This is a genomic window from Pseudomonas sp. (assembly GCF_049300855.1).
Lineage (GTDB): Bacteria > Pseudomonadota > Gammaproteobacteria > Pseudomonadales > Pseudomonadaceae > Aquipseudomonas.
Map to the genome: position 1 here is coordinate 1 of NZ_JBAQKH010000025.1, position 206,005 is coordinate 206,005.

At 59.6% G+C, this 206,005-nt stretch carries 180 protein-coding genes; 78 read left to right on the top strand and 102 right to left on the bottom strand.

What is annotated here, in order from left to right; translation table 11 throughout:
• Positions 1-114: 114 nt before the first annotated feature.
• The 17 genes from WA225_RS08705 to rpsB all read right to left on the bottom strand — a co-directional run bounded on the left by WA225_RS08705 (position 115) and on the right by rpsB (position 19,418).
• Positions 115-1,062 carry an acetyl-CoA carboxylase carboxyltransferase subunit alpha gene (locus WA225_RS08705; RefSeq protein WP_158960639.1) on the bottom strand — a complete coding sequence of 316 codons (948 nt, stop codon included), beginning with the start codon at positions 1,060-1,062 and terminating at the stop codon, positions 115-117.
• Between the two features lie 139 nt (positions 1,063-1,201).
• Positions 1,202-4,723 carry a DNA polymerase III subunit alpha gene (gene dnaE, locus WA225_RS08710; RefSeq protein ID WP_422607635.1) on the bottom strand — a complete coding sequence of 1,174 codons (3,522 nt, stop codon included), beginning with the start codon at positions 4,721-4,723 and terminating at the stop codon, positions 1,202-1,204.
• Positions 4,724-4,799: 76 nt separating this feature from the next.
• Positions 4,800-5,426: a ribonuclease HII gene (gene rnhB / locus WA225_RS08715; RefSeq protein ID WP_007908845.1), complete on the bottom strand. Its 627-nt coding sequence runs from the start codon at positions 5,424-5,426 to the stop codon at positions 4,800-4,802.
• 11 nt (positions 5,427-5,437) lie between these two features.
• A complete protein-coding gene (gene lpxB / locus WA225_RS08720) occupies positions 5,438-6,568 on the bottom strand; it encodes a lipid-A-disaccharide synthase (protein ID WP_422607636.1) in 1,131 nt (376 codons plus the stop codon).
• A gap of 2 nt (positions 6,569-6,570) precedes the next feature.
• Complete coding sequence (lpxA, locus tag WA225_RS08725) at positions 6,571-7,347, bottom strand: acyl-ACP--UDP-N-acetylglucosamine O-acyltransferase (RefSeq protein WP_064393182.1); 777 nt, start codon at positions 7,345-7,347, stop codon at positions 6,571-6,573.
• Complete coding sequence (gene fabZ / locus WA225_RS08730) at positions 7,344-7,784, bottom strand: 3-hydroxyacyl-ACP dehydratase FabZ (protein WP_003222142.1); 441 nt, start codon at positions 7,782-7,784, stop codon at positions 7,344-7,346. Before fabZ ends, lpxA begins: the two co-directional genes overlap by 4 nt.
• A gap of 106 nt (positions 7,785-7,890) precedes the next feature.
• On the bottom strand, positions 7,891-8,946 hold the full coding sequence (lpxD, locus tag WA225_RS08735; protein ID WP_422607637.1) for a UDP-3-O-(3-hydroxymyristoyl)glucosamine N-acyltransferase: 1,056 nt from the start codon (positions 8,944-8,946) through the stop codon (positions 7,891-7,893).
• A 3-nt stretch (positions 8,947-8,949) separates the two neighbouring features.
• A complete protein-coding gene (locus WA225_RS08740; RefSeq protein WP_007908849.1) occupies positions 8,950-9,453 on the bottom strand; it encodes an OmpH family outer membrane protein in 504 nt (167 codons plus the stop codon).
• A 45-nt stretch (positions 9,454-9,498) separates the two neighbouring features.
• Complete coding sequence (gene bamA / locus WA225_RS08745) at positions 9,499-11,874, bottom strand: outer membrane protein assembly factor BamA (protein ID WP_422607638.1); 2,376 nt, start codon at positions 11,872-11,874, stop codon at positions 9,499-9,501.
• A gap of 74 nt (positions 11,875-11,948) precedes the next feature.
• Positions 11,949-13,301, bottom strand: coding sequence for a sigma E protease regulator RseP (rseP, locus tag WA225_RS08750; RefSeq protein WP_422607639.1), 1,353 nt, complete (start codon positions 13,299-13,301; stop codon positions 11,949-11,951).
• Between the two features lie 54 nt (positions 13,302-13,355).
• Positions 13,356-14,546: a 1-deoxy-D-xylulose-5-phosphate reductoisomerase gene (ispC, locus tag WA225_RS08755; RefSeq protein ID WP_422607640.1), complete on the bottom strand. Its 1,191-nt coding sequence runs from the start codon at positions 14,544-14,546 to the stop codon at positions 13,356-13,358.
• A complete protein-coding gene (locus tag WA225_RS08760) occupies positions 14,543-15,349 on the bottom strand; it encodes a phosphatidate cytidylyltransferase (protein ID WP_422607641.1) in 807 nt (268 codons plus the stop codon). The genes ispC and WA225_RS08760 overlap by 4 nt, the downstream gene beginning before the upstream one ends.
• A complete protein-coding gene (gene uppS, locus WA225_RS08765; protein WP_064120741.1) occupies positions 15,349-16,104 on the bottom strand; it encodes a polyprenyl diphosphate synthase in 756 nt (251 codons plus the stop codon). The genes WA225_RS08760 and uppS overlap by 1 nt, the downstream gene beginning before the upstream one ends.
• Before the next feature lie 14 nt (positions 16,105-16,118).
• Positions 16,119-16,676, bottom strand: coding sequence for a ribosome recycling factor (frr, locus tag WA225_RS08770; protein WP_007908855.1), 558 nt, complete (start codon positions 16,674-16,676; stop codon positions 16,119-16,121).
• Positions 16,673-17,416: a UMP kinase gene (pyrH, locus tag WA225_RS08775; RefSeq protein WP_003222124.1), complete on the bottom strand. Its 744-nt coding sequence runs from the start codon at positions 17,414-17,416 to the stop codon at positions 16,673-16,675. The genes frr and pyrH overlap by 4 nt, the downstream gene beginning before the upstream one ends.
• 210 nt (positions 17,417-17,626) lie before the next feature.
• Positions 17,627-18,490, bottom strand: a complete 864-nt coding sequence (tsf, locus tag WA225_RS08780) for a translation elongation factor Ts (RefSeq protein ID WP_422607642.1) — start codon at positions 18,488-18,490, stop codon at positions 17,627-17,629.
• Between the two features lie 190 nt (positions 18,491-18,680).
• Complete coding sequence (gene rpsB / locus WA225_RS08785) at positions 18,681-19,418, bottom strand: 30S ribosomal protein S2 (protein WP_003222119.1); 738 nt, start codon at positions 19,416-19,418, stop codon at positions 18,681-18,683.
• A gap of 373 nt (positions 19,419-19,791) precedes the next feature.
• Between rpsB and map the strand changes: the two genes are divergently transcribed.
• From map to WA225_RS08805, 4 genes are all read left to right on the top strand, one after another.
• Entirely contained in the window at positions 19,792-20,574 is a 783-nt protein-coding gene (map, locus tag WA225_RS08790) for a type I methionyl aminopeptidase (protein ID WP_422607643.1), read from the top strand.
• A gap of 41 nt (positions 20,575-20,615) precedes the next feature.
• Positions 20,616-23,318 (top strand): [protein-PII] uridylyltransferase, encoded by a 2,703-nt coding sequence (locus tag WA225_RS08795; protein ID WP_422607644.1) that lies wholly within the window; start codon positions 20,616-20,618, stop codon positions 23,316-23,318.
• Between the two features lie 43 nt (positions 23,319-23,361).
• Positions 23,362-24,561, top strand: a complete 1,200-nt coding sequence (gene dapC, locus WA225_RS08800) for a succinyldiaminopimelate transaminase (protein ID WP_422607645.1) — start codon at positions 23,362-23,364, stop codon at positions 24,559-24,561.
• Between the two features lie 452 nt (positions 24,562-25,013).
• A complete protein-coding gene (locus WA225_RS08805; RefSeq protein ID WP_422607646.1) occupies positions 25,014-25,766 on the top strand; it encodes a M12 family metallopeptidase in 753 nt (250 codons plus the stop codon).
• Between the two features lie 64 nt (positions 25,767-25,830).
• On the opposite strand, the gene WA225_RS08810 is transcribed toward WA225_RS08805, so the two are convergent.
• Positions 25,831-27,462, bottom strand: coding sequence for a Na+/H+ antiporter (locus WA225_RS08810; protein ID WP_422607647.1), 1,632 nt, complete (start codon positions 27,460-27,462; stop codon positions 25,831-25,833).
• A 296-nt stretch (positions 27,463-27,758) separates the two neighbouring features.
• Here WA225_RS08810 and WA225_RS08815 point away from each other — a divergent pair, with 296 nt between their 5' ends.
• From WA225_RS08815 to WA225_RS08830, 4 genes are all read left to right on the top strand, one after another.
• Positions 27,759-28,121 carry an ArsC family reductase gene (locus WA225_RS08815; RefSeq protein WP_422607648.1) on the top strand — a complete coding sequence of 121 codons (363 nt, stop codon included), beginning with the start codon at positions 27,759-27,761 and terminating at the stop codon, positions 28,119-28,121.
• A 33-nt stretch (positions 28,122-28,154) separates the two neighbouring features.
• A complete protein-coding gene (gene dapD, locus WA225_RS08820) occupies positions 28,155-29,189 on the top strand; it encodes a 2,3,4,5-tetrahydropyridine-2,6-dicarboxylate N-succinyltransferase (RefSeq protein WP_122591337.1) in 1,035 nt (344 codons plus the stop codon).
• Positions 29,190-29,338: 149 nt separating this feature from the next.
• A complete protein-coding gene (locus WA225_RS08825; RefSeq protein WP_422607649.1) occupies positions 29,339-30,544 on the top strand; it encodes an aminotransferase class V-fold PLP-dependent enzyme in 1,206 nt (401 codons plus the stop codon).
• Positions 30,541-30,945: a SufE family protein gene (locus WA225_RS08830; protein ID WP_422607650.1), complete on the top strand. Its 405-nt coding sequence runs from the start codon at positions 30,541-30,543 to the stop codon at positions 30,943-30,945. The genes WA225_RS08825 and WA225_RS08830 overlap by 4 nt, the downstream gene beginning before the upstream one ends.
• Before the next feature lie 119 nt (positions 30,946-31,064).
• Here the strand turns inward: WA225_RS08830 and tcdA are convergent, their stop codons facing one another.
• Positions 31,065-31,883 (bottom strand): tRNA cyclic N6-threonylcarbamoyladenosine(37) synthase TcdA, encoded by an 819-nt coding sequence (gene tcdA / locus WA225_RS08835; protein WP_422607651.1) that lies wholly within the window; start codon positions 31,881-31,883, stop codon positions 31,065-31,067.
• 213 nt (positions 31,884-32,096) lie between these two features.
• Here tcdA and WA225_RS08840 point away from each other — a divergent pair, with 213 nt between their 5' ends.
• The 4 genes from WA225_RS08840 (at position 32,097) to WA225_RS08855 (ending at position 37,356) form a co-directional block, all read left to right on the top strand.
• Positions 32,097-34,688 (top strand): glycosyltransferase, encoded by a 2,592-nt coding sequence (locus tag WA225_RS08840; RefSeq protein WP_422607652.1) that lies wholly within the window; start codon positions 32,097-32,099, stop codon positions 34,686-34,688.
• A gap of 253 nt (positions 34,689-34,941) precedes the next feature.
• The gene (gene dapE, locus WA225_RS08845) at positions 34,942-36,093 is read left to right on the top strand and encodes a succinyl-diaminopimelate desuccinylase (RefSeq protein WP_422607653.1); all 1,152 of its coding nucleotides are present in this window, start codon (positions 34,942-34,944) and stop codon (positions 36,091-36,093) included.
• Positions 36,093-36,902, top strand: a complete 810-nt coding sequence (locus tag WA225_RS08850; protein ID WP_422607654.1) for a putative RNA methyltransferase — start codon at positions 36,093-36,095, stop codon at positions 36,900-36,902. The genes dapE and WA225_RS08850 overlap by 1 nt, the downstream gene beginning before the upstream one ends.
• A 76-nt stretch (positions 36,903-36,978) precedes the next feature.
• Positions 36,979-37,356, top strand: coding sequence for a hypothetical protein (locus WA225_RS08855; protein ID WP_064120729.1), 378 nt, complete (start codon positions 36,979-36,981; stop codon positions 37,354-37,356).
• A 111-nt stretch (positions 37,357-37,467) separates the two neighbouring features.
• Here WA225_RS08855 and WA225_RS08860 read toward each other — a convergent pair whose 3' ends face one another.
• Entirely contained in the window at positions 37,468-37,677 is a 210-nt protein-coding gene (locus WA225_RS08860; protein ID WP_422607655.1) for a cold-shock protein, read from the bottom strand.
• 237 nt (positions 37,678-37,914) lie between these two features.
• Between WA225_RS08860 and plsB the strand changes: the two genes are divergently transcribed.
• From plsB to WA225_RS08880, 4 genes are all read left to right on the top strand, one after another.
• Positions 37,915-40,413 carry a glycerol-3-phosphate 1-O-acyltransferase PlsB gene (gene plsB / locus WA225_RS08865; RefSeq protein ID WP_422607656.1) on the top strand — a complete coding sequence of 833 codons (2,499 nt, stop codon included), beginning with the start codon at positions 37,915-37,917 and terminating at the stop codon, positions 40,411-40,413.
• A 97-nt stretch (positions 40,414-40,510) separates the two neighbouring features.
• Entirely contained in the window at positions 40,511-41,197 is a 687-nt protein-coding gene (locus WA225_RS08870; protein ID WP_422607657.1) for a hypothetical protein, read from the top strand.
• Between the two features lie 51 nt (positions 41,198-41,248).
• On the top strand, positions 41,249-41,647 hold the full coding sequence (locus tag WA225_RS08875) for a YbaY family lipoprotein (protein WP_331694873.1): 399 nt from the start codon (positions 41,249-41,251) through the stop codon (positions 41,645-41,647).
• Between the two features lie 40 nt (positions 41,648-41,687).
• Positions 41,688-42,377, top strand: a complete 690-nt coding sequence (locus WA225_RS08880; RefSeq protein WP_422607658.1) for a DUF4197 domain-containing protein — start codon at positions 41,688-41,690, stop codon at positions 42,375-42,377.
• Here the strand turns inward: WA225_RS08880 and WA225_RS08885 are convergent.
• The 3 genes from WA225_RS08885 to WA225_RS08895 all read right to left on the bottom strand — a co-directional run bounded on the left by WA225_RS08885 (position 42,374) and on the right by WA225_RS08895 (position 48,810).
• Complete coding sequence (locus WA225_RS08885; protein WP_422607659.1) at positions 42,374-43,765, bottom strand: Fic family protein; 1,392 nt, start codon at positions 43,763-43,765, stop codon at positions 42,374-42,376. The genes WA225_RS08880 and WA225_RS08885 overlap by 4 nt on opposite strands.
• Positions 43,766-44,634: 869 nt before the next feature.
• On the bottom strand, positions 44,635-47,703 hold the full coding sequence (locus WA225_RS08890; RefSeq protein WP_422607660.1) for an efflux RND transporter permease subunit: 3,069 nt from the start codon (positions 47,701-47,703) through the stop codon (positions 44,635-44,637).
• A 6-nt stretch (positions 47,704-47,709) separates the two neighbouring features.
• The gene (locus WA225_RS08895; RefSeq protein ID WP_422607661.1) at positions 47,710-48,810 is read right to left on the bottom strand and encodes an efflux RND transporter periplasmic adaptor subunit; all 1,101 of its coding nucleotides are present in this window, start codon (positions 48,808-48,810) and stop codon (positions 47,710-47,712) included.
• A 94-nt stretch (positions 48,811-48,904) separates the two neighbouring features.
• Between WA225_RS08895 and WA225_RS08900 the strand changes: the two genes are divergently transcribed.
• Positions 48,905-49,540, top strand: coding sequence for a TetR/AcrR family transcriptional regulator (locus WA225_RS08900; RefSeq protein WP_422607662.1), 636 nt, complete (start codon positions 48,905-48,907; stop codon positions 49,538-49,540).
• A 131-nt stretch (positions 49,541-49,671) separates the two neighbouring features.
• Here WA225_RS08900 and WA225_RS08905 read toward each other — a convergent pair whose 3' ends face one another.
• On the bottom strand, positions 49,672-50,454 hold the full coding sequence (locus WA225_RS08905; protein ID WP_422607663.1) for a class I SAM-dependent methyltransferase: 783 nt from the start codon (positions 50,452-50,454) through the stop codon (positions 49,672-49,674).
• A 92-nt stretch (positions 50,455-50,546) separates the two neighbouring features.
• Here WA225_RS08905 and WA225_RS08910 point away from each other — a divergent pair, with 92 nt between their 5' ends.
• Positions 50,547-51,167: an energy transducer TonB gene (locus WA225_RS08910; RefSeq protein ID WP_422607664.1), complete on the top strand. Its 621-nt coding sequence runs from the start codon at positions 50,547-50,549 to the stop codon at positions 51,165-51,167.
• A gap of 3 nt (positions 51,168-51,170) precedes the next feature.
• On the opposite strand, the gene WA225_RS08915 is transcribed toward WA225_RS08910, so the two are convergent.
• The 7 genes from WA225_RS08915 to ppc all read right to left on the bottom strand — a co-directional run bounded on the left by WA225_RS08915 (position 51,171) and on the right by ppc (position 58,505).
• Positions 51,171-51,863 carry an extensin family protein gene (locus WA225_RS08915; RefSeq protein ID WP_422607665.1) on the bottom strand — a complete coding sequence of 231 codons (693 nt, stop codon included), beginning with the start codon at positions 51,861-51,863 and terminating at the stop codon, positions 51,171-51,173.
• 2 nt (positions 51,864-51,865) lie between these two features.
• Positions 51,866-52,702 carry an isocitrate lyase/PEP mutase family protein gene (locus WA225_RS08920; protein WP_422607666.1) on the bottom strand — a complete coding sequence of 279 codons (837 nt, stop codon included), beginning with the start codon at positions 52,700-52,702 and terminating at the stop codon, positions 51,866-51,868.
• 32 nt (positions 52,703-52,734) lie between these two features.
• The gene (locus WA225_RS08925) at positions 52,735-53,595 is read right to left on the bottom strand and encodes a DUF72 domain-containing protein (RefSeq protein WP_422607667.1); all 861 of its coding nucleotides are present in this window, start codon (positions 53,593-53,595) and stop codon (positions 52,735-52,737) included.
• Positions 53,595-53,903 carry a hypothetical protein gene (locus WA225_RS08930; protein ID WP_008078387.1) on the bottom strand — a complete coding sequence of 103 codons (309 nt, stop codon included), beginning with the start codon at positions 53,901-53,903 and terminating at the stop codon, positions 53,595-53,597. The genes WA225_RS08925 and WA225_RS08930 overlap by 1 nt, the downstream gene beginning before the upstream one ends.
• Positions 53,904-54,158: 255 nt before the next feature.
• Positions 54,159-54,833 (bottom strand): tRNA (adenosine(37)-N6)-threonylcarbamoyltransferase complex dimerization subunit type 1 TsaB, encoded by a 675-nt coding sequence (gene tsaB, locus WA225_RS08935; RefSeq protein WP_422607668.1) that lies wholly within the window; start codon positions 54,831-54,833, stop codon positions 54,159-54,161.
• Positions 54,834-54,926: 93 nt separating this feature from the next.
• The gene (gene adk / locus WA225_RS08940) at positions 54,927-55,574 is read right to left on the bottom strand and encodes an adenylate kinase (RefSeq protein WP_242204972.1); all 648 of its coding nucleotides are present in this window, start codon (positions 55,572-55,574) and stop codon (positions 54,927-54,929) included.
• Positions 55,575-55,874: 300 nt separating this feature from the next.
• On the bottom strand, positions 55,875-58,505 hold the full coding sequence (ppc, locus tag WA225_RS08945) for a phosphoenolpyruvate carboxylase (protein WP_422607669.1): 2,631 nt from the start codon (positions 58,503-58,505) through the stop codon (positions 55,875-55,877).
• 213 nt (positions 58,506-58,718) lie between these two features.
• On the opposite strand from ppc, the gene WA225_RS08950 reads away from it, so the two are divergent.
• The 3 genes from WA225_RS08950 to WA225_RS08960 all read left to right on the top strand — a co-directional run bounded on the left by WA225_RS08950 (position 58,719) and on the right by WA225_RS08960 (position 60,679).
• On the top strand, positions 58,719-59,063 hold the full coding sequence (locus tag WA225_RS08950; RefSeq protein ID WP_064393219.1) for a hypothetical protein: 345 nt from the start codon (positions 58,719-58,721) through the stop codon (positions 59,061-59,063).
• Positions 59,064-59,430: 367 nt separating this feature from the next.
• Positions 59,431-59,835 (top strand): DUF4398 domain-containing protein, encoded by a 405-nt coding sequence (locus WA225_RS08955; RefSeq protein ID WP_034154861.1) that lies wholly within the window; start codon positions 59,431-59,433, stop codon positions 59,833-59,835.
• Between the two features lie 55 nt (positions 59,836-59,890).
• Positions 59,891-60,679, top strand: a complete 789-nt coding sequence (locus WA225_RS08960) for an OmpA family protein (protein ID WP_242204975.1) — start codon at positions 59,891-59,893, stop codon at positions 60,677-60,679.
• A 263-nt stretch (positions 60,680-60,942) separates the two neighbouring features.
• On the opposite strand, the gene WA225_RS08965 is transcribed toward WA225_RS08960, so the two are convergent.
• The 15 genes from WA225_RS08965 to WA225_RS09035 all read right to left on the bottom strand — a co-directional run bounded on the left by WA225_RS08965 (position 60,943) and on the right by WA225_RS09035 (position 77,681).
• On the bottom strand, positions 60,943-61,272 hold the full coding sequence (locus WA225_RS08965) for a hypothetical protein (protein WP_128615722.1): 330 nt from the start codon (positions 61,270-61,272) through the stop codon (positions 60,943-60,945).
• Positions 61,269-62,174 carry an alpha/beta hydrolase gene (locus WA225_RS08970; protein WP_422607670.1) on the bottom strand — a complete coding sequence of 302 codons (906 nt, stop codon included), beginning with the start codon at positions 62,172-62,174 and terminating at the stop codon, positions 61,269-61,271. The genes WA225_RS08965 and WA225_RS08970 overlap by 4 nt, the downstream gene beginning before the upstream one ends.
• A 152-nt stretch (positions 62,175-62,326) precedes the next feature.
• The gene (locus WA225_RS08975; protein WP_422607757.1) at positions 62,327-63,577 is read right to left on the bottom strand and encodes a flavohemoglobin expression-modulating QEGLA motif protein; all 1,251 of its coding nucleotides are present in this window, start codon (positions 63,575-63,577) and stop codon (positions 62,327-62,329) included.
• A gap of 60 nt (positions 63,578-63,637) precedes the next feature.
• Complete coding sequence (locus WA225_RS08980) at positions 63,638-64,192, bottom strand: hypothetical protein (RefSeq protein WP_422607671.1); 555 nt, start codon at positions 64,190-64,192, stop codon at positions 63,638-63,640.
• Positions 64,193-64,363: 171 nt separating this feature from the next.
• Positions 64,364-65,077, bottom strand: coding sequence for a TetR/AcrR family transcriptional regulator (locus tag WA225_RS08985; RefSeq protein ID WP_422607672.1), 714 nt, complete (start codon positions 65,075-65,077; stop codon positions 64,364-64,366).
• A gap of 104 nt (positions 65,078-65,181) precedes the next feature.
• Positions 65,182-66,684 carry a lysine--tRNA ligase gene (gene lysS, locus WA225_RS08990; protein ID WP_064120555.1) on the bottom strand — a complete coding sequence of 501 codons (1,503 nt, stop codon included), beginning with the start codon at positions 66,682-66,684 and terminating at the stop codon, positions 65,182-65,184.
• A gap of 114 nt (positions 66,685-66,798) precedes the next feature.
• Positions 66,799-67,894, bottom strand: a protein-coding gene (gene prfB / locus WA225_RS08995) for a peptide chain release factor 2 (protein WP_102358477.1) whose coding sequence is annotated in 2 segments (ribosomal slippage) — positions 66,799-67,821 and positions 67,823-67,894 — 1,095 coding nt in all. Because the reading frame shifts where the segments join, the coding sequence is not laid out codon by codon here.
• Between the two features lie 324 nt (positions 67,895-68,218).
• Positions 68,219-69,220, bottom strand: a complete 1,002-nt coding sequence (locus WA225_RS09000) for a diguanylate cyclase domain-containing protein (protein ID WP_422607673.1) — start codon at positions 69,218-69,220, stop codon at positions 68,219-68,221.
• A 48-nt stretch (positions 69,221-69,268) separates the two neighbouring features.
• On the bottom strand, positions 69,269-70,279 hold the full coding sequence (locus WA225_RS09005; protein ID WP_422607674.1) for a chemotaxis response regulator protein-glutamate methylesterase: 1,011 nt from the start codon (positions 70,277-70,279) through the stop codon (positions 69,269-69,271).
• Positions 70,276-72,561 (bottom strand): hybrid sensor histidine kinase/response regulator, encoded by a 2,286-nt coding sequence (locus WA225_RS09010; RefSeq protein ID WP_422607675.1) that lies wholly within the window; start codon positions 72,559-72,561, stop codon positions 70,276-70,278. Before WA225_RS09010 ends, WA225_RS09005 begins: the two co-directional genes overlap by 4 nt.
• On the bottom strand, positions 72,558-73,241 hold the full coding sequence (locus WA225_RS09015) for a chemotaxis protein CheW (protein WP_422607676.1): 684 nt from the start codon (positions 73,239-73,241) through the stop codon (positions 72,558-72,560). Before WA225_RS09015 ends, WA225_RS09010 begins: the two co-directional genes overlap by 4 nt.
• A complete protein-coding gene (locus WA225_RS09020) occupies positions 73,238-74,509 on the bottom strand; it encodes a CheR family methyltransferase (protein WP_422607677.1) in 1,272 nt (423 codons plus the stop codon). Before WA225_RS09020 ends, WA225_RS09015 begins: the two co-directional genes overlap by 4 nt.
• Positions 74,506-75,042, bottom strand: coding sequence for a chemotaxis protein CheW (locus WA225_RS09025; protein ID WP_422607678.1), 537 nt, complete (start codon positions 75,040-75,042; stop codon positions 74,506-74,508). The genes WA225_RS09020 and WA225_RS09025 overlap by 4 nt, the downstream gene beginning before the upstream one ends.
• Positions 75,042-76,664: a methyl-accepting chemotaxis protein gene (locus WA225_RS09030; protein ID WP_422607679.1), complete on the bottom strand. Its 1,623-nt coding sequence runs from the start codon at positions 76,662-76,664 to the stop codon at positions 75,042-75,044. The genes WA225_RS09025 and WA225_RS09030 overlap by 1 nt, the downstream gene beginning before the upstream one ends.
• A 294-nt stretch (positions 76,665-76,958) precedes the next feature.
• Entirely contained in the window at positions 76,959-77,681 is a 723-nt protein-coding gene (locus WA225_RS09035) for a tellurite resistance TerB family protein (protein WP_422607680.1), read from the bottom strand.
• Between the two features lie 176 nt (positions 77,682-77,857).
• Between WA225_RS09035 and WA225_RS09040 the strand changes: the two genes are divergently transcribed.
• The 8 genes from WA225_RS09040 to WA225_RS09075 all read left to right on the top strand — a co-directional run bounded on the left by WA225_RS09040 (position 77,858) and on the right by WA225_RS09075 (position 87,940).
• On the top strand, positions 77,858-78,772 hold the full coding sequence (locus tag WA225_RS09040; RefSeq protein ID WP_007949637.1) for a LysR family transcriptional regulator: 915 nt from the start codon (positions 77,858-77,860) through the stop codon (positions 78,770-78,772).
• Between the two features lie 131 nt (positions 78,773-78,903).
• A complete protein-coding gene (locus WA225_RS09045; RefSeq protein ID WP_422607681.1) occupies positions 78,904-80,361 on the top strand; it encodes a gamma-aminobutyraldehyde dehydrogenase in 1,458 nt (485 codons plus the stop codon).
• An 83-nt stretch (positions 80,362-80,444) separates the two neighbouring features.
• Complete coding sequence (ydcS, locus tag WA225_RS09050; protein ID WP_108227057.1) at positions 80,445-81,596, top strand: putative ABC transporter substrate-binding protein YdcS; 1,152 nt, start codon at positions 80,445-80,447, stop codon at positions 81,594-81,596.
• A 251-nt stretch (positions 81,597-81,847) separates the two neighbouring features.
• The gene (locus WA225_RS09055; RefSeq protein ID WP_422607682.1) at positions 81,848-82,885 is read left to right on the top strand and encodes an ABC transporter ATP-binding protein; all 1,038 of its coding nucleotides are present in this window, start codon (positions 81,848-81,850) and stop codon (positions 82,883-82,885) included.
• Between the two features lie 16 nt (positions 82,886-82,901).
• Positions 82,902-83,822, top strand: a complete 921-nt coding sequence (locus WA225_RS09060; RefSeq protein ID WP_400754107.1) for an ABC transporter permease — start codon at positions 82,902-82,904, stop codon at positions 83,820-83,822.
• Positions 83,812-84,639 carry an ABC transporter permease gene (locus tag WA225_RS09065; RefSeq protein WP_034154841.1) on the top strand — a complete coding sequence of 276 codons (828 nt, stop codon included), beginning with the start codon at positions 83,812-83,814 and terminating at the stop codon, positions 84,637-84,639. The genes WA225_RS09060 and WA225_RS09065 overlap by 11 nt, the downstream gene beginning before the upstream one ends.
• A 164-nt stretch (positions 84,640-84,803) precedes the next feature.
• Entirely contained in the window at positions 84,804-86,228 is a 1,425-nt protein-coding gene (locus WA225_RS09070) for a gamma-aminobutyraldehyde dehydrogenase (protein WP_122598072.1), read from the top strand.
• 227 nt (positions 86,229-86,455) lie between these two features.
• Positions 86,456-87,940, top strand: a complete 1,485-nt coding sequence (locus WA225_RS09075) for an APC family permease (protein ID WP_077571272.1) — start codon at positions 86,456-86,458, stop codon at positions 87,938-87,940.
• Here the strand turns inward: WA225_RS09075 and WA225_RS09080 are convergent.
• The gene (locus WA225_RS09080) at positions 87,937-88,101 is read right to left on the bottom strand and encodes a hypothetical protein (RefSeq protein WP_422607683.1); all 165 of its coding nucleotides are present in this window, start codon (positions 88,099-88,101) and stop codon (positions 87,937-87,939) included. The genes WA225_RS09075 and WA225_RS09080 overlap by 4 nt on opposite strands.
• A 436-nt stretch (positions 88,102-88,537) precedes the next feature.
• Here WA225_RS09080 and WA225_RS09085 point away from each other — a divergent pair, with 436 nt between their 5' ends.
• Positions 88,538-89,044: a Bro-N domain-containing protein gene (locus WA225_RS09085; RefSeq protein WP_422607684.1), complete on the top strand. Its 507-nt coding sequence runs from the start codon at positions 88,538-88,540 to the stop codon at positions 89,042-89,044.
• A 190-nt stretch (positions 89,045-89,234) separates the two neighbouring features.
• On the opposite strand, the gene WA225_RS09090 is transcribed toward WA225_RS09085, so the two are convergent.
• Complete coding sequence (locus WA225_RS09090) at positions 89,235-89,420, bottom strand: hypothetical protein (protein WP_016986386.1); 186 nt, start codon at positions 89,418-89,420, stop codon at positions 89,235-89,237.
• A 403-nt stretch (positions 89,421-89,823) separates the two neighbouring features.
• On the opposite strand from WA225_RS09090, the gene WA225_RS09095 reads away from it, so the two are divergent.
• The gene (locus WA225_RS09095) at positions 89,824-91,452 is read left to right on the top strand and encodes a glucan biosynthesis protein D (RefSeq protein WP_422607685.1); all 1,629 of its coding nucleotides are present in this window, start codon (positions 89,824-89,826) and stop codon (positions 91,450-91,452) included.
• 202 nt (positions 91,453-91,654) lie between these two features.
• On the opposite strand, the gene WA225_RS09100 is transcribed toward WA225_RS09095, so the two are convergent.
• From WA225_RS09100 to WA225_RS09110, 3 genes are all read right to left on the bottom strand, one after another.
• Positions 91,655-92,761: an NADH:flavin oxidoreductase/NADH oxidase gene (locus WA225_RS09100; RefSeq protein ID WP_242205013.1), complete on the bottom strand. Its 1,107-nt coding sequence runs from the start codon at positions 92,759-92,761 to the stop codon at positions 91,655-91,657.
• Between the two features lie 266 nt (positions 92,762-93,027).
• On the bottom strand, positions 93,028-94,737 hold the full coding sequence (gene recJ / locus WA225_RS09105; RefSeq protein ID WP_422607686.1) for a single-stranded-DNA-specific exonuclease RecJ: 1,710 nt from the start codon (positions 94,735-94,737) through the stop codon (positions 93,028-93,030).
• A gap of 54 nt (positions 94,738-94,791) precedes the next feature.
• The gene (locus WA225_RS09110) at positions 94,792-95,334 is read right to left on the bottom strand and encodes a YaeQ family protein (RefSeq protein ID WP_007908961.1); all 543 of its coding nucleotides are present in this window, start codon (positions 95,332-95,334) and stop codon (positions 94,792-94,794) included.
• Between the two features lie 146 nt (positions 95,335-95,480).
• Here WA225_RS09110 and WA225_RS09115 point away from each other — a divergent pair, with 146 nt between their 5' ends.
• Positions 95,481-96,680 carry a CaiB/BaiF CoA transferase family protein gene (locus WA225_RS09115; protein WP_422607687.1) on the top strand — a complete coding sequence of 400 codons (1,200 nt, stop codon included), beginning with the start codon at positions 95,481-95,483 and terminating at the stop codon, positions 96,678-96,680.
• Positions 96,628-97,587, top strand: a complete 960-nt coding sequence (locus WA225_RS09120) for a TIGR02285 family protein (RefSeq protein ID WP_422607688.1) — start codon at positions 96,628-96,630, stop codon at positions 97,585-97,587. Before WA225_RS09115 ends, WA225_RS09120 begins: the two co-directional genes overlap by 53 nt.
• Positions 97,588-97,763: 176 nt before the next feature.
• On the opposite strand, the gene WA225_RS09125 is transcribed toward WA225_RS09120, so the two are convergent.
• The 7 genes from WA225_RS09125 to xerD form a co-directional block, all read right to left on the bottom strand.
• Positions 97,764-98,045: a DUF3509 domain-containing protein gene (locus WA225_RS09125; protein ID WP_422607689.1), complete on the bottom strand. Its 282-nt coding sequence runs from the start codon at positions 98,043-98,045 to the stop codon at positions 97,764-97,766.
• A gap of 167 nt (positions 98,046-98,212) precedes the next feature.
• The gene (locus WA225_RS09130; RefSeq protein WP_422607690.1) at positions 98,213-98,620 is read right to left on the bottom strand and encodes a response regulator; all 408 of its coding nucleotides are present in this window, start codon (positions 98,618-98,620) and stop codon (positions 98,213-98,215) included.
• 117 nt (positions 98,621-98,737) lie between these two features.
• On the bottom strand, positions 98,738-100,111 hold the full coding sequence (locus WA225_RS09135) for a transporter substrate-binding domain-containing protein (protein WP_422607691.1): 1,374 nt from the start codon (positions 100,109-100,111) through the stop codon (positions 98,738-98,740).
• Positions 100,112-100,231: 120 nt separating this feature from the next.
• Complete coding sequence (gene thrC, locus WA225_RS09140) at positions 100,232-101,641, bottom strand: threonine synthase (protein WP_422607692.1); 1,410 nt, start codon at positions 101,639-101,641, stop codon at positions 100,232-100,234.
• A 66-nt stretch (positions 101,642-101,707) separates the two neighbouring features.
• Positions 101,708-103,012, bottom strand: coding sequence for a homoserine dehydrogenase (locus WA225_RS09145; RefSeq protein ID WP_016986377.1), 1,305 nt, complete (start codon positions 103,010-103,012; stop codon positions 101,708-101,710).
• A 130-nt stretch (positions 103,013-103,142) separates the two neighbouring features.
• Positions 103,143-103,874, bottom strand: coding sequence for a bifunctional protein-disulfide isomerase/oxidoreductase DsbC (gene dsbC, locus WA225_RS09150; RefSeq protein ID WP_422607693.1), 732 nt, complete (start codon positions 103,872-103,874; stop codon positions 103,143-103,145).
• A gap of 253 nt (positions 103,875-104,127) precedes the next feature.
• Entirely contained in the window at positions 104,128-105,024 is an 897-nt protein-coding gene (gene xerD, locus WA225_RS09155) for a site-specific tyrosine recombinase XerD (RefSeq protein ID WP_422607694.1), read from the bottom strand.
• 108 nt (positions 105,025-105,132) lie between these two features.
• Between xerD and WA225_RS09160 the strand changes: the two genes are divergently transcribed.
• The gene (locus tag WA225_RS09160; RefSeq protein ID WP_422607695.1) at positions 105,133-106,941 is read left to right on the top strand and encodes a cation:proton antiporter; all 1,809 of its coding nucleotides are present in this window, start codon (positions 105,133-105,135) and stop codon (positions 106,939-106,941) included.
• A gap of 118 nt (positions 106,942-107,059) precedes the next feature.
• On the opposite strand, the gene WA225_RS09165 is transcribed toward WA225_RS09160, so the two are convergent.
• The 6 genes from WA225_RS09165 to ffh form a co-directional block, all read right to left on the bottom strand.
• Complete coding sequence (locus WA225_RS09165) at positions 107,060-107,473, bottom strand: acyl-CoA thioesterase (protein ID WP_042557826.1); 414 nt, start codon at positions 107,471-107,473, stop codon at positions 107,060-107,062.
• Positions 107,474-107,564: 91 nt separating this feature from the next.
• Positions 107,565-107,915, bottom strand: coding sequence for a 50S ribosomal protein L19 (gene rplS / locus WA225_RS09170; RefSeq protein ID WP_003175895.1), 351 nt, complete (start codon positions 107,913-107,915; stop codon positions 107,565-107,567).
• A 45-nt stretch (positions 107,916-107,960) separates the two neighbouring features.
• Entirely contained in the window at positions 107,961-108,713 is a 753-nt protein-coding gene (trmD, locus tag WA225_RS09175; protein ID WP_008081628.1) for a tRNA (guanosine(37)-N1)-methyltransferase TrmD, read from the bottom strand.
• Between the two features lie 2 nt (positions 108,714-108,715).
• Complete coding sequence (gene rimM, locus WA225_RS09180) at positions 108,716-109,252, bottom strand: ribosome maturation factor RimM (RefSeq protein ID WP_034154824.1); 537 nt, start codon at positions 109,250-109,252, stop codon at positions 108,716-108,718.
• 5 nt (positions 109,253-109,257) lie between these two features.
• On the bottom strand, positions 109,258-109,509 hold the full coding sequence (gene rpsP / locus WA225_RS09185) for a 30S ribosomal protein S16 (RefSeq protein ID WP_003185073.1): 252 nt from the start codon (positions 109,507-109,509) through the stop codon (positions 109,258-109,260).
• 410 nt (positions 109,510-109,919) lie between these two features.
• Positions 109,920-111,296 (bottom strand): signal recognition particle protein, encoded by a 1,377-nt coding sequence (gene ffh / locus WA225_RS09190; protein ID WP_053117442.1) that lies wholly within the window; start codon positions 111,294-111,296, stop codon positions 109,920-109,922.
• A gap of 210 nt (positions 111,297-111,506) precedes the next feature.
• Between ffh and WA225_RS09195 the strand changes: the two genes are divergently transcribed.
• The 3 genes from WA225_RS09195 to WA225_RS09205 all read left to right on the top strand — a co-directional run bounded on the left by WA225_RS09195 (position 111,507) and on the right by WA225_RS09205 (position 115,221).
• A complete protein-coding gene (locus tag WA225_RS09195; RefSeq protein ID WP_242205035.1) occupies positions 111,507-112,319 on the top strand; it encodes a cytochrome C assembly family protein in 813 nt (270 codons plus the stop codon).
• A 12-nt stretch (positions 112,320-112,331) separates the two neighbouring features.
• Complete coding sequence (locus tag WA225_RS09200) at positions 112,332-113,573, top strand: transporter associated domain-containing protein (RefSeq protein WP_422607696.1); 1,242 nt, start codon at positions 112,332-112,334, stop codon at positions 113,571-113,573.
• A gap of 331 nt (positions 113,574-113,904) precedes the next feature.
• Positions 113,905-115,221: an MFS transporter gene (locus WA225_RS09205; RefSeq protein WP_422607697.1), complete on the top strand. Its 1,317-nt coding sequence runs from the start codon at positions 113,905-113,907 to the stop codon at positions 115,219-115,221.
• Positions 115,222-115,314: 93 nt separating this feature from the next.
• Here WA225_RS09205 and purT read toward each other — a convergent pair whose 3' ends face one another.
• From purT to WA225_RS09230, 5 genes are all read right to left on the bottom strand, one after another.
• Entirely contained in the window at positions 115,315-116,496 is a 1,182-nt protein-coding gene (purT, locus tag WA225_RS09210; protein WP_422607698.1) for a formate-dependent phosphoribosylglycinamide formyltransferase, read from the bottom strand.
• 100 nt (positions 116,497-116,596) lie between these two features.
• Positions 116,597-117,064 carry a preQ0 transporter gene (locus WA225_RS09215; protein WP_422607699.1) on the bottom strand — a complete coding sequence of 156 codons (468 nt, stop codon included), beginning with the start codon at positions 117,062-117,064 and terminating at the stop codon, positions 116,597-116,599.
• A 293-nt stretch (positions 117,065-117,357) separates the two neighbouring features.
• Complete coding sequence (locus WA225_RS09220; RefSeq protein ID WP_422607700.1) at positions 117,358-117,567, bottom strand: DUF1289 domain-containing protein; 210 nt, start codon at positions 117,565-117,567, stop codon at positions 117,358-117,360.
• Positions 117,564-118,088 (bottom strand): gamma carbonic anhydrase family protein, encoded by a 525-nt coding sequence (locus tag WA225_RS09225; protein WP_007954617.1) that lies wholly within the window; start codon positions 118,086-118,088, stop codon positions 117,564-117,566. The genes WA225_RS09220 and WA225_RS09225 overlap by 4 nt, the downstream gene beginning before the upstream one ends.
• 46 nt (positions 118,089-118,134) lie before the next feature.
• Positions 118,135-118,734 carry a CoA pyrophosphatase gene (locus tag WA225_RS09230; RefSeq protein WP_122598053.1) on the bottom strand — a complete coding sequence of 200 codons (600 nt, stop codon included), beginning with the start codon at positions 118,732-118,734 and terminating at the stop codon, positions 118,135-118,137.
• A gap of 147 nt (positions 118,735-118,881) precedes the next feature.
• Here WA225_RS09230 and WA225_RS09235 point away from each other — a divergent pair, with 147 nt between their 5' ends.
• From WA225_RS09235 to nagE, 7 genes are all read left to right on the top strand, one after another.
• Positions 118,882-119,433 (top strand): NUDIX hydrolase, encoded by a 552-nt coding sequence (locus tag WA225_RS09235; protein ID WP_331694837.1) that lies wholly within the window; start codon positions 118,882-118,884, stop codon positions 119,431-119,433.
• Between the two features lie 48 nt (positions 119,434-119,481).
• The gene (locus WA225_RS09240; protein WP_008081650.1) at positions 119,482-119,997 is read left to right on the top strand and encodes a L,D-transpeptidase family protein; all 516 of its coding nucleotides are present in this window, start codon (positions 119,482-119,484) and stop codon (positions 119,995-119,997) included.
• 283 nt (positions 119,998-120,280) lie between these two features.
• The gene (locus WA225_RS09245; protein ID WP_422607701.1) at positions 120,281-121,012 is read left to right on the top strand and encodes a GntR family transcriptional regulator; all 732 of its coding nucleotides are present in this window, start codon (positions 120,281-120,283) and stop codon (positions 121,010-121,012) included.
• Positions 121,013-121,036: 24 nt separating this feature from the next.
• Positions 121,037-122,143, top strand: a complete 1,107-nt coding sequence (nagA, locus tag WA225_RS09250; RefSeq protein WP_422607702.1) for an N-acetylglucosamine-6-phosphate deacetylase — start codon at positions 121,037-121,039, stop codon at positions 122,141-122,143.
• The gene (locus WA225_RS09255) at positions 122,124-123,146 is read left to right on the top strand and encodes an SIS domain-containing protein (RefSeq protein ID WP_007909014.1); all 1,023 of its coding nucleotides are present in this window, start codon (positions 122,124-122,126) and stop codon (positions 123,144-123,146) included. The genes nagA and WA225_RS09255 overlap by 20 nt, the downstream gene beginning before the upstream one ends.
• A 34-nt stretch (positions 123,147-123,180) precedes the next feature.
• Entirely contained in the window at positions 123,181-125,694 is a 2,514-nt protein-coding gene (gene ptsP, locus WA225_RS09260; protein ID WP_422607703.1) for a phosphoenolpyruvate--protein phosphotransferase, read from the top strand.
• Between the two features lie 23 nt (positions 125,695-125,717).
• Entirely contained in the window at positions 125,718-127,463 is a 1,746-nt protein-coding gene (gene nagE / locus WA225_RS09265) for an N-acetylglucosamine-specific PTS transporter subunit IIBC (protein WP_422607704.1), read from the top strand.
• Between the two features lie 48 nt (positions 127,464-127,511).
• On the opposite strand, the gene WA225_RS09270 is transcribed toward nagE, so the two are convergent.
• The 4 genes from WA225_RS09270 to purL all read right to left on the bottom strand — a co-directional run bounded on the left by WA225_RS09270 (position 127,512) and on the right by purL (position 133,632).
• Entirely contained in the window at positions 127,512-127,811 is a 300-nt protein-coding gene (locus WA225_RS09270; RefSeq protein WP_422607705.1) for a hypothetical protein, read from the bottom strand.
• 225 nt (positions 127,812-128,036) lie between these two features.
• Positions 128,037-128,396 (bottom strand): DUF6124 family protein, encoded by a 360-nt coding sequence (locus WA225_RS09275; RefSeq protein ID WP_371044254.1) that lies wholly within the window; start codon positions 128,394-128,396, stop codon positions 128,037-128,039.
• Between the two features lie 1,022 nt (positions 128,397-129,418).
• Positions 129,419-129,730, bottom strand: a complete 312-nt coding sequence (locus WA225_RS09280; RefSeq protein WP_422607706.1) for an NGG1p interacting factor NIF3 — start codon at positions 129,728-129,730, stop codon at positions 129,419-129,421.
• Positions 129,731-129,735: 5 nt separating this feature from the next.
• Positions 129,736-133,632, bottom strand: coding sequence for a phosphoribosylformylglycinamidine synthase (gene purL / locus WA225_RS09285; RefSeq protein ID WP_422607707.1), 3,897 nt, complete (start codon positions 133,630-133,632; stop codon positions 129,736-129,738).
• 285 nt (positions 133,633-133,917) lie between these two features.
• Between purL and mltF the strand changes: the two genes are divergently transcribed.
• Positions 133,918-135,378: a membrane-bound lytic murein transglycosylase MltF gene (gene mltF, locus WA225_RS09290; protein ID WP_422607708.1), complete on the top strand. Its 1,461-nt coding sequence runs from the start codon at positions 133,918-133,920 to the stop codon at positions 135,376-135,378.
• Between the two features lie 127 nt (positions 135,379-135,505).
• Here the strand turns inward: mltF and pdxJ are convergent, their stop codons facing one another.
• From pdxJ to lptF, 8 genes are all read right to left on the bottom strand, one after another.
• Positions 135,506-136,252 carry a pyridoxine 5'-phosphate synthase gene (gene pdxJ, locus WA225_RS09295; protein ID WP_422607709.1) on the bottom strand — a complete coding sequence of 249 codons (747 nt, stop codon included), beginning with the start codon at positions 136,250-136,252 and terminating at the stop codon, positions 135,506-135,508.
• Between the two features lie 48 nt (positions 136,253-136,300).
• Positions 136,301-136,990, bottom strand: a complete 690-nt coding sequence (gene recO, locus WA225_RS09300; RefSeq protein WP_422607710.1) for a DNA repair protein RecO — start codon at positions 136,988-136,990, stop codon at positions 136,301-136,303.
• Positions 136,991-137,157: 167 nt separating this feature from the next.
• Positions 137,158-138,060, bottom strand: a complete 903-nt coding sequence (gene era / locus WA225_RS09305) for a GTPase Era (protein WP_016771562.1) — start codon at positions 138,058-138,060, stop codon at positions 137,158-137,160.
• Positions 138,053-138,742: a ribonuclease III gene (gene rnc / locus WA225_RS09310; RefSeq protein WP_016986099.1), complete on the bottom strand. Its 690-nt coding sequence runs from the start codon at positions 138,740-138,742 to the stop codon at positions 138,053-138,055. Before rnc ends, era begins: the two co-directional genes overlap by 8 nt.
• Positions 138,743-138,924: 182 nt before the next feature.
• Complete coding sequence (lepB, locus tag WA225_RS09315; RefSeq protein ID WP_422607711.1) at positions 138,925-139,779, bottom strand: signal peptidase I; 855 nt, start codon at positions 139,777-139,779, stop codon at positions 138,925-138,927.
• 5 nt (positions 139,780-139,784) lie between these two features.
• Complete coding sequence (lepA, locus tag WA225_RS09320) at positions 139,785-141,584, bottom strand: translation elongation factor 4 (RefSeq protein ID WP_422607712.1); 1,800 nt, start codon at positions 141,582-141,584, stop codon at positions 139,785-139,787.
• Between the two features lie 172 nt (positions 141,585-141,756).
• Positions 141,757-142,818 (bottom strand): LPS export ABC transporter permease LptG, encoded by a 1,062-nt coding sequence (gene lptG / locus WA225_RS09325; protein ID WP_422607713.1) that lies wholly within the window; start codon positions 142,816-142,818, stop codon positions 141,757-141,759.
• Positions 142,811-143,932 carry an LPS export ABC transporter permease LptF gene (lptF, locus tag WA225_RS09330; RefSeq protein ID WP_422607714.1) on the bottom strand — a complete coding sequence of 374 codons (1,122 nt, stop codon included), beginning with the start codon at positions 143,930-143,932 and terminating at the stop codon, positions 142,811-142,813. The genes lptG and lptF overlap by 8 nt, the downstream gene beginning before the upstream one ends.
• A 308-nt stretch (positions 143,933-144,240) precedes the next feature.
• On the opposite strand from lptF, the gene WA225_RS09335 reads away from it, so the two are divergent.
• Genes WA225_RS09335 through WA225_RS09345 form a run of 3 tightly spaced genes read left to right on the top strand, consistent with a single transcriptional unit; the run spans position 144,241 to position 146,621 of the window.
• Complete coding sequence (locus WA225_RS09335) at positions 144,241-145,731, top strand: leucyl aminopeptidase (protein WP_422607715.1); 1,491 nt, start codon at positions 144,241-144,243, stop codon at positions 145,729-145,731.
• Between the two features lie 57 nt (positions 145,732-145,788).
• Positions 145,789-146,217, top strand: a complete 429-nt coding sequence (locus tag WA225_RS09340; RefSeq protein ID WP_422607716.1) for a DNA polymerase III subunit chi — start codon at positions 145,789-145,791, stop codon at positions 146,215-146,217.
• A gap of 8 nt (positions 146,218-146,225) precedes the next feature.
• Positions 146,226-146,621, top strand: coding sequence for a DNA polymerase III subunit chi (locus WA225_RS09345; RefSeq protein WP_422607717.1), 396 nt, complete (start codon positions 146,226-146,228; stop codon positions 146,619-146,621).
• Between the two features lie 4 nt (positions 146,622-146,625).
• Here the strand turns inward: WA225_RS09345 and WA225_RS09350 are convergent, their stop codons facing one another.
• Positions 146,626-149,586, bottom strand: coding sequence for an RHS repeat-associated core domain-containing protein (locus tag WA225_RS09350; RefSeq protein ID WP_422607718.1), 2,961 nt, complete (start codon positions 149,584-149,586; stop codon positions 146,626-146,628).
• A gap of 196 nt (positions 149,587-149,782) precedes the next feature.
• Here WA225_RS09350 and WA225_RS09355 point away from each other — a divergent pair, with 196 nt between their 5' ends.
• Positions 149,783-152,629, top strand: coding sequence for a valine--tRNA ligase (locus WA225_RS09355; protein WP_422607719.1), 2,847 nt, complete (start codon positions 149,783-149,785; stop codon positions 152,627-152,629).
• Positions 152,630-152,896: 267 nt separating this feature from the next.
• Positions 152,897-153,916 carry a 23S rRNA (adenine(1618)-N(6))-methyltransferase RlmF gene (gene rlmF, locus WA225_RS09360; RefSeq protein ID WP_095119373.1) on the top strand — a complete coding sequence of 340 codons (1,020 nt, stop codon included), beginning with the start codon at positions 152,897-152,899 and terminating at the stop codon, positions 153,914-153,916.
• Between the two features lie 200 nt (positions 153,917-154,116).
• On the opposite strand, the gene WA225_RS09365 is transcribed toward rlmF, so the two are convergent.
• Positions 154,117-154,398 carry an HU family DNA-binding protein gene (locus tag WA225_RS09365; protein WP_003221909.1) on the bottom strand — a complete coding sequence of 94 codons (282 nt, stop codon included), beginning with the start codon at positions 154,396-154,398 and terminating at the stop codon, positions 154,117-154,119.
• A gap of 395 nt (positions 154,399-154,793) precedes the next feature.
• Here WA225_RS09365 and yejK point away from each other — a divergent pair, with 395 nt between their 5' ends.
• Positions 154,794-155,798 (top strand): nucleoid-associated protein YejK, encoded by a 1,005-nt coding sequence (gene yejK, locus WA225_RS09370; RefSeq protein WP_007909053.1) that lies wholly within the window; start codon positions 154,794-154,796, stop codon positions 155,796-155,798.
• Entirely contained in the window at positions 155,798-156,148 is a 351-nt protein-coding gene (locus tag WA225_RS09375; protein WP_422607720.1) for a glutaredoxin family protein, read from the top strand. The genes yejK and WA225_RS09375 overlap by 1 nt, the downstream gene beginning before the upstream one ends.
• A gap of 129 nt (positions 156,149-156,277) precedes the next feature.
• Here the strand turns inward: WA225_RS09375 and WA225_RS09380 are convergent, their stop codons facing one another.
• From WA225_RS09380 to WA225_RS09400, 5 genes are all read right to left on the bottom strand, one after another.
• Positions 156,278-157,213 carry a glutathione S-transferase family protein gene (locus tag WA225_RS09380; protein WP_422607721.1) on the bottom strand — a complete coding sequence of 312 codons (936 nt, stop codon included), beginning with the start codon at positions 157,211-157,213 and terminating at the stop codon, positions 156,278-156,280.
• Between the two features lie 84 nt (positions 157,214-157,297).
• Positions 157,298-157,600: a GIY-YIG nuclease family protein gene (locus WA225_RS09385; RefSeq protein WP_008083651.1), complete on the bottom strand. Its 303-nt coding sequence runs from the start codon at positions 157,598-157,600 to the stop codon at positions 157,298-157,300.
• Between the two features lie 40 nt (positions 157,601-157,640).
• Positions 157,641-158,111 carry a nuclear transport factor 2 family protein gene (locus WA225_RS09390; protein WP_422607722.1) on the bottom strand — a complete coding sequence of 157 codons (471 nt, stop codon included), beginning with the start codon at positions 158,109-158,111 and terminating at the stop codon, positions 157,641-157,643.
• A gap of 237 nt (positions 158,112-158,348) precedes the next feature.
• The gene (locus tag WA225_RS09395; RefSeq protein WP_422607723.1) at positions 158,349-159,653 is read right to left on the bottom strand and encodes a CynX/NimT family MFS transporter; all 1,305 of its coding nucleotides are present in this window, start codon (positions 159,651-159,653) and stop codon (positions 158,349-158,351) included.
• Positions 159,643-160,302 (bottom strand): FadR/GntR family transcriptional regulator, encoded by a 660-nt coding sequence (locus tag WA225_RS09400; RefSeq protein ID WP_150706007.1) that lies wholly within the window; start codon positions 160,300-160,302, stop codon positions 159,643-159,645. The genes WA225_RS09395 and WA225_RS09400 overlap by 11 nt, the downstream gene beginning before the upstream one ends.
• A 166-nt stretch (positions 160,303-160,468) precedes the next feature.
• Here WA225_RS09400 and WA225_RS09405 point away from each other — a divergent pair, with 166 nt between their 5' ends.
• Both WA225_RS09405 and WA225_RS09410 read left to right on the top strand, forming a co-directional pair.
• On the top strand, positions 160,469-160,780 hold the full coding sequence (locus tag WA225_RS09405; protein WP_422607724.1) for a type II toxin-antitoxin system MqsR family toxin: 312 nt from the start codon (positions 160,469-160,471) through the stop codon (positions 160,778-160,780).
• Complete coding sequence (locus WA225_RS09410; RefSeq protein ID WP_422607725.1) at positions 160,777-161,265, top strand: type II toxin-antitoxin system MqsA family antitoxin; 489 nt, start codon at positions 160,777-160,779, stop codon at positions 161,263-161,265. The genes WA225_RS09405 and WA225_RS09410 overlap by 4 nt, the downstream gene beginning before the upstream one ends.
• 51 nt (positions 161,266-161,316) lie before the next feature.
• Here the strand turns inward: WA225_RS09410 and WA225_RS09415 are convergent, their stop codons facing one another.
• From WA225_RS09415 to WA225_RS09430, 4 genes are all read right to left on the bottom strand, one after another.
• Positions 161,317-162,081: an amino acid ABC transporter ATP-binding protein gene (locus WA225_RS09415; RefSeq protein ID WP_008080191.1), complete on the bottom strand. Its 765-nt coding sequence runs from the start codon at positions 162,079-162,081 to the stop codon at positions 161,317-161,319.
• 11 nt (positions 162,082-162,092) lie between these two features.
• On the bottom strand, positions 162,093-163,187 hold the full coding sequence (locus WA225_RS09420) for an amino acid ABC transporter permease (RefSeq protein ID WP_422607726.1): 1,095 nt from the start codon (positions 163,185-163,187) through the stop codon (positions 162,093-162,095).
• 10 nt (positions 163,188-163,197) lie between these two features.
• Positions 163,198-164,379, bottom strand: a complete 1,182-nt coding sequence (locus WA225_RS09425; protein WP_422607727.1) for an amino acid ABC transporter permease — start codon at positions 164,377-164,379, stop codon at positions 163,198-163,200.
• Between the two features lie 66 nt (positions 164,380-164,445).
• Positions 164,446-165,477: an amino acid ABC transporter substrate-binding protein gene (locus tag WA225_RS09430; RefSeq protein ID WP_422607728.1), complete on the bottom strand. Its 1,032-nt coding sequence runs from the start codon at positions 165,475-165,477 to the stop codon at positions 164,446-164,448.
• A gap of 468 nt (positions 165,478-165,945) precedes the next feature.
• Between WA225_RS09430 and WA225_RS09435 the strand changes: the two genes are divergently transcribed.
• The 5 genes from WA225_RS09435 (at position 165,946) to WA225_RS09455 (ending at position 171,276) form a co-directional block, all read left to right on the top strand.
• A complete protein-coding gene (locus WA225_RS09435) occupies positions 165,946-166,602 on the top strand; it encodes an alpha/beta hydrolase (RefSeq protein WP_422607729.1) in 657 nt (218 codons plus the stop codon).
• Positions 166,603-166,699: 97 nt separating this feature from the next.
• Positions 166,700-168,178, top strand: coding sequence for an ATP-dependent RNA helicase RhlB (rhlB, locus tag WA225_RS09440; RefSeq protein WP_422607730.1), 1,479 nt, complete (start codon positions 166,700-166,702; stop codon positions 168,176-168,178).
• 137 nt (positions 168,179-168,315) lie between these two features.
• Complete coding sequence (locus WA225_RS09445) at positions 168,316-169,272, top strand: ornithine cyclodeaminase family protein (RefSeq protein ID WP_422607731.1); 957 nt, start codon at positions 168,316-168,318, stop codon at positions 169,270-169,272.
• A 156-nt stretch (positions 169,273-169,428) separates the two neighbouring features.
• A complete protein-coding gene (locus WA225_RS09450; protein WP_422607732.1) occupies positions 169,429-170,556 on the top strand; it encodes an NAD(P)/FAD-dependent oxidoreductase in 1,128 nt (375 codons plus the stop codon).
• Positions 170,557-170,649: 93 nt separating this feature from the next.
• Positions 170,650-171,276 (top strand): helix-turn-helix transcriptional regulator, encoded by a 627-nt coding sequence (locus WA225_RS09455; RefSeq protein WP_102900621.1) that lies wholly within the window; start codon positions 170,650-170,652, stop codon positions 171,274-171,276.
• 106 nt (positions 171,277-171,382) lie between these two features.
• Here the strand turns inward: WA225_RS09455 and WA225_RS09460 are convergent, their stop codons facing one another.
• The 6 genes from WA225_RS09460 to WA225_RS09485 all read right to left on the bottom strand — a co-directional run bounded on the left by WA225_RS09460 (position 171,383) and on the right by WA225_RS09485 (position 176,691).
• Entirely contained in the window at positions 171,383-172,159 is a 777-nt protein-coding gene (locus tag WA225_RS09460) for an ABC transporter substrate-binding protein (protein WP_422607733.1), read from the bottom strand.
• Between the two features lie 265 nt (positions 172,160-172,424).
• Positions 172,425-172,877: a molybdopterin synthase catalytic subunit MoaE gene (gene moaE, locus WA225_RS09465; RefSeq protein WP_016771590.1), complete on the bottom strand. Its 453-nt coding sequence runs from the start codon at positions 172,875-172,877 to the stop codon at positions 172,425-172,427.
• A 3-nt stretch (positions 172,878-172,880) separates the two neighbouring features.
• Positions 172,881-173,123, bottom strand: coding sequence for a MoaD/ThiS family protein (locus WA225_RS09470; RefSeq protein WP_422607734.1), 243 nt, complete (start codon positions 173,121-173,123; stop codon positions 172,881-172,883).
• Positions 173,120-173,593, bottom strand: coding sequence for a cyclic pyranopterin monophosphate synthase MoaC (gene moaC, locus WA225_RS09475; RefSeq protein WP_422607735.1), 474 nt, complete (start codon positions 173,591-173,593; stop codon positions 173,120-173,122). Before moaC ends, WA225_RS09470 begins: the two co-directional genes overlap by 4 nt.
• A gap of 240 nt (positions 173,594-173,833) precedes the next feature.
• A complete protein-coding gene (locus tag WA225_RS09480) occupies positions 173,834-175,228 on the bottom strand; it encodes a PhoH family protein (RefSeq protein ID WP_397484068.1) in 1,395 nt (464 codons plus the stop codon).
• 338 nt (positions 175,229-175,566) lie between these two features.
• Positions 175,567-176,691: a polysaccharide deacetylase family protein gene (locus WA225_RS09485; RefSeq protein WP_422607736.1), complete on the bottom strand. Its 1,125-nt coding sequence runs from the start codon at positions 176,689-176,691 to the stop codon at positions 175,567-175,569.
• A gap of 320 nt (positions 176,692-177,011) precedes the next feature.
• Between WA225_RS09485 and yaaA the strand changes: the two genes are divergently transcribed.
• From yaaA to WA225_RS09560, 15 genes are all read left to right on the top strand, one after another.
• On the top strand, positions 177,012-177,791 hold the full coding sequence (gene yaaA / locus WA225_RS09490; RefSeq protein ID WP_422607737.1) for a peroxide stress protein YaaA: 780 nt from the start codon (positions 177,012-177,014) through the stop codon (positions 177,789-177,791).
• An 809-nt stretch (positions 177,792-178,600) separates the two neighbouring features.
• Entirely contained in the window at positions 178,601-179,917 is a 1,317-nt protein-coding gene (locus tag WA225_RS09495) for a nucleotide sugar dehydrogenase (RefSeq protein WP_422607738.1), read from the top strand.
• Positions 179,918-180,004: 87 nt separating this feature from the next.
• Entirely contained in the window at positions 180,005-181,486 is a 1,482-nt protein-coding gene (gene alg8, locus WA225_RS09500; protein WP_422607739.1) for a mannuronan synthase, read from the top strand.
• A 35-nt stretch (positions 181,487-181,521) separates the two neighbouring features.
• Positions 181,522-182,691 carry a PilZ domain-containing protein gene (locus WA225_RS09505; protein ID WP_422607740.1) on the top strand — a complete coding sequence of 390 codons (1,170 nt, stop codon included), beginning with the start codon at positions 181,522-181,524 and terminating at the stop codon, positions 182,689-182,691.
• A 9-nt stretch (positions 182,692-182,700) separates the two neighbouring features.
• Positions 182,701-184,212 carry an alginate biosynthesis TPR repeat lipoprotein AlgK gene (gene algK / locus WA225_RS09510; RefSeq protein ID WP_422607741.1) on the top strand — a complete coding sequence of 504 codons (1,512 nt, stop codon included), beginning with the start codon at positions 182,701-182,703 and terminating at the stop codon, positions 184,210-184,212.
• Positions 184,209-185,690 (top strand): alginate export family protein, encoded by a 1,482-nt coding sequence (locus WA225_RS09515; protein WP_422607742.1) that lies wholly within the window; start codon positions 184,209-184,211, stop codon positions 185,688-185,690. The genes algK and WA225_RS09515 overlap by 4 nt, the downstream gene beginning before the upstream one ends.
• 26 nt (positions 185,691-185,716) lie before the next feature.
• Entirely contained in the window at positions 185,717-187,303 is a 1,587-nt protein-coding gene (gene algG, locus WA225_RS09520; protein ID WP_422607743.1) for a mannuronan 5-epimerase AlgG, read from the top strand.
• Between the two features lie 10 nt (positions 187,304-187,313).
• Entirely contained in the window at positions 187,314-188,774 is a 1,461-nt protein-coding gene (locus tag WA225_RS09525) for an alginate O-acetyltransferase (protein ID WP_422607744.1), read from the top strand.
• 8 nt (positions 188,775-188,782) lie between these two features.
• Complete coding sequence (locus tag WA225_RS09530) at positions 188,783-189,907, top strand: mannuronate-specific alginate lyase (protein ID WP_422607745.1); 1,125 nt, start codon at positions 188,783-188,785, stop codon at positions 189,905-189,907.
• A 276-nt stretch (positions 189,908-190,183) separates the two neighbouring features.
• Positions 190,184-191,749 carry an MBOAT family O-acyltransferase gene (locus tag WA225_RS09535; protein ID WP_016985188.1) on the top strand — a complete coding sequence of 522 codons (1,566 nt, stop codon included), beginning with the start codon at positions 190,184-190,186 and terminating at the stop codon, positions 191,747-191,749.
• 10 nt (positions 191,750-191,759) lie between these two features.
• Entirely contained in the window at positions 191,760-192,935 is a 1,176-nt protein-coding gene (locus WA225_RS09540) for an alginate O-acetyltransferase (RefSeq protein WP_422607746.1), read from the top strand.
• Between the two features lie 14 nt (positions 192,936-192,949).
• Complete coding sequence (locus WA225_RS09545) at positions 192,950-193,606, top strand: alginate O-acetyltransferase AlgF (protein WP_422607747.1); 657 nt, start codon at positions 192,950-192,952, stop codon at positions 193,604-193,606.
• A 212-nt stretch (positions 193,607-193,818) separates the two neighbouring features.
• Positions 193,819-195,270, top strand: a complete 1,452-nt coding sequence (locus WA225_RS09550) for a mannose-1-phosphate guanylyltransferase/mannose-6-phosphate isomerase (protein WP_422607748.1) — start codon at positions 193,819-193,821, stop codon at positions 195,268-195,270.
• Positions 195,271-195,535: 265 nt separating this feature from the next.
• Positions 195,536-196,000 (top strand): multidrug transporter, encoded by a 465-nt coding sequence (locus WA225_RS09555; RefSeq protein WP_422607749.1) that lies wholly within the window; start codon positions 195,536-195,538, stop codon positions 195,998-196,000.
• Between the two features lie 36 nt (positions 196,001-196,036).
• A complete protein-coding gene (locus tag WA225_RS09560; RefSeq protein WP_422607750.1) occupies positions 196,037-196,861 on the top strand; it encodes an SDR family oxidoreductase in 825 nt (274 codons plus the stop codon).
• A 26-nt stretch (positions 196,862-196,887) separates the two neighbouring features.
• Here the strand turns inward: WA225_RS09560 and WA225_RS09565 are convergent, their stop codons facing one another.
• The 4 genes from WA225_RS09565 to WA225_RS09580 form a co-directional block, all read right to left on the bottom strand.
• Positions 196,888-197,754, bottom strand: coding sequence for an efflux RND transporter periplasmic adaptor subunit (locus tag WA225_RS09565; RefSeq protein WP_422607751.1), 867 nt, complete (start codon positions 197,752-197,754; stop codon positions 196,888-196,890).
• A 10-nt stretch (positions 197,755-197,764) separates the two neighbouring features.
• Positions 197,765-197,965: a DUF1656 domain-containing protein gene (locus WA225_RS09570; protein WP_007914106.1), complete on the bottom strand. Its 201-nt coding sequence runs from the start codon at positions 197,963-197,965 to the stop codon at positions 197,765-197,767.
• Positions 197,955-200,147: an FUSC family protein gene (locus WA225_RS09575; protein WP_422607752.1), complete on the bottom strand. Its 2,193-nt coding sequence runs from the start codon at positions 200,145-200,147 to the stop codon at positions 197,955-197,957. The genes WA225_RS09570 and WA225_RS09575 overlap by 11 nt, the downstream gene beginning before the upstream one ends.
• Before the next feature lie 137 nt (positions 200,148-200,284).
• The gene (locus WA225_RS09580) at positions 200,285-201,784 is read right to left on the bottom strand and encodes an efflux transporter outer membrane subunit (RefSeq protein ID WP_422607753.1); all 1,500 of its coding nucleotides are present in this window, start codon (positions 201,782-201,784) and stop codon (positions 200,285-200,287) included.
• Between the two features lie 274 nt (positions 201,785-202,058).
• Between WA225_RS09580 and WA225_RS09585 the strand changes: the two genes are divergently transcribed.
• The 4 genes from WA225_RS09585 (at position 202,059) to WA225_RS09600 (ending at position 205,457) form a co-directional block, all read left to right on the top strand.
• The gene (locus tag WA225_RS09585; protein ID WP_007914118.1) at positions 202,059-203,027 is read left to right on the top strand and encodes a LysR family transcriptional regulator; all 969 of its coding nucleotides are present in this window, start codon (positions 202,059-202,061) and stop codon (positions 203,025-203,027) included.
• Between the two features lie 394 nt (positions 203,028-203,421).
• Entirely contained in the window at positions 203,422-203,796 is a 375-nt protein-coding gene (locus tag WA225_RS09590) for a DUF6124 family protein (protein ID WP_422607754.1), read from the top strand.
• Between the two features lie 468 nt (positions 203,797-204,264).
• On the top strand, positions 204,265-204,639 hold the full coding sequence (locus WA225_RS09595) for a DUF6124 family protein (RefSeq protein ID WP_422607755.1): 375 nt from the start codon (positions 204,265-204,267) through the stop codon (positions 204,637-204,639).
• Between the two features lie 338 nt (positions 204,640-204,977).
• Positions 204,978-205,457, top strand: coding sequence for a hypothetical protein (locus WA225_RS09600; protein ID WP_422607756.1), 480 nt, complete (start codon positions 204,978-204,980; stop codon positions 205,455-205,457).
• The last annotated feature ends 548 nt before the right edge of the window (positions 205,458-206,005 follow it).

The window sequence follows — 206,005 nt, forward strand, 5'->3', positions numbered from 1 at the left end:
GAGCTTGCTCGCGAAAGCGGTTTAACATTCAACATTTCCGTTGTCAGTTATAACGCTTTCGCGAGCAAGCTCGCTCCCACAGTGTTTTGCACTATCAGCCGAATCTGCGTTCGATCAGAGACCGTAGCTCATCAGTCGATCGTAACGGCGCTTCAACAGCGCTTCGTTATCGAACTTCTTCAGCATCGCCAGTTGCGAGCTCAGCTCGGCACGGATCGATGCAGCCGCAGCGGCCGGATCACGGTGTGCGCCGCCCAAAGGCTCGCCAATCACCTTGTCGACAATGCCCAGGCCTTTCAGACGCTCGGCGGTGATACCCATCGCTTCAGCAGCATCCGGCGCTTTTTCCGCAGTTTTCCACAGAATCGAAGCGCAACCTTCCGGCGAGATCACCGCGTAGGTCGAGTACTGCAGCATGTTCAACTGATCGCAGACGCCGATGGCCAGTGCACCGCCGGAACCACCCTCACCGATAACGGTGGCGATGATCGGGGTTTTCAGGCGCGACATCACGCGCAGGTTCCAGGCGATCGCTTCGCTCTGGTTGCGCTCTTCAGCGTCGATGCCCGGGTAGGCGCCCGGAGTATCGATGAAGGTCAGGATCGGCATTTTGAAACGCTCGGCCATTTCCATCAGGCGGCAAGCCTTGCGGTAGCCTTCCGGACGCGGCATGCCGAAGTTGCGGCGTACCTTCTCGCGCACTTCACGGCCCTTCTGGTGACCGATGATCATCACCGGCTGATCTTCCAGACGGGCGATACCACCAACGATGGCGGCGTCGTCAGAGAAGTGACGGTCGCCGTGCAGTTCGTCGAACTCGGTGAAGATGTGCTGGATGTAGTCCAGGGTATACGGGCGTTTCGGGTGACGCGCCAGGCGTGCGATCTGCCAGCTAGTCAGCTTGCCGAAGATGTCTTCGGTCAGCGTTTTGCTCTTGTCCTGCAGGCGGGAGATCTCATCGCCGATATTCAGCGAATTGTCATTACCGACCAAGCGCAACTCTTCGATCTTGGCTTGCAGGTCGGCGATCGGCTGTTCGAAATCTAGAAAATTCGGGTTCATAGGCGTCCGTCTTGGGTCGTGTCCCAAATGAGCTTGGGCCGGCCGGTTGTCTATTCGCGCCCTACCTTAAGGGAGAGGCGCGCTGAGGTCGAGATTAAAAATTCAGGTTGCGGGCAAGCGCCATGATGGCACTCGCCGGTCAACGGTATTGGAGGAAGACGTTGTCTCGCCCGAACTGGTCACGCAGAGCCTGAATCAAGGCATCCGCCGGGTCGATTCGCCACGTCTCGCCAAACTGCAGCAAGGTCTTCGCATCCGGGCTGGTGTACTCCATGGTGATCGGGCATGCGCCGCGATGACGCTTGAGCAAATCACCCAACCAGCGTAGCTGATCGCCTTTCAGATCCTGGGTCTGCAGCTTCAGGCGCAGGCTCTCGGCCAGGTTGGTGCGCGCATCTTCCATGCTCATCACGCGCTTGACCCGCAGCTTCAGGCCGCCGGAGAAGTCGTCATTGCTGACCTCGCCTTCGACGACCACCATCGCGTCGGTCTGCAACAACGACTGCGCCGCATGGAACGATTCGGAAAACAGCGAGGCCTCGATGCGTCCAGAGCGGTCATCCAGGGTGATGAACCCCATCTTGTCGCCCTTCTTGTTCTTCATGACCCGCAGCGCAATGATCATGCCCGCGACGGTCTGGGTATCACGCGCCGGTTTCAGATCAATGATGCGCTGGCGGGCGAAACGACGGATTTCACCTTCGTATTCATCAATCGGGTGACCGGTCAGGTACAGGCCCAGGGTGTCTTTCTCCCCTTTGAGCCGCTCCTTGAGCGTCAACTCCTTGGCCTTGCGATGGTTGGCGTAAACGTCAGCGTCTTCTTCGACGAAGAGTCCACCGAACAGGTCCGAGTGCCCGCTGTCCTGAGTGCGTGCAGTTTGTTCGGCGGCCTTGATCGCCTCTTCCATGGCCGTCAGCAGCACCGCGCGATTGCGGTCGATGTTGGCTTGGTAGGCTTTTTGCTCATCGTGGAAGTACGGGCCAAGGCGATCCAGAGCGCCGCTGCGGATCAAGCCGTCGAGCGTGCGTTTGTTGATACGCTTGAGGTCGACCCGGGCGCAGAAATCGAACAGGTCCTTGAACGGCCCCGCCAGACGCGCCTCAGTGATCGCCTCAACCGGCCCCTCGCCTACGCCTTTGATCGCGCCCAGGCCATAGATGATCCGACCCTCATCGTTCACCGTGAACTTGAACTCCGAAGTATTCACATCCGGCGCGTCGAGACGCAGCTTCATGGTGCGAATTTCTTCGATCAAGGTCACGACCTTGTCGGTGTTATGCATGTCCGCCGACAGTACCGCGGCCATGAACGGCGCCGGGTAATGGGTTTTCAGCCAGGCGGTCTGGTACGACACCAAGCCGTAAGCAGCGGAGTGAGACTTGTTGAAACCGTAACCGGCGAATTTTTCCACCAGGTCGAAAATGTTACCGGCGAGGTCGGCGTCGATATTGTTGGTCTTGCAACCTTCAATGAAGCCGCCGCGCTGCTTGGCCATCTCTTCGGGCTTCTTCTTACCCATCGCGCGACGGAGCATGTCCGCACCACCGAGGGTGTAACCGGCCATGACCTGGGCAATCTGCATCACCTGTTCCTGATACAGGATGATGCCGTAAGTCGGCGCCAACACAGGCTTGAGGCCTTCGTATTGGTAATCGGAGTGCGGATACGCCAGCTCGGCGCGACCGTGCTTACGGTTGATAAAGTCGTCAACCATGCCCGATTGCAGTGGGCCCGGACGGAACAGGGCCACCAGTGCGATCAAGTCTTCCAGGCAGTCGGGCTTGAGCTTTTTGATCAGCTCTTTCATGCCTCGGGATTCAAGCTGGAACACCGCAGTGGTTTCAGCTTTTTGCAACAACGTATACGTAGGCTTGTCGTCGAGCGGGATGAACGCAATGTCCAACGGCGGCTCGTTGACCTTGGCCCGGTCGCGGTTGATGGTCTTCAGCGCCCAGTCGATCACCGTCAGCGTACGCAGGCCGAGGAAGTCGAACTTCACCAGGCCGGCCGCTTCAACGTCGTCCTTGTCGAACTGGGTTACCAGACCGTCACCGGCCTCGTCGCAATAGATCGGCGAGAAGTCCGTCAGCTTGGTCGGCGCGATCACCACACCACCGGCGTGTTTACCGACGTTACGCACGACGCCTTCGAGCTTGCGCGCCATCTCCCAGATTTCCGCGGCCTCTTCATCGACCTTGATGAAGTCACGGAGGATCTCTTCCTGCTCGTAGGCTTTTTCCAGGGTCATGCCGACTTCGAACGGAATCATCTTCGACAGACGATCCGCCAGGCCGTAGGACTTGCCCTGCACCCGCGCCACGTCACGCACCACAGCCTTGGCGGCCATGGAACCGAAGGTGATGATCTGGCTTACCGCGTTGCGCCCGTATTTCTCGGCCACGTAGTCGATCACGCGGTCACGGCCGTCCATGCAGAAGTCGACGTCGAAGTCGGGCATCGATACCCGTTCCGGGTTAAGGAAACGTTCGAACAGCAGGTCGTATTCCAGCGGGTCGAGGTCGGTGATCTTCTGCACGTAGGCCACCAGCGACCCGGCACCCGAACCACGACCCGGGCCTACCGGTACGCCGTTGCTCTTGGCCCACTGGATAAAGTCCATCACGATCAGGAAGTAACCGGGGAAGCCCATCTGGATGATGATATCCAGCTCGAAATTCAAGCGATCGACATAGACCTGACGCTTGGCTTCGTAGTCTTCGGTGGTGTCTTTGGGCAGCAGTACCGCCAGGCGTTCTTCGAGACCGTCGAAGGAGACTTTGCGGAAATACTCGTCGATGGTCATGCCATCGGGGATCGGGAAGTTGGGCAGGAAGTGCGTGCCCAGTTTGACTTCGATGTTGCAGCGCTTGGCGATCTCGACGGTGTTTTCGATCGCGTCAGGAATATCGCTGAACAGCTCGATCATTTCCTCGGCGCTTTTCAGGTATTGCTGATCGCTGTAATTCTTCGAACGCCGCGGGTCGTCGAGCGCGCGGCCCTCACCGATGCACACACGGGTTTCATGGGCGGCGAAGTCTTCCTGCTTGATGAAACGCACATCGTTGCTCGCAACCAGCGGCGCGCCGAGTTTGTCGGCCAGCGCTACGGCACCGTGCAACTGCTCTTCATCGTTAGGGCGATTGGTCCGCTGGATCTCCAGGTAGAAACGATCCGGGAACACCGTCATCCACTCGCGAGCCAAGGCCTCGGCTTCGGCCGGGTTGCCACTGATCATGGCCATGCCGATCTCGCCTTCTTTGGCGGCGGACAGCATGATCAAGCCTTCATTGGCTTCGGCAACCCACTGGCGCTCGACAATGATCATGCCGTTGCGCTGGCCTTCAATGAAGCCGCGCGAGATCAACTCAGTGAGGTTGCGATAGCCCTTGGCGTTCATCACCAACAGGCTGAGCCGGCTCAGCGGTGCGTCCGGATCCTTGTTCGACAGCCACAGGTCGGCGCCGCAGATCGGCTTGATGCCTGCGCCCATGGTGTTTTTATAGAATTTGACCAGAGAACACATGTTGTTCTGATCGGTGACCGCGACCGCCGGCATGTTCATGGCGGTCAGCGCCTTGACCAGCGGCTTGATCCGCACCAGCCCGTCGACGAGGGAGTATTCAGTGTGCAGGCGTAGATGAACGAATGAAGCCGGCATAGTGATCCTGTCCAGTTACATAGAGACAACAAGGCCCGGATTGTACCGGGCCTCGAACAAAACATCAGCCTTGCGACTAAACCTGCGTCAGACCTTCCAGCGCTTCATAAGCCTGACGCACCGGGGCAAACGAGCGTCGGTGAATCGGCGTCGGGCCAAGACGCACCAACGCTTCCAGATGAACGGGCGTCGGGTAGCCTTTATGGCCGCCGATGCCGTAACCCGGATAGATCAATTCGAAGGCAGCCATTTCGCGGTCGCGGCTGACCTTGGCCAGAATCGACGCCGCAGCAATCGCCGGCACCTTGCCGTCGCCCTGCACCACCGCTTCAGCACGCATCGGCAGTTGCGGGCAGCGGTTGCCGTCGATCATCGCCAGTTTCGGCTGAATATGCAGGCCGGCCACTGCGCGCTGCATGGCCAGCATGGTCGCGTGCAAGATGTTCAGCTCGTCGATTTCTTCGACTTCGGCGCGGGCGATGCACCAGCTCAGCGACTTCTCGATGATTTCGTCGTAGAGCTTTTCGCGCTTGGCTTCGGTGAGCTTCTTCGAGTCGTTGAGACCGAGGATCGGCCGGTTCGGATCGAGGATCACCGCCGCCGTCACCACTGCGCCGCATAACGGGCCACGACCGACCTCGTCGACACCGGCAACCAGTTCCTCAACTTCGGCGACCAGAGTGAAATCCAGGCCCATCTGCATGCTTGTCTTGCTCATCGTGTTTGACCGATCAGGTTAAGGACGGCGTCCGCCGCCTGATTCGAGGCGTCCAGCCGCAACGTGCGGTGGATCTCGTCGAAGCCACGGGTCTGTTCTTCACCACCGTCGATCAACGGGGACAGGGTCTGTGCCAGCGCTTCAACCGTCGCATCATCCTGCAACAGTTCCGGCACCAGCAGACGCTGAGCGAGCAGGTTCGGCAACGACACGTACGGGCTCTTGACCATGCGCTTGAGAATCCAGAACGTCAGCGGTGCCAAACGATAGGCGACGACCATCGGCCGTTTGTACAACAGCGCTTCAAGGGTGGCGGTGCCGGAGGCGATCAACACGGCGTTGCACGCGGCCAGAGCCAGATGGGATTTGCCGTCGAGCAAGGTCACCGGCAGATCGCGGCCGGCGAGCAACTCTTCAAGTTGCGCGCGGCGCTCGGCATTGGCGCACGGGATGACGAAACGCAGCCCCGGACGCATGGCGCGCAAGCGTTCGGCGGTATCGAGAAACAGCGCCCCCAGACGACCGACTTCGCCGCCACGGCTGCCCGGCATCAACGCCACCAGCGGGCCGTCAGGCAGGCCCAACTCGGCACGCGCTTCTGCGCGATCAGCTTGCAGTGGAATGGTATCGGCCAGCGTGTGACCGACGAACCGCACCGGCACGCCTTTTTCTTCGTAGAATTTTGCTTCGAACGGCAGCAACGTCAACATCAGATCGCAGCCTTCGCGGATCTTCAGCACACGCTTCTGACGCCATGCCCACACCGACGGGCTGACGTAATGCACGGTCTTGATCCCGGCCTGACGCAGCTTGAGTTCGATATTGAGATTGAAGTCCGGGGCGTCGATCCCGATGAACACGTCTGGCTTCTCGGCGATCAGTGTGGCGATCAGCTCCTTGCGGCGCTTGAGCAGCTCACGCAAACGGCCGAGGACTTCCACCAGGCCCATGACCGACAAGCGTTCCATGGGAAAGTAGGACGTCAGGCCTTCGGCCTGCATCAACGGACCACCGACGCCGATAAACTCGACCGCCGGATGCTGCACCTTGAGCGCGCGCATCAGACCCGCGCCCAAAATGTCACCGGAAGCCTCACCCGCCACCAGCGCAATACGCAGATTGGCCATGATCAGCGAGTGATGCCGCGAGTCGACGACTGGATGGAGTCACGGAATATCGCGACTTCCGGGAACTGCGCTGCCGGCTCAACCAGCTCAGCCAGTGCCTGCTCGACCGTCAGACCTTGGCGGTACACGGTTTTGTAGGCGCGACGCAGGGTGTGAATCGCGTCTTCGCTGAAACCGCGACGGCGCATGCCTTCGAAGTTCATGCTGCGCGCTTCGGCCGGGTTGCCGAACACGGTGACGAATGCCGGGACGTCCTTGCCGATGGCAGTGCCCATGCCGGAAAAGCTGTGGGCGCCAATGTGGCAATACTGGTGCACCAAAGTGAACCCGGAAAGGATCGCCCAGTCATCAACATGCACATGCCCAGCCAACGCCGTGTTGTTGACCAGAATGCAGTGATTGCCGATGACGCTGTCGTGACCTATGTGCGCGTAGGCCATGATCAGGTTGTGGTCGCCCAGCGTGGTTTCCGAGCGGTCCTGCACAGTGCCACGGTGAATCGTCACGCCTTCACGGATGACGTTGTGGTCACCGATCACCAGACGGGTTTCTTCACCCTTGTACTTCAGATCGGGCGTGTCTTCGCCTACCGAGGAAAACTGGTAGATACGATTGTGCTTGCCGATGCGGGTCGGGCCTTTGAGGATTACATGCGGCCCGATCACGGTACCCTCGCCGATTTCCACACCTGCGCCGATGATCGACCACGGGCCGACCTCGACGCCGTCAGCCAGTACGGCCGACGGATCGATGATTGCGCGAGGGTCAATCAAACTCATAGCTTGCGTTCCGCACAGATGATTTCAGCCGAGCAGACCGGCTTGCCATCGACCGAAGCCTGGCATTCGAACTTCCAGATCTGACGCTTGCAGCTGATGAACTTGGCTTCCAGGATCAACTGGTCACCCGGCAGCACCGGCTGGCGGAAGCGCAGCTTGTCGGAGCCGACGAAGTAGTAAAGCGTGCCGTCGGCAGGCTTCACGTCGAGCATTTTGAAACCGAGGATCCCGGCAGCCTGAGCCATCGCTTCGATGATCAGTACGCCCGGCATGATTGGATGCGCCGGGAAGTGACCATTGAAGAACGGTTCATTGATGCTGACATTCTTGTAGGCGCGAATGCGCTTGCCTTCAGTGTCCAGTTCCACCACCCGGTCCACCAGCAGGAACGGGTAACGGTGAGGCAGGTATTCGCGAATCTCGTTGATGTCCATCATTTCGGGGGGAAGCCTATGTAAAGATTGGGAGCGCGACTGACGCGCACTCCTCTAGCAAATCAAGGAGGCAGTCTAGAGGCTGTGCACACTTGATATGGAAATGGTATCAGCCATCTGATGAAGCATTGCCGTCAGGGGTCACTTCCCCAACGCGCTTTTCCAGCTGTTTCAAACGTCGCGCGATGTCATCGAGCTGACGGATGCGGGCCGCGCTTTTGCGCCATTCGGCCGCCGGTTGCATGGCTGTACCGGAAGAGTAGGCGCCCGGCTCGGTAATCGAGTGGGTCACCATGGTCATCCCGGTGAGGAAAACGTTGTCGCAAATATCAATGTGGCCAACCAGACCGACACCGCCGGCCAGCATGCAATGCTTGCCGATCTTGGTGCTGCCGGAGATCCCGACGCACGCCGCCATGGCCGTGTGATCACCGACCTGAACGTTGTGGGCAATCTGGATCTGATTGTCGAGTTTCACGCCATTACCGATCACGGTATCGGCCAGAGCGCCGCGGTCGATGGCGGTATTCACGCCAATCTCGACATCGTCGCCGATGGTCACACCACCGATCTGGGCGATCTTCTGCCAGATGCCTTTTTCGTTGGCGAAGCCGAAGCCTTCACCACCGAGCACAGCACCGGACTGAATCACTACGCGCTTGCCGATGCGTACGTCGTGATACAGCGTCACGCGAGGTGCAAGCCAGCCGCCTTCGCCGATTTCGCTGCGGGCACCGACGACACAATGCGCGCCCAGGGTCACTTGCGCACCAATTCGCGCACCGCTCTCGATCACCACAAATGGGCCGATGCTGGCGGTTGGATCAACCACGGCGTCAGGCGCAATGACCGCCGACGGGTGGATACCCGCAGAGGCTTTTGGCTTGGGATCGAACAGATGCGAGATACGCGCGTAAGCCAGGTAAGGATCAGGCACCACCAACGCATTACCGGCAAAACCTTCGGCATCGGCTTCTTTGAGCAACAGTGCTGCTGCCTGCGAGCCGGCGAGGTATTTGCGATATTGAGGGTTTGCCAGAAAGCTCAACTGAGCTGGGCCAGCCTCTTGCAAAGTGGCTAGCCCAGTTATTTGCGTCTCAGGGTCGCCACGCAGGGTGGCGCCGAGGAACTCGGCCAACTGGCCGAGTTTGATAGTCACGGTCATGGGTTACTTCAGCTGATTCATGCGCTCGATAACCTGGCGCGTGATGTCGTACTGAGGTTTGACATCGATGACTGCGCCACGCTCGAACACCAAGTCAAAACCACCTTTCTTGATGACTTCTTCCACTGCGCTATCCAGTTTCGGCTTCAGTTGCTTGAGCATTTCGCGGTCGGCAACAGCTTTCGCTTCGTTCAGCTCCTTGGACTGGAACTGGAAGTCACGGGCCTTTTGCTTGAATTCCAGCTCCAGACGCTCACGCTCGCCTTGCTGCATTTTGTCGCCACCGGCCATCAGACGATCCTGAATGCCCTTGGCGCTGCTTTCCAGCGTTTTCAGTTTGGTCAGTTGCGGACCGAACTTCTTCTCGGCATCCACGGCGTACTTCTTCGCCGCGTCGGATTCCAGCAGGGCCATCTGATAGTTCAGAACGGCAATTTTCATGTCGGCAAATGCCGGGCCTGCCACCATCAAGGAGGCCAGGAGAACCAATTGAGTCAACTTACGCACGATGCACTCCTACAAAATCCATTGTCGTTATCTTGGGTCAGACGCTTAGAACGTCTGGCCGAGGGAGAATTGGAACACTTGAGTTTCAGCGTCATCCGGTTTCTTGATCGGCATGGCCAACGCGAAGCTCAGAGGACCCAGAGCGGTAACCCAGGTCACACCCACACCGACGGAACTGGCCATGTTGCTCAGGCTGATGTCGTTGCACTTGGTGTTCGACGTCGAGCCGTTGGCATTGGTAGTGTCCTTGCACTGCGAGTCAAATACGTTACCCACATCCCAGAATACCGAAGTACGCAGGGAACGCTGATCCTTGACGAATGGCAGCGGGAACAGAACCTCGACACCACCTTGGATCAGGACGTTACCGCCGAACGGCAGTGGATCCTGGTCCGGGTCAGCCAGCGTACCCGGGTTGGTGCCTCGGCTTGGTGTACTGCGCGGGCCGAGGGTGCTGTCCTTGAAGCCACGAACCGAGTTGAAACCACCAGCATAGTAGTTTTCATAGAACGGCAAGCCGTCAGTCGAACCGTAACCGTCGCCATAACCCAGCTCGGTGTGCAGACGCAGGGTGTAATTCTCAGTGATCGGCTGGAACAGCTGACCACGGTAGTCAAGTTTGTAGAACGACAGGTCGCTGCCCGGAATGGTGGTTTCCAGGGTCAGGCTCTGGGAACGACCACGGGTCGGCAGTACGCCTTTGTTCAGGGTGGACTCGGACCAGCCGGCCGAAGCCTTGAAGTTCAGGTATTGATCGCCTTCCTGTTTAACGAAGTCAAAAATCTCGTCAACGGTGTAGGTACCGGTCTTGATCTTGTCCTGTTGCGCGGACAGACCGAAGGTCAGACGCGAAGTCTCGCTGATTGGATAACCAACGTTTACGCCGGCACCCAGGCTGTCTACCGCATAGCTTGCTACGTCGACGTCGAGGTCTTTGTAGTCAGTGGTGCGATAGAACGCGTTGTAACCCAGGCTCACGCCATCGGCGGTCCAGTACGGGTCAACGTAGCCGAAGTTGTAGCGGCTCTGGTATTCGCTTCGGGTCAGGCCGATGCTGACGCGGTTACCGGTACCGAGGAAGTTGTTCTGGGTAATCGAACCACCGAGGATCAGACCGGCGCTCTGGGCGAAACCGACGCTGGCGGTAATCGAACCGGAAGCCTGCTCTTCAACGCTGTAGTTCACGTCAACCTGGTCGTCGACACCTGGCACAGCCGGGGTTTCAACGTTGACTTCTTTAAAGAAGCCCAGACGCTCCAGACGGGTCTTGGATTGGTCGATCAGGTAGGTCGAAGCCCAGCCACCTTCCATCTGACGCATTTCACGACGCAGCACTTCGTCTTCCGACTTGGTGTTGCCACGGAAGTTGATGCGATTGACGTAGGCACGCTTGCCCGGATCGACAGCAAACAGGATGTCGACGGTGTGGTCATCATCGTGTGGCTGAGGGATGCCGTTGACGTTGGCGAAGGTGTAACCCTCGTTACCCAGACGACGAGTGATCAGTTCCGACGTGGTGGTCATCAGCTTGCGCGAGAACACCTGACCTTTCTGCACCAGCAGCAAGGACTTGACTTGATCTTCAGGGACTTTCAGGTCACCACTGAGTTTGACGTCACGGACGGTGTACTTCTCGCCTTCGGTCACGTTAACGGTGATGTAGACGTGTTTCTTGTCCGGGGTGATCGACACCTGAGTCGAGGCGATATCCATGTTGATATAGCCACGGTCCAGGTAGTAAGAGCGCAGACGCTCCAGGTCACCGGACAGTTTTTCACGCGCATACTTGTCGTCGTTCTTGAAGAACGACAACCAGTTGGTGGTTTTCAGTTCGAACAGGTCGGTCAGGTCTTCCTCGGGGAACACCGTGTTGCCTACCACGTTGATGTGCTGAATGGCGGCAACGGTGCCTTCGTTGATCTTCACTTTCAGACCCACGCGGTTACGCGGCTGCGATACCACTTCGGTATCGACGGTTGCCGAGTAGCGACCTTGCGCGACGTACTGACGTTGCAGTTCGTTACGCACGCCTTCGAGGGTGGCACGCTGGAAGATCTCGCCTTCGGCCAGACCGGATTGTTTGAGGCCCTTCATCAGGTCTTCAGTGGAGATCGCCTTGTTACCTTCGATCTCGATACTGGCGACGGATGGACGCTCGACAACCGTGATTACCAGAACGTTGCCTTCGCGGCCCAGCTGGATATCTTGAAAGAAACCGGTTTTGAACAACGCACGAGTGGATTCCACCAGGCGACGATCATCCGCCTGCTCGCCGACGTTCAACGGCAAGGCACCAAAGACACTACCCGCGGAGACCCGCTGGAGGCCATTGACGCGAATATCAGAGATAGTGAAGGACTCGGCGTGAACTTCGGCGATCATCAATACGGTGAGAACCGCAGTTAGCAGCAGACGTTTCATGAAGTCCTTTCTTATTCCAACTGGCAATAAACAAACTGCCGCAAAATGCGGCAGATTCGCAATTCAGCGAAGCGTTACAGTCGACCCAGATCGTTGACCAGAGCAAGCAACATCACCCCGACCACCAAACTGATACCGATCTGTATCCCCCAACCTTGCACCCGATCCGACAAGGGACGACCACGCGCCCACTCGATCAGATAAAACAACAAATGCCCCCCATCCAGTACAGGAATGGGCAGCAAATTCAGAACGCCCAGGCTAATACTCAGATAAGCAAGGAAATTCAGGAAATCAGCGACGCCCGACTGGGCAGAAGCGCCCGCCACTTTAGCAATGGTTATCGGTCCACTCAAGTTTTTTACCGAGAGCTCGCCGAAGAGCATTTTCTTCAGCGAATCGAGCGTCAGAATGCTCATGGTCCAAGTGCGACGGGCACCCTCGCCAATTGCGGCCAACGGCCCGTAACTGACCTCGCGAATCATCTCCGGCGGCCAGTCGACAGCTTTTACACCCGCGCCCAGATAACCACTCGGCGCCTTGCTTTCTCCGCGCGCCGCCAAGGTCACCGGGACGTCGATTTGAGCATTGTCACGCTCGATGCGCAGCATGATTTTGGTATCAGGACGCGTACGAACGGTATCAACCACTTGTTGCCAGTCATTCAGCGCCTGCCCATCGAGGGCCAACAGCCGATCACCGGTTTTCAGGCCAGCGGCCTGGGCCGGGCCTTTAGGATCAAGCTCAGCGAGCACCGGCGGCAAGGCCGGACGCCATGGGCGAATCCCCAGGGAGCGAATCGGATCCGGCTCGTCGGCGCCCTTCAGCCAGTGATCCAGTGCCAGCTCACGCGGCGAATCCGCCGTGGAGCCTTGTTCACGAACCATCAATTGCAAGGAACCGCTTTCACCGAGTCGACGCACCAACTGCAAATTGACAGCTGCCCACCCAGTGGTCGGTTCACCATCAATGGCAACGATCTCCTGACCGGCATTCAAACCGGCCTTGGCCGCAATACTGCCGGATTCTACAGCGCCGATGACCGGACGTACCTGCTCGCTGCCGAGCATGGCCAGCACCCAAAAAAACACCAGCGCCAAGAGAAAGTTGGCGATCGGGCCGGCGGCGACGATGGCGATGCGCTGACGAACGGATTTGCGATTGAAAGATTGATCAAGCTGATCGACCGGGACTTCGCCCTCACGCTCGTCGAGCATTTTGACGTAGCCACCCAGCGGAATCGCGGCCACCACAAACTCGGTGCCCTGCTTGTCGCGCCAGCGCAACAACGGCATGCCAAAGCCCACGGAAAAACGCAGAACCTTGACGCCACAGCGCCGCGCGACCCAGAAGTGGCCGAATTCGTGAAAGGTGACCAGCACACCCAAGGCGATCAGGGTGCCGGCAATCATATAGAGCGCGCTCATCTACTTTCTCCGCAATCCTGTTCAGTGCCGCGTGAAGCCATTGTGTTGCAAAACTTATCGGCCGTGACGACTCAGCCATTGCTCAGCCAAAACTCGCGCCTTGGCGTCGGCGGTGAACACCGCACTGAGATCACCCAGCGCAACGACCGGCTCGAGGTTCAGAACCTCCTCGATGATACTCGCGATTTCCAGGTAGCGAACCCGCCCGTCGAGAAACGCCGCTACCGCGACTTCGTTGGCCGCATTGAGCATGGCCGGAGCGCTATCGCCCGCCTCCGCCGCTTGACGCGCCAGGCGCAGGCACGGGAAACGCTGTTCATCAGGCGCTTCGAAGTCCAGACGCGCGATCGCAAACAGATCCAGGGGTGCCACGCCAGAGTCGATACGTTCCGGCCAGGCCAGGGCATTGGCGATCGGCGTGCGCATATCGGGATTACCCAGTTGCGCCAATACCGAACCGTCCACATAGTCGACCAGCGAATGGATCACACTCTGTGGATGGATCACCACCTCGACTTGCGACGGCCTGGCGTCGAACAACCAGCAGGCCTCGATCAACTCGAGCCCCTTGTTCATCATGCTCGCCGAGTCCACGGAGATCTTGCGCCCCATCGACCAGTTCGGATGTGCACAAGCCTGGTCAGGTGAAACATGCGCCAATTCAGCCATCGACGTCTGCCGGAAAGGGCCGCCAGAGGCTGTCAGCAAAATCCGACGCACGCCCACCGAGCTCAACCCGCGGGCGAAGTCCTGAGGCATGCACTGGAAGATCGCATTGTGCTCGCTATCGATCGGCAACAGCACTGAACCGCTCTTGCGCACCGCCTGCATGAACAGGGCGCCGGACATTACCAGCGCCTCCTTGTTGGCCAAGAGGATCTTTTTGCCTGCCTCGACGGCTGCCAAGGTCGGACGCAGCCCTGCTGCACCCACGATCGCCGCCATTACCGCGTCGACTTCCGGAGCGGAGGCAACCTGACACAGGCCCTCCTCTCCCACCAGTACGCGGGTCGACAAACCGGCAGCACGCAAATCGTCCTGCAGACCGCGCGCCGCGGCGACTTGCGGCACCACCGCAAATTGCGGCACATGGCGCACGCACAGGGCAAACAACTCACTCAAGCGAGTAAAGCCACTCAAGGCAAAAACCTGATAGCGCTCGGGATGACGTGCAATGACATCAAGAGTGCTCAGACCGATCGAACCGGTCGCACCCAGAACCGTAATCTGCTGTGGGCGACTCACGGTGCAGCCATCCACAACAACACTGCAAACACCGGAATCGCCGCGGTGAGGCTGTCGATGCGATCAAGTACGCCGCCGTGACCTGGCAGCAAATTACTGCTGTCCTTGATGCCGGACTGACGCTTGAACATGCTTTCCGTGAGGTCGCCGACAACCGAAATGAACACGATCAGCGCCGCACCGATCAAGCCTTTGAGCAACTCGGCAACGGTCCAGTCGCGCACCAGCCCGACGATTGCAGTAATCACCAGACTCAACGCCAGACCGCCGTAAACACCTTCCCAGCTCTTGCCCGGGCTGACCTGCGGCGCGAGCTTGCGCTTGCCGAAAGCACGGCCAGAGAAGTAGGCACCGATATCAGCACCCCACACCAGCACCATGACGGCCATGATCAGCCAGTTACCCAACGGATACTGTTTGATCTGCACCAGACCTTGCCAGGCCGGCAACAGGATCAGCAGGCCGATGACCAGCTTGGTCGCAGCACTCGACCAATGCTCGCTCGAACGCGGATAGCTCAGCACCAGATACGTCGCCACGGCCCACCAGAGCACCGCAGCACCCAGCACCCACGGCGCAAGCCCGGGCAGGATGTACATGACGAACAGCATCAGAGCGACGACGACGGCATAACCGACACGGAACGCCTGGCCGGTGAAGCCGGCAAGCCGCGCCCACTCCCACGCGCCCAGACTGACAACCAGCCCGATGAACAGCGCAAAACCGGAACCTTCGAGCAGGAAAAAACCGCACAAGGCGATCGGCAGCAGGATCAGCGCAGTGATGATTCGTTGTTTAAGCATTAAACCCGGGCTCCAGCTTCGATCTGCTCGCTCGTTTTACCGAAGCGACGCTGACGCGAAGCGAAATCGGCCAGCGCATTGCGCATGGCATCGTGTTTGAAGTCCGGCCAGAACAGGTCGGAAAAGTACAACTCGGCATACGCCAGTTGCCACAACAGGAAGTTGCTGATGCGGTGTTCTCCGCCAGTGCGGATACACAGATCAGGCAACGGCAGGTCGCCGGTCGCCAGACAGGTCTGCAGCAGATCCGGCGTGATGTCCTCCGGACGCAGATGCCCGGCCTGAACTTCACGCGCCAGGCGCTGTGCAGCTTGTGCGATATCCCACTGACCACCGTAATTGGCGGCGATCTGCAGAATGAAACGATTGGCGCCCGCCGTCATCGCCTCGGCTTCACGCATGGCTGCCTGAAGCTCGGGATGAAAGCGCGAGCGATCGCCAATGATGCGCAGGCTGATGTTGTTGTCGTTGAGGCGCTTGGCCTCACGACGCAATGCCTTGAAGAACAGATCCATCAAGGCACTGACTTCATCGGCCGGACGCTGCCAGTTTTCACTGGAAAACGCGAACAGGGTGAGCACTTCGACCTTGGCCTCAGCGCACACCTCGATCACCGCCCGCACAGCATCCACGCCCGCTTTATGCCCGGCGACACCTGGCATAAAGCGTTTTTTCGCCCAGCGATTGTTGCCATCCATGATGATCGCGACATGGCGCGGCACCGCGGACGGCGCAGTCTGCTTGGTCTTGTCCATTAAAAGCTCGAACCTTATACGGCCATCAGATCCGCTTCTTTTTGCTTGGTAGCCGTGTCGATATCAGCTTCAGCCTTGTCGGTGAGTTTCTGAATATCGGCAGCGGCACGACGCTCTTCGTCTTCGCTGATTTCTTTGTCCTTGACCAGCTTCTTCAGCTCACCCAAGGCATCACGACGGATGTTGCGCACGGCAACACGCGCGTCTTCGGCAGCGCTGCGCGCCTGCTTGGTGAAGCCCTTGCGGGTTTCTTCAGTCAGGGCAGGCATGGAGATCAGCAACAATTCGCCCAGGTTGGTCGGATTGAGGTTCAGACCCGCGCTCTGGATTGCCTTGTCAACCGCCGCGAGCATGTTGCGCTCGAACGCCACGACTTGCAGGGTGCGCGAGTCTTTTACGGTGATGTTGGCCACTTGGGTGATGGAGGTGTCTGCGCCGTAGTACGGCACCATCACGCTACCCAGGATGCTTGGGTGAGCCTTGCCGGTACGAATCTGGCCAAAGGCATGGGCCAAAGAGTCCAGAGATTTTTGCATGCGCTCTTGAGCGTCTTTTTTGATTTCGTTGATCATTGTTGACCTTCCTCGATCAGGGTGCCTTCAGCGCCGCCATGGACGATGTTCAGCAGGGCACCAGGCTTGTTCATGTTGAATACGCGCAGCGGCATCTTGTGGTCGCGGCACAGGCAAATAGCAGTCAGATCCATTACACCCAGCTTGCGATCCAGTACTTCATCATAAGTCAGATGATCGAACTTCTCGGCATGCGGGTCCTTGAATGGGTCAGCGGTGTAAACGCCATCGACCTTGGTCGCCTTGAGCACGACATCGGCGTCGATTTCAATGGCGCGCAGGCAGGCTGCCGAATCCGTTGTGAAGAACGGGTTGCCGGTACCGGCTGCGAAAATCACCACATCTTTGGAGTTCAGGTGGCGCATGGCTTTGCGGCGATCATAGTGATCGGTTACGCCAACCATGGAAATGGCCGACATCACGATGGCCGAGATATTGGCACGTTCCAGCGCATCGCGCATGGCCAGGGCGTTCATCACAGTGGCCAGCATGCCCATGTGGTCGCCTGTTACCCGATCCATGCCGGCTTTGCTCAATGCTTCACCGCGGAACAGGTTGCCACCGCCGATCACCAGACCGACCTGAACGCCGATGCCGACCAGTTGGCCGACTTCCAGCGCCATGCGGTCCAGTACTTTCGGATCGATCCCGAACTCTTCCGAGCCCATCAGGGCCTCGCCGCTAAGCTTGAGTAGAATGCGTTTATAGCGAGCCTGATAACCACTGCCCTGCTGAGCCATTGCGAATCTCTCCTGCGGCGTATTTAAAAATTCTTTGCGAGCTGTTTACAGCTGGCGTTCACTCTAGCTTGGCGCTGCTTCAGCGCCATCGGAACATGGCTTTGTAAGTCAGTTCCAAGTGGAAACCAATTAAAAATTGATAACCCCATCTGAAAAGAGGCTGCGCGCGTAAGCGGGCAGCCTCTTTCGGGCGACAGTTGAAAAACTGTCTTATTGCTTGGCGGCAGCCAGCTGGGCAGCAACTTCTTCAGCGAAGTTGTCGACCGGCTTCTCGATGCCTTCGCCTACTTTGAAGTAAGTGAAGGAAACGATTTCAGCACCGGCTTTCTTGGCCAGTTCGCCAACCTTGATTTCAGGGTTCTTGACGAACGCCTGCTCAACCAGGCTCGCTTCAGCCAGGAACTTGCTGATACGGCCTTTGACCATATTTTCAACAATGTTTTCTGGCTTGCCTTTGATTTTTTCTTCGTTCAACTGCAGGAACACAGCTTTTTCGCGTTCGATAGCTTCAGCCGAAACTTCCGATGGCAGCAGGAACTCAGGGTTGCTGGCCGCTACGTGCATAGCGATGTCTTTGGCCAGTTCAACGTTGCCGCCTTTCAGAACAACTGCAACACCGATCTTGTTGCCGTGCAGGTAGCCACCAACAACGTCGCCTTCTACGCGAACCAGACGACGGATGTTGACGTTTTCGCCAACCTTGCCGACCAGTACCAGGCGAGCAGCTTCTTGAGCTTCGATCAGCGGAGCAACATCAGTCAGCTTGTCAGCGAAAGCTTTTTCAATGCTTTGAGCAACGAATGCTTTGAAGTCGTCTTGCAGAGCGAGGAAGTCGGTCTGCGAGTTCACTTCCAGCAGAACAGCAGATTTGCCGTCTTCTTTCAGAGCGATGGCGCCTTCAGCGGCAACGTTACCAGCTTTTTTGGCAGCCTTGATTGCGCCCGAAGCACGCATGTCATCAATGGCTTTTTCGATGTCGCCGCCAGCCTTTTCCAGGGCTTTCTTGCAATCCATCATGCCTTCGCCGGTACGCTCGCGCAGTTCTTTAACCAACGCTGCAGTAATTGCTGCCATTTTCAAATTCCTCTTGGATAGGTTTTCAACCATTCCACCCGATTGAACGGGCGTTCAATTCTTCCCGAACCACCCTTGTTAGCTGCCGCACATTACAAATAGTGCCGCGGGCGCCGACAAATGGTTTTCGAGGTGGCAAAAAGGGGGCCAAGCCCCCTTTTTGCTTACTGAGTCAACGCCAGGGCGTCAATTACTCAGCTGCAGCCTGAGTTTCTTCAGCTGCGAATTCAACAGTACCGCCAGCAACATTGTTGCGACCACGGATTACTGCGTCAGCCATCGAACCCATGTACAGCTGGATAGCGCGGATTGCGTCATCGTTGCCTGGGATGATGTAGTCAACGCCTTCCGGGCTGCTGTTGGTGTCGACAACGCCGATTACCGGGATGCCCAGCTTGTTGGCTTCGGTGATCGCGATGCGCTCGTGGTCAACGTCGATCACGAACAGTGCGTCTGGCAGACCGCCCATGTCCTTGATGCCGCCCAGCGAACGATCCAGCTTTTCCAGGTCACGGGAGCGCATCAGCGCTTCTTTCTTGGTCAGCTTGGCGAAAGTACCGTCTTCGGCTTGAACTTCAAGGTCACGCAGACGCTTGATGGAAGCACGAATGGTTTTGAAGTTGGTCAGCATGCCGCCCAACCAGCGGTGATCGACGTACGGCGAACCGCAACGTGCTGCTTCTTCAGCAACGATCTTGCCAGCGGAACGCTTGGTGCCGACGAACAGAATCTTGTTTTTGCCCTGGGCCAGACGCTCTACGAAAGTCAGAGCTTCGTTGAACATTGGCAGGGTTTTTTCAAGGTTGATGATGTGAATCTTGTTACGCGCGCCGAAAATGTACTTACCCATTTTCGGATTCCAGTAACGGGTTTGGTGACCGAAGTGCACACCGGCCTTCAGCATATCGCGCATATTGACTTGGGACATGATAGTTCCTTAATAAGTCGGGTTTGGCCTCCACGTATCCCAATGACCAACCAGTGGCATAAAGCCAAAAGCACCCAGGTCATCGTGTCGACACGTGTGTGGATTTAAGCTTTTCGGGGTATCCCCGGAAAGCGGCGCATTTTATACCACAGGGTGCGCAGAAACGGAACACGGAATCTGTAATCGCACCAAGGACATGGGCGCAGCCCCCTTGGAATCGGCTCCGGGCGCACCATTGTATAGAGAGAAGCGATGCACGCGGGCGCTGAATTGCGCCGTGCGTCTGTTAGAATCGCGTTTTTCAGGGTCGCCAATCGAACGCCCGCCACCCTATTCGTATCAGTAAGCGCCGCCGAGCGCAGAGAGAGCCTGTATGACCGTCAACCTCAAAACTCCCGAGGACATCGCTGGCATGCGTGTCGCCGGCAAACTGGCCGCCGATGTGCTGGAAATGATTGCCGAACATGTCAAACCAGGCGTCACCACCGACGAACTGAACCAGATCTGCCATGACTACATCGTCAACGTGCAGCAAGCCATCCCAGCCCCGCTCAACTACAAGGGCTACCCGAAGTCGATCTGCACCTCGATCAACCACGTGGTCTGCCACGGCATCCCGAACGACAAGCCGCTGAAAAACGGCGACACCCTGAACATCGACGTGACCGTGATCAAGGACGGTTACCACGGTGACACCAGCCGCATGTTCCACGTCGGCGAAGTCCCGGTATGGGCCGAGCGTCTGTCGCAGATCACCCAGGAATGCATGTACAAGGCGATCGAGATCGTCAAACCCGGCTGCCGCCTCGGTGACATCGGCGAAGTGATCCAGAAGCACGCGGAAAAGAACGGCTTCTCGGTGGTTCGCGAGTTCTGCGGTCACGGCATCGGCAAGGTTTTCCACGAAGAGCCGCAGATCCTGCACTACGGCCGTGCCGGCACCGGCATGGAACTGAAAGCCGGCATGACCTTCACCATCGAACCGATGATCAACCAGGGCAAGGCCGACACCAAAGTTCTGGGCGATGGCTGGACCGCGATCACCAAGGACCGCAAGCTTTCGGCCCAGTGGGAACACACCCTGCTGGTCACCGACACCGGTTACGAGATCTTCACCCTGCGCGCCGACGACACCATCGCGCGCGTCTCGGCCTGATCCACTCAACGCTCCCAGCCTTATAGAAGGAAAGCCAATCGATGCCGCAGGTGGATCCCGAACTCTTTGACCGCGGCCAGTTCCAGGCTGAGCTGGCCTTGAAAGCGAGTCCTATCGCCGCGTTCAAGAAGGCGATCCGCCAGGCTCGCGAGGTCCTCGACGCGCGTTTTCGCAGTGGCCGCGACATCCGCCGCCTGATCGAAGACCGCGCCTGGTTCGTCGACAACATCCTGCAAAAGGCCTGGGAGCAGTTTAACTGGAGCGAAGACGCCGACATTGCGCTGGTTGCGGTCGGCGGCTATGGCCGCGGAGAGTTGCACCCGTATTCCGACATTGATTTGCTGATCCTGCTGGACAGCGCCGATCACGAAGTTTTCCGTGATTCCATCGAGCGTTTTCTGACGCTGCTGTGGGACATCGGCCTGGAAGTTGGCCAGAGCGTGCGCTCGGTCGATGAATGCGCCGAAGAAGCCCGCGCCGACCTCACCGTCGTCACCAACCTGATGGAAAGCCGCACCATCTGCGGCCCCGAGCGTTTGCGTCAACGCATGCTCGACGTCACCAGCACCGCACATATGTGGCCGGCCAAGGAGTTCTTCCTGGCCAAACGCGCCGAGCAAAAGGCCCGTCACCACAAGTACAACGACACCGAATACAACCTGGAACCCAACGTCAAAGGCTCGCCGGGCGGCCTGCGCGATATCCAGACCATTTTGTGGGTGGCCCGTCGTCAGTACGGCACCCTGAACTTGCGCGCCCTCGCCGGCGAAGGCTTTTTGGTCGAAAGCGAAAACGCCCTGCTCGCCTCTTCCCAGGAATTCCTCTGGAAAGTGCGCTATGCCCTGCACATGCTCGCCGGCCGTTCGGAAGACCGCTTGCTGTTCGACCATCAACGCACCATCGCCGGTTTGCTCGGCTTTGAAGGTGACGATGCCAAGCAGGCCGTCGAAAACTTCATGCAACAGTATTTCCGCGTGGTGATGAGCATTGCCCAGCTCAGCGACCTGATCATCCAGCACTTCGAGGAAGTCATCCTCGCCCCGGAAGACGAAGCCCCGCCGCAGCCGATCAACTCGCGCTTCCAGCTGCACGACGGCTATATCGAGGCGCGCAACGACAACGTGTTCCGCCGCACGCCGTTTGCCATGCTCGAGATCTTCGTGCTGATGGCTCAGCAGCCGGAAATCAAAGGCGTGCGCGCCGACACTATTCGTCTGCTGCGGGAAAACCGTCATTTGATCGATGACAACTTCCGCAACGATATTCGCAACACCAGCCTGTTCATCGAGCTGTTCAAGTGCAAGATCGGCATCCACCGCAACCTGCGCCGGATGAACCGTTACGGCATTCTCGGGCGTTACCTGCCGGAGTTCGGCTTCATTGTCGGGCAGATGCAGCACGACCTGTTCCACATCTATACGGTCGATGCGCACACGCTGAACCTGATCAAGCACCTGCGCAAATTGCAGTACACCCAGGTCTCGGAGAAATTCCCGCTGGCCGCCAAGTTGATGGCCAAACTGCCCAAGCCCGAACTCATTTACATGGCCGGCCTGTACCACGACATCGGCAAGGGTCGGCATGGCGATCACTCGGAAATCGGCGCGGTCGATGCCGAGGCGTTCTGCCAGCGCCATCAGTTGCCAGTGTGGGACAGCCGCCTGATCGTCTGGCTGGTGCAAAACCATCTGGTGATGTCGACCACCGCGCAGCGCAAGGACCTGTCCGACCCACAGGTCATTCACGATTTCGCCCAGGCCGTTGGCGATGAAACCCGCCTCGACTATCTGTACGTGCTGACCGTGGCCGACATCAACGCGACCAACCCGACACTGTGGAACTCATGGCGCGCCAGTCTGTTGCGCCAGCTCTACACCGAGACCAAGCGCGCCTTGCGTCGCGGTCTGGAAAACCCGGTGGATCGCGAAGAGCAGATCCGTCAGACGCAAAGCGCGGCGCTGGATATTCTGGTGCGCGGCGGCACTGATCCGGACGATGTCGAGCAATTGTGGGCGCAACTGGGCGATGACTATTTCCTGCGGCACACCGCCGGTGACGTGGCCTGGCACAGCGATGCGATCCTGCAGCAGCCGGCCGATGGCGGCCCACTGGTGCTGATCAAGGAAACCACGCAACGCGAGTTCGAGGGCGGTACGCAGATTTTCATTTATGCACCGGACCAGCACGACTTCTTCGCCGTGACCGTGGCAGCGATGGATCAGCTCAACCTGAACATTCACGACGCCCGGGTTATCACCTCGAGCAGCCAGTTCACCCTCGACACCTACATCGTGCTCGACACCGATGGCGACTCGATTGGCGACAATCCGACGCGGGTCAAACAGATTCGCGAAGGCCTGACTGAAGCGCTGCGCAACCCGGACGATTACCCGACAATCATCCAGCGCCGTGTGCCGCGCCAGCTCAAACATTTCGCCTTTGCGCCGCAGGTGACGATCCATAACGACGCGCAACGGCCAGTGACCGTACTCGAGCTGACCGCGCCTGACCGCCCGGGACTGCTGGCGCGGATCGGCGGGATTTTCCTCGAGTTCGACCTGTCGCTGCAGAACGCCAAGATTGCGACCCTGGGCGAACGGGTGGAAGACGTGTTCTTCATCACCGACGCGCACAATCAGCCGCTGTCCGATCCGCTGCTGTGCAGCCGTTTGCAGGATGCAATTGTTGAGCAGTTGAGCGTCAATCAGGAACCGGATATCAAACTTTCACGCATCAGTATTTGATGGCGCCCTCCAATTCAAACGCTTTGCACGAGACCCTGCACCAATGAACAACGCTCTGAACCAGCTCCAGCCGTACCCGTTCGAAAAGCTCCGCGCCCTGCTCGGCACCGTGACGCCAAACCCGGACAAGCGCCCGATCGCCCTGTCGATCGGCGAGCCGAAACACCGCTCGCCGAGCTTTGTCGCCGAAGCGCTGGCCAACAGTCTGGATCAGATGGCGGTATACCCGACGACGCTGGGGATCCCGGCCCTGCGTGAAGCCATCGCCGGCTGGTGCGAGCGTCGCTTTGGCGTACCGAGCGGCTGGATCGACCCGGCGCGCAACGTGCTGCCGGTCAACGGTACCCGTGAAGCGTTGTTCGCGTTCACCCAGACCGTGGTCAACCGTGGCGACGACGCACTGGTGGTCAGCCCGAACCCGTTCTATCAAATCTACGAAGGCGCGGCGTTTCTCGCCGGGGCCAAGCCGCACTATCTGCCGTGCCTCGACGAGAACGGCTTCAACCCGGATTTCGATGCCGTTGCGCCAGACACCTGGAAGCGCTGCCAGATTCTGTTTTTGTGCTCGCCAGGCAACCCGACCGGCGCGCTGATTCCGGTCGAGACCCTGAAAAAACTGATCGCCCTGGCCGACGAATACGACTTCGTGATCGCCGCCGACGAGTGCTACAGCGAGCTGTACTTCGACGAACAGACTCCGCCGCCGGGCCTGCTGACTGCCTGCGTTGAATTGGGCCGCAAGGATTTCAAACGCTGCGTAGTGTTTCATAGCCTGTCCAAGCGCTCCAACCTGCCGGGCCTGCGCTCCGGTTTTGTCGCAGGCGATGCCGACATCCTCAAAGGCTTCCTGCTGTATCGCACCTACCACGGCTGCGCGATGCCGGTACAAACGCAGTTGGCCAGCGTTGCCGCGTGGAACGACGAAGTTCACGTGCGCGCCAACCGCGCGCTATACCGGGAAAAATTCGATGCAGTGCTGGAAATTCTCAGCCCGGTGATGGATGTGCAGCGCCCCGATGGCAGCTTCTACCTGTGGCCGAGCGTGCAAGGTGATGATGCCGCGTTCTGCCGCGATCTGTTTGAGCAGGAGCACGTGACCGTGGTGCCGGGTTCTTACCTGTCCCGTGATGTCGATGGCGTCAACCCGGGCGCTGGCCGTGTACGTATGGCGCTGGTTGCGCCGCTGGCAGAGTGCGTCGAAGCTGCCGAACGGATTCGCGACTTCCTGATTCGCCACAAGTAATCTCCGCCTGCCCGTGCCGGGCAATCCGGCACGGGTGCTACAAAAGACCATCTCGCCGCTCTATTTTTTTATATTCAACTTCTATATAGCCCCGTCGTTATCATCAAGCGCGCGCACTCCACCCCATTTCACAGCCCAAACCAAAACAATAAACCTGCAAAAACGCCACTATTCCCAACAACAAAAACCCCATCAGATTAATAAAAAGAAACACAACCACCCGATGTATAACTTCTACAAACTCAAACTTTCAACTAAGTTGAGCGCTACTTCGTCAAACGCGAAACAATCAAAAAACAGAAATCACTAGAACTGCCATCAATCAAGTTCTGCCCTGTTTGCCACGAAAAAAGTAAAAATCTTCACAACTATCCACTCCAACCGGGTTACCGAGGATGGCGCCCTTGATCGGGCATTCGTATAAAACTGAACTTAATAAGGAAATTGAGAAAATGAACAGCAGCAAAATTTGCAAGACCATTCACCCCGCGGATCCGCTTCTCGCCTACCAGACTGCCGTCACAGAAAGCCAACGCAATGCACTTAACGGCGGCAAAGCTGCAAGATCGGTGAGTGCCCACTCAAAACTCTGGAGTAACTTCCGAACGCTTTCCGTCTGCTTTCTTGACGAATTGAGTGCTGCAGATGCAAAGGCTTTTAAAAGTACCATCTGGAAATGGGCCAAGTTAGCCAACCTTAATATTGTTTTTACCAGCAGAACCAATGCAACCATAAGAATAAAGACCAACACCGATTTAAATATCTCGCGTATCGGCACAGACTGCCTATTGGCTGAACCCGGTGAACCGACAACCTATATTGCGGAAAAGCCCGGCAGCGAGTTTTTCGAGGCAACAGTACTCCATGAGTTTGGCCACGTACTTGGTCTCCATCACGAACACTTGCACCCCGACGCCAATATCCCCTGGAACAAACAAAAAGTTCGAGAACTTTACGCACGTCACGGCTGGAGTCCCGAGGAGATTGAAAAGAACTTTTTCGATCCTATCGACACTCTCCGCCTGGTGCTTACTGCCTACGATAAAAACTCGATCATGCATTATCGCGTAGACAAGGAACTCACCGATGGCGTCTATGAGCTAGCCCCCAACAAGATCCTTAGCGAAGATGACATGCGCATGATCCTGAGCATCTATCCAGAAACACCTTCCGAATCACCCGATGATCCTTCGCACCGTCCCTGACTCGTCCATGGGCTAAATGCTCGCGACAGGTAGCGAGCCATCCGCGAGTCCGACCGGCATAAAATCATTTGATCTGTCCAAGGTTCGCTTCGCTCAGATCCAACTCCCCCAATACCTCGCGCAACACGTCATCACCTATCTGGTGATGACGACTGAGGCTATACAGTTCCAGACGTTGCGCCCTCAGCGCCTTCAAGCGCAGGCGACGCTCGAGCAGATCCATCTGGAACGCCAAGGCCTGCGCTTCGGCGGAGTCGTTGAAAACATCCAGTTGATGGCGATACTCGGACATGATCCGCGCCTTCAGTTCTGCCGATAGAGCGGCCTGAGCCGCGTCCTGCGGGGTGGTTTCCTCGGTTTCGAGCGCATGAATCGCCGCTTCTGCGGTTTTACGCCAGGCATCACGCACTTCCTGACGACGCTTGTCGTCCGGACTTTTTTCGATGCCACGCAGCAATAGCGGCAAAGCGATACACGCCGATATCAGCGACAGCAGAATCACTCCGGCTGCGATGAAGATCAGCAGATCACGTTCGGGAAAGGCCTCCGCGCCCATCAGCATCGGCACCGACATCACACCCGCCAGCGTCACTGCACCGCGCACGCCACCGACCGTCAGCAACCAGCAGGAGCGCGCGGTCGGCACTTGGGTCAGCTCGCCCTTGCCGCGCAAACGGCGCAAAAGCACCGACAAACGCCAGATGCTCTGCACCCAGATAAACCGCAGCAACACCAACGCAAGGAAAATTGCGCCGACATCGAGGCAGCGATAAAACAGCGTTGGCCACAGGGTCGGCTCGTGGCTGACCACGGCTTTGATGATGTCCGGCAATTGCAAACCCAACAGCAAAAAGATCAAACCGTTGAAAGCGAATTCCAGCAGCGACCAGACACTGCGATTGAGCAAGCGGGTGCTGGTCTGCCGCGGCAGCAGATCAAGCCAGCTCTGCATCATCCCCGCCGCCACGGCCGAGAGAATGCCCGAAACCCCGAGACGTTCGGCCAGTACATAAGCAGCGAACGGCAGCAGCAACATGAACACCACGTGGGTCGCGGGATCGTCCCAGCCCCGCGCGATCATCCACGAGCGCAGGCGCCCGACCAGCCAGCTCAATGCCACGCCGACGGCCAGACCACCGAGCGCCACCACGACAAAGGTCAGGCTGGCGTTGGTCAGCGAGAACACGCCGGTCACTGCCGCGACCAAAGCGAACTTGAACGTCACCAGACCCGAGGCATCGTTCATCAGCGCCTCGCCTTGCAGGATGTGCATCAGCGGCGTCGGCAAGCGGTTCTGCGAGATTGCCGAAACGGCCACGGCGTCGGTTGGCGACAACACGGCCGCCAAAGCGAAGGCCACGGGCAACGGGATCGTCGGCAACAACCAGTGAATGAAGTAGCCGGCGCCGACCACGGTGAACAGCACCAGGCCGACCGCCAGTGTCAGGATCGGCCCGCGCAAATGCCAGAACTCGCGTTTGGGCATGCGCCAGCCATCGGAGAACAGCAGCGGCGGCAGGAACAGAAACAGGAACAGTTCCGGATCGAGCGCCACGTGCAGACCCAGGGTCGGCCAGGCCAGCAAGGCGCCGGCGGCGATTTGTACCAATGGCAGCGGCAGCGGGATGACCCGTCCGACCAGACGCGACACGCTGACCAGCATCAGCAGGATCAGGACGGTGTAAGCAGTTTGCATAAAGCGCAAATCTCAGACAATCGACAGCGTTGAACTGCCATATTAGCCGCTTAGCATGCGTCTGACCGTTGCACCTATGTCGCACGCCCACAAAGCGCACCCCAATGTGGGAGCGAGCTTGCTCGCGAATGCGGTCGTTCATCGAACAGAGGTATTGACTGACAGGGCCTCTTCGCGAGCAAGCTCGCTCCCACAGGGTTTTGCATTACCAAATCGACCTGAGGCGCCGCGAACCGGTTTGGTCATGGCATAATCCGACACCATTTTTCTCCAGCACCTGTAAAGGGGGCAATTCCTTGACCGTTTCAAGTAAAACGTTGCACCTTTTCGGCATCAAAGCCTGCGACACCATGAAAAAGGCGCGCACCTGGCTTGATGAACACGCTGTCAGCTACGACTTTCACGATTACAAAAGCGCCGGCATCGACCGTGAGCACCTGACCCAATGGTGTGACGAGCACGGCTGGCAAACGGTGTTGAACCGCGCAGGCACGACCTTTCGCAAACTCGACGACGAACACAAAGCCGATCTCGACCAGTCGAAAGCCATCGAACTGATGCTCGCTCAACCCTCGATGATCAAGCGCCCGGTGCTCGATCTCGGTGACCGAACCCTGATTGGCTTCAAGCCAGATATCTACGCGGCCGCTCTGAAGTAAGCAGCCCGTCACTCTTTGTAGAGGTGTATTTACATGTCCAATTCTCTGTTCAGCATCGCCTTTGGTGTCGGCACTCAGAACCGTCAAGGCGCGTGGCTGGAAGTGTTCTACGCACAGCCACTGCTCAACCCTTCGGCCGAACTGGTCGCCGCTGTTGCGCCGATCCTCGGTTACACCGAAGGCAACCAGGCCATCACCTTCACCACCGCTCAGGCCGCACAACTGGCTGAAGCCGTGAAAGGCATCGACGCCGTGCAAGGCAAGCTGCTGACCCGTCTGGCCGAGAGCCACAAGCCGCTGGTCGCCACCCTGCTGGCTGAAGACGCGCAACTGACTTCGACCCCTGAGGCCTACCTCAAGCTGCACCTGCTGTCGCACCGTTTGGTCAAGCCGCACGGCGTGAGCCTGGCGGGGATCTTCCCGCTACTGCCGAACGTAGCGTGGACAAGCCAGGGTGCAATCGACCTGAGCGAACTGGCCGAAATGCAACTGGAAGCCCGTCTGCGTGGCGACCTGCTGGAGGTGTTCTCGGTGGACAAATTCCCGAAAATGACCGACTACGTGGTACCGGCCGGCGTGCGTATCGCTGACGCCGCGCGTCTGCGTCTAGGCGCTTACGTCGGTGAAGGCACCACCGTGATGCACGAAGGCTTCATCAACTTCAACGCCGGCACCGAAGGCCCGGGCATGATCGAAGGCCGCGTTTCCGCTGGCGTATTCGTCGGCAAGGGTTCCGATCTGGGCGGCGGTTGCTCGACCATGGGCACCCTGTCGGGTGGCGGCAACATCGTGATCAAGGTCGGCGAAGGCTGCCTGATCGGCGCCAACGCCGGTATCGGTATTCCGTTGGGCGACCGCAACACTGTCGAGTCGGGCCTGTACGTGACCGCCGGCACCAAGGTTGCGCTGCTCGACGAAAACAACAATCTGGTCAAGGTTGTGAAGGCGCGTGAGCTGGCCGGTCAGACTGACCTGCTGTTCCGTCGCAACTCGGAAACCGGCGCTGTGGAATGCAAAACCCACAAGTCGGCGATCGAACTGAACGAAGCGCTGCACGCTCACAACTAAGCAGCCATACGATCCCCCTGTGGGAGCGAGCTTGCTCGCGAAGGCGTTCGGTCAGTCAACAACATCGCTGAATGACCCGACGCTTTCGCGAGCAAGCTCGCTCCCACAAGGTTCGGTGTATACCCGCCCAAGTTCACAGGGCTGAACAGATGATGATTCCCTCCCCGTGGCGTGCCGATTTCCCGGCTATCGCCGCGCTGCAACGGCAAGACCAGACCTATCTGGACAACGCCGCCACCACGCAAAAACCCCAGGCCCTGCTCGACGCACTGACGCATTACTACGCCAACGGCGCAGCCAATGTGCATCGTGCGCAACACCTGCCCGGCGCTCATGCCACGCAGGCGTTCGAGGACAGTCGACTGAAGGTTGCCCAGTGGCTGAATGCCGGTGACAGTGGGCAAATCATCTTTACTCACGGCGCCACCAGTGCGCTGAATCTCCTGGCTTATGGCCTGGAACATCTTTTCCAGCCGGGCGATGAAATTGTCATCAGCGCCCTGGAACATCACGCCAACCTGCTGCCGTGGCAGCAACTGGCACAACGTCGCAACCTGAAGCTGGTAATTCTGCCGCTGGACGCCGACGGCTTGATCGACCTCGCTGCCGCTGTGCATCTGATCGGCCCGCGCACGCGGTTGCTGGCGGTCAGTCAGTTGTCCAACGTGCTCGGCGCATGGCAGCCATTGCCGGCATTGCTCGGCATGGCCAAGGCGCAGAACGCGCTGACCGTGGTCGATGGCGCGCAAGGCGTGGTGCACGGTCGGCATGACGTGCAGGCGCTGGGTTGCGACTTCTATGTGTTTTCCAGCCACAAGCTGTATGGCCCCGATGGCCTCGGCGTGCTGTTCGGGCGCAACGCTGCACTTGAACAACTGAAGCCTTGGCAGTTCGGCGGCGAAATGGTCCTGGAAGCCAACTATCACGACTCGCGTTTTCGCCCTGCGCCGCTGGGTTTTGAAGCGGGCACGCCGCCGATTGCCAGTGTGATCGGCCTCGGTGCGACCCTCGATTATCTGGCCGGGCTCGATCAGGAAGCGGTGTCGACCCATGAAGCGGCGCTGCATGATTATTTGCTGCGTGGCCTCGCAGCGCGCAATGGCATTCGTCTGCTCGGTAAACCGCAACTGGCGCTGGCGAGTTTTGTCGTCGAAGGTGTGCACAACGCCGATCTGGCGCACCTGCTGACCGAGCAAGGCATCGCTGTGCGCGCCGGGCACCATTGCGCCATGCCGTTGCTGAAAAGCTTTGAACTGGCCGGGGCGATTCGTGTTTCGCTGGCGTTGTACAACGATTCCGAAGATCTGGAGCGCTTCTTTGAAGCACTGGATCAGGCGTTGGAGTTGTTGCGATGAGCTTGCCGGTCGAAGCCGCCGAAGCGCTGCAGACTTTTCAGAATGCGCCTGGCTGGGAACAGCGGGCGCGGTTGCTGATGCAGTTTGGTGATCGTCTGCCTGCGCTCAGCGATGCGGACAAGTGCGAGGCTAACCGGGTGCATGGCTGTGAGAGTCAGGTGTGGCTGGTTGGTGAACTGCACGACGGTCACTGGCAATTCAGCGCCAGCAGCGATGCGCGGATGATCCGCGGGTTGGTGGCGTTGTTGCTGTTGCGGGTTAACGGGTTGTCGGCGGCTGATTTAAAGCAAATCGACTTGCCTGATTGGTTTAATCAGCTCGGCCTGTCGCGCCAGCTATCGCCATCGCGCAGCAATGGCTTGAATGCTGTGCTCCAGCGGATGAATGAGTTGGCTCGCTGACTGATCGTTCCCACGCTCTGCGTGGGAATGCCTCAACGGACGCTCCGCGTTCGGCTCTGGATGGGACGCGGAGCGTCCCGGGCTGCATTACCACGCGGAGCGTGGGAACGATCAACCGGTCAGGCGTCAGATTTGACCCGGTCTGAAGGGCGCCGCACACCCGCGACAATCTTGTCCACAGCCTTGGTCGCCGCAACCATCCCAAACGTCGCCGTCACCATCATCACCGCACCAAACCCACCGGCGCAGTCCAGCTTCACCCCATCGCCAACAAAACTCTTCTGCAAACAAATGCTGCCATCCGGCTTCGGATAACGCAGTTGCTCGGTGGAAAACACACACGGCACGCTGTAATGGCGGGTCACGGTGCGCGAAAAACCATAATCACGACGCAACGTCGAGCGCACTTTCGAGGCCAACGGGTCATTGAACGTGCGGTTGAGGTCGCACACCTGAATCAGCGTCGGATCAATCTGCCCGCCCGCGCCACCCGTGGTGATGATCTGGATCTTGCGGCGCTTGCACCAGGCGATCAGCGCGGCCTTGGCGTTGACCGCGTCGATGCAGTCGATCACGCAATCGATGTTCGGCGTGATGTACTCGGCCATGGTCTCGCGGGTGACGAAATCCGCCACCGCGTGCACGGTGCAATCCGGGTTGATCCCGCGCAGACGCTCGGCCATCACCTCGACCTTGGGTTTGCCGACGGTGCTGTCCAGCGCGTGCAACTGGCGGTTGGCGTTGCTGACACAGACGTCATCGAGGTCGAACAGCGAAATCTCGCCGACGCCACAACGGGCCATGGCTTCCGCCGCCCAGGAACCGACGCCACCGACGCCGACGATCGCCACATGGGCCGCGCGCAAGCGCTCCAGGCCTTCAATGCCATACAAACGGGCGATGCCTGCAAACCGCGGATCTTCTGTACTCATGACCATTACCCCAAAAACCGGCGCGCATTATAGGGCTACGCGGCGACAAGTTCTAAACATCAGCTACAAGTGTAAGAACTTAAGTCAAAGTCGGCTGCCCAATGTCGGGCATTTCCCTGTCTGATGTACGACTGGCGAACTGCCGGTGTAGGATGCGCGCCCCTCGGGCGTATAGCCGACCGATCCTTCGTTCCACAGCCTTTGGAACCCGAAATAGCTATGTCATCGCGTAAATTTGGACTCAACCTGGTGGTGGTTCTGGCAATCGCCGCCCTGTTCACCGGCTTCTGGGCGCTGATCAATCGCCCGGTCTCCGCGCCGAACTGGCCGGAGCAGATCTCCGGTTTCTCCTATTCGCCGTTCCAGCAGGGACAATTCCCGCAGAAGGATCAGTATCCGACTGACGACGAAATGCGCCGCGACCTGGAGATCATGAGCAAGCTGACGGACAACATCCGCATCTACTCGGTCGACGGTTCGCTGCAAGACATCCCGAAACTGGCTGAAGAATTCGGCCTGCGCGTGACGCTGGGGATCTGGATCAGCCCCGACCAGGAACGCAACGAACGGGAAATCACCCGCGCCATCGAACTCGCCAACACTTCGCGCAGTGTGGTTCGCGTGGTGGTCGGTAACGAAGCGATCTTCCGCAAGGAAATCACCGCGCAAGAGCTGAGCGTGCTGCTCGATCGCGTGCGCGCGGCGGTGAAAGTGCCGGTGACCACCTCCGAGCAATGGCACGTCTGGGAAGAACACCCGGAGCTGGCCAAGCACGTTGACCTGATCGCCGCGCACGTTCTGCCCTACTGGGAGTTCATTCCGGTCGACAAGGCCGGGCAGTTCGTTTTCGACCGCGCCCGCGACCTGAAAAAACTGTTCCCGAAAAAACCGCTGCTGCTCTCCGAGGTCGGCTGGCCGAGCAACGGCCGCATGCGCGGTGGCGCCGATGCGTCGCCGGCGGATCAGGCGATCTACCTGCGTAACCTGGTCAACAAGCTCAACCGCCAAGGCTTCAACTACTTCGTGATCGAAGCGTTTGACCAGCCGTGGAAGGCCAGCGACGAAGGTTCGGTCGGTGCCTACTGGGGCGTGTTCAACGCCGCGCGTCAGCAAAAATTCAACTTCGAAGGCCCGGTGGTCGCGATCCCGCAATGGCGTGTACTGGCCATCGGTTCGGTAGTGCTGGCGCTGTTGTCGCTGACCCTGCTGATGATCGACGGCTCGGCGCTGCGTCAGCGTGGGCGAATCTTCCTGACCTTTATCGCGTTCCTTTGCGGTTCAGTGCTGGTGTGGATCGGTTACGACTACAGCCTGCAATACAGCACATGGTTCAGCCTGACGGTCGGCTTCCTCTTGGCGCTCGGTGCGCTCGGCGTGTTTATCGTCTTGCTGACCGAAGCGCATGAATTGGCCGAAGCGGTGTGGATTCACAAGCGGCGACGTGAGTTCCTGCCGGTCGAGGGCGACTCCAGCTATCGCCCGAAAGTGTCGATTCACGTGCCGTGCTACAACGAGCCGCCGGACATGGTCAAACAGACCCTCGACGCACTGGCCGCCCTCGATTACCCGGACTACGAAGTCCTGATCATCGACAACAACACCAAGGACCCGGCGGTGTGGGAGCCGGTGCGCGATTACTGCGAAACCCTCGGCCCACGCTTCAAGTTCTTCCACGTCTCGCCCCTGGCCGGTTTCAAGGGCGGTGCGCTGAACTACCTGATTCCGCACACCGCCAAGGACGCCGAAGTGATCGCCGTGATCGACTCCGATTACTGCGTGCACCCGAACTGGCTCAAGCACATGGTGCCGCACTTCGCCGACCCGAAAATCGCTGTGGTGCAGTCACCGCAGGATTATCGCGATCAGAACGAAAGCACCTTCAAGAAGCTTTGCTACGCCGAATACAAAGGCTTCTTCCACATCGGCATGGTCACCCGCAACGACCGTGACGCGATCATTCAGCACGGCACCATGACCATGACCCGCCGTTCGGTACTGGAAGAGTTGGGCTGGGCCGACTGGTGCATCTGTGAAGACGCCGAACTCGGTCTGCGCGTGTTCGAAAAAGGCCTGTCAGCGGCGTATTACCACGACAGCTACGGCAAGGGTCTGATGCCGGATACGTTTATCGACTTCAAGAAACAGCGTTTCCGCTGGGCCTACGGTGCGATTCAGATCATCAAGCGCCACACCGGCAGCCTCTTGCGCGGCAAGGACACCGAACTGACGCGCGGCCAGCGTTACCACTTCCTCGCGGGCTGGTTGCCGTGGGTCGCGGACGGCATGAACATCTTCTTCACCGTCGGCGCACTGTTGTGGTCGGCAGCGATGATCATCGTGCCGCAGCGGGTCGATCCGCCGTTGCTGATCTTCGCAATCCCACCGTTGGCGCTGTTTGTGTTCAAGGTCGGCAAGATCATCTTCCTCTACCGTCGCGCCGTCGGCGTGAACCTGAAAGATGCTTTCTGCGCGGCACTGGCCGGGCTGGCGTTGTCGCACACCATCGCCAAAGCGGTGCTGTACGGCTTCTTCACCACCAGCATTCCGTTCTTCCGCACGCCAAAAAACGCCGACAACCATGGTTTCTGGGTGGCGATTTCCGAAGCACGGGAAGAGCTGTTCATCATGCTGCTGTTGTGGGGCGCGGCGCTGGGGATCTTCCTGGTCAATGGCATGCCGAGCAACGACATGCGCTTCTGGGTGGTGATGTTGCTGGTGCAGTCGCTGCCGTATCTGGCCGCATTGATCATGGCGTTCCTGTCCTCGCTGCCAAAACCGGCCGCTGCGCCTGAACCGGCGCCGGCCGTCTAAATCCTCGTCGATGCACTAAACGGCGGCCAATGGTCGCCGTTTTGCTTTAAGATAACCGCCATTTTGCGGGGCTTGGCGTGATACGCGGTGTAACCGACCGAACACAATCCCTGTGGGAGCGAGCTTGCTCGCGAAGGCTTTGTAACATTCAACCCTTATGTTGCCTGATACAGCGCTTTCGCGAGCAAGTCGAAGCGTCGAACCGTCGCTCCCACATTGGCCCTCGCTCAAATTCATGATTCCGGAGTTTTCCATGACGGCCCACGCCGACCTTTCGCCGACCCTCCAACTCGCCATCGACCTGATCCGCCGTCCGTCCGTGACGCCGGTCGACGCCGATTGCCAGAAGCAGATGATGCAGCGCCTGGGCGATGCCGGTTTCAGCCTCGAGCCGATGCGCATCGAAGAGGTGGATAACTTCTGGGCGACCCACGGCAACAACGACGGCCCGGTGCTGTGCTTCGCCGGCCACACCGACGTGGTGCCGACCGGCCCGGTCACCGCGTGGCAGATCGACCCGTTCAACGCGCTGATCGATGAGCACGGCATGCTCTGCGGCCGGGGCGCGGCGGACATGAAAGGCAGCCTGGCGTCGATGACCGTCGCCGCCGAGCGTTTCGTCGCCGACTACCCGAACCACAAGGGCAAGGTCGCGTTCCTGATCACCAGCGACGAAGAAGGCCCGGCGCACCACGGCACCAAAGCAGTGGTCGAGCGTCTGGCCGCGCGTAATGAGCGTCTGGACTGGTGCATCGTCGGCGAACCGTCGAGCACCACCCTGGTTGGCGACGTGGTGAAAAACGGCCGTCGTGGCTCGCTGGGCGCCAAGCTCACAGTCAAAGGCATTCAGGGTCACGTCGCCTATCCACACTTGGCAAAGAATCCGATCCACCTCGCCGCTCCGGCGCTGGCCGAACTGGCCGCCGAGCACTGGGATCACGGCAACGATTTCTTCCCGCCGACCAGTTTCCAGATCTCCAACGTCAACTCCGGCACCGGCGCGACCAACGTGATTCCGGGCGATCTGGTGGCGGTGTTCAACTTCCGCTTCTCCACCGAATCGACCGTCGAAGGCCTGCAGAAACGCGTGGCCGATATTCTCGACAAGCACGATCTGGACTGGCACATCGACTGGGCGCTGTCCGGCCTGCCGTTCCTCACCGAACCGGGCGCGCTGCTCGACGCGGTGTCGGCGAGCATCAAGGACATCACCGGTCGCGAAACCAAGGCGTCGACCAGCGGCGGTACCTCCGATGGCCGCTTCATCGCCACCATGGGCACGCAAGTGGTTGAACTGGGCCCGGTCAACGCGACCATTCACCAGGTCAACGAACGCGTACTGGCAGCCGATCTCGACGTACTGACCGAGATCTACTACCAGACCCTGATCAAGTTGCTCGCCTGATGCTCGCTTGCCCCATTTGCAGTGAACCACTGAATGCGGTGGACAACGGTGTGGTCTGCCCCGCCGGCCATCGCTTCGACCGTGCGCGGCAGGGTTACCTGAACCTGCTGCCAGTGCAGCACAAGAACAGCCGCGACCCTGGCGACAACCAGGCCATGGTCGAAGCGCGCCGCGACTTCTTGAACGCCGGCCATTACGCGCCGGTGGCCAAGCGTCTGGCCGAACTGGCGGCGAGTTTTGCGCCGGATCGCTGGGTCGATATCGGTTGTGGCGAGGGTTATTACACCGCGCAAATCGCCGAAGCGTTGCCGAACGCTGACGGCTATGCGCTGGACATCTCCCGCGAAGCGGTCAAACGCGCCTGCAAACGCAACCCGGCAATCACCTGGTTGATCGCCAGCATGGCCCGCGTGCCGCTGGCGTCGGGCAGTTGCCAGTTTCTCGCCAGTGTTTTCAGTCCGCTGGACTGGGAAGAAGCCAAGCGTCTGCTCAGTGTCGGCGGCGGTCTGATGAAAGTCGGCCCGACCAGCGGCCACCTGATGGAACTGCGCGAACGCCTGTACGACGAAGTGCGCGAATACACCGACGACAAGCATCTGGCCCTGGTACCGCAAGGCATGGCGCTGGCGCACAGTGAAACCCTGGAATTCAAGCTGACGCTGGACAAGCCCGAGGATCGCGCCAACCTGTTGGCGATGACACCCCACGGCTGGCGCGCCAGTGCCGAGCGTCGCGCAGCGGTGATCGAACAGGCCGAGCCGTTCGAGACCACCGTGTCGATGCGCTACGATTATTTCGTTCTTCAATAAACTTTTGGTCTCGGGCGAGTGCCCGGGGCCGGCTAAATCCGCGAATGGATTTTTCAGACCCGCAGTGAGGACATCCATGCGCCAACCGGACATCGAGATTTACCTGAAAGACGCCGACGTCGACCACAAGGCCATTTCGGCCTGGCTGGGCGAAGCACTAGGCCCGTGCAGCGACTGGGTACAGAAAGGCCAGACCTACAAATGCAAGGCCGGCAACGTGCCGGTGACCTGGCTGCCGAAAGCCGTGGGCAAGTGGAACAGCCTGTACCTGGAAAGCGACCAGACGCCGTGGGACGACGATATCGCCTGCGCGCGTGCAGCGTTTGCTGCGCTGAACGTGGAAGTGCGTTGCGCGCCGGGGACCTGGGTCGAGGAAGAAGGTGAAGAAACGGCGGATCGCTGGATGCGCATCAGCGCCGATGGTGAAGAAGAAATCACCTGGAAAACCGCCTGATACTGATCGTTCCCACGCTCTGCGTGGGAATGCAGCCCGGGACGCTCTGCGTCCCAAAGCGGACGCAGAGCGTCAGTTGAGGCATTCCCACGCAGAGCGCGGGAACGATCATCACAGGCTTACAACATCCTCAGCCTGCAACCCCTTCTCGCCAGTAATCACCGCGTATTCAACCTGCTGGCCTTCAGTCAGCGACCGATGCCCTTCGCCACGAATCGCGCGGTAGTGCACGAACACGTCCACCCCGTCTTCGCGCTGGATAAAGCCGTAGCCCTTGGCGTCGTTGAACCACTTCACGTTGCCGGTTTCACGTGTTGCCATCTGTTCATACTCCTTTTTTATTATTGAACAGGCTTTTCGCAGGAAAGCCTTTGCGGAACGTCAGCCTGCGTCCGACGTCCATAAAAGGGCCCCGGCGACAGACCGCCGAGTATATGACAGGCGCGAAAACTCTCAACAGGAGATTACTTCGCCGCTTTTTTGCCGATTTTCGCCTAATACGGCAAACTGTCGCCCTCCCGAGCAACCGCTCGGTTTATCCACTCACGCAGAAGCCGTATGACCCGTTCCCCGTTCCGCCGTCTTGTGTTTGGCACCTTGCGCCGACTGTTGTACCTCTGGGTTCGCTCGGAGACGATCAACCAGTCGTCGTTCACCCTCAACCTCGACCGCAGTCGTCCGGTGTTCTACGTCCTGCAAAACCCTTCGCTGACCGATCTGGCCGTGCTCGACACCGAGTGCACCAAGGCCGGGCTGCCGCGTCCGGTGCTGCCGGTGTCGGTCGGTTCGCTGATCGAGCCGGCGGCGTTTTTCTACCTGACGCCGGATCCGGACTGGCTCGGTCGCCAGGACAAACGCGGCGCACCGCCGACCCTGACCCGACTGGTCAGCGCGCTCACGCAGAACGCCGCCGAAGACGCGCAGATCATCCCGGTCAGCGTGTTCTGGGGCCAATCGCCGGACAGCGAAAACAGTCCGTGGAAGCTGTTGTTCGCCGACAGTTGGGCGGTCACCGGCCGTCTGCGCCGGCTGCTGAGCATCATCGTCCTGGGGCGTAAAACCCGCGTACAGTTCTCCGCGCCAATCCACCTGCGTGAACTGATCGAGCACAACAAGGGCCATGAACGCACCGTGCGCATGGCCCAGCGCATCTTGCGTGTGCATTTTCGCAACCTGAAAGCGGCGGTGATCGGCCCGGACATTTCCCACCGTCGTAACCTGGTCAAAGGCCTGCTCAACCAGCCACTGGTCAAGCAAGCGATCCTCGACGAAGCCGAGCGCGAAAACATCTCCCCTGAGAAAGCCAAGGCCCAGGCCTTGCGCTATGGCAACGAGATCGCCTCGGACTACACCTACACCGCAATCCGCTTCCTTGAAGTGGTGCTGAGCTGGTTCTGGAACAAGATTTACGACGGCATCAAGGTCAACCACATCGAAGGCGTGCAGAAGGTCGCCCAGGGTCACGAAGTGATCTACGTGCCCTGCCACCGCAGTCACATCGACTACCTGCTGCTCTCGTATCTGCTGTTCCGCAACGGCCTGACCCCGCCGCACATCGCCGCCGGGATCAACCTCAACATGCCGGTGATCGGCAGCCTGCTGCGCCGTGGCGGTGCGTTCTTCATGCGCCGCACGTTCAAGGGCAATCCGCTGTACACCTCGGTGTTCAACGAATACCTGCACACGCTGTTCACCAAAGGCTTCCCGGTCGAGTACTTCGTCGAGGGCGGCCGCTCGCGCACCGGGCGCATGCTGCAACCGAAAACCGGCATGCTCGCGATCACCCTGCGCAGCTTCCTGCGCTCGTCGCGGATGCCGATTGTGTTTGTGCCGGTGTACATCGGTTACGAACGCGTGCTCGAAGGTCGCACCTACCTCGGCGAACTGCGCGGCGCGAGCAAGAAGAAAGAATCGATCTTCGACATCTTCAAAGTCATCGGCGCGCTCAAGCAGCGTTTCGGTCAGGTTGCGGTGAACTTCGGCGAGCCGATCAAACTGGCGGAATTCCTCGACGCCGAACAGCCGGACTGGCGCCAGCAGGAACTCGGCCCGCAATACAAACCGGCGTGGCTCAACGAAACCACCAATCGTCTTGGCGAAAAAGTCGCGCAGCATCTCAACGAAGCCGCTGCGATCAACCCGGTCAACCTTGTCGCGCTGGCGCTGCTGTCGACTACACGTCTGGCGCTGGATGATCGGGCGATGGCGCGGGTGCTGGATCTGTATCTGGCACTGCTGCGCAAAGTCCCGTACTCGCCGCACACCACGCTGCCGGAAGGTGATGGCCGCGCGCTGATCGAGCATGTGAAGGACATGGACCTGCTCGCCGAGCAGAACGATGCCCTGGGCAAGATTCTCTATCTGGATGAGCAAAACGCCGTCCTGATGACTTACTACCGCAACAACGTGCTGCACATCTTCGCCCTGCCGGCGCTGCTGGCGAGCTTCTTCCAGAGTGCCTCGCGCATGAGCCGCGAACAGATCCTGCGCTACACCCGCGCGCTGTATCCGTACTTGCAGTCGGAGCTGTTCATTCGCTGGACGCTGGACGAACTCGACGGCGTAGTCGATCAGTGGCTGGAAGCATTCGTCGAGCAAGGCCTGCTGCGTTTCGAGAAAGACGTCTACTTGCGTCCGGCACCGAGCTCACGGCATTTCGTCCTGCTGACGCTGCTGTCGAAGAGCATCGCCCAGACCCTGCAGCGCTTCTACATGACCGTGTCCTTGCTGCTCAATAGCGGCCAGAACAGCGTCAGCGCCGAAGAGCTGGAAGACCTCTGCACGGTCATGGCCCAGCGCCTGTCGATCCTCCATGGTCTCAACGCCCCGGAGTTCTTCGACAAGAGCCTGTTCCGTCACTTCATCCAGACGATGCTCGACCTCGACGTGCTGCGTCGCGACGAGGCCGGCAAGCTGAGCTATCACGAGCTGCTCGGCGAACTGGCTGAGGGTGCGGCCAAGCGAGTACTACCGGCGGATATTCGTTTGTCGATCCGTCAGGTGGCGTTGCATCGCAGTGAAGATGCGGCGGAAACCGCAGTGACCACCGAGGTCTGACACTTGTCGACAACTAACGGGCGCCCCGGCGGGTTCTCCCGTTAGTTGATTCGTGGATAAATAGGCTCACTTCAATAATCGCGATAAGGATATCGAGATGAGCCTGTTACCCGAACAAACTTCCATCGTCACCGTTGACTTCCGTTTGCCCACTGACTTCCGCGCGCCCGCAGGCGGTGTGAATGAAACGGTGGTCAGCGTCAAAGTTGCCAATTCCACTTCTGCAATAAATATCAAGGACTGGCGACATTCTTCAATCTTCGATGTGGGCTGGAAGTTCTCCTTCCCGCATCACTACAGCGACGTCGGCGTGAAGTATCAGATCAACGTCCAGATGTTTCACGAGCAACAGCCTTTGTTGGTGGAACTGGACTACTTCGTTATCGTCAACACAGCTCCACATCGGCAGACGCTGCACCTCAGCCCGATTGGCTTCCTGTATGTGGAAGTTCAAGCGCCCCAGGCAATCGCTGAACATGAAGCCGTAACGATCAGCCTGCACGATGTTGGCCATCCCGAAATGGAACTTGCCCGTGTCATGCATGATGAACAAACAGCTACCTCGTTTTATCTGCAATACGATCCGGGTAGCGTCATCGCCGGTAAACGCTATGAATTAAGCGGTATTGAAAACCGCTATCACCAATCGATTCCGGTAACGCCATGGCATGTCGAACTTGCGCCGGTTGCGCATCAGTCGAGTTCACGGTTATCCCTCTGGATTTCGCACTATCTGCAGAAACCCTTACGTTTGTTCACTGACGCTGGTGGCAAAATCCGCTAGATTTCTCTTCGGCGCCGGGATTCTTCCGGCGCAAAAGTATTAGAGGTTCCGATGAAAAAACTCACCCTTCTCGCCGCCGCCACGCTGTTGAGCGCCTGCCAATCGACCACTCCCGCCGGCAAGGCCAGCCTCGATGGCGAAGTGTTCTACCTGCAACGCATCGCCCTGCCACCGAGCGCGACCTTGAGCGTGAGCCTGCAAGACGTTTCCCTCGCCGATGCGCCAGCGGTGGTGCTGGACGAGCAGAAAGGCCCGATCAAAGGCCAGGTGCCACTGCCCTTCCACTTGAGCTACGATCCCGCCCAGGTCAAACCCGGCCATCGCTACTCGGTCAGTGCTCGCATTGAAATCAACGGCGAACTGATGTTCATCACCACTGAAAACCACGCCGTGCAACTCGACGGCAACGACCCGCAGCCGCTGAAAATCCGCGTCGACGCCGTTCGTTAATTCATTCCCCGCTACCCTTTTCCGCAACAAGGAAGCCGCCATGCTCCGCCCTACCCTTCGCTTCGCCGGTCTGTGTGCAGGCCTGATGATCTCCGCCAGCGCAATGGCCCTGTCGCTCAGTGACCTGTCACAAAAAGACGCCACCGGCGGCCTCAAGGATGCCCTGACCCAAGGCGCACAAATCGCCGTCAAACAACTCGGCACACCCGGTGGTTTCAGCAACAACCCTGAGGTGAAGATCGAACTGCCGGGCAAACTCGGCAAAGCTGCGAGCAAGATGAAAGCCTTCGGCATGGGCGCCCAGGTTGAAGAGCTGGAAACCGCGATGAACAAAGCGGCGGAAAGCGCCGTGACTCAGGCCCAGCCAATCCTCGTCGACGCCGTGAAGAAAATGAGCGTGGCAGACGCCAAAGGCATCCTCAGCGGCGGCAAGGACTCGGCCACGCAATACCTCGACAAATCCAGCCGCGAACAGATCCGCGCCAAGTTCCTGCCGATCGTCAAGCAAGCGACCGACAAGGTTGGCGTGGCGCAGAAGTACAACTCGTTTGCTGGTCAGGCTGCTGCGTTTGGCGTTGTTGATGCGAAGAGCGCCAATGTCGAAAACTACGTCACCGAACAAGCGCTCAATGGCTTGTTCGAAATGATCGGCAAACAGGAAGAAACCCTCCGTCAAAACCCGGCCGCTGCAGCGACCAGTTTGGCGAAGAAGGTGTTCGGCACGCTTTAAGCGGTCACGACATGGGGGCGAAGGAATTCGCTCCCGTGCTTCCATCCACCTACAGGATTACGTAAAAAGAACACCCACTCCCGCCCCATCTTCCTTCGTTCAAAAACCCGCAACTCGTCTAATCCCTCTAGTGCCGACGCCGCCTCGCTATACGAGCAAGCAAAATTCTCAGCCACATTGCTCACGGTGAACTCCTTCGCCACTCCGTTTTTGGCCACCTCGTACAACGCGCGTTGTTTTTCCGTGAGTTGCTCAAAGAAGCCGCCATTCTTCAGCCTGCGCTCGAACGCTTCGGTACACCCCACGCTCTTGCGGTAAACATCGGTAAACCCGAGCACCGCTCGCTGGATCACCGAACACTGGAATTCGATGAAGTACGTCAGATCCAACTCATCCGCCTCGGTGTGCAGATATGATCGTCCATATTTCACCGGTGCATTACGCAGTAACAAACTGATCGCAATGTAGCGAAACGCCGCAAATTCGTTCTTGAACATGAACCAGTAAAACAACGCCCTGGCGACTCGCCCATTGCCGTCGCGAAATGGATGTTCGTAACCCAAGGCAAAATGCAGTGTGATCGCCTTGATCAGCGGATGCAGATAGCTCGTCTCTTGCGGTGAGCCGCCGGGAAAATTGATCCAGTGCGACAGTTTCTCCAACCGCGACACCAATCCTGCCGCAGGTGGTGGCCGATACACGGTGTTGCCCGCCCCGTCCTGAACGACCACTTCGTCATTGATCCTGAATACTCCGGGAGAGTACTTTTCGTCATCGATGCCCTCGACTCCCACCCGATGAATCGCTGCGATCAAATCCACGCTCATGGGTTCGTAACGCCTCTCCCAGGCAAAATTCATCATCCGGTAATTGCCCATCACCATGCGTTCATCCGGTGTGCGAGGCTGGCGCTGGTGTTTGAGCATGTCCTTGGCCACACGCGTAGTGGTTGCTGCGCCTTCCAACTGGCTACTGGCAATCGCTTCATCTTCGATCAGATCATTCAACAGATAACTGAAATGCGCCCGCTCGCCGATCTGGCTGGTCATGTATTCAAGCGCCGCGGTACTGCTCTGCCGATCCACGATGGAGATGGTTTTCTGTGCCAACGGCGTCAGCAGATACTTGCCCCACTGCACCGGCTCGCCCAGCGGCAGAAGGTTGATGTACTGGGCCGCCCGCGCCTTCTTGACCAAGGCCCAACACAGCTTGGCATCCAGCCCTTGCGCCCAGCGATAACGCAACGCTTCAAATGGCAGGTAACGATCTTGATCATCGAGCGGCTTGAGCAAAGCAAGATAATCCGCCAGACGATGCTTGTGAGGCGGACGCACCAACAAATCAAGCACCGGGTCGATTCTGCCTTTCAATGCTGGCGGCTTTTTCATCAAGACAAACTCAGAAACGCTGGAAAGCAGAGGCTGGAGTACAACATCCGAGGCACCAAGGCTCAATATCGGAGGTTTCTGAAAAAGATGTAGGAAGTGGCGGAGGCAGAGCGGGTTTTGGATAGTCAGCTAGAGACTGGTCGGCTATCAGGCCGCCATCGCTGGCAAGCCAGCTCCCACAATTGGATTGCATGCAATAGTCAGAGACTGGGTGGCTTTCAGGGCGTCATCGCGAGCAGGCTCACTCCTACAGTCGAACTGAGTACATCTGCAAAAAACAGGTCGGCTGTCAGGCCGCCTTCGCGAGCAGGCTCGCTCCTACAGTCAAACTGAGTACATCTGCGAAAAACAGGTCGGCTGTCAGGCCGCCTTCGCGAGCAGGCTCACTCCTACAGTCGAACTGAGTACATCTGCAAAAAACAGGTCGGCTATCAGGCCGCCTTCGCGAGCAAGCTCGCTCCCACAAAAGAGCAAGAGCAGACCGCGCATCGCTTCTGCTCCTCACCACTCAACACAATGAGCGTTAGCTCGAGTACAGCTTTTGATCTGAAGGCCCGTCGGCAGGCTTCGTTCCGGGATTGATCCGGGGGTGGGAGCGCAGCGACCGTTTGGCGAAGCCAAACACATCGAGAGGAGGTGCAGCGAAGCAAACCGTAGGCGATGCGCCCGGATCGATCCCGGAGCGAAGGAACCCCGAGCCCCAGCGAGCGGGCCGAACGTCAGGGCACAGACCTTTGGTTCCTTTGGGGCGTTTGCCAAAGGGACTCGCTGTAAGAGCGAAACCGCCAGCGGCAGCACCCACAAAAACGGATATACACCCAAAACCCCAAGAACATGGTCGGCCCGAAGGCCGCCACGTCACAAAAGAATCAAGCGTCCTTACGCACCCTGAACCAGGCCGCATACAACGCCGGCAAAAACAACAACGTCAACGCAGTCGCAACAATCAACCCGCCCATGATCGCCACCGCCATCGGCCCAAAAAACACACTGCGCGACAACGGAATCATCGCCAACACCGCCGCCAACGCCGTCAACACAATCGGCCTGAAGCGTCGAACCGTCGCCTCGATAATCGCCTGCCAAGGCTTAAGCCCCGAAGCGATATCCTGCTCGATCTGATCCACCAGAATCACCGAATTACGCATGATCATCCCGGACAACGCAATCGTCCCCAACATCGCCACAAACCCGAACGGCTGGCGGAACACCATCAAAAACAACGTCACCCCGATCAACCCCAACGGCGCCGTCAGAAACACCATCGCCGTGCGCGAAAAACTGCGCAACTGCACCATCAGCAACGTCAGCACCACGACAATGAACATCGGCACCCCGGCATTCACCGACTTCTGCCCACGCTCGGAATCCTCCACCGTGCCGCCGACATCCAACAGATAACCATCGGGCAACTCGGCGCGAATCGAATCCAGCGTCGGCATGATCTGCTTCACCAACGTCGCCGGCTGCTCCTTGCCATAAATATCGGCGCGCACGGTCACGTTCGGCAGCCGATTGCGGTGCCAGATAATCCCCTCCTCAAAGCCGTATTCCAGCGTGGCAATTTGCGACAGCGCCACACTGCGGCCGTTGTCCGTCGGCACCGCCAGGCTCGGCAACAACGACAATTCAGTACGCTCATGCACCGTGCCGCGCAGCAGAATCTCGATCAATTCATTGTCTTCGCGATACTGACTGACACTCGACCCGGTCAACGAACTCTGCAGGAATTTCGCCAGATTCGCCGTACTCACACCCAGCGCCCGAGCGCGATCCTGATCGATGTTCAGATAGACCACCTTGCTCGGCTCTTCCCAATCCAGATGCACATTGACCACATGCGGATTCTCACGAACCTTGGCCGCCACTTTGCGCGCCAACGCGCGAACCTCTTCGATGTGCTCACCGGTCACGCGGAACTGCACCGGATAACCAACCGGCGGGCCGTTTTCCAAACGCGTCACCCGCGAACGCATGGCCGGGAACTGCTCGTTGAGCGTGTCGATCAGCCAGGTGCGCAACGCTTCACGCTCCTCGATGTTTTTTGCCAACACCACAAACTGCGCGAAGCTCGCCGCCGGCAGTTGTTGATCGAGCGGCAGATAGAAACGCGGCGATCCGGTGCCGACATAAGCCACGTAATTATCGATGCCCGCATGTTCCTTGAGCATCGCTTCCAGACGTTTGACCTCACCGGTGGTATTGGCCAGCGACGCGCCTTCAGCCAGTTTCAGATCGACCATCAACTCCAATCGATTGGAGGCAGGGAAGAACTGCTGCGGGACGAAGCGGAACAACATCACCGAGGCAATGAACAGCCCCACCGTCAGCACGATCACGGTCTTGCGGTGCACCACACACCATTCCACCAAACGACGAACGCGCTGATAAAACGGCGTGCCATAGGGATCAGCCTGACCATCGCCCGTGCCGTGTTTGGCCGCATGAATTTTCGCCAGATCCGGCAGGAGTTTTTCCCCCAGATACGGCACAAACATCACCGCCGCCACCCAGGACGCGAGCAATGCGATGGTCACCACCTGAAAGATCGAACGGGTGTATTCGCCGGTGCCGGATTGTGCCGTGGCAATCGGCAAGAACCCGGCGGCAGTAATCAACGTACCGGTGAGCATCGGGAACGCGGTGCTGGTCCAGGCGTAGCTCGCCGCGCGGATTCGGTCGAAACCCTGCTCCATTTTGATCGCCATCATTTCCACGGCGATGATCGCGTCGTCCACCAGCAAGCCCAACGCCAACACCAACGCGCCAAGAGAGATCTTGTGCAGGCCGATGCCAAGGTAATACATGCAGGCGAAGGTCATCGCCAGCACCAGCGGAATGGTCAGCGCCACGACCATGCCGGTGCGCACGCCAAGGGAGAAGAAGCTCACCAGCAAGACGATCGCCAGTGCCTCGACCAGCACCTGAACGAACTCGCCGACCCCGGTTTTCACCGCCGCCGGTTGATCGGACACCTTGCGCAATTGCATGCCGGCCGGGAGGTTTTTCTGGATGCGCGAGAACTCGCCTTCCAGTGCTTTGCCGAGCACCAGAATGTCCCCGCCATCCTTCATCGCCACTGCCAGACCGATCGCGTCTTCGCCCATGAAGCGCATGCGCGGCGCCGGCGGGTCGTTAAAACCACGACGTACATCAGCGACATCAGCGATGCGGAAGGTCCGGTCAGCGACGCGGATCGGGAAGTTCTTTATCTCATCGACCGTCTGAAAATTCCCCGAGACCCGCAGTTGCAAGCGCTCGCTACCGGTTTCAAAGAACCCGGCGGTGGACACCGCGTTCTGCTCTTGCAGCGCCTGTTGCACCGCCGCCAGCGGCAAGCCGAGGGTCGCCAGTTTGACGTTGGATAACTCGACCCAGATTTTCTCATCCTGCAAACCGAGCAGGTCGACCTTGCCGACATCCTTGACCCGTTGCAGCTGAATCTGGATGCGATCGGCGTAATCCTTGAGCACGGCGTAATCGAAACCGTCACCGGTCAGCGCATAGATATTGCCGAACGTGGTACCGAATTCATCGTTGAAAAACGGCCCCTGAATATCCGGCGGCAAGGTCTGGCGAATATCACTGACCTTCTTGCGCACCTGATACCAGAGGTCGGGGATTTCCTTGGAGTGCATCGAGTCGCGGGCAATGAACGTGACTTGCGATTCGCCGGGGCGCGAGAACGACACGATGCGTTCGTACTCGCCGGTTTCCATCAACTTCTTTTCGATGCGTTCGGTGACCTGCCGCGAGACCTCCTGCGCCGTCGCCCCCGGCCAGCGGGTCTGAATCACCATGGCCTTGAAGGTAAACGGCGGGTCTTCACTCTGGCCGAGTTTGGTGTAGGACAAGGCGCCGACGATGGCCAGCAAAAGCATCAGGAACAGTACGATCTGGCGATTACGCAGCGCCCATTCGGAAAGGTTGAAGCGCATCGGGGCTTACTCCTTGTCCGCCAGATTGACCACACGGTTGGAGCGATCCACCGGACGCACCTGCTGCCCTTCGAGCAACACATGTACGCCGGCAGCCACCACCCAGTCGCTGGCGTTCAAGCCTTCGAGCACCGGCACGCTTTTCTCGCCGAACGGGCCGACGCGCACCGGGGTTTTCTTCAAAGTGTTGTTGGCGCTGACGACCCAGACGTAGGTCGCGCCGTTTTCGGCGGTAAGTGCCGAGAGCGGCACCGACAGGGAAACGCTGTCGGCCGATTGCACGAACACCCGGGCGCTCTGGCCCAGTTCCGCCGGGACTTTGCCGCTGGTGAAGGAAATACGTGCGGCGAAAGTGCGCGAGCGTGGATCGGCGGCGGGCGACAGTTCGCGGATCTGCCCGGCGAAGCGCTGGTTCTGCTGCGTCCATAACTCTACGGTCACTGGCTGACCGACCTTGAAGCGGCCGAAGCTCTGTTCCGGCAGGCTGATCAGCACTTCGCGCTCGCCGTCGGTGGCGAGGGTAAACACGGTTTGCCCGGCGGCGACGACCTGCCCCACTTCGACCGAACGCTTGGCCACCACGCCATCCTGCGGCGCACGCAGTACCGCGTAACTGGCCTGATTGGTCGATACGTTGAATTCGGCTTTGATTTGTTTAAGGCGGGCTTCACCGGAGCGGTAAAGGTTTTCGGCATTGTCATAGGCCGAGCGGCTGACCATCTGCCGATCCATTAGCGTCTTGTAGCGATCACGCTCGGCGCGGACCAGATTGAGATTGGCTTCAGCGGCGGCGACCTGGGCGCGGGTGGCTTCCAGTTGCAGGCGCACGTCCTGCGGATCGAGTTCGGCGAGTGCTTGATCCGCCTTCACGCGCTGGCCTTCATCGACCAGTCGTCGGCTGACTTTACCGCCAATGCGGAACGCCAGATCGGGTTCGTAGCGGGCGCGGACCTCGCCCGGATAACTTTCCATCGCCTGTGCCGAAGGCTCTGGCTGCACCACCATGGCCGGGCGCACGGTGACTTGCGTCGCCTCTTCCTGACCACACGCGGACAAAAGGAACGCCAGACTCGCTGGCAACGCTAAGGACAACGCATGGCGGAACATGGTGACGGACCTTTCGCTAATGGTGCTTGGAATAATTATACTGGCGGGTATGTTATTAATAGCAAACTCACCAGTCCAGTATTAAAAGCGAAGAATGTCGAACAATCCTTCAGCTCCAAACGGCCCGGGCCGCCCCAAGGATCTGGCCAAGCGCCAGGCGATCCTCGAGGCGGCGAAAATTCTGTTTCTGAGTCATGGCTATGCCAACACCAGCATGGACGCGGTCGCCAGCGAGGCTGGCGTGTCAAAACTGACGGTCTACAGCCATTTCAACGACAAGGAGACGCTGTTCTCCGCTGCCGTGGTGGCCAAATGCGAGGAGCAATTACCGCCACTGTTCTTCGAATTGCCCGAAGGCATCGCCGTGGAAAATGTATTGCTGAACATTGCGCGAGGCTTTCATCACCTGATCAACAGCGATGAATCGGTGAATCTGCACCGCTTGATCATGGCGCTGGGGGTTCAGGATCCGAAACTGTCGCTGATCTTCTTCGAGGCGGGTCCGCAGCGCATGGTGCAAGGGATGGAGCGGTTGTTGACGCAAATCCATGACAGCGGCGTGCTGAGCATCGACCTGCCGCGCAATGCCGCCGAGCATTTCTTCTGCCTGATCAAGGGCGCGGGGAATTTTCGGCTGTTGTATGGCTGTGGCGAGCCGTTGAGCGAAGAGGCTGCGGAAAGCCATATCGAGGAAGTGGTGGGGCTTTTTATGCGGGCGTACAAGCCCTAGCTTATCAGGGGCAGCACTGACGCCATCGCTGGCAAGCCAGGTCCCACAAGGATTTGGGTGGGTTCACAAACTGTGTACACACCACCAAACCCTGTGGGAGCTGGCTTGCCAGCGATTGGCGCGCCTCGGTTTTAAGGCTTGAGCGCTTTCTTCGGGTAAATGTCATACCGACTGGACTTGCCATCCAGCGCATGACTCGGCTTCGGCCCCTCAATGCACGGCGCCTTGCGCGGTCGCTTGACCACCACCCGGTGCGTCGCCAGCGCCAACGCGGCTTCGAGCAACGCTGGCGCATCCGGATCATCACCCACCAACGGCCGGAACAAACGCATTTCCTTTTTCACCAGCGCGGTTTTCTCACGGTGCGGAAACATCGGATCGAGATAAATCACCTGCGGTGGCTCGCCTTCCCAGTTCTGCATGACGTCGATCGAGTTGCCCTTGAGCAAGGTCATCCGCGCCACGATCGGCGCCACGTCGAAATCCTCCGCCGCCCGCGCCAGACCATCCTCCAGCAGCGCGCCAATCAGCGGCTGGCGCTCGATCAGGCTCATCTCGCAACCGAGACTGGCCAGCACGAACGCATCCTTGCCCAGCCCCGCCGTGGCATCCAGTACCCGTGGGCGCACGCCTTGGGCAATGCCGACAGCCTTGGCGATCATCTGCCCGCTGCCGCCGCCGTATAAGCGCCGATGCGCCGCGCCACCTTCAACGAAGTCGACGCGCACCGGCCCCGGTGCGTCCGGGCCGAGTTGTTGCAGTTGCAAACCCTGCTCGCCGACCTGCAAGGCAAACTCGCCGTCCGCCACTTCACGCGGCAGGCCGAGACGCTCGGCCCACTGCACAGCTTGCGCTTCAAACGTCGGGCCGAGTGCTTCGACATGGATGCGGCAGGCCGCGGGTTGTTCGATCATGGAAAACACGCTCAAAAATTCAAGGAGCGGCAAAAACCGCCGATAACTCATTCAACGCGCATTTTGCCAGAGCTGAGCGTCAACCGAAAAAAATGTCAGGCATTCTTCCCACATCGATTGGCTACATCTCGCCCCATGGCGACTTTAGCCGTCACAACACTCAAGCACTGAGCGGCGTCAGTCACCTGTGGCAGGATTTCTTTGCCCAGGCGATGGCCGAACAGACGAGTGAAGTGGTGCCTGCCTGCGGCACGTTTCCGCCGGTTGACCTGAGCAGCCCGGAAGAACCGACCATCGGCAGCGAACTGCACGCGCACATCGTCAGCCAGCGCGAATGCGATGTGGTGGACACCGAAGTGCGTCCGCCAGAGCCGCTGTTCCTGCCGATCGCCGAATTCGAAATGGACTTGCTGGACAAGCCATTCCCACCGTTCCCACCTGAAGAACTCAAAGCTCAGCAAGCGCAGCAGGATTTCGACAGCAGTTGGGTGCGTCCGGTGGTGATCAACAACGGTCAGCCCGTTCCAGAGCCAGGCCCGGCCCCGCAGAAGAAACCGCTGTACCTGCCGATTGCCGAGTTCGATCTGGACCTGATGCAGAAGCCTTACCCGCCGTTCCCGCCAGAAGAAATCGTCGAGCAACAGAAGGCGCTGGACTTCGATAACGGCTGGGCTCGCCCAATCGTTCTGCAGAACCTGCGCCTGGCCGCCTAAACTTCAGCGACATACGCTCCAACGCCCGACATCGACATGAAAATGATTGCGGTGGGCGGCGTTGTAATCCGGGCTTAACACCACACTGAACGCCTCGCAGGCGCCGTCGCGCACCTGACGGAGAAACTGCGCGTCCTGATTTTGCTTGGGCCAATCCTTGAGCACACTGATGCTACGGCCGTCGGCGAGACGAAACCCGGCGATGTCCAGCGCGTCCGCACTGGCATGACGGCTGAGCGCGCCGCTTTCGCGATTGTAGACATTGCGACAGGCGAAGCTGCCGAGGTGATCAACCCGCGCGACCTTTTGCCCGTAAACGGATTGGGCGGCGGGTTGCAGCGTGTGGTGTTCAAACATCGCGTAGGCCACCGCCAACGGACAACTGGCGAGGAAACTGCTGCTCAGCGCCACCTCACCGCCCTGTACGCGCAAGGCGCCGATCAGCGGACACTTGGCGTCGGGGCTGTCGGCTTGTCGCGTGACGCGCAGATCAGAGGTGCTCAAGGCCCGAGCACAGAGCTCCGGGTCGGCGCTTAACCGCATGAGTTTGTAACCGGTCAGCCAGTTGGGCGTGGCTGTCACGTCCAGTGGTGCCCAAGGATTCCATTGCGCCGGCACCTCCAGCCAGCCGCGCCAGACGCTGATGGCGGTGCCGCCGATGAACAGCAGCACGGTTAGCGCAATCCACCGCCCCATGCTTAACCTTTGAAGAACTGATTGGCCTTGGCGTACGGCATCGACTGCGAGGTAAAGCCGAAGGTGCCGGACTGCTGAATCTCTTCAGCGGCGCGGAAGAATTCGCCGAAAGCCGCCAATGCCAGTGCCGAACCGGTGCTGATGCGGCGCACGCCCATTTCCTGAAGTTCCTGCACAGTCAGTTTCAAACCACCGGACATCAGCACATTGACCGGTTTCGGCGCCACCGCGCGTACTACCGCCAGCACTTCTTCGGCGCTGCGCAAACCCGGTGCGTACAGCACGTCGGCGCCCGCTTCGGCGAACGCCTGCAAGCGGCGAATGGTGTCGTTGATATCAGGATTGCCGTGCAGGTAGTTTTCCGCGCGCGCGGTGAGGATGAAGGGAAATGGCAGCGTGCGCACGGCAGCGACCGCCGCTTCGATGCGCGCCACGGCGTGTTCGAAACAATAGATCGGTGCATCCGGGCGGCCCGTCGCGTCTTCGATTGAACCGCCGACCGCGCCCGCTTCGGCGGCACGCAACAGGCTTTGCGCAGACTCGACCGGGTCATCTGAAAAACCGTTTTCCAGATCCACCGCTACCGGCAAATCGGTGGCGGCGACAATCGCGCGGACATTGGCCACGGTCTCATCAAGACTCAAGGCACCGTCAGCCTTGCCCTGGGAAAACGCATAACCGGCACTGGTGGTGGCCAAGGCCTGATAGCCGAGACTGGCGAGCATTTTTGCCGAGCCGGCGTCCCACGGATTGGGAATGACGAAGATCCCCGGTTGTTCATGCAGGGCTTTGAAGGCGTGGGCCTTACGGACTTGTTCTTGAAGGGCTAAAGCGTCCATCGGCAGGCTCCGGGCAGGAAAACGAATCCGCCTCAGAGCAGGCCAAGTTGCTCGGCGGCGGGTTCTCTGTATAGCTCAGGCAGCGCTGGCAGGCCAGGCAAACGTTGCATCAGTTGTGCGTGAAAACGTTGCGCCAGTTTCGCCGCGAGAAGGTTGTCGGCGGTGTGCAGGAAGATGTACGGCGTGCGCCCCTCTTCGATCCACTCGGCGATTTTCGCCACCCACGGCAGCAGGAACGCATCATTGGCTGCAAGCTCGGGATGGCCGATAAAGCGCACTTGCGGAAACTGTGTGAACGCGGCCGGGCGCGTCGGCACTCGCGGCTTTTTCGATTGCGCGTGGATCACCGACGACTCGGTCGACAGGCAACTGAACAGTGCACGCGGATCAAGGCAGATGCGCTCGACGCCACGATCAAGCAGCAAGCGATTGAGCAGACGCTCGCTCTCGCCCTTGGCGAAGAACTGTTCATGGCGCACTTCCACTGCCAGCGGGCAATCCAGCGCATCGATGAACGCTGCCAGTTCCGGCAGTCGCTGCGGCGTGAAGCTTTTCGACAGTTGCAGCCACAGCGGCGAGACACGCTCACCCAGCGGCTTGAGCAATTGCAGAAAGGTTTCGGCGGCGGTCAGTTGATCGCGCAGGTCACCGCTATGGCTGATGTCGCCGGGGAATTTTGCGGTGAAGCGAAAGTGTTCGGGCATGACCTCGGCCCAACGCTGCACGGTGGCGGGCGACGGACTCGCGTAGAAGGTCGTGTTGCCTTCAACGGCGTTGAATACTTGCGAATAGAGACCGAGGAAATCGGAAGTTTTGGCGTCGACCGGATACAGATACTCGCGCCAGGCGTTTTCGCTCCAGGACGGGCAACCGAGGTAGTAAGGCAGATCCATCAGATGTACAGATCGAGGCCCAGCACGTCCGCATCCCAATCGACAAAACCGGCGGTGCTCAGGTAGCTGGCGAGGGCCATCGCTACGCTCTTCTTCATCGCACGGTGATAGATCATGTCTTGCTGACGGGCAGGCAGATTGCTCAGGCGTTGTGCCGAGGCTTTGGCAGCGCGCGCGGCCAATTGCTCTTCAGTCGGGAATTCCAGCTCACCGTCGATATCGTCGACGGACTCATCCACAGTCACATTGCCTTTGCGAGGCTTGCGCTTGATGGGGTAGGACTGAGAGGAAAGGCCGTCTATACGCATAATTTCATGCTCGGTATCGATGATGGCAATTTAGCGGCACTTGACCGACTTAGCAAACCGCCGAGTGATAACTAGAACACATAAAGCGCAAAAGGTTTAAAGCGAGGGGTTACAAACTGACGATTGGCGGATTCGCGGGCGACTTAATTCCCTGTGGGAGCGAGCTTGCTCGCGAAGGCGGTGTGTCAGAAAAGCAGATCGAGACTGATACACCGCCTTCGCGAGCAAGCTCGCTCCCACAGGTTTTGTGGTGAATCAGCGGGCTTTCGGGGTGGCAACTTTGTCGCGCAGGTAAACCGGTTGCGCGTCGTCCGCCGGGATCGACTCGCCGCGCTCCCAGGCAAACCGCGCCAGGGTCAACAGGTCTTCGGCGTGGGGCAACATGCCGGCATCCGAACCGCTCAGTTCAACCGCTATGCGCTCGGCATAGCCCCAACCGGTGCCAGCACCAAACCAGTCGCCACTGGCATCGACCGGCAGTGCGGCAACTTCCGGCGGCAATACCGCTTCGGCACCCACAAGGCGCATCTCCCCCGCCGTCTCGCGGTAGCAGCCCCAATACACCTCATCCATCCGCGCATCAATGGCCGCCGCGACCTGGCTCACGCCATGTTCACGCAACGCCCGCTGCGCCAGAACGGCAAGGTTGGACACTGGCAACACCGGGCGATCCAGCGCAAACGCCAGGCCTTGCACCACACCAATGGCGATCCGCACACCGGTAAACGCGCCCGGCCCGCGACCGAAGGCAATCGCATCAACCGCCTGCAACGTGGTGCCGGCGTCTGCAAGCAATTGCTGGATCATCGGCAGCAGCTTCTGCGCGTGCAGGCGCGGGATCACCTCGTAATGGCTCGTGACCTTGCCGTCATGCAGCAAGGCAACGGAGCAAGCTTCAGTCGCGGTGTCCAGGGCCAGCAAGGTGCTCATCGATGTTTCCAAAACAGGGGTGGGAAAAAGTGCGTCAGTATAAACAACTACGGCCCGCAAGCGGGCCGTGGATGATGCAGCCGATCAGACTTTTCAGCTCAGCGCGGCCAGCACCTTGGTGGTGATCGCATCAACCGAGCCGACGCCCGGGATGTGGCTGTACTTCGGCTTGCCGTTGGCAGCGGACAGCTTCTGGTAGAACTCCACCAGCGGCTTGGTCTGCGAATGGTAGACCGACAGGCGATGACGCACGGTTTCTTCGGTGTCGTCCTTGCGCTGCACCAGTTCTTCGCCAGTGATGTCGTCTTTGCCCGCGATTTTCGGCGGGTTGTAGACGATGTGGTAAACGCGGCCGCTGGCTTCGTGAACACGACGGCCGGCGATGCGTTGCACGATTTCTTCGTCTTCAACAGCGATTTCAACTACCGCGTCCAGCTCAACGCCGGCAGTCACCAGGGCTTCAGCCTGCGGAATGGTGCGCGGGAAGCCGTCGAACAGGAAGCCGTTGGCGCAGTCTGGCTGAGCGATACGATCCTGAACCAGTGCGATGATCAGGTCATCCGACACCAGGCCGCCGGCATCCATGATGCTCTTGGCTTGAACGCCCAGTGGTGTACCGGCCTTGACCGCTGCACGCAGCATGTCGCCAGTGGAAATTTGTGGAATGCCGAATTTTTCGGTGATGAACTTAGCCTGAGTACCTTTACCGGCCCCGGGAGCTCCCAGCAGAATGACGCGCATTAGATGTGCTCCTCAATTTTTTTATAAAAAGCTTTTACAAAACAAAGGATTCGCCTCTTGGGACGAATCCTGAAAATACGGGTCGTGGCCGCATAAACGGCCAAAGGCTGATCAAGATACACAGCAGGCTGCGCCCACACAAGACGCCAAAAGTCGGAGAAACCGACGCCCCCCGCGACCTCGCGACGCGGTAACCCAAGTCGCAACCCCATCATTAACTGTCGCCTGGCGGCACTTTGCGCCGTCAGGCAAAGCGGCATCCGGCGTCTATTGCCGGTGCCGCGCAACACGACAAAAACGTTAGCCGGTATTTCGCAAACCGGCGGCAATCCCCGCCACAGACACCAGCAACGCCTGTTCCACCGGGCTGCCCTGCTCGACATCCTGCTGCCGCGAGCGGGCCAGCAATTCGGCCTGCAATAGATGCAGCGGGTCGAGGTAGGTGTTGCGCAACCGGATGAATTCAAGGGTGTCCGGGCTATGTGCCAGCAGCTGCGACTGGCCAGTCAGGCCGAGCACCACCGTGCACGCCTGCGACAATAGGTCGCGTAACTGCGCGCCCAACGGCAGCAAGTCCGGCTCGACCAGACGCTGATCGTAGGACAGCGCGATATCCGCGTCAGCCTTGGCCAGAACCATTTCGAGCATGTCGATGCGCGTGCGGAAGAACGGCCACTGTTCGCGCATCTGCCCGAGCAGCTCGCCTTCGCCACGGTCCAGCGCTTTGCTCAGCGCCGACTCCCAACCCAGCCACGCCGGCAGCATCAGCCGCGTTTGCGTCCAGCCGAAGATCCACGGGATCGCCCGCAGACTTTCGATACCGCCGGCCCGGCGCTTGGCCGGACGACTGCCGAGCGGCAAACGGCCCAACTCCTGCTCCGGTGTGGACTGGCGAAAGTACTCGACGAATTGCGGATTTTCCCGCACGACCTGGCGATAAGCGCTGACACCGTCAGCCGCCAATTCGTCCATCAGATGGCGCCATTCTGGCGTTGGCGGTGGTGGCGGCAACAACGTCGCTTCAAGCACCGCCGCCAGATACAGGTTGAGATTTTGCTCGGCGATGTCCGGCAGGCCGAATTTGAATCGAATCATTTCCCCCTGCTCCGTGGTGCGGAACCGCCCCGCCACCGAACCCGGCGGCTGCGACAGAATCGCCGCGTGGGCCGGGCCACCGCCACGGCCCACGGTGCCACCACGACCGTGGAACAGCAGCAGTTCGACTTGCTGCTCGCGGCAGATTTCCACCAGCCGTTCCTGCGCGCGATATTGCGCCCAGGCCGCTGCGGTGGTGCCGGCGTCCTTGGCCGAGTCCGAGTAGCCGATCATCACTTCCTGCGGACCTTGCAGCCGCGCGCGGTAGCCCGGCAGCAGCAACAGCCGCTCCATCACCGGCCCGGCGTTGTCGAGGTCGGCGAGGGTTTCGAACAGCGGCACCACACGCATCGGCCGCAGCACGCCGGACTCTTTGAGCAGCAGTTGCACGGCGAGCACATCGGAAGCCGCGCCCGCCATGGAAATCACGTAGGAACCCAGCGAAGCGCCCGGCGCAGCGGCGATTTCCTTGCAGGTGTTGAGCACTTCGGCGGTGTCGGCCGACGGTTTGAAATGTGCCGGCAGCAATGGCCGGCGATTAGTCAGTTCTTGCGTGAGGAAACGGATGCGCTGTTCTTCATCCCAATCTTCGTAGCGACCGAGGCCGAGGTAGTCGGTGATTTCAGTCATCGCCGAGCTGTGCCGCGACGAGTCCTGACGCACATCAAGGCGCACGAGGAACAGGCCAAACGTCACCGCGCGCCGCAGGCAATCGAGCAACGGCCCGTCGGCGATCACGCCCATGCCGCATTCGTGCAGCGAGTTGAAACACAGTTCCAGCGGATCGAGCAGATCGCGATTGTTGCTCAGCACATCGGCAGGAGCAGGCGTTGGCGCGGTCAGTGCGGCGTGTGCCCAATTGCGCGTCGCGCGCAGACGTTCGCGCAATTGCTTGAGCACCGCACGGTACGGTTCAGCGCTGTCGCCAGCCTTGGCTTTGAGGGCATCGCTGGCCTGTTGCATCGACAATTCGGCGGCAAGATGATCGACATCACGCAGGTACAGATCGGCGGCCATCCAGCGCGCCAGCAGCAACACTTCGCGGGTCACCGCAGCGGTGACGTTGGGGTTGCCGTCACGGTCGCCGCCCATCCACGACGCGAAGCGAATCGGCGCCGCTTCCAATGGCAGACGCAGGTCCGTCGCTTCAAACAAGGCTTTGTCGGCCTTGCGCATATGGTTGGGAATCGCCTGCCACAGCGAATGTTCGATCACCGCGAAACCCCACTTGGCTTCATCGACCGGCGTCGGGCGTGTGCGGCGGATTTCTTCGGTGTGCCAGGCTTCGGCGATCAGCCGTTGCAGGGTGTTCTGAATCTGTTCGCGTTCGGCGCTGGTCAGGTCGCGATGATCCTGCGCGGCGAGTTGCCCGGCGATCGCGTCGTACTTCTGGATCAGCGTGCGCCGCGCCACTTCGGTCGGGTGCGCGGTCAGCACCAGTTCGATTTCCAGGCGCGCCAGTTGCCGCGCCAGCGATTCGGCGCTGTGGCCTTCGCTGCGCAAGCGCGCGAGCAATTCCGGCAACACACGGGATTCGAACGGCGCCGGCTGCGACTCTTCGCGCCGATGGATCAACTGATACTGCTCGGCGATGTTCGCCAGGTTGAGAAACTGGTTGAACGCCCGCGCCACCGGGAGCAGTTCGTCTTCGCTCAATTGATTGAGGCTGGCGCTCAGTTCAGCGTCCATCGAGCCGCGGCGGTCGGCCTTGGCGCCTTTGCGAATCTGCTCGATCTTGTCGAGGAAAGCCTCGCCGTACTGATCTCGAATGGTGTTACCCAACAGCTCTCCGAGCAGGTGAACGTCTTCGCGCAAGCGTGCATCAATATCGGTCATCAGCAATTCCCCAGCAGTAATCCGGACGGCTTAGAAACGAGTGCATGACCTAGAGAGTGCCGCTCTGCGCCGCTTCTTACAAGCTTCCGACCAAGGGACTTTAAACCTTGTGGGCGAAAGCTAGTCTCAACAGTAAGCCGCACAACGGCTTGCCGCCGGCCCCGGCGGACACTCACCCAGGCCTGCCATGAGCAGGTGCGAAATGAGGTCATCATGAAAATTCGTGAACTCGCCCAGCATTGGGAAGAAAACGCCAAGGGTCGCCTGACCGACACTGGCTATACGATTCATCTGGACGTTGAAGCCGCTGCGCGTCTGGCAGCGATTGCCGAGATGTACCCCAAACGGCATGCCGAAGAACTGCTTGGCGAACTGATTGGCGCAGCCCTTGAAGAGTTTGAAGCGAGCTTGCCATATGTGAAGGGGTCGACGGTGGTGGCGACCGATGAGGAGGGTGATCCGCTGTATGAGGATGTCGGGCCTACGCCGCGGTTTCTGGCGCTGTCGCGCCGGCATTTGCATGACCTGTCGGCCGTTGAAGGCAAGCCAAAACACTGACCCAAAATTGCATTGAACCTGTGGGAGCTGGCTTGCCAGCGATGGCGTCAGTTCAGTCACCGATGCGTTGAATCTGATGGCCCCATCGCTGGCAAGCCAGCTCCCACAGGGACTGTAATTCAGCTCCAAAACCACATCGTTTTTCGCCCGCGCGTACCGCTCTCCCACGCCAAAGTTCCCGCTCTAGAGCCTTGTCCACTCAGTCAGAATTTATTTTGGCGATTAGCCATCTTTTCTGAACTTTTGAAAAAAGCCGCCGGTCGGAACCAGTAACCACGCCTGGAACGAGCGTTTCAAAAACGCGCTTGGATACGACGCTTTCGGCTCCTCGCCCAGGATGGATTCAGTTGTTTTCAGGAGATGCCTAATGGAGTTGAAGACCATGAAAAACCAAACCTCGTTTACCCACCTGCGCGGTCTGAAACTGGCGGCTCTGGCCATCGGCACCAGCTTCGTGCTGGCCGGTTGCGCCGGTAACCCACCTACCGAGCAATACGCCGTGACTCAATCGGCAGTGAACAGCGCGGTCAGCGCCGGCGGTACCGAGTTTGCCGCGGTTGAGATGAAGCAAGCGCAGGACAAACTGAAACAAGCCGAAATCGCCATGCACGACAAGAAGTATGACGAAGCGCGCACCCTGTCCGAGCAAGCCGAGTGGGACGCTCGTGTAGCCGAACGCAAGGCCCAGGCCGCGAAAGCCGAACAGGCTGTGAAGGATTCCCAGAAAGGTGTTCAGGAACTGCGTCAGGAAAGTCAGCGCACTGTGCAGTAAGCGCGCATCCCGATCGCAAAGCTGAAACTTTTATCGATAGAAAGGACGACAAATTATGCGTAAGCAACTGATGATCCCAGCTCTTCTGGCCGCAAGCGTTGCCCTGGCTGCGTGCTCCACTCCACCTAACCCGAATCTGGAAAACGCGCGCACCAACTACGCCGGCCTGCAAGCCAACCCACAGGCCAGCAAAGTCGCGGCGCTGGAAACCAAAGACGCCAGTGATTACCTGGACAAGGCCGACAAGGCTTATCTGGACAAGCAAGACGCGGCCAAGGTTGACCAACTGGCGTACCTGACTAACCAGCGCGTGGAAGTGGCCAAGCAGACCATCGCCCTGCGCACCGCTGAAAACAATCTGAAGAACGCCGCAGCGCAACGTGCCCAGGCACGTCTGGATGCCCGCGATCAGCAGATCAAACAGCTGCAGGACAGCCTGAACGCCAAGCAGACCGATCGCGGTACGCTGGTGACTTTCGGCGACGTGCTGTTCGCCACCGACCGTGCCGACCTGAAATCCAGCGGTCTGGTGAATATCAACAAACTGGCGCAATTCCTTCAGGAAAACCCGGATCGCAAAGTGATCGTTGAGGGTTACACCGACAGCACCGGTTCTGCCAGTCACAACCAGTCGCTGTCGGAGCGTCGCGCCAACTCCGTGCGCACCGCACTGGTGAAAATGGGCGTTGATCCAGCGCGTATCGTCACCCAGGGCTACGGCAAGGAATACCCGGTTGCCGAGAACGGCAGCGTCTCCGGCCGTGCAATGAACCGTCGTGTGGAAGTGACCATTTCCAACGACAACCAGCCAGTGATGCCGCGTTCGGCGATGAGCTCGAACTAAGCGCCCTGCTGTAACGCAAAAGCCCCGCCTGAGTGATCAGGCGGGGCTTTTTTGTGCGGGCTGAAATCGCGCCCCCTCACCCCAGCCCTCTCCCGAGGGAGAGGGAGCCGATTGGGGGATGCTCGATAGCTGCGTCGACCTGAAAGTGCTTCGCCGAATCCATAATCAACGCAATCTTTCAGGTCGGCGTGTAGCGAAAGAACACTTCGGTCAGTCCCCTCTCCCACTGGGAGAGGGTTAGGGTGAGGGCTGAACCTGCAGAATCACTCCTCCAGCTTCTGCGGGGTCTCCTCACCCATGCAACGCACGGCTTTCTTCTGCGCGTTGATCAGCACACCGGTCAAACCTTTCTGCTCGGTATCAAACAACACCAGCACGCCATCGATGCACTGCGCCACCTGCGGCGCCGGGTCGAGGGAGACTTTATAGTCTTCACCCGGCACAGTCTTGAGCATGGTGAATTCGTTGAGCAGCAACGCATCCTCGGGTTTGGCGAAGTGCAGGTAACCGTAGTACCACAGCGCCCCGACGGTGCCGAGGATGCTGCAGATACCGGTGATGATCAGCGGGATGGCGTTGCGTTCTTCAGTCATTGCGGACTCTCATCTTCAGAATTCGGGGGTGTCGGGTAATTGGGGATTTCACCGAGGCGGCGCAGGCCGTTGAAATGCTCGGGATCATCGAGGTAGCGCAGCATCACCTGGCGCCACACCGGGTCGCCAAAGGTCTGCACATGGCCGCCACGGGTCAGTTGCAGCACACGCGGTGGCGGCGCAGCTTGATACAGGCGGATGCCGTTGGACAGCGGCACCAGCGGATCGTCGATGCTGTGGAAAATCAGCTTCGGCACGCCGTTGAGCTGCGGCATCGAGTTGATCGCGCTGTCGCCATCCGGCACCAGCCACGACAGCGGCACCTGGAATGGCCAGGTCAGCCATGAGGTGCTGAGGGCGTATTGGCCGACGCTGCGATAACTGGCGGGCACGCCGTCGAGGACCAAAGCCTTGAGCTGTTTCTGCCGCTCGGGATGCTGCACCAGCCAATGCACCGCCATCGAACCGCCGAGGCTCTGGCCGAGCAGGATCAGCGGCTTGCCTTTGACCTCCGGCGCCTTATCGAGCCAGGCAAACGCCGCGTCGATGTCCTGATAGATCGCCGGCAAACTCGGCTCGCCCTCGGACAAGCCATAACCGCGATAATCCACCAGCAGCACTTGATAGCCGTTTTTCGGCAACCACCAACTGCCACCGAGGTGCATCGGCAGATTGCCGCCGTTGCCGTGCAGGTGCAGGACGGTGCCTTTGACCTCGACACCCGCCTTGGCCGGCAGCCACCAGGCATTGAGTTTCAAGCCATCCGCCGTGACCAGCGTGACGGTGCGGTATTCGAGCTTGGCTTTTTCCGGGGTGAAGATCTGACCCGGCTCGGGGTAGAACAACAAAGAGCTGCAACCGCTGAGGGTCAGGAGCAGGCAGAAAATGCCGAGGATTCTCATCCGGTGAAACCTCGCGAAAGATTCGGGTTGGAACACAATAGATCGTTCCCTCGCTCTGCGTGGGAACGCCGCCATGGACGCTCCGCGTCCACTGTGACGCGGAGCGTCACGGGATGCATTCCCACGCAGAGCGTGGGAACGATCGGTGTGGGTTAGAGGATGTTGGAGTAATCCGCTTCGATCCGGTCCAGGCTTAAATGATTGAGGAAGTTGGAGAAGCACATCCACGCCGACAACGCATTCAAATCGCGGAACTGATCCGGCAGATACTTCGGCGCCACCACCAGCCCTTCATCCACCAACTGGCGCAAAGTACGCATGTCTTCCAGGGTGGTCTTGCCGCAGAACAACAGCGGGATCTGCTCAAGCTTGCCCTTACGCACGGCCAACTGAATGTAGTTGTAAACCATGATGAAGCCCTTGAGGTAGGACAAGTCTTTGGTGAATGGCAGCCCGGTCGGCGTCGATCCACGGAACACCCGACTGGCATTGCCGTAGCTTTCCGCCATTTCGAAACCCTGCTCGCGGAAGAACTCGAACACCTGCAGGAAGTCCGCGCCCTCCTCGACCATGTGAATGGCGCGGGTGCGGTTGGTCAGTTTGCGCAGACGACTCGGGTAGGAGGCGAAGGTGATGATTTCCATCAGGATCGCCAAACCCTCCTGGGTCACCGTAGACGACGGCGGGCCTTTGGAGAGGAAGGTGCAGATCGGCTGATTCAAACCATTGAGCGTGGTGCCGACGTGGACCAGGCCTTCATGGACTTCCAGCGCACGCACGTCGCGGTCGTTGAACATCGCGTCGGTGCGGATCTTGATGTAATCGGCGCCCGCCGCCGCGTCGGCAACGATGCCGTCGGACTCGAACACGCGGATGGTTTCCTCGGCCTCACCGAAGACTTTGTTCAGACGGGTTTGCAGCAAGTGCACAGCGTCTTTGGCGGTGAGAATTTTCGGTTCATCCTTCAGATCGCCACGGCCGTCGATGTTGTTCAGGTAGTCGGACATCATCAGGCCAAGGTCGGCCAGGGTCGGGTCACCGGCGTGGAACGCATCGGACGCGGCGCCATACAGCTCTTGCGAAATCAGGCCAAAATCCTCGGTGCCGCGCGCTTCGAGCATGCGCACGACCATGCGGTATTCCTTGCACATGCGCCGCATGATCTGCCCGACCGGGTTGAACTGGCCGAGCTGGCGGGTGATGTCGCGCTCGATGTTCTGGAATTCCAGTTTGACCTTGCTCGAATCGAAACTCAGCGGCCGATTGAGGTAATAGTCGCGATCCACCGCCGGCATTTCCTTGCCTTTGGCCTTGAGAAATCCCTTGCGAATGTTCTCGTCCCACTTGACCGCGTCGAGCACACGGATCGGCGTCTGCGCCAGCACAATGCGGTCGGACAACATGCGTATCGTCTGCTGGTAATCGTCCACCCGAAACTCCTGTAGAAAACCTGACGTTCTGAATTATTTGGCGCGGGCCTGGCGCTGGTAGCGTACGGCTTCAACGAAGACATCGGAATTGGCCGGATCATCGAGGTAAGCAAAGACCTTGTCGAGGCTGCTGTCGACCTGCACGCCGTCGCCATCGTCGGTCTGGAAGGCCTGACCGTCGAGGTTTTTTTGTTTGATGGCTTGATTGATCTGCTCGAGATCGAGGTTATAGAGCACCAATTCGTGTTTATCGGTGAGTTCGAAACCGGCGATGGTGAAGTGGCCGCCATAGCGCGCCGGGACTTTCGCCGACAGATACCAGCGGCTGCCGTGGCGCGACACGGTGAACGGATAGGCTTCGCGTTCGTGGGGTTTGGCCTTGAAGTACGTGACGGCCTGATAGCGGTCATTGCCCAGCCGGGTCAGTTCAAGGTTCATCGGCTCGCCCCAGGCATTGGTGCTCGACCATTTGCCGAGCAAACCCTTGGGCGCCGGGTCACTGGCTGCCAGCGGCTCCTTGAAGGTCACCAGACAGCCACTGAGCAGCAGGAACGACAAGGCGATCAGCACGCCACGCCAGGCTTTCATTCAACACTCCCTATGAACATTCGCCGCCCTTGAATACGCCACCGAACCTGTGATTGATCGTTCCCACGCTCTGCGTGGGAATGCATCCACTGACGCTCTGCGTCATGTCGGCAAGGGACGCGGAGCGTCCCGGGCGGCATTCCCACGCAGAGCGTGGGAATGATCTTGTGGTCAGACCGACGCGAGCACCAAGTGCATGTAGCGCGTCAGAATGCCGAGCATGTCTTGTTCGGCCAAAGGCTCGGCGTCGTTGAGCAGGCCCTGATATTCCATCCGTCCGATAATCGCCGTCAACACCTTGGCATCCTGTTGCGGTTCACGCGAGCCCAACACCTGGAACAACTGGCAAGTGCCCTGCAACAGAATCTGCTGATGCGAGCGCACCAGAATCGCCAGACGCGGATTGAGCAACGCTTCCTGGCGGAACGCCTGTTCGGCCATCAAATGCTCACGACGGTTAACCAACTGACGATGCACGTAGTCGGCCATCAGCCGCGCAATGTCATCGGCCAGTTGCGAGCGCGACTCAGGGCTGCCGTCACCGCTGACCACCATTTCACGCAGCAAGCCTTCATTGTTGACCCACAACTTGGCCATGTACGCCGCGCTGCGCTCAACGTATTGAGCGAAGGTATCGGTGAGCAGGTCGTCGATATCCTTGAAGTAATAGGTGGTCGCCGACAACGGCACACCGGCCTCGGCGGCGACTGCGCGGTGACGCACGGCGCGCACGCCGTCACGCACGACAATGCGCATCGCGGCGTCGAGAATGTCCTGGCGACGCTGCTCACTGCCCTGTCGGCTGGCCTTGCGACCCTGGTACTGAACACTTTCAGCGACCGCAGTGGCGATACCCGCTGCACCTTCTTGAGCTATTGCACCCATCACGACAGAACTTCCTCTGCAATTCAAAAGTAACCAATTGATACATTTGTACCAGACAGGCAATAAAAAGCCGCCTGTTTTAGGCGGCTTTTTAACTGAAACGTTTACGCTTGCGGTCGCATGTGCGGGAACAGGATCACATCGCGAATCGACGGCGAATTGGTCAGCAACATCACCAGACGGTCGATGCCGATGCCTTCACCGGCCGTTGGCGGCATGCCGTACTCCAGCGCGCGCACGAAGTCGGCGTCGTAGTGCATGGCTTCGTCGTCGCCGGCGTCCTTGTCGGCCACCTGCGCCATGAAGCGCTCGGCTTGGTCTTCCGCGTCGTTCAACTCGGAGTAAGCGTTGGCGATTTCACGGCCACCGATGAACAGCTCGAAACGGTCGGTGACGTTCGGGTTGTCGTCGTTGCGACGGGCCAGCGGCGACACTTCGAACGGGTACTGAGTGATGAAGTGCGGCTGTTCCAGCTTGTGCTCGACCAGTTCTTCGAAAATCATCACCTGCAGTTTGCCCAGACCTTCGAAGCCGAGCACCTTGGCGCCGGCCTTCTTGGCGATGGCGCGGGCCTTGTCGATGTCGTTCAGATCATCGGCAGTCAGCTCAGGGTTGTACTTGAGGATCGAGTCGAACACCGACAGACGCACGAACGGCTCGCCGAAGTGGAACACCTTGTCGCCGTATGGCACGTCGGTGCTACCCAACACCAGCTGCGCCAGTTCGCGGAACAGTTCTTCGGTCAGGTCCATGTTGTCTTCGTAATCGGCGTACGCCTGATAGAACTCCAACATGGTGAATTCAGGGTTGTGACGGGTCGAGACGCCTTCGTTACGGAAGTTGCGGTTGATCTCGAAGACCTTTTCAAAGCCACCAACCACCAGACGCTTGAGGTACAGCTCCGGGGCGATACGCAGGAACATTTCCATGTCCAGCGCGTTGTGGTGAGTTTCGAACGGCTTGGCCGCAGCGCCGCCAGGAATGGTCTGCAGCATCGGCGTTTCGACTTCGAGGAAGTCGCGCTTCATCAGGAAGCTGCGGATGTGCGCGATCACTTGCGAACGCACGCGGAACGTCTGGCGTACTTCGTCGTTGACGATCAGGTCAACGTAGCGCTGACGGTAACGCTGTTCGGTGTCGGTCAGGCCGTGGTGCTTGTCCGGCAGCGGGCGCAGCGATTTGGTCAGCAGACGCACGCTGGTCATTTCAACGTACAGGTCACCCTTGCCGGAACGCGCCAGGGTACCTTCGGCGGCAATGATGTCGCCCATGTCCCAGGTTTTCACCGCGGCCAGGGTGTCTTCCGACAGGGTTTTACGGTTGACGTAAACCTGGATGCGACCGGTCATGTCCTGGATCACCATGAACGAGCCACGGTTGAGCATGATGCGACCGGCAACCTTGACCGGGATTGCAGCCTCTGCCAGCTCTTCCTTGGTCTTGTCCGCGTATTTTTTCTGCAGATCTTCGCAGTAGTTTTCGCGGCGGAAGTCATTCGGGAAGGCGTTGCCCTTGGCGCGCTCGGCAGCCAGCTTTTCCTTGCGCAGGGCGATCAGGGAGTTTTCTTCCTGTTGCAGGGCTTGCGGGTCGAGTTGTTGGTCGCTCATGTCTTTAGATATTCCATCAGGTTCGTTGCCCCCGGACCTTGCGGCCCGGGGATCGCCAGCAGGGCTGGCTCCTACAGGGATCGGCTTGAATCAGCCGATGCTGTATTGCGTCTTTTACAGGCCCGATTTCAGGCTGGCATACAGGTATTCGTCGATATCGCCGTCGAGTACCTTGTCGCAGTCGCTGCGTTCGATGTTGGTGCGCAGATCCTTGATCCGCGACGCATCGAGCACGTACGAGCGAATCTGGTGACCCCAGCCGATGTCGGACTTGGTGTCTTCCAGCGCTTGCGACGCGGCGTTGCGTTTCTGCATTTCCTGCTCGTACAACTTGGCCCGCAGCATTTTCATGGCGGTGTCTTTGTTGGCGTGCTGGGAACGTTCGTTCTGGCAGCTGACCACGGTGTTGGTCGGTACGTGAGTAATCCGTACGGCCGAGTCGGTGGTGTTTACGTGCTGACCACCGGCACCGGAGGAACGATAGGTGTCGATCCGCAGATCTGCCGGGTTGATTTCGATTTCGACCTTGTCGTCGATCTCTGGCGAGACGAAAACTGCGGAGAACGAGGTGTGGCGACGGTTGCCGGAGTCGAACGGGCTCTTGCGCACCAGACGGTGCACGCCGATCTCGGTACGCAGCCAGCCAAAGGCGTATTCGCCCTTGATGTGCACGGTCGCGCCTTTGATACCGGCGACTTCACCGGCCGACAATTCCATGATGGTCGCGTCGAAACCGCGCTTGTCCGCCCAGCGCAGGTACATGCGCAGGAGGATGTTGGCCCAGTCCTGGGCTTCGGTGCCGCCGGAACCGGCCTGGATATCCAGGTAGGCGTTGTTCGGGTCCATTTCATGGCTGAACATGCGGCGGAATTCCAGCTTGGCCAGATTTTCCTCGAGACGGGCCAGCTCGGCGACGACATCGCCCACTGCGCCTTCGTCGTTCTCTTCGACGGCCATGTCCAGCAGGTCGCGGCAATCGGCCAGGCCAGCGTTCAGTTCGTCGAGGGTGTCGACGATCTGCGCCAGCGCCGAACGCTCACGTCCCAACTCCTGGGCGTATTCAGGTTTGTTCCAGACACTCGGATCTTCAAGCTCGCGATTGACTTCAGTCAGACGCTCATGCTTTTGATCGTAGTCAAAGATACCCCCGAATAGTTTCGGAGCGCTCGGACAGGTCCTTGATGGTATTCAGGATCGGGTTGATTTCCATGACGGGCAGCACTCGTTGGCGAACTTTTGAAAGCCGGCGAGTATAACGTAATCAGGCTGTGACGGCAGCCCGTCTGGCGGGTGTGGGGATCATTAAAGCCTTTGCCCTCACCCTAACCCTCTCCCGGAGGTAGAGGGGACTGATTGGGGGATATTCGGAAGGTACGCCGACCTGAAATGGCTTTGCCGAATCCGGAAGTGCCAAGCCTGAAGATCCATAATCGACTCGCTCGATCAGGTCGATGTATAGCGCCAGACACCTCGGTCGGCCCCCTCTCCCTCCGGGAGAGGGCTGGGCGGGCGGCGTTCCGATGAGGGAAAGCCGTTACTCGATCCCGACCTGGTTACGACCGTTGTTCTTAGCCAGATAAAGGCCACGATCCGCCGCCGAAATCAGCAACCGACAATCGCTGCCCGACTGCGGCACCATCGTCGCCAGACCAATACTGATGGTCAGGCTCGCCCCTTCCGCCGGAGTGTTGTGCGGAATCTTCAGCGAAACCACAGTCTGCCGCAGCTTTTCCGCGACCAGTCGCGCGCCGCCCGGCGAGGTGTTCGGCAGCACCAGCACAAATTCCTCACCGCCATAACGCGCTGGCAGGTCCGACGGTCGGGCGCTGGCATCGCGAATCGCCGTGGCAACCTTGCGCAGGGCTTCGTCGCCTTCAACGTGGCCAAAACTGTCGTTGTAGTGCTTGAAGTAATCAACGTCGATCATCAACAGCGACAACTGGCTCTGGTCGCGCAATGAACGGCGCCACTCCAGCTCCAGGTACTCATCGAAGTGGCGACGATTGGACAACCCGGTCAGGCCATCGGAGTTCATCAGGCGTTGCAGCACCAGATTGGTGTCGAGCAATTGCTGCTGGCTGACCCGCAGCGCGCGATACGCCGCGTCACGTTGCAACAGCGTCATGTAGGAGCGCGAGTGATAACGGATGCGTGCGACCAGTTCGATGGTGTCCGGCAGTTTCACCAGATAATCATTGGCCCCGGCCGAGAACGCCGCGCTCTTGATCAGCGGGTCTTCCTTGGTCGACAGGACGATGATCGGAATGTCCTTGGTCGCCGGGTGATTGCGGTATTCACGCACCAGGCTCAGGCCATCGAGGCCGGGCATGACCAGATCCTGCAGAATCACCGTCGGCTTGATCCGCACCGCCTGCGCAATGGCCTGATGCGGGTCGGAGCAGAAGTGGAAGTCGATGTTCTCTTCATTCGACAGCCCACGGCGCACGGCTTCGCCGATCATCGCCTGATCGTCCACCAACAACACCATGGCGGCGTTTTCGTCGGTTTTAATGTCGTCGATCTGTAAGTCATTCATGGGCGGTCACCTGAGTACTGCGGGGGCCAGGATTGCGGATTGACCTGATCATTTGGGGAAAATCTCCTGCAATCGTGGCGCTATTCTTTCCAGTGGACGTATTTCTACGGCGGCATCAATGGCCGCTGCGGCCTTGGGCATGCCGTACACCGCACTGCTTTGCTGATCCTGCGCGATGGTCAGATAACCCTGTTGGCGCATGAGCTTAAGCCCTTGCGCCCCGTCGCGTCCCATCCCGGTCAATAAAACCCCGACAGCGTCGCCATCCCAATAGCTGGCGACACTTTCGAAAAACACGTCGATCGAGGGACGGTAAATCTCGTTCACTGGCTCGGCTGTGTAAGCCAGCGTGCCGTTTTTCAACAAGCGAATATGGTGATTGGTGCCCGCCAGCAATACCGAACCGGCCTGCGGCGGTTCGCCTTCACGGGCCAGTCGTACATTGAGGCCGCTGGCGCTGGCCAGCCATTCGGCCATGCCGGCGGCGAATACCTGATCGACATGCTGCACCAGCACGATGGCTGCCGAGAAATCCCTCGGCAAGCCTTTGAGCAATACTTCCAGCGCTGCCGGCCCACCGGCGGACGAGCCGATCGCCACCAGCCGCTGGCGCGAAGCGGAGCTGCGCTGGGGTGTCGGCGTCGGGCGCGAGCGTTGCGGCTTGTCGCCAATCAGCCAGCCAATGTTGAGGATCTTGCGCAGCAACGGCGCGGCCGCTTCCCGAGCGTCGCCGGCACCGAGTGCTGGCGTATCGACCACGTCCAGCGCGCCGTGGCCCATGGCTTCAAAGACGCGGTGCACGTTCTGCTGGCGGTCGACGGTAACGATGACGATGGCGCACGGGCTTTCGGCCATGATCCGGCGCGTGGCTTCGACGCCATCCATCACCGGCATAATCAAATCCATCAGGATCAGATCCGGGGTGTTCTCGGCGCACAGTTGCACTGCTTCGGCGCCGTTGCGGGCGACCCAGAGCACTTGATGCGCCGGCTCGAAGGCCAGTGCACGACGCAGGGCCTCCACCGCCATTGGCATATCGTTGACGATTGCGATCTTCATGCCCGCGCTCCTCCGATGAGCTCGACCACTGCGTCGAGCAGGGCGTCGTCATGAAAACTGGCTTTGGCTAAATAATAGTCCGCCCCGGCATCCAGTCCACGGCGGCGATCCTCTTCCCGATCCTTGTACGACACGACCATCACCGGCAGCGACTGCAGACGGTTGTCGCGGCGCAGCAGCGTGACCAACTCGATGCCGTCCATGCGCGGCATGTCGATGTCGGTGATGAGCAAATCGAAGTCCTCCGAACGCAATGCGTTCCAACCGTCCATGCCATCCACCGCCACCGCGACGTCGTAGCCGCGATTGAGCAGCAGCTTGCGTTGCAACTCGCGCACGGTCAGCGAATCGTCGACCACCAGCACCCGCTTGCGCGTAGCCTCGGCGGCCTGATTGCCGCGGCGGGCAATGCGCTCCAGGCGCCCGGTGTTGAGCAGTTTATCCACAGACCGCAGCATGTCTTCGACGTCGACGATCAATACCACCGAACCGTCGTCGAGCAAGGCGCCCGCAGAGATGTCCTGCACTTTGCCCAGACGCTCGTCGAGTGGCAAGACCACCAGCGTGCGCTCGCCAATGAAGCGCTCTACGGCAACGCCATAAACCGCATCACGTTCGCGGATCACCACGACTTTAAGGGTTTCGCCGCTGTTCTGGCTGGCCGGGCGGTTGAGCAACTGGCTGGCCGCGACCAGGCCGACGTGCTGGCCTTCGTGCCAGAAATGCTGACGGCCTTCGACTTGCACAATGTCTTCAGGGGCCAGATCGCACATACGCTCGATGTGCGCCAGCGGGAAGGCATACGCCTCTTCGCCGACTTCGACGACCAGACTGCGCACCACCGACAAGGTCAGCGGCACTTCCAGATGAAAGCGACTGCCCTCGCCCGCCGTCTGTTCCAGCACCACGGCCCCGCGCAACTGACGCACCATATGCTGAACGGCATCGAGGCCGACGCCCCGGCCAGACACTTCGGTGACCGTGTCGCGCAGACTGAAACCGGGGAGGAACAGGAAGGTCAGCAGTTCTTCCTCGCTCAACTGCGCCGCCGTTTCCGCTGGGGATAACTGCCGTTCGACGATGCTGCGGCGAACCTTTTCCAGATCGACACCGTTGCCGTCATCGCTCAGCTCCAGCACCAGCAGACCGGCCTGATGTGAGGCGCGCAGGCGAATCAGGCCTTCTTCGGGTTTGCCTTGGAGCAGGCGTTGTTCCGGGGTTTCGATGCCGTGATCGACGGCGTTGCGCAACAAATGAGTCAACGGCGCTTCGAGCTTCTCCAGCACGTCGCGGTCGACCTGAGTTTTTTCGCCTTCGATCTCCAGGCGTACCTGCTTGCCCAGGCTGCGGCCCAGATCACGGACCATGCGCACCTGACCGCTGAGCACATCGGCGAAGGGTCGCATGCGGCAGGCCAGTGCGGTGTCGTAGAGCACTTGTGCCCGCTGGCTGGCCTGCCAGGCAAATTCGTCGAGCTCGGCGTTTTTCTCGCTCAGCAATTGCTGGGATTCGGCGAGCAAACGGCGGGCATCCTCCAAGGCCTCCAGCGCCTCGAGACTCAGCGCGTGTTCCTTGAGATGGACGTTGAGGTTTTCCAGCGCGCGAAGACCGTTGTTCTGCATGCGCTTGAGGCGCTGCATGGTCGCCAGATGCGGTTTCAGGCGCTGGGTTTCCACCAGCGATTTGCTCGACAGATCGAGCAGGCTGTTCAGGCGTTCGGCGGTAACGCGCAAGACGCGTTCGCCACCTTCGGTGGCGCGTTTGTTTTTGCGCGGTGCCGGTTCTGGCGTCTCACTTGCAACGTCGATGCTGGGCGCTGGCGGCGTCGGCTCAACTCGCGGAGCCTCCAATTGCAATTCGGCCATGACTGGCGCTGCGGCGACAGGCGCGGACGATGGATCGAGCAGTTGCGCCATCAACGCCACATACGCTTCGATGTCAGCCGGTTGCGGAGCATTCGCCGGCGTGGCAATGCGCATCAGCAAATCAGTGCCCTGCAACAACGCATCGATGTGCTCGGGGCGCAGCAGCAGGCGCCCTTCCTGCGCGCTGACCAGACAATCTTCCATGACATGCGCAACGCTGACACCGCTGTCGATGCCGACGATGCGCGCCGCTCCTTTGAGCGAGTGCGCCGCGCGCATGCACGATTCCAGTTGATCGGCCTGGGTCGGATTACGCTCCAGCGCCAGCAGCCCGGCGTTGAGCACTTGGGTCTGGGCTTCGGCTTCAAGGCTGAACAGCTCAAGCAGCGAGGCGTCGCGCATTTGCTCGGGGGTCATGTCAGGCTCCGGGTCACGGCGGACAGCAGCTGTTCTTCATCCAGCCAACGCAAACTGCGATCGCGAAACTGCAAGACGCCACGGGTGAATTTGGCGCTGGCCTGCACGCCGGATTGCGACGCGGCGTCGAGGATTCGCTCATCGATGGCATGGATGCCGTAAACCTCATCCACCGGCACCACCACCGGCCCGCCATGGGCCGCGATGATCAACATGCGCGGCATGATTCGCCCGCTGGCCGCCGGAGCGGCGCTGGCATCCAGATCGAGCAATTCAACCAGTGACAGGCACGCCACCAGCGCGCCACGCACATTGGCCACGCCGAGCAGAGCGCGCGAGCGCTGGTGCGGCAACGAGTGAATCGCCTGCAACGGCGCCACTTCAACAAGGCTGCGCGTCGCCAGGCCGAGCCATTCTTCGCCGAGGCGGAACATCAGCAATGAACGGGTCTTCACGTCCGTTTCAACGGCAGTGGCCACCGGGTCGCGTTCGTCCTGCTGCAACGCATAACGGTCGAGCAGGCGCGTTGCGGCGGCGGAGTACACCGAGCAATTGCGGCAATGAATGTGCTCGGCCAGCAGCGGACAGGACTTGTCGCCGTGGATGCCGATGCGGTTCCAGCAATCGTCGATGGCCCGGGCGTCTTCGTGGGTGACGTTCAAGGTGTCGGACGGGATCATCGTTTACGCTCACTGCCGGCGGTGCGGCCGCTACGGGCGGCACGCTCCTGCAATCGTCTGGCACCGGCGCTGTCGCCCTGAGCCTGCAGCAACGCGGCCAGGTGCATCAACGCTTCGGGGTGTTGCGGCGCGAGGTACAACGCCTTGCGGTAGAACCCCTGGGCTTCGAGGGTCAGGCCAGCCACATCGCTGAGCAGGCCGAGCCAATAAAACACTTGAGCCACCGGTTCGTGGCTGCGCAAATACTGCTCGCACGCGGCGCGGGCCTCGGCACTTTTGCCTTCGTTGGCCAGCGCGGCGATGTTCGCCAGCAGGTTCGCCGCGTCCGGGTTCGCACTTTTGCTGGTGGTCGGCAGTGGTGTCACCGCAGCAAACGGTCGATGGAGCACTGGCGCTGGCGGCGTGCTGCGTGGCGGTTGGCTGAGCGGCACCGCGATCGGTTTCGGTGTCGGCAGTGGCTCGGGGTGCGGGTCGCTGTGACGGCTGAACGCAAACGACTGCGGGATACCAATCGAACGCATGCCCAGACGCCCGAGCAAACTGCCCTCGGCCGGGCCGATAAACAGCACGCCATCGAAATGAGTCAGGCGCTTGAGGACTTCGAACACCAGTTTCTGGGTCGGCTGATCGAAATAGATCAGCAGGTTGCGGCAGAACACAAAATCAAAGGCTGGCTCACTGGCGAGCAGCGTTGGATCGAGCACATTGCCGACCTGCAAACGGACTTGCTCACGGACGTTTTCGTTGACCCGATGACCGTCCTGCTCAGACGTGAAATGCCGTTCGCGAAAGTCCAGGTCCTGACCGCGAAACGAGTTCTTGCCGTACAACGCGCGCCGCGCCTTTTCCACCGACAGCGGACTGACGTCCATGCCGTCGACCTTGAATTGATGAGGCTTGAGCCCGGCATCGAGCAAGGCCATGGCAATCGAATAGGGTTCTTCGCCGGTGGAACACGGCAGGCTGAGAATGCGCAGCGCACGCATATTGTTCAGCTCGGCGAGGCGATTGCGCGCCAATTTGCCCAGCGTGGCAAAGGACTCCGGATAACGGAAAAACCAAGTCTCGGGAACGATCACCGCTTCGATCAGCGCCTGTTGTTCATCCCTCGAGCCTTGCAGCAACTGCCAATACTCATCGGCATGCGCCGCTTGCGAGAGCGTCGTGCGCTGGCGCACCGCGCGCTCGATGATCGCCGGGCCCACCGAGGTCACATCGAGGCCAATGCGCTCCTTGAGGAAGTCGAAAAAACGCTGATCGCTGCTCATGCCTGCGCCTCAAGCTGCGCCGGATTCAGCGGCGGATCGGGGAACAGCAAGGCACGCACCGCGTCAGCGAGCAAATCATTGACCCGTACCCATTGCACCAAGCCCTGAGCATCTTCACGCACGGGGCCGAGGTAAGGCGCTTCGCGGTTATCGAGGCCATACGGCTGAAATTCCTGTGGATGGCAGCGCAGCGTATCGGTGGCCTGTTCGAGAATCAGCCCGAGCCATTGCACCGGCCGCGATTCATCAGGCTGATAATTGACCAGCACAAGACGCGTACTGGTGCGCGCCTGCGCGGGATGGCCAAAGGTCAATGCGCTGAGGTCGATGACCGGCACCACCGCACCGCGATAGGCGAATACACCCGCCACCCATTGCGGCGCCCGCGCGATCGGTTTCAACGGCAGGCGCGGCAACACTTCGGCGACTTCGGTGGCGCGCAAGGCGTAACGCTCGCTGCCGATGCGAAACAGCAGGAACAACGCCGGCTTCGCCACCTGCGCGGCGCTGCGTTTGGCGATGATTTCGCTCATCAGACTTTGAATCGCGAAACGCCACTGCGCAGCCCGACGGCCACCTGGCTCAGTTCGTCGATGGCAAAACTGGCCTGACGCAACGACTCGACGGTCTGGCTGCTGGCGTCACCCAACTGCACCAGCGCATGGTTGATCTGCTCGGCGCCGGTGGCCTGGGCCTGCATGCCCTCGTTGACCATCAACACCCGCGGCGCCAGCGCCTGAACCTGGTGGATGATCTGCGACAACTGCTCGCCAACCTGCTGCACTTCGGACATGCCACGGCGCACTTCTTCGGAGAACTTGTCCATGCCCATCACACCGGCCGACACCGCCGACTGGATCTCGCGAACCATTTGCTCGATGTCGTAAGTGGCGACCGCAGTCTGATCGGCCAGACGCCGCACTTCGGTGGCTACCACGGCAAAACCGCGACCGTATTCACCGGCCTTCTCGGCCTCAATCGCCGCGTTGAGCGACAACAGGTTGGTCTGGTCGGCGACCTTGACGATGGTCACCACTACCTGATTGATGTTGCCGGCCTTCTCATTGAGGATCGCCAGTTTGGCGTTGACCAGATCGGCCGCGCCCATCACCGAGTGCATGGTGTCTTCCATGCGTGCCAAGCCTTGCTGGCCGGAGCCGGCAAGCACCGAAGCCTGATCGGCGGCGGTGGACACTTCGGTCATGGTGCGCACCAGATCGCGCGACGTAGCGGCGATCTCACGGGAGGTCGCGCCGATTTCGGTGGTGGTCGCAGCGGTTTCGGTGGCGGTGGCTTGCTGTTGCTTGGAGGTCGCAGCGATCTCGGTCACCGAGGTGGTGACCTGCACCGAGGAGCGCTGGGCTTGCGATACCAGCGAAGTCAGCTCGGTCATCATGTCGTTGAAGCCGGTTTCGACGGCGCCGAACTCGTCCTTGCGGTCGAGGTTCAGACGCGAACTGAGGTCACCGGTGCGCATGGTTTCGAGGATCTGCACAATGCGGTTCATCGGCGCCATGATCGCGCGCATCAGCAACAGGCCGCACAGGCCGGCGGCGAGCACGGCGACCAACAGGGAAATGGCCATGCTGACTTTGGCGGCGGCGACGGCATCATCGATATTGTTCATGGCTTCATCGGCGACAGCTTTGTTCTCGCGGATGATGTCGTTGAGCTTCATTCGACCGGCAATCCAGGCGGGGGTCAGTTGCTCGTTGAACATCTTCGTCGCTGCATCGTCAAGATTGCTCTGGTGCAGATCAAGCACCTGTGTCTGAATCTTGTTGTAGTTGACCACGTCCTGCTTGAACACGGCGAACTCGGCCTTGTCCTCGTCAGTAGTCACGGTGCTTTGGTAGTTGCCCATCTGCTCGGCGAGGCGTGCTTCGAAGGCTTTGAAGTCCGCCGCGTCTTCGGCGCTGATGCCCTGGCCTTTTTTCAGACCCAGCAATTCCTGAGTCTGTAAGTAACTGTCGACCCAGGCACTACGAATCATCGAACTGAAATACACCCCGGGCACAGCGTCCTGACGCACGCTCTGCTCGCCGGCCTCAATCTTCAACAGCCGTGAATATGAAACGACGACCATCAGCAACATGATGGCGATAATCACCGCAAAGCTCGCCAAAATGCGTTGGCGCAACGTCCAGTTCTTCACAGTGATTCCTCATGCCTGATTCGAAATGCGGGGAGTATAGCCGAGGGCGGTGTTTCATTTATAAGACGCTTTTGCCCCTCGTGCCTGTCCGGCGGGGTTGGCGGGAAGGCTCTGGGGTGGGACTGTCCGCCGATCCGGAGTTAGCGTGCCAGTGAGGTAATGGCAAAAAGGGGCGATGGATCGGTCATTGCGGGTGCTGCGCGCCGGAAAATCCCTTCGCGAGCAAACTCGCTCCCACATTGAAACGCAATACCCTGTGGGAGCGAGCTTGCTCGCGAAGGGGGGCAGCCGGATTTACGCCGATGCGATGCGCACCTGCTTCTCCAACTCCACCTTCAACCCAGGCTCCAGCTTCAGTTGCCGCGCCAGTTCATCCAGATAGCTTTTCTCCATAAAGTTCTCCTCATCCACCAGCATCACACTGGCGATGTACATTTCTGCCGCCATCTCCGGCGTACTCGCGGCGCCGGCGACGTCGGTGGGGTCGAGGGGTTTGTTGAGTTCAGCGTGTAGCCAGTGTTGCAGTTCCTGATCGTTGTCGAGTTTGCTGAATTCGCCTTCGATCAACTGGCGTTCGCGGTCATCGATATGGCCGTCGGCTTTCGCCGCGGCAACAAGCGCTTTGAGAATCGCCTGACTGTGTTGCTCGGCTTGTGCCGCAGGGAGGCGGTCGAGGGTTTGAGGTTCGCTTTGCGGGGCGGTGCCTTTTTGCGCGTTGTAGTTGCCGTAAGCCTTGTAAGCCAGCACGCCCAGCGCCGCGAGCCCGCCGTAGAGCGCGACTTTACCGCCGACCTTGCGCACTTTCTTGTTACCAAGCAGCAAGCCCATCGCGCCAGCCGCCAATGCACCGCCGCCCGCGCCGGAGAGCAGACCGCCGAGAGCGCCCTTGCTGGATGATCCGCCAAGCAAACCGCCCAGCCCACCGCCAGACGCTTTGTTCTGCGTGCCACCGGCCTTGTTCTGCAACAGATCCTGGCCGGATTTGAGCAATTGATCGAGCAATCCACGGGTGTTCATGTTCCGCCTCCAAAACAGGGGTTATCCGGATCTATAAGGTCCTCAGCCTAGTTCGAAAGTGCCCCTGCATTGCTTGCGAGTGTGCTTCCAGATGTTGCTCACCGCCCGCAGGCCTTCTTTAAAATAGATATACACTCAGATCCATCTATAAAAACCGCCCACCGGGTATTCCCGTCATGATGACCCTGCGTCAGATCCGTCATTTCATCGCCGTGGCCGAGACCGGTTCAATCTCCGCCGCCGCACAAACCGCCTTCATTTCCCAATCGACCCTGACTCTGGCGATCCAGCAACTGGAAGAGGAAATCGGTGTCAGCCTGTTCAGCCGCCATGCCAAGGGCATGACCCTTACGCACCAGGGCCATCAATTCCTACGCCAGGCGCACCTGATTCTGGCGACTGTGGATAACGCCAAACGCAGCCTGCAACAGAGTACCGACCAAGTCGCCGGGCAGTTGATCGTCGGTGTGACCAGTCTGGTCGCCGGTTATTACCTGGCAGATCTGCTCACGCGTTTTCAACGCGCCTACCCCAACGTCGAGATCCGCGTGATGGAGGATGAGCGCCCTTACATCGAGCATTTGCTGGTCAGCGGCGAGATCGATGTCGGTGTGCTGATCCTTTCCAATCTGGAAGATCGCCACGCCTTGCAGACTGAAGTACTGACCCACTCACCGCACCGTTTGTGGCTGCCAGCGCAGCACCCATTGCTGGAACACGACAGCATCAACCTCGCCGATGTCGCCCGCGAGCCGTTGATTCAACTCAACGTCGATGAAATGGATCGCAACGCCCAGCGTTTCTGGCGCGGTTCCGGGCTGCAACCGAAGATCACGCTGAGAACCGCGTCCACCGAGGCCGTGCGAAGTCTGGTCGCCGCCGGTTTGGGCGTGTCGATTCAGCCGGACATGACTTATCGCCCGTGGTCACTGGAGGGCGACATCATCGAAGCGCGGCCCATCGCCGACCTCAACCAGACCCTCGACGTCGGCCTGGCCTGGCGCCGTGGCACCGCGCGTCCGGCGCTGGTCGATCCATTTCTCACCGTCGCCCGCGAGCAACCCCACGGCGGACGCAAGCCATCTATTTAATCGAACGCAGCCTTCAGTATTTAGAATTTGTCGACCTCGGAGCCGCGCACTAGTCTTGCTGCATCTATAAGACGGCCGGCTCCCGATATCAGGGAGCAACAATGGCCACACAAGAAAAGAGATCGCGGAAAATGGCTGGCGTGCAGATCCCGATGTGTACCGCGTTGTTGATCGACGGCGAATTGGTCGCCGGGGAAGGTTTTGTCGAGCCGATTATCAACCCGGCCACCGGTGAAATCCTCACGCACATCGCCGAGGCCAGCACCGAGCAGGTCGAAGCCGCCATCCTCGCCGCCCATCGCGCCTTCGCCGAATGGTCGCGCACCACGCCGCAGCAACGTTCAAACCTGCTGCTGGAAATCGCCAACGCCGTCGAAAAACACGCTGACCACCTCGCCCGCCTTGAATCGCTGAACTGCGGCAAGCCATTGCACCTGGCGCGTCAGGACGATCTGACAGCGACCGTCGACGTGTTCCGTTTCTTCGCCGGCGCCGTGCGTTGCCAGACCGGCCAGCTCAGCGGCGAATACCTGCCGGGCTACACCAGCATGGTCCGCCGCGATCCGATTGGCGTGGTCGCCTCGATTGCGCCGTGGAATTACCCGATCATGATGGCCGCGTGGAAAATCGCCCCGGCCCTCGCCGCCGGCAACACGCTGGTGTTCAAACCGTCCGAACACACCCCGCTGTCGATCCTCGCCCTGGCGCCAGCGCTCGCTGAGATCCTGCCGCGCGGGGTGATCAACATCATCTGCGGTGGCGGCGAAGGCGTCGGCAGCCATTTGGTCGGCCACGCCAAGGTGCGCATGGTCTCGCTGACCGGCGATATCGTCACCGGGCAGAAAATTCTTCAAGCCGCCGCGAAAACCCTGAAACGCACGCACCTCGAACTCGGCGGCAAAGCCCCGGTGATCGTCTGCAACGACGCCGACATCCAGGCCGTGGTCGATGGCGTGCGCACTTACGGTTACTACAACGCCGGGCAGGACTGCACCGCCGCGTGCCGGATCTACGCGCAGGCCGGGATCCACGACAAGCTGGTCGCCGAACTCGGCGCCGCCGTCAGCAGCCTGCGCTTCGCCGGCAAACGTGATGCAGACAACGAGATTGGCCCGCTGATCAGCACCCGCCAGCGCGATCGAGTGGCCAGTTTCGTCGAACGCGCCCTCGGTCAGCCGCACATTGAGCGCGTGACCGGTGCGGCGGTGCATTCCGGCGCCGGTTTCTACTATCAACCGACGTTGCTCGCCGGTTGCAAACAGAACGATGAAATCGTCCAGCGCGAAGTATTCGGCCCGGTGGTCACCGTGACCCGTTTCGACGAACTCGCGCAGGCCGTCGACTGGGCCAACGACTCCGAATACGGCCTCGCCTCGTCGGTGTGGACGCAGAATCTGGACAAGGCCATGCAGGTTGCCGCGCGCTTGCAGTACGGCTGCACCTGGATCAACAGCCATTTCATGCTGGTCAGCGAAATGCCCCACGGCGGGCTGAAACGTTCGGGTTACGGCAAAGACTTATCCAGTGATTCGCTGCAGGACTACAGCGTGGTGCGGCACATCATGGCCCGCCACGGCCAGCATCTCTGACTACGCTAATAACAAGCCGCCAACGGCATGCTGCACCGCGTTCACAACTGCCCCGACCATAATTTAAAGAAGAGGGTTCAACCATGTTCGTGCACAAGACCGCACTGCTCAGTGCAATCACCACGGCCCTGCTGGCCAGCGCCAGCCTGCAAGCGGCCGAGCCGTTGAAGGCTGTCGGTGCTGGCGAAGGTCAGCTGGATATCGTTGCGTGGCCGGGTTACATCGAACGTGGCGAAAGCGACAAGGCCTACGACTGGGTGACCGGTTTCGAAAAAGAAACCGGCTGCAAGGTCAATGTGAAGACGGCTGCAACCTCGGACGAAATGGTCAGCCTGATGGCCAAGGGCGGTTATGACCTGGTCACCGCCTCGGGCGATGCCTCGCTGCGGCTGATCGTCGGCAAGCGTGTGCAACCGATCAACACCGCGTTGATCCCGAACTGGAACACCCTCGACCCACGCCTCAAAGATGCGCCGTGGTACGTGGTCAACCAGCAGACTTACGGCACCCCGTACCAGTGGGGCCCGAACGTGCTGATGTACAACACCAACGTGTTCAAAACCGCGCCGAGCAGTTGGAACGTGGTGTTCGCCGCGCAGGATCTGCCCGACGGCAAGCCGAACAAGGGCCGCGTGCAGGCCTATGACGGCCCGATCTACATCGCCGATGCGGCGCTGTATCTGAAGTCGACCAAGCCTGAACTGGGCATCAAGGATCCGTACCAACTCACCGAAGATCAGTACAAAGCCGTGCTCGATCTGTTGCGTGCGCAGCAGCCGTTGATCCACCGCTACTGGCACGACACCACGGTGCAGATGAGCGATTTCAAAAACGAAGGCGTGGTGGCGTCGAGCGCCTGGCCGTATCAGGTCAACGGTTTGATGAACGAGAAGCAGCCGATTGCTTCGACCATTCCGAAAGAAGGCGCCACGGGTTGGGCTGACACCACCATGTTGCACGCCGAGGCCAAGCACCCGAACTGCGCGTACAAGTGGATGGACTGGTCGCTGAAACCGAAAGTCCAGGGCGATGTGGCGGCGTGGTTTGGTTCGTTGCCGGCTGTTCCGGCGGCGTGCAAGGAGAGTGAGTTGCTCGGTGCTGAAGGTTGCAAGACCAACGGTTTCGACCAGTTCGACAAGATCGCCTTCTGGAAAACCCCGCAGGCTGAAGGTGGCAAGTTTGTGCCGTATAGCCGCTGGACCCAAGACTACATCGCGATCATGGGCGGCCGCTAAGCCCGGGAGCACCTCGGTCGAGCTCCCTTTCCCCCTCGCCCCCCTGGGGGAGAGGGCTGGGGTGAGGGGGTGGCTTTTGACCTTGCCTTTGACTTCAGAGCAACGGCCAATAAAGCCACCCTCACCCCCCGCCCTCTCCCGGAGGGAGAGGGAGCTAAAAGCAGATCGCATTCACCGTTAGATGTTTCAGATTTTTCAGAAGTCCAGGCAGGGCCGCTGCGACGGCCTTCGCCTTTTTGGAGCACCGCACCATGACGCTTGCAGTCCAGTTCACCAACGTTTCCCGGCAGTTCGGCGACGTAAAAGCCGTCGACCGGGTCTCCATCGATATCGAGGACGGCGAGTTCTTTTCCATGCTCGGCCCTTCCGGCTCGGGCAAAACCACCTGCCTGCGCCTGATCGCCGGGTTTGAACAACCGAGCGCCGGTTCGATCCGCATCCACGGTGCCGAAGCGGCGGGTTTGCCGCCGTATCAACGTGACGTCAACACGGTGTTCCAGGATTACGCGCTGTTCCCGCACATGAACGTTCTCGACAACGTCGCCTACGGATTGAAGGTCAAAGGCGTCGGCAAAACCGAGCGGCATAAACGCGCCGAGGAAGCCTTGGACATGGTCGCCCTCGGCGGTTATGGCGCACGCAAACCGGTGCAATTGTCCGGCGGTCAGCGTCAGCGTGTCGCCCTCGCCCGCGCCTTGGTCAATCGTCCGCGCGTACTGTTGCTCGATGAGCCTTTGGGTGCGCTCGATCTGAAACTTCGCGAGCAAATGCAAAGTGAATTGAAGAAGCTGCAACGCCAGCTCGGCATCACTTTCATCTTCGTCACCCACGATCAAACCGAAGCGCTGTCGATGTCCGACCGCGTCGCCGTGTTCAACAAGGGCCGCATCGAACAGGTCGACACTCCGCGCAATCTGTACATGAAACCAACGACTACATTCGTGGCTGAATTCGTCGGCACCTCGAACGTGATTCGCGGCGATCTGGCACGTGAAATCAGCGGTCATCCCCAGCCGTTTTCAATCCGTCCGGAACACGTGCGTTTCGCCGAAGGCCCACTCGCCAGTCACGAAATCGAAGTCAGCGGTCTGCTGCACGACATCCAGTACCAAGGCAGCGCCACGCGTTATGAATTGAAGCTGGAAAACGGCCAGACCCTGAGCATCAGCCACGCCAACAATCAGTGGCTCGACAGCAGCGCGCAGCATCAGACCGGCCAGCGCCTGAGCGCACGTTGGGCGCGGGAAGCGATGATTGCGCTGCACGACACCGTGGCGAGCGGGGTGTGACATGAGCACGCTCGCGATGACAACATCGCCGCCGTTGCGCAGGTTTTCCAACCTGCTCTACCGCAAGCCAAACCTGTATCTGTCGATGCTGCTGGTGCCGCCACTGCTGTGGTTCGGCGCGATTTATCTTGGCTCTCTGCTGGTGCTGTTATGGCAGGGCTTCTACACCTTCGACGACTTCACCATGGCGGTCACCCCTGACCTGACCCTGGCCAATTTCGCTGCGCTGTTTCAGCCGTCGAACTTCGACATCATCCTGCGCACGCTAAGCATGGCCATCGTCGTGTCGATCGCCAGCGCCATCGTCGCGTTCCCGATTGCCTACTACATGGCGCGCTACACCACCGGCAAAACCAAGGCGTTTTTCTACATCGCGGTGATGATGCCGATGTGGGCCAGTTACATCGTCAAGGCGTATGCGTGGACGTTGCTGCTGGCCAAGGGCGGCGTGGCGCAATGGTTCGTGCAGCACTTGGGGCTGGAGCCGGTGTTGCAGTTCATTCTGGGGATCCCCGGCGTCGGTGGCAGCACCTTGTCGACCTCGCATCTTGGGCGATTCATGGTGTTCGTTTATATCTGGCTGCCGTTCATGATTCTGCCGATTCAGGCCTCTCTGGAGCGCCTGCCGCCATCGCTGTTGCAGGCCTCCGCTGACCTTGGTGCGAAGCCGCGTCAGACCTTTATGCAGGTGATTTTGCCGCTGTCGATTCCGGGCATCGCCGCCGGTTCGATCTTCACGTTTTCGCTGACCTTGGGCGACTTCATCGTGCCGCAACTGGTCGGGCCGCCGGGGTACTTCGTCGGCAGCATGGTGTACGCGCAGCAAGGTGCGATCGGCAATATGCCGATGGCGGCCGCATTCACGTTGGTGCCGATTGTGTTGATCGCGGTTTACCTGTCCATCGTCAAACGACTGGGGGCTTTCGATGCGCTCTAATTCAGAAAAGCAGGGGGAGAAAGCATCATTAGGCTTGAAGATCGCAGCCTGGGGCGGGTTGGTGTTTCTGCACTTCCCGATCCTGATCATCTTTCTTTACGCCTTCAACACCGAAGAGGCTGCGTTCAGTTTCCCGCCAAAGGGTTTCACGTTGCACTGGTTCAGCGTGGCGTTTTCGCGGCCGGATGTTCTTGAGTCGATCAAGCTCTCATTGCAGATCGCAGCCATCGCCACGTTGATTGCGATGGTGCTCGGCACGCTGGCTTCGGCAGCGTTGTATCGGCGGGATTTCTTCGGCAAACAGGGCATTTCGCTGATGCTGATCTTGCCGATTGCGCTGCCGGGGATCATTACCGGGATCGCGCTGCTGGCGACGTTCAAAACGCTGGGGATCGAGCCGGGGATGTTCACCATCATCGTCGGCCACGCGACCTTCTGCGTGGTGATCGTTTACAACAACGTTATCGCCCGCCTGCGCCGTACTTCACACAGTTTGATCGAGGCTTCGATGGACCTCGGCGCCGATGGCTGGCAGACCTTTCGCTACATCATCCTGCCGAACCTCGGTTCGGCGTTGCTGGCCGGCGGCATGTTGGCGTTTGCGCTGTCGTTCGACGAAATCATCGTCACCACGTTCACCGCCGGGCATGAACGCACGTTGCCGTTATGGCTGCTCAATCAGCTCAGCCGGCCACGGGATGTGCCGGTGACCAATGTCGTCGCGATGCTGGTGATGATGGTGACCATGCTGCCGATTCTCGGCGCGTATTACTTGACGCGCGGTGGCGAGAGCGTTGCCGGTAGCGGCGGTAAATAGATTACGGGAAGAACCGGATCGAAATGTGGGAGCGAGCTTGCTCGCGAAGAGGCCGTCACATCCGACATTGATGTCGACTGACACACCGCTTTCGCGAGCAAGCTCGCTCCCACAGGGTTCTCGATTCGGCCAGAACAATAAAAGTGTTAGTGAGGACAACAGACATGCAAACCAAACTCTTGATCAACGGCCAACTGGTCAACGGCGAAGGCCCGGCGCAACCGGTGCTTAACCCGTCGCTTGGCGAAGTGCTGGTAGAGATCAACGAAGCCACTGAAGCCCAGGTCGACGCCGCCGTCCGCGCCGCCGATAACGCCTTCGCCGACTGGTCGCAAACCGCGCCGAAAGACCGTTCGCTGCTGCTGCTCAAGCTCGCCGACGCCATCGAAGCCCACGGCGAGGAATTGGCCAAACTCGAATCCGACAACTGCGGCAAACCCTACAGCGCCGCGCTCAACGACGAGATTCCGGCGATTGCCGACGTGTTCCGTTTCTTCGCCGGCGCCAGCCGTTGCATGAGCGGTTCGGCCGGTGGCGAATACCTGCCCGGCCACACCTCGATGATCCGTCGCGACCCGGTCGGCGTGATCGCCTCCATCGCGCCGTGGAACTACCCGCTGATGATGGTCGCGTGGAAAATCGCCCCGGCGCTGGCGGCCGGTAATACCGTGGTGCTCAAGCCGTCGGAACAAACCCCGCTGACTGCGTTGCGTCTGGCCGAACTGGCGTCGGAAATATTCCCGGCTGGCGTACTCAATCTGGTGTTTGGTCGTGGGCCTACCGTGGGCAGTCCGTTAGTTACGCATCCGAAAGTGCGCATGGTTTCGCTGACCGGCTCCATCGCCACGGGCGCCAATATCATTTCCAGCACCGCCGACAGCGTTAAACGCATGCACATGGAACTCGGCGGCAAGGCACCGGTGATCATCTTTGACGACGCCGATATCGATGCGGCGGTGGAAGGCATTCGTACCTTTGGGTTCTACAACGCTGGTCAGGATTGCACGGCGGCGTGCCGGATCTATGCGCAGCAAGGCATTTACGACAAGTTTGTCGAGAAGCTCGGTGCGGCGGTCAGCACCATCAAGTACGGCTTGCAGGACGATCCGTCGACTGAACTGGGACCGCTGATCACTGCGCAACATCGCGACCGCGTGGCCGGGTTTGTCGAGCGTGCTGTGGCGCAATCGCACATTCGTTTGATCACTGGTGGCAAAGCTGTCGATGGCAACGGCTTCTTCTTTGAACCGACCGTGTTGGCCGATGCCCAGCAGGATGACGAAATCGTTCGACGCGAAGTGTTTGGGCCGGTGGTTTCGGTGACCAAATTCACCGATGAAGCGCAGGCGCTGGAATGGGCCAACGATTCGGACTACGGCCTCGCCTCCTCGGTGTGGACAGCGGATGTAGGACGCGCGCATCGCATGTCGGCACGTTTACAGTACGGCTGCACGTGGGTGAACACGCACTTCATGCTCGTCAGCGAAATGCCCCATGGCGGTCAGAAATTGTCCGGTTACGGGAAGGACATGTCCATGTATGGGCTGGAGGACTACACCACGGTTCGGCATGTGATGTTCAAGCACTAAGCCTTTAAAAGCTTCGCGAGCAAGCTCGCTCCCACAGGGGAATGCATTCCAAATGTGGGAGCGAGCTTGCTCGCGAAGGCGTCAACTCCGGCTTCAAGGCGGAAACCGGCTCTGCGCACCACCAGGATTTAAAACCTAACAATAACTACCGACCCGGGCGGCGCCCAAAAAGCCCCGCCACGGCCTCGGCCATCCGAAATCTGCCGATTTCACGGAGCAAAACACACATGAGTTCCTCACCCGATCTCGCCGCCGCCGTTGCCGACAGCGATGCCGAACAACTGCGCAAACTGGGCTACACCTCGAACTTCAACCGCAGCATGAGCCTGTGGGAAAACTTCGCTTTGGGCTTCACTTATCTGTCACCGGTCGTAGGGGTTTATACCCTCTTCGGCCTGTGCCTCGCCGCTGGCGGGCCACCGATGTTCTGGGCGTATTTGCTGGTCGGTTGTGGCCAGTTGCTGGTGTGCCTGATCTTCGGCGAAGTGGTTTCGCAATTCCCGATTTCCGGCGGCGTTTACCCGTGGGCACGTCGCTTGGTCGGTAAAAAATGGGCATGGATGGTCGGCTGGATCTACTCCATCGCCCTCTGCGTCACCATCGCTGCGGTCGCCGTGGGCGCTGGCCCGTACCTGGCCGCCATGCTCGGCTTCGAGCCAAGTAACAACACCAACATCGTCATCGCCCTGGTGCTGACCCTGTTCGCCACACTGGTCAACCTCAGCGGCACCAAAGTGCTGGCACGCATCGCCATGTTCGGCTTCCTCTGCGAACTGGTCGGCGCGGTGATCGTCGGCGTTTACCTGCTGGTGTTCGAACGTCATCAGCCGCTCAGCGTGCTGTTCAACACCTTCGACATCAGCGTCGACGGCTCGTACCTGCCGGCGTTCCTCACCGCATCGCTGGCGGGGATGTTCCTCTACTACGGCTTCGAGGCCTGCGGCGACGTCGCCGAAGAAACCCCGAACCCCAGCGCAAAAATCCCGGTGGCCATGCGCATGACCATCTACATCGGCGGCATCGCAGCGATGTTCGCCTGCCTGGCGCTGATCCTCGCCGTGCCGGACATGCAAGCCGTGATCAACGGCACCGACAAAGACCCGGTCACCACCATCCTCAACAATGCCTTCGGCCCGGTCGGTTCGAAAGTGGTGATGGGCGTGGTGATGATTTCCTTCATCTCCTGCGTCATCAGCCTACAAGCAGCGGCGAGCCGTCTGCTGTACTCCTACGCTCGCGATGAAATGGTCATCGGCAGCCGACTGCTGAAAAAGATTTCTCCTACAACCCAAGTACCGGTTGCCGCACTGTTCGTGTCCGGCGTCCTGCCAGCCCTGATCATCGCCCTCGGCTTCTTCCTGCAAGACGCCGTGGCCACCATCGTCAGCTTCGCCGCCATCGGCATCTACCTCGCGTTTCAGATGATCGTCCTGGCCGCGCTGTACGCCCGCAGCAAAGGCTGGAAACCGAGCGGCAAATTCACCCTCGGCGCGTGGGGCTGGCCGGTGAACATTGGCGCGCTGGTGTACGGCGTTGGCGCAATCATCAACATGGCCTGGCCACGTACGCCGGATGCGGCGTGGTATGTGAACTATGCGATGGTGTTGAGCACGGCGATCGTGATTGGCTTGGGCTTGGTTTATATGTGGATTGGCAAGCCGTATGACCATGGCAAGGCCCCGGCTGGGGATGCTTGGAAGGTGAGTCGCTAAGAAGAATCACCCCGGAATCGAGATTTGATTCCGGGGTCTCCTCGAAGCACTGTCATCAATTCATCAGTACGCCATTTGATATCGGCTTTACCTCTAACAGCTTCGAAGCGATCCAGATCGATCACCTTTCTCTTTTTAACCTTCGCTTCATCTTTGCTCACAGAATTGCTTCTCCCTTTTCCCGATTGCTAACTCATAAAGGAAAATCTTCGGTGCAGGGATGGTTTAGCAGCGGAATCTAAAAAAACAGGCATTTCCTACAGATACGGCCTTCTTGAAAAAGCCCCATTTCCTACGCTGTGCGTCGAAAGAGTAGACTTGTCGCCGCAAGCGCCTGACCGATAGGCTTCATCCCGTCGCTGTTAGTTCAGCGACCCGGAGTCGAAGCCGGAAACTGTCAACGCGGTGCTTGCATGCCCTCCATTGAACTGTGGCTGTCACAGCTTCAGTTTTGCTTTATGGCGGGCCGTGTGGCGCGGGCCTTCTGGCTTTTCCGTGTTTGACTGGAAGTATCCCGACTTCGAACGCCACACGGTTCGCCACCCAACTTGTCGAAGAGTTGATGGCGACTTTCCTACTCAAACCGGAAGTCACTACATGTCTGCGCAAATCCAAAATTCATCGTCGACCCACTTCACCCCCACCATCTTCACCCGCCACAACCGTTTCCTCCACGCCTTCATGCAAGATCACGAAGCCTGGTTCTGTGTTCAGGATCTCGGTCGCTTGATGGGCTATCCGCTGAACGAACGCCTCACCCTGAAACTCGATCCCGACCAGCGTCGCCATGTCCTCCTGCGCCGGGACGGCGAAATCATCGATTGCGCGATGGTCAGCGAATCTGGCCTGTTCGCGCTGCTCGTCCATCACGTCGTCCCGGAAAACCGCTACCTGCGCCAATGGCTGAGCCATGAAGTCATCCCGATGCTGCGCGAAACCCAATCAAGCCCTGTGGAAAACCACCCGAGCCTGAGCTCAATGCATTGGGCAGGCGTTACCGTGCCGCTGCTGCACTGGCAACAGCAGGCGTGGGTCAAGTGGCGGGATGTACCGGAGTTGATGCACCGCCAACGGCCGTATCCGGTTCTGGGCACTTGCAGCTAAGCCTCATAAACAAAAAACCTGTGGCGAGGGAGCTTGCTCCCGCTGGGTCGCGTAGCGGCCCCTCTTGAAAAAGCAGGGGACTGCTGCGCAGTCCAGCGGGAGCAAGCTCCCTCGCCACAGGGTTAACTCGTAGGTTGATTGATCTGGCCACCGTAAAAGCCAAATGGCTTTCACGGTGCCCACCCCAGCGTTAAAACCGCGAAACACTCCGCATCGCATCCACCAGATACCTCATCGCAATCCGGTCCCCTTCTGAAAGCTCTCGATAACGCTCCACCAGTTTCAGTTCGTCGGAGCTGAGCCGGCGCCTTTTGCGGCCGCTGCCCAGGCACGGAAAGATGCCCAACATGTCGGTGATGCCTTGGATTTTTGCCATGGACGATGTCCTTCTCTAATACTGCAAAGAACTGCTTAAACACCACATCGCCCTGCCCCTTACAGCAGCGCCGTGTGCCCTACCGGTCAGATGGGTCGCACCGGTCATGCCCATAGAATAGAAATTAATTCGGCGCTGAAAAGCGGTTATTAGAGTAATTAGTCGAGAAAAGCAGATATGCCATATAAATCAGAAGGTCCTGTCAGACTTTTAACCGACATGTCTTGTTTCATTGACACACTGGCGCGGTGAATCAACGAATTTTGCAATGCGAGCGAACCGTTTAAGCTAGCCGGCATCTGTTTATAGTCCGTTGCGTTTGGCCGAAGGCTTGTCCGAACCGTTATTTCTGATCCAGCACGTGCCAGGAACGGCGCGGGATTGCACACGACAGGTTGTATTTATGCACCGCAGGAATTTGCTCAAAGCGTCCATGGCCATTGCGGCTTACACCGGTCTTTCGGCCACTGGCCTGCTGGCCACCCGTGCGTGGGCGGCCAATGGTGGCGCCGCCGATGGCGAGGCGCAGGCGTTTGACTTCGAAGCGCTGAAGCGCCAGGCCAAGCAACTGGCTGGCAGTGCCTATCAGGACACCAAGCAGGTGCTGCCGCCGACGCTGGCGACCATGACCCCGCAAAACTTCAACGCGATCCGCTACGACGGCGAGCATTCGCTGTGGAAGGAAAACAAGGGCCAACTGGACGTGCAGTTCTTCCACGTCGGCATGGGCTTCCGTCAGCCGGTGCGCATGTACAGCGTCGATCCCAAGACCCGCACTGCGCGCGAGGTGCATTTCCGGCCGGCGCTGTTCAACTATGAAAACACCTCGGTCGACACTCAACAGTTGAAAGGCGACCTGGGTTTTGCCGGATTCAAGCTGTTCAAAGCGCCTGAGCTGGATCGTCACGATGTGTTGTCGTTCCTCGGCGCCAGTTATTTCCGTGCGGTAGATGCCACTGGCCAATATGGCCTCTCGGCGCGCGGCCTGGCGATCGATACGTACGCGAAAAAACGCGAAGAATTCCCCGACTTCACCAAGTTCTGGTTCGAGACACCGGACAAGAACGCCACCCGATTTGTGGTGTATGCCCTGCTCGACTCGCCGAGTGCCACTGGCGCTTACCGTTTCGACATCGACTGCCAGGCCGAGCGCGTGGTGATGGAAGTCGATGCGCACATCAATGCGCGCACGGCGATCGAGCAACTGGGCATCTCGCCGATGACCAGTATGTTCAGTTGCGGCACCCACGAGCGCCGCATGTGCGACACCATCCACCCGCAGATCCACGACTCGGATCGTCTGGCGATGTGGCGCGGCAACGGCGAGTGGATCTGCCGGCCGTTGAACAACCCGGCGACCCTGCAATTCAATGCGTTTGCCGACACCGATCCGAAAGGTTTCGGCCTGGTGCAGACCGACCATGAGTTCGCCAACTATCAGGACACCGTGGACTGGTACAGCAAGCGCCCGAGCCTGTGGGTCGAACCGACCACCGCGTGGGGCGAGGGCTCTATCGATCTGCTGGAAATTCCTACCACCGGCGAGACCCTCGATAACATCGTCGCGTTCTGGACACCGAAGAAACCGGTGGCTGCCGGGGATTCGCTGAACTATGGCTACAAGCTTTACTGGAGCGCTTTGCCGCCGGTAGGCACGCCGCTGGCGCGGGTGCAGGCGACCCGTTCCGGCATGGGTGGTTTCGTTGAGGGCTGGGCCCCGGGCGAGCATTACCCGCCGGTGTGGGCACGTCGTTTTGCCGTGGATTTCACCGGTGGCGGCCTGGATCGTTTGCCGCAGGGCACCGGGATTGAACCGGTGGTGACGTGCTCGAACGGCAAGGTGCAGGATTTCAGCGTGCTGGTGCTGGATGACATCAAGGGTTATCGGATTCTGTTTGACTGGTACCCGACCAGCGACAGCGTTGAGCCGGTGGAGCTGCGGTTGTTTATCCGCACCAATGACCGCACGTTGAGCGAGACCTGGTTGTACCAGTACTTCCCGCCGGCGCCGGATAAGCGCAAATATCCTTGATGGTTTGAGGCGCCTGTACGGGCCTCATCGCTGGCAAGCCAGCTCCCACAGTGGTTGGTGTTGAGCACAAATTTTGTGTACTGCGCATAACCTGTGGGAGCTGGCTTGCCAGCGATGACGGCAGCATTTCAACAAAAGACCATCAGACCAAACAAAGCCCCGGCCATCACTGACCGGGGCTTTTGGCTTTATCGCGACTGACTCAATCGCGCAAATCAGACTCGTGAATCGGCTGATCCCGATGGGTCGCGCGCTGATACTGCGCCGGCCACACCGCTTGGCGGCCACCCAGATCATCGTCAGCATGCAGCGGCCAGTACGGATCACGCAGCAACTCGCGGGCGAGGAAGATGATGTCGGCCTGACAGGTGCGCAGGATGTGCTCGGCCTGCGCCGGCTCGGTAATCATTCCCACCGTGCCGGTGGCGATGCCTGACTCTTTGCGTACACGCTCGGCGAAGCGCGTCTGATAACCCGGCCCCACCGGAATCTCGGCGTTGGCTGCGGTGCCACCCGACGACACGTCGATCAGATCCGCGCCAAGGGTGTGCAGACGGCGCGCCAGCTCAACGGTTTCGTCCGGGTTCCAGCCATCCTCAACCCAGTCTGTGGCCGACACGCGGACAAACAGCGGCAACTCCTCAGGCCAGACCGCCCTCACCGCTTCAGTCACTTGCAGCACCAGACGAATGCGATTTTCAAACGATCCCCCGTATTGATCGCGGCGCTGATTGCTCAGCGGCGAAAGAAACTGATGCAGCAGATAACCATGCGCAGCGTGCACCTCAACCACACTGAAACCAGCTTTCAGCGCGCGTTTGGCGGCATCAACGAAGGCTTGGATGACGTCGGCAATCTGCCCTTCGTCGAGCTGTTTCGGTTGCGTGTGTTGTGGGTCAAAGGCAATCGGCGACGGCCCGACCGGGGTCCAGCCGCCATCGTCGGGTTTGACGCTGCCATGCTTGCCGATCCACGGCCGATGGGTGCTGGCCTTGCGCCCGGCGTGAGCCAGTTGAATGCCGGCGACCGCGCCCTGAGACGTAATGAAGCGGGTGATGCGTTGCAGTGGTTCGATCTGTTCGTCGTTCCACAGGCCAAGGTCTTCGGCGGTGATCCGCCCGTCGGCGGTGACTGCCGTGGCTTCGGTGAAGACCAGGCCTGCGCCACCCACCGCGCGGCTGCCGAGGTGGACGAGGTGCCAGTCGTTGGCCAGGCCGTCGACACTGGAATACTGGCACATCGGTGAGACGGCGATGCGGTTGGGCAGGGTCAGTTGGCGCAGGGTGAAGGGTTCAAGCAGCAGACTCATGGGGCACCTCTCAAATCAGTGGGCAGGCTCCAGGGTTCTGATTGAATAGTCGACGAGTGACAGGAAAAAGGTGCAGCACCCGCCCCCGCGGGCAAAAAATTCGACAAGACGTCACAAGGCCAATCAAGCAGTGCTTAGAGCCTAGTCGACAACGGGAGGGAAAGGAGGGTTCAGAGTGATTCAGCGTGTGAAAGAACGCTTTCGCGAGCAAGCTCTGCTCCTTGGATCAACACCATCTGTAGGAGCAAGGCTTGCCCGCGAAGGACTTAACGCGGTTCGATATGAGCAATCATCAACTGAACAGTCTCATTACCCCGAAACTCGTTAACGTCGAGCTTGTAAGCCAGTTCAACCCACTTGATCGTCGGATTCGGCCAGATATCCCGGTCAATCCCAAACGCAATGCCATCCAGCTTCACCGAGCCACACTCGCTCTTCAGCACCACTTTCAAATGCCGCTCACCGACCACTCGCTGCTCAACCAACTGAAACACACCGTGAAACAGCGGCTCCGGGAAGTGCTGCCCCCAAGGCCCGGCATGGCGCAGCGCGCGAGCCAGTTCGAGGTGGAATTCTTCCACCGCCAGCGTGCCGTCCGAGAGCATGCGCCCGGTCAGGTCTTCCTCGCGAAGTTGCCTACGCACTTCAGCGTCGAATGCCTCGGCGAACAGCGGAAAATTCTCCTGCGGCAAGGTCAGACCGGCGGCCATCGCGTGACCACCGTACTTGGCAATCAGGTTCGGATGCTGCGCTGCCACGACGCTCAGCGCGTCACGAATATGGAAACCCTGCACCGAACGCCCCGAACCTTTGAGCAGGCCATCACCGGCATCGGCGAAGGCAATGGTCGGGCGGAAATAACGTTCTTTCATGCGCGAGGCGAGAATACCGATCACGCCCTGGTGCCATTCCGGATCGAACAGGCACAGGCCAAACGGCATCGATTCCACCGGCAAGTCCTTGAGCTGCGCCAGCGCTTCACGCTGCATGCCCTGCTCGATGGATTTGCGATCCTGGTTCATGCCGTCCAGTTGCGCGGCCATTTCCCGGGCCAGATTGGCGTCGGCGGTGAGCAGGCATTCGATGCCCAGGCTCATGTCGTCCAGTCGCCCGGCAGCGTTGAGGCGCGGGCCGACAATAAAACCGAGATCTGTCGAAGTGATGCGCGTGGCATCACGCTTGGCCACTTCAAGAATCGCCTTGATCCCCGGCCGCGCACGCCCGGCGCGAATCCGCTCGAGGCCCTGGTGCACCAGAATCCGGTTGTTGGCATCCAGCGGCACCACGTCGGCAACGCTGCCCAGCGCCACCAGATCGAGCAGTTCGCCGATGTTCGGCTGCGGTTTGTTTTCGTACCAGCCGAGGCTGCGCAAACGCGCGCGCAACGCCATCAACACATAGAAAATTACGCCGACGCCGGCCAGCGCCTTGCTCGGGAACTCACAGCCCGGCTGGTTCGGGTTGACCAGCGCATCGGCCAGTGGCAACTCATCGCCAGGCAAGTGGTGGTCGGTAATCAGCACTTTGAGCCCGGCCTTTTTCGCCGCCGCCACGCCTTCGACACTGGAGATACCGTTGTCGACGGTCACCAGCAAGTGCGGCTCGCGGGTGAGAGCGACTTCAACGATTTCCGGGGTCAGGCCATAGCCGTATTCGAAACGGTTCGGCACCAGATAATCGACATGCGCCGCACCCAACAAACGTAGACCGAGCATGCCGACGGTGCTGGCCGTAGCGCCATCCGCATCAAAGTCACCAACGATGAGGATGCGCTGGCGTTGTTCCAGCGCCGTCACCAACAGGTCCACCGCGGCGTCGATGCCCTTGAGTTGCTGGAACGGGATCAACCGCGCCAGGCTCTTGTCCAGCTCTGCCTCGGACTGCACGCCCCGCGCCGCGTACAGGCGGGTCAGCAGTGGTGGCAATTCACCCAGAAAGGGCAGCGTGGCGGGTAACGGACGAGATTCAATACGCATGGGGTGACGGAGACTTCTCTTGAAAACGTAGGATTATTCAGCGGTGGCGCGACTTCAGCCGCGCTCGCCCTGCAGCCACTGCAACTGGACTTCGTGCTGACCACGGTCGTCGGTAACGAAGATCGTCCCTTCGCTGATCATCACGTCCCACTTGATCACGCGAGGCATGTCTTTGGCCAAGGTCTCCAGCACTTCTTGCGGAACAGCGGCGATATTGACGTTTTTCAGGTTTTTGATCGCCGGGATCACCTTGGTTTCCCACACGCGCAGGCTGCCGTAAGCCAGCAGGCTGGTGCGCTCGGTGCGGCGCGAGCACCAGGTCAGACGATCGGCGTCTGGCTGGCCGACTTCGATCCAGTGCAGAACACGGTCGTCCAGGCTCTTTTCCCACAGCGCAGGTTCATCCACGTCTGACAGACCACGACCAAACGACAACTGCTCGTTGTACCAGAGGGCGTAGGCCAGCAGTCGCACGGTCATGCGCTCTTCGGTCTCCGAAGGGTGACGGGCGATGGTCTGCTTGACGCTCTCGTAGACGCTGCGGTCGAGGTCGGTGAGGTTCAGTTCAAACTTGTAGGTGGTCGAAGGCTGGGCCATGAACGGGCTTCTTGATACGAGGAAAGTCGGCAAGTCTAACCGATGCGGTAGGCAATCTTCGAATTGATGGCGATCAACCTGCGGCGCCTGACAGCCGGCTATGTTAAAACGCTGTCTCTGCTCAGCCTTGTCCTACAGGATTTCGCATGCCGTTCACCAGCAAACCGCTCTCGGGTCTGAAAGTCATTGAATTGGGTACATTGATTGCCGGGCCGTTTGCCTCGCGTATTTGCGGCGAGTTCGGCGCCGAAGTGATCAAGATCGAATCGCCGGACGGCGGTGATCCGCTGCGCAAGTGGCGCAAGCTGTATGAAGGCACGTCGTTGTGGTGGTTCGTTCAGGCGCGCAACAAAAAGTCACTGACGCTGAACCTCAAACACCCCGACGGTTTGGCGATCCTCAAACAACTGCTCAGCGAAGCCGACATCCTCATTGAGAACTTCCGTCCCGGCGTGCTGGAGAAACTCGGCCTGAGTTGGGAAACCCTGCACGCACTGAACCCGAAACTGGTGATGGTGCGCCTGTCCGGTTTCGGCCAGACCGGGCCGATGAAGGATCAGCCGGGCTTCGGTGCGGTCGGCGAATCCATGGGCGGTCTGCGTTACATCACCGGTTTCGAGGATCGGCCACCGGTGCGCACCGGGATCTCCATCGGCGATTCGATTGCGGCGCTGTGGGGCGTGATCGGTGCGCTGATGGCGCTGCGACATCGTGAGGTCAACGGCGGCCTCGGCCAGGTCGTCGATGTGGCGCTGTATGAAGCGATTTTCGCAATGATGGAAAGCATGGTGCCGGAGTTCGATGTGTTCGGCTTCATTCGTGAGCGCTCCGGCAACATCATGCCCGGCATCACGCCCTCCTCCATCCACACCAGCGCCGACGGCAAGCACGTGCAGATTGGCGCCAATGGCGATGCGATCTTCAAGCGTTTCATGTTGATCATCGGCCGCGAAGACCTGGCCAATGACCCGACGCTGGCCAGCAACGACGGGCGCGACAACCGTCGTGACGAGCTGTATGGCGTGATCGATCGCTGGGTCAATTCATTGCCGCTGCAAACCGTGCTCGACCTGCTCAATCAGGCCGAGGTGCCGGCCAGCCGAATCTTCAGTGCCGAGGACATGTTCAACGATCCGCAGTACCTGGCACGAGAAATGTTCCTCCACGCCAAGCTGCCGGACGGCAAGGACTTCAAGATGCCGGGCATCGTGCCGAAACTCTCTGATACACCCGGCACGTCCGAATGGGTCGGACCGCAGCTCGGTGAACATAACGCGCAGGTACTCAACGATCTTGGCTACGACGAGAAGCAGATCGCCCGGCTGCGCGAAAACGGAGCCATTTAAGCTGAAGCGTCAGCCGACATCACCGAACAACCGCGCCCTTCACTGGTGGACCTGGCGGCTGTTCGGCCTGTTATTTCTGCTGGCCCTGTCCGCCGGGGCTCAGGCCAAACCGATGCTGATCTGGTTACTGCGCGACCTGCCGCCGCTGACCATTTACGAAGGCCCGAAAAAGGGCCAGGGCGTGATCGATCAATTAATGCCGTTGCTGATCGCCGGCATGCCGCAGTACGAACACACGCTGATGCGGGTCAATCGCGCCCGCGGCCTGCAAATGCTGCATGAAAACCCATTCGCCTGTGACCCTGCGCTGTTGTGGAACAAGGAACGTGCGCAGTGGGTCGCCTACTCCATACCGGCGATCCGGGCGGTGAGTAATGGTTTGGTGGTTCGCCAGCAGGATCGCGCGGTGCTCAAACCCTATCTGGTGGATGGCGAAGTGGATCTGTCGGCGCTGCTCGCCGGCACTGACAGAAAGGTCGGCGTGGTTGCCGAGCGCAGTTACGGCGAATACATCGACACTATTTTGCATCAGGCGCCCAGCGGCGCGTTGACGCCACATTACGGTAACGACGCGTTGACCAATCTGCTGTCGATGCAGCGCTTGGGTCGGTTGCAGGTGGTGTTGGGTTACTGGCCGGAAATCCGCTATCAGGCGAAACAGGCGCAGATAGCCGAAGATGAGCTGGAGTTCTACCCCATTCAGGGCACCGGGAAATATCTCTCGGGCTATGTCGCCTGTTCCGACACCACGCAGGGCCGCCAGGCGATCAGCGAGATCAATCAACTGCTGCGCACCCTGCCCCACGAGCATTTGAATCAGCTCTACGCGGCGTGGCTGGACCCCGAGCGCCAAGCCGATTATCTGCAACAGGCCCGCCTGTTTTTCGAACAACAGGCCGCGCAGTAGGCAAACGCCGGACAAAAGAAACCCCGAGAAGTGGGGAGACGACTCGGGGTTAAACGTGGTCTACAAAGGACCCGTAGCAGCAAGCGACAAGCACCGGAGCACAATGCTTGATCCTGCTGTTATGGGGTCTGACTGACAGGGATGCAGGAAGGTTCCCACAAAAAATATTTCATCTTTTACAGCACGGCACGCTTATCCAGCGCCGCGTTGCGCAATGCCGCGATCACGCAGGGTTCCAGCCGTCCTTCGGCGATAAGAACGTCACGGTGCAGCCCGTCGACCACATCCGTCAGCAAGCGCTTGTCGCTCAATTGCGCCTGATTGAATTCGCGTTCCACCACAATTGCGCCGTTGCTGTTCTTCAAGGTCACCCGGCATTCGCCACGGGCACCGCTCGCAGACAACGAAACCTGATACGGGCTCAGAGCCTCACCGAGCAATAGACTGATACTTTCCATCTCGATCTCCACTCAATAGTCCGAAAACATTGTGTCTGGGGCATGTTCACAGTAAATGACCACCGGCCCGAGAAGAAAGTTCTGCCTGCCGACAGCTCCATCCGTGGAAGCGTTACCGGTTGATCAGAGCATGCACGGCGAAGATGACAGAAAAATAACCAGCCGCTTCAGGCCTCGGTAGCCGCCGTTGTGGCGACCAGGTAAGCGTCGAGCAAACCGCGCATGAGCACCGCCGAGACCGGCGTTTGCAGGCATCCCAGCAGTCGCACGCGGTGCTCGCTCAACAACGGATCGAGATCCGCCAGCACGCTTGCAGCGACCGCGCCCAGCAGGATCAATGCGCGCGCTTCACGCTGCCGGGCCAGATGATCAATCAGCGCCAGGCCATCGCCGCCCTTGAGTTGCGGATCGCAGATGGCGATATCGACCGCGCCGCGATGCCCCAGTGAACACAGGGCCGCTGCCAGCGACGGCGCCGTCAACACGTCATAGATGCCAATGGCATTGAGCATTTGATGCAATGCCATCAACTGGAAAGGGTTGGGTTCAAGAATCAGGACTTTAAGCGAGCGCATGAGCGACCTCTGGGGCGACGTTCGCGGACTCTCACCGCAGGTATCGCTCACTCTAGGACAGCCGTCTTAAGCCTCCCATCGGAAAAGTAGCCGTGTCTTATAGGACATTTCCCAAGTTCACTGCAGACATCGACACCCGCTTTCGGTGCGACGCTGGGTGATGTCGGTCCAGCCACCGAGCAGTCCGCGTAATTTGCCGTCGGCGCTGTAGAACGGCACCGTCCATTGGTAAACCTCGCGCGGGCCATTCTTGAACAGCAATTGCCGTTTGCAGAAGCGCGATTTGCGCGTGCGCAGCTGAACCATGAACTCGTCGTGCAGCATCAAAGCCGTCGCTTCAGGCAAGGCGTCCACTTCAATCAACTGGCGTCCCTGCACTTGATCCAGACGAATCGACAGCGCCTCTTCGTAGCTGCGGTTGCACATGATCAGGCGCCCTTGCAGATCGCGAACAAACACCGGGTCGGGCATCGAATCGATCAGTGCATGTTGAAACGCCAGTTGATCGCCGAGATCCTTTTCGGCCTCGCGTCGCAACTTGATCACCGCCGCCAGACGCCGGTTCCACACCAGCGACAGCAGCCCGAATACGCCCCAGCCGCCCATCAACCAGCAGCCCCACTCGAGCAGCCGCTGGCCGATCGTCGGCACCGGCGCCGGCGAAATGCCTTCCAGCCATTTCAATCGAATAGCGCGCAATTCGACCGCCGGAAAAGCCTCAAGGGCCTTGTTGAGAATGCTCAGCAACTGCGGCATGCCCTTGCGCACCGCCAGATGATCAGCCTCCCATTTGCCTTCCACCAGCCCACCCACCCTGAGCAAACCCAAGGGGTAGAGCTGCGCACCGATTTCGTTTTCGATGGTGGCGTAGGCTTCGCCGCTCTCGACCAGCGCCCGAGCCTCGGCGTAAGTCTTGACCGAACGCACTTCGATCAAGGGGAAGTCGCGCCGAATCACGTCTTCCAGGGCGTGCCGGGCCGGCAGCACGACGACACGCCCGCTCAATTGCTGGAAAGACTCCACGCTCGGCACTCCGGCGCGGCCGACGAATACCCAGCCTGCCCCACCGAAAGCGTGGCTGAAATCCAGAAACACCTTGCGTTCATCGCTCATCGCCAGCGTCGTGCTGATGTCCGCTGCCCCGCTCTCCAGGCGCTCAAGCATGTGGTCGGTGGAAAACGACTCCTGATGCTCGAACTGCAGCCCGGTCATCGCACTGACGCGCTTGAGCACATCATTGTTCAAACCGCTCCATTGCCCGTGTTCATCCTGAAACAGATACAACGGGTATTGCACCGACGCCACCGTCACCTTGGGGTTCTCGCGAATCCACTGGCGCTCATCGGCATCGAGGGCAACAGGTTGCACGCTGAACGCCTCGATATCCTCATGCAGCGCCAGTTGCGCCGCCAGACTGCAACGCATCACCCCCAGCATGCCCAACAAAAACAACCCGCCCAGTGCCGGTCTCAAACCTCTATAAAACAGCATTGCCACTTCCTTCGTGATCGACTCACCCGTCCTTCCTGGGTGAAAACCCGAGCAGTGTGGCAGCAGAAACAAAAAAGCCCGTCAGGAGACGGGCTTCAAAATGTGACAGCTTTTGCAGGCTTAAAGCGGCTTGCCGCGGTTGCCATGCTGGCTGACAAAGGCTTGCACGGCTTTCAGCTCGTTTGGCAGAACGGTGCAGCGCTCGTTTCGCTCAAACAAATCAGAAAGATGTGCAGGTAGTTCGAGCGCTTTTCCTACACCGGCTTTCTCTACAGCCTCTGGGAATTTCACCGGGTGAGCGGTGCCCAGAATGACCATCGGGATGTCCAGGCTGCGGCGGCATTCGCGCGCGGCTTTGACGCCGATGGCAGTGTGCGGATCCAGCACTTCGCCAGTCTGCTCGTACACCTGCGCGATGGTTTCGCAGGTCTGTGCGTCATCCACGGCCAAGGAATCGAACAGTTTGCGTGCTTCGGTCCAACGCTCTTGCTCGACGCTGAAACTGCCACCCTGCTTGAACGAATCCATCAGGCCGGCGATCGCGGCACCGTTGCGACCGTGCAGGTCGAACAGCAGGCGTTCGAAGTTCGACGAGACCATGATGTCCATCGACGGCGACAGCGTGGCGTGCAGGGTTTCCTTGACGTACTGATTGCCGCTCATGAAGCGGTGCAGGATGTCGTTGCGGTTGGTGGCGACGATCAACTGGTTGATCGGCAGGCCCATGTTGCGTGCCAGGTAACCGGCGAAGATATCGCCGAAGTTGCCGGTCGGCACCGAAAACGACACCGAACGCGCCGGGCCACCCAACTGCAGGGCGGCGTGGAAGTAGTAAACGATCTGGGCCATGATCCGCGCCCAGTTGATCGAGTTCACCGCCACCAGACGCGTGCCTTTGAGGAAGCTCTGATCGGCGAAGCTCGCCTTGACCATTTCCTGGCAGTCATCGAAGTTGCCTTCGATGGCGATGTTGTGGATGTTCTCGCCGAAGATGGTGGTCATCTGGCGACGCTGCACTTCGGACACACGGTTGTGCGGGTGCAGGATGAAGATGTCGACGTTTTCGCAGTGCTTGCAGCCTTCGATGGCAGCCGAACCGGTATCACCGGAGGTGGCGCCGACGATCACTACGCGCTCGCCGCGTTTCTCCAGCACATAGTCGAGCAGACGACCGAGCAGTTGCAGGGCAAAGTCCTTGAACGCCAGGGTCGGGCCGTGGAACAGCTCCAGCACCCATTCGTTGCCGTTCAGTTGACGCAGCGGCGCCACGGCGCTGTGCGAGAACACGCCGTAGGTTTCTTCGAGAATCTTTTTGAAATCGGCGTCCGGAATGCTGCCGGTGACGAACGGGCGCATGACGCGGAAAGCCAGCTCGTGATACGGCAGGCCAGCCCAGGAAGCGATTTCTTCCTGGGTGAAACGTGGCAGGTTTTCCGGAACGTACAGACCACCGTCGGTCGCCAGACCGGCCAGCAGGACGTCTTCGAAATTCAGGGCCGGTGCCTGGCCGCGGGTACTGATGTAACGCATGACTGACTCCAATGGAGAGTGTTCACAACAACGGCCCCGTTGACGGGGCCGGTGCAGGACAACGAGTTAGTTCAGGTGCTCGACGCGGATCCGTACAACCGGACCATTGACGCCGGCCAGCGCTTCGAGGGCGGCGATGGCATCGTTGATGCGCTGCTCGACCACGCGGTGCGTGAGCAGGATCATCGGCACCAGGCCGTCGTGTTCCTCGACCTCCTTCTGCATGATCGACTCGATGTTGATGCCGCGCTCCGAGAGGATGCTCGCCACCTGAGCCAACACACCCGGATGGTCCTTGGCCTGAATGCGCAGGTAGTAAGCGCTTTCGCAGGCTTCGATCGGCAGGATCGGATGGGCCGACAGCGAGTCCGGCTGGAAGGCCAGGTGCGGCACACGGTTTTCCGGATCGGAAGTCATGGCGCGAACCACGTCGACCAGATCGGCGATCACCGACGAAGCGGTTGGCTCCATGCCGGCGCCAGCACCGTAGAACAGCGTCGAACCGGCGGCGTCACCGTTGACCATCACTGCGTTCATCACGCCATTGACGTTGGCGATCAGGCGATCGGCCGGGATCAGCGTCGGGTGCACGCGCAACTCGATACCGGCGGCAGTGCTGCGCGCCACGCCGAGGTGCTTGATGCGGTAGCCCAGCGCTTCGGCGTAGTTGACGTCAGCGGTGGTCAGCTTGGTGATGCCTTCGGTGTAAGCCTTGTCGAATTGCAGCGGAATGCCGAACGCGATGGAGGCCAGGATCGTCAGCTTGTGGGCGGCATCGATGCCTTCAACGTCGAAGGTCGGATCGGTTTCGGCGTAACCCAGCGCCTGCGCTTCGGCCAGCACGTCTTCGAAGGTACGACCCTTCTCGCGCATTTCGGTGAGGATGAAGTTGCCGGTGCCGTTGATGATCCCGGCGACCCAGTTGATGCGGTTGGCGGACAGGCCTTCACGGATCGCCTTGATCACCGGAATGCCACCGGCCACGGCCGCTTCGAATGCCACGATCACGCCTTTCTCGCGAGCCTTGGCGAAAATTTCATTACCGTGAACGGCAATCAGTGCCTTGTTCGCGGTGACCACATGCTTGCCATTCTCGATGGCCTTGAGTACCAGCTCGCGGGCAACGGTGTAGCCGCCCATCAGCTCTATGACGATGTCGATCTCAGGGTTCGTGGCCACTTCGAAGACATCGTTGGTAATCGCAATACCGGTCGTCTGGAACTGAGGCTTTGGCGTGCGCATGGCAATTTGTGCCACTTCGATTCCACGCCCGGCACGACGAGCAATTTCCTCGGCGTTGCGCTGAAGTACGTTGAAGGTACCGCCACCGACGGTCCCTAACCCACAGATGCCTACTTTGACCGGATTCACTGTGAACTCCCCATAAAACGGCCGACGCGGGGTCGGCCGGAAAACAACCGCGTGCTCGCGGCTCTCTATTGATGGCCCGGCGATGTGGCTGCCAGGCCATGATCGTCACGGCTGACCGTGACGATGCGAATTACTTCGCGCCCAGCGCCAGTTTGGCGACTTGTGGCGCAGGCTGGTAGCCCGGAATCACTTGTCCGTCAGCCAAAACGATGGCCGGTGTGCCGTTCACGCCGATCGACTGACCGAGGGCGAACTGCTTGGAAACCGGGTTCTCGCACTTGGCGGCCTTGATTTCCTTGCCATCGACCATTTTGTCCATGGCGGCTTTCTTGTCCTTCGAGCACCACACGGCTTGCAGTTGCTCGTCACCCGGCGAGCCGAGACCCTGGCGCGGGAACGCAACATAGCGCACTTCGATGCCGCGCTTGTTCAGCTCAGGCACTTCGGCGTGCAGCTTGTGGCAGTACGGGCAGGTGGTGTCGGTGAACACGGTGATGTGCGATTTGGTCTCGCCCACGGCCGGGTAAACCACGGTTTCGGCAACCGGAATGGCGTTGACCAGTTTGGAGACGCCCAGGCGTTCGGTCTTCTCGGTGAGGTTGACCGGTTTGCCGTCCTTGAGCTGGAACAGGTAGCCCTGAACGATGTACTGACCGTCGGCACTGGCGTAGAGCACGCGGCTGCCCTTGAGCTTGACTTCGTACATGCCCGGCAACGGGCTGGCGCTGATGCTTTCTACCGGGACCTCGAGTTCGAGTTTTTCCAGGCTTTGACGAATGGCTTTGTCGGCCGCGTCATCGGCGACGGCAAAGGTGCTGACCAACGCAATGGCTGCGGCGGCGAAAATCTGGGTCAGACGCATGAGAACTCCTGAAGGCGGACAAATGGAACGACCAGAACGCCCGTGCCGAAACACCGGGTCATAACCGTCCATCGTGCAAACCGGCAAAGCCTAACACATAAGGTCACGGTGGCCGAATGCGCCTGTCGCCACACTTTCAGGACGACATATCCCCTGTGGGAGCGAGCTTGCTTGCGAAGAGGCCAGCACATCCAAATATGTGCTGCCTGACACACCGCTTTCGCGAGCAAGCTCGCGCCCACAGGGGATTTTTTCAGCCGCGCGGGTGGTGTTTGGCGTGCAGTTCCTGCAAGCGGGCGCGGGCGACGTGGGTGTAGATTTGCGTGGTGGACAGGTCACTGTGGCCGAGCAGCATCTGCACCACGCGCAAATCCGCGCCATGGTTGAGCAAGTGCGTGGCAAACGCATGACGCAAGGTGTGCGGCGACAGCGACTTGCCGATCCCGGCGACTTTGGCTTGATGCTTGATGCGGTGCCAGAAGGTCTGGCGAGTCATCTGCTCGCCGCGTTGGCTGGGGAACAGCACATCACTGGGCCGGCCACCGAGCAGTTCGCCACGACCGTCACGCATATAGCGCTCGATCCAGACAATCGCCTCTTCGCCCATCGGCACCAGCCGCTCCTTGCTGCCCTTGCCCATCACCCGTAACACACCTTGACGCAAGTTGACCTGCTCCAGCGTCAGGCTGACCAGTTCGGTCACGCGCAAACCGCAGGCATACAACACTTCAAGCATGGCGCGGTCACGCTGGCCGATAGCCTCGCTCAGGTCCGGCGCTTTGAGTAACGCCTCAACGTCGGCTTCCGACAAGGACTTGGGCAACGGCCTGCCCAGTTGCGGCATGTCGACGCGCAAGGTCGGGTCGACGCTGATCAGTTTTTCCCGCAACAGATAGCGATAAAAGCCGCGCACACCGGAGAGAAATCTCGCTGTGGAACGCGGTTTGTAGTTTTGCTCCAGCCGCCAGGCCAGATGATCGAGGATCAGCTCGCGACCGGCGTTGATCAGCTCCAGGTTTTTTTCCTGCAACCAGCCATTGAACAGTGCCAGATCGCTGCGATAGGCACCGCGGGTATTGTCGGACAGGCCCTTCTCCAGCCATAAAGCGTCGAGGAATTGGTCAATCAGCGGATGGTCGATGGCAGGCATGGGCGCTCAAGGCACACAGCCTCAAGGACTGTGCGCAAATGTAGAGTGAACTGTAGGAATGGGCGCTAGTCTTTCATAGCCCGCAATTTCAAGGAACAGGGAGCATCAATGAACGAGCAGCAAATTCTATTGGCATTTGGCGGGATAGGCGCAGCAGCGCTGGGTTGCCAATGGCTGGCCTGGCGCCTGAAGCTGCCGGCGATTCTGTTTCTGTTGTTGACCGGCATTCTGGTCGGCCCGGTGCTGGGCTGGCTCGATCCGCAGGAAATGTTCGGGCCGCTGCTGATGCCGTTGGTATCGCTGGCGGTGGCGCTGATTCTGTTCGAGGGCAGCCTGACCCTGCACCTTTCTGAGTGGAAGGAGATCGGCAGCGTCGTCCATCGCCTGGTAACCATTGGCGCGATTTCGACCTGGATCGTTATCGCGGTGGCCACGCACTTCCTGCTCGGTTTCGACTGGATGCTGGCGATTCTGTTTGGCAGCCTGACGCTGGTCACCGGGCCGACGGTGATTGTGCCGATGCTGCGCGTGGTGCGGCCGAAAGCCTCGATTGCCAACATCCTGCGCTGGGAAGGCATCGTTATCGACCCGATTGGCGCCCTCCTCGCCGTGGTGGTTTACAGCTTCATTATTGCCAGCGCGGAGGGCCATGGCCTCAAGCAGAGCCTGTTCACCTTTGGTGGCGTGATTCTCTGCGGCGCGGTGTTCGGCATTGTCGGTGGTTGGCTGCTCGGCACGGTGATCCGCCGACAATGGCTGCCGGAGTACCTGCATAACCTCGCCTCGCTGGCGGCGGTGCTGGGCATCTTCATCGCGTCCAACGAGGTGATGCATGAGTCCGGTCTGCTGGCAGTGACGCTGATGGGCATGTGGCTGGCCAACATGAAGGGCGTCGATGTGCGGCACATTCTGCACTTCAAGGAAAACCTCAGCGTGCTGCTGATTTCCGGGCTGTTCATTTTGTTGGCGGCGCGCTTGGATCTGTATGCGTTGATCGGGCTGGGCCCGCTGGTGCTGATTCTGCTGCTGGTGATTCAACTGATCGCTCGACCGCTGAACGTGCTGCTCAGCACGGCCGGTTCCAGCCTGAGTTGGCGTGAGCGTGCGTTGCTGTGCTGGATCGCGCCACGCGGCATTGTTGCGGCCGCGGTGTCGGCGATTTTTGCCATCCGCTTGCATGAGGCCGGGCATGAAGGTGCGTTGCTGCTGGTGCCGCTGACGTTTGCGGTGATCATCGGCACGGTGGTCCTGCAAAGTGCGACAGCACGGCCGTTGGCGCGACTGCTGAAGGTCGCGGAGCCTGCGCCGAGTGGCTTCCTGATCGTCGGTGCCAACGGCCCGGCGCGGGAGCTGGGCAAGTCGCTGCAGCAATTAGGCAGCCGCGTGCTGCTGACCGACTCGAGCTGGGAGAACATTCGTGCGGCGCGCATGGAGGGTTTGCCGACCTACTTCGGCAACCCGGCCTCACAGCATGCCGATGCACATCTGGATCTGGTCGGGCTGGGGCATTTGCTGGCGCTGTCGCCATCGGGTGAACTCAATACCTTGGCGGCGATGCGCTTTCGCCATGATTTCGGTCATCAGCGCTTGTTTGGTCTGGCCAGTGGTCATGAGAGCCGGCGCAGCGACAAGCACCGGGCGAGCCTCGAACATCGGGGCAACCAGTTGGGCAGCGAGGCGTATACCTACGCGAAACTCGCCAGCCAGATGGGCCAGGGTGCCGAACTGTACAGCACGACGCTGACGGATGGCTTTGGCTGGGAGGATTACCGGGCGCTGCACGGTAATCGTGCGACCTTGCTGTTCATGCGCGATGACAGCGGTTGGGTGCATGTGGTGACACCGGAGACGGCGGTGAAGCCTGGGGCGGGGTGGACGTTGCTGGCGTTGATTCAACCTGAGGCCAGCGGCGCCTGAGCTGACGCCTTCGCGAGCAAGCTCGCTCCCACAGGTTCTGTGTCGGACACAAATGGTGTGTTCACCCCGATCACTGTGGGAGCGAGCTTGCTCGCGAATGGTGCGACTCGGTATCAGGTCAAGCCGCAAACCCGGGCAGCACCGGCACCGGCCGTTTGTCATCATCAATGGCGACAAAGCTGAACTGCCCATGAATCGCCTTCTCGCGGCCATCACAGCTCATGCTCTCGACAAACACTTCCACCTCGACCTTGAGGCTGGTATTGCCGACCTTGATCACCTTCCCCACCAATTCCACGATGGAACCGGCCGGGATCGCGTGGTTGAAGTCGATGCGGTCGGTGGACACGGTCACCAGTGGCAAGCGGCAGAATCGCGTGGCGGTGATGAACGACACTTCGTCCATCCATGCCAGCGCGGTACCGCCGAACAGGGTGTTGTGGTGGTTGGTGGTCGGCGGGAAGACGGCTTTGGTTACGCGGGTCACCGAGAGCTCGGTGCGGCGTTCGATTTCCTGGTCGCGGGGGGTCATGGTTCTGGCCTGAAACGAAAGTACGGTGAATAAATTGCAGGCAACAAAAAAGCAGCCCGTAGGCTGCTTTTTTCTGCATCGGAAGCTGGACTTAAGCCAGTTTTTCCTTGATGCGAGCTGCTTTACCCGACAGGTCGCGCAGGTAGTACAGCTTGGCTTTACGTACGTCACCGCGACGTTTAACAGCCATGCTGTCGATCTGCGGGGAGTAGGTCTGGAAAGTACGTTCTACGCCAACACCGTTGGAGATTTTACGAACGGTGAACGCACTGTTCACGCCGCGGTTACGCTTGGCGATTACAACGCCTTCGAACGCTTGCAGACGGGAACGATCGCCTTCCTTCACTTTCACCTGAACGACAATAGTGTCGCCTGGGGCGAAGGTAGGGATTTCTTTGGTCATCTGCTCTGCTTCGAGTGCAAGGATGATTTTGTTGGTCATGCTGTGCTCCTAAGGTAAATCGTTCGATCTACCATCGATACGTTGTTAACTATCGTCCCGCTCGCGGATGTATTCCTCGAGCAGCTTCTTCTCTTCTCCAGAAAGCGAGCGGCTTTCCAGAAGATCGGCGCGTCGTTCAAAGGTCCTACCAAGGGACTGCTGTAAACGCCATCGCCGGATATGCGCGTGGTTGCCACTCAGCAACACGTCGGGTACACGCTGATCCGCATACACCTCAGGTCGGGTGTAGTGCGGGCAATCCAGCAGACCATCCGTAAAGGAATCTTCCTCGGCGGAGTCCGCATGCCCTAAAGCTCCAGGCAGCAGTCGTGTAACCGCATCGATCAGGACCATCGCCGGCAGCTCGCCGCCAGACAGTACATAGTCGCCAATCGACCACTCTTCATCGACATGAGCTTCAATAAAACGCTCGTCAATGCCTTCATAGCGGCCGGCAATCAGAATCAATGCATCCGATTGTGCCAACTCGCGTACCGCCGACTGAGTCAGTTGACGGCCTTGGGGGGACAGGTAAATCACCTTCGCCGCCTCCCCGGCTGCTGCCTTGGCCTGAACCAGAGCATCTTCCAGGGGCTTGATCTTCATCACCATGCCCGGACCACCGCCAAACGGGCGATCGTCCACAGTGTGATGCCGATCCGTCGTGTAATCTCGCGGATTCCAACAGGTCAGCTGCAAGAGCCCCTGTTTGACCGCACGACTGGTGATGCCGTAGTCGCCGATGGCGGAAAACATCTCGGGAAACAAACTGATCACTTCTACGCGCAAATTAGCCACGTTTAGAAGTCCGCGTCCCAATCCACCTTCATCTCGCCCGCTGCCAGGTCGACGGCCAACACGCATTGCTCCGTATAGGGCAACAGGCGTTCGCGATCATCCAGGCTGCCAGCGCAAGGCTTGACGACCATTACATCATTGGCGCCGGTTTCCAGAAGATGATCGATTTTCCCGAGCAATTGCCCAAGGGTGTCGATGACCTTCAGACCTTCCAGTTGGTACCAGTAGTACTCACCGTCGGTCAATTCAGCGAACAGATTGCGCGGCACGCAGATCTCATAACCGGCCAGAAGACGAGCTTCTTCACGATCATCGAGACCCTTGAGCTTTGCGACCAGGAACTTGTCGCTCCCGCGTCCACTGACCAGCTCGACCTGTTTGACATTGCCTTCGCGCTTGAGCGTCCAGGTTTTGTACTGCAACAGGTTTTCAGTCGGATCAGTAAAGGAATAAACCTTCACTTCGCCGCGAACGCCATGAACAGAATAAATTTTGCCAATAACGATCAAATCATCGGCAACAGCAGGCGTCGCGTTCATATTGCTCAGGCCGCAGCCTTGGCAGATTCCTTCAACAACTGAGCAACGCGCTCAGAAGGTTGTGCACCAACGCTCAGCCAGTAGGCTACGCGCTCTTGGTTCACGGACAGACGGATTTCCTGACCACGGGCAACAGGGTTGAAGAAACCAACCTGTTCTTTGTGGGAGCCGTCACGCGGGTTACGCGAGTCGGTTACGGTCAGGTGGTAAAACGGGCGCTTTTTGGAGCCGCCAAGGGCAAGACGGATTGTTAGCATGTGAACATCGTTCCTGTAGTCGGTGCTGCAAATCTAAATGCACAGCGGGCATGGGTGCCCGAAAGGCCGCATATTCTAAGGAATATCCGGACTTTTGCAAATGACTTTTTCCGGCGCCTATGGCATGCCGTGCAGATTTGCATAGAGAGCCGTCGATGAAAACGGCCAGTCAGCTCCCGCCGAGTGCGGGTTTGCTGTTGATCCCGCGTCCTTGCGGGGCCTGCGCCGGTGCGACGACCGGCGAAGTTCTAGTGTCCTGTCTCACCCATTTCGCTCACTTTTGGCGAGTGACTGATGCCCTCAAGCAAGGCGCCGCGACGAGTCATAGCCCGCTATGGCGAGGAGCGGCAACGCAGCATGAGGGCATCAGACGCCGCCATAAGTGAGCAGAATGGGTGAGACGGGACACCTTACATCTTTGGCATGCCGCCGCCGGGCAACATTCCGCCCATGCCGCGCATCATTTTCGCCATTCCGCCTTTGGCGGTGAATTTCTTCATCATCTTTTGCATCTGCTTGTGTTGCTTGATCAAGCGACCGATGTCCTGCACCTGAGTGCCGGAACCCATGGCGATCCGGCGTTTGCGCGAACCGCTGATCAGCTCAGGGTCGCGGCGCTCGGCCGGGGTCATGGAATTGATGATGGCTTCCATCTGCTTGAATTGTTTCTCTGCGGCGTTCTGGGCGTTGCCCATTTGCGACAGGTTGACGCCGCCGATGCTCGGCAGTTTGTCCATGAGGCCGCCGAGGCCGCCCATGTTCTTCATCTGTTGCAGCTGATCGCGGAAGTCTTCGAGGTCGAAGCCCTTGCCCTTTTTCAGCTTCTTGGCCAGTTTGTCGGCCTTGTCTTTATCGAGGGTCGCTTCGGCCTGTTCGATCAGGCTGAGCACGTCGCCCATGCCGAGAATGCGCGAGGCGATACGCTCGGGGTGGAACGGATCAAGCGCTTCGCTCTTCTCGCCCATACCGATGAACTTGATCGGCTTGCCGGTGATGGCGCGTACCGACAGGGCGGCACCGCCACGGGCGTCGCCGTCGACCTTGGTCAGGATCACACCGGTCAGCGGCAGCGCATCACCGAAGGCCTTGGCCGTATTGGCCGCATCCTGACCGGTCATGGCGTCAACCACGAACAGGGTTTCGACCGGGTTGATCGCGGCGTGCAGCGCCTTGATCTCGCCCATCATCTCTTCGTCGATGTGCAGACGACCGGCGGTATCGACGATGACCACGTCGATGAATTTCAGTTTGGCTTCTTTAATAGCGGCTTGCGCGATGTCAACCGGCTTCTGGCTCAGGTCGGACGGGAAGAAGGTCACACCCACTTCACCGGCAAGCATTTCCAGTTGCTTGATCGCCGCAGGACGATAAACGTCCGCCGACACGACCATGACCGACTTCTTCTTGCGCTCTTTAAGGAAGCGCGCAAGTTTACCGGCGGTAGTAGTTTTACCAGCGCCTTGCAGACCGGCCATCAGAATGACGGCTGGCGGTACGGCGCTCAGGTTCAGATCTTCGTTGGCCGCGCCCATCAGGCTTTCGAGTTCGGCCTGGACGATCTTCACGAATGCCTGGCCCGGCGTCAGGCTGCGCGACACCTCGGTGCCGACAGCGCGCTCCTTGACCGAATTGACGAAGTCCTTGACCACCGGCAGGGCGACGTCGGCTTCGAGCAACGCCATGCGCACTTCACGCAGGGTGTCTTTGATGTTGTCCTCGGTCAGCTTCGCCTTGCCGGTGACATGGCGCAGCGTCTGCGAGAGACGGTCGGTTAAGTTTTCAAACATTGCGCGATCCTTTCAGGCCCTGTGTAGACCGGGATAATGGCGGCCCAGACCGGAATCAACATGTGCTCGGCGAGCCTGCGGCGTGGGCAGGTCGCGGATTATAGCGAAGACTGCGGCTGGCGGACACCTCGCTGTCAGCTTCCTGAGTCTTTCGTGCAATGGCGGTTCTATGCCAAACTCAGCCCCTTTCGGGCTTGCCTAACAGGATTTATGCTCCCCTTGTCACCCAGTTTGCTGACCACCCTCGCCGCCGCCCTTCTTTATGCCGCTGCGACCCTTTATCAGAGCACCCGCTTGGCCACCGGCGCCAAGGCGAACAAGCGCCTGCTGGTTAGCCTCGGCGCGCTCGCCGTGGTGGCCCACGCCGCCAGCCTGCTCACACATTTACTGACCCCGATCGGTCTGGGCCTGGATTTCTTCAGCGCCTCGAGCCTGATCGCCGCGGCGGTGATCGCGCTGACGCTGATCGCCTGCTCGCGGATCCCGGTGGAAAACCTGCTGGTACTGCTGTTCCCGCTCGGCGCAATCACCGTGTTGCTGGCGCAGTTCGCGCCGGCCGGCACGGTGCAGATCATCGATGAAGAGCCGGGCATCCTCGCGCACATTCTGTTGTCGATCCTCGCCTATGGCATGTTCACCATCGCCGTGTTCCAGGCCTTGTTGCTGCTGGTGCAAGACCACCAACTCAAGCACAAGCATCCGTCCGGGCTGATCAAGAATTTCCCGCCGCTGCAAACCATGGAAAGCCTGCTGTTCGGTTTCCTCTGGGCCGGCTGGACACTGCTGTCGCTGTCGCTGATCTCCGGCTGGCTGTTCGTCGAGAACCTGTTCGCCCAGCATCTGGTACACAAGACCCTGCTGGCGTGCCTGGCGTGGATTGTCTTCAGCGTGCTGCTGTGGGGCCGCAACCGTCTCGGCTGGCGCGGTCACAAGGCGATTCGCTGGACCCTCGCCGGTTTCTGCCTGCTGATGTTGGCGTATTTCGGCAGCAAACTGGTTCGTGAATACATCCTGCACATCTGACGGGCGGCATAAATGGACGGTTTGCCCATAGGGCCGATGCTCGCGGTATTTGTCCTGCTGATTTTGTGGTCGGGGCTGTTTACTGCCGTCGAAATCGCGCAGCAACATTTGCTCGCGCAACGCACCGCCTCGCGCGCCAGCGACAAACCGCTGGCGAAGCTGAGCTTCCCGCTCGACAGCCTGATCCTCTGCAACACCCTGTGCCGAGCACTCGCGGTAGTGATCGCGACGTTGCTGGCGATTTTCCTCTGCGAAGAAAACGGCCCGTGGGCCGCGTGCCTCGGCGCTGGCGCAATCCTGCTGGTGTTTGCCGATTACTTTCCACGCACCGTCGCTCAGCGTTATCCCGATGCAGTGCTGATGTTCGGCAATACCTTGCTGGCGGTGCCGCTGAAGATTGTTTATCCGTTTGCCTGGTTGTTCAGCCGCATCAGTGGCCTGCTGATGCGGCCGTTTGTGCGCAAGGCTCAAGTCGTACAGCAAAGCGAAGATGACTCACCTGCTGACCGTTACGACGATCCGGAGCACCCGGTTCACGCGCACCCGGTTTCGGGAATTCATGCGCTGGACAACATCACGGTCAATGACATTCTGGTGCCGCGCAGTGACGTCGATGGCATCAATCTCGACGACTCGATCGAAGAGATCATCGAACAACTGCGCCACAACAAGCGCACGCGCCTGCCGGTGTTTCACAGTGACATTAACCAGGTTGAAGCGGTGCTCAACACGCGGCAGATCCGTCATTTGCTGAACGATGCTGATTTGACTCGCGAAGCCCTGCTGGCCGCCAGTTACGAGCCGTACTTCGTGCCGGAAAGCACGCCACTGCAACTGCAGTTGCTGAACTTCCACAAGCAACAGCGACGCCTGGGCATGGTGGTGGACGAGTACGGCGAAGTGCTCGGCATCGTCACGCTGGAAGATATTCTCGAAGAGATCGTTGGCGAGTTTGAGAGCGAGCACAGCCTGGATAACCCGCACATTCATCCGCAGGCGGATGGGCGGATGGTGATTGATGGCACGGCGTCGATCCGTGAGCTGAACAAGTGCCTGGGCTGGCATTTGCCGAGCGATGGACCAAAAACGCTGAATGGCCTGGTGACTGAGGCGCTGGAGACGATTCCGGAAAGTGCGGTTTGTTTGAAGATTGGCCGCTATCGACTGGAGATTCTCGAGACTGAAGAGAACCGGGTGAGCAAGGTGTTGATCTGGCATACCTCGTCTGTGCCTGCTTTGCTGCCTGCCCGATAAAAGATCAAAGATCAAAAGATCAAAAGATCGTCCGAACGCGGCCCGAACCTTCGGCAGCTCCTACATTTGAAATGCGTTCCCATGCAGGAGCTGCCGCAGGCTGCGATCTTTGCGCTTGTTTGATCGTTAGCCCCCTTCCTATAATCAAATCAGCTTACCCAAGCCCCGCCAAACCGCGTGCTTACCCCGCACCCGCCAGGTTTCGGCCATTTCATATGCAATCCGGCGACTGTTCCTACCTGAAACAGCGACCGCGCCTCATCCCACATCCCTGGGTGCTCGACCATAATAATTCGCTCCAACGGAGCTCATGACTGTCAGGGATCACCGCATGACGACCAGTACCGCTTATAGCGACACCGCGCCTGCCCAACCGACCAACTCCGCCACCCGCGTGGCCACCGCGAGTTTTATCGGCACGGCCATCGAGTTCTACGATTTCTATGTCTACGCCACGGCCGCTGCGCTGGTGATCGGGCCGGTGTTCTTTCCGCAAACGTCCGGCACCGCGCAGATGCTCTCGGCGTTTCTGACCTTTGGTATCGCCTTTCTGGCCCGCCCGCTGGGCTCTGCGCTGTTCGGCCACTTCGGTGACCGTATCGGACGCAAATCGACACTGGTTGCCTCATTGCTGTTGATGGGCGTGTGTACGACGCTGATCGGCGTGCTGCCGGGTTACGCCACCATCGGCGCCTGGGCACCGATTCTGCTGTGCGTGCTGCGCTTCGGGCAGGGTTTGGGACTGGGCGGCGAATGGGGCGGCGCCGCCCTGCTCGCCACGGAAAACGCACCGAAGGGCAAACGCGCCTGGTTCGGCATGTTCCCGCAACTCGGCCCTTCGATTGGTTTTCTTGCGGCCAACGGTTTGTTTCTGACCTTGGCCATGACCCTCGATGACGAGCAATTTCGCAGTTGGGGCTGGCGGATTCCGTTTCTGCTCAGCGCGGTACTGGTGATGGTGGGCTTGTATGTGCGCTTGAAACTGCACGAGACCCCGGTCTTCGCCAACGCCATCGCCCGCCAGGAACGGGTGAAAATCCCGCTGGTTGAACTGTTCAGCCAGTACTGGGTGCCGACCTTGTTGGGCGCGGCGGCCATGGTGGTGTGCTATGCGCTGTTCTATATCTCGACGGTGTTTTCCCTGAGTTACGGGGTTTCCACGCTTGGCTATAGCCGCGAAACATTCCTTGGGCTGCTGTGTTTTGCCGTGCTGTTCATGGCGGCCGCGACACCGTTATCCGCTTGGGCCAGCGACCGCTACGGACGCAAACCGGTGCTGATCATCGGTGGCGTCCTGGCGATACTTTCAGGCTTTTTGATGGAGCCGTTGCTGACTCAAGGTTCGACCTGGGGCGTGGCGCTGTTTCTGTGCATCGAACTGTTTTTGATGGGCGTGACATTTGCGCCGATGGGCGCGTTGTTGCCAGAGCTGTTCCCGACCCACGTGCGTTATACCGGCGCATCAGCGGCGTATAACCTGGGCGGCATCGTCGGAGCCTCGGCGGCGCCGTTCTTTGCGCAGAAACTGGTGGCGATGGGTGGTTTGAGTTATGTCGGAGGGTATGTGTCGGGGGCGGCGGTGCTGAGTTTGATTGCGGTGCTGTGCCTGAAGGAAACGCGTAATAACGATCTGAATCAGGTTGCCTGACAGAAGATCAAAAGCTTCGCGAGCAAGCTCGCTCCCACATTGGAATGCATTTCCCCGTGGGAGCGGGCCTGCCCGCGATGGACGCGACTCGGTTTAGAGTTCTACGACAACAGCCTGAGCAGCACGGGTCGCCTTGGCACGCGCAGCCTCAATCGACTCATCCCGCGCCAGCGCTACGCCCATGCGGCGCTGGCCGTTCACTTGCGGCTTGCCGAACAGACGCAACGCCGTGTCCGGCTCGCTCAACGCAGCTCCCAGATTGGCGAACGCGGTCTGCGTCGACTGCCCTTCCACCAGAATCACCGCCGAAGCCGACGGCCCGAACTGACGAATCAGCGGCACCGGCAGGCCCAGAATCGCGCGAGCGTGCAGGGCGAACTGCGACAGGTCCTGCGAAATCAGCGTCACCAGACCGGTGTCATGCGGGCGCGGCGAGACTTCGCTGAACCACACCTGATCACCCTTGATAAACAGCTCAACGCCGAACAGACCACGACCGCCCAACGCTTCAGTCACCGCTTTGGCAACGCGCTCGGATTCAGCCAAGGCAATCGGACTCATGGCCTGTGGCTGCCAGGATTCCTGATAGTCGCCCTTCTCCTGACGGTGGCCAACTGGCGCGCAGAAGGTGGTGCCGCCGATGTGGCGCACGGTCAGCAGGGTGATTTCATAGTCGAAATCGATGAAGCCTTCGATGATCACCCGACCTTTGCCGGCACGACCGCCCTCTTGCGCGTAATCCCAGGCTTTCTGCACGTCATCGGCACTGCGCAGCAGGCTCTGGCCCTTGCCCGACGAGCTCATCACCGGTTTGACGACGCATGGGAAACCCAGATCCTCAACGGCTTTGCTGTAGTCCTCGAAGGTGTCGGCAAAATGGTACGGCGAGGTCGGCAGGTCCAGCTCTTCGGCGGCCAGACGACGGATGCCTTCGCGGTTCATGGTCAACTGCGCAGCGCGCGCGGTCGGGATCACGGTGAAGCCTTCGGCTTCCAGTTCAACCAGAGTCGCGGTGGCGATGGCTTCGATTTCCGGCACGATGAAATGCGGCTTCTCGGCTTCGATCACCGCACGCAGGGCGGCGCCGTCGAGCATGTTGATTACGTGGCTGCGATGCGCAACTTGCATGGCTGGCGCATTGGCGTAACGGTCAACGGCGATCACTTCAACGCCCAGGCGTTGCAGTTCGATCACCACTTCCTTGCCCAACTCACCACAGCCACACAGCAATACGCGGGTCGCGGTTGGCGACAATGGAGTTCCGATACGGGTCATCTCAGGTCCTCAAAGAAGCGGATCATCGAGGAAAGCAACGCCAGACGCGCTTTCCATGGGGAGAAAGCGCGGCATTTTACATGAACCTGAGGGTTTGGCTTCAGCCGGCGACGGCCTGTTTGCGCTCACGCCAGGCCATGATCAGCCAGACGGCGGTAACCCCGGCGAATTTCGACAGCAAAGCGGTGATGATCACCGGGGGCGTCAGCAGGTCGATCATGCCGAAGAAGATGAACGTGTCGAGGGGGATGCTCAGCGCAGAGCTGATCCACAAGCGGTCGCGCAATGGGCGTTTGGTGATGCTGAACACCAGCCAGTCGATGCACTCGGAGACCGCGAACGCCGTGGCGCTGGCCAGGGCAATGGACGGATCGGAGGTGACATAAGACAGCACCAGCGCCGCCAGCATTGCCACGATCGCGCCGTGGCCGAAGCGGGTTTGCACCATGTCGCGCAGCACGAACACCAGACCGCCCCAGGCCGACCAGATGATGTCCAGGTGGGGTGCGGTGGAAAAGGCGAAGTTGATCAGCACGACGCTGCTGATGTAGGCGATGAGGAAAATCATGGGGGCGACCTGGCAGATTGGCGCACAGGTTACTTGACCGGCAAATCAAGAGCTACCCCCTCACCCCAGCCCTCTCCCCCACGGGGGGCGAGGGGGAAAGGGAGCCGTTCTTCGCTGGATTCCAATCCTGAGTTCGACGCGATAACGCAGGCGAGGGGGAAAGGGAGCCGATTGGGGGCTTTTCAAAACTTGAGTTCGACTCAATAGTTCAGGTCGATGTAGCTCCAACCATCAACTCGGTCAGTCCCCTCTCCCCCTGGGAGAGGGCTAGGGTGAGGGCTTTCTCAAGTCGATCACGACTTCGAAGGCAACATCCACACCAACCCACTCGCCTTCGCCCGCTCATGACATAACCCCAGCACCACCCGGCGCTCGTCATTGTTCATGCGGCTCCAGCGGGTAATCTCTTCCACCGTGCGCTGGCAGCCAGTGCAGATATCATCCTCATCCAGCGCACAAATATTCACGCATGGCGAGGCGACGGGTCTTTCGGGGGTATTCATTCTTCCTGCTCAACCAGATCGCGCGCGTAACGCTGGGAGTTATGCACATAGTGCGCGGCGCTGGCCTCGAGCATCTTCTTCTGCGGCTCGGTCAGTTCACGTACGACCTTGCCCGGCGAGCCCATCACCAGCGAACCATCGGGAATTTCCTTGCCTTCACCGATCAGCGAATTGGCGCCGATGATGCAGTTCTTGCCGATCTTCGCGCCGTTGAGAATCACCGCGTTGATACCGATCAGGCTGTAATCGCCCACCGTGCAGCCATGCAGCATGGCGTTGTGGCCGATGGTCACACCGGTGCCAATGGTCAGCGGATAGCCCATGTCGGTGTGCATTACGGTGCCGTCCTGGACGTTGCTGTTTTTGCCGATCAGGATCAGTTCGTTGTCGCCACGCAGCACGGCGTTGAACCAGACGTTGGCGCCCTCTTCCAGTTTGACCTTGCCCACCAGCACGGCATTGGGGGCGACCCAGCTCTGTGGATGGGTTTCGACACGGGCGTCGCCCAAGCGGTATTTCATCTTGTTTTCCTCAGGGCTCACGGTGAATGGCCATTCGAACGATGGCTTAGGTGTTGATAAAGCTTTTCGGCGGTTGATGCAGACTGATCTTGGCGTCATAGAGCAGATTGATCAACTCGACGATCATGATGGCGGTCAGGCCCCAGATTTTGAAATCGCCGTAGCGATAGCTCGGCACGTACCAACTGCGACCTTGATAGTCGATGCGATGGGTGTGTTCGCGGGGGTCTTTGCGGAAGAACTCCAGTGGTACGCTGAAGACAGCGGCAATTTCGGCATCGTTGGCGCGGTACTCGACAAAGTCGGGAATAACGCCGACATACGGGGTGACCTTGATGCCGTGCAGGGAAATCAGCGGGCTCAGCGGACCAATGACTTCGACCAGGCCGGGCGGCAGGCCGATTTCCTCTTCAGCCTCACGCAGGGCGGTGAAAATCAGATCCGGATCCTCCGGGTCGCGGCGGCCACCGGGGAAAGCAACTTCGCCGCCGTGGGTCGAAAGCCCGCTGGCGCGCAGGGTCAGCACCAGCTCAGGCTCGTCACTGCGGGTGATCGGCACCAGAACGGCGGCTTCGGGGAAACGTGTGTCGGTCTCCAGCGTGCGCGGTGTGTGGTTGCTTACCCGATGCAGTAGCTCGTCCAGCATGAGTGTTCTCGATCTGTGCCTTACCCTGCATCATGCACCAATCATTGCGAGCGCCCAAGCCCCCGAAACCCGTCGTGTCGCGAAACGACAACTTGCCGACCGGCACCGCTGCACGCCAAGATAGGCGCAGCATTCAGGAAGCCCAGCATGAAATTTTGCAGCCACTGCGGTAACCCGGTCACCCAGCGCATTCCCGAAGGCGATTCGCGGCTGCGATTTGTCTGTGACAGCTGTCAGACCATTCACTATCAGAACCCCAATATCGTCGCCGGTTGCGTGCCGACCTGGGGCACCAAAGTCTTGCTCTGCCGTCGCGCCATCGAGCCGCGTCTCGGTTACTGGACGTTGCCTGCCGGTTTCATGGAGAACGGCGAGACCATCGAACAGGCCGCCGTGCGCGAAACCGCCGAAGAAGCCTGCGCCCGCGTGCGCAACCTGAGCATTTACACGCTGATCGATGTGCCGCACATCAGTCAGGTGCATGTGTTCTTCCGTGCCGAACTGGTCGATCTGGACTTTGCCGCCGGCCCCGAGAGCCTCGAAGTGCAACTATTCGACGAAGCCGACATTCCCTGGGATGAGCTGGCTTTCCGCACGGTGGGGCGTACCTTAGAATGCTTCTTCGCTGATCGGCGTGTTGAGCTGTATCCGGTTCGTTCGGAATCGATTCCGCCGCTCGCTCAGCCGGCCATCACCTAAAATATCCATAAATAAAATATCTGCGTCACTCCCTGGGGAATCGTTTCAATGCGCTGGTTGCTTGCCCTGTTCTGCCTGTCGTTCGTTAGCGTCTCCCAAGCGTCCTTCGTGACCACCGTGACGCCTGCGAATACCCCGCTTATCGAGAAAGTCCTGGTACTCAAATCGGCTCATCAACTGCAGTTGATCGCCGACGGCAAGCCGCTGAAGACCTATCGCATTTCCTTGGGCAAGGGCGCGAAAAAGGGGCCGAAACTGATCGAAGGCGACAAACGCACGCCGGAAGGCTTTTATTGGATCGACTGGCGCAAGACCAGCGACAAATTCAACCTGTCGATGCACATTTCCTACCCGAACATCAGCGATTCGGCACGCGCCCGGCGTGAAGGCGTCGAGCCCGGCGGGATGATCATGATCCACGGCACGCCCGATTCGGAAGAAACCCCGGAAGACCTGTTCCACACCCTCGACTGGACCGACGGCTGCGTCGCCATGCGCAACGTCGATATGCGCGAAGTGTGGAGTCTGGTGCCGGACGGCACGATGGTCGAAATCCGCCCTTAACCAGCGACCGCTGGTCTCCTGCAAAAAAATAAATCAAAAGATCGCAGACTGCGGCAGCGCCTCCTGGGTTGATACCACTTCCCACTCCAGGAGCTGCCGCAGACTGCGATCTTTTGCTTTTCCGTAGCCACCTCTAATACCACTTCAGACCAACCCCTATCAAACCCCCTACAGACGCTGGTTGCAGGCCATTTCACTGCGTTGACATGGTATTCAAGTGGTATTAGCTTTCGCCCGACAACCGAATCAAAACAATCCTATATCGGTGCCGGAAACGACTGACATGAATGACCTCCAGGCCTTACGCCCCGACGACACTCAACCGACACCGTTGTACCTGCAACTGGCGCGCAATCTTGAAGCGGCCATCCATTCCGGGCAGTGGAAATCCGAACAGGCGATGCCCTCGGAACGCAACCTCAGTGAATTGCTCGGCATCTCCCGGGTCACCGCGCGCAAAGCCCTGGAAGTCCTCCTCGATCAAGGCCTGATCCGCCGCTTGCAAGGTTCCGGCACCTTCATCACCCCACGCCTGGAACAACCGCTGTCGCGCCTCTCCGGCTTCAGCGAGATGCTGCGTTTAAAGGGTTTCGTGCCCAGTTCGAAATGGCTGGAACGTGAAATCACCCTGCCGACCCACGAAGAACTGATCCGTCTCAGCCTGTCGCCGAACGACAAGGTCGCGCGCATGAAGCGTCTGCGCAAAGCCGATGACACGGTCATGGCCATCGAGATGAGCACCCTGCCCGCCTCGATCATGCCCAAGCCGCAGCAGGTCGGCGACTCGCTCTACGAATACCTCGACGGCATCGGCAAACCGATCGTCCGCGCCTTGCAGCACATTCAGGCGATCAACGCCTCGGACGAATTCGCCGCGCTGGTCGGCATCGCCCCCGGCACCGCCATGCTGCTGATGACCCGGGTCGGCTACCTCGAAGACAACACGCCGATCGAAGTCACCGACACCTATTGCCGCAACGACTATTACGACTTTGTTGCAGAGCTGCGTCGATAAGCGCAGCCACAAGCGAGAACCAAAATGTCCGAAGACAACATCCTCACCGCCAGCGGCTGGATTCGCGGCCGGCTGGTCCACGAACACGGCAAAGTCGTGTCGATCGAAGGCGTGCCTTGCGATCCGGCGACTAACGATCTGCCGTACCTGCTGCCCGGTTTCATCGACCTGCACGTTCACGGCGGCGGCGGCAAAGACATCATGGAAGGCGCCAGCGCTTTCGAAACCATCACCAAAACCCATGTGCGTTTTGGCACCACCTCGCTGCTGGCCACCACCATGACCGCGCCGAGCGCGGAGATTTCCAGCGTGCTGAAGGAAGTCGGAGCATTCTGCGAACGGCGTCCGCAAGGTGCCGCGCGCGTCCTCGGCGTCCACCTCGAAGGCCCGTATATCAACCCCGGCAAACTCGGTGCACAACCGAATTTCGCCCATACCGCATTGATGGCCGAAGTCGAAGAATACCTGGCACTGGCGCCGATCCGGGTGATCACCATCGCCCCGGAAATCGCCGGTCACGACGCGTTGATTCGTGAACTGAGCAGCCGTGGCGTGCGCATGCAGATCGGCCACACCCTCGGCAGTTACGAGGAAGGCGTTGCCGCAATGGCGGCCGGTGCGACCAGCTTCACTCACCTCTACAACGCCATGAGCCCGCTGCATCACCGCGAGCCGGGGATCGTCGGCGCGGCACTGGCCCACGCCAAATTCGCCGAGCTGATTCCAGATTTGTTGCACGTGCATCCCGGCGCCATTCGCGTGGCTCTGCGCTCGATCCCGTGCCTGTATTGCGTGACCGATTCGACCGCCGCCGCCGGCATGCCTGACGGTGAATACAAGCTCGGCAGCCACACCGTGACCAAATGCCTGGGCGGCGTACGCCTGCCCGACGGCACTTTGGCGGGCAGCACGCTGACCATGGATCAGGCCCTGCGCAACCTGGTGAAGATCGGTTTGCCGATCGCCGAGGCCTCGCAGCGCCTGTCGCAATTTCCCGCCGATTACCTCGGCATCAACGAACGCGGGCGCCTTGCACCGGGTGCCTGGGCCGACTGCGTGCGGCTCGATCGCTCACTCACACTGACCGCCGTCATGGTCGAAGGAGAAGACATTGACTTCAAAAATGCTTGAGGAGGCGCTGTCCTCGTTCGAGGCCGTGCAAGCCCAACTGCAACAACTCGACGCGCAAATGATCGAGATCGCCGGGCGCCTGCGCCGTCAGCCACCGCAAGTGGCGATGACCGTCGCACGCGGCAGCTCCGACCACGCGGCGAGCTACTTCGCCTACCTGACCATGCAGCAATTGGGTGTACCGGTGGCGTCGTTGCCGATGTCGGTGGTGACCATGCAGCAAGCACCGTTGAAGGTCAGCGGTCAGGTCGCGTTCGCTTTTTCGCAATCGGGGCAGAGCCCGGATCTGGTCAACAGCCTGCGTCTGCTGCGCAAGCGTGGCGCGCTCAGCGTGTCGATGGTCAACGCCGCCGATTCGCCACTGGAAGCCGCGTGTGAGTTCAGCGTGCCGTTGCTCGCCGGGACTGAAAGCAGCGTCGCCGCGACCAAAAGTTTTATCGCCACCCTCAGCGCCAGCGCTCGTTTGATCGCGCACTGGAAAGAGGACAGCGAATTGCTCGAAGCCGGCAACGCCCTGCCCGAAGGCTTGCGCGAAGCCGCCAAACAGGACTGGAGCGTGGCCATCGAAGCGTTGCGTGATTGCGAGCGGCTGATGGTCATCGGTCGTGGCGCCGGTTTCGCCATCGCTCAAGAGGCAGCGCTGAAATTCAAGGAAACCTCGGCGATTCAGGCCGAAGCATTCAGCAGCGCCGAAGTGCGTCACGGCCCGATGGCGCTGATCGACGAACACTATCCATTGTTGGTGTTCGCTCCGCGCGGTGCCGAGCAGGCTGGCCTGCTGAGCCTCGCGGCAGAAATGCGTCAACGCGGCGCCCGTGTCTTGCTGGCTGCGCCGGATGACATTGCCGAGCGCGATCTGACGCTGACCCGCGCCGAACACCCGGCCCTCGATCCGATTCTGGCGATTCAGAGCTTCTACGTGATGGCCGCCGGTTTGGCCGTGGCCCGTGGCATGGACCCGGATCAGCCGCGCCACCTGAGCAAAGTGACCCGTACGCACTAAGTCCGAATGACTGCAGACCTGATGAGACCGAGCCATGCACAACAACAATAAAGAGCTGACCCTCAGCGCCCCGCTCAGCGGCCCGGTGCTCACGCTCGCCAAAGTCCCGGACGCGGTGTTCGCCAGCGGCGCGATGGGCGACGGCATTGCCATCGACCCGATCAACGATACCCTGTACTCGCCGTGCGCCGGGGTGATCATTCACGTCGCCCGCACTGGCCACGCACTGACCGTGCGTGCCGACAACGGCGCGGAAATCCTCCTGCACCTTGGGCTCGACACCGTTGAGTTGAACGGCGAAGGCTTCTCGATGCTGGTCAAGGATGGCTCGCGCGTCAGCAAGGGTCAGCCGCTGTTGCGCTATGACCTCGACAAGGTCGGCCAGCAGTGCAAAAGCCTCGTCAGCCTGTTGATCCTGACCAACAGCCAGGATTTTCAGGTGCGGCCGATTACGCTCAAAACAGTGAAAGTCGGCGAGCCGTTGCTGCACATTATTGCGCGCAACGGTCTGGCCGCGAGCGCAGCAGTCATCGACGGGCCTGAGGTTCATGGCCATGTTCTGGTAGCCCATCGCGGTGGTTTGCATGCCCGCCCGGCTGCGCTGATTCGGCAAACTGCGCAAGGGTTCAAGAGCCAGTCGCAACTGCACTTCGCCGGCAAATCGGCGCCGTGCAACAGCCTGATCGGTTTGATGGGCCTGGCCGTTGGCGAGCAGGATGAGGTGCAGGTCAGTTGCCAGGGGCCGGACGCTGAAGCGGCGTTGCAAGCGTTGCTTACGGCGTTGGCCACCGCGCTGCCGGATGATCATCACGCTGCGGCGCCGGTCAATGCTGCCACTCTTAAGCGCCCGGCCGAGGCTGGCGTGTTGCACGGTGTCTGCGCTGCGCCAGGACTGGTTGGCGGGCCGCTGTTTCGTTTGAACGCGATCAGTTTGCCAGCGGATGCGGGCAATCATGATCCGCGACGGCAACAGCAGGTGCTCGACACGGCACTGACTCAGGTCCGCAACGAAATCGACGCCACCCTCACGCAAGCGAAAAAACACAGGAATGCCGACGAAGAAGCGATCTTCGCCGCGCATCTGGCTCTGCTGGAAGATCCGGCGCTGCTTGATGCTTCGCAACACTCCATCGAACAAGGCACTGCAGCCACTCACGCCTGGAGCCAGTCAATCGACGTGCAGTGCGAAATGCTGCAGCACACCGGCAGCGCGCTGCTGGCCGAGCGCGCCAACGATCTGCGTGACCTCAAGCAACGGGTGTTGCGTGCGTTGCTCGGTGAGGCGTGGCATTACGACGTGCCGGCCGGCGCCATTGTTGCCGCTCATGAACTGACGCCTTCGGATCTGCTGCAACTCAGTGCGCAAGGCGTTGCCGGGTTATGCATGGCCGAGGGTGGCGCGACGTCGCATGTGGCAATTCTCGCTCGCGGCAAAGGTCTGCCGTGCATGGTGGCGTTGGGTTCTGCCTTGCTTGATCAGCGACAAGGCCAAGCGGTGGTGCTCGATGCCGACAGTGGACGCCTCGAACTGACGCCAGATGCCGAACGTCTGGCTGAAGTTGAGCAGGCGCAAATTGATCGTCAGCAACGCCGTGACGCACAGCAAGCCAAGGCTCACTTGCCTGCAGAAACCCGCAACGGCGTGACCATCGAAGTCGTCGCCAACGTTGCCTCCAGCGGTGAAGCGGTAGATGCCTTCGCCAACGGCGCTGATGGCGTTGGTCTGTTGCGCACTGAGTTTTTGTTCGTCGATCGTCAGACCGCGCCGGACGTCGAAGAACAGCGTGCGGCCTATCAAGGCGTACTGGATGCGATGGGCGAGCATTCGGTGATCATCCGCACCATCGACGTCGGCGGCGACAAGCAACTTGATTACCTGCCGCTGCCCATCGAAGCCAACCCGGTGCTCGGTCTGCGCGGCATTCGTCTGGCTCAGGCCCGCCCGGAAATTCTCGATCAACAATTACGCGCGCTGCTGCAAGTCAGCCCGCTGCACCGCTGCCGGATCCTGTTGCCGATGGTCACCGAAGTCGATGAGCTCCTGCACATCCGCCAACGCGTCGATGCGTTGTGCGTCGAACTGGGCGTGAGCCAGCGCCCGGAGATCGGCGTGATGATCGAAGTCCCCGCCGCCGCGCTGCAAGCCGAACAACTCGCCGAGCACGCCGACTTCCTCTCGATCGGCACCAACGACTTGTCGCAATACACCCTGGCCATGGACCGCGATCACGCAGGTCTTGCCGCCCGCGTCGACGCCCTGCACCCGGCGCTGCTGCGCCTGATCGCCATGACCTGCGAAGGCGCGGCGGTGCACAAGCGCTGGGTCGGCGTCTGCGGCGCCCTCGCCTCTGATCCGCTGGCTACACCGGTGTTGATCGGGCTGGGCGTTACCGAATTGTCGGTCAGCCCGGTGCAGATCGGTGAAATCAAGGATCGCGTGCGCCAGGTGCACGAGGCCGAATGCCAGCGCCTCAGTCGCGACCTGCTCAAGCTGAGCAGCGCCGCCGCCGTGCGCCACGCCTGTCATCAACATTGGCCTCTGCGCTAACAAAAACAACAAGGACAAACGCCATGTACCAACTCTTTATCGAAGGCCTGCAACGCCTCGGCCGCGCGCTGATGCTGCCGATCGCGATCCTGCCGATTGCCGGTCTGCTGCTGCGGCTGGGCGACACCGACCTGCTGAACATCGCGATCATTCACGATGCCGGCCAAGTGATCTTCGCCAACCTGGCAATGATCTTCGCCATCGGCATCGCCGTCGGTTTCGCCAAGGACAACAACGGCACCGCCGGCCTCGCCGGAGTGATCGGTTATCTGGTGATGATCTCCACGCTGAAGGTGCTCGATGCGAGCATCAACATGGGCATGCTCGCCGGCATCGTCAGCGGCCTGATGGCCGGCGCGCTGTACAACCGCTTCAAGGACATCAAGCTGCCGGAGTATCTGGCGTTCTTTGGTGGGCGACGCTTTGTGCCGATTGTCACCGGGTTCGCGGCGGTCGGTCTGGGCGTGGTGTTCGGCTACATCTGGCCGCCGATTCAGCACGGCATCAACGCTTTCGGCGCACTGATGATGGAAAGCGGCAGCATCGGCGCGTTCGTGTTCGGCGTGTTCAACCGTCTGCTGATCGTCACCGGCCTGCACCATATCCTCAACAACATGGCGTGGTTTGTGTTCGGTAACTTCACCGATCCGACTACCGGTGCGCTGGTGACCGGTGACCTGTCGCGCTATTTCGCTGGCGATCCTAAGGGCGGCCAGTTCATGACCGGCATGTTCCCGATGATGATCTTCGGCCTGCCGGCGGCATGTCTGGCGATGTATCGCAACGCGCTGCCGGAACGCCGCAAGGTGATGGGCGGGATTTTCCTGTCGATGGCGCTGACTTCGTTTCTGACCGGGGTGACCGAGCCGATTGAATTCGCCTTCATGTTTTTGGCGCCGTTGTTGTATTTGCTGCATGCGCTGCTGACCGGGTTGTCGATGGCGATTACCAATGCGTTGAACATTCACCTGGGCTTCACCTTCTCCGGTGGCTTCATCGACATGGTGCTGGGTTGGGGTCGCTCGACCAATGGCTGGCTGGTGATTCCGGTGGGCCTTGCCTATGCGGTCATCTACTACGTGGTGTTTGATTTCTGCATTCGTCGTTTCAATCTGAAAACGCCGGGGCGCGAGGATGTCGCTGTCGGTGAAAAAGCCGTACTAACCGAGAACGAGCGCGCCAGTGCCTACATCAAGGCATTGGGCGGGGCGGAGAACTTGCTGACGGTCGGCGCGTGCACCACGCGGTTGCGCCTGGAGATGGTCGATCGCAACAAGGCGTCGGATGCGGAGCTGAAAGCGCTGGGGGCGATGGCGGTTGTGCGTCCGGGCAAGGGTGGCAGTTTGCAGGTTGTTGTCGGGCCGATGGCGGACAGCATTGCCGATGAGATTCGCCTGGCGATGCCTTCTCTGGGGCGTGCGGTTCTGGTTGAAACCGCTGTTGTTGCTGATGAGCCGAAAGTTGTGGCCGTTGCCGGTTCCGAGGCGCAGCAATGGCTGAACGCGTTGGGCGGCGGCGACAATGTGCTGCAACTGGATTGCATTGCGATGACGCGGATTCGCCTGCAATTGGCGGATGGTAAGGCGTTGTCTGAGGCGCAATTGAAAGAGCTGGGTTGTCACGGTGTCAGCCAGTTGGACGGTGGGGTCTGGCATTTGCTGGTGGGTGACAAAGCTGCGAATTTGAGCGAAGCACTTGAGGTTCTGCTCAATCGCACTGAGGTAAGTGCGAAAGCTTTACCCGCAGTAAAAACCCGACAGTCTTACTGATCCATGAAAAGCCGCCGGGCTACCAGGCCCTGCGGCTTTTTTATCGGGTTACTTCGCTGCAACAACGGTAAAAGTACGAGGCGGTGAAATACCAGTGTTTGCTTTGGCCGTAATCGAATGAGCACCCAGCGCCAGCCCTGTCAGGAGCAGAGTCCAGCCTCCTGCACCACTGGCGACGACTTGCCCCTTCGGAACACCAGCATCCAGGATTTCAACGTTTTCTCCAGCAGCTGCAAACCCGCTCAAGTGCACAGAAGTTGCCGAGGTGGCGCCACCGTTGGGAATCTCTACGCCCTTTTCGTCTTTCAGAGTGGTGATGACTGGCACAACATTTTTTTCAGTAGACATAGCCAAGTTCCTTCTTACCCGTTTTGGATGGAAGGCTTATCTGACAGGAGTTTCAGGTATCGCACCACTGTCAGAAATTACAGGTTAAGAGGTGTTTCCGATAAACGGTCAATGCCACATCTGCCACTGAGTTGAGCCGCGAACGTCAACCTCCAAAGTCATGCGCTTGAGCAGGCTCGCCCCTATCCCAATGGGGCCAGCCTGTTTGCGATGTCCCCGTATGGATCAGGTTTGCGGGTCTACCCGATCCAGTGCGCGATTTACCGCCAGTTCGGCGAGCATGACGATTTGCTGGATGCCTAATACGGTGCTGCGCTGAGAACCGTTTAGCTCATTGGCGAAGTTGCCGGCCGCGGTACTTGCAGAGGCTAAGGACTCGCAAGCGTGGGCGAGAAGGCTTTCAGTGTCGACCTGCGGACAGACCATGAACATGGTGCTAGGCCGGCGTGGCTTTGCGGGCTCGGGGCACAGGTAGAAGTCGAGGGCGCGCTTGATGGCTTCGCGGTTTCGGGCCTGGTCTTCGGCGCGGAGGGCTTCTTCGAGTGGGGTTTGGGTTTCGGGTGGATCGGGTACGGGCTTAGTCATTGCAATGATCTCTAATCAATGATTGAAGCCATCACTGGTCGTTTCTCACGCGACGAAGAGGTGGCAGCTATGTGCGGAGTGAGAAACCGGTAAGAGATCAACCCGGCCGAACCGAAGTCCGCCCGCACACAGCCGCCATAGAACATCACTGGCAGCGAATGAGCTGGCGGCGATTATGGTGCTACTGACGTTTGATTAAAACCTCTTACCGGGTTCTCACACCCGATCACCGATTCGCGGTGACAGCCAAAGACTAGAGACCGCACGTCCGACGGACAACCTGAAAACCTTGTGGGAAGGTTCTGCTATTTCGACACTGCTTTAAACAGTCAAAAGCAAACCCTCACCCTAGCCCTCTCCCAGAGGGAGAGGGCTAGGGTGAGGTGTTTGGTGGATCTACGCCGACGTGAAATACCGAGTCGAATTCAGATATTGAAAAGCCCACAAATCGGCTCCCTCTCCCTCGGGAGAGGGCTGGGCGGGCGGCGTTCCGATGAGGGGCGAACCCACCACAAAACCAAAGCCGAACGCGCAGTGCTCCTCACCACTCAACAGGATGAGCGCAAGCTCGGCTGCGGCTTTTTGATCTTGATACACAGGCCCCGTCGGCAGGCTGAGCGGAGGGATTCATCCGGGGGTGGGAGCGCAGCGACCGTTTGGCGCAGCCAAATGCATCGAGAGGAGGTGCAGCGAAGCAAACCGGAGGCGATGCGCCCGGATGAATTCCGGAGCGAAGGAACCCCGAGCTTTAGCGAGTGGGCCGAACGTTGGGGCAAGCGTTTTTTGCTTACTTTTTTAGGCGTTTGTAAAAAAGTGAGTCGCCGTAAGGGCGAAACCGCCAGCCGCAGCAACCGAAGAAACGGATATTCACACAGTCAGCCAGAGCATGGCCGCCTGTCAGGGCGCCATCGCTGGCAAGCCAGCTCCCACAGTGGAATGAGGTCGCCCGGAAAAATCGCAGGCAACAAAAAACCCGCAGACAATCACCCATCTGCGGGTTTCCTGTTTCAGCAGCAAAAAAATCAGAAATCTTCCAGCCGCCACACCTCATAAGCCGGCGTCTCGTAGGGATGACTAAGCTTCAAAGCCGCCACAACAGCAACGATCAACTCATCCACCACCACAAGCTCAACCTTCCATTCCTCAACCCGCTCAACCCGCCCCGCCTCACCCATAAACGGCTGACTGCCGTCCAACGGTCGAAACTGGCCCAGACCAAGCACCTGCCACGCACAGTGGTCATAGTCACCGATCCGCCCACCACCGGCAGCGAACACAGCCCCTTTGACCACCTCGACATGACTGTCAGGAACAAAAAACGCCAGCTTATACACGACGATCAGTTAACCCAGACGCGTGCATTACGGAACATACGCATCCAAGGTGCGTCCTCGTTCCAGTCTTCCGAACGCCACGAGTTCTGCACCGCGCGGAACACACGCTCCGGGTGCGGCATCATGATCGTCACACGGCCATCACGGCTGGTGAGACCGGTAATCCCGCGCGGCGAACCGTTCGGGTTGGCCGGATAACGCTCGGTGACCTTGCCATGGTTGTCGACGAAACGCATCGCCACGCAACCCGACAGATCGGCTTCCAGCAGGGCTTCTTCGCTGGAGAACTCGGCGTGACCTTCACCGTGAGCGATGGCGATCGGCATACGCGAGCCGGCCATGCCCTGCAAGAAGATCGAGTTCGATTCCTGGATCTGTACCATCGCCACGCGCGCTTCGAACTGCTCGGAGCGGTTACGCACGAAGTGCGGCCAGAACTCGCTGCCCGGGATCAGCTCGTGCAGGTTGGACATCATCTGGCAACCGTTGCACACGCCGAGGGTGAAGCTGTCGTTACGCTCGAAGAAACCCTGGAACGCATCGCGGGCACGGCTGTTGAACAGCGCCGACTTGGCCCAGCCTTCACCGGCGCCGAGCACGTCGCCGTAGGAGAAACCACCGCACGCCACCAGACCTTTGAACTCGTTCAGGTCGACACGGCCCGCGAGAATGTCGCTCATGTGCACGTCGATCGCGTTGAAACCGGCGCGGTCGAACGCGGCCGCCATTTCCACCTGACCGTTGACGCCCTGCTCACGCAGCACGGCAACCTGTGGGCGGATGCCTTTCTTGATGTAAGGCGCGGCGATGTCCTGGTTGACGTCGAAGCTGAGCTTGACGCTCAGGCCCGGGTTGTCTTCTTCCAGCAGCACGTCGAACTCTTGCTCGGCGCAGTCGGCATTGTCGCGCAGACGCTGGATCTGGTAGCTGGTTTCGGCCCAGGTACGTTGCAGCAGACGACGCTGGCCTTCGAACACGGTGTCACCGTTGAAGGTGATGTTGACCTGGCCATTGTTGATCGGCTGACCGATCACCGACACGCAGTCGCCCAGACCGGCGGCGCTGAATTGCGCGAGGATGTCTGGCGTGGCGTCCTGACGAACCTGGATCACTGCGCCCAGTTCTTCGTTGAACAGGATGGCGGCGATGTCGGCGGTGGTTTCTGCCAGACCGTCGAGGTTCAGGCTCAGACCGCAGTGGCCGGCGAAGGCCATTTCCACCACGGAAGTCAGCAGACCACCGTCGGAGCGGTCGTGATAAGCCAGCAGGTGACCATCGGCGTTCAAGCCCTGGATCACCGCGAAGAAGGCTTTCAGGTCTTCGGCGTCATCGACGTCCGGCGCGTGTTTGCCGAGTTTGCCGTGTGTCTGAGCAAGGATCGAAGCACCCATACGGTTCTGACCGCGACCGAGGTCGATCAGGATCAGGTCGGTGGTGCCCTTGTCCATGCGCAGTTCCGGGGTCAGGGTCTGACGGATGTCAGCCACTGGCGCGAAACCGGTCACGATCAGCGACATCGGCGAGGTCACGGTTTTTTCTTCGCCGTTATCGCTCCAACGGGTGGCCATGGACATCGAGTCCTTGCCCACCGGAATGGTGATGCCCAGCTCAGGGCACAGTTCCATACCAACCGCTTTCACGGTGTCGTACAGACGCGCGTCTTCGCCCGGGTGGCCGGCAGCGGACATCCAGTTCGCCGACAGTTTGATGTCGGAGATCTTGTTGATGCGCGAAGCAGCGATGTTGGTCAGGGTTTCGCCGATGGCCATGCGGCCCGACGCCGGGGCGTCCAGCAATGCCAGCGGAGTACGCTCGCCCATCGCCATGGCTTCACCGGTGTAGACGTCGAAACTGGTCGCGGTGACAGCAACGTCAGCCACCGGAACCTGCCACGGGCCGACCATTTGGTCACGGGCCACGAGGCCGGTGATGGTGCGGTCGCCGATGGTGATCAGGAAGCTTTTGCTGGCCACGGCCGGGTGATGCAGAACGCGTTCGATGGACTCGCTGATGTCGAGGTTCGACGGATCGAAGTCATCGCCCAGCTCGGCTTCGCGAACCACCGAACGGTGCATGCGCGGGGCTTTGCCCAGCAACACTTCCAGTGGCATGTCCACCGGGTTGTTGCCGAAATGGCTGTCGGTCACGGTCAGTTGCGGTTCGGCAGTGGCTTCACCGACGACAGCAAACGGGCAGCGCTCGCGTTCGCAGATCGCCTGGAAGCGCGCGAAGTCTTCAGGGCCGACGGCCAGAACGTAACGTTCCTGGGATTCGTTGGACCAGATTTCGTGCGGGGCCATGCCCGGCTCGTCGTTGGGAATGTTGCGCAGTTCGAAACGGCCACCGCGATCGCCGTCGTTGACCAGTTCCGGGAAGGCGTTGGACAGACCGCCCGCCCCCACGTCGTGGATGAAGCTGATCGGGTTCTTGTCACCCAGTTGCCAGCAACGGTCGATGACTTCCTGGCAACGACGCTCCATTTCAGGGTTTTCACGCTGCACGGAAGCGAAGTCGAGATCCGCCGAGCTGGTGCCGGTGGCCATCGAGGAAGCGGCACCGCCGCCCAGACCGATCAACATCGCCGGGCCGCCGAGGACGATCAGCTTGGAGCCCACGACGATCTCGCCTTTCTTGACGTGTTCTTCGCGGATGTTACCCATGCCGCCGGCCAACATGATCGGCTTGTGGTAACCACGAACTTCGTCACCGTGCGGGGTGGTGATCGACTGTTCGAAGGTACGGAAGTAGCCAGTCAGGGCCGGACGACCGAATTCGTTGTTGAACGCAGCGCCGCCGAGCGGGCCTTCGATCATGATGTCCAGCGCGGTAACGATGCGCTCAGGCTTGCCGTACGGCACTTCCCACGGCTGTTCGAAGCCGGGGATCTGCAGGTTCGACACGGTGAAACCGGTCAGGCCAGCCTTTGGCTTGGCGCCACGGCCGGTTGCACCTTCGTCACGGATTTCGCCGCCGGAACCGGTCGATGCACCCGGGAACGGAGCAATCGCGGTCGGGTGGTTGTGGGTTTCAACCTTCATCAGGATGTGCACCGGCTCCTGCACCGCGCCGTACTGGCGGGTCTCAGGGTTCGGGAAGAAACGGCCGGCGACGTTGCCGACGATCACCGAAGCGTTGTCCTTATAAGCCGACAGAACGCCTTCGCTGTGCATCACGTAGGTGTTCTTGATCATGCCGAACAGGCTTTTTTCCTGGTTCTCACCATCGATATCCCAACTGGCGTTGAAGATCTTGTGGCGGCAGTGTTCGGAGTTGGCCTGGGCAAACATCATCAGTTCGATGTCGTGCGGGTTGCGCTTCAAGCCGTTGAAGGCGTCGACCAGATAGTCGATCTCGTCTTCGGCCAGGGCCAGGCCCAGCTCGGTGTTGGCTTTTTCCAGCGCAGCGCGACCGCCACCGAGGATGTCGATGGCCGTCAGCGGCTTCGGTTCGGCGTGGCTGAACAGACCGGCAGCCTGTTCGAGATTGGCCAGCACGATCTGGGTCATGCGGTCATGCAGCACGTCGGCGATCTGTTGCGCTTGGGCTTCGCTGAACTGACCGGCCACGTAGAAGGCGATACCGCGTTCCAGACGCTGGATCTTGCTCAGGCCGCAGTTGCGGGCGATGTCGCTGGCCTTGCTCGACCATGGCGAGATGGTGCCGAAACGCGGCAACACCAGAAACAGACGACCGGTCGGCTCTTGTACCGGAACGCTTGGGCCGTACTTCAGAAGGCGCGCAAGCACCTGCTGTTCGTCGCCGGTCAGGACGCCGGTGACTTCGGCGAAGTGAGCGAATTCAGCATACAGGCCACTGACAGCTGGAACCTTCTGGCTCAGTTGCTCAAGGAGTTTGCTGTGGCGAAAGGCAGAAAGGGCAGGAGCGCCGCGCAGGATCAACATCTTCGGGACAGCCTCGGGAAGGGGTGTGCTTTGAGGCCGTGCATTCTAGCCTAAACCGCCCTCAACATCACCCGAAACGCTACGCACGGTTGCACTCGGACACCAATCTGTGTTTCTGCCTCCAGAGTCAGGTAAATCGCGTGTTTCACGACGGCTTATTTTTACTGTAACAAAAAGCCGTGAAGGCCCGTTTCTGCGGGGTTCAAGCCGGTTTTGTGATCGCTAGCAGACTCGCCCTGCACTGTCGAGATATGGCGCCCGTGGCCGTTTGCGTATACTGCGCAGATGTTTTTCCCAACGGCTTTGCGTCCGCGGTACGCCAAATGGCTGATCGCAACCGGACTCTTCCTGATGCTCGGTGGCTGTGTTGATAAACCCAACACACTCGAGCGCATAAAGGAGGATGGTGTGCTGCGGGTGATTACCCGTAACAGCCCCGCCACCTACTTTCAGGATCGCAGCGGTGAAACCGGCTTCGAATACGAGCTGGTGAAGCGTTTCGCCGACGATTTGGGCGTAGAGCTGAAGATCGAGACCGCCGACAACCTCGACGACCTCTTCGATCAGATCGGCAAACCGAATGGCCCGGTGCTGGCCGCCGCCGGTCTGGTCAGCAGCGAACAGCGCAAGAAGCAGGTGCGGTTCTCACACTCCTACCTTGAAGTCACCCCGCAGATCATCTATCGCAACGGCCAGTCGCGGCCAACCGACCCGGGCGATCTGGTCGGCAAGAAGATCATGGTGCTCAAGGGCAGCACTCACGCCGAACAACTGGCCGAGCTGAAAAAGAAATTTCCCGGCATCGAATACGAAGAGTCCGACGCGGTTGAAGTGGTCGACCTGCTGCGCATGGTCGATGAAGGCCAGATTGACCTGACCCTGGTCGACTCCAACGAAGTGGCGATGAACCAGGTGTACTTCACCAACATTCGCGTGGCCTTCGACCTCGGCGATGCGCGCAGCCAGAGCTGGGCGGTTGGCCCGGGCGAAGACAACAGCCTGCTCAACGAGATCAACGCGTATCTGGACAAGGTGCAGAAGAACGGCACCCTGCAACGTTTGAAGGATCGCTACTACGGCCACGTTGATGTCCTCGGCTACATGGGCGCCACGACTTTCGCCCAGCATTTGCAACAGCGCCTGCCGAAATACGAACAGCACTTCAAGAATTACGCGAAAAAAGAGAAAGTCGACTGGCGCCTGCTGGCTGCCATTGGCTATCAGGAATCACTGTGGCAACCGGCGGTCACCTCGAAGACCGGTGTGCGCGGGCTGATGATGTTGACCCAGAACACCGCGCAGGCGATGGGCGTGTCCAACCGCCTCGATCCAAAGCAGAGCATCATGGGCGGCGCCAAGTACCTGGCTTATATGAAGGATCAGCTCGACGACTCGATCAAGGAGCCGGATCGCACCTGGTTTGCCTTGGCCGCGTACAACGTCGGCAGCGGTCATCTGGATGACGCGCGCAAACTGACCGCGAAGGAAGGCTTGAACCCGGACAAGTGGCTGGATGTGAAGAAGATCCTGCCGCGCCTGTCGCAGAAACAGTGGTACAGCAAGACCCGTTATGGCTATGCCCGTGGCGGCGAGCCGGTGCATTTTGTGGCGAACATTCGTCGCTATTACGACATTTTGACCTGGGTGACGCAGCCTCAGCTTGAGGGCGATCAAGTCGCTGAGGGCAATCTGCATGTGCCGGGTATCGACAAGTCAAAACCGGCGCAAGAACCCGCCCCGCTCTAGCCAACACCCCAAAAACAAATGTGGGAGCGAGCTTGCTCGGGAAGGCAGTGTGTCAGCCAACGAATATGTCGGCTGACACTGCGCCTTCGCGAGCAAGCTCGCTCCCACAGGGGTTATGCGTTGACCTTTAGCCTTTCAACGCGGCAGCCAGGATCAGCGCCTTCATTTCCGATACGGCAGACTTGAAGCCCACGAACAACGCATGCGCCACCAGCGCATGGCCGATGTTCAGTTCGTTGATGCCTTTGATTGCCGCGACGGCTTCAACGTTGTGGTAATGCAAGCCGTGGCCCGCGTTGACGATCAAGCCTTGGGCCAAACCAAACGCCACACCGTCCGCCACACGCTTCAATTCTTCAGCCACTTCAGTCGGGGTTTCGGCATCGGCATAACGTCCGGTGTGCAACTCGATGGCCGGCGCACCGACGCGCTTCGACGCGGCAATCTGGCGCTCGTCGGCATCGATGAACAGCGACACTTCGCTGCCGATCTTCGACAGACGCTCAACCGCTGCCTTGATGCGCTCTTCCTGCCCCGCCACATCCAGACCACCTTCCGTGGTCAGCTCCTGACGGGTTTCCGGGACCAGGCAAATGTGCGCCGGGCGGATGCGCTCGGCGAACGCCATCATTTCTTCGGTGACACCCATTTCGAAGTTCATGCGGGTTTGCAGCACGTCCTTGAGCACTAATACATCGCGCTCTTGAATGTGCCGGCGGTCTTCACGCAGGTGCACGGTGATGCCATCAGCGCCCGCCTCTTCCGCGTCCAGCGCCGCCTTGACCGGATCCGGGTAGCGCGTGCCACGGGCCTGACGCAGGGTGGCGACGTGGTCGATGTTCACGCCAAGAAGAATGCGATTGCTGGTGGTCACGGGTGCGCGCTCCTGAAGGAAAAGATTCGGCGCACAGCATACACGGGGCTAGGGTTTGCGAAACAGCTCACGACTGACGAGAGGACGACCGCCCAGGTGAACGGCCAAGGCCTGACGCATCAGGCGCTTGGCGGCGGACAGTGCGCCGGGGGCGGTCCAGTCGGCTTCGGCCATGGCCAATAATTCGACGCCGTTGAACAGGCCGGGTTGCAGCAGAAAAACCCGCTCAAGACCCGCGTCCACTTGCAGACGATAGAGGCCGTCGGGCGCAATGGGCTCACCGTGGATATCAGTGTTCAGGGAAAAACCGTAACCGAGATCGTCCAGCAGACGCCATTCGAACGAGCGCAGCAGCGGCTCCAGCGGACGGCCTTCGGCCAATGCCAGCAAGGTCGCGGCGTAGTGATCGAAGACGCCCGGATGCGGATCTTCGGCAGGCAGCAAGCGGATCAGTAGCTCATTCAAGTAGAGACCACTGAACAGCGCCTCGCCGTTGAGCCACGCCGAAGTGCCAGAGCTCTCCATGCGCCCGACATTCTTCAGTTCACCCTTGCCACGGAACTCCACTTCCAGCGACACGAACGGCCGCGCCAATGTCCCGGCCTTGCCCCGCGCACTGCGCAACACCGCACGCAGCCGACCTTGCGGCGTGAGAAAGTCCACCAGCGCGCTGGTTTCGCGGTAGGCGCGGGAGTGCAGGACGTAGGCAGGTTGGGCGGGAGGCGGGTTTGAGGACATGGAACTCTCATGGATAAAACGCGGTTTTATATTCACCCCAAAACCACTGTGGGAGCGAGCTTGCTCGCGAATTCGGTGTGACAGTCAACATCAATGCTGAATGTTACATCCCCTTCGCGAGCAAGCTCGCTCCCACAGGTTTCTTCAGTGTTGCGACAACCGCGTATTTACAGGTCGCCGTAACCCAGCGAACGCAGCGCACGCTCGTCGTCGGACCAGCCGCCCTTCACCTTCACCCACAGGTTGAGCATGATTTTGGAGTCGAACAGCAACTCCATATCCTTGCGCGCTTCGGTGCCGATACGCTTGATGCGCTCGCCCTTGTCGCCAATGATGATCTTCTTCTGGCCGTCACGTTCAACGAGGATCAGCGCGTGGATGTGCAGGGTTTTGCCCTGCTGCTTGAACTCTTCGATCTCGACGGTGATCTGGTACGGCAGCTCGGCGCCCATCTGGCGCATGATTTTCTCGCGCACCAGTTCAGCGGCGAGGAAACGGCTGCTGCGGTCGGTGATCTGGTCTTCCGGGAAGAAGTGATCGTTCTCCGGCAGGTGATCGGCAATGACCTTTTCCAGCGCTTCGAGGTTGTGTCCGTGCTGCGCGGAAATCGGAATGATCTGTGCGTTCGGCAGTTGTTCCTGCAACCAGCTGAGGTGCGGCATCAGCTCGGCTTTGTCTTCGATGCGGTCGGTCTTGTTCAGCGCGACGATCAGCGGGCCGGTCACGTACTGCACGCGCTCCAGCACCATCTGGTCTTCGTCGGTCCACTTGGTGCGATCGACCACGAAGATCACCACGTCGACGTCTTTCAACGCCGCCGAAGCGGTTTTGTTCATGTAGCGGTTCAGGGCCTTTTCGCCCCCCTTGTGCATACCGGGGGTGTCGACGTAGATCGCCTGCACGTCACCTTCGGTCTTGATCCCGAGCATGTTGTGGCGCGTGGTCTGCGGCTTGCGCGAAGTGATCGCGAGCTTCTGGCCAAGGATGTGGTTGAGCAACGTCGACTTGCCGACGTTGGGACGGCCGACGATGGCAACATAGCCACAGCGAGTTGCGTTTGTATCAGTCATTGCCATTCTCCACGCCCAGGGCAATCAGTGCTGCAGCGGCCGCTACCTGTTCGGCAATACGACGGCTGACACCCTGACCTCGGCTTTTTTCATTCAGTAAGACAACTTCGCACTCGACGAAGAAGGTTCGGCAGTGCGGCTCGCCCTGGATATCCACCACTTCGTAGCGTGGCAGATCGCAACCGCGCGATTGCAGGTGTTCCTGCAAGCGGGTTTTCGGATCCTTGTTGGTATCGACCAGGGTCAGCCCTTCGAACTCACCCGCCAACCAGGCCAGCACGCGTTCGCGCGCCATGTCCATGCCGGCATCGAGGTAGATCGCGCCGATCAAGGCTTCGAGGGCGTCGGCCAGAATCGACTCACGGCGGAAACCGCCGCTTTTCAATTCACCGGAACCCAGTCGCAGGTAATCGCCAAGGTCGAAACCGCGCGCCAGTACGGCCAGCGTCTCACCTTTTACCAGGCGTGCGCGCAAACGCGATAACTGGCCTTCGCGGGCCAGCGGGAAGCGATCGAACAGCGCCTCGCCGGCAACGAAGTTGAGGATGGCATCGCCGAGGAATTCCAGGCGTTCGTTGTTGCGCCCGGCAAAACTGCGGTGCGTGAGGGCCAGCAGCATCAGCTCCTGATCCTTGAAGGTGTAACCGAGCTGACGCTCGAGACGGCTTAAAGAAACGCTCACGGTTTACCCACGCTGAGTTCGTGGCTGGATTCCACCGCCATCGCCGGGATACGGCGCAGGCTTGGGACAATTAACGCTGTGTTCAAAAATGACGTCCTGAATATCGTGGCTTCATGCCCCGGAGCCGATTGTGGCGGCTCCAGAAATGCATTCGGCGCTGTGGTCAACAGCGCCGTGTGTGATTACTTGATCAGGCCAACCCGCGAGAAATTCGGCAGGTGACTGAGTTTCGGTTCCGGCCAGCTCATCCAGACCGCGAAGGCCTTGCCGACGATATTCTGGTCGGGAACCATGCCCAGCAGATCCTTGGGAATGTTCGGATCATCCCAGTAGCGACTGTCGTTCGAGTTGTCGCGGTTGTCGCCCATCATGAAGTAGTGCCCGGCCGGCACGGTCCATGTATGGTCCGGCGTGGCGCGGTAGCGGCTCATTTCCTTGCGGATCAGGTGCTCGGCAGCGCCGAGTTTTTCCTGGTAGAGCTCGGCACTGCCCAGCGTACCCGGCTCGGCGCCGACCATCTGCTCGGCAATCGACTCACCATTGACGAACAGACGCTTGTCGGCGGTGTAGCGCACCGTATCACCCGGCAGACCAACCACACGCTTGATGTAGTTGACGTTCGGATCACTCGGGTAGCGGAACACCATCACATCGCCACGCTGTGGATCACCGACTTCGATGATTTTCTTGTCGATCACCGGCAGGCGGATCCCGTAAGAAAACTTGTTCACCAGAATGAAGTCGCCGACGTCCAGGGTCGGTTTCATCGAACCGGACGGAATCTGGAACGGTTCCACCAGGAACGAACGCAGCACCAGGACGATGAACAACACCGGAAAGAACGACTTGCCGTATTCGACCAGCAGCGGCTCTTTGTTGAGTTTTTCAACGACCACCCCGTCAGGCTGGCTGACACTGCCTTGATAAGAGGCAATGGCAGCACGCCGACGCGGTGCCAGGATCAACAGATCGAGCAACGCCAACAGGCCGCAGACGAACACGGCGATGACCAGCAACAGCGGGAAATTTAGTGACATAGGACCTAACTATCCAACCTGAGCACTGCAAGGAAGGCTTCCTGTGGAATTTCCACGTTGCCCACTTGCTTCATGCGTTTTTTACCGGCCTTTTGCTTCTCGAGCAGTTTCTTCTTACGGCTGACGTCACCACCGTAGCATTTGGCCAATACGTTCTTTCTGAGGGCCTTGACGGTTGTCCGTGCAACGATCTGACCACCAATGGCAGCTTGAATCGCCACGTCGAACATCTGACGAGGAATCAGTTCTTTCATCTTCTCGGTCAACTGGCGACCTTTGTAGTGCGAGTTGTCACGGTGCACGATCAATGCGAGCGCATCGACCTTGTCGCCGTTGATCAGCACGTCCAGTTTCACCAGATTAGCCGATTGGTAACGATCGAAATGGTAGTCCAGCGAAGCATAGCCACGGCTGGTGGATTTGAGACGGTCGAAGAAATCGAGGACCACTTCGTTCATCGGCAAGTCGTAAGTGACCTGCACCTGATTGCCGAGGAACAGCATGTCGACTTGAACGCCACGCTTCTCGATGCACAGGGTGATGACGTTGCCCAGGTGCTCTTGCGGCACGAGGATGTTGGCCCGCACGATCGGCTCGCGCATGTCTTCGATCGATGACACATCCGGCAGCTTGGACGGGTTGTCGACGTAAATCGTTTCACCGGTTTTCAGCACCAGCTCGAAGATAACCGTCGGCGCCGTGGTGATCAGGTCCAGGTTGTACTCGCGCTCGAGGCGCTCCTGGATGATTTCCATGTGCAGCATGCCGAGGAAGCCGCAACGGAAGCCAAAGCCCAGTGCGTCGGAGCTTTCCGGGGTGTATTGCAGCGACGAGTCGTTGAGGGTCAGCTTCTGCAGCGCTTCGCGGAAATCCTCGAAGTCGTCGGAACTGACCGGGAACAGACCGGCGTAAACCTGTGGCTGGATGCGTTTGAAGCCAGGCAGCACTTCAACGTCCGGCGTCGAGCTCAGGGTCAGGGTGTCACCCACCGGGGCACCGTGAATGTCCTTGATGCTGGCGATGATGAAGCCCACTTCGCCGGCCTTGAGGTCAGCGGTGGCGGTGTGTTTCGGGTTGAATACACCGACGCTGTCGACCAGATGGATCTTGCCGGTGGACTTGACGAGGATCTTGTCGCCCTTCTTCACGCGGCCATGACGCACGCGCACCAGGGAGACAACGCCCAGATAGTTGTCGAACCAGGAGTCGATGATCAACGCTTGCAGCGGATCTTCGATGTTGCCGGTCGGCGCAGGAATGGTCGCGACCAGACGCTCGAGCACTTCGTCGACACCCACGCCGGTCTTGGCGCTGCAGGTGACGGCGTCGGTGGCGTCGATGCCGATGATCTTTTCGATCTCGTCCTTGACGCGCTCAGGGTCGGCCTGCGGCAGGTCGATCTTGTTCAGCACCGGCATGACCTCAAGGCCTTGCTCAATGGCGGTGTAGCAGTTGGCCACGGACTGGGCTTCAACACCTTGACCGGCATCGACCACCAGCAACGCACCTTCACACGCGGCCAGGGAACGGCTGACTTCGTAGGTGAAGTCGACGTGGCCCGGGGTGTCAATGAAGTTAAGCTGGTATTTGATGCCGTCTTTGGCCGTGTAATAAAGGGTGACGCTGTGGGCCTTGATGGTGATCCCGCGTTCACGCTCCAGATCCATGGAATCCAGTACCTGGGCTTCCATTTCACGCTCGGCCAGGCCGCCGCACATCTGGATGAAACGGTCAGCCAGCGTCGACTTGCCATGGTCAATGTGGGCGATGATGGAGAAATTGCGGATATGACTCAAATCACTCACGGATCAACACTCAAAAAGGCTGCAGGCATAGCCCGCCGAAAAATAGCCGGGAATTGTACCTGATACACGGCGCAAGCGTCACGTTCACCTGTCACCCGGATTGCATGCAAAAACGCCCCGATCTGTCGACCGAGGCGTTTTCAAGGCTGAAACATTGGCAAAAAAGTGCCGATCAACCGGCTCTTCGCAGCAGCCAGACACCCGCCAGTGCACAAACCCCGGCCGGTACCAGCACCGCGAACAACGGCGAGAAACCGAACACCAGGCTCGACGGGCCAAGCAAATCCTGGACGATACGGAAGGTGAAACCCACCAGCACGCCGGTGAATACCCGCTGACCGAGGGTCACCGAGCGCAACGGACCGAAAATGAACGAGATCGCCATCAACACCAGTGCAGCAGTGACCAACGGCTGCAACACCTTGACCCAAAATGCCAGCCAGTAGCGGCCGTTGCTCAAACCTTGTTCGGACAGATAGTGGATGTAGCCCCACAGACCGCTGATCGACAGCGATTCCGGGGCCATGACCACGGTACTGAGCAATTGCGGGCTCAACGCCACGTCCCATTGCTCGCTCGGGGTATTGACGACTTCCGTGCTGCGTTCATGGAACAGCGTGGTGGCAACGTCGGTGAGCTGCCACTTATTGCCGTCGAACTCGGCCTTCTTGGCAAAACTCGAACTCAGCAGGTGGCGCTCCTTGTCGAAGTGATAGCGAGTCACGCCATACAACAGGCCATTGGGTTGAACGGCGTTGATATGGATGAACTCGTCCCCCTGGCGGTGCCACATACCGTGCTTGGCACTTTGCGCATCACCACTGCCCTGCGCCAGCGAGCGATTGGCTTGCGCCATGCTCTCGGTGGCTGGGGCGACGTATTCGCCGATCAGCACACCGGCCAGCATCAGCACCAGCATCGGCTTCATCACCGCCCAGACAATACGACCGATCGACACGCCAGCGGCACGCATGACCGTCAGCTCACTGCTGCTGGCCAGACTGCCGAGGCCGATCAGGCAACCGATCAGCGCCGCCATCGGCAGCATTTCATAGAGACGGCGTGGCGCGGTCAGTAAAACGAAGCTGAGGACATCAACCAGGGTGTAGGTGTCGCTGACATCACCCATTTCATCGATGAAGGCGAACAGCGTTGCCAGACCGAGAATGATTGCCAGCACGGCGATGATCGCCATGAACACGCTGCTGCCGATGTAGCGGTCGAGTTTAACCACGGGCCACCTCCAGCGCAGCGGAGCGACGGCTGGCCATCTTCAGGCGCAGCGGCTCCCAATAGAGCAGGCCGAGACCGATGAACAGGAAGATCGCATGCACCCACCACAGGCCGAGGGCCGGCGGGATCTTGCCTTTTTCAAGGGCGCCGCGGGCGGCAATCAGGATGGTCAGGTAAGCCATATAAAGAAGGATCGCCGGCAGCAGCTTGAGGAAACGCCCTTGACGCGGGTTCACGCGTGACAGCGGCACCGCCATCAGGGTCACGATAAACACCAGCAGCGGCAGCGACAAACGCCATTGCAGTTCGGTTTTAGAGCGGATGTCATCGCTGCCAAGAAGGGATGAGGTCGGCATGGCGTCGCGGTCGGTGACCTCTTCGCTGACGTCCGGCTTGGGCAACAGCACACCATAGGTTTCGTAGTGAATGGCACGATAATCGGCCTGCCCCGGGCTGCCGTCATAGCGGTAGCCGTTATCGAGAATCAGGTAGCGATTGCCGTCCGGGCGCACTTCCTGACGGCCCTTTTCGGCCACCAGCACGGAAATGCCGCGATCCTTTTGATCGGCACCGAGGTTTTTCTGCGAAATGAATACGCTGCCCAGATTGACGCGGTCGTCGCTCAGGGTCTCGGTGTAGGTCACCCGGGTACCGTCACGCAGCGCCTGGAAGCGACCCGGTTCAAGGGTGTCGAATTCGGTCAGGGCATCCTGCTTGTTCAGCAGCAACTGGAACTGATTGGCGCCTTGCGGGGCCAGGCCGAGGCTCAGCCATGCTACCACCAGTGCCACCAGCGTCGCCGGAAACAGGGTCATGCGAAACAGCTTCTGCTGGCTCATGCCGGTGGCCGAGAGCACGGTCATCTCGCTTTCGAGGTACAGGCGACCGTAGGCCAGCAGGATGCCGAGAAACAGCCCCAGCGGCAGAATCAGCTGCAGGAAGCCCGGCAGGCGATAGCCCATGATCAGGAACAGCGAGCCCGGATCGAGTTGACCGGCAGCGGCCTGAGCGAGGTATTTGATGAAACGACCGCTCATGATGATGACCAGCAGCACGGCACTCACGGCGCTGAGGGTCAACAGGACTTCGCGGGACAGATAACGGAAGACGATCAAACCAGACACTCCAGGGTTGTCAGGCTAAGGCGGCCAAACAAGCAAACACATCGACCGGCCCGCAATGCAGAGCCGTCGAAAAAAGATGCGGCATTATCCTGTGATTGAGGGCGCCTGTCACTGCGCACACTCATCCATGTCTGTAATCCGTTGCAGATCATACAACCGAGGGTTGTCAGGCGCGGGGAGCGAGGTTCAAACTGCGGCCCTTGTCGCAGGCTTTGGCCTGCGCCTCTTCTATCTATAAGCAGGCGCCTGCGGACACCGTCGAACGCCTGCATGTTGACCATTCATTCAGGGATCCGGACATGGAACTGGTTGTAAAAAGCGTTAGCCCAGAAACGTTGAAAACCGCCACCCTGGTGGTTGCTGTCGGCGAAGGCCGCAAACTCGGGGTCGCGGCCAGACTGGTCGACGAACTGAGCGGTGGCGCCATCAGCGCCGTACTCAAGCGCGGCGATCTGGCCGGCAAAGTCGGTCAAAGCCTGCTGCTGCACAGCCTGCCCAACCTGAAAGCCGAACGCGTGCTGCTGGTCGGCGTGGGTAAAGATGAAGAACTGGGCGACCGTCCGTTCCGTAAAATCGCCGCTGGCATCCTCAACACCCTGAAAGGTCTGGGCGGCAGCGACGCCGTGTTGGCGCTGGATGAAATTATTGTTAAAAACCGCGACAGCTACGGCAAAACCCGTCTGCTGGCGGAAACCCTGGTGGATGGCCAATACACCTTCGACCAGTTCAAGAGCCAGAAAGCCGAACCGCGCGCCCTGAAGAAAATCACCCTGCTGACCATCAAGGCTGCGCAGGCTGAAGTGCAACGCGCCGTGAATCACGCTACCGCGATCGCCAACGGCATGGCCTTCACCCGCGACCTGGGCAACCTGCCGCCGAACATCTGCCACCCGACGTTCCTCGGCGAACAAGCCAAGAACCTGGGCAAAGAGTTCAAGGATCTGAAAGTCGAAGTCCTTGACGAGAAGAAGATCAAAGCGCTGGGCATGGGTTCGTTCTATGCCGTCGGCCAGGGCAGCGAGCAACCGCCGCGCCTGATCGTCATGCAATACAACGGTGGCAAGAAATCCGAGAAGCCGTATGCGCTGGTCGGTAAAGGCATCACCTTCGACACTGGCGGCATCAGCCTGAAACCGGGCGCAGGCATGGACGAAATGAAATACGACATGGGCGGCGCGGCCTCCGTGTTCGGTACTCTGCGTGCGGTGCTTGAACTGAAACTGCCGATCAACCTGGTGTGCATCCTCGCTTGCGCGGAAAACATGCCGAGCGGCAACGCGACCCGTCCGGGCGACATCGTCACCACCATGAGCGGCCAGACCGTGGAAATCCTCAACACAGACGCCGAAGGCCGTCTGGTGCTCTGCGACGCGCTGACCTACTCCGAGCGCTTCAAGCCACAAGCGGTGATCGACATCGCGACCCTGACCGGCGCCTGCGTCGTCGCACTGGGTGCGCACACCTCGGGCCTGCTGGGCAACAACGACGAACTGATCGACCAACTGCTCAGCGCCGGTAAAGCCGCTGACGACCGCGCCTGGCAACTGCCGTTGTTCGACGAGTACCAAGAGCAACTGGACAGCCCGTTCGCCGACATCGCCAACATCGGCGGGCCGAAAGGCGGCACCATCACTGCCGCCTGCTTCCTGTCGCGTTTCACCAAAAACCTCAACTGGGCACACCTGGACATCGCGGGCACCGCATGGACCAGCGGCGGCAAGGACAAGGGCGCCACTGGCCGTCCAGTACCTCTGCTGACCCAGTACCTGCTGGATCGCGCCAAAGCCTGAACCCGCTGACGGGCGGCGTCACTTTCGGGTGACGCCGCTTGCTGCTCTGGAACCGCAATGACCAAAGTCGACTTCTATATCCTGCCCAGCGCCGATCCTTCGGCTCGCCTGGACTTTGCCTGCAAACTCACCGAGAAAGCCTGGCGCATGGGTCACCGCATCTACCTGCATTGCAGCGATGCGGCCCAGCGTGACGACCTCGATGCGCGCCTGTGGGCATTCAAGGGCGAAACGTTCGTGCCTCACGGCCCGGCTGACAGCGAACCGGACGGTTTGATTGTGCTGGGGCTGGGTGACGACTGCGGTCAGCATCAGGACTTGCTGGTCAATCTCGACCTGCAAGTCCCGGCCTTTGCCAACAAGTTCGCCCGGGTGGCGGAAGTGGTGGTGGAAGATCCGACGATTCGGGCGGCCGCGCGGGAGAGTTTCCGTTTCTACCGCGAACAGGGCTATCCTCTGCAAGATCACCGTTTACAGCGACTCTGAGCATTCCAATGGACACTCCGAAACCGCAGCAAAAGCCGACACACCTGCTGGACGATCTCGAGTCGATCCGCCAGTTGCTCGGCGACGACAACCTGCAACCGCCCCTGCTGACCGATACGGTCGATGACGGTGAACAGGAACAAATTCCGATGCTGTTCGATTCGGTCGGCACCGAGCCGACTGCCGTCGAACCGCCTCCCGCGCCCGCCCCGGCACCTGCCGCACAAGCGGCGGCGCCTGTGGATAAAGGCCCGGACGCCTTGCTTCACCTCGACAGCGAACTGCGCGCCGCCGCGCAATTGATCCTGCAAGACGTGATCGACGACTTCGCACCGCACATCGAAACCGAAATCAAACGCCGCCTCGATGCGCGGATGGAACGGCTGCTCAGCCAATACGAATAAACCTTCAGATCGTATTTGCCCTGCGGAACTTATCCAGAATTTTCGAGTGCCGGGGAGTGGCGACCACCGCCCCTCCTCGCCCCACAAATTCTTGCGCCCAGTGTTCCGGAACAACGGTGTTGGTAGAGGCATAGAACTCGAACAGCTCATGGCTATTTTCCAGAATGCTCCACCGCCCCTGGTGCACCATCGCTATCGGAAACGGGCCTGGCCGCGCCACTGCACCGAGATAACCATTGTCGGCCTGGACTTTTTCAAACTCGTTTTTCCACATATAAGAAACGAAGTTCACTTGCGGCCCATGACGGACAACATTCATCGAGACGTCTTCGAATGACCTCGCCGGGTCAGATGCAGCGACGCCAAGATTGATCAGATCCTTTACTTCTGTCTCATCGACACTTCCCGATTCAGGGACATACCCCTTGCCGCCGCTGAAACGAATGATGTCATGCATGTCGTAATCGCCCGTATAAGGCGTGACGATCTTGAACTTGATCCAGGAATCAACCAGCTCGTGCTCTACGGGGCTTTGCAAATTGATGTCGTAAGTCGTGTCTTCAAAACTTACGTTATTGCGCGCATAAACACCCTGCAGGCCCGCCTTGTTCCACTTGCCCACTCGCCCGGCAAACCCACTGCTCTCGGCCCTCTGAAGCATGGTGCCAGCTTGTTCACCATAAACGCCCGTCAGCGAACTTTGCTTTATGGTTTTCTCAAGAATGTTATGCCCTTTGGCGGCGGCGCCTTCACCCAACGCATTGATCGTGTGACGGCCTGATTCGCGCACGCTCATGGCAATATTTTGCACCCTTGAAATTCTTTCAAAGACAGGCATATGCCGAGGATGAACAAAAGTCTCACCCACGCGCCGGGCTGCCTCCTGACCTTCTTTCAATAACCCGTTACTGTCACGGAACGTGACCGGGTTGTTGCCGGCCATGACATACAGGTTCATCCCGTCTATCGCTTCGGCCGGATCAGCACTCAACCAGCGTCCAATCCACGGCTGGTAGTAACGCCAGCCATAGTAGTAAAGGCCCGTCGCATCGCGCTCCTTGCCTGAATACCTGACGGTTTTGAAACTCGCCTCCACTGCATTTCTCGCCGTCCAGACTGCTGTACCCCCGTAAGGAAAGTATTCTTCGCGGCTGATCACTTTCCCCTGCGCATCGACTTCCAGCCCGCTGCTGCCGATCAGATCATCATGGCTGTAACGAAACTGATCATGACCAATGCCTTTGGGCGTTTCGCCCTCCCAGTGTAATACCCGCACCGACGACTGACCGCTAGCTCCCACGCTGATGACCTGTAAACGCTGCGCTTCAGTGCCGTTGATTTTCATAGTCCTTAGCTCCAGCGCGGGCAGGTAAATCACCTGCTGTTCCCGCGTGGTGTCGATCGTGTTCTGGGTGCTGATCTTCAAAAGGCGCTGGCTGCCACCGTCATAGCGATAGCTCTCGGCGTCATCTCCTGCACCACCTCGCTCAACTACAGAGACTTTCAGAAGCTCGTTACGGGACGTCCAGACCAACGGCTGACCGGGCTGCAAGATTTTTTGCTGCCCGCCTGCGGTGAACCCGCTGTCCACTTCTCGCGGATCAGTGCAAAGGAGACTTGTCACGCCGCGATTGCTGCGGTGACTGACCGTGACAGTTGTGGTGTGGCAATGATTGGACGCTGGCGCGCAGTGGCGAATCCGCGTCAGATTGCGCGCCGTGTCGTAGTTGTAGGTGCGCGTGTAGGTCGTGAACGTGGCGTTGTCGAAACTGGATACGACAGGAAAGCCACGCTGCCGGCCAGCATTCGCCATCTCACGCCCCGTGGCGCTGACCAATTGATAGAGGCTGTCATAGACGTAAGAGTTCTGCGAAACAACTTCCTGATTACGCCAGAAGCGGGTTTCTTCTGCATCGTTACGCATGCCGAGCACATTACCGACCGGGTCATATTGATATTTCAGATCCTGCAAGACTTTCGCCCCGGACACGTGACCGACCGGCCTTTGTACATTTATCCCCAGCAAGCGTTGCGTCTCTTGCTCGTATTCCCAACGAGTCACCACGCCATTAGCGTGTTCTTCGCGCAGCGTTTGGCCCGCCGCCGAGTAAGTCAGGGACTTCACAATATTTTTCTCGACCCGATTTTTCAGGGTTAGCCAACGGCTCGCAAGCAGACCGGCCACGTCATATGCCATGCGCTGTCGGTTGCCCGCAGCATCCGTGGTGGTCTGCTCCGCGCCCGTCGCATCGGTGGTGGTCTGGTTGGTGAAGTCCTCGGCTGCCAGCAAGGCATCCCAAGCCTGTGCGTCTTCGCCTTGCCAATCGGCAACGGTGTCCGGGTCATCGGCGTGCGCCAGCAGACGACGAGTAACGGACAGCGCTACGCCGCTTAGCGCCAGACTGTCGACTCTGATCGAACCCGCCGTGTCGTAGTGGCTCACGCATTGCCCGGCCAGGTTCTGAGACGTTTCAAGGTCACTGTTTCCCGCATATCGCCAGCGCTCGCTGATTCGGCGGACACCCTCTGCGTTCTGCTCGACGAGGCTAACCGGGCGTCCTCGCAGATTATTGCTTTCGTATTGAAAGATTCGGGTCACGGCATGCCGATTGATGTCTGCGCCATCGTCACCGGAGTGAATGTTGCTCACCACACTGAACGACCGGCCAGCTGCGTCATTCAGTGTCACGACAGTGCCATTGTCGACGCCTTCCTGGCACAGCACAGTGCCGGAAAGGCTCGTGATATGGATGAAGTTGGCCAACCCTGCCTCATTCAAACGCGGGTCAGCGCTTCGAACGTTGATGCCGCGCGCATCGAACTGATGACGGGTAATGCGTGCCTGGGTGACCGCTGGCGAATCGGGATGGCGGTGATATTGCACTTCTCGCACCGACAGACCACGGGCATCACAGGCCATGACCGACGGCGTATAGGTATTCAATGAAGTCTCAGACAGTTTCATTCAGTCACTCGAAGTCAAAGAGGCGCCGGCAGAAACCCTGCGATTCACCGCCGACAAGAACGTCACAATGGGTATAGGCGTAAAAATCATTGCGCGCACGTACAGACACTCGATCCGCACCCGCTCGCCCTCGGCCCCATGCCCCGCTATACTCGTCGGCTTTTCCTGAATTAATGCCAATAGGGTCCCGCCGCGCATGGATAAGACCTACCAGCCGCACGCCATTGAAACTTCCTGGTACAACACCTGGGAGTCCGAGAACTACTTCGCCCCGCAAGGCGCGGGCGACTCCTACACCATCATGATCCCGCCGCCGAACGTCACCGGCAGCCTGCACATGGGTCACGGTTTCAACAACGCGATCATGGACGCGCTGATCCGGTTCCGCCGCATGCAGGGTCGCAACACCCTGTGGCAGCCGGGCACTGACCACGCCGGTATCGCCACGCAGATGCTGGTGGAGCGTCAACTGGAAGCCACCGGCCAGAATCGTCATGATCTGGGCCGTGAGAAATTCCTCGAGAAAGTCTGGGAGTGGAAGGATCAGTCCGGCGGCAACATCAGCCGTCAGATCCGCCGCCTCGGCTCGTCCGTTGACTGGAGCCGCGAGCGCTTCACCATGGACGACGGCCTCTCGGAAGCGGTTAAAGAAGCGTTCGTGCGCCTGCACGAAGACGGCCTGATCTACCGCGGCAAGCGCCTGGTCAACTGGGACACCAAACTGCACACGGCGATTTCCGACCTCGAAGTGGAAAACCACGACGAAAAAGGTTTTCTGTGGAACCTGAAGTACCCGCTGGCCGACGGCGCGAAAACAGCTGAAGGCAACGATTTCCTGATCGTCGCGACCACCCGTCCGGAAACCATGCTCGGCGACTCCGCCGTCGCGGTGAACCCGAACGATGAGCGCTACAAATCCCTGATCGGCAAGTTTGTCGAGCTGCCGCTGGTTGGCCGCCGCATCCCGATCATCGCCGACGATTACTGCGATCCTGAATTCGGCACCGGCTGCGTGAAAATCACCCCGGCCCACGATTTCAACGACTACGAAGTCGGCAAGCGTCACAACCTGCCGCTGCTGAACATCTTCGACAAGAACGCCAACGTGCTGCCGGCAGCCCAGGTGTTCAACCTTGACGGCACACTGAACGACAGCATCGATGGCCAGATCCCGGCTGAATACGCCGGTCTTGAGCGTTTCGAAGCGCGCAAGCAGATCGTGGCTGCGTTCGATGCCGCCGGCCTGTTGGTCAGCGTCAACGACCACGGCTTGAAAGTGCCGAAAGGCGACCGCTCCGGCACCATCATCGAGCCGTGGCTGACCGACCAGTGGTACGTGTCGACCAAACCGCTGGCCGAGCCTGCGATTGCTGCCGTTGAAGACGGTCGCATCCAGTTCGTGCCGAAGCAGTACGAAAACATGTACTTCTCGTGGATGCGCGACATCCAGGACTGGTGCATCAGTCGTCAGCTGTGGTGGGGCCACCGGATTCCGGCCTGGTACGACGAGTCGGGCAAGGTCTACGTTGGTCGCGACGAAGCCGAAGTGCGTGCCAAGCACAACCTCGGCCCGGACGTCGCGCTGCAACAGGACAACGACGTCCTCGACACCTGGTTCAGTTCTGGCCTGTGGACCTTCTCCACCCTCGGCTGGCCTGAGCAGACCGAATTCCTGAAGAAATTCCACTCCACCGACGTGCTGGTGACGGGCTTCGACATCATTTTCTTCTGGGTTGCCCGGATGATCATGATGACCATGCACTTGATGAAGAACGAGGACGGCACGCCGCAGGTGCCGTTCAAGACCGTGTATGTGCACGGTCTGGTGCGCGATGGCCAGGGCCAGAAGATGTCCAAGTCCAAGGGCAACGTCCTTGACCCGCTGGACATCATCGACGGTATCGAGCTGGAAGAACTGGTGCAGAAACGCACCTCTGGCCTGATGCAGCCGAAACTGGCGAAGAAGATCGAGAAGCAGACCCGCGACGAGTTTGCCGACGGCATCGCCAGCTACGGCACCGACGCCCTGCGCTTCACCTTCTGCTCGCTGGCCTCGACCGGTCGCGACATCAAGTTCGACATGGGCCGCGTTGAAGGCTATCGCAACTTCTGCAACAAGATCTGGAACGCCGCGCGTTATGTTCTGGACAAGGGCGAAGACTGCGGCCAGAACGGCGAAGCCTACGAGCTGTCGCTGGCGGATCGCTGGATCATCTCGCAGCTGCAACGCACCGAAGCCGAAGTGACCCGTCAACTCGATCAGTTCCGTTTCGACCTCGCTGCACAAGCGCTGTACGAATTCATCTGGAACCAGTACTGCGACTGGTACCTGGAACTGTCCAAGCCTGTGCTGTGGGACGAGAACGCGCCGGTTGAACGTCAGCGCGGCACCCGCCGCACGCTGGTTCGCGTACTGGAAGTGGCGTTGCGTCTGGCGCATCCGTTCATGCCGTTCATCACTGAAGAAATCTGGCAGCGCATCGCGCCGCTGGCCGGCATTCAGGGCAAGACGATCATGCTGCAAGCGTGGCCAGTGGCCAACGAAGAACGCATCGATCCGGCGGCCGAAAACGACATCGAATGGCTCAAGGAACTGATGCTCGGCACACGTAACATCCGTGGCGAAATGAACATCGGCCCGGGCAAGCCACTGCCGATCTACCTGAAGAACGTCAGCGCTGAAGACCAGCGCCGTCTGACCGAGAACGAAGCGCTGCTGAAGAAGCTGGCGCGTCTGGAATCGATCACTGTTCTGGCGGCTGGCGAAGAAGCACCGCTGTCCGCCACCGCGCTGGTAGGCGAGATGGAAGTGCTGGTGCCAATGGCCGGCTTGATCGACAAGGGCGCTGAGTTGGCGCGTCTGGACAAGGAAATCCTGCGTCTGCAGGGCGAAGTCCAGCGCGTTGGCGGCAAACTGTCCAACGCCGGTTTCGTCGACAAGGCCCCGGCCGAAGTCATCGAGAAGGAACGCGCCAAACTGGCCGAGGCTGAACAGGCCCTGGGCAAACTGGCCGAGCAACATGCGCGGATTGCCAGCCTGTAACGGCAAATCGCATTGAAAAGGCGCGTCACCCGATTGGGTGACGCGCCTTTTTTATTGCCTACTTTCCTTCATCCACTGCCAATCCCTGTGGGAGCGAGCTTGCTCGCGAAGAGGCCGTGTCAGGCGAAGCTGATGTTGAGTGAGAGGACGCTTTCGCGAGCAAGCTCGCTCCCACAGAGATCGGTGGTGTTGCTGATATTGAGTTCGCAGCGGCTGGATGTGGGACAATACCCGCCACTTTCAGCCATACCCGAATCGATCACGCCCATGAACGCCCCCCGCACCCCCAAACCTGCGCGCAAGAAGCCTGACTCCGCGACCCCGGCCAAGACCGTCGAGCCGCGTGAAAAGGCCAGCCTGCACCCGCGCAATCGCCATCAGGGTCGTTACGACTTCCCGGCGCTGATCAAGACCACGCCGGAACTGGCGAAGTTTGTGATCACCAACCCGTACGGCAAGGAAAGCATCGACTTCGCCAGCCCCGATGCGGTGCGCGTGTTCAACCGGGCGCTGCTCAAGTCGTTCTATGGCATTCAGCACTGGGACATTCCGGCAGACTACCTCTGCCCGCCAGTGCCGGGCCGTGCCGATTACGTGCACTTCCTCGCCGATTTGCTGGCGAGCATGAACGACGGCAAGGTCCCGCGCGGCGCGATCGTCAACGTGCTGGACATCGGCATGGGCGCCAACTGCGTGTATCCGCTGATCGGCAACAGCGAATACCGCTGGCACTTCCTCGGCTCGGAAATCGACCCGACCGCCGTGGCTGCCGCCCGCGCCATCGTCCAGTCCAACGACCTGAACAAGGTCATCCAGCTGCGCCAGCAGGAAAATCGCAAGCACATCCTGATCGGCTTGCTGGAGCCGGGCGAGCGCTTTGACCTGACCATGTGCAACCCGCCGTTCCACGCTTCGATGGACGAAGCGACCAAGGGCAGCGAGCGCAAATGGCGCGCACTGGGCAAGGCTGACCCGAAACGCAAACTGCCGGTGCTGAACTTCGGTGGCCAGTCGGCGGAGCTGTGGTGTGAAGGCGGCGAAGCACGCTTCGTGACGCAACTGATCGCCGAGAGCGCGAACTTCCAGCACAAGGTGCTGTGGTTCAGCACGCTGGTGTCGAAGGCTTCGAATTTGCCAGCCATCGAAACCGCGCTGAAAAAGGCCGGCGTGCTGGAAAGCCAAGTGGTGGAGATGTCGCAGGGCCAGAAGCAGAGCCGCTTTGTGGCCTGGACGTTCCAGACCAAGTCCGAACAGCAGATCTGGCGCCGCGAGCGCTGGGTTCGCTAAACACCGCATCGCCGGATACAAATCAATTGTGGGAGCGAGCTTGCTCGCGAATGGGGAGCATCAGTCAATTCAACTCTGACTGACACACTGCCTTCGCGAGCAAGCTCGCTCCCACATGGGATCTAAGTGCTTGCCAAATCGCAGGCACAAAAAAACCGTGCCCGGATCGCTCCGGTGCACGGTTTTTTTATCGCTGCGTCTTACTTGTTCACAGCGTCGGTCAGGCCTTTGGCCACAACCAGCTTGATCACTTTCTTTGCAGGGATTTCGATGGCAGCGCCAGTCGAAGGGTTACGGCCAGTGCGGGCAGGACGCTCGGTCACTTTCAGCTTGCCGATACCTGGCAAGGTGATTTCGCCGCCGTTTTCCAGCTGATCGGCAACGATTTGGCCCAGTTGGTCCAGAGCGTTACGCGCGGTGGTTTTCGGCGCGTCGATAGCTTCAGCGATGTCGGCGATCAGTTGGTCTTTAGTAAGAGCCATGTAGTGTTCCTTCCCTATCAAATTCATATGGATTGCAGAGTGCAGTGTCAGCCATCGAGCCCGATCTTCTGGATCTGGCACCCTCGGCGATAACCACGACGAGTCGGGTTATAGATACCGAAATCAGGGTTTGGTTCGACCTGACAAATGCTGATTGCACGCTTAACGCAGTGACTTCGCGTAAGACCGGGCAAAACTAGCACAGAGACGGGGAAATATCCGCCTCTAGCTACCCATTTGGTCAGCTTTATTGCTCTAAATCGGTAAAAAACTGCATAAGGCCGGTCGTGCGCCCCGGTTTTGCCCTACAACCCGCGCCAAAACCAGTGGTTGCGGTACACTGGGCGCTTTTTCGGGGGAGCCTGCCCTCCTCCCTTCCAACAGCCGAGAAGCCCATGCCGATCCGTCATTGCATCGTCCACCTGATCGACAAAAAACCCGACGGCACGCCCGCAGTTCTGCACGCCCGTGACACGGAGCTGGCCGAGTCTGCAGCCATCGAGAACATGCTCGCCGACCTCAACGAGAGCTACAACGCCAAACAGGGCAAAGCCTGGGGCCTGTTCCATCCGGAGTCCGGCGCGTTCCCGTTCAGCGGCTGGCTGAAGGAATACATGGAAGGCGGCAAGGACTTCACCGCGTTCAGCAAAGTCGCGGTCGAGCACCTGCAAAAGTTGATGGAAGAGTCGAACCTGTCGGTCGGCGGCCACGTGCTGTTCGCCCACTATCAGCAAGGCATGACCGATTACCTGGCGATCGCCCTGCTGCACCACAGCGAAGGCGTGGCGGTGACCGACGAGCTGGACGTGACACCGTCGCGCCACCTCGACCTCGGTCAGTTGCACCTGGCGGCGCGCATCAACGTTTCCGAGTGGCAGAACAACAAGCAGTCCAAGCAGTACATCTCGTTCATCAAAGGCAAGAACGGCAAAAAGGTGTCGGAATACTTCCGCGACTTCATCGGCTGCCAGGAAGGCGTCGACGGCCCGGGTGAAACCCGCACGCTGCTCAAGGCGTTCAGCGACTTCGTCGAGAGCGAGGACCTGCCCGAAGAGTCCGCTCGCGAGAAGACCAAGACCCTGGTCGATTACGCCAGCAGCCAGGCCAAGCTCGGCGAACCGATGGGCCTGGAAGAGTTGTCCGAGCTGATCGACGAGGAACGCCCGAAAGCCTTTTACGATCACATCCGCAACAAGGATTATGGTTTGTCGCCAGAAATTCCGGCAGACAAACGCACCTTGAATCAATTCCGTCGCTTCACCGGCCGCGCCGAAGGCCTGTCGATCAGCTTTGAAGCGCATCTGCTGGGCTCGAAGATCGAGTACGACGAAGAGGCTGGCACACTGGTGATCAAAGGCCTGCCGACGTCGCTGACCGATCAGTTGAAGCGGCGCAACTGATGCTCGGTAACGTGCTGAAGAAGGTCGCACTGGTTCTGCTGGTGGTCGTGATTTATCAGAACTGGGGCAAGATCGAGCGGGTGTTCAACCCCTCGCAGATGGTTGCCGAGCAAACGCGGGCGCAAGCCAACGTCGTGCTCTACGCCACCGACTGGTGCGGCTACTGCAAGCAGACCAAGCGCTTTCTCGACAGCAAGGGGATTCCTTTCAAGGAATTCGATATCGAGAAGGATGCCGAGGCGCGCAAGGCGTATGAGGCCTTGGGTGGGCGCGGGATTCCGTTGATCGACGTTAACGGCACGTTGATTCGCGGGTTTGACCCGGACGAGATTCTCGCCGCCCTGAAGTAATCAACTGTGGGAGCGAGCTTGCTCGCGAAAGCGGTGCATCAGCCAACAACAATGTTGAATGATCAATCGTCTTCGTCGGAACGCCGCCCGGAGCAAGCTCGCTCCCACAGGTTTTGCAACAGACTCGAATCAGCGGGCCTCGATCCGGAAACCAAAGCGCGGGAAGTGCACATGCACCACGCCGCCACGCTCGTCTTCGCGACGAATGATCAGCTCTTCGCTACCGGCAAACAGCAGCTCACCGACCACCGGATCAACCCCGTAATCCGTCGCAGAGATCGCCACCTGCTGCCCAGCCTTGAAACCATTCGGATCTACGAACTGCTCATCCGGCAACGCCGCCGGTGTCGCGTTGCGTGCAACCTCAAGCGCCTCCTCGGAGGTCATCGCACTCGCCGCGCCATGACCAAAGCCCAGCACTCGATTCAGCCACGCCGAAACCGCCGGATACTCATCCACCAGTGGAGCCGTCACATGCGTCGCCTTGAGGAACCACATGGGATGCGCCAGCGCAAAGTCGGCAATCGACGGTTCGCCGAACAGAAAGTCGCCTTGCTCGCGCTGTAACTGCTGCTCTAGGCGAGCCATGATCGTCGGCCACTGATGCTTGGCTTGTTCGGCAGACAAACGCGTGGCGCTGCCTCCGCTGAACAGACCGGCGCGGTCGGCAATAAACGCCTTGATCGCTTCCGGCGGCAGCTTGGCGAAACGCACGGCCACCGATTCCGGCTGGAACACCAGACTCACCGCATGCTGGAACACCACCGAGTCAGCCCAAGTGGCAAAACTGGCGGCGGTGAACTCCTCACCTTCGGGGAAGAACGCTGGCAAAGCCTTCTCTTGCTCGAGACGACGAGCGATCAACGAAGTGTCGCAGTAGATGTCGGCGCCGATCTGCAGCACCGGGGTCTTGCGATAGCCACCGGTCAGGGCGGTCAGATCCGGTTTCGGCATCACCGGCGAGATATGCACCGAGCGCCACGACAAGCCTTTGAACCCCAGCAGCAGGCGGGCCTTCTCGGCAAATGGGGAGGTCGGGTAATGATGCAGAATCAACTCGGACATGCTCGGCTCCGCCGCTCAGATAGTGAGCCAGCAGCTTAGCGTGCATTTGCTTAGCAGCCTACAGATCTGCCTGATGGGAACCAATCAGTCAGATTGATAAGACGCAACCAGACATTCCTTGGCGCTCTTGCGCAGTTTTTTGATCAGCCGTTCCTGGCGCAGCGCGTCGCTCTTGTCGCGGCACAGTTCGGTATAAACCAGCGCCATGGCCGGGCTGGAGAGGAAGAACCGTGCGCCTTTGCCGCTTTGATGCTTGGCGAAACGACGCACCGGATCGTCGCTGATCCCGCAATACAATGAACCATTGGCCGCGCGAACGAGGTAGACGAACCAGGACTTGCTCACGGGTTCGGCGACGTCGACAGATTTTTCGCTAAGGCTGGTCACTTCGGGATCTGAACGTGTAGGAAAACAGGCGGCGATCTTATCAGCGACCGGACTGAAATGCCTTCAGTCCCTTCAACGCCTGAGCGCGTACGGCGTTGCGCACCAGTGGTGTCCAGCCCAGTAGCAGGCCTTTGAAACCGAGGGCCTGACGCGACCAGCGCCACAGATCGAAGTGATCGTGGTGCTCGCAGATCTTGCCATCACGGAAGACGAAGCGGGCTTGAATATCGTTGATGACGATGTTGCCGGTTTGGCTGAACAGGTAGGTCGCGACCCAATGTGCGCCACCGCTGCGCTCATCGGCGCGGACGTTGTCGAAGGTCAGCGAGAAATCCTTGGCGCGGGTGGTGAGCATGCGCCACATGTCGCCGGCATCGCGTCCGCGCAGTTCACCGAAGGCCGGATCGCTGAACACGACGTCGTCGGTGTAACAGGCGGCCATGGCTTCGGCATCGAGGCGTTGGAAGGCTTGGTAAAAGCGGGTGATCAACGCGGCGTGGGCTTCGCTCATGGGCAAACTCCAAAATAGGTACAGAGTGCCAGCACGATAATCTGCAATGCGCAGAAACACTATCGGCATTCGTAAACCGAATACCACGCAAGATCTTCAAGGCGCCCCAAGAACTGTGGGAGCGAGCTTGCTCGCGAAGAGGCCGGCACATTCACATGATCTGTGCCTGATCCACCGTCTTCGCGAGCAAGCTCGCTCCCACATTGGATATCACTGCCTCCAAAAAAGGGTTACGCGTCAGATCTTCTCGCTTTGCACTTGCACGTACAGCGCACGCCCGGCACCAAGCCCGGCGAGGATCGCGCCGGTGCCAATAATGCCGAAGATCCAGCCCACGGCATTCCAGCCGCCGGTCCAGTCATGCACCACGCCGACCGCGAACGGCCCCATCGACGCCAGTGTGTAACCGAAGCCCTGAGACATGCTCGACAGGTTAGCCGCGACATGGGAATCCCGTGAGCGCAACACGATCAACGTCAGCGCCAGACTGAACGTCCCGCCCTGCCCCAGACCCAGCAGAATCGCCCAGCCCCACAGGCCTTCGATCGGTGCATACAGGCAACCGAACAGTCCGCCGAGGGTCAGTGCCATCACCACCACGATCGCCAGACGCTGATCCTTGCCACGGGTCGCCAGCCACGGTGCGGCCAAAGAACTCGCGAGTTGGATGATCACCGAACCGGACAACACCAGACCGGCCTGGGTCGGGGTCAGGCCACGACCGATCAGGATCGACGGCAACCAGCCGAACACGATGTAGGCCAGCGACGATTGCAGGCCCATGTACAAGGTCACCTGCCAGGCCAGCGGATCACGCAACAGACCGCGCACACGATAGGCGACGTTGTGTGCGCCATGTTTCTGGCCGACTTGCGGCAGCCAGAACACCGCAGCCACCAACGCCGGAATCACCCAGAACCCCAGGCCCATCGCCCAGCTGTGTCCGAAGTGTTCACTCAACGGCACGCTGGAACCGGCCGCCATCGCCGCGCCCAGACACAACGCCATGGTGTAGACGCCAGTCATGGTGCCGGCGTGTTTGGCGAAGTCGCGTTTGACGATGCCCGGCAGCAGAACACCGATGATGCCGATGCTTGCGCCGCCCAGAACGCTGCCGGCGAACAGGCCGATTTCACCGAAGTTGCTGCGCAAAATGATTCCGCCAGCCAGTGTCAGCAGAATCCCCAGCACCACCCGTTCAGCGCCAAAACGCCGCGCCAGAATCGGTGCCAGTGGGGCGAACAAGCCGAGGCAGAGCACCGGCAGCGTGGTCAGCAGACCGGCCTGAGCTGCCGACAAGCCGAGGCTTTTCGACACGTCGCTGAGCAGCGGCGCCATGCTCGACAGCGCCGGACGCAGGTTCAGCGCCACCAGAATCAAGCCCAGCAACAACAGCCATGGCCGGCGCACCAACGGATGGCTTTGTTGCACTTGCTCGTCGTCGGCCTCGGCGTCGATCAGCAGTTCTTCAAGCTCTGCCGTGCGTTTGGGGGTTGTGGATATCTCACTGCGGGACATGGATTTCTCGGTTTCAAGGTTCATTGATCAACTGCCTCGACAAGGCTTTGGCCCGTTCCGGGTCGCGTTGCTCGACCGCATCGAGCAACGCGATGTGCAGGTCGAACACTTCCTGACGGCGCGGGACGATGTTCAGGGTCTGGCGCAATTGCGCGCCGACGATGCTGGAGAAATAGCGATACAGCTCACTGAGCGTCGGGTTGTGCGCGGCGTCGACCAGACGACGGTGGAACACCAGGTCGCAGGCGATGTAGGTGTCGAGGTCGCCGTGGTAATGGCTGCCGCTGGTGCCGAGTGCCTCACGCAGTGCGACGAGGTCTTCGTCGGTGCGGCGCAATGCGGCCAGGCCAATCGCCTCGACTTCGAGGATATGGCGGGTTTCCCGCGCCTGATCGAGCGAGCAACGCGACAAGGCTTTCAGCGTGTCGAGTGGATCGACCACCGCGCGCAAGTAACTGCCATCGCCCTGACGAATTTCGATCAATCCGGAAAACGCCAATACGCGCATGGCTTCACGCACGGTGTTGCGGCTGATGCCCAGTTCGGCGCACAGCTCGGGTTCGGTCGGCAACCGCTCGCCAACCTGCCAGGCGCCGCTGTTGATGCGCTGGCGAAGCTGATCCAGGGCTTGGTCGACCAAGGATCGCTTAATGAGTGGAGAAATGTCTGACATAGGATTCGCCCTTTCATCCAATCATAGGATGAATTTTCCGACATGTTATTCGGACCCATATAGGACGGCAACCACCTAGGGTCAAAAGGCGACACATGGAGCGGTATTTTCGATTGGTCAAAATTACCCTTTAAGGGTAATTTCAGGGACAGGGTTTTGGTTTCTTATGGAAAAGAACACACCCCATTACGACTTGGCGGTAATCAAGGCTGAGGTCAGGCGGCTTGGAAGAAGGGCCTTTACCAGAAGCTCTGCAGAATCCGGTGATCTTCTCGGCTTTAGCATCAGAGAGATGCAAGAAATCGTTTACGAGCTGCAGAACAGGATGTTGTACAAGTCGATGACCAGCTATGACGATCATCGAGTCTGGCAGGACGTGTATCACACCCATTCACAAGATCTGGAGATTTACATCAAGGTGACATACCGCCCTGCCGGCGGCGCACCGGTAATCTCCTTCAAGGAGAAAAACCCATGAAAACCCGGCAATGTTTCAGCTGTGGTGCCCGTGAGGGAATGAGGCATTTCGCGGGGCGAGGCGAGACCCTGAGTGTCAAAGGCATGGAGCGTCGTGTAACCGATCTTTCTGGCTGGGAATGCCAGCAGTGCGGCGAAGTCGAGTGGGATGACAATACCGATAGCGCGGAACGTTATACGAAAGCAGGCGATGAGCTGGTTATCGCCGCCAGACAAATGATCGGTGCCGAGATGAAACGTATTCGACGCAAATTGCACCTGACGCAAAAGGAAACGGTGCAACTGCTCTCCGGCGGCGGGCATAACGCGTTCTCTCGTTACGAGCGTGGAGAATTACTTCCACCCAAAGCATTGGTGCTGCTCATGCGCCTGCTGGACCGACATCCCTACATGCTTGTCGATATTCAAACCTTGGCAGAAGGCGCAGACCTGCGAGGTTTCAAGCACACCGTCCACAAAGAACACGAAACCCTCACCGCATCCTGACCCCAAAAAACAAACCCGGCACAAGGCCGGGTTTGATTTACGCAAAAACCATCAATGCAAAATCTGACTCAAGAACAACTTCGTCCGCTCGTTCTGCGGATTATCGAAGAAGTCATTCGGCGCAGCCTGCTCAACGATCTCGCCCTTGTCCATGAAGATCACACGGTTGGCCACGGTGCGGGCAAAGCCCATTTCGTGGGTCACGCAGAGCATGGTCATGCCGTCTTCAGCCAGACCGATCATGGTGTCGAGCACCTCTTTCACCATCTCCGGATCGAGCGCTGAAGTGGGTTCATCGAACAGCATGATTTTCGGCTTCATGCACAGGGCGCGGGCAATCGCCACACGCTGCTGCTGACCGCCGGACAGTTGCCCCGGGAATTTATGCGCCTGCTCCGGAATGCGTACGCGCTCCAGGTAATGCATGGCGATTTCTTCGGCCTTGCGCTTGGGCATCTTGCGTACCCACATCGGCGCCAGGGTGCAGTTCTGCAAAATGGTCAAGTGCGGGAACAGGTTGAAGTGCTGGAACACCATGCCGACTTCACGGCGGATCGCTTCGATCTGCTTGAGGTCGTTGGTCAGTTCCACGCCGTCGACGACGATGCGGCCCTGCTGGTGCTCTTCCAGACGATTGAGGCAGCGAATCGTCGTCGATTTGCCGGAACCCGACGGCCCGCACAGAACGATACGCTCACCCTGCTTGACGTTGAGGTTGATGTCTTTGAGCACGTGGAACTGGCCGTACCACTTGTTGACGCCCTGCATCTGAATAATGCCTTCAGGACCTACAGGCTTTTTGATTGCTTCACTCATTTACACAACTCCTAACGCTTGTGGCCAGTGTCGAGCTTGCGTTCCAGATGCATGGAATAGCGCGACATACCAAAACAGAAAATCCAGAACACCAGGGCGGCGAATACGTAGCCTTCGGTGGCCATGCCCAGCCATTTCGGATCGGCAGCGGCTTGCTTGACGCTGTTGAGCAGGTCAAAGAGGCCGATGATGATCACCAGACTGGTGTCCTTGAACAGCGCGATGAAGGTGTTGACGATGCCGGGGATCACCAGCTTCAGGGCTTGCGGCAGAATCACCAGGCCCATCGAACGCCAGTAACCGAGGCCCATCGCTGCAGCCGCTTCGTACTGACCCTTGGGGATCGCTTGCAGACCGCCGCGCACCACTTCGGCCACATAGGCCGACTGGAACAGGATCACGCCAATCAGTGCCCGCAGCAGCTTGTCGAAGTTCATGCCTTCGGGCAGGAACAGCGGCAGCATCACCGACGACATGAACAGCACCGTGATCAACGGCACGCCGCGCCAGAACTCGATGAAGGTCACGCAGATCACGCGAATCGCCGGCATGTTCGAACGTCGACCCAACGCCAGCACGATGCCCAGTGGCAAGGCGCCGGCGATACCGACGGTGGCGATGACCAGGGTCAGCATCAGGCCGCCCCACTGGCTGGTCGCCACGTTGCTCAGACCCAATCCGCCGTGCAGCAGGATGTAGGCAATGATCGGGTACAACACCAGGAAGCTCAGCCCGTACACCGCTTTGCGCGGGAAGCGCGAGATGAACAGCGGTGCCACACCGAGAACCGCCAGCCACACGGTCAGGTCCACGCGCCAGCGCAGGTCCGCCGGGTAATAGCCGTACATGAACTGACCGAAACGCTGCTGAATGAACACCCAGCAGGCGCCGTCCTTGGTGCAGTCGGCGCGCGTGGTGCCGACCCAGTTGGCATCAATGATTGCCCAGCTGAGGATCGGTGGTATCACGAGATAGATCAGATAAAACGCGAACAGCGTCAGCAGGGTGTTGAGCCAGCTGGAGAACATGTTCGCGCGCATCCATGCGACCACGCCGATGCTGCGGCTCGGTGGAGGCATGTCGGGTTTGAAAGTATGAGTACTCATGCGCTTTTCCTTACCGCTCGATCAGCGCAATGCGCTTGTTGTACCAGTTCATCAGCATGGAAATGCTGATACTGATCGCCAGGTACACGCTCATGGTGATGGCAATCACCTCGATCGCCTGACCGGTCTGGTTGAGCACGGTGCCGGCGAACAGCGAAACCATTTCCGGGTAACCGATACCGGCGGCCAGCGAGGAGTTTTTCGCCAGGTTCAGGTACTGACTGGTCAGCGGTGGAATGATCACGCGCAGCGCTTGCGGGATGATCACCTTGCGCAGGGTCGGACCGTTGCGCAGGCCCAGCGAGCGCGCCGCTTCGGTCTGGCCATGGCTGACCGACTTGATCCCCGAACGCACGATCTCGGCGATGAACGCTGCGGTGTACACGCTCAAGGCCAGAGTCAGGGCGAGCAGTTCCGGGATCAGCACCCAACCGCCGACGAAGTTGAAGCCTTGCAGCTTCGGCATTTCCCAATGCAGCGGGGCGCCGAAAATCAGTGCGCTCAAGGTCGGGATCACCAGCAGGATTGCCAGCCCCACCCAGAACTTGTGGAACGGTACACCGGTTTCTTCAAAGCGCTTGGTGGCCCAGCGGGTCATCAGCACGACGCCGACGATCGCGATCACCACACTGCTCACAAATGCCCAGAAACCGTCAGCCATCAAGGCGGCCGGCATGTTCAGGCCGCGACTGCTGACGAAGAAGGTGTCACCGAAGTTGTGACTGTTACGCGGCCCCGGCATGGCCGTGAACACCGCGAAGTACCAGAACAGGATTTGCAGCAGCGGCGGAATGTTGCGGAACACTTCCACATACACGGTCGCCAGTTTGCTGATGATCCAGTTCTGCGACAGCCGCGCCACGCCGATGATGAAACCGAGAATCGTCGCCAGAATCACGCCGATCACGGTCACCAACAGGGTGTTGAGCAGACCGATGACAAAGACGCGGGCATAGCTGTCCGCTTCGGTGTAGTCGATCAGGTGTTGAGCGATGCCGAACCCGGCACTGCGCTCCAGAAAGTCGAAACCGGAGGTAATGCCCCGGTGCTGCAGGTTGGTTTGCGTGTTGTCGAACAGGTACCAGCCCAGCGAGACCACCGCCAAAACCGTGATGATCTGGAATAGCCACGCACGCACTCGTGGATCGCTGAGGCTGAACCTCTGCTTTGGTGCGCCGATTGAATTTTGCATGAAGTGCCCCGGAAAAAATGGAACAAGAACATCACCCGGCGGTTGGCCCGCCGGGCGATAGAACCATTAGCGCACTGGTGGTGCGTACTGAATGCCGCCGTTGTTCCACAGGGCGTTCAGGCCGCGGTCGATCTCCAGCGGAGTGCTCTTGCCGAGGTTTTTCTCGAACACTTCACCGTAGTTGCCGACTTGCTTGACGATCTGCACGACCCAGTCCTTCGGCAGTTTCAGGTCCTTGCCGTATTCACCGTCGCCGCCCAACAGACGCGCAACGTCCGGGTTCTTGGTGGACTTGGCTTCAGCTTCAACGTTTTTCGAGGTGATGCCGGCTTCTTCAGCGTTGAGCATGGCGTAGCCAACCCAGCGGATGATGGCCAGCCACTCGTCGTCGCCGTTACGCACGACCGGGCCCAGTGGTTCCTTGGAAATGGTTTCCGGCAGAACCACGTAGTCTTTCGGCGAAGCCAGTTTGCTGCGCTGGGCGAACAGCTGGGATTTGTCCGAGGTCAGTACGTCGCAACGACCGGATTCCAGCGACTTGGCGCTTTCATCGGAGGTGTCGAAAGTGATCGGGGTGTATTTCAGACCGTTGCCGCGGAAGTAGTCGGAAACGTTCAGCTCGGTCGTGGTACCGGCCTGGATGCAGATGGTTGCACCGTCCAGCTCTTTGGCACTTTTCACGCCCAGCTTGTTGTTCACCAGGAAGCCGATACCGTCGTAGTAGGTAATGAAGCCCGGGAATTTCAGGCCCATGCCCGCATCGCGCGAACTGGTCATGGTGGTGTTGCGCGAGAGGATGTCGATCTCGCCCGATTGCAGCGCGGTGAAGCGCTCCTTGGCGTTCAACTGACTGAATTTGACCTTGCTCGCGTCGCCGAATACGGCAGCGGCCACAGCACGGCAGACGTCAGCGTCGATCCCGAGGATCTTGCCGGTCGCGTCCGGTACCGAGAAGCCCGGCAGACCGTCGCTCACGCCACACTGCACGAAACCTTTCTTCTGCACGGCATCCAGGGTTGCACCCGCCTGAGCGAACCCGCTGACGCCGAGAACTGTTGCTGCAGTCACGATCGCCAGAGTGGATTTCAACATCTTCATTCAAACCTCCAGTTTTGCTCTTGTTGTGTCGGAGCTTGAGTCCCGTCGCACCCTTTTGAGGCGTTGTTGACCCGTGTTGGCTTTTTTTGGGGTCAACCGACGTAAGACCTTCGCTATGAGTCTAGTAGGAGAAAATCCACATCATGGACAACTCACTTCTCACCAATCGGCCGAACGGGCTGTAGCCCTTTCACGTTCGCTAAGCCCGTAGCGGCCATTGGCGAACATCCATCACCGGATTCTTTGCAATCCCCAAGCCTTGGGTACACTGATAGTGTTACCGCCAGGCGCGGGATCGGTTGCACGGTTCAAGCCATAGCAAAGCCCGTACCACTCCGGCCGCTGAAGCGTTTGAGCGACAGGTCAATAGCAAAACTTGTACCCTTGCGACATCTTCTTAACGGATCACCCGGGCGCGCACGTTAATCACGCACTCAATGAGAGCGCCCGCACACAATTGGAGCAGCCATGACCGAGCCCTTGATTCTTCAGCCTGTTAAGCCCGCAGACGCCTGCGTGATCTGGCTGCACGGCCTCGGCGCCGACCGCTACGACTTCCTGCCGGTGGCCGAGGCACTGCAGGAAAGTCTGCTGAGCACGCGTTTTGTGTTGCCGCAGGCGCCGACGCGCCCAGTGACGATAAATGGCGGATATGCCATGCCGAGCTGGTACGACATTAAAGCCATGAGCCCGGCGCGGGCGATTGATCGTGACGAGCTGGAAGCCTCCGCCGAGCGCATCATCGAATTGATCGAAAACGAGCGCGCCAGCGGAATAGACGCCTCGCGAATTTTCCTCGCCGGTTTTTCCCAGGGTGGCGCGGTGGTTTATCACACCGCATTCTTGAAGTGGCAGGGCCCATTGGGTGGTGTACTCGCGCTGTCGACGTATGCGCCAACGTTCAGTGATGAACTGGAGTTGTCCGCCAGCCAGCAGCGAATTCCCGCGCTATGCCTGCACGGCCAGTTCGATGGCGTGGTGCAAAACTCGATGGGCCGCAGCGCTTATGAGCACTTGGTGAAGCATGGTGTCACCGTGACATGGCAGGAATACCCAATGGAGCACGAAGTGTTACCCGAAGAAATTCGCGACATTGGCGTCTGGCTGAGCGAGCGCCTGCGCTAAACATCGAGTTTAAAAACGCCCTTTGATCCCTCCTACTACGCCGCGCCCGTTTCTTGCATTACACTGGCCGGCGTACATTCCTTAATCAATTGATGAGATGACCGTGCTCGAAGCACTCAAGAAGATGTTCGGTAAAAGCGAGGCTGAGCAGCTCGCGCCAGTTCCCAGTGCGCCGTCGCACGCCCCCGGTCATCGCACCGATGCCCCACAGGCCGACCGCCCCGCTCCCGTAGCGGCACCGAAACAGCAACCGAAACCCGCACCGGCCGAGCCAATCGCCGCCGAGCCTGCGCAGAGCGAAGCGCCGAAACCGGCCAAACCTCGCCGCGAACCGAAGCCCAAGGCACCGGTCATTCCATGGAAACTCGAAGACTTCGTCGTCGAGCCACAGGAAGGCAAAACCCGCTTCCACGATTTCAAGCTGTCGCCAGAACTGATGCACGCCATTCAGGACCTGGGCTTCCCGTATTGCACGCCGATCCAGGCGCAGGTGCTGGGCTTCACCCTCGCCGGCAAAGACGCCATCGGCCGCGCGCAGACCGGTACCGGCAAAACCGCCGCGTTCCTGATCTCGATCATCACCCAGCTGCTGCAAACGCCGCCGCCGAAAGAACGCTACATGGGCGAACCCCGTGCGCTGATCATCGCGCCGACCCGTGAGCTGGTGGTGCAGATCGCCAAGGACGCCGCTGACCTGACCAAGTACACCGGCCTCAACGTCATGACGTTCGTCGGCGGCATGGACTTCGACAAGCAGCTCAAGCACCTCGAAGCGCGCCACTGCGACATTCTCGTCGCCACCCCGGGTCGCCTGCTCGATTTCAACCAGCGTGGCGACGTGCACCTGGACATGGTCGAAGTGATGGTGCTGGACGAAGCCGACCGCATGCTCGACATGGGTTTCATCCCGCAAGTACGCCAGATCATTCGCCAGACCCCACCGAAGTCCGAGCGTCAGACCTTGCTGTTCTCCGCGACCTTCACCGAAGACGTGATGAACCTCGCCAAGCAATGGACGACCGATCCGTCGATCGTCGAGATCGAAGTCACCAACGTCGCCAGCGAAAACGTCGAGCAACACATCTACGCGGTGGCGGCTGCCGACAAGTACAAATTGCTCTACAACCTGGTCAACGATAATGGCTGGGAGCGGGTGATGGTCTTCGCCAACCGCAAGGACGAAGTGCGCCGCATCGAAGAGCGCCTGGTGCGCGACGGTGTGAACGCTGCGCAGTTGTCGGGCGACGTGCCGCAACACAAGCGCATCAAGACGCTGGAAGGTTTCCGCGAAGGCAAGATTCGCGTACTGGTCGCCACCGATGTGGCCGGTCGCGGCATCCACATCGACGGTATCAGCCACGTGATCAACTTCACCCTGCCGGAAGTGCCGGACGATTACGTGCACCGCATCGGCCGTACCGGTCGCGCGGGCGCTGATGGCGTGTCGATCAGCTTCGCCGGGGAAGACGACTCTTATCAGTTGCCGTCCATCGAAGAAAAGCTCGGTCGCAAGATCAGTTGTGAAACGCCACCGACGCACTTGTTGCGTGCGGTAGAGCGCAAGCGTCCGCAATAAGCGACGTTTAACAGAAAAAGCGCAGCCGGCAACGGACTGCGCTTTTTTTTCGCGCGGATTTTCATCAGGTGCTTGCCCGATAAAACTAAAAGTCCATAATGGACAAATAAGTTTATATTTCACCTTCGGAGCCGGACATGTCCAATACGCCCCACGTGCTTGACCAAGCTCAGGCCCGCGAACTGCTGGCGCGCATTGATGTGCCGCAGATTCTGCGCAAGCTGTTCCGGGATCTTGCGGCCGGCCACGCCGTGCAGCCGGCGCAGCAACTGGTGGAATTCCCGCAGGGCGCCGGCGACTTCATCAATTATCTGGGTGTGCTGGCTGAAGACGGCGTGTACGGCGTAAAGACTTCGCCGTACATCGTTCGCGAGCAAGGTGCGCTGGTGACGGCATGGACCTTATTGATGTCGATGAAAACCGGCCAGCCGCTGCTGCTCTGCGATGCCGGTGAACTGACCACCGCGCGCACCGCCGCGACCACGGCCGTGGCGGTCGACGCCCTAGCGCCGTTGAATGCAACACGACTGGCGATCATTGGCAGCGGCAAAGTTGCCCAAGCGCATCTGCACTACGTGAAATCGCTGCGTGACTGGCACAGCATCAACCTGTATTCGCCAAGCCTGTGCGCCGACGCGCAAACCCAGGCACTGTTGAAAGCCATCACGCCCAATTTGAAGATCGCCGACAGCCACGAAGCGGCCATCGCCGAGGCCGACGTGATCATGCTCTGCACCTCGTCAGCCGGTCCGGTGATTGATCCTGCTGCGCTGAGCAAACCGGCGCTGATCACTTCAATCAGCACCAACGCCCCACGCGCCCACGAAGTGCCGCCGCAGAGTCTCAACGACATGCAGGTGTTCTGCGACTATCGTCTGACCACGCCGGGCTCGGCGGGTGAGATGTTGATTGCCAGTGAACAGCATGGCTGGAGCCAGGATTCGATTGTCGGCGACCTGGCGGATCTGCTCAGCGAGAAGGTCCAGCGCCCGGGTTACGATCGTCACGTGTTCTTCCGCTCAATCGGCCTGGGCCTGGAAGACATCGCCCTGGCCAATGCGGTTTATCTCCTCCATCACCAGAATCAAGCCTGATGCAATCCCTGTGGGAGCGAGCTTGCTCCGGGCGGCGTTCCGACGAATGCTGTCTGACATTCACCGAATGCGTTCACTGATAGATCGCTTTCGCGAGCAAGCTCGCTCCCACAAGGGTTGCGCGTACTTTCATATTTTGAACATCAGGAGACCTTCATGAGCCAGGCAGATTTCATCATCATCGGCGGCGGGATTGCCGGCGCTTCCACCGGTTTCTGGCTATCGCGGCACGGCAAAGTCATCGTGCTCGAACGTGAATCGCACCCGGCTTATCACTCCACCGGGCGCTCCGCCGCGCTGTTCACCGCCGCCTACGGCACACCGCAAGTACGTGCACTGACCCAAGCCAGCCGGGCGTTTTTCGACAACCCGCCCAGCGGTTTCTGCGAACACCCGCTGCTGACCCCGCGCGGCGAAATGACCGTCGACTTCAGCGGTGACGCCGCCGAACTCAACAACCAATACCTCAGCGCCAAAGCCACGGTGCCGGAGATGCAACTGCTCAGCGCCGACGAAGCCTGTGCGCGACTGCCGATCCTGCGCCGGGAAAAAGTCCACGGTGCGATCTACGACCCGAGCGCCAGCGACATTGACACCGACGCCTTGCATCAAGGCTACCTGCGCGGCATCCGCCGCAACAACGGCGAAGTGCATACCGATTGCGAAGTGCTCGGCCTCAACCGTGATGGCGACGGTCTCTGGCAGGTTCAAACCAACGGCCAGACCTTCAGCGCGCCAGTGATCATCAACGCCGCCGGCGCCTGGGCCGACAAGATCGGTGTCCTGGCCGGCGCCAAACCGCTGGGCCTGCAACCGAAACGTCGCGCCGCGTTTATCTTCGCCGGCCCCGAAGGCGTCGATATTCATCACTGGCCGATGCTGGTCAGCCTCGATGAGTCCTTCTATATGAAGCCCGACGCCGGCATGTTTCTCGGCTCCCCCGCCAACGCCGACCCGGTCGAACCTCACGATGTGCAACCGGAAGAACTGGACATCGCCATGGGCATTTACCAGATCGAAGAAGCCACCACGCTGACCATCCGCCGGCCGACCCGCACCTGGGCCGGTCTGCGCAGTTTCGTTGCCGACGGTGATTTGCTCAGCGGTTTCGATCAGCAGGTGCCGGGGCTGTTCTGGGTCGCGGCGCAGGGCGGTTACGGCATTCAGACTTCGCCGGCGATGGGCCAGGCCAGCGCGGCCCTGGTACGTGGCGAACCTCTGCCCGAGCACTTGCGCAACTTCGGCCTGAGCAGCGCCATGCTCTCCCCTGCCCGCCTCGCTTGAATGCCCGTTGGGATGACGCGCCCAACGGATTGCGGCACACTCGCAGCGCCTCCTGATCAAGGGGGCGCTGACGCTGCCTGGAGCTCCACTGTCATGACCGCCCCCGAATTCGACCCGGCGCTGGATAACTTCCGCGCCATCGCCGACGCCATCGCCACGCTGTTCTTTCCCCACGCCGAAGTGGTGCTGCACGACCTGCGCACACAGAAGGTCGACTACATCGCCAACAACCTGTCCAAGCGTGAAATCGGCGACGACTCCTCACTGGAAGACATGCTCAGCGAGGATGTCAGCGACAGGAACATCGGCCCGTACGAAAAGCTCAATTGGGACGGTCAGAAGATTCGCAGCCTGAGCAGCGTCCTGCGCGACAGCGAAGGTCTGCCGCTGGCGGTGCTGTGCATCAACTTGAACATTTCGCTGTTCGAGAACGCCAAGGCAGCGCTGGACCTGTTCCTGTCGCCGAGCAAACTGATCCCGCAACCGGACTCACTGTTTCGCGATGACTGGCAGGAACGCATCAACACCTTCCTCCACGCCTGGCTGCGCGAGCGGCAGTTAAGCCTGAATCTGCTGACCCGCGATCACAAACGCGAACTGGTGCTGGCGCTGCACGCCGAGGGCGCGTTCAAGGGCAAGAGTGCCTCGAACTATGTGGCCAATGTGCTGAACATGGGGCGGGCGACGGTGTACAAACATCTGAAGGAATTGAAGGGCTGAGATTTGCGGTGATTGATCCGGCCCCATCGCTGGCAAGCCAGCTCCCACAGGTTTTGTGTACGCCGCAAATCCTTGTGGGAGCTGGCTTGCCAGCGATAGCGGACTATCAGTCGCCGTAGATATCGGACTTGAAATACTTCTCGGAAATCTTCTGATATTCGCCACTCGCGCGAATGCCATCAATGGCGCCATTCAACTGGCTGACCAATTCGGCATTGCCCTTGCGTACCGCGATCCCGGCGCCCTCACCCACGTACTTCGGATCCTTCAACTCAGGCCCGACAAACGCATAACCCTTACCACGTGGCATCGACAGAAAGTCATTCAACGGGATGGTGTCGGCAAAAATCGCATCCAGCCGACCAGCCGCCAGGTCCATGTAAATCTCTTCGTTGTTGCTGTAGCGCTTGACGTTGATGCCCTTCGGTTCGAATACCTCAGTGGCATAACGATCGGTGGTGGTCGCGCGCTGCACGCCGACGTTCTTGCCTTTGAGACTGGCGTATTGATCGTCCACCGTAGCGCCTTCTTTCATCACCAGCCGCGACGAGGTGAAGTAGTACTTGTGGGTGAAATCCACCGACTTCTTGCGGTCTTCGTTGATGGTCATCGACGACAGTGCCATGTCGATCTTCTTCACTTTCAGCGAAGGGATCAGACCGTCGAACTCACCTTCGACCCACACACACTTGACCTTCATCTGCGCGCACAGGGCGTTGCCGATGTCGTAGTCGAAACCGACGATTTCGCCCTTGTCGGTTTTCGAGGCGAAAGGTGGGTAAGCGGCTTCGATACCGATGCGCAGGGTTTGCTCGGCGGCGAATACGCTGGCGCAGGACAACAGGCTGAAGGCCAGACCGGTGATGAGGGGGAGTTTCTTCATGTTCGTTCTCTCGCGGGTTGTTGTTGGTTTGGCAAGAAAGAGCTGAAATGGAGGGAGATGCTTTTTTGTACTTATAAATCCATATTGGACTCGCACGTACATATCGTCAATTAAAGAAAAGAGAGATTTGGGGTGTTGCAGATGGCCTCATCGCTGGCAAGCCAGCTCCCACAGTGTTTTGCGTCGTGCACAGATTTTTTGTACACCACTGATACCTGAGGGAGCTGGCTTGCCAGCGATGACTGACTAAAGGGCGCTACAGGAATTACTTTTTCCAGCGATCCGCCGCTGCATGATCACTGTCCCGCCCCTCAACCCAACGCGGGCCATCACTGGTGTTTTCTTTCTTCCAGAACGGCGCACGGGTTTTCAGGTAATCCATGACGAAGGCACAGGCATCGAATGCGGCCTGACGATGGGCGCTGGCGGCGCCGACAAACACAATCGGTTCACCCGGCTCCAGCGCGCCGATGCGGTGCAGCACTTCCAGTTTCAGCAACGGCCAGCGCTGTTCCGCTTCGACGGCAATCTTGCCGAGGGCTTTTTCGGTCATGCCCGGATAGTGTTCGAGGAACATCCCCGCCACATCCAGGCCATCATTGAAGTCGCGCACGTAGCCGACAAAACTCACCACCGCGCCGACACCGACATTGGCCGCGTGCATCGCGTTGACTTCAGCGCCCGGATCGAACGGCGTGGCCTGCACGCGAATCGCCATGGCTCAGCCTCCGGTCACGGTGGGGAAAAACGCTACTTCGTCGCCATCGACCACTGGCTCGTCGAGCTGGCAGAGGTCTTCGTTGCGTGCGCACATCAGGTTCTGCTCGCTCAACACTTCCGCGCCATCGCGTTGTGCCAACAATGCCCGCACGTCGTCGACGGTGGCGAAATCGCCCTCAACCGTTACCGAATCGACGCCCAGCGCTTCACGGTAACGGGCAAAAAACCTCACGGTCAGGTTCATGGCTGCTCCGCCTGAAAGTGCCCGCTCTTGCCACCGACTTTCTCCAGCAGACGCACGCTTTCGATGATCATGCCGCGGTCGACGGCTTTGCACATGTCATAAATGGTCAGGGCGGCGACGCTGGCAGCGGTCAGCGCTTCCATCTCGACGCCGGTCTGCCCGGACAACTTGCAACGGGCAACGATGCGCACGGCGTCTTCGCCTTCGGCACTGAGTTCGACTTTGACGCCGGTAAGCATCAGCGGGTGGCACAGGGGAATCAGATCGCTGGTTTTCTTCGCCGCTTGAATGCCGGCGATGCGCGCCACGGCAAACACGTCACCCTTGGGATGGCCGCCGCTGACGATCATCTGCAGTGTTTCGGGGAGCATGCGCACCAGCGCCTGGGCCGTCGCTTCACGGAACGTCACGGCTTTTTCAGTGACGTCGACCATATTGGCGCGACCTTGGGAATCGAGATGAGTCAGCACGGGATTACTCCTGATCAGGAGCGTGGATTGTAAACCTGCGGGTCAAATTTCTGCATCACTGATTATGAAATCACCGTTGCACCCTGTGGGAGCGAGCTTGCTCGCGAAGGCGGTGCATCAGGCTACATCTATGGTGACTGGCATACCGCATTCGCGAGCAAGCTCGCTCCCACATTTGGATTTGTGTCCAGGCATAAAAAAACCGGGCGGCTGTTGGGCCGCCCGGTTTTGGGTGAAGGGTTACAGATGGGTTTCGGCGTATTCAGCCAGAATCGAGCGAGGCACCCCTTGCAGGGTGATGTGCACACCGTTGGGGAAATCCTTGAAGCGTTCGGTCAGGTAGGTCAGCCCGGAGCTGGTCGCGGACAGGTAAGGGGTGTCGATCTGTGCGAGGTTGCCCAGGCACACCACTTTGGAACCGGCGCCGGCACGGGTGATGATGGTTTTCATCTGGTGCGGCGTGAGGTTCTGACATTCGTCGATCAAGATCAGGCTCTGCTGGAAGCTGCGACCGCGAATGTAGTTGAGCGATTTGAACTGCAACGGCACTTTGCTGAGGATGTAGTCGACGCTGCCATGGGTGTTTTCGTCATCCATGTGCAACGCTTCGAGGTTGTCGGTAATGGCGCCCAGCCACGGCTCCATTTTTTCCGCTTCGGTGCCGGGCAGAAAACCGATTTCCTGGTCCAGGCCCTGCACGCTGCGGGTGGCAATGATGCGGCGATAACGTTTGCTGACCATGGTCTGCTCGATGGCAGCGGCCAGCGCCAGAATGGTTTTACCGGAGCCGGCGGCACCGGAGAGATTGACCAGATGAATGTCCGGGTCGAGCAGTGCGTACAGCGCCAGACTTTGATAAATGTCGCGCGGTTTAAGGCCCCACGCTTCCTGGTGCAGCAGCGGCTCCTGATGCAGGTCGAGAATCAGCAGGCGGTCTTCTTCGATCTCCTTGATCCAGCCGACGAAGCCCTGTTCATCAATGATGAATTCGTTGATGTGCACCGCCGGCAAGTTGTCGATCAGTTGCACCTGATGCCAGGTGCGGCCGTGGTCCTGACGGGTTTCGACCTTGCTCACGCGGTCCCAGAAGGAGCCGGTCATGTTGTGGTAGCCGTTGGGCAGCAGCGACACGTCGTCGACCAGTTGGTCGGTGCTGTAATCCTCGGCGTCGATACCGCAGGCGCGCGCCTTGAGGCGCATGTTGATGTCTTTGGTGACCAGCACCACAGGCTTTTTCGGGTCGCGGGTGTGCAGATCGATCAGTTGGTTGATGATTTTGTTGTCGTTCAGGTGTTCGGGCAGAATCAGGTTCGATTCAGCCTGCTTGCTCATCAGAATTGACAGCAAGCCCTTCGGCCCGCCCTTGCCGCGCTGGATCGGCACACCCAGTTCGACGTCTTCCGGGGACGCATCGCCCAGGGTCTTGTCGATCAGCCGGATGGCCTGGCGGCATTCAGCGGCCACGCTGTGATGCCCGCTCTTGAGCTTGTCCAGCTCTTCAAGCACGGTCATCGGGATGGCGACGTGGTGTTCTTCGAAATTCAGCAGGGCGTTTGGATCGTGAATCAATACGTTGGTATCGAGTACATACAGGATTGGCTGGTTGGAGGAAGGGCTACGTCCGTGATCATCCATACTCGGTCACCTATGTCAGAGCCAGTAGACGCAATACCTTGGCGGTGCTGCGCCTCGAAGTGACTGCCGAAATCTCACCTGCGGAGATTCAAGTGACTGCAAAACAAACGGGTCTTGGAAGACGCCACCTGTGTTGCAGGTTTCGGCGGTCTGTCTTCGTAATACTCCAAAACCCATGACATAAAAAAGCACTTTGAAGGTTTTTTTAAGTTTATTTTGCAAAGTGACGAATAGCCCTTGGCGGACTCCCACGACACCGTTAGAGTCGGAAGTCCACCTGCAGCAAATTCCTTGAAAAAATCACCCCAAGCCCAATGTTTCCGGGCTTTTAGCGTTTCTCAGCGAAATGCGTCCTGGCAGTCTTCCCAACCGATGCCGCTCTGCGCAGTTTGCGTGATCAACCACGGCAACGAGGTCTTCACCGCATCCTGCTTCATGTTGAAATTGATCACCCCGTGGCGCCATAACAGCATCAGGGTCAGCACCCGCTGCGCGCTCGGCGCGCCCTTGAGTTTGCCGGCGCTGTCCTGGGCATCGATGTCCCACAGCGCCACTTGCAGGCCCTGAGAGTTGAAGAAGCCCTGCGCGTCGCTGCGACGCTGCCCTTCCGGCGGACGGAACAACGGCACGTAGTTTTCCGGCAATTTGTTCTTCACCAGATCGGCGCTGCGCCGCACCGAATCCTGCCAGTCCTGCCAGTGGCTGTGCGAGCGGAACTCCCAGCCCTGCACACCCACGCACTGTTTCGAGAACTCGGCTTGCAGGCTGCTGACCGAACGATCGGTCAGACGTGCCTGAATATCCTTGCCCAACACAAAGAACGTGCCACTCAGATTCGCCTTGCGCAGGTATTCGGTGAGCCAACCGGTGTTGTCCGGTTGCAGGTTCGCCGCACTGTCGAAGGTCAGCAGAAACAGCCGGTCGTGCATCTCGTCGCCGTTGCGCTCGTAGTCGCCGAAACGATCGAATTCGTTGCTGGTTTGCGGTGACAGTGCCGCCTTGCGCAACAACTCGTCGAGATACTGCACATGGAAGATCCGGCTCGGCTCGGCCCACTTGGTGTAATAGCTGTCGTCGCTGACCACAAACTTGGCGGCTTGCTCACGCAATGTCGGCAGGTCTTCGACGAGGAAGCAGAACGACGCATCCTGATCGCAGCTTTGCTGGGCGTAGTTGTAGTTGGCCAACAGGCGCTGCCAGAGGCGTTGGCGCAGACCGTTGACCGCGTCGATATTGACCGTGCGCAAGCCCAGGCGCTGAGCCAGAGCGGCCTCGTCCATCGACTCGGTGCCCAGCAGAACACGGGCGAACATGAGGATTTCCGCGCGTGAGGCCACGTCAAACAAGGTCGGGCTGCTGAGCTGCTCCGGCCAGGTGCTGCGATCCAGCGTCGCCACATCACCCGGCGCCGCCACGGCACCCAAGCTCAACAGCCACGCGGTGAATAAAAGAACAATGCGCAAAGGGGTGTCTCCATAACAAAACCCGCGCGGCACTATATCGCGGGTGGATCAAAAGAAAGATCAAAAGATCGCAGCCTTCGGCAGCTCCTACCTGTGCCTTCATTGAATCATTGCGATGATCGTTCCCACGCTCTGCGTGGTAACGCCTCCCCGGACGCTCCGCGTCCAGCTCGACGGTGACGCGGAGCGTCACAGGCGGCATTCCCACGCAGAGCGTGGGAACGATCATCGCCAAGCCGTCGATCAGCTATGGGCTTGATAGCTGGAGTCAACCCGGACAACCCCCTAGAATCGCCCCCACGATTAAAGGAGACGACTTCATGCTGATGGTGATTTCCCCCGCCAAGACCCTCGATTACGAAACACCGCCGGCGACCCAGCGCTTCACCCAGCCGCAATACCTCGACCACTCGCAGGAGCTGATCCAGCAACTGCGCGACCTGACGCCGGCGCAGATCAGCGAGCTGATGCACGTGTCCGACAAGATCGGTGGGCTCAACGCCGCGCGTTTCGGCAGTTGGACTCCCGCGTTCACCCCGGAAAACGCCAAGCAAGCGCTGCTCGCGTTCAAGGGCGACGTCTATACCGGTCTCGACGCGCAATCCTTCAGCGAAGCCAGTTTCGACTACGCGCAAAAACACCTGCGCATGCTCTCCGGCCTGTATGGCCTGCTGCGCCCACTCGACCTGATGCAACCGTATCGCCTGGAAATGGGCACCAAACTGGCCAACGCCCGTGGCAAGGACTTGTACGCCTTCTGGGGCACGCGCATCAGCGAATGGCTGAACGAAGCGCTGGCCGAGCAGGGTGATGATGTGCTGCTCAACCTGGCGTCCAACGAGTACTTTTCGGCAGTCAAACGCACGGCCCTGAACGCGCGGATCATCAACACCGAGTTCAAGGACCAGAAAAACGGCCAGTACAAGATCATCAGTTTCTACGCGAAGAAGGCTCGCGGCTTGATGAGCCGTTTCGTGATTCAGGAAAAAATCAACGATCCGGCCCTGCTCAAGCAGTTCGACGTGCAGGGTTATCGCTACAGCGCCGAGCAATCGAAACCCGACAATCTGGTGTTTTTGCGCGACCACGCCCCGGAATAAAGCATGCCCAATGCACGACTCTTTCTATAAAGAGTCGTGCAGCTCGCACGATGTCAAAAAACCCTCGCCACATTTCGCCATTTTACTGGCGCCAGATTTTCATCCCTGCCTTTTCTAAGATTAGTTTCACTCGACACTGATCGTTTTTTTCAGTAGTGGCACCTGATTTTTTTCACGGTAGTGGCACAAAACTATCTAACGTGATTTTCCGCCTGTTATTAAAGGTCGAAAACGAAAGTGCTATCAAATTGAGACTAGTGCCATCTCTGACAATATTTCAAGAAATTTCAGTTTTCGCGATGAGCGGCCAGGAACTTCGTCCGAATGCATAGCTCATACCACCGGTAACGATTCTCGCCGAGTTTGTACGAGATAACTTACGCGGAGCAGATAGCCATGTAACCAAGTTGTCACAGCAACTTGCCTAGATGACTAACTAGTCTCAAAACAAACAAATGGACAGGAGATACGCACCATTAATATCCCCTACATGGCCATGGCCGCGCCCCTATAAACGTGCTCGCCTGAGCACCCAACCGCTTGATCCACGGGCCTTTCGCCTGGCATCAAGCGTACAAGACGATTGCACAAGCGTCTTCTCCAAAGAAGATCGGCTGCATAACAGGGCAAGTCATAACAACAAGGCCTGGTTGCGCACATCTTGAGTGCACTTATTTAGACACTCGAAACTTAGTATGCCTGCACACGGCATTGTGGCGCCTGTGTGCCGCACTTTCGAGTGCACTAATGAACGCTGAACACCATTAACTCCGGCCCTCTAAGGCCTGATATATACAGAGGTAATTGCGATGCGCATCAGCATATTTGGTTTGGGTTACGTTGGCGCAGTATGTGCCGGTTGCCTGTCTGCACGGGGCCATGACGTAGTTGGCGTCGATGTTGCCAAAGACAAGATCGACATGATCAACGCCGGCAAGTCGCCGATTGTTGAACCGGGCCTGGGCGAACTTCTGCAACAGGGTATCCAGACCGGTCGTCTGCGTGGCACGACCAACTTCGCCGAGGCGATTCGCGACACCGACCTGTCGATGATCTGCGTCGGCACGCCGAGCAAAAAGAACGGCGACCTGGAACTGAACTACATCGAGGCGGTATGCCGCGAGATCGGTTTTGTCCTGCGTGAAAAATCCACCCGCCACACCATCGTCGTGCGCAGCACCGTGTTGCCGGGCACCGTCGCCAACGTGGTGATCCCGATTCTCGAAGACTGCTCGGGCAAGAAGGCCGGTGTCGACTTCGGTGTCGCGGTCAACCCTGAATTCCTGCGTGAATCCACCGCCATCGCCGACTACGACCTGCCACCGATGACCGTCATCGGCGAGTTCGACAAGGCGTCGGGCGACGTACTGCAATCGCTGTACGAGGAACTCGACGCACCGATCATCCGCAAGGACATCGCCGTTGCCGAGATGATCAAGTACACCTGCAACGTCTGGCACGCGACCAAAGTGACCTTCGCCAACGAGATCGGCAACATCGCCAAAGCCGTCGGCGTCGATGGCCGTGAAGTGATGGAAGTGGTCTGCCAGGACAAGACCCTCAACCTGTCCCAGTACTACATGCGCCCGGGCTTCGCCTTCGGCGGTTCGTGCCTGCCCAAAGACGTGCGCGCCCTGACCTACCGCGCCGGCTCCCTGGACGTCGAAGCGCCGCTGCTCAACTCGCTGATGCGCAGCAACGAATCGCAAGTGCAGAACGCCTTCGACATCGTGGAAAGCCACGACAAACGCAAAGTCGCCCTGCTCGGCCTGAGCTTCAAGGCCGGCACCGACGACCTGCGCGAAAGCCCATTGGTTGAGCTGGCCGAGATGCTGATCGGCAAGGGTTACGACCTGAGCATCTACGACAGCAACGTCGAGTACGCCCGTGTTCACGGCGCGAACAAAGACTACATCGAGTCGAAAATCCCCCACGTCTCGTCCCTGCTCAACGCGGACTTCGACTCGGTGATCGACAACTCCGACGTGATCATCCTCGGTAACCGCGACGAGAAATTCCGTGCGCTGGCTCAACAAGCACCGCACGGCAAACAGGTCATCGACCTGGTCGGCTTCATGGCTAAAGCCACCGACGCCGGTACGCGCACCGAGGGTATCTGCTGGTAATGCAGACCTAAGCGACAAGCTCCGAGCTGCATTACTTGCAGCTCGAAGCTTGCAGCTTGAAGCCTCCCTTACCTTCGGATGACGCTGATGAGCAAGCTCAAACATTTTTTTCTGCAATCAGCCGGCTGGCTTTTTTATCTCAGTCTGCTGATGGGCCTGGCCTTGATGCTGCCCACGTCCACATTCGACTCCGAGTCGAAGGACTTCATTTTCCTGATTGGCGCCGTGGGTATCTGGCGCTACTCGATGGGTGCAACGCACTTTGTGCGCGGCATGATTTTTCTCTACATCGTTTACCCGCACCTGCGCCGCAAAGTGCGCAAGCTGGGTAAGGCGGCGGACCCCTCGCATGTGTTCCTGATGGTCACCAGTTTCCGTATCGATGCGTTGACGACTGCGCAGGTCTACAGCTCGGTGATCCGTGAAGCCATCGACTGCGAACTGCCGACCACCGTGGTCTGCTCGATCGTGGAAATGTCCGATGAGCTGCTGGTCAAGGCGCTGTGGGCGCGGATGAATCCGCCCGATCGCGTCAAGCTCGACTTCGTACGGATTCCCGGCACCGGCAAACGTGATGGCCTGGCCTACGGTTTCCGTGCGATCTCCCGTCACCTGCCGGACGACCGTGCCGTGGTTGCCGTGATCGATGGCGACACCGTGCTCGGCGAAGGCACCGTGCGCAAGACCGTGCCGTGGTTCCAGCTGTTCGGCAACGTCGGCGGCCTGACCACCAACGAGTTCTGCGAAGTGCGCGGCGGCTACATCATGAGCGAATGGCACAAGCTGCGTTTCGCCCAGCGCCACATCAACATGTGCTCGATGGCCCTGTCCAAACGCGTGCTGACCATGACCGGCCGTATGTCGGTGTTCCGCGCCACCGTGGTAACCAACCCGGAATTCATCGCCGACGTTGAAAGCGACTCACTGCAACACTGGCGTCTGGGCCGTTTCAAGTTCTTGACCGGCGACGACAAGTCGAGCTGGTTCAGCCTGATGCGCCTCGGTTACGACACCTTCTACGTGCCTGACGCGGCGATCAACACTGTTGAGCACCCGCCGGAAAAGAGCTTCATCAAGGCCAGCCGCAAACTGATGTTCCGCTGGTACGGCAACAACCTGCGCCAGAACTCGCGAGCGTTGGGCCTGGGTGTGAAACGCCTCGGCGCCTTCACCTCGGTGGTGCTGTTCGACCAGCGCGTATCGATGTGGACCTCGTTGCTCGGCCTGACTGTGGCAATCATCGCCAGCTTCAAATACGGCACCGCGTTCATTCTGGTTTACCTGCTGTGGATCGGCATCACCCGCCTGATTCTGACCTTGCTGCTGTCGTGCTCCGGTCACCGCATTGGCCCGGCTTACCCGGTGATTCTCTATTACAACCAGATCGTCGGCGCGATGGTGAAGATCTACGTGTTCTTCCGCCTCGACCAACAATCCTGGACGCGCCAACCCACTTCCCTGACCCGTGATCTCGCCAGCTTTCAACGTTGGTTCAACACCTGGTCGTCTCGGACCATGACCTTCTCCGCCGGCAGCATTTTTGTCGCCGTGCTGCTGATGATGGTCTGACCCGCCCCTATTGAATTAACAAGGAAATCGCCCCTATGAATACCGCCGTCAACGCCAACGTAGTGCATGAATCCGAAGCCCAGCGCCAACACGCCCGCGTGAAAATCCCGGCCAAACTGCGCTTCTTCGGTCCCGACCGGACCCCGGTAGAAGCGCGAGTGCTCGACCTGTCCGCCGGTGGTCTGGCGTTCAACGCCGGGCAAATGCCGCTGACCATCGGCGAGGTGTACAAGGCGCGCCTGCAATTCGTCATCGACAACCTCGGCCTGGCGATGGACGTTGAACTGCAAGTGCGTTCCTACGACCGCCAGACCGGCCGCGTCGGCTGCCAGTTCCAGAACCTTGAGCAGCAGGACATTTCCACCCTGCGCCACTTGATCACTTCGCACCTGGCCGGCGACATCGTCAGCATCGGCGAAGTGCTGGCGACCCTGCAGCGCGACAACTTCACCAAGGCACGCAAGGTCAAGGACGGCGGCTCTGGCATGACCCCGTTCGGGCGCCTGAAAGCAGTGACGTTCAGCGCCGGTATCTTCGCCGTTGGCCTGGTTGCAGCAGGTTTCATTTTCAAATCGGTGTACGGCATGTACTTCGTCAGCCACGCGCAGGCTGGTCTGGTCAGCGTGCCGGGGATGAACATCACCATGCCGCGCGACGGCACCGTGCAAAGCCTGATCAAGTCCGATGGCGTAGCCGCGAAAGGCGCGCCGCTGGCGACCTTCAGCACCAGCATGCTCGACGTGCTCAAGGGCCATCTGGAAGAAGATCAACTGTCGTCGGCCAAGGTTGAAGAACTGTTCGGCAAGCAAATGACCGGCACCCTGACTTCGCCGTGCGATTGCACCGTGGCCCAGCAACTGGTGGCTGACGGTCAGTACGCGAGCAAGGGCGATGTGATCTTCCAATTGGTGCCGCGCAATACCCAGGCCACCGTCGATGCGCGCTTCTCTTATCGCCAGTTCGGCGACGTGCGTCCAGGCACACCGGTGAGCTTCCAGATCGCCGGCGAAGACAAGACCCGCACCGGCAAGATCGTCAGCAGCACCAGCCTGAAAAGCGCCGACCTGTCCTCCGACATCCGCGTGCAGATCCAGCCTGACGAGCCACTCGACAGCAGCCTCGCCGGCCGCCCGGTGGAAGTGAACAGCGACCGTGGCCCGAACCTGAACTGGCTGATCGACAAAGCCATGGCTGCCGGTCTTTAAGTCGAGGACATGCCTGTGACTATCACCAGTCTTTTCAGAACGCCACGATCCCTGTGGGAGCTGGCTTGCCAGCGATCGGATCAATGCGGTCTTGCTGAAATACCGAGTCGCCTGAATCGCTGGCAAGCCAGCTCCCACAGAGTTCATGTGGTGTGCTCGCTGGCATTGGCGGTCAGTCTGGCCGGTTGCGCCGGCCTGCCCGATCAGCGTCTGGCCAACGAAGCGCTCAAGCGCGGCGACACCGCCACCGCCGCGCAGAATTATCAGCAACTGGCCGATCTGGGCTACAGCGAAGCGCAAGTCGGTCTCGCCGATATCCAGGTCGACAGCCGCGATCCTGCGCAAATGAAACAGGCCGAAGCGACCTATCGCGCCGCCGCCAGTGTTTCGCCGCGTGCTCAGGCGCGTCTCGGTCGTTTGCTGGTGGCCAAACCGGGTTCCACCGAAGCCGAGCACCACGAAGCCGAAAGCCTGCTGAAAAAAGCCGCCGCCAATGGCGAAGGCAACACGTTGATCCCGCTGGCGATGCTGTACCTGCAATACCCGCACAGCTTCCCCAACATCAACGCCCAGCAGCAGATCGATCAGTGGCGCAAATCCGGTTACCCGGAAGCGGGTCTGGCGCAAGTGCTGCTGTATCGCACGCAAGGCACCTACGACCAGCACCTGGATGACGTGGAAAAGATCTGCAAAGCCGCGCTCAACACCACCGACATCTGCTACGTCGAACTGGCCACCGTTTACCAGAAACGTGCCCAGCCAGAGCAACAAGCCGAACTGATCAAGCAGATGCAGGCCGGTTACAGCCGTGGCACCGTCACCGCGCAGCGCGTCGACTCCGTCGCCCGTGTCCTGGCCGATTCGACCCTCGGCAAGCCTGACGAAAAAACCGCGCAGTCGTTGCTCGAGCCGATCGCTCCGGGTTACCCGGCGTCGTGGGTGACCCTCGCGCAATTGCTCTACGACTATCCCGAACTGGGCGACGTCGATCAGATGATGAAGTACCTCGACAACGGCCGCGCCGCTGACCAGCCGCGCGCCGAGCTGTTGCTGGGCAAGCTCTACTACGAAGGCAAACTGGTCCCGGCCGACGCGAAAGTCGCCGAAGAACATTTCCAGAAAGCCGTCGGCCGCGAAGTCGCCGCCGACTACTACCTCGGCCAGATCTATCGCCGTGGTTACCTCGGCAAGGTCTACCCGCAGAAGGCCCTCGACCACCTGCTGACCGCTGCGCGCAACGGCCAGAACAGCGCCGACTTCGCCATCGCCCAGCTGTTTTCCCAAGGCAAAGGCACCCAGCCCGACCCGCTCAACGCCTACGTGTTCAGCCAATTGGCCAAAGCACAAAACACCCCGCAAGCCGATGAGCTGGCGACCACCCTCGCCGCGCAATTGCCGCCCGAGCGTCTGGCCGAAGCCCAACGTCTGCTGCAACAAGAGCAAGCCAGCCGTGGCGCTCTGAATCAGAACACGCTGCAACTGCACGCCCTGCAAGAAGAAGACGGCGAGGAAAAATTATGAAGTTGAATCCATTCGTGAAGGCCGGTATTGGCCTCACCTTCGCGCTGATCTGGTCTTGCCCGACACTGGCCGCGATGACTGAAACCAAGAACTTCGGCCTCGAAGTGAAAGTCACCGGCCAGTCCGAAGATGACCGCGACCTTGGCACCGCCAGCGGCGGCGACGTCAACGGCGTCGGCCTCGACCTGCGTCCGTGGGTCTACGGCGAAAGCGGCGCGTGGAGCGCCTACGCCATGGGCCAGGCCGTGACCTCGACCGACATCATCGAAACCGACACCCTGCAACAATCCGACGGTGAACAAACCACCGACAGCGGTGATCGCAAAACCAAGAAAAACTACCTGGCGATGCGCGAGTTTTGGGTCGGCTACAGCGGCCTCACCCCGTACCCGGGCGAGATGCTCAAGTTCGGTCGTCAGCGTTTGCGCAATGACGACGGCCAATGGCGCGACACCAACATCGAAGCGCTGAACTGGACGTTCGACACCACCCTGTTGCGCGCCAACGCCGGTGTCGCTGAACGCTTCAGCGAATACCGCACCGACTTGAAAGAGCTGGCGCCGAAAGACAAGGATCGCCTGCACGCCTACGCCGACGCTGCTTACCAGTGGACGCCGGGCCAGTGGGTCGGCATTCGCGGTCATCACACCCACGATGACGGCAAACTCGATTACGCCGAACCGGGCGTGGCGCGCGACTCGCTGGATAAAACCGAGAACGGCGACATCAGCTGGCTCGGCCTGACCGCCGACAGCGACGCCTACAACTGGCGCAACACCAACACCGTCAACTACTGGGGCAGCATCACCGGCATGAGCGGCGACCGCGACACGGTCAACGCGCTGAACGCCGATGGTTCGCGCCCGGCACAAGCCAAGCGCAGCGATGACGTCAACGGCTGGGCCACCGACATCGGTGTGCGTCTGCGCCTCGATCCGCAATGGCAAGTCGGCGGTGCGTATGCCCGCGCCAGCGCCGATTACGAGCAGAATGGTCTGGAGAGCAACCGCTCCAACTACACCGGTACGCGCTCGCGGGTTCATCGTTTCGGCGAAGCCTTCCGTGGCGAAATGAACAACATGCAGACCGCAACGCTGTTCGGTTCGTGGATGGTCAACGACGAGTACGACGCCAGCCTGATCTACCACAAGTTCTGGCGCGTCGACGGCAACAAGCCAGTCGGCAGCAACGGCATCAACGCGGTGGAAAACAACACCGACGACGTCACCGGCGCGATCCTGTCCAGCACTTCGCTGCCGCTTGAAGACGGCAACAAGGATCTCGGTCAGGAGATGGACCTGGTCGTCACCAAGTACTTCAAGCAAGGCCTGTTGCCGGCGGCGTTGAGCCAGTCGATCGACGAGCCTTCGGCCCTGGTGCGTTTCCGTGGCGGTGTGTTCAAGCCGGGCGATGCCTACGGCAAGCAGGTTGATTCGTACATGCACCGCGCGTTCATCGACGTGATCTGGCGCTTCTGATGCAAACCGCCAAGGGAGTGCCCGACATGATCAGCACCAGGACAGGCTCACTCAGCCTGCTGGCCGGCGCGATGCTGCTGGCCAGCGCCGGCGCCTTCGCCAATGTGGAGCCGACGGCACCACAACCGGCCAAGCCGGCCACCGTGGCCAAAGAACTGCAACAGGCCAAGACTTACACCGTCAGCAGCGCGCCGACCGACGCGCTGAATCTGGCCGCGCCAAAACTGCCCGACCTCTCCGGCTTCACCGCCGAAGCCGCTGCGGCGAAAATCGTCCGCAGTAAACCGGGCAAGCTCAGCGTGCGCCGGATGATGCAGGAAGACGCCCTGAAGGACTTCATCGGCGGCGACAACAAGATGGCCGAATGGGTGGTGCGTCAGCACGGCATCCCGCAGGCGATCTTCGTCGACGACGGCTACATGAACCTCAAGGATCTGGCGCAAAAACTGCCCAAGCAGTACTTCAGCGAGACCTCGCCGGGCGTGTATTTGTCCAAGCTGCCGATCGTCGTCGGCCGCAAAGGCATCCTCGATATCGACGGCCAGACCCAGGAACTGCGCCTATCGCAAGAAGCCGGCTCGTTCCTGGTCAACGACGGTCAGTTGTTCGTGCGTGACACCAAGATCACTGGCTGGCGCGAGAAGGAAAACGGCCCGGCGACTTTCCGTTCGCCGAAGGAATTCCGTCCGTTCCTGCTCGCCTGGGGCGGCACCGAGACCTACATCGTCAACAGCAAAATGGCCAGCTTCGGTTACGCCAACAGTAAGTCCTACGGCGTGAGTATTTCCCAGTACACGCCGAACATGGCCAAGGTGCTCAAGCGCCCTGAACCGACCGGCTGGATCGTCGGCTCCGAGTTCTCCGACATGTGGTACGGCTTCTACTGCTACGAGACCCGCGACTTCGTGGTCAAGGGCAACACCTACAAAGACAACATCGTTTACGGCATCGACCCGCACGACCGTTCCCACGGCCTGATCATTGCCGAGAATACCGTGCACGGCACCAAGAAGAAGCACGGGATCATTATTTCCCGTGAGGTCAACGACAGCTTCATCTTCAACAACAAGAGCTTCGACAACCACCTCTCGGGCCTGGTGATCGACCGTAACAGCGTCAACAACATCATTGCCTACAACGAGATCTACAAGAACCACACCGACGGCATCACTCTCTACGAGTCCGCCGACAATTTGCTGTGGGGCAACAAGGTCATCAGCAACAAGCGTCACGGCATCCGCATTCGTAACAGCGTGAACATCCGCCTCTACGAAAACGTCGCCATGGCCAACGGTTTGACTGGCGTCTACGGCCACATCAAAGACCTCACCGACACCGACCGTGACATCAAGCTCGACCCGTTCGATGCGCAGGTGTCGCTGATCGTCGTTGGCGGTGAACTGGCGGCCAACGGCAGCGGCCCGCTGTCGATCGATTCGCCTTTGAGTGTCGAGCTGTATCGCGTGTCGATGCTGGCGCCGACCAAATCCAGCGGCATCAGCTTCAACGGCATCCTCGGCGAGCGCCAGGATGAAATTCTCGACCTGCTGGTGCGCCAGCAGAAAGCCGTGCTGATCGACCCTGTCGAACGCCAGACCGAAATGCAGGACTGAGGATAATTTTATGCACCCACACTTGATCAAATTACTCAGCCTGTCGGCCCTGACCGTGGGCATTCTCGCGGCCAGCAACGGCGCCCGTGCCGATGAAAGCGCTGCCGCCACGCCGCCGAAGTTCAGCGCCGAACCGTGCTGCAACCTGTGCCCGGCCGCCCATGACGCGAAGAACTACACCACGCGTTATCAGCAGAACTTCACCACCCTGGTGCAGGCACAAGGCGACTGGTTGTTCCGGACTCAGGAAGACCTGCGCACCGAGTTCAACACCACCCCGGCCGGCTACAAGCGTCTGCAACAGTTGCACGATGCGTTCAAGGCCAAAGGCGTCGAACTGGTGATCGTTTATCAGCCGACCCGGGGTCTGGTGAACCGCAACAAGCTCAACCCGCAGGAAAAAGCCGCATTCGATTACGAGAAAGCGCTGGGCAACTACAAGACCATGCTCGGCCGTTTCGCCAAGATGGGTTACGTCGTGCCGGACCTGTCGCCGCTGACCAACGAATCGCTGCCGGACACCCTGCCCGCCCACGATTTCTACTTCCGCGGCGACCAACACTGGACGCCATACGGTGCGCAGCGCACGGCGAAAATCGTCGCCGAGAAGGTCAAGCAGATCCCGGCCTTCGCCGACGTGCCCAAGCGTGAATTCGAGACCAAGCGCTCCGGGCGCATGGGCAAGACCGGCACCCTGCACAACATGGCCGGGCAACTGTGCGGCACCAGTTACGCGATCCAGTACATGGATCAGTTCACCACCGAGCCTAAGGGCGAAGCGGGCGACGGCGACCTGTTCGGTGATTCCGGCAACCCGCAAATCACCCTCGTCGGTACTTCGCACAGCGGCAAGAACTACAACTTCGCCGGTTTCCTCGAAGAAGCCATCGGCGCCGATATTCTCAACGTCGCCTTCCCCGGCGGTGGTCTCGAAGGTTCGATGCTGCAGTACCTGGGCAGCGACGAATTCCAGAAGACCCCGCCGAAAATTCTCATCTGGGAATTCTCGCCGCTGTACCGCCTCGACCAGGAAACCATCTATCGCCAGATGATGTCGCTGCTCGACAACGGCTGCGAAGGCAAAGACGCGCAAATGTCCGCGAGCACCACGCTCAAGCCGGGCAGCAAACAAGAACTGCTGGTCAACAGCAAGAACCTGAACCTGCAGAACAGCAGCCATCAGGTCGACATCCGCTTCGCCGACCCTTCGGTGAAAACCCTGCAAGCCACCCTCTGGTACATGAACGGTCGCCACGAGGACATCAAGATCGAGAAACCGGAAACCTCCGACACCGACGGTCGTTTCGCCTTTGAGTTGCGCACGGACGAAGACTGGGCCACGCAAAACCTGCTGGCAGTCGAAGTCCAGGGCCCGGAAGCGGGCACCGCGCCACAAAAAGTCGAAGCGAAAATCTGCAAACGCAACGTATTCCCGGGCGCTGGGCCACAAACCGCTCAGGTCGGGCAATGAGGTCTGCTATGCGAAACTCGAAACTGAAAACTCTTTTAGCGCCGACGCTGCTGAGCCTGGCGATGTTCGCCGGGGCCACTCAGGCCGCCGCGCCACTGCGTCCACCCCAGGGCTATTTCGCCCCTGTGGATAAATTCAAGACAGGTGACAACAGCGAAGGCTGCGATGCCATGCCGACGCCGTACACCGGGCCGCTGCAATTTCGCAGCAAATACGAAGGTTCGGACAAGGCCCGCGCGACGCTGAACGTGCAGTCGGAAAAAGCCTTCCGCGACACCACCAAAGACATCACAACGCTGGAACGCGGCACCGCCAAACGCGTGATGCAGTTCATGCGCGACGGTCGCCCGGAACAGCTCGATTGCACGTTGAACTGGCTGACCGCGTGGGCCAAGGCGGATGCGTTGATGTCCAAAGACTTCAACCACACCGGCAAGTCGATGCGCAAATGGGCGCTGGGCAGCATGGCCTCTTCGTACATTCGCCTGAAATTCTCCGACTCGCATCCGCTGGCGCAGCATCAGCAGCAAGCGCAGTTGATCGAGGCGTGGTTCAGCAAAATGGCTGACCAAGTCGTCAGCGACTGGGACAACCTGCCGCTGGAAAAAACCAACAACCACTCGTACTGGGCTGCCTGGTCGGTGATGGCGACCTCGGTCGCGACCAACCGCCGCGACCTGTTCGATTGGGCGGTGAAGGAATACAAGGTTGGCGTCAATCAAGTCGATGCCGATGGCTTCCTGCCGAACGAACTCAAGCGCCAGCAACGCGCCCTCGCCTATCACAACTACGCCCTGCCGCCGCTGGCGATGATCGCCAGTTTCGCTCAGGTCAACGGTGTTGATTTGCGTCAGGAAAACAATGGCGCACTGAAGCGTCTCGGTGATCGGGTGTTGTCGGGGGTGAAAGACCCGGATGAATTCGAGAAGAAGAACGGCAAAGAGCAGGACATGACTGACCTGAAAGAGGACATGAAATTCGCCTGGCTCGAACCGTTCTGCACGCTCTACACCTGTGCGCCGGATGTGATCGAGAAGAAGCACGGCATGCAGCCGTTCAAGACCTTCCGCCTGGGTGGGGACCTGACCAAGGTCTACGACCCGTCGCATGAAAAGGGCAACAAAGGCTCATGAAGCAAAAGCCCCTCACCCTAACCCTCTCCCGGAGGGAGAGGGGACTGACCGAGGTGCTTTTGAGAAATCTGCCGACCTGATACATCGAGTCGATCTCAATATTGGCAGCGCCAGAGATCAGGCTCCCTCTCCCTCCGGGAGAGGGCGGGGGGTGAGGGAAAGATTTCAAGGCCCGGCACAACCCTGACAGAAACACCGTTTCACCCCTCCACTACCACCGGGGGGTTTGGGGGGGCTTTGGCCCTTGACTGTTGGTTCAAACATGGAGAGATCGGGATGGTATTTTCATCCAACGTGTTCCTGTTTCTGTTCTTGCCGATCTTTCTCGGCTTGTACTACTTGAGCGGGCAACGCTATCGCAACCTGCTGCTGCTGATCGCCAGCTACGTGTTCTATGCCTGGTGGCGTGTGGACTTCCTCGCGCTGTTCGCCGCCGTCACGCTGTGGAACTACTGGATCGGCCTCAAAGTCGGTGCCGCCGGTGTGCGCACCAAACCGGCGCAGCGCTGGCTGTTGCTCGGTGTCGCAGTCGATTTGTGCATCCTCGGCTACTTCAAGTACGCCAACTTCGGCGTCGACAGCATCAACGCGATGATGACCTCGGTCGGTCTCGAGCCGTTCATCCTCACCCACGTGCTGCTGCCGATCGGTATTTCGTTCTACATCTTCGAATCGATCAGCTACATCATCGACGTGTATCGCGGCGACACCCCGGCCACGCGCAACCTGATCGACTTCGCGGCGTTCGTGGCGATCTTCCCGCACTTGATTGCCGGCCCGGTTCTGCGTTTCCGCGACCTCGCCGACCAGTTCAACAACCGCACGCATACCCTCGACAAGTTCTCCGAAGGCTGCACGCGGTTCATGCAGGGTTTCATCAAGAAGGTCTTCATCGCCGACACCCTCGCGGTGGTCGCCGACCATTGCTTCGCCCTGCAAAACCCGACTACCGGTGATGCCTGGCTCGGCGCACTGGCGTACACCGCGCAGCTGTATTTCGACTTCTCCGGCTACAGCGACATGGCGATTGGTCTGGGCTTGATGATGGGTTTCCGCTTCATGGAAAACTTCAAACAGCCGTACATCAGCCAGTCGATCACCGAGTTCTGGCGCCGCTGGCACATCAGCCTGTCGACGTGGCTGCGTGACTATCTGTACATCACCCTCGGCGGTAACCGTAAAGGCACGCTGATGACCTATCGCAACCTGTTCCTGACCATGCTCCTCGGTGGTCTGTGGCACGGCGCGAACATCACCTACATCGTCTGGGGCGCCTGGCACGGCATGTGGCTGGCGATTGAGAAAGCGCTGGGCCTGAACACCTCGCCGCGCAGCCTCAACCCGATCCGCTGGGCACTGACCTTCCTGCTCGTAGTGATGGGCTGGGTGATCTTCCGTGCCGAGAACCTGCACGTTGCCGGTCGTATGTACGGCGCCATGTTCAGCTTCGGCGACTGGTCGCTGTCGGAACTCAATCAGGCCAGCCTCACCGGTCTGCAAGTGGCGACTCTGGTCGTGGCGTACGTGACGCTGGCGTTCTTCGGTCTGCGTGATCTGTACACCAATCAACCGCCAGCCAAAAGCAAACCCGAAGTCAACGTCGAGGCCAACGGCCCTGCGACGGCGACCCCGGGAATGATCAAGGCAGCCCCTGGCGAAAACCCGGCGAGCATCCATGAGCCTGGCTACACCGTCGGCGTCGAAGCCCAGGTGCAACCGGCCTACTGGAGCGCGGACTGGTCGCGCTACGTGATGCGCGGCTTGATCCTGCTGCTGTTCATCGCCTCGATTCTCAAACTCTCGGCGCAAAGCTTCTCGCCGTTCCTTTACTTCCAGTTCTGAGGGATCTGACATGACCCGCTCATTACGCATCTTCTACATCGCCCTGTTCCTGGTGACCCTGCTGGTCTTGGGTCTGTGGTCGGTTCGCAGCTTCTTCGGCTTCAGCACCAATGCCGATGCGACGGTGCTCAATGGCCGCTGGACCAAGGCTGTGGAAACTCACTATGACGATGAATTCCCGATCAAGCGTCTGGGCACCAACCTCTGGGCTGCGCTGGATTTCAAACTGTTCAACGAAGGTCGTCCGGGCGTAGTGCTCGGCCGCGATCAGTGGTTGTACAGCGATGAGGAATTCAACCCGATCGTCAACGAAGAGCTGAACCTGCAAGGCAACTACGCGCTGGTCGAAGGCGTGCGCCAGACCCTGAAAGCGAAAGGCGTGAAACTGGTGATGGCGATCGTCCCGGCCAAGGTTCGTCTGTACCCGGAGCATCTGGGTGAAGTGAAACCGGCGAGCATTCACGAAAATCTCTATCAGGATTTCCATGCTCGTGTAGCCGCCGACAAGATCCTCGCCCCTGACCTGCTCAAGCCATTGCAACAGGCCAAGCAAAGCGGTCAGCAAGTGTTCCTGCGCACCGATACGCACTGGACACCTGAGGGCGCCGAGATTGCCGCGAACACCCTGGCGAAAACCATCGCCGACAAGTTCCCGCTCAGCGGCGAGCCGCAGCGCTTCGTCACCACACCAGCGGAGAAGGTCACCCATAAAGGCGATCTGCGTCTGTTCCTGCCGCTCGATCCGCTGTTCGAAAACCTGATGCCGGCGCAAGAGCCGCTGCAAAAGCGCAACACCGTCGCGGCCGGCGATCAGCCTGCCGGGGACGACGCGCTGTTTGCCAGCAATGAAGTGCCGGTGGCACTGGTCGGCACCAGCTACAGCGCCAACCCCAACTGGAACTTCGTCGGTGCATTGAAACAAGCGCTGCACAGCGACGTGGTGAGCTACGCCGAAGACGGCCACGGGCCGATCCTGCCGATGCTCAGCTACCTGAAAAGCGATGACTTCAAGAACAGCCCGCCACAGGTGCTGATCTGGGAGTTTCCTGAACGTTATCTGCCTGTGAACAACGAAATCGGCGACGCCGACCCGCAGTGGGTCGCAGAGCTTAAACAAGCCGGCGCGCGCCAACAAAACGTAGCAATCAACACTAAATCCGAGACGCCCGATCGGGCGCAAAACTGAAAGAGAGGTACACCATGACTTTCACGACTACTCCTCGTCGTCTCGCTAAAAGCTTCGCACTGGTTGCTGGCCTCAGCGTGCTTTCCGTCCCAGCCTTTGCCGGTGGCGACGCCGCGCTCTACGGCCCGACCGCACCGAAAGGCTCGACCTTTGTGCGGGTCTACAACGCCAGCAACGCTGAAATCAGCGCCACCGTTGGCAGCACCAACCTGAGCGATGTTGCGCCACTGGCCAGCAGCGACTTCAGCTTCATGCCGGGCGGTGATTACAGCGCCAAGGTCGGCAGCCAGACCCTGCCGGTGAAACTCACCGGTGACCACTACTACACCCTGGTCAACAACGCTTCCGGCGCGCCGCAACTGATCGAAGAGCCGCCGTTCAAGAACAAGCAGAAATCCCTGGTGCGCGTGCAGAACCTCAGCGACAAACCGCTGACCCTGAAGACCGCCGACGGCAAGACCGACGTGGTGCCGAACGTCGCCGCCAAGGGCCGTGGTGAACGTGAAATCAACCCGGTGAAAGTCAGCCTGGCGCTGTACGAAGGTGACAAGAAAGTCGGCGACGTCAAACCGGTCGCCCTGGAGCGCGGTGAAGCAGCGGTGCTGTACGTCACCGGCAGCGGCAGCAGCCTGTCGCCAGTCTGGGTGAAACGCCCGGTATCGACCCGCTAACCATTTTTTCCCGAACTGACCCGGTTCCCTGTGGGAGCTGGCTTGCCAGCGATGCAGACACCTCGGTTCTGCAGATACACCGAGGTGATGCCATCGCTGGCAAGCCAGGCTCCCACAGGGACCGAGGTGAGAGTTCGGGTACGAGACAAAACCAAGAGTGAAACGACACAGCGTTCGTGCCTCTAACCAATCGATTTTATGGAGTAAACAATATGATTCCGGTGATCTTGTCAGGTGGTAGCGGTTCACGTCTTTGGCCGCTTTCGCGTAAGCAGTTCCCTAAGCAATTCCTCGCCCTGACCGGCGAACACACGCTGTTCCAGCAGACCCTCGAGCGCCTGGTGTTCGAAGGCATGGACACCCCGATCGTGGTCTGCAACAAGGATCACCGCTTCATCGTCAACGAGCAGTTGAGCGCTCGCAATCTGGAAACCCAGCGCATCCTCATGGAACCATTCGGCCGCAACACTGCGCCGGCCGTGGCGCTGACCGCGATGATGCTGGTCAATGAAGGTCGTGACGAACTGATGCTGGTGCTGCCGGCCGACCACGTACTGGAAGACCAGAAAGCCCTGCAACGCGCCCTCGCCCTGGCCACCGTTGCCGCCGAAAATGGCGAGATGGTCCTGTTCGGCGTGCCGGCAACCAAACCGGAAACCGGCTATGGCTACATCAAATCCACCGCTGACTCGTTGCTGCCCGAAGGCGTCAGCCGCGTCTCGCACTTCGTCGAAAAACCTGACGTCAAACGTGCCACCGAGTACGTCGAATCCGGCGGTTACTACTGGAACAGCGGCATGTTTCTGTTCCGCGCCAGCCGCTTCCTCGAAGAGCTGAAAAAACACGATCCGGACATCTACGACACCTGCCTGCTGACCCTTGAGCGCAGCGAGCAGGATGCCGACACCGTGACGCTGGACGAAGCCACCTTCGCCTGCTGCCCGGACAATTCCATCGACTACTCCGTGATGGAAAAAACCCAGCGCGCCTGCGTGGTGCCGCTGACCGCTGGCTGGAGCGATGTCGGTTGCTGGTCGTCGCTGTGGGAAGTCAACGAGAAAGACGCCAACGGCAACGTCACCAAAGGCGACGTGGTCATCCAGGACAGCAAGAACTGCATGATCCACGGCAACGGCAAACTGGTGTCGGTGATCGGTCTGGAAAACATTGTCGTGGTCGAAACCAAAGACGCCATGATGATTGCCCACAAAGACAAGGTTCAGGGCGTCAAGCAAATGGTCAACACGCTCAACGAGCAGGGCCGCAGCGAAACCCAGAACCATTGCGAAGTCTATCGTCCGTGGGGCTCGTACGACTCGGTGGACATGGGCGGGCGTTTCCAGGTCAAGCACATCTCGGTAAAACCGGGCGCGTGCCTGTCGCTGCAGATGCACCACCACCGCGCCGAACACTGGATCGTGGTCAGCGGCACCGCTGAAGTGACCTGCGATGAAAACGTGTTCCTGCTCTGCGAAAACCAGTCGACCTACATCCCGATCGCCTCGGTGCATCGCTTGCGCAACCCGGGCAAGATCCCGCTGGAAATCATCGAAGTGCAATCGGGTTCGTACCTGGGTGAAGACGATATCGAACGTTTCGAAGATATCTACGGTCGCTCCACCCCGATCGAACGCGGCGTGTCGGTGAAGACCATCGCGCAATAACGTTCAGCAAGACAAGAAGCCCCCGTCCAGCCCGCTGCGTCCCCTATCCGCAGCGGGTTGGGCGGGGGCTTTTTTTTCCGAATTCTGTGTCGCCTGAACTGGCCCTTTCGCGAGCAAGCTCGCTCCCACACTTGAAATGCATTCCCAAGTGGGAGCGAGCTTGCTCGCGAAGAGGCCCTATCAGACACCGCAAGCCCCGATGCCCATCGCCAACCTCACCTACGCTTAGGTAGGATGACCCTCTCTCTGCTTGAGGTTGTGCGACATGTTCATCGGCATTCTGCTGGTCATCACCTGGCTGATCCTCCTGCTGCGCTATCCGGCCAAAGCCCTGCCGGTGTCGGTGGCGGCGGCAATTGGCCTGGGTTTCGTGGCCATGTGGGTGGTCTGGCTCGACAACCGCGAGATCAAACAACTAGCGCGCCTTGAAATGCGCATCAGCTATGCACCGCAGCAATGCCCGGCGGATCGTCCGTTGCAACTGAAAATGAAAAACGCCAACGACGTGCCCCTGACCGAGCTGCGCTGGCGCATCGCGGCCTACGCCCCGGGCGACACGGTCAATCTGGCCGACAACCAATACACCGCGCCACGCTATCGCGGCCCCGGCGAATTGCAGGCCGGCGGCGACTGGGAAGACTGCCTGCCCATGCCGCCACTGCGTCCCGGTTATCGCCCGCAAACCCTGGAGTTTCGCGCCGAGCGCTTACAGGGTAGTTTCTCCGACTGACCTCTTCCCTCAATTTTTCTGCACAAGGAATGCGCCATGCCCGTTGCGTTGATTACCGGTTGCTCCAGCGGTATTGGCCGCGCCCTCGCCGATGCGTTCAAAGCCGCCGGCTACGAAGTCTGGGCCAGTGCGCGCAAGGCTGAAGATGTCGCCGCACTCAGCACCGCCGGCTTCACCGCCGTGCAACTGGACGTCAACGACGCCGCCGCGCTGGAACAACTCGGCCAGCGCATCAACCAGCAGCACGGCGGCCTCGATGTGCTGATCAACAACGCCGGTTACGGTGCCATGGGGCCGCTGCTCGATGGCGGCGTTCCGGCGATGCAGCGCCAGTTCGAAACCAACGTTTTCTCGATTGTCGGCGTCACCCGCGCACTGTTTCCGGTACTGCGCCGGGCCAAAGGATTGGTGGTGAATGTCGGTAGCGTGTCCGGTGTGCTGGTCACGCCGTTTGCCGGTGCTTACTGCGCATCGAAAGCCGCCGTGCACGCCTTGAGCGATGCCTTGCGCATGGAACTGGCGCCGTTCGGCATTCGGGTGATGGAAGTGCAGCCCGGCGCAATTCAATCGAGCTTCGCGAAAAACGCCGGGCATGAAGCCGAACAACTGATCAATGAGCAATCACCATGGTTTCCCCTGCGTGAAGGCATTCGCGCGCGGGCCAAGGCCTCTCAGGACAAGCCGACACCGGCCAGTGAGTTTGCCGCCGAGTTGCTCAAGGCTGTGCAGCAGAGCAAACCGCCACGGTTGATCCGCATCGGCAATGGCAGCCGCGCGTTGCCGTTGTTGGCGGCGTTGTTGCCCAAGGGTTTGCTGGAATCGACGTTGATGAAGCGCTTCGGCTTGCGCGGGCGGCTCTGAGACCGCGCCGACGCCATCGCGGTCGGTCAGTGATCCACAGCTTCCTGCTTCACCACCACCGTGCAAGTAATCCCCGCCGCCAACAGAACACCTTCCGGCACTTCATCAATGTGAATCCTTACCGGCACTCGCTGGGCCAACCGCACCCAGTTGAATGTCGGGTTCACATCGGCGATCAGTTCGCGGCTTTCCGGGTTGTCGCGGTCGTAGATGCCGCGCGAGATGCTTTCGACGTGGCCCTTCAAGACTTCGCCGCTCATCAACTGCATATCGGCCTTATCGCCGACTTTCACGTGGGGCAGTTTGGTCTCTTCGAAGAAGCCGTAAACCCAGAACGAGTTCATGTCGACCACGGCCATCTTCGCCTCGCCGATGCGCGCGTAATCACCGCGATGCACATTGAGGTTGGTCACGTAGCCGTCGACCGCCGCGCGCACTTCGGTGCGTTTGAGGTTGAGTTCGGCGGCGTCCAGTTGCGCTTGCGCATGTTGATAGTCGGCCAGCGCGGCGTCGGCGATGTTGCTGGCGTCGTCGCGGTTTTCCTTGGAGATCACCAGGTTGTCCAGATCGGCGCGGCGATGGGCGTTGACCTTGCGCATCTCCCACGTCGACTTGCGCGAGGCGACCAGCGATTGTGCTTGTTTGACCGCGATGCGGTAATGCTCGGGGTCGATCTGCATGAGCAAATCGCCCTTCTTCACCAATTGGTTGTCGCGCACCGGCACATCGATCACTTCGCCGGTAACGTCGGCGGCGACATTGATGATGTCGGCACGCACGCGGCCGTCGCGGGTCCACGGCGTGTTCATGTAGTGCTCCCACAACGTGCGGCCGATCCACAGCGCCAGGGCCAGCACCAGCAGGGTCGCGAGCAGGCTGAAAAACTTTTTCATCGTGACGTTCTCAACGGTAGACAGTCAGCGCCATGGCGCCGAACAGACAGGTAAACAGACTCAGACGCAGCAGCGCCGGGTGCCAGAAAAAACGGTACAGGTCGAACCCCGATAGGAACCGATCCACCGCCCAGGCCAGCGCCGCAGCAATGAAAAACATCAAAGTCATGGTCGGCATGTACACGCCGTGGAAGGCGATTTCACGAGGCATGGGCAGGTCCTTCGGGCTTGGCGATGGCGTAGGCAGCGAGCGGTGATTGCGGGTCGAGCAACGAGGTGCGGATGAAGTGCAGATAACTCTTCACCCGGCGCAACGCCGAGGTATCGAAGTGCGGCGCGAACGGTTCGTCAGTGGCCGCCACGCGACTGATTGCATGGTCGACCGCCACCAGTGCACGTTCGAGATTGCTGGAGTTGGGTTGCAGAAACAGTCGCACCAGCGCGCGGCCCATCACGCGGATTGCCTGCCGCCACGGCTGCGACTCGGCATAGGCCGGGTGCACCGGCAAAATCGCTTGCTCCTTGCGCAACTCGATGATCGCGTGACCGACTTCGAGCACCACGAACATCCAGCGCAGCAAGTTCTTTTGCACCTTCGGTTGCCCGGCGGCGAGACCGTAAGCCTGATGCAGCAAGTCGCGGGTGCGACTCTCGAAGCTGGAGGCCAGGCCTTTGAGTTTGCCGCTGATCGCGTAGACCACTTGCCCGCGCAGATCCTGCTCCAACCGCTTCCACAACCAGCGACTGTTCGGCGGCAGAATAATCGCCCCGGCGGCGGCACAGACCAGCATGCCCATGACCATGGCGATGTAGTCGTTGATGAAGGTGTAAGGGTTGTAGATCGTCAGGTTGTCCGGCACCGAGCCGGTGCTGAAAAAGATCAGCAAACCGAGGCCGACACCGGCGTACTGCGGGCGCGAGGTGAGGAAAGAACCGAACACGATCACCGGCGCGAGCATGACGCACAGCAACGGAAAACCATCGATCCACGGGAAGATGAAAAACATCTCGACGAAGCCGATCAGCGCACCGAGGAAGGTGCCGCACGCCATCTGGAACGCCATGCGTTTCGGGTTCGGCGTAGCAGCCGAGAGGCCCACGGTTGCGGCAGCGATCAGGGTCATCGTCGCGCCACTTGGCCAAGCGGTGGCGACCCAGTAGCTGCCCAGCACCACGAGAATGAACGAGGCGCGAATCCCCGAAGCAGCGGCCGCCCACCAGTTGGTTTGCGGGGTGAACGGTTCATCCCAGCGCTCGCGTTCGTGGCGGTGATCGGCCAATGACGCGTGAGTCTGTGCATAACTGTGCAAGTCGTCGACGAAGCGATACAGCAGTTCGTACGCGGTGTGGAAATCCAGTTGCTCGGCGTCGCTCGGATCGGTTTCCTGAAAGGTCGCGCGCAGGCTGCGCACCCGTGCCGGCAGGCCTTCCTTGTAGGTCGCCAATGCCGTCGCCAAGCGCGCGGCATCGGGACTGGTGAGGGCGCGACCGCTGAAGCCGTCGAGCACTTCGGCCAAATCCTGCAGCCCCGGCCTGATCGCCGCAACGACGTGTTCTTCGCCGTTGCCGCGCAAGCGTTCGAGCAACTGATGCAGGGCGTTGAAGCGCGTGGTGATCCCCATGAATTCGCTGTTCAAACGGCTCAGTCGACCGTTGCGCCGACGCATGTGCGGGTCTTCGAATACGGTCACGCTGCGCAGCCCTTCCAGGCCCACGGCTTCGGCGATAAAACGCACGTTGCTCGCCTCGAAGAACTCGGCCTTACTGCGCCCGCGCAGACCATCGGTGACGAACAGCGCGAACACGCCGAAGCGCTGATACAAGGCATTGCGCATGGCGGCGCTGGCGGTTTGCGGCAGGATTGCGGCGCTGATCAGCGTCGAACAGAGAATCCCCAACGAGATTTCCAGCACGCGCCAAACGGCGGCCATAAACGCGCCGTCCGGATGCGCCAGCGCTGGCAAACCGACCATTGCGGCGGTGTAACCGGCGAGGACAAAACCGTAGGCGCGAAAGTTACGGCAACGCGCAGCACCGGCCGAGCAGATGCCGACCCAGATCGCCAGCGAGCCGAGGAACAGTTCGGTGTTCTGCGCGAACAAGGCGATCAGCGTGACCATCATCGCCGACCCGGCCAATGTGCCAAGGAAGCGATAGAAACTCTTGGCGAACACCTGACCGCTCTGCGGCTGCATGACGATGAACACGGTGATCATCGCCGTGCGCGGTTGCGGCAATTCCAGGCGCATGGCCAGCCACAGCGTCAGGAACGCCGCGATCAACACTTTGAAAATGTAGACCCAGGTCACGCCATCGCTGCGCGCCCAGTCGAAAAAACCACGGCGCCATTCCAGGGAGTAGAGCCAGCGTATTAGTGCGGGCAAGGGAGTCATGAGTTCTGCTCAGAAAAGTCGGGTCGGACCGGGATCCTGTGGGAGCGAGCTTGCTCGCGAATGCGGTGAGTCAGGCAACCAATGTGCTGGCTGACACGCCCTCTTCGCGAGCAAGCTCGCTCCCACAGGTTGTGTGTTCAACGCAGGAGAACCGGGGTTTTCGGGGCCTGGGTTTTCTCGGCAGTCGGTACATCGTTGCCGGCACCGAGGCCACCGCCCAGCGCAGTCACCAATTCGGCATGCGCACTCAACCGCGCCGCCTGCACCTGCTGCTGCACTTGCTGCTGCTTGAACAGCAACGTCTGCGCATTGAGCACGTTGAGGTAATCGGTGAGGCCGCGCTGATAAGCGATCATCGCGATGTCGTAAGTCTTCTGCGCCGTGGCCACCGACTCGGCGGCGAAGCCTTGTTGCTTGTCCATCGACTCGCGGCGGATCAACTGATCGGAAATGTTCTTCAGCGCATTCACCAGCGTCTGGTTGTAATGCGCCACGGCGATGTCGTAACCGGCAGAAGCTTCGCCCAATTCGGCACGCAATCGGCCACCGTCGAAGATTGGCAGCGAGATTGCCGGGCCGACGTTGTAGTTGAGTTTCTTGCCGGTCAAAAACTCCAGCGCGCCACCGCCAGTGGCCATGTAACCGAGGCTGCCGACCAGATCGACGTTGGGATAAAACCCGGCGTGCGCGACATCGATTCCACGAGCCTGCGCCGCCACTTGCCAGCGACTGGCGACGACGTCCGGACGCTGGCCGAGCAGTTCGGCGGGCAACGCCGACGGCAGTTTCAGTGCCGCGCCGAGCGACAAAGTCGGACGCTGCAACTGCGCGCCCTCGCCCGGCCCTTTACCGGCCAGCGCGGCCAGTTGATTGCGGCTGAGGGCGATTTCCTCGTCCAACGCATCGATCTGGCGGTGGGTTTCCGGCAACGGTGTTTCGGCCTGACTGACTTCGAAATGCGTGCCGATCCCGCCGTTCAAACGCTTCTGCGCCAGATCGAGAATCTGCTGTTGCTGCTTGAGCGTCGCGGCGACGATGTCGCGCTGGGCGAAATGCAACGACAGTTCTATATAGGCGCGAACGATGTTGTTCTGCAATTCCAGCTGCGCCAGCCGGGCTTCGGCGGCGCTCATGTGCGCCAGATCCACCGCCCGCTCGCTGCTATTGCTTTCGCGGCCCCAGAGGTCGAGGGCGTAGCTGAAACCCAGCGCGGCGTTGTTGTCCCAGGTCGTGGTGTTGGCCAGCTCGCCCGGGCCGTAGAACTGATCGGTCGGCCAGTTGTGCCGCTTGAGCGTCGACTCGCCATTGATCTGCAACGACTCTGCGGCTTCGGCGACACCGGCCATGGCTTTGGCCTGACGCACTCGCGCGGCGGCCATGGCCATGCTCGGGCTGCCCTGCACGGCGAGGTCGATCCAGCGATTGAGTTGCGGGTCGCCGTAGGCTTGCCACCATTGCGCGGTGGGCCAATTGGCGTCGCGGGCGGCGTGAGCGATGGCGTCGTCGGTGACCAGTGAATTGGCATCGAACGCGTTGCCTTGCGGGGCGATTCCGTCCGTTGAGATGCAGCCGCCAAGACCCAGGGTAAAAGCCAGAACACTGAGCGGCAAAAGCGCTCTGTTGATGCGACGCGGCACAGCTGCGAATTCCTGAGAGAGGGGATCGATGCTTCCTCTGTAGGAGCTGCCGCAGGCTGCGATCTTTTGATCTTGATTCCCTTAAAACAAAATCAAAAGATCGCAGCCTTCGGCAGCTCCTACAGGGATCGGCGCAATTCTATGGAAGGCCCTGTGCGGCGATAAGCTGGGATTTCTGTGAATCTTTGTTACGGTTAACGAGATAATCCCTTGGTCGGGGGTCTCGCCCCTGAAACTTCGTGTCACAATTTGCCATCTCCCTTGAGAGCACCCCATGGACACTTTGCAAAACATGCGCGCCTTCAGTTGCGTGGCCGAAGCCGGCAGCTTCACCGCCGCCGCCGTGCAACTCGACACCACCACCGCCAACGTCTCGCGCGCGGTCTCCAACCTGGAAGCCCACCTGCAAACTCGCTTGCTCAATCGCACCACGCGGCGCATCGCCCTGACCGAAGCAGGCAAACGCTACCTGCTGCGCTGCGAGCAGATCCTCGCCTACGTCGAAGAGGCCGAAGCCGAAGCCAGCGACGCCCACGCGCGCCCGGCCGGACAATTGAAAGTGCACACCATGACCGGCATTGGCCAGCACTTCGTCATCGACGCCATCGCCCGCTACCGCAAGACTCACCCCGACGTCACCTTCGACCTGACCCTGGCCAACCGCGTACCGGACCTGCTCGACGAGGGCTACGACGTGTCCATCGTGCTTGCCAGCGAACTGCCGGACTCGGGTTTCGTCTCGCAACGCCTGGGCATCACCTACAGCATCGTCTGCGCCTCGCCGGCCTACGTGAAAGCCAACGGCGCCGCGCAAAAGCCCAGCGACCTGCTCAACCACGCGTGCCTGCGCCTGGTCAGCCCGGTGATTCCGTTGGAGAAATGGGCCTTCGACGGCCCGGAAGGCCAGGAAATGGTCACCATCAACAGCTCGCCATTTTTGGTGAACTCCGCCGACGCGATGAAAACCGCGATCACCAGTGGCATGGGCGTGGGCGTGTTGCCGGTGTATGCGGCGATCGAAGGCCTGCGCAACGGCACGCTGGTGCGGGTCATGCCGAACTACCGCTCGCAAGAGCTGAACCTGTATGCGATCTACCCGTCGCGACAATATCTGGATGCGAAGATCAAGACGTGGGTTGAGTATTTGCGCGGCTCGTTGCCGGAGATTCTGGCGGCGCATCAGGCGGAATTGGCGGCCTACGAACTCAGCGGCAGCCTCGCCGGCGCGCGCGTCGCTAACTGATTTTTAAACACAATGCGTCTTCTGTAGGAGCTGCCGCAGGCTGCGTTTTTTGATCTTGATGTTTAATCGCAGCCTACGGCAGCTCCTACAGAACGGGGATTTCGCGGATGTTTCCGACAGGTTGCGTCGGTTGTCCGTCGGAAGTGCGGTGGCTAGGATTTGGGTGTCGCTGACGCATCAGCGACCGGGTCTGGAAAACCCGCAGGATCACAGCACATGACATAATGCCGCGCTTTTTCGGCGCCGAAGTTTTGTTATGGCGGCTGTACGTGGGAGACCTTCGGGTCTGCCGGGTTTGATCCTTTGCCGGTTTTTCCAGTCCGCGTACAGCTGCCACCCCTTTCGCCTGGAAAACGAAACATGGCAGCTCCATCTCTATTAAAAGGATATTGCCATGATCAAACACAGTCCCAATCCGCCTGAAGCGGAAGACACCACCCCCTACGAATTCCCCGGCTCAAAGAAATTCCACGAAGCTGCCGAACGCGCCCTCGACCACTACCTCAAACCCAACGCCCTTACCCTGCGCTTCCACAAACCCAGCACCATGTTTCAGGTCGCCCCCGAGCAGGACAGCGAAAGCCTGCTGGTTCACGCCTGCGAATCACTGGCACAGGCCAGCCTGATGACCAGCGACATCGCCGCCTACATCGACCTGCCGCAACGACGGACGATTCTGGCGATTCAGCAGATCATCATGCTTGCCGAACTGGCGGTGAATCGCGTGCTGGATAACCACGAAATCCCGCAATCCCCGGCACACAGCTAAAAGCCCCTCACCCTAACCCTCTCCCAAAGGGAGAGGGGACTGACCGAGGTGTTTGGGTGAGCTACGCCGACGTGCGATACCGAGTCGAATTCAGATATTGAAAAGCCCATAAATCGGCTCCCTCTCCTAGGGGAGAGGGCTGGGGTGAGGGGTAAATTCACCGAGAAACAAAAGCCAAGCGTGTGTCTTCCCCTTTCACCTTCGACTGCTGCCATGGCCAAACCTTAAACGGAAAACTATCTTCTCGCAGATCAGCCACAGCCTGCGGTCGCCGGACTTCCCGTTTAAATATCAAGCAATCCACACCTACGACAACTCCTACGAAAACCAGGAATCTGCGGATGTTTCCGACAGGTTTTGACGGTTGTCCGTCGGAAGTGCGGTGGCTAGGATTTGGGTGTCGCTGAAGAATCAGCAACCGGGCTTGGTCGCTCGGCTTATGAATGGAGCACTTCAAGGAGTTCCACCGTGCTCAATCCCCCTCAAAATCCACCTGAAACCGACGACACCACCCCCTACGAATTCCCCGGCTCAAAGAAATTCCACGAAGCCGCCGAACGCGCCCTCGATCACTACCTCAAACCCAACGCACTCACCCTGCGCTTCCACAAACCCAGCACCATGTTCCAGGTTGCCCCCGATCAGGACAGCGAAAGCCTGCTGGTCCACGCCTGCGAATCACTGGCACAGGCCAGCCTGATGACCAGCGACATCGCCGCCTACATCGACATCCCGCAGCGGCGGACGGTGCTGGCGATTCAGCAGATCATCATGCTTGCCGAACTGGCGGTGAATCGCGTGCTGGATAACCACGAAATCCCGCAATCCCCGTCACACAGCTAAAAGCCCCTCACCCTAACCCTCTCCCCGAGGGAGAGGGAACTGACCGTGGGGTTTGGTAGAGTTACGCCGACGTGAAATACCGAGTCGAACTCAAATTCTGAAGGGCCCACAAATCGGCTTCCTCTCCATGAATGATGCCGGATGACGGCCTGACACGATTCAAGCATCGTCCAATGGACGCAAACCTGAAGTAGGCAATCAAGTTCCAAAAATCACCGTTCGATTAAATTTAATAGCCAATCGATATAGGAAACCTGTCAGATCTGACAGTAGCGGTTTTATCGCTTCAGCCGAACAATGGATGTCTTCACCCCGACATAACCTTGAAGGAGCGATACATGCCCATTAAAGATCTGAATCTTGAAAAACTTAATAAATCAGGTGAAGGCACTGTAACTGCTAAACTAAACAAAGACTACGTCACCGACAAGTTCGAAGGAAAACCCGACCATTTTGTTACCGACAATAAGATCGTCGCGTTAAAAGCAACTTACCAGAAGTCCTCTACCACCTCATTCACTATCGACCTCACTTTTGACGCAAATATTAAGCATGGAAGGAATGAATTCAGCACGGAGCACTTTCCCTCTCCGTTCAGATTTTCATATACATCAGGCCCACATACAAAAGGCTATACAAGCGCTAAAAATGCAGGCTTTATTGTTGTAGAAGAGTTTGATATCGCAAAGGGAATTTTCAAAGCAGCCTTCAACTTCAGTTTTGTAGATTTCGACACAAATGAGCTGCATCAAGTTCATGATGGTCAGATTGATGTCAAAGGCCTTGAGTTAATCAAAAAGATCAGTCGTAAAGTCTGACCCAAGTGCAGGCGCAAGCGGGTATCAGCCAATGTTGATACCGCTTCCCCAAAGCCATTGCGGTGAATCGCGTGCTGGATAACCACGAAATCTCCCAATCCCCGGCGCACAGCTAAAAGCCCCTCCCCCTAACCCTCTCCCCGAGGGAGAGGGAACTGACCGTGGGGTTTGGTAGAGTTAGGCCGACGTGAAATACCGAGTCGAACTCAGATTTTGAATCAAATCAAAAGCCCCTCACCCTAGCTCTCTCCCGGAGGGAGAGGGGACTGACCGAGGTGTTTAGACGAATGTCGCCGACGTGCGATACCGCGTTGAACTCAGATCTTGAAAAGCAAACAAATCGGCCCCCTCCCCCTCGGGAGAGGGCTGTGGTGAGGTGCAGCCCCACCACAAAAACAAAAGCCGTGCGCGCCCCGCTCTTCACCACTCAATAGGCCGAGTGTCAGCTCGCCTGCTCTTGATCTTGATCCACGGGCGACATCGGAAGGCTGAGCGCAGGGATTGATCCGGGCGTGGGAGCGCAGCGACCGTTTGGCGCAGCCAAACAC

What these genes read in the sequence shown, in the direction of transcription:
- WA225_RS09000 (WP_422607673.1), bottom strand. Translation starts at nt 69,220, where the DNA reads ATGAATGACTTACAGATCGACGACATTAAAACCGACGAAAACGCCGCC.
- WA225_RS09515 (WP_422607742.1), top strand. Translation starts at nt 184,209, where the DNA reads ATGAAGTTGAATCCATTCGTGAAGGCCGGTATTGGCCTCACCTTCGCG.
- ffh (WP_053117442.1), bottom strand. Translation starts at nt 111,296, where the DNA reads ATGTTTGAAAACTTAACCGACCGTCTCTCGCAGACGCTGCGCCATGTC.
- WA225_RS09340 (WP_422607716.1), top strand. Translation starts at nt 145,789, where the DNA reads ATGACCAAAGTCGACTTCTATATCCTGCCCAGCGCCGATCCTTCGGCT.
- WA225_RS09005 (WP_422607674.1), bottom strand. Translation starts at nt 70,279, where the DNA reads ATGAAGATCGCAATCGTCAACGATATGCCAATGGCGGTGGAGGCCCTG.
- rhlB (WP_422607730.1), top strand. Translation starts at nt 166,700, where the DNA reads ATGACCGTGCTCGAAGCACTCAAGAAGATGTTCGGTAAAAGCGAGGCT.
- WA225_RS08985 (WP_422607672.1), bottom strand. Translation starts at nt 65,077, where the DNA reads ATGGGTGCAATAGCTCAAGAAGGTGCAGCGGGTATCGCCACTGCGGTC.
- rpsP (WP_003185073.1), bottom strand. Translation starts at nt 109,509, where the DNA reads ATGCTAACAATCCGTCTTGCCCTTGGCGGCTCCAAAAAGCGCCCGTTT.
- moaE (WP_016771590.1), bottom strand. Translation starts at nt 172,877, where the DNA reads ATGGCGATTCGCGTGCAGGCCACGCCGTTCGATCCGGGCGCTGAAGTC.
- WA225_RS09220 (WP_422607700.1), bottom strand. Translation starts at nt 117,567, where the DNA reads ATGAATACCCCCGAAAGACCCGTCGCCTCGCCATGCGTGAATATTTGT.
- nagA (WP_422607702.1), top strand. Translation starts at nt 121,037, where the DNA reads ATGTCCGAAGACAACATCCTCACCGCCAGCGGCTGGATTCGCGGCCGG.
- WA225_RS09060 (WP_400754107.1), top strand. Translation starts at nt 82,902, where the DNA reads ATGACAACATCGCCGCCGTTGCGCAGGTTTTCCAACCTGCTCTACCGC.
- WA225_RS08910 (WP_422607664.1), top strand. Translation starts at nt 50,547, where the DNA reads ATGTCAGGCATTCTTCCCACATCGATTGGCTACATCTCGCCCCATGGC.
- rpsB (WP_003222119.1), bottom strand. Translation starts at nt 19,418, where the DNA reads ATGTCCCAAGTCAATATGCGCGATATGCTGAAGGCCGGTGTGCACTTC.
- algK (WP_422607741.1), top strand. Translation starts at nt 182,701, where the DNA reads ATGCCTGTGACTATCACCAGTCTTTTCAGAACGCCACGATCCCTGTGG.
- WA225_RS08875 (WP_331694873.1), top strand. Translation starts at nt 41,249, where the DNA reads ATGAAAAAACTCACCCTTCTCGCCGCCGCCACGCTGTTGAGCGCCTGC.
- rplS (WP_003175895.1), bottom strand. Translation starts at nt 107,915, where the DNA reads ATGACCAACAAAATCATCCTTGCACTCGAAGCAGAGCAGATGACCAAA.
- WA225_RS09380 (WP_422607721.1), bottom strand. Translation starts at nt 157,213, where the DNA reads ATGTCCGAGTTGATTCTGCATCATTACCCGACCTCCCCATTTGCCGAG.
- WA225_RS09535 (WP_016985188.1), top strand. Translation starts at nt 190,184, where the DNA reads ATGGTATTTTCATCCAACGTGTTCCTGTTTCTGTTCTTGCCGATCTTT.
- dapE (WP_422607653.1), top strand. Translation starts at nt 34,942, where the DNA reads ATGACGGCCCACGCCGACCTTTCGCCGACCCTCCAACTCGCCATCGAC.
- WA225_RS09390 (WP_422607722.1), bottom strand. Translation starts at nt 158,111, where the DNA reads ATGAGCGAAGCCCACGCCGCGTTGATCACCCGCTTTTACCAAGCCTTC.
- yejK (WP_007909053.1), top strand. Translation starts at nt 154,794, where the DNA reads ATGCCGATCCGTCATTGCATCGTCCACCTGATCGACAAAAAACCCGAC.
- algG (WP_422607743.1), top strand. Translation starts at nt 185,717, where the DNA reads ATGATCAGCACCAGGACAGGCTCACTCAGCCTGCTGGCCGGCGCGATG.
- WA225_RS08905 (WP_422607663.1), bottom strand. Translation starts at nt 50,454, where the DNA reads ATGATCGAACAACCCGCGGCCTGCCGCATCCATGTCGAAGCACTCGGC.
- WA225_RS08965 (WP_128615722.1), bottom strand. Translation starts at nt 61,272, where the DNA reads ATGACTGAAGAACGCAACGCCATCCCGCTGATCATCACCGGTATCTGC.
- WA225_RS09495 (WP_422607738.1), top strand. Translation starts at nt 178,601, where the DNA reads ATGCGCATCAGCATATTTGGTTTGGGTTACGTTGGCGCAGTATGTGCC.
- WA225_RS09020 (WP_422607677.1), bottom strand. Translation starts at nt 74,509, where the DNA reads ATGAGCAGCGATCAGCGTTTTTTCGACTTCCTCAAGGAGCGCATTGGC.
- WA225_RS09095 (WP_422607685.1), top strand. Translation starts at nt 89,824, where the DNA reads ATGCACCGCAGGAATTTGCTCAAAGCGTCCATGGCCATTGCGGCTTAC.
- WA225_RS09165 (WP_042557826.1), bottom strand. Translation starts at nt 107,473, where the DNA reads ATGACCCCCCGCGACCAGGAAATCGAACGCCGCACCGAGCTCTCGGTG.
- WA225_RS09425 (WP_422607727.1), bottom strand. Translation starts at nt 164,379, where the DNA reads ATGCAAAATTCAATCGGCGCACCAAAGCAGAGGTTCAGCCTCAGCGAT.
- dnaE (WP_422607635.1), bottom strand. Translation starts at nt 4,723, where the DNA reads ATGCCGGCTTCATTCGTTCATCTACGCCTGCACACTGAATACTCCCTC.
- WA225_RS09225 (WP_007954617.1), bottom strand. Translation starts at nt 118,088, where the DNA reads ATGAAATACCGCTTGGGCGACGCCCGTGTCGAAACCCATCCACAGAGC.
- frr (WP_007908855.1), bottom strand. Translation starts at nt 16,676, where the DNA reads ATGATCAACGAAATCAAAAAAGACGCTCAAGAGCGCATGCAAAAATCT.
- WA225_RS09420 (WP_422607726.1), bottom strand. Translation starts at nt 163,187, where the DNA reads ATGAGTACTCATACTTTCAAACCCGACATGCCTCCACCGAGCCGCAGC.
- ydcS (WP_108227057.1), top strand. Translation starts at nt 80,445, where the DNA reads ATGTTCGTGCACAAGACCGCACTGCTCAGTGCAATCACCACGGCCCTG.
- xerD (WP_422607694.1), bottom strand. Translation starts at nt 105,024, where the DNA reads ATGCCTGCCATCGACCATCCGCTGATTGACCAATTCCTCGACGCTTTA.
- WA225_RS09200 (WP_422607696.1), top strand. Translation starts at nt 112,332, where the DNA reads ATGGACGGTTTGCCCATAGGGCCGATGCTCGCGGTATTTGTCCTGCTG.
- lysS (WP_064120555.1), bottom strand. Translation starts at nt 66,684, where the DNA reads ATGAGCGACCAACAACTCGACCCGCAAGCCCTGCAACAGGAAGAAAAC.
- WA225_RS08920 (WP_422607666.1), bottom strand. Translation starts at nt 52,702, where the DNA reads ATGGACGCTTTAGCCCTTCAAGAACAAGTCCGTAAGGCCCACGCCTTC.
- WA225_RS09025 (WP_422607678.1), bottom strand. Translation starts at nt 75,042, where the DNA reads ATGAGCGAAATCATCGCCAAACGCAGCGCCGCGCAGGTGGCGAAGCCG.
- WA225_RS09335 (WP_422607715.1), top strand. Translation starts at nt 144,241, where the DNA reads ATGGAACTGGTTGTAAAAAGCGTTAGCCCAGAAACGTTGAAAACCGCC.
- adk (WP_242204972.1), bottom strand. Translation starts at nt 55,574, where the DNA reads ATGCGCGTCATTCTGCTGGGAGCTCCCGGGGCCGGTAAAGGTACTCAG.
- WA225_RS09160 (WP_422607695.1), top strand. Translation starts at nt 105,133, where the DNA reads ATGAACGAGCAGCAAATTCTATTGGCATTTGGCGGGATAGGCGCAGCA.
- WA225_RS08885 (WP_422607659.1), bottom strand. Translation starts at nt 43,765, where the DNA reads ATGAAAAAGCCGCCAGCATTGAAAGGCAGAATCGACCCGGTGCTTGAT.
- WA225_RS09125 (WP_422607689.1), bottom strand. Translation starts at nt 98,045, where the DNA reads ATGGAAAGTATCAGTCTATTGCTCGGTGAGGCTCTGAGCCCGTATCAG.
- lpxD (WP_422607637.1), bottom strand. Translation starts at nt 8,946, where the DNA reads ATGACCGTGACTATCAAACTCGGCCAGTTGGCCGAGTTCCTCGGCGCC.
- WA225_RS09215 (WP_422607699.1), bottom strand. Translation starts at nt 117,064, where the DNA reads ATGATTTTCCTCATCGCCTACATCAGCAGCGTCGTGCTGATCAACTTC.
- WA225_RS09545 (WP_422607747.1), top strand. Translation starts at nt 192,950, where the DNA reads ATGACTTTCACGACTACTCCTCGTCGTCTCGCTAAAAGCTTCGCACTG.
- WA225_RS09055 (WP_422607682.1), top strand. Translation starts at nt 81,848, where the DNA reads ATGACGCTTGCAGTCCAGTTCACCAACGTTTCCCGGCAGTTCGGCGAC.
- recO (WP_422607710.1), bottom strand. Translation starts at nt 136,990, where the DNA reads ATGTCCTCAAACCCGCCTCCCGCCCAACCTGCCTACGTCCTGCACTCC.
- WA225_RS09430 (WP_422607728.1), bottom strand. Translation starts at nt 165,477, where the DNA reads ATGAAGATGTTGAAATCCACTCTGGCGATCGTGACTGCAGCAACAGTT.
- WA225_RS08840 (WP_422607652.1), top strand. Translation starts at nt 32,097, where the DNA reads ATGTCATCGCGTAAATTTGGACTCAACCTGGTGGTGGTTCTGGCAATC.
- WA225_RS09585 (WP_007914118.1), top strand. Translation starts at nt 202,059, where the DNA reads ATGGACACTTTGCAAAACATGCGCGCCTTCAGTTGCGTGGCCGAAGCC.
- WA225_RS09100 (WP_242205013.1), bottom strand. Translation starts at nt 92,761, where the DNA reads ATGAGTCTGCTGCTTGAACCCTTCACCCTGCGCCAACTGACCCTGCCC.
- WA225_RS09445 (WP_422607731.1), top strand. Translation starts at nt 168,316, where the DNA reads ATGTCCAATACGCCCCACGTGCTTGACCAAGCTCAGGCCCGCGAACTG.
- WA225_RS08830 (WP_422607650.1), top strand. Translation starts at nt 30,541, where the DNA reads ATGAGCTTGCCGGTCGAAGCCGCCGAAGCGCTGCAGACTTTTCAGAAT.
- WA225_RS09345 (WP_422607717.1), top strand. Translation starts at nt 146,226, where the DNA reads ATGGACACTCCGAAACCGCAGCAAAAGCCGACACACCTGCTGGACGAT.
- WA225_RS08805 (WP_422607646.1), top strand. Translation starts at nt 25,014, where the DNA reads ATGAACAGCAGCAAAATTTGCAAGACCATTCACCCCGCGGATCCGCTT.
- era (WP_016771562.1), bottom strand. Translation starts at nt 138,060, where the DNA reads ATGACTGATACAAACGCAACTCGCTGTGGCTATGTTGCCATCGTCGGC.
- WA225_RS09570 (WP_007914106.1), bottom strand. Translation starts at nt 197,965, where the DNA reads ATGCCTCGTGAAATCGCCTTCCACGGCGTGTACATGCCGACCATGACT.
- WA225_RS09035 (WP_422607680.1), bottom strand. Translation starts at nt 77,681, where the DNA reads ATGAACACCCGTGGATTGCTCGATCAATTGCTCAAATCCGGCCAGGAT.
- WA225_RS08955 (WP_034154861.1), top strand. Translation starts at nt 59,431, where the DNA reads ATGGAGTTGAAGACCATGAAAAACCAAACCTCGTTTACCCACCTGCGC.
- WA225_RS09235 (WP_331694837.1), top strand. Translation starts at nt 118,882, where the DNA reads ATGAAATTTTGCAGCCACTGCGGTAACCCGGTCACCCAGCGCATTCCC.
- WA225_RS08850 (WP_422607654.1), top strand. Translation starts at nt 36,093, where the DNA reads ATGCTCGCTTGCCCCATTTGCAGTGAACCACTGAATGCGGTGGACAAC.
- nagE (WP_422607704.1), top strand. Translation starts at nt 125,718, where the DNA reads ATGTACCAACTCTTTATCGAAGGCCTGCAACGCCTCGGCCGCGCGCTG.
- fabZ (WP_003222142.1), bottom strand. Translation starts at nt 7,784, where the DNA reads ATGATGGACATCAACGAGATTCGCGAATACCTGCCTCACCGTTACCCG.
- purT (WP_422607698.1), bottom strand. Translation starts at nt 116,496, where the DNA reads ATGACCCGTATCGGAACTCCATTGTCGCCAACCGCGACCCGCGTATTG.
- WA225_RS09075 (WP_077571272.1), top strand. Translation starts at nt 86,456, where the DNA reads ATGAGTTCCTCACCCGATCTCGCCGCCGCCGTTGCCGACAGCGATGCC.
- WA225_RS08855 (WP_064120729.1), top strand. Translation starts at nt 36,979, where the DNA reads ATGCGCCAACCGGACATCGAGATTTACCTGAAAGACGCCGACGTCGAC.
- WA225_RS09135 (WP_422607691.1), bottom strand. Translation starts at nt 100,111, where the DNA reads ATGCTGTTTTATAGAGGTTTGAGACCGGCACTGGGCGGGTTGTTTTTG.
- alg8 (WP_422607739.1), top strand. Translation starts at nt 180,005, where the DNA reads ATGAGCAAGCTCAAACATTTTTTTCTGCAATCAGCCGGCTGGCTTTTT.
- mltF (WP_422607708.1), top strand. Translation starts at nt 133,918, where the DNA reads ATGTTTTTCCCAACGGCTTTGCGTCCGCGGTACGCCAAATGGCTGATC.
- rnhB (WP_007908845.1), bottom strand. Translation starts at nt 5,426, where the DNA reads ATGCAGATGGGCCTGGATTTCACTCTGGTCGCCGAAGTTGAGGAACTG.
- WA225_RS09505 (WP_422607740.1), top strand. Translation starts at nt 181,522, where the DNA reads ATGAATACCGCCGTCAACGCCAACGTAGTGCATGAATCCGAAGCCCAG.
- WA225_RS09565 (WP_422607751.1), bottom strand. Translation starts at nt 197,754, where the DNA reads ATGAAAAAGTTTTTCAGCCTGCTCGCGACCCTGCTGGTGCTGGCCCTG.
- WA225_RS08860 (WP_422607655.1), bottom strand. Translation starts at nt 37,677, where the DNA reads ATGGCAACACGTGAAACCGGCAACGTGAAGTGGTTCAACGACGCCAAG.
- WA225_RS08970 (WP_422607670.1), bottom strand. Translation starts at nt 62,174, where the DNA reads ATGAGAATCCTCGGCATTTTCTGCCTGCTCCTGACCCTCAGCGGTTGC.
- WA225_RS08950 (WP_064393219.1), top strand. Translation starts at nt 58,719, where the DNA reads ATGAAAATTCGTGAACTCGCCCAGCATTGGGAAGAAAACGCCAAGGGT.
- WA225_RS09410 (WP_422607725.1), top strand. Translation starts at nt 160,777, where the DNA reads ATGAAAACCCGGCAATGTTTCAGCTGTGGTGCCCGTGAGGGAATGAGG.
- thrC (WP_422607692.1), bottom strand. Translation starts at nt 101,641, where the DNA reads ATGCGTTACATCAGTACCCGCGGCCAGGCACCGGCCCTGAATTTCGAA.
- plsB (WP_422607656.1), top strand. Translation starts at nt 37,915, where the DNA reads ATGACCCGTTCCCCGTTCCGCCGTCTTGTGTTTGGCACCTTGCGCCGA.
- WA225_RS09460 (WP_422607733.1), bottom strand. Translation starts at nt 172,159, where the DNA reads ATGAAGAAACTCCCCCTCATCACCGGTCTGGCCTTCAGCCTGTTGTCC.
- bamA (WP_422607638.1), bottom strand. Translation starts at nt 11,874, where the DNA reads ATGAAACGTCTGCTGCTAACTGCGGTTCTCACCGTATTGATGATCGCC.
- WA225_RS09070 (WP_122598072.1), top strand. Translation starts at nt 84,804, where the DNA reads ATGCAAACCAAACTCTTGATCAACGGCCAACTGGTCAACGGCGAAGGC.
- WA225_RS09590 (WP_422607754.1), top strand. Translation starts at nt 203,422, where the DNA reads ATGATCAAACACAGTCCCAATCCGCCTGAAGCGGAAGACACCACCCCC.
- rseP (WP_422607639.1), bottom strand. Translation starts at nt 13,301, where the DNA reads ATGAGCGCGCTCTATATGATTGCCGGCACCCTGATCGCCTTGGGTGTG.
- lepB (WP_422607711.1), bottom strand. Translation starts at nt 139,779, where the DNA reads ATGTCACTAAATTTCCCGCTGTTGCTGGTCATCGCCGTGTTCGTCTGC.
- WA225_RS08975 (WP_422607757.1), bottom strand. Translation starts at nt 63,577, where the DNA reads ATGTTGTCCGACCGCATTGTGCTGGCGCAGACGCCGATCCGTGTGCTC.
- lpxB (WP_422607636.1), bottom strand. Translation starts at nt 6,568, where the DNA reads ATGGCCAATCTGCGTATTGCGCTGGTGGCGGGTGAGGCTTCCGGTGAC.
- map (WP_422607643.1), top strand. Translation starts at nt 19,792, where the DNA reads ATGACCGTCAACCTCAAAACTCCCGAGGACATCGCTGGCATGCGTGTC.
- WA225_RS09470 (WP_422607734.1), bottom strand. Translation starts at nt 173,123, where the DNA reads ATGAACCTGACCGTGAGGTTTTTTGCCCGTTACCGTGAAGCGCTGGGC.
- rimM (WP_034154824.1), bottom strand. Translation starts at nt 109,252, where the DNA reads ATGAACGCGACGCCTGCTGTTGCCGATGATTTGATCGTTATTGGCAAA.
- tsf (WP_422607642.1), bottom strand. Translation starts at nt 18,490, where the DNA reads ATGGCAGCAATTACTGCAGCGTTGGTTAAAGAACTGCGCGAGCGTACC.
- WA225_RS08980 (WP_422607671.1), bottom strand. Translation starts at nt 64,192, where the DNA reads ATGAAAGCCTGGCGTGGCGTGCTGATCGCCTTGTCGTTCCTGCTGCTC.
- WA225_RS09275 (WP_371044254.1), bottom strand. Translation starts at nt 128,396, where the DNA reads ATGACTAAGCCCGTACCCGATCCACCCGAAACCCAAACCCCACTCGAA.
- WA225_RS09240 (WP_008081650.1), top strand. Translation starts at nt 119,482, where the DNA reads ATGCGCTGGTTGCTTGCCCTGTTCTGCCTGTCGTTCGTTAGCGTCTCC.
- WA225_RS09015 (WP_422607676.1), bottom strand. Translation starts at nt 73,241, where the DNA reads ATGATCCCGTCCGACACCTTGAACGTCACCCACGAAGACGCCCGGGCC.
- WA225_RS09480 (WP_397484068.1), bottom strand. Translation starts at nt 175,228, where the DNA reads ATGGATGATCACGGACGTAGCCCTTCCTCCAACCAGCCAATCCTGTAT.
- WA225_RS09375 (WP_422607720.1), top strand. Translation starts at nt 155,798, where the DNA reads ATGCTCGGTAACGTGCTGAAGAAGGTCGCACTGGTTCTGCTGGTGGTC.
- lpxA (WP_064393182.1), bottom strand. Translation starts at nt 7,347, where the DNA reads ATGAGTTTGATTGACCCTCGCGCAATCATCGATCCGTCGGCCGTACTG.
- WA225_RS09415 (WP_008080191.1), bottom strand. Translation starts at nt 162,081, where the DNA reads ATGAGTGAAGCAATCAAAAAGCCTGTAGGTCCTGAAGGCATTATTCAG.
- WA225_RS09355 (WP_422607719.1), top strand. Translation starts at nt 149,783, where the DNA reads ATGGATAAGACCTACCAGCCGCACGCCATTGAAACTTCCTGGTACAAC.
- ppc (WP_422607669.1), bottom strand. Translation starts at nt 58,505, where the DNA reads ATGACCGATATTGATGCACGCTTGCGCGAAGACGTTCACCTGCTCGGA.
- WA225_RS09600 (WP_422607756.1), top strand. Translation starts at nt 204,978, where the DNA reads ATGCCCATTAAAGATCTGAATCTTGAAAAACTTAATAAATCAGGTGAA.
- WA225_RS09450 (WP_422607732.1), top strand. Translation starts at nt 169,429, where the DNA reads ATGAGCCAGGCAGATTTCATCATCATCGGCGGCGGGATTGCCGGCGCT.
- tcdA (WP_422607651.1), bottom strand. Translation starts at nt 31,883, where the DNA reads ATGGTCATGAGTACAGAAGATCCGCGGTTTGCAGGCATCGCCCGTTTG.
- WA225_RS09090 (WP_016986386.1), bottom strand. Translation starts at nt 89,420, where the DNA reads ATGGCAAAAATCCAAGGCATCACCGACATGTTGGGCATCTTTCCGTGC.
- WA225_RS09045 (WP_422607681.1), top strand. Translation starts at nt 78,904, where the DNA reads ATGGCTGGCGTGCAGATCCCGATGTGTACCGCGTTGTTGATCGACGGC.
- WA225_RS08915 (WP_422607665.1), bottom strand. Translation starts at nt 51,863, where the DNA reads ATGGGGCGGTGGATTGCGCTAACCGTGCTGCTGTTCATCGGCGGCACC.
- dapC (WP_422607645.1), top strand. Translation starts at nt 23,362, where the DNA reads ATGAACAACGCTCTGAACCAGCTCCAGCCGTACCCGTTCGAAAAGCTC.
- recJ (WP_422607686.1), bottom strand. Translation starts at nt 94,737, where the DNA reads ATGCGTATTGAATCTCGTCCGTTACCCGCCACGCTGCCCTTTCTGGGT.
- tsaB (WP_422607668.1), bottom strand. Translation starts at nt 54,833, where the DNA reads ATGAGCACCTTGCTGGCCCTGGACACCGCGACTGAAGCTTGCTCCGTT.
- WA225_RS09085 (WP_422607684.1), top strand. Translation starts at nt 88,538, where the DNA reads ATGTCTGCGCAAATCCAAAATTCATCGTCGACCCACTTCACCCCCACC.
- WA225_RS09115 (WP_422607687.1), top strand. Translation starts at nt 95,481, where the DNA reads ATGCCGTTCACCAGCAAACCGCTCTCGGGTCTGAAAGTCATTGAATTG.
- uppS (WP_064120741.1), bottom strand. Translation starts at nt 16,104, where the DNA reads ATGGACAAGACCAAGCAGACTGCGCCGTCCGCGGTGCCGCGCCATGTC.
- WA225_RS08960 (WP_242204975.1), top strand. Translation starts at nt 59,891, where the DNA reads ATGCGTAAGCAACTGATGATCCCAGCTCTTCTGGCCGCAAGCGTTGCC.
- WA225_RS08930 (WP_008078387.1), bottom strand. Translation starts at nt 53,903, where the DNA reads ATGCGTATAGACGGCCTTTCCTCTCAGTCCTACCCCATCAAGCGCAAG.
- dsbC (WP_422607693.1), bottom strand. Translation starts at nt 103,874, where the DNA reads ATGCGTCTGACCCAGATTTTCGCCGCCGCAGCCATTGCGTTGGTCAGC.
- WA225_RS08825 (WP_422607649.1), top strand. Translation starts at nt 29,339, where the DNA reads ATGATGATTCCCTCCCCGTGGCGTGCCGATTTCCCGGCTATCGCCGCG.
- WA225_RS09560 (WP_422607750.1), top strand. Translation starts at nt 196,037, where the DNA reads ATGCCCGTTGCGTTGATTACCGGTTGCTCCAGCGGTATTGGCCGCGCC.
- WA225_RS08895 (WP_422607661.1), bottom strand. Translation starts at nt 48,810, where the DNA reads ATGTTCCGCCATGCGTTGTCCTTAGCGTTGCCAGCGAGTCTGGCGTTC.
- pyrH (WP_003222124.1), bottom strand. Translation starts at nt 17,416, where the DNA reads ATGGCTCAGCAGGGCAGTGGTTATCAGGCTCGCTATAAACGCATTCTA.
- WA225_RS08890 (WP_422607660.1), bottom strand. Translation starts at nt 47,703, where the DNA reads ATGCGCTTCAACCTTTCCGAATGGGCGCTGCGTAATCGCCAGATCGTA.
- WA225_RS09455 (WP_102900621.1), top strand. Translation starts at nt 170,650, where the DNA reads ATGACCGCCCCCGAATTCGACCCGGCGCTGGATAACTTCCGCGCCATC.
- WA225_RS09400 (WP_150706007.1), bottom strand. Translation starts at nt 160,302, where the DNA reads ATGTCAGACATTTCTCCACTCATTAAGCGATCCTTGGTCGACCAAGCC.
- WA225_RS09270 (WP_422607705.1), bottom strand. Translation starts at nt 127,811, where the DNA reads ATGTCTACTGAAAAAAATGTTGTGCCAGTCATCACCACTCTGAAAGAC.
- purL (WP_422607707.1), bottom strand. Translation starts at nt 133,632, where the DNA reads ATGTTGATCCTGCGCGGCGCTCCTGCCCTTTCTGCCTTTCGCCACAGC.
- WA225_RS09350 (WP_422607718.1), bottom strand. Translation starts at nt 149,586, where the DNA reads ATGAAACTGTCTGAGACTTCATTGAATACCTATACGCCGTCGGTCATG.
- yaaA (WP_422607737.1), top strand. Translation starts at nt 177,012, where the DNA reads ATGCTGATGGTGATTTCCCCCGCCAAGACCCTCGATTACGAAACACCG.
- rlmF (WP_095119373.1), top strand. Translation starts at nt 152,897, where the DNA reads ATGAACGCCCCCCGCACCCCCAAACCTGCGCGCAAGAAGCCTGACTCC.
- WA225_RS09555 (WP_422607749.1), top strand. Translation starts at nt 195,536, where the DNA reads ATGTTCATCGGCATTCTGCTGGTCATCACCTGGCTGATCCTCCTGCTG.
- WA225_RS09365 (WP_003221909.1), bottom strand. Translation starts at nt 154,398, where the DNA reads ATGGCTCTTACTAAAGACCAACTGATCGCCGACATCGCTGAAGCTATC.
- WA225_RS09395 (WP_422607723.1), bottom strand. Translation starts at nt 159,653, where the DNA reads ATGAACCTTGAAACCGAGAAATCCATGTCCCGCAGTGAGATATCCACA.
- WA225_RS08925 (WP_422607667.1), bottom strand. Translation starts at nt 53,595, where the DNA reads ATGGATCTGCCTTACTACCTCGGTTGCCCGTCCTGGAGCGAAAACGCC.
- WA225_RS09550 (WP_422607748.1), top strand. Translation starts at nt 193,819, where the DNA reads ATGATTCCGGTGATCTTGTCAGGTGGTAGCGGTTCACGTCTTTGGCCG.
- WA225_RS08870 (WP_422607657.1), top strand. Translation starts at nt 40,511, where the DNA reads ATGAGCCTGTTACCCGAACAAACTTCCATCGTCACCGTTGACTTCCGT.
- WA225_RS09530 (WP_422607745.1), top strand. Translation starts at nt 188,783, where the DNA reads ATGCGAAACTCGAAACTGAAAACTCTTTTAGCGCCGACGCTGCTGAGC.
- WA225_RS09065 (WP_034154841.1), top strand. Translation starts at nt 83,812, where the DNA reads ATGCGCTCTAATTCAGAAAAGCAGGGGGAGAAAGCATCATTAGGCTTG.
- WA225_RS09245 (WP_422607701.1), top strand. Translation starts at nt 120,281, where the DNA reads ATGAATGACCTCCAGGCCTTACGCCCCGACGACACTCAACCGACACCG.
- WA225_RS09405 (WP_422607724.1), top strand. Translation starts at nt 160,469, where the DNA reads ATGGAAAAGAACACACCCCATTACGACTTGGCGGTAATCAAGGCTGAG.
- ptsP (WP_422607703.1), top strand. Translation starts at nt 123,181, where the DNA reads ATGCACAACAACAATAAAGAGCTGACCCTCAGCGCCCCGCTCAGCGGC.
- WA225_RS08795 (WP_422607644.1), top strand. Translation starts at nt 20,616, where the DNA reads ATGCCGCAGGTGGATCCCGAACTCTTTGACCGCGGCCAGTTCCAGGCT.
- WA225_RS09435 (WP_422607729.1), top strand. Translation starts at nt 165,946, where the DNA reads ATGACCGAGCCCTTGATTCTTCAGCCTGTTAAGCCCGCAGACGCCTGC.
- WA225_RS09130 (WP_422607690.1), bottom strand. Translation starts at nt 98,620, where the DNA reads ATGCGCTCGCTTAAAGTCCTGATTCTTGAACCCAACCCTTTCCAGTTG.
- WA225_RS08760 (WP_422607641.1), bottom strand. Translation starts at nt 15,349, where the DNA reads ATGCTTAAACAACGAATCATCACTGCGCTGATCCTGCTGCCGATCGCC.
- WA225_RS09525 (WP_422607744.1), top strand. Translation starts at nt 187,314, where the DNA reads ATGCACCCACACTTGATCAAATTACTCAGCCTGTCGGCCCTGACCGTG.
- WA225_RS09195 (WP_242205035.1), top strand. Translation starts at nt 111,507, where the DNA reads ATGCTCCCCTTGTCACCCAGTTTGCTGACCACCCTCGCCGCCGCCCTT.
- WA225_RS09230 (WP_122598053.1), bottom strand. Translation starts at nt 118,734, where the DNA reads ATGCTGGACGAGCTACTGCATCGGGTAAGCAACCACACACCGCGCACG.
- WA225_RS08705 (WP_158960639.1), bottom strand. Translation starts at nt 1,062, where the DNA reads ATGAACCCGAATTTTCTAGATTTCGAACAGCCGATCGCCGACCTGCAA.
- WA225_RS09110 (WP_007908961.1), bottom strand. Translation starts at nt 95,334, where the DNA reads ATGGCCCAGCCTTCGACCACCTACAAGTTTGAACTGAACCTCACCGAC.
- WA225_RS09575 (WP_422607752.1), bottom strand. Translation starts at nt 200,147, where the DNA reads ATGACTCCCTTGCCCGCACTAATACGCTGGCTCTACTCCCTGGAATGG.
- WA225_RS08810 (WP_422607647.1), bottom strand. Translation starts at nt 27,462, where the DNA reads ATGCAAACTGCTTACACCGTCCTGATCCTGCTGATGCTGGTCAGCGTG.
- WA225_RS09040 (WP_007949637.1), top strand. Translation starts at nt 77,858, where the DNA reads ATGATGACCCTGCGTCAGATCCGTCATTTCATCGCCGTGGCCGAGACC.
- WA225_RS09540 (WP_422607746.1), top strand. Translation starts at nt 191,760, where the DNA reads ATGACCCGCTCATTACGCATCTTCTACATCGCCCTGTTCCTGGTGACC.
- WA225_RS08900 (WP_422607662.1), top strand. Translation starts at nt 48,905, where the DNA reads ATGTCGAACAATCCTTCAGCTCCAAACGGCCCGGGCCGCCCCAAGGAT.
- WA225_RS09205 (WP_422607697.1), top strand. Translation starts at nt 113,905, where the DNA reads ATGACGACCAGTACCGCTTATAGCGACACCGCGCCTGCCCAACCGACC.
- dapD (WP_122591337.1), top strand. Translation starts at nt 28,155, where the DNA reads ATGTCCAATTCTCTGTTCAGCATCGCCTTTGGTGTCGGCACTCAGAAC.
- WA225_RS09010 (WP_422607675.1), bottom strand. Translation starts at nt 72,561, where the DNA reads ATGACCCCCGAGCAAATGCGCGACGCCTCGCTGCTTGAGCTGTTCAGC.
- WA225_RS08880 (WP_422607658.1), top strand. Translation starts at nt 41,688, where the DNA reads ATGCTCCGCCCTACCCTTCGCTTCGCCGGTCTGTGTGCAGGCCTGATG.